A 222,376-nucleotide genomic window follows, 5' to 3' on the forward strand; every position below is an offset into this window, starting at 1 on the left:
ACGCCGAGCAGTACAATGGACGCCAGAATCATCGGCTCTACCCCCGGCAGGCCGACGCCCATCGCGCCAAGGGCACCGCCCGCCAGCATCGCGCCGACAAAGGCCAGCGGCAGCGCCAGCAGTGCGCGCCCGCCCGTTACGGCAGCCCACAACCCCACGGCCACCATCGCCAGCACATGATCGGCCCCGCCAACCGGATGCATCACCCCCGACATGAACGGGGACCCGCCATGATCACCCACATGCGCAAGGGCCACCTGCGGCAGCAAGGCGGCAGCCCCAAGGATAAACGCCAGTTTTTTCATCGGTTTGCCTTTCTCAGCGGATCGGGTGGTGAACGGTGACAAGTTTGGTGCCATCGGGAAACGTGGCTTCGACCTGCACGGAATGGATCATCTCGGGCACGCCGGGCATGCATTGATCGGCGGTGATCACGCTCGCCCCCGCCTCCATCAGATCGGCGACGCGGCGGCCGTCGCGCGCGCCCTCGACCACGTAATCGGTGATCAGGGCAATCGCCTCGGGGTGGTTCAGCTTGACGCCGCGCGCCAGCCGGCCACGGGCCACCATGGCGGCAAGGCTGACCAGCAGCTTGTCTTTTTCACGGGGGGTCAGGTTCATGGGTCCTCCTTCACATCTGCCAGACGCGCGGCAGGGCCTGACCCCGGCGCAGCACGGCAAGGCATCGGGCAATCTGGCGGCGCATCGGCCAGCCATCGGCGGCCATCACGCGCAGCATCAGGCGGCCATCCGGGGCCGAGGCGGCAGCAGTCACGCCCGGTTCGTCCAGCACCGCGCGGACCGGGCCCAGCAGATCGGCCACGCCCTGCCCCACCATGGCGAGCGAGGCAAAGGCCCGCGCGCCCGCCAGTCCGGCGGCCCCGGTCTGCAGCGCGCGGTCGGTCAGCGCCAGCGGCTCTATCATCACCGGGCGGCCCGCCTGACGGATCTCGCGCCAGTCGCGCAGTGCGACTTTGGCTACGGTCTCACCCATGGCGGCGCGGCCCAGCACCACGCTTTCCAAAAGCAGGCAACCGGCACCGGGGGCCAGATCTAGCGTGGTGCGGCGGTCAAGCTGGCTGTCGTTGAACAGAATGGTTTCCTGCGGCAGCCAGTCCAGCCAGCCATCAGCGCCCACGGTCATCGTGACCCGCACCCGCGCCGCGCCGCCCGAAGACCGATAGGCGCGCTCCGCCGTCTGGGTGGTGGCGACGGCGCGCGCCCTTGCCCCCAGCGTCACGGCATAAGACAGCGTATCCCCGCCGGTCAGGCCGCCAGAGGTGTTCAGAAACACCACCTCGGGCTGACCGCCCCGGCCCGTGGGCCCGTGGGGCAGGATGCATTTGGCCGATCCGTGCTGGCGCAACCCGGTCAGCCGCATCCCGGCACTGCCATGATCAAGCGAGACCGAGGCTTCGCCCCGGCTGCGCTGCATCGGCTGATGGATCGGTGCTGTCAGCATGGCCCCCCGCTTTGCGACAGGCTGCGGCGGCGCAACGGCAGGCTCAATGCGGGATCAGGTGGATCGGCCGGGAAGGCAGGGATCGCGGCTGAAATGGGACAAAAATTAAGCGTAAGGATTAAAATTTAGTCAGATCGGAAAGGTGCGTCTTGCAACTGCCCGATCAATACGCACCCCGCGCCAAAGCGACAGCACCAAAGGTGCGCGCAATCAGCGCCAGATCGCCGCGCAGGCTGGCGGTCTGCAAATAGGCCACATCCATCGCGACCATCTCGTCAAAGCCGATATCGGCCCGGCCCGACACCTGCCACAACCCGGTCAGCCCCGGCAGCCCCGCCAGCCGCAGCATCGCATCGGGGGTGTAAACCGCCACCTCTTCCGGCAGGGCCGGACGCGGACCAACCAGCGACATCTCGCCTTTCAGCACGTTCCACAGCTGTGGCAGTTCATCCAGCGATGACCGGCGCAGAAAGCGCCCGACCGGGGTGATGCGCGGGTCGGCCTTGTGCTTGAAACAGACGCCGCTGCGGTCAGACTGATCCAGAAGCGCCGCGCGCCGGGTCTCGGCATCCGCATACATGCTGCGGAACTTGACCAGACGAAACCGCTTCCCATCGCGCCCGACACGGGTCTGGAAAAACAGCACGGGACCGGAAGACGACAGCCGCACCGCGAGTATCAGAATGACAAGCACCGGCAACAACACCGGCAGCGCCAGAACGATCAGGCCGATGTCCAGCACGCGCTTGTGGCGGGCCGGTGCCAGCACTGGCGTGGCCTGAGACTTTGAAACCAAAAGCGACGTCATGCAGCAATCCTCCGGGAAACGGGCCGGATGGCACCGACGCCCGCTTTTACGCCGGACAAAGCTTAAATGTGAGTGAAATTTTAAGCAATCCTTACCGCTTGGGCGGAATACCGGCAAATTCACCCTCTGGGTTGTGCAAAATGTCGCTGCACCACCGCATCAGTGGCCCCGCAGAAAGGCATCCACCTCGGCGCGGGCGGGCATGGAACTGGCGGCACCGTGGCGGGTCACCGAAATGCCAGCCACCGCCACGCCAAAATTCAGCGCCTCTTGTATGCTGGCCCCTTGCGACAGCGCCACCGCGAGGCCGCCGTTGAAAGCGTCGCCCGCACCTGTGGTATCAACCACCGGCCCCGGCGCGCGGGCGGGGACATGCAGGCTTTGGCCATCCTTGCGGTACAAAACGCCCTTGGACCCCAGCGTGATGATCGCCGCCCCGACACCGCGTTCGATCAGCCGGTCAGCCGCAGCCTCGGCATCGGCGAAACTGGTAACGGTCACGCCGGTCAGCCCTTCGGCCTCAGATTCGTTGGGGGTGATCAGATCGCACAGCGAAAGCATGTCATCCGTCAGCGCCGCAGCCGGGGCCGGGTTCAGGATGGTGCGCACCCCGGCACCGCGCGCGATCTGCAGCCCGTGTTGGGCGGCGTCCAGCGGTTGTTCCAACTGCGTCATGAACAGGGCCGCACCTTCGATCAGCGGCCGCCGCGCCGCGACATCGGCCACGGAAATCCGCGCCGCAGCACCTTGGGCCACGATGATGGCATTCTGCCCGGTCGCCGCCTCCAGAAAGATGAACGCCGATCCGGTGTAGCTGTCGGGGTCTTCCGTCACCTCTGGCACAACGCCGGCATCGCGCCACAGGTCGCGCGCCATGGCGGCAAAGGCATCCTGCCCCAGCCGGGTGATGATATGCACGTCGCCCCCCGCCCGCGCGGCGGCGACGGATTGGTTTGACCCCTTGCCCCCCGGCCCCAGCATGAAATGCTGGCCCAGGATCGTCTCGCCCAACCGGGGCAGGCGTTCGGCGCGGTAGGCGGCATCCGCCACGAAAATCCCAAGAACGACAATCTTTTGCGACATCCCTATGCCTCCGGCCCGATCACGCCCTTGCGCAGCATGATACAGCCGTAAAACCGACGCTCGCCGGTCTGGATAACGGCATAGGCCCCTTTGGCCAGATCGTAGAAGGCAAACCGTTCAATCCCCGGCAACACCCGTGGCCTGCCTTCGGCGCGGTCCACCTCGGCCTGCACTTCGGCCTGCACCTCGGGCACCGTGTCCGGCTCACCCACCACCTGCATCCGTCCGGCAAAATCGGGCACGAAGGTATCGAGCGGCAGCACGGTCAGGATCGCCTGAACCGCCTGTGCCGCACTCAGGTTCTCCATCCGCAAAAGGCGGCCTGCGACTGTGCCGCGCGCAATGCTGTCTGCCGGGAAATTGGTATCAACCACAACGACATAGTCGCCATGTCCCATCGCCCGCAACGTCCCCAGAACATCGGCGTTCAGCCGGTGATCAATTCCCTTCAGCATCGTCGTCCCCTTCCGCTGCGGTGCGTTCAGTCCCCGCTTTGGCGGGCAGACTGCCCTGACAGCCGACCCGCTGCAAGGGGGCTAAAGGATCGGGGGGGCTAAAGGATCGGGCGCTTCTGGACCGGGCCATCCCCCAGATTTGCCACTTCGGCCAGCGCCTTGCGGTCGGGAATGTACAGAACGCCGCGCGACCAGTCCATCAGCCCCGCCGCGCGGAACCGCTGCAAACGCTTGTTGGTATGCACCAAAGACAGGCCAAGCGCATCGGCCATATCCTGCTGGCGATAGGGCAAAGACATTTTGCCATCGACCACCAGCCCAAGACTTTCGCCGCGCCGGAAAATCCGCAAAAACGCCCAGGCTAGCGCGGCAGAGGCATCGCGCTGACCGATGGTCGCGACGGTTTCGCCCAGAAAATGCTCTTCGATCGCGGCAATCCACGTCAGGTCATAGGCCCGCGACGGGTTGGACTGGAACAGCGACCACAGGGCGTTGCGGTCAAAGACACACAGCACCATCGGGGTTGTTGCCTCGACCGAATGGCCCATTTCGCCCATCAGACCGGCCTGAAGCCCCAGAAAATCGCCCGGAAAAATCAGGTTCAGCACCTGTCGGCGGCCATCTTCCAATGTTTTGTGACGCAGGCCAAGGCCGCTCAGCACAGTGTACAACTGCCCGCTGGACTCGCCCTCGGACAGGATGGTCGCCCCCCGTTCTACCGAAAGCTCGCCCTTCTTGAACCGTTCCATGAACCGGATTTCATCTTCGGTCATCGGCAAAAAGGCTTCGCACTGGCGCAACTGGCAAAAACGGCAAATGGTTTTCACGATTTCCTCCGCATCTATGTCGTAGTTAAGTGCGGCAGATCATTTTTAGTTCCATGACACATCCTTCTTGTTCGGGAGTGTGACATGCCAAAAACGATCCTTGTCCAGGAGCCCGACGTGCTGATCAGCCTCGATCTGGCGCAAACGGTGATGGAGACCTGGCCGGATGCCCGTGTCATTCTGTGCCGGGATGTGCCGCAGATTCTGGCGGTGCTGACCGAAGGGCAATGCCCGGATCTGCTGATTATCCGCCAGTCCTTGCGCAGTCTGCGTGGCTTTGGATTGGCCGGTCTGGTGCAGCACCCGCAGGTCAAGGTGTTGCTGACCGCCGCGGATGAAGATGACGCAGCGGAAGTGGCCGCACTTGGGTGGCAATCGCTTGACATGCCGTTTTTCGCGGCGCAAGTGCGCGACGCCCTGCATGGCGCCTGCCCGGAGCCAAGACTCCGGGTCGAAACCCATTGCAATGCGATAGGCTTGGGTTAACGTCTGCCTGTCGCCGGGGCGGAGACCGGACATAGGGTAACGGAATGGAACAATTGCGACTTTGGGCTGTTGCAGAACGCAGCCCCGCCTATCAGTTTGGCTTTGCCTGTATTGCAATTGTTGTTTCCGTTCTTTTGCGCCATTATCTGCACCCTGCCCTGCCCACCGGATTTCCCTACCTGACCTTTTTTCCGGCGGTTATTCTGACCGGGTATTTCGCGGGAACCAAAGCAGGCATTGCCGTTGCGCTCATGGGTGGGCTGGCCTCGTGGTACTGGTTTCTTGCACCCGAAAACAGTTTTGCGATGTCACCGCCAATCTTTCTGGCCCTGGCGTTTTATCTGTTCATCGTGACGACCGAATTGGTGCTGATCCATGTGATGCGCTATGCGCTCAGCAAGCTGGAGGTTGAAAAAAACCGCTCCGACACACTGGCCCATGCCAACAAGACGATGTTTCACGAATTGCAGCATCGGGTTTCCAACAATCTGCAGGTCGTGGCATCACTGCTGAAGATGCAGCGCCGCAACGTGGTGGATGAAAGCGCGCGCGCGGCGCTCGAGGCGGCCTCGGCCCGGTTGCAGGTGGTGGCCAGCATCCAGCGGCAGTTGCACAACCCCAAACGGCAGACCACCGACATGGGCCACCTGATGCGCGATGTGCTGCCCGAAGTGGTCAGCAGTTCGGCCATGTCGGACCGGATCACGCTGGATTTCGATGTCGAGCCGGTGATCGTGTCCGGCGATCAGGCCACCCCGCTGGCGCTGATCATTGTCGAGCTGGTGTCCAACGCGGTGGAACATGCCGCGCGTGAAACCGACAAAACCCATCTGTTGCTGACCATGCGCAGCCGTGGGCCCGAGGCGATTGTCATCGTACAGGATGATGGGGCCGGTCTGCCGCCAGATTTCGTGCCTGAAAAGTCGCGCAGTCTGGGGCTGCGGGTGGCCTTGCAGTTCACCGAACAGCTGGAAGGCCGGCTGAAGTTTGAAAACGTGAACGGCACCCGCGTCACGCTGACCTTTCCGCTGGAACACCCGGACAGACGATAGCAGCCCTCACAGCAGCCAGAGCACCGCCCAGATCGCACAACCGGCCAGAACGATGGCCACCAGCGCAATCCGCACCCGACCCGTCAGCATCGTCATCGCAAACGCCGCGACCAGCGTCGCCGCGATGCTCGAGGTAAAGGGGATCAGCTCCAGCATCGGCATCGCCATGCCCAGACACAGGCACAGCAGCGCCAGTGCCGGGGTCCACCAGACATGCGCACCTCCCCCCGGCCGGGCCGGGGCCAGCCGGTCAAACCTGCGGGCAGGCTTGCGCAGCCAGACCAGCGCCCGGCGCAAGGCGCGCCCGGGCAATCGGCGGTTGCGGATGAAGCCGGGCAGCCAGACTTTGGGCCTGCTCAGCAGGATCTGCGCCGAAACCAGCGCGATCACCAGACCGCCCACGATCGACGCCCCCGGCACCCCGCTCAGCGGTGACATCAACAGCAGCGCCGGCACCAGCAAAACCGCCGCCATCGACGACGGCCCCATCGCATCGACCAGATCCCCAAGGGGCACACGCGCCTCCATCCGTGCGGCCTTGTGCAGACGCGAGACAATTCCGTTGAGGTCCGAGACCGGAGGCTCTGCTGGGCCGGTGCCGTCACGCGACCTCTTGGCGTCTGGCCCGGCATTGGCCTTTGGCCATTGGTCTTTGCGCATGATCGGCATGTTCGCACTGGTTCCTTTGCGCCGCACGGGCGGCCGCTGACCCCCTTCAACGCGGTTTTGCACCGGGCGGTTCCGGTCCGCCGGACTTTGCGGTGCTCGCCGCCGATGGGCGATGTTCCGCCGATGCACCGGAGCAAGGGAACCGCACCCCGCCCCACCAACGTTAAGGCTGCGTCGCGCCCGCAGGGCGCTGTGACCCGAGGAGCGCAGCATGACCAAAAAAGACCCCGACCCCGCGAAGATGCCCCAGCCGGTGCAGCCCGCCTCTCCCCGTCTTGATCTGCCATGGATGCAGGCGCTGATCGCCGCCGGGGCCGGTCTTTCCGACACTGATGCCAGCGACCAGATCGCCGCGGGTCAGGCCAACAACGCGGTGCATTACATCCGCTGTGGCAGCGGGCCGAAAAACGCCGGGGCCGGCACCGATTTTCTGACCGCTGTTTCGCGTGCGCGGCAGCTGATCTCTACTGGAGCGCGGCGGATCGTGTTTCTGACCACCGAGGACCGGCCGGACGGCCCGCTGCGCCATTCCCTCACCAGCTTTTCCCGCCACGCAGGCCGCGCCCTGCCCGCCCGGCCAACAGAATTCGCCGTGGTTCCTGTCATTCCTGCCAATCCGACGGAACCTGCACCCTGATGCCACTGGGCATCGCTGTGGATCAGTCACGGATATAACCCCCAAAAAATCCCGCAGATTTATCTGGAGGCTTTCCTCTGCTTATAATTGCGGCAGACTGGTTTTACCGATTCCCGCGCCACAGTCAGCCTGCGCCAAAAAAAAGGCCGCCCCGAAGGACGGCCTTTCTTTCATGTGCAATGTCGGCTGCCGATACGGTCAGACTGGGGGCTTTCCGCGTACGGCGCGCGCAATCATCGCGACAACGAACAGGATTATAAAGACAAAAAACAGGATTTGAGCAATCGAGGCTGATGCGCCTGCAATTCCGCCAAAGCCCAGAGCCGCTGCAATCAATGCCACGACCAGAAACGTCAATGCCCAACCAAGCATGGTGATCTCCTTCATTCTCTGGTTCAAGTTCAGGTCTTTGCGCCGCAGCGCTCATGTCAGATCAACGTGCTGCACTGGCGCAGGTTCCCGGTGGCAATCAAAAACATCGGCACGGCAGCGGGCTTTCGCAGCCTCTGCCAGTCAAAAGCGACGGGCCGCGCTTAAATAGCCGTAAAGGGCCGCCCGATTATAGCGTGCTGCCGCCTTCTTCTTTTCAAAGCCGCAATCCCGGGCTTAAATGCCGGGCTAAACGGTCGCGCGGGCCATTTGCCGAAGGCCAAAATCTTCACCGCCGCCCAGTGATGCTGCACTGCAAAAAATTCCACAGCGGCCAGGGAACCAGACCGGGGCAGCGGCGTTGTCTGATCATACCGATGCGGCACAGCACAGTTCAGCCTGACCGCGAAAATACTTCGGACGATCCGCAAAGGATGCGCATTATGAATCAACTGAGCATGTTTGAGCTGTCAGGTTTTGGCGGACTACTGATCCTCGCCCTCGATTTGTGGGCCATTATTTCGGTCATCGGGTCAAATGCCACCACCGGCAAAAAGGTGATCTGGACCTTGCTGATCTTGTTCCTGCCGATCCTTGGGTTCATTCTGTGGTTGATCATGGGTCCGCGTTCCGCAACGCGCAGGGTCTGACCGACCGCTGACTCTGACCCAAGACTGACAGGAAAAACCATATGTCGCGTTCCGGACTTGAAGGCCTGATTGTCCCGCTGATGGATCTTCTGATGCTGGGGCGCAGGGCTGTGGCGTTGCGGGTTGCGCTGGCAAAGGTCGAACTGCGCACGCGCGCCGGATCGCTGGTCACCGCGCTGGTGCTGTTGTTTCTGGCGCTGATCCTGGGGGTCATGGTGCTGGTGCTGCTGGTCCAGGCCGGTCTGGTCGGATTGGCGATGCTTGGCCTGCCCCCGCTGCAAGCCCTGTTCACCGCGGCAATCACATGCGCCGCTCTGGCGCTGATCCTTGTTCTTGTAGCGCGCTCCTGCCTGCGCAGGGCGACGCTTCCCCTTACCTCTCTCACGGGCAGTGGCGACACTTTGCCGACCACCCGCCCCTGACATAGTCTGAATAGGAGACTGAAAATGGCACGCTCCCGTAAATCCGAGACGCTGTACAATGAAGCACGCGTCACCGAAGACGCCCTGCGCGCGGCCTTTGGCCGTATGGCGGGTCGGCTGACCGGCCGCCGCAGCAGCGACTCGTCCGCAGATGATCTGATCGGTCTGGCGACCGGGCCTTTGGGTCAGACCGTGCTGGCCACCGCGGCCGCCCGCGCCCTGCGCAGCTATCCGTTGGCGACCGTTCTGGCCGGGGCGGGGTTGGCGTGGCTTGCCTTTGGGACCCGCCATGAGGAAAGCCTGACCGACCGCGTGACCGACACGCTTGAAGACTGGCAGGCCCGCGCCGATGATGCGCGCGAAGCGGCCCGCGAACGGCTGACGGCACTGTACGAGGATATGTCTGATCGCGGATCGGATGCCGCTGCATTTGCCCGTGAAAAGGCCACTGTCACCGCTGATCTGGCCGCCGATCTGGCCTCTGCTTTCGGGCATGGTCTGTCAGATCTGGGGTCTGATGCCGCCGACCGGATCATCGCCGCGCGCGAAAAGGCTTATGCGGCTTTTGCCTCCGGGGCCGAGGCGGTTGAGGACCAGATCGACGATCTGACCGATACCGACGACGACTGCAATATCCTGCAACGCCACCCCGTGGCCTCTGCCGCTGTGGCCGTCGCCCTTGGGGCCGCGCTCGCCACCGCCCTGCAGGCCAATCGCCGCGAAGGCGAGTCGCTGGCGGACTCGGCCGAGTCGCTGTTGGCCAAGGCCCGCAAAAGCTTTGACACCGAACGCACCGCTGCCGGTCGCGCCCTTGGCGAAGCCGCAAGCGCGATGCGCGCCCGGGGGACCGAGGCAGCCCTGGCCATGGTCTCTGACCTGACAGACATTCTGGAAGGCGCACGTGACAAGGCGCGCGACACCGGACGCGACGCGGCAGATGCGCTGGAAGACGTCGCAGATGATGTGGAAGGTTCGGTCCGCAAAACCTCACGCAAGGCGGCGTCCAAGGTCAGCGGCGCGGCAAAGCGCGTCAGCGCCCAAACCCGCACCCGCCGCACCGCGACGCAAAAGCTGGCGGATAAGCTGACCAGCGGCCGCGCAAGCTAACCCGTTTCTCCCTGCCTCCTCAAGGCAACCCCGACTGACCCATGGCCCCGGCCATGGGTCTTTTTTGTCGGGGGTCAGACCAGTTCCGGCGGCAGGAACGGCACCGCGGTTCCGAACTTTTCGGCGACCCGGATGTCATAGGGCAGGACAAAGCCCTGACGGTCCTCGGGCACTCTGGCGGCATTCGACAGCGCAAGCCCGCGCCAGGCGGCAACCGCCGTCTTTGGGTCGTAAAAGCTGGCATCGGCACGGTCGGGCAGCCAGTGGGTCATGCAGCGCTGCCGGATGCCGGCCACCACCTCGGGCTGGGTAAAGGCCACCCCGGCCTCGGTATCCCAGCGCATTGACCGGCCGTTCAGATTGGCCGAGGAAATGATCGCGGCATGATCGAAGACCGAAACCTTGGCATGGATATAGATCAGCGGTGCCATCGCCAGCTGATCGCGACCGTGCTTTTGCTTTGGCTTTGCCCGCCGCTGCTGGGCCGCGCTGCCGATGAACAGGCGGGCCCCAAAGGCCCGGCGCAACCGGCGCAGGCATCTGGCCTGATGCCATTCGCCAAATTGCGAATCCAGCCCTTCACGCCCGTCAAACGCCAGCTCTTCGGGCGCGCCGGGCAGCATCAGGATCAGGCTCAGATCCGGCTGCCGCGTGGCCGCTTCACACAGCGCTTCGGTCAGGCGGCTGTCGCGGAAATATTGGCTTTCCAGATAGATCAGCCCACGCGCCCGCGAAATCGCTTCGCAATGCGCGTTGAAAATGCCCTGCACCACCGGCTTGGGGCCAAACCTGACCAGCGGCATGTGCCGTTGACGCGACAACGTGACCAGCAGCGCGCCGGTGTTGACCGGCTCGACCTGCCCCGCGGTGACGGCCTGAAACAGCTCCAGATGGCGGGCGGCATCGGCGGCCACCGGCCCCTCGACCAGCGCCTGCACATCGTGCCAGGTCTGCTCGGCCGCGCGTTCATGATCAGGGTCGTCATAGCGCCGTTCGTTCAGATCCAGCCCGCCAACATACAGCCGCTCGCGGTCAAAGACTGCGATTTTCTGGTGATGGGTGCCGGGAAACAGCAGCGGCAACGGCCAGAGCCGGGGCCGAACCGTGCCATCATCGCGCACCACCATCAACGCCCGCCCGCCCGGCATGTCGCGCAGCGCCGTCGCCCTGACCCCCGCCGATTGCCGGTTCAGCCAGCGCGTGGCCTTCCAGACCCGGGTCATGATCAGCGGCGAAAGCACGAAGCGCGGGACCGATCCGGTCTGCGCCGGATGTCGCGCTGCGGTGGCGCTCAGCTTGCCTGCCCCCGGCCCGGCCACCTCGGCTGCGGCCTGAAACAGCCGCAGGCTACGCCATGTGCCGCGATGCATCGCGGTGCGGGCGATCGGATCAAAATCCGACACGGTCAGCGTGATGTTCACCCCGCGCCGCAGGCAGTGGACGATCAGATCAAACCAGCGCGTGCCCACCGCCAGCCCTTCGGGCGACCGCAGGCGGGTTTCGGGGTCGAACACCAGAAAGCTGCCGATGATCTCGGTCTTTGCACCTAGAAAGGCGCGCTCAAGCGCCGGATAGGCCTCTGCGGCGGTGATGAAAATCTGTGGGGAGCCGACCCCGGATGAGCTGTCGTCCCGCATGATACCGCCCGTCACTCCATCCACTGAATGCCACGCCCCACATCAGGACACATCATCTTCGTCATCGGCGGCAACACTGACCGCCGGTTTCGGGGCCAGTCGTTCTTCTCCCTCGGACAGCGGGCGCAGGGGGAAATCCATGCTCAGCACATAACTGTCACCCTGCCGGCCGCGCGTGACCTTGCCGTTCAGCTGCTGCGAAAAGGCGGTCAGCAGCTGCGAGCCAAAGCCATCCTTGCCCTCGATCTGCGGGCCTTCGTCACCCTCTCCCGAGGGCCGTGTCAGGCTGTTGCACAGGGTGAAGCGTGCCATGCTGCCATCACTGCGCTGCAGTGTCAGTCCGATCCGCGCATTGCCTGCCCCGCCGGACCAGGAATGCTTGATCACATTCGCCATGCCTTCGGTCAGGAACAGCGCCAAGGGCACCGCCTGATCGGGGGTCAGGCGAATGTCGTCGACCTCTGTTTCCAGATCAAACCGCCGTCCGGGGGCCGAGCCGATGCGCAGCAGATCGGTCGCGACGCGCGGCAGCAGCTCATCGGCGCGTACATCGGTCAGCCCGCTGGTCTGGTACAGTTCCCGGTGCACGGTGGCCAGACTGATCACCCGGTCCTGAACCGTGCGCATCGCCTCTTTCGCCTCATTGGTGCGGGCACCGCGCAGCTGCATATTCAGAATGGAAGCAATCAGTTGCAGGTTGTTCTTCACCCGGTGGTGAACCTCGCGCAGCAGCACTTCCTTCTGGTGGATGGTGTTTTCCAGATCGGCCTCGTTGCGCACAACCGCTTCGGTCATCCGTTCATAGGCCAGCCCGACCGAGCGCAGTTCCAGCGCTGCCCCGTCCATGTTCAGGCCTGGCAACTGCCGCTCTCCGGCGGCAAAGGCGGTGATCCGGTCGCGCAGCAACCGCACATGCCGCAGCACCTGACTTTCCGATGCCAGCAAGGCCACCAGCAGGCTGGCGGCCCACATCATCATCGGGAACAGGAACGCCGGGAAGGCACCTTCGAAAATCGTGTTGTCCAGCCGGTTCGCGGGCCAGGACCCAAGCAGGTACAAGGTCCCCGCTTGCAACGGCACAACGGCAAAGGCGCGCCGCTCGCCTGCGGCAGTGTTGGCCAGAAAACTTCGGGCACCGCCCTGAGCATAGCTTTCAAGCGACCGGTTCACCGGCAGGCTTTGCAGCGCCGCATCCATGCCGACCGATGAGGTCAGCAATGTGCCCTGCGCATCAAAGGTCATCAGCGACAAGGGCTGCGCTTCATCCGCCGCCCGCACCTCGACGCTCCGGTCCAGCAGCGCATGCGGCAGCGACACAAAGGCAAACCCCATCAGGCTGCCCACCTGATCCCACACCGGATGCGATACGATCAACACCGACGTTTTCGACACCGGGCCGTAAGGGTTCACCGCGATTTTGGGGCCGGGGTCGGTCATCAGCAGCGTCATCGCATCGGTTCCGGCCAGATTGCGCTGCTCATTTCTGGCCCCGCACTCCATCTGCCCATCGCGGTCAACATAGCCGGCAAAGGTGATCAGACCGATATCCGCCCTGACAATGTCGTCCATCACCCGCCGACATGCCTGCAGACCGGCGACGCCACCCTCGCGCAGCACCGCAGGCAGCACGACAGACAGGGTGGCGGTTTTGGTCTGGGCCTTGACGATTTCGGCGATCAGCGGATTGGCCGCGATCAGGGTTTCGCCCCTGATCACGTTGGTCACGCGTGCCTCGGCCAGCTGAGCGGTCTTCAGGCCCTGAACATAGCTCAGGATGGCAAGGGGCAGCAGCGCCACCCCCATCACCGCCATCAGGCGGAAGCCAAGACCTGAAAACCGCCGACGCATGGCGGCACCCTTCGTTGTCATGCGGCCTGAAATCCTGACCGGCCCATCACGGCCAAGGTCGCGCCGGATTGTTCCGCCAGGATATCCTCACCTTCGGCCAGACCCAGCATGTCGCACAGCCGGGCACGCGCCCGGTTGGCGCGGCTTTTGGCCGTTCCGATCGCCACACCCATCATGTTGGCCGCTTCCTCATAGGAATAGCCATTCGCGCCGACAAGGATCAGAACCTCGCGATGCTCTGGCGACAGCTTGTCAAAGGCCCGGCTGAAATCGGTAAAGGCAAGGCGCCCGTCATGGTGCGGTTTTTCGAACATCGTGGCCGCATGAACGCCGTCAGTATCCTGCACCTCGCGCCGGGTCTTGCGCTTGGATGAAAAGAACGTGTTGCGCAAAATGGTGAACAGCCAGGCCCGCAGGTCGGTGCCGACCGTAAACTTCTCGATGTTCGACCATGCTTTCAGGATTGTTTCCTGCACAAGATCATCCGCTTCGCTGACGTTGCGGGTCAGCGAGATCGCAAAAGCGCGCAGCGAGGGTATGTGGTTCGCCATTTCGTCACGCGGATCAGCCTGAACGACGGGAACAGAAGTCATTTTTTTGACTCCTTGGCCTTCAGCTGTTCAAGCAGCAGCTTGAACCTGTCGGGCACATCCTCTTTAAGCGCATCCTCGTAGACCCGCTTCAGGTTTTCATCGATGTCCTTGCGCAAACTGGACTTCTGGTTGTCACCTGCCATATGTTCCATCATCATGCTGCTCTACTGATCCCGTACTTATTCATGGAACCGAACGCGAAGCCAGCGCGTTTAGTTCCGTAGAAAACGAAAACTGGGGAGAAAATAATGAACGCCTCTGCGACCTTCGATCTGACTTCGGCAATTGCGGCCGACCTTCCCTTTCTGCGCCGCTATGCCCGCGCCCTGACCGGCAGCCAGGAAAGCGGCGACCGCTACGCTGCTGCGACATTGGAAAGCATCCTGATCGAAGATACGCCCGTCCGTGAAGCCACCACGCCACGCATTGGCCTGTTTCACAGCTTTCACCGGGTCTGGGCCAGTGCCGGCGCACCGCTTGATATCGACGATGATATTCTGGCCAAGCGCGCACAGGTCCATATGTCGGGCCTGACGCCCAATTCGCGTGAAGCGCTTTTGCTGCATGCGATCGAAGGCTTCGACCGTCCCGCCATCGCCGAAATCATGGCGCATGACGAAAGTGAAGTGCAGGCCCTGCTCGACGCCGCCATCCGCGAGATGGAAGCATCGGTGACCGGCAAGGTCATGGTGATCGAGGATGAAGCGATCATCGCGATGGATATCGTCGATATCGTCGGCCAGATCGGCCACAAGGTGACCGGCGTCGCCCGGACCCGCCGCGAAGCGGTGGAACTGGCCGCGCGCGACCGGCCCGACCTGATCTTGTCGGATATCCAGCTGGCGGATGACTCGTCGGGCATTGATGCGGTTAACGACATTCTGGCGCAGTTCGACGATATCCCCGTCATCTTCATCACCGCCTTCCCCGAACGGCTGCTGACCGGCGACAAACCGGAGCCGGCTTTCCTGATCACCAAGCCGTTTTCCGAAGAACAGGTGCGCTCGGCTGTCAGTCAGGCGATGTTCTTCTCGTCAACCGAGTCGCTGCACGCCTGATTGGGTCTTTTGTCCCGGACAAACCAAACGCCTGCCGTTCCCGGCAGGCGTTTCTTTTTGCCGCACGCAGATGTCAGGGAACCATTTGATCAAACCTGCGTTTATACCCCGAGCGCAGGTACCGCCTGAGCGCCATTTGCACGAAAGGATCTATTCATGTTCCGCAAAATTCTGATGACCACCACCGCCCTGTTCCTTGCCAATGCTGCCTTTGCGCAGGATACCCTGATCGAGGAAGTGCGCGTTGATGCCGACATCACCGCAATTGCCAATGCCGAGGCTGCTGCCTATTGGACCAATGCCGCAACCGATCTGCAAGCTGCCATTCTGGCCCGCCTTATTGACCGGACCGGCGAAGAAGGCTCGAAAATCCTGATCGACATTGACGAGCTGTCGCTGTCCAATTCGTTCCAGAACCAGCTTGGTCTTGAAGATGCGGTCATGGTCGGCATGGTCAATGTGACCAGCGATACCGACAATTCCAAATTCGACACCTATGAGCTGACGGTTACTGCGCAAAGCGCACAAGCCTTTGCCCCCGATGGCACCGTTCTGGATGGTGCTTTCACCGATACGCCGGAATATTACGCCGCCCTGATCGCGGCCTTTGCCGATGGCGTTGTCAGCCGTATCAAGTAATTTCTGTCCCCATTGAAGAAGGGCCCCGGAGCAATCCGGGGCCTTTTTGCTGTTCAGGTTATTTGGCGGTCGCACGCAGCATCCAGGCCGCCTTTTCGTGAAAGGCGCAACGGGCGGTCAGCAGGTCGGCGGTGGCCACATCTTCGCCCTTTTCCGCCTGCCCGATCACGTCGCGCATCCGGCGCACCACAGCTTCGTGATCGCTTGCCAGATCTTCCACCATCTCCTGCGCCGGACCCAGCTTGGCCGGATCTTTCACGCAAGACATTCTGGTGATCTCGGACATCTGGAAGGGTGCTATGCGACCAAGGGCGCGGATACGCTCGGCCAGATCGTCAGCGGCCTGAAACAGATTGGTGTACTGGCTTTCGGTCAGCACGTGGATCGAATGGAACATCGGGCCTTCGACATTCCAGTGCACGGCATGGGTCTTGAACAACAGCCGATAGGTATCGGCAAGTGAATCGCTCAGCCCCTTGGCAATTGCGGTTACGCCGGTGATGCCGGTGTCAATCTTGTCAGACCCGGGCACAGCTTTCAAAGCTTCGGACATTGGGGAATCCTTTCGAACACGGGCAGCCGGAAATGGCCGCCCCCATGGCGAAAGAACGCCCCGGCTGCAGGGGCAGTTCCCTAATCCATCGCCAGACCCGGGGTGAACGCCACCACGCGCCCGCGTCCCGCCCGTTTGGCGGCGTAAAGCGCGGTATCGGCATCGTTCAGCATCACATGCGCACTGCGCTGCGTGTAAAGGGTGGACACCGTGATCCCCGCACTGGCACCGATCTGGCAGGTCTGCCGGTCAAGCACGATCGGCTGCGCAAGCCCTGCGATGATGCGTTCGGCCACCACGGTCAGGCCGGCGATATTGGTCAGCCCCGGCAGCAGGATGACAAATTCATCACCCCCCACCCGTGCCACCAGATCGCCGGAGCGGGATTCGCGTGACAGGACCTGCGCCACCACCCGCAGCACGTGATCTCCGGCCGCATGGCCCAGCGTGTCATTCACCGACTTGAAGTGATCCAGATCCAGATGGATCAGGGCAAAGGGCGTGTCTGCGGCCAAGGCCCGCGCCAGTGCCAGATCCAGCGCGCGGCGATTGCGCAGCCCGGTCAGCGTGTCGGTCATCGCCAGGTCTTCAGCCAGCGACTTGGCCCCCTGCAGACGCAGGTTCAGCCGCTGCAATTCCTCCATCACGCTGCGTTTGACCTCGACCAGATACAGCAGTTCCACCGTCAGGTCGGTCGCCGCGAAATCGGCATCGGTCAGGCTGTGGTGCCGGACCGCATCCACCACACCAATGCCAAAGGACAGGTTCAGCACGATGCCCCCCGATTCATCCGCCACTGCAAGACCCCGGAACTCTGCCCCCACGCTGCGCAGGCCCAGATGCAACCGCTGACCCTGTCGCGCCACAAGATCGGCCATACAGCGCACAGAGCCCGGGCGACGCACCTCGAACAGATCAAAGAAATCGCAGTCAATAAGGGTCAGCCCTGCGGCGATTTTGGCCAGGGTCGGGCCGTAAGCCGTGATCTTGCCAAGCGGCGAAAGCTGCAGATGCATCGGCATCAGCCGGTCCAACGCTGCCACGCCAAGGGCCACCGGGGGCACGACGGCATCTGCCACCGGCAAACCGGCGGCATCCCGCGGGACCGCGCCCGGTTTCATAGCGCAGCCGCCGCCAGGTCAAAGCGGCGTCCTTCGGCAAAGGCCTCGTCCAGCACATGGATATCGATCACATCCACCCCCGCAACCGGTGGGCCCAGATCCAGCACCACCAGCACGCCGTAATCATCGGCCATGGCCCGCAACAGGCCCATCAGGATATAGCCCGCCCCGTCAACATAGGGGGCCGCCATCAGGGTGAACCGCCCCGCCCCCTGATCGTGCAACACAAGGGCGGGCAGGTGCAGATGCGGCAGCGCCAACCGGGCCCGGTCGGGCAATTCCTCCAACGAATGCAGGAAATCACGGTAACAGACCCCGCCAAAGCGCAACAACCGCCGCAGCCCCTCACGGTCGCGATGCGACACCAGCGCGGTGCCCAGATCTTCCAGCACAGAGTCGCGGGTTCGCCCAAGTTCTGCACAGGCGGCAGAGATCAGCGCATCGGTCAGGGCCGGTTCATAGGTCAGCAACGGTTCAAACCCGTCAAACGGCGATTGCGCCCGGTTCGTCACACGGTGCCACAGCGGAACGCCATGGCGTTCCTTCAGAAAATTCTCCAGCGCGCGATTGAGCAGCCCGTACATAGATTGCCGTGCCCCTGAGCTTTGCACTGAACATTCCGGACGGTAGGACACAAACCTTAACAAACATTTGCCATCAGACACAGCCCGTCCGCCACAGCCCCCCCCCCCGAAGCCGATACGCCATCCGTCATCAATATGTTACAAAACCGATGCACGACCGTCACGCGGCTGCGGTACTGCAAGGCAACCGAGTCGCCTCACGCTTGCGTGGTGTGCAAAGACAGCAAAGGCGGGACGCCATGAAAGACATTCAGCTTGAGGAGAGGGTCGTGTCCGACCACAAGAACAAGATCACAGCGCGCGGCGTTCAGGTGCATTACGGAACCACGCATGCTTTGAAAGATGTCGATGTCGATATTCTGGATCACACCGTCACCGCCTTTATCGGCCCGTCGGGCTGCGGCAAGTCCACCTTTCTGCGCTGTCTGAACCGGATGAATGACACCGTGGCCTCGGCCCGGATCGCCGGGGAAATCCTGCTGGATGGCGCAGACATCTACGACCGCAGCGTGGACCCGGTCCAGCTGCGCGCCAAGGTCGGCATGGTGTTCCAAAAGCCGAACCCCTTCCCCAAGTCGATCTATGACAATGTGGCGTACGGCCCCAGAATCCACGGGCTCAGCACCGGCAAGGCCGATCTGGATGGCATCGTCGAATCCTGCCTGCGCAAGGCCGCCCTGTGGAACGAGGTCAAGGACCGCCTCGACTCGCCCGGCACCGGCCTGTCGGGTGGTCAGCAGCAGCGCCTGTGCATTGCGCGCGCCATCGCCACCTCGCCCGAGGTGCTGTTGATGGACGAACCCTGTTCGGCGCTGGACCCGATCGCCACGGCGCAGGTCGAAGAGCTGATTGATGAATTGCGCAGCCAGTTTTCGGTGGTGATCGTCACCCACTCGATGCAGCAGGCTGCGCGGGTCAGCCAGCGCACCGCCTTTTTCCACCTGGGCAGTCTGGTCGAATACGGGGAAACCGGGCAGATCTTCACCTCGCCCAAAGACCCCCGCACCGAAAGCTATATCAGTGGCCGGATCGGCTGAGGAATGATGATGATGGAACCGCATATCCGTTCGGCCTTTGACCGCGACCTTGAAGGCGTTCAGGCACTTGTCATGAAAATGGGGGGGCTGGTCGAACATGCCCTGCTGCAGGCCGCTCAGGCGCTGGAAACCCGCGATGAGGCGCTTGCCGCCGAAGTGCGCGCCGGCGACCGGGTGATCGACGAGCTGGAAGACCTGATCCACACCGAATGCGCCCGCATCATTGCCCTGCGCTCTCCCACTGCCACCGATCTGCGCACTGTGCTGACGGTGATGCGGATCGTGGGATCATTGGAACGCTCGGGTGATTACGCCAAGAACCTGGCCAAACGGTCGCTGGTGCTGGGCCAGATGCGCCCGGTCAACGGATCATCCGGCTCGATCTCGCGCATGGCACGCTCGGTCGTGGGCCTGCTGAAAGACGCGCTGGATGCCTATGTCACCCGTGATATCAAACTGGCCGAAGATGTGCGCCGCCGCGACGCCGAAGTGGACCAGATGTACAATTCGGTGTTCCGCGAATTCCTGACCCATATGATGGAAGATCCGCGCAATATCACGGCCTGCATGCACCTGCATTTCATCGCCAAGAACATCGAACGGGTCGGTGACCATGCCACCGGCATCGCCGAACAGGTGATCTATCTGGTCACCGGCGTCATGCCCGATGATGACAGGCCCAAAAGCGACATCACCTCGCTGGCCGATTCCGCCACAACGACGATCTGAGGCAGCGAATGGCCCATACCTCACAACCCGTCGTGCTGCTGGTCGAGGACGAGCCGGCACAGCGCGAAGTTCTGGCTTATAATCTGGAGTCGGAAGGTTTTCGGGTGGTGCAGGCCGCCAATGGCGAAGACGCGCTGATGATGGTCGATGAAGACACGCCCGATATCATCATTCTCGATTGGATGATGCCGGAACTGTCGGGGATAGAGGTGTGCCGCCGTCTGAAGATCCGGCCCGAAACCCGTGGCATCCCGATCATCATGCTCTCGGCCCGCGCTGAAGAGGTGGACCGGATCCGCGGACTTGAAACCGGGGCCGATGATTATGTGATCAAGCCCTATTCCGTGCTGGAACTGATGGCCCGCGCCCGGGTGCAGCTGCGCCGGGTCCGGCCATCGACCATCGGCGTGGTGCTGGAATGGGATGACATCCGGCTCGACCCCGAAACCCACCGGGTCTACCGGGGCAATGCGGTGCTGAAGCTGGGGCCGACGGAATTCCGCCTGCTCTCCACCTTCATGGAAAAGCCGGGCCGGGTCTGGTCGCGCGAACAGCTTTTGGACCGGGTCTGGGGCCGCGACATCTATGTCGACAGCCGTACGGTGGACGTGCACATCGGCCGGTTGCGCAAATCTCTGATGCAGAACGGCGGGGAAGACCCGCTGCGCACCGTGCGCGGCGCGGGCTACGCTCTGGGCTGACGCTGCACAGCGCGTGTGCGAAATCCTGTCTTGCCCTGTGCCGCCGAAAGCCGTAGCAATCCGGTGTTCTCAGGGCGGGGTGCAATTCCCCACCGGCGGTATAGCCCGCGAGCGCCTTGCGTTTCTTTCTGAAGCCCAAGGGTCAGCAGATCCGGTGTAACTCCGGGGCCGACGGTATAGTCCGGATGAAAGAGAATGGTCCGTGCCCGCCGATTCCCCGGCGGTTCTGGCCGTTTGATGCTCTGGGACCTGACGCAGCAACGCAAAGGTTCCAAAATGACCACCCCTTCCCCCTACACCGCCCCGGCCCGCGTGGCCGTTGTCCGTGCGCGCTGGCACGCCGATATCGTCGACCGCGCGCATGACAGCTTTGTCACCACCGCCGCCACCCTGTTGCCGCAGACCGATGTCGACACCTACGACGTGCCCGGCGCGTTCGAGATGCCGCTTCTTGCGAAAAAACTGGCCGAAACCGGGCGTTACGATGCCGTTGTGGCCATCGCCTTTGTGGTCGATGGCGGCATCTACCGGCATGATTTCGTGGCCAGTGCCGTGATCGACGGGCTGATGCAGGCGCAGATGACCACCGGCATCCCGGTGTTCTCGGTCTCGCTGACCCCGCACAACTACCAGCCGACCGAGGCGCTGACCGCGTTCTTCGCCGATCACTTCGTGAAAAAAGGGGCCGAGGCGGTTGAGGCCGTGCGGCAGGTCCTGACGCTCACCGCGCAACTGGCACCGGCGCACGCCAACCTGAAACGCGCGTGACATAAAGGCGGGCGCGGTTCCTGCCGCGCCCGTCCGCTGCGCTGTGCCGCCGCACTGGCAAAACCACCGCACGCTGCTATCTGTCGGCTATGACCAAAGACACCCGCGTGCTTTACAACCAGACCTGCCCGATCTGCCGGGCCGAGATCACGGCCTATCAGCGCCGGGCGCTGCGTGATGGCCTGCCGATCCGCTTTGACACAATGGAGCGTGCGGCAGACTGGGGCCTGACCCCGGATCAGGCGGCGCGGCGCCTGCATGTCTGGCATCAGGGGCAAGTGCTGTCCGGTCTGGCAGCGTTTCGCGCGCTGTGGCAGCAGATGCCGCATCTGCGCTGGCTGGCCCGGCTGACCGGCCTGCCCGGCGTGCACTTTCTGGCCGAGCGGACCTATGACCACATCCTCGCCCCGATCCTGTACCGCGCGCATCTGCGCAGGCAGCCCTAGCCCGCCTTCCGCCATTTCTCCAGAAACGCCCGCACACAGGTGACCACATGGGCAAAGCGGTCTCCGCCCAGATGCACGCCGCCATACCAGCGCGTGACCACCACCACGCAATCGGTCAGCCCTTCGCGTTCCAGCATTTTCACGATCACCGCCGCCGCGCCGGATTCGCCATCATCATTGCGCACCGGCCCCTCGCCGGTCAGGATCGCGGCCCAGGTGTTGTGCGTGGCCTTGGCATATTTCTTCTGGCGTTTCAGATCGCGCAGAAAGGCATCCACCCCCGCGCGCCCGTCAACCGGCCCGCCCGAGACCGCATAGCGCGAGCCCCGGTCGCTGACCACATTTTCAAGCCGGATCATCCGCCCCCCGATTTTTGGCAGAACCTGACGGGGGCGGCGTCAAAGGTCAATGGCGCAGCGACAACACCTCAAGCGCGGTCTTGTTGGGGCAGAACACCGGCGGGCATGGGCTGCCCGCAGCGGTGGCCATCCACGCGGTGCAGGCCGTCTTTTGCGAACAGGCCTCGCAGCGGTTCACCAACTGGCCCAGCTCTTTGCGGCTCAGCCAGCCCTCGACCACCGCCGAAGACAGGCTGACCCCCAAAAGCCGCGCCATGCCACGCGTCAGCCCCCAGGCCAGCGGGGTTTCCGGATATCCGATCATCGCACCACCTGTTGCAAGAAATGTCCCGCTCAGCCTGCGCCCGGCCCGGCCCTGCCGCCTTGACCCAGATCAAACCGGCCCCGGCTATTGCAGGCCCGCAACCACCTGGCGCACGATCTCTTTGCGCTGCGCATTTGGCGGGTGACTGCCCAGAAACTGGTCCCCCGGATCGGGCAGGCGGTCAAAGAACGCCGCCCCCCGCAGCGGATCGAACCCGGCGCGAAAGGCAATCTCGGCTCCCAGCGCATCAGCCTCCAGCTCGAAGTTGCGCGCATAGGTACGCGCCCCCATCGTGGCCCCCATCTGCTGCGCCGCCCGCACCGCCTCTGGCGGCGCGCCAGAGGCTTGCGCCAGCACGCCTGCAAGCACCGCCCCGGTGGTGGCCGTGCGCTGCACCTGCGGGATATGCCCGGCCACATGATGCGCCGCCTCATGCCCGACGACAAAGGCGATTTCATCGACATTGCGCGCATCGGCAATCAGCGCCAGCGTAAAGCCAATGATCGGCCGGCCTGCCCGGTCCAGCGTCTGAAACGCATTCGGCGGCTGGTCGGGACGGTCATCCACCACAATCTGAAAATCGCAGTTGCTGCGCGGGTTGCGCTCGCGGCACATCGCCTCGGCCACCGGCTCTACGCGGGCCACCACGGCCACAAAATTGCGCGCGGCCTGCTCTGCCGTCAGCTGGCCGCCCGGCATCAGGGCGGCATCGACCGGCAGGGGCTGCAGGGCCGGACTGCTGCCCGGGTAGGCCGCAGGCTGACAGGCGGCCAGCAGAACCGCCACGGCCATCATCATTGCGGATCGCTGAAAGACCATCTGCCGCCTCACGGAATTTTCCCCGATTTTTCGTGGAATTTTTTGGCACGATAGCAGGTGCCCCGGCAGACAAAAGGCCCCGCGTCACCCTTCACGCCAAGTTGCGCAACTCTTCCGGTGCCGCGCCGGGCCTGCCGCCCCATACCCCATTGCACTTGTGCCGACCGCAAGGCTAATCTGACCCCATGTTTACCATCGAACACGACTTTGACGTGACCGTGATCACCCTGATCGACGAAGGGTCGGATGCGCTGGAAGAGGATGTCACCATCCTCGCCTTTGAAGAATGCGTGGTGCTGGAACAGGAAGACCCGCTGAACGGCGATATCGTGCGCGTCACCCTGTCGATGGGGCAGCTGGCCGATCTTGCCGCAGCGCTGGACCTGCCCGAGGGCAGCTACCGGCTGGAACGGCCCGCCAGACCCGATCCGGCCAAAGCCTAAAGCCGCGACAGCACCAGACCTGCCGCGACCAGACCCACCGCCAGCACCCGCGTCAGGCTGACCGGCTGCACCGGCACCCCAAAGGCACCGATGGCATCCAGCACCAGCGCGCCCGCCATCTGGCCCAGAATAAGCGCCGCCATCGCGGTCACCACGCCCAACGTCGGCACACCCCAGACCACCGACCAGACATAATAAGCCCCCATCAGCCCACCCGCCCATTGCCACAGCGGCACCGCGCCCAACTTCGCAAAGGGATGGCTGACCGTGGCATAGCTCAGCACCAATAGCGCAACCAGCCCGACCGCAAAGGACACTGCCGCCGCCGGCAGCGCCGCGCCAAGGCTGCGGCCAAGGGCACCGTTCAGCGGGGCCTGCACCGCAATGGCGATCCCGCCCAGAAGAATGGCCAGAAGCGCGGGAAGCTGAGACATGGGGCGGGCCTTTCGGGAACGGGATCAATCAAGCCGGAATGTCTTGTCGCGCGCCGTGGCCCCGCGCACAAGGGTCAGCCGCGACTTCGCCACCCCAAGCGCATGGGCCAGCGCCTCGGCCACGGCGGCATTGGCCCGCCCCTCATCCGCCGGGGCGGTGACGCTGATGCGAAAGCCCTCCTCGGTATGGGTCACACCGGGTTGGCGGGCGCGGGGTGTCGCCCGCACCCGAATCTCGGCCCCCGGTTGTGCCAGATGGCTCCACGCGCCCTTGGTCATGCCTGCCCCCGTTTGGCGCAACCTGACCCGGCTGTGCTGCGGATGCAAGCGGCTGGCGGCACTGGAATTCCCCCGCGCCAGCGCATAGCTTGCACCCGACCAAAGACCGGAGCGTCCGATGCCAGACCCTGACCCCACCGTGCCAAACCCTGCCGTCCTCGACTATCTGGCCACCCGCCGGTCGCCCGGGGCCAAGACCTTTACCGCCCCGGTGCCCGACCGCGCGGCGGTGCTGCAGATCCTGACCCTTGCCACCCGCGTGCCCGACCATGGCAAGCTGGAACCCTGGCGGATGATCGTGCTGGACCGTGCCGCCATGGCGCGGCTGGCCAATCTGGCCGAAGCACGGGCGCTTGCACTGGATGGCGACGCACAGATGATCGAGAAAGGCCGGGGCCAGTTTGATCGCGGGCAGCTGGCGGTGGTGGTGATCTCCGCGCCCAAACTGGCCGAGAAGGTGCCGGTTGCAGAACAGCTGCTGTCGGCGGGGGCCCTGTGCATGAACATCGTCCACGCTGCCACGGCGGCGGGCTGGGGCGCGTGCTGGCTGTCGGGCTGGCCATCACATGATGCCACGTTCCGGGCGCAGGCCTTTGGCTGCACGGGGGATGAGACGGTGGCGGGCATCATCCACATCGCCACCCCCGGCCCGATGGGGCCGGACCGGCCACGGCCCGACCTGTCGCGGCTGGTCAGCTGGGGCTGATATGATCATCGGGGATTTTCTCAAGGCGCTTGCGCAGCTGGCCGACCCGCGCTTCCGGCGGGTGATGGTGCTGGGGGTGCTCTTGTCGCTGGCGCTGTTGGTGGCGGTCTATGCGGGCTTTCTGGTACTGATCCAGACGCTGGTGCCCGACAGCATCGACATCCCCTTTGTCGGCCCGGTTGAGGGGTTGGGGACCCTGCTGTCCTGGGGGTCGGGGCTGTTGATGATCGGGCTGTCGGTGTTTCTGATGATGCCGGTGGCCTCGGCCTTTACCGGGCTGTTTCTGGAAGACGTGGCGCAGGCGGTCGAGGACCGGCACTACCCCGCCCTGCCGCCCGCCCCGCGCATTCCCTTGGGCGATGCGCTGATGGATGCGGCGAACTTCATGGCCCTGCTGATCGCAGTCAATGCGCTGGCGCTGGTACTCTATGCCTTTGCCGGGCCGTTCATTCCGGTGGTGTTCTGGGCGGTCAACGGGCTGCTTCTGGGGCGCGAATATTTCACGCTGGTGGCCATGCGGCGGCTGGGGCGTGAGGGGGCAAAGGCGCTGCGCAAGCGGCACCGGGGCAAGGTCTGGCTGGCGGGCACGCTGATGGCGGCACCTTTGTCGGTGCCGCTGGTCAATCTGTTGATCCCGGTGCTGGGGGCGGCCACATTCACCCACCTGTTCCACCGGCTGAACCGGCCGGACTGAACGGGGGCGGCGTTTAAGGTTTGCGCTGCGGAAGGGACAGGACCGTGGGCCAGCCCCCCGGACCCCCCAGGATATTTAGGGACTGAAAATGGGAGTAAGAGGCTGGGGAGGAATGGCGCGAGTCACGATGGGGTGGGCTGAGGGGCGGGCTGAGGGGGCGACAGGCCCTTTGTCCGGCGCAGACCGTTTGGGCTGCGTCCATAGAGTTTGAGAAAGGCCGCATTGAAGCTTCGGATGCTGCCAAAACCGGCTTGAAACGCGATGTCGCTTAACGGCAGGCCGGTTTCATCCAGCAGACGCTTTGCCCGTGCCACGCGCAGGGTCTGGGCCATCTGCACCGGCGAGGCCCCGATGTGCTGCACGAACAGGCGTGACAGGTGGCGACTGCCGACACCCAGACCCGCCGCAAGCGCCTCGACGCTGCCCCGGTCCAGCGCGCCATCCGCGATCTTTTTCAGGGCGCGTTCGACCGTGGTTCTGGTGCCCTGCCATGCCGGGCAGAACGGCGCGGTTTCCGGACGGCAGCGCAGGCAGGGGCGATAGCCCGCACGTTCGGCGGCGGCAGCGGTCGGATAATAGCTGACATTGCGGGTCAACGGCTGTTTGACAGGGCAGACCGGGCGGCAATAGATGCCGGTGGTGCGCACAGCGGTGAAAAACACGCCGTCAAATTCCGGGTCGCGGCGCAGGCGGGCGTCATTGCAGGTGTCGAAATCCAACATGGGCCAAGGATATGCCGATCGCGCTGCCATGGCGAGACGGAACGGATGATCAGGTCTGAAACCTGCCAGACAGCGGCGGCAAGGGCGGCTAGTCCATGGGCAACAGTGCGAACCGGGGGATCTGAGGATGCGGATGGGCTATCAGGATTGGGCATTGCTTCTGATGCTGTCTTTCCTTTGGGGCGGGGCCTTCTTTTTCGCTGCCGTCGCCGTCAAGGAACTGCCCCCCCTGACGCTGGTGCTGGCGCGGACCGGCCTGGCCGCACTGGCACTGGCGGTCGTGCTGCGCCTTGGCGGCGAGGCGCGGCCGTTCCGGGCAGCGGCCATTCCCGCCTTTCTGATCATGGGCCTGCTGAACAATCTTGTCCCGTTCAGCCTGCTGTTCTGGGCACAGACGATGATTCCCAGCGGTCTGGCGTCGATACTGAACGCCACCACGCCAATCTTTGCCATTGTCGCTGCGCATTTCCTGCTGACGGATGAGCGGATGGCGCTGAACAAGGCCGTCGGCGTCGGGTGCGGGTTTGTGGGTGTTGTGGTGCTTCTGGGCGGCGGGCTGATGGATGGCAGCGGCTTTGCGGTGGTGGGCATGCTGGCCTGCCTTGGTGCTGCGCTGTCTTATGGGCTGGCCGGAACCTATGGCCGCCGGTTCCGGTCGATGCAGGTGTCGCCCGCGCAGGTCGCGCTTGGCCAGCTGACGGCCACGTCTATGATGATGGTGCCGGTGGTGTGCCTGATGGACCGGCCATGGACTTTGGCATTTCCCGGTGGGTCTGTCGTGCTGGCGGTGCTGGGGCTGGCCTTCGCCTCTACCGCGCTGGCCTATGTGATTTTCTTCCGGCTGCTGGCCTCGGCCGGGGCGGTCAATACCGCGCTTGTCACCCTGCTTATCCCGGCCAGCGCCATTCTGCTTGGCGTCCTGTTTCTGGGTGAGACGCTGGCACCACGCCACTATGCCGGGCTGGCCCTGATTTGCGCCGGGTTGCTGGCCATAGATGGCCGGGTGCTGGACCGGCTGCGGCGATAGCGGTGGAGGCTGCGGGCTGGCGCTGTCGCGCCTGCTGTCTCGGCTCACTCAGCGAGAGCCAGGATGAAAGGACAAGGCGCGCGCCGGAGTACGGCGCGCGCCTTGTCCTTTGGTGTGCTTACGCCGCCCAGTCCCACGGGCTGGTAAACCCACCCAGAGCCTCGGTCACCTTTGCGTCCTCGACCTCACCCGATTTGCTCAGCTTGGCGACCAGACCGCGTTTCTTGTCTTCAGCCACCAGCGCCACGCGGGCGGGGATGCCGGCTTTTTCCAGCGCTGCGTCGTAAACGCGGGTGATGGCCATGCGGCGCAGGTCGGGTTTGAAGACCTTGCCGACGGCGGTTTTTGGCACCTCTGGCAGGATCTCGATGTATTTCGGCAGGGCCGCGCGTTCATGGATGTGTTTGGTGGCGTAATCCATCAGGTCGGCCACGGTGGCGGTGGAGCCTTTGACCAGCTCGACGTACGCCGCGGGCAATTCGCCCGAATGCGCGTCGGGCTGGCCGATGGCACCGACGACGGCGACAGCCTCATGGCCCATCAGCGCCTCTTCGATGATGGCGGGGTCGATGTTGTGGCCGCCACGGATGATCAGATCCTTGGCGCGGCCGGTGATGAACAGATAGCCATCGGCATCGATGCGGCCCAGATCGCCGGTGCGCAGGAAGCGGCCTTCGGCGAAGAGATCCTTGTTCTTGTCGACTTCCGTGTAGGTCGAGCCTTCAAACACGCCGGGGTTGGCAACGCAGATCTCGCCCACCTCATCCACGCCGCATTCGCGGAAACCGTCGCCGTTCTTGTGCAGGATGCGGACATGGGAATAGGGAAACGGCAGGCCGACCGAGCCGATCTTTTTCACGCCATCCGGCGGGTTGATCGACACCAGACAGGTGCATTCCGTCAGCCCGTAGCCTTCGACAATCTCGACCCCGGTTTCTTTCTTGAAGCGGTTGTACAGTTCCACCGGCAGCGGGGAGGAGCCGGAGAAGGCGTTGCGCAAGGACGAGATATCGGCATCCACCGGGCGCTGCATCAGCGCCGACAGGGCGGTGGGCACCGTGATCATGTAGGTGGCCTTGTAGCGCGCGATCAGTTTCCAGAAGTTGTCGAACACGCCGTCGCCACGATAGCCCGCCGGGGTCGGGAAGACGGCATGGGCACCGGATGCGATCATGCTCATCAGGATCGGATAGGTGGCAAAGACGTGGAACAGCGGCAGCGGGCACATCACCACATCATCGGGCTTGAACAGCAGCTGATGGCCAAGCCAGCCGTTGTAGATCATGCCCGAGACCTTGTGCTGCGCCACCTTTGGCATGCCGGTGGTGCCGCCGGTGTGGAAATAGGCGGCGACGCGGTCCTGCGGCTCGTCGGCGAAGGTCAGGCGGTCGGCGGGCTGGCGGGCCAGTTCGGTAGTGAAGTTCTGCACATTGGCGGTGTGGCTGGTGGGGTTTTTCGGCCGGATCAGCGGCACGATGTATTTCTTGGCACCCGAGAGGTAGCGCACCAGATCCACCTCCAGCACGGTTTTCACCGAAGGCGCGTAGCGCACCGCCTCGGCCACCTTCTGCGCCACATCCGTCTTGGGGAACGGGCGCAGGGTGACGACCACCTTGGCCTTGGTCTCACGCAGGATGGCGCTGATCTGTTCGGGTTCCAGCAGCGGATTGATCGGGTTGACGATGCCGGCCACCGCGCCGCCGATCAGGGTGACGGCGGTTTCCAGTGCGTTGGGCAGCACGAAGGCCACCACATCGGTCGGGCCGACGCCAAGGCTGCGGAACAGGTTGGCGGCCTGGGTGACCTGCGCGTGGACCTGCGCCCAGCTGAGGGACTCGCGTTTGGTGTCGGGGCCGGACAGCAGCTGATAGCTCAGCGCGGGTCGGTGCCCGTGGCTGGCCTTTGCAGCGCTGATGGCTTCATACATGGTGCGCGCCACCGGGCGGTCTGCCCATGGCATCTCGGCCTCGGTCGCGGCGATATCCTCGCGCGTGACGAATTTTCCCATTGGTCCCTCCCTCGGTGGTCCTCTGCAGCCCCGTTGATGGGGGGCCTGTTTTCCCTGCGGTCTACAATGTGGGCAAAAGGCGGGTTTGCCAAGCGGCGGCGGCACCTGGCAACGCAACGTCAGAGCGCGCCGGGGAAAACCGCCGGGAGGGCGGGGAACCGGCCTTTGGGGTTTTTGCCGGTCAGGCCGCGCCGTCGGTGAACTGCAACCGGGCAAGGCGGGCATAAAGGCCGCCCTCGGCCACCAGATCCTCATGCTTGCCCTGCGCCACGATGCGGCCCTGATCGAAGACCACGATCCGGTCGGCGCGTTTGACGGTCGCCAGACGGTGCGCCACGACAAGGGTGGTGCGGTTCTCGGCCAGGGTTTCCACCGCCGACTGCACCAGCCGTTCGGATTCGGCGTCCAAAGCGCTGGTGGCTTCGTCCAGCAGCAGCACCGGCGCGTCACGCAGGATGGCGCGGGCGATGGCGATGCGCTGCTTCTGCCCGCCCGACAGCATGACACCGCGTTCACCAAGATAGGTGTCATACCCCTGCGGCAGCGCCGAGATAAAGTCATGCGCGGCAGCGGCGCGGGCGGCGGTTTCGACCTGCGCATCCGTGGCATCAGGGCGGCCAAAGCGGATGTTTTCGCGGGCCGAGGTGGCAAAGATCACCGGGTCCTGCGGCACCAGCGACAGCGACTGGCGGAAATCGGTGCGGTCAAGGTCGCGCAGATCGACGCCGTCGAGCAGCACCGCGCCCTGTTGCGGATCGTAGAACCGCAACAGCAGTTGCAGGATGGTGGTCTTGCCCGCGCCGGAGGGGCCGACCAGTGCCACCGTCTCGCCGGGCCGGACGTGCAGGGTGATGGCATCAAGCGCCGAGGTTTCGGGCCGGGCGGGATAGCGGAAGCTGACAGCCTCAAACCGGATGTCACCCCGCACCGGGCGCGGCAGCGCCTTGGGTTGGGCCGGGTCTTTCACCGGGTCGGTGGCGTGCAGCAGTTCCACCAGACGTTCGGTTGCCCCTGCAGCGCGTTGCAGCTCGCCCCAGATTTCCGACAGCGCCCCGACCGATCCGGCGACCATGATGGCATAGATCACGAACTGGATCAGCTCTCCGGGGGTCATCACCCCGGCGCGCACGTCGCGCGCGCCCATCCACAGCACGCCGACAATGCCGGTGAACACAAGGAATATCACGAAAATCGTCAGCACCGCGCGGGTGCCGATGCGGGTTCTGGCCGATGCGAAGCTTTTTTCCGTCACTTCCGCAAAGGCGTTGCGGGTCTGCGCCTCATGCGTGAAGGCCTGCACCGTCTGCACCGATGACAGCGCCTCGGAGGCGGAACCGGAGGACGAGGCGATCCAGTCCTGATTCTCACGCCCCAGAATGCGCAGGCGGCGGCCCAGAATGATGATCGGCACCACCACCACCGGCACGATCAGCAGAACCATCCCCGCCAGCTTGGCCGAGGTCAGCAGCATCAGCACCAGCCCGCCAAACAGGATCAGGCTGTTGCGCAGCGCGATCGAGACGGACGAGCCGATCAGCGACAGGATCAGCGTGGTGTCGGTGGTGATGCGGCTGAGCACCTCGCCGGTCATGATCCGTTCAAAGAACGCGGGCGACAGCATCAGCACCCGGTCGAACAGCGCGCGGCGGATGTCGGCCACCACCCGCTCGCCCAGTCGGGTCACCAGATAATAGCGCATGCCCGAGCCGAAGGCGAAAATCCCGGCGATGATGATGGCCGCACCGAAGTACTGGTCAAGGATCACCACATCGGCGTTGAAATTGTCCACCACCCGGCGCACCGCCAGCGGCAGCACTAGGCTGACTGCAGCGGTCAGGATCAGGGCCAGCAGCGCCAGCACCAGCAGGCGCCGGTAGGGCAGCAGAAACGGCACCAGCCCGGCAAGGGCCCCAACCTGTTTTGATGTCGCGCGGTCCTCGGTCACTGTCGGTGTGCGTGCCATATCGTCCTGCCTTGTTGTGCTGCGGGTTTAGGCAACCCGCGCCTGCGGGGCAAGCGCCCCATTTGCCGCGCCCCCGGATGGCGGGGGTGTGAGGTGGCAAAGGGCGGTGCTGGTGGCGTCTGGCGGAGCGCTCCGCGCGGGAGTATTTTTGTCAAGATGAATGCGGGGGGCGGCAGGGCTGCGCTGTGGATGGGAACTTGCGGGCGCGGGGCACTTGGGCTTTATCTGCTGCAGGGGGTTGGCCCCTTGTGACCGGGGAGGCTGACGATGACCGCGTTTTTCACCGCACCCGATGGGGCAAGGCTGGCCTACCGGGATGAGGGCGAGGGCCTGCCGGTGCTGTGCCTGTCCGGCCTGACCCGGACGATGGGCGATTTCGACTATATGCTGCCGCATCTGCCACCCTGCCGCGTGATCCGCATGGATTACCGGGGGCGCGGGCAAAGTGCCTGGACCGGGGCCGGCAGCTATACCGTGCCGGTGGAGGCGGGGGATGCGCTTGCGCTGCTGGACCATCTGGGGGTGGAGCGCGCGGCGGTCATCGGCACCTCGCGCGGCGGGTTGATCGGGATGATGCTGGCGGCGGTGGCGCGCCCGCGTCTGCTGGGGCTGCTGCTGAACGATGTGGGGCCGGAGATCCATCGCCCGGGGCTGGAGCGGATTTTCGACTATGTCGGGCGCAACCCGGCGGCCCGCACCCATGCGGCGCTGGCAGCCGCCCTGCCCGGCGTGATGCCGGGCTTTGCCGGGGTGCCCGCCAGCCGCTGGCTGGAAGAGACGCGTTTGCATTATAGTGAAACGGATCAGGGGTTGCGCATCACCTATGACCCGGCGTTGCGCGACGCGTTTCTGTCGGCGTTTGACGGCCCGCCGGTCGATCTGTGGCCGCTGTTCGATGCCTGCGCCGGTCTGCCGCTGGCGCTGGTGCGGGGGGCGAATTCCGACCTGTTGTCGCAGGCCACGGCGGATGAAATGCGCAGGCGGCGGCCCGATATGTTGTTTGCGCAAGTGCCGGACCGCGCGCATATTCCGTTTCTGGATGAACCCGGGGCGGTGGCCGTGATCCATGAATTCCTGAGGGCCTGCGCATGAATATCACGATGATCGAGGCGGCGGCGGCGCGGTTGGCGGGGCATGCGCGGGCAACCCCCCTGCTGAACGCGCCGCTGCTGGATGCGGCCTTTGGCAAGCGGGTGTTAATAAAGGCGGAATGCCTGCAGGTGACAGGATCATTCAAATTCCGTGGCGCGTGGTCGGCGGTATCGGCCCTGCCTGCGGGGACGCGTGGTGTGCTGGCCTATTCGTCGGGCAACCATGGGCAGGGCGTGGCCTTGGCTGCCGCGCGTCATGGGTTGCCTTGCGTGGTGGTGATGCCATCCGACGCGCCGCAGGTGAAGATCGCCAACACCCGCGCCTATGGTGCCGAGGTGGTGCTGTATGACCGCAGGACGGAGGACCGCGATGCCTTGGGCGCGGCCCTGTGCGCCCAGCGTGGGCTGGTGCTGATCAAGCCGTTTGACGACGCGCAGGTGATCGCGGGGCAAGGCACGGTGGGGCTGGAGATTGCGGCGCAGGCTTTGCAGGCCGGGGTGGACAGCGCCGATGTGCTGGTCTGCTGCGGCGGTGGCGGGCTGTCGGCGGGGATCGCGCTGGCGCTGGAGGCGCGGGCCCCCGGCCTGCGCCTGCGCACGGTGGAACCAGTGGGGTTTGACGACATGGCGCGGTCGCTCGCGGCGGGGGAGCGGTTGCGCAACCCGGCCACGACCGGATCGGTCTGCGACGCAATCCTGACGCCCAGCCCGGGGGAGCTGACATTCCCGGTGTTGCAGCGGCTGGCCGGGCCGGGGATGGTGGTGAGTGATGATCAGGCGCTGCAGGCGATGGCGCTCGCCTTCACCCATCTGCGCATCGTGCTGGAACCCGGCGGCGCGGTCGCGCTGGCGGCAGCACTTTTTGGCGAGACACCTGATCCGGTGATCTGCGTCGCCAGTGGCGGCAATGCCGACCCGGCGCTGTTCCGCGACGCTCTGGCGCGGTTCGGCTGACCCATGTCGCTGATGTTTTTCCCCGATCTGCGGCTGAATGTGGAACTCTCCGGCCCCGCGAACGCCCCGCCCGTCGTGCTGCTGCACGGCCTTGGCACCAGCCTGCGCCTGTGGGACGCCGTGGTGGCGCGCCTGCCCGGTCACCGCATCCTGCGCATGGATATGCGCGGCCACGGGCTGTCGGATGTACCTCAAGGCCCCTATGCCATGGGGGCGCTGATCCATGACGCCGAACGCGTGATGGCGCAGGCGGGGCTGCGCGATGCGGTGGTGGTCGGCCATTCGATCGGCGGGATGATCGCGCAGGGGCTGGCGGTCAAACGGCTCGATCTGGTGCGCGCGATGGTGCTGTCGAACAGTGCCGCGCGGATCGGGATTGCGTCGCAATGGCAGGCGCGGATCGACGCCGTGCGCGCGGGCGGGATGGAGGCGATTGCCGGTGCCACACTTGCACGCTGGCTGGGCCGCAAATGGCAGGACCACCCCGACCTGCAAGCGGTGCGCTCCATGTTGCTGGCCACCCCGCCCGAGGGCTGGATGGGGGCGGCGGCGGCGATTGCGGGCACCGATTTCTACACGCCGACCGCCGGGCTGACCCTGCCCACGCTGGCGCTTGCCGGGATCAATGATGGTGCCACCCCGCCCGATCTCGCCCGCGAAACCGCCGATCTGATCCTGGGCAGCCGGTTTCAGCTGATCCGTGGCGCGGGCCATCTGCCGATGGTGGAACAGCCCGACGCCTTCACCCGCGCTTTACGCGATTTTCTGGAAAGCATCGGCCATGTCTGAGTTCCTGCTGATCCACGGATCGTGCCACGGCGCCTGGTGCTGGCACCGGGTGATTCCGGCGCTTGCCGCCCTTGGCCACAGCGTCCGCGCCATCGACCTGCCGGGCCATGGCCGCGACCGCACCCCCGCAAGCGAGGTGACACTGGACGCCTATGCGCAGGCCATCTGCGGCGCGCTGAGCGGCCCGACGATTGTGGTCGGCCATTCCATGGCAGGCTACCCGATCACCGCCGCGGCTGAGGCTGACCCCGGCCATATCGCAGCACTGGTCTACCTGTGCGCCTACGCCCCGGTCTCGGGGATGACCCTGGGCGACATGCGCCGCGCAGGCCCGCGCCAGCCGCTGGCCCCGGCGATCAGGGTCGACAAGGCGGGTGGCACCTTCAGCTTTGACCCCGCACAGACCAACGCCCTGTTCTACCACGATTGCGACCCGCAGGCGCAAACCCTCGCCAGCCTGTGCCTGACCCCGCAACCCATTGCCCCGCAGGAAACCCCGCTGACCCTGACGCCGCGCAGCCAGTCCCTGCCCCGTCACTACATCCGCTGCACAGACGACCGCGCCATCCCGCCCGAGTATCAGCAGGCCATGGCGCAATCGGTCCCGCAGGCACATCGCAGCACCCTGCCCGCCTCACATTCCCCCTTCTTCGCCTGCCCCGACCTGCTGGCCCAGCGCCTGCACGCCATTGCCCAAGCGCCACAGGCCCCGCAGTGACCCCCACACCAAAACTCGCGCTGACCTTCATCCTCGCCACGGTAACGCTGGATGCCATCGGCATCGGGCTGATCTTTCCGGTGATGCCCGACCTGATCCGCGCCGTTACCGGGCAGGATCTGGCGCATGCAGCCCTGTGGGGCGGGGTGCTGGCGACATCTTACGCAGTGATGCAGTTCCTGTTCGGCCCGATCCTTGGGTCCTTGTCCGACCGTTTTGGCCGCCGCCCGGTGCTCTTAGTGTCTTTGCTGGTGATGGGGCTGGACTATCTGGTGATGGCGGTGGCCCCCACCATCTGGCTTCTGCTGATCGCGCGGCTGGTGGCGGGGGTCACAGCCGCCACCTATTCCACCGCCACCGCCTATATCGCCGACATCACCCCGCCCGACCAGCGCGGCGCGCGCTTTGGTCTGATCGGCGCGGGGTTTGGCGTGGGCTTTGTGCTGGGCCCGCTGATCGGCGGGCTGCTGGCGGGCATCGACACCCGCGCGCCGTTCTACGCCGCCGCCGCCCTCGCCTTTGCCAACCTGACCTTCGGCTTCCTGATCCTGCCCGAGACCGTCACCGACGCCACCCGCCGCCCCTTCAGCCTGCGCCGCGCCAACCCGCTGGGTGCCCTGCGCGCCGTCAGCCGCCTGCCCGGCCTGCGCCTCACCCTCGCCTGTTTCCTGATCCTCGGCATCGCAATGAACGTCTACCCGGCGGTCTGGGCCTATTACGGTCAGGCCCGCTTTGGCTGGAGCACGCAGATGGTCGGCGTCTCACTCGCCGTCTATGGCATCAGCTATGCCTTGGGTCAGGCGCTGCTGGTCGGCCCGATGATCCGCCGCTTTGGCGAGCACCGGGCCGCGCATTACGGCATGTGGGTCGATGTGATCACCCTCACCGGGCTTGGCCTCGTCACCTCGCCCGTTCTTGCCCTGATGCTCACCCCGGTCACCGCCCTTGGCGGGGCCGTCACCCCGGCGCTGCAAGCCATCGCCAGCCGCGCCGCCCCGGCAGATGCGCAGGGCGAGGTGCAGGGCGTGCTGGCCAGCCTGAACGCCATCGCGATGATCACCTCCCCACTGATCATGACCACCACCTTCAGCACCTTCACAGCCCCCGGTGCGCCGGTCTACGCCCCCGGCGCGCCGTTCCTGCTGGCGGCCGCGATGATGCTGGCCTGCCTGGCCCTGCACGTCCTCGGTCCCCGCATCGGCCAAAGACAGCCCGTCTGATCACCCGTTTGCGGCACAACATGTCGCAAACACCTTTGCCCGCACATCAAACTCCCCTTAGTTTCATCTTGATAAAAATACTCTGCAGGGGGTCCGGGGGACGCAAAGTCCCCCGGCGCTTGCCGCAAAAGGACCACTGGCATGAAACTCGCCGCGCTTGACATCTTCGTCGTTGCCCCGCCCTTTCCCGGCTGGGGTGGGCGCTACTGGATCTTTCCCAAGCTGACCACCGCCTGCGGGATCGTGGGTTACGGCGAATGCTACGCCTCCACCGTCGGCCCCAAGGCGATGATCGCTGTGATCGAGGATGTGTTCGCGCGCCACATGGAAGGCTCCTCGCCGGAAGACATCGAGCTGATGTACCGCCGCGCCTATTCCTCGGGCTTCACCCAACGCCCCGACCCCACGGTGATGGGCGCGTTTTCGGGGCTGGAGATTGCCTGCTGGGATATATTGGGCAAAGCGCGCAACCGGCCGGTCTGGGCGCTCTTGGGCGGCAAGATCAACCAGCGCATCCGCAGCTATACCTATCTGTACCCCGAACCCGGCAACGAAGACCCCGAGTTCTGGGTCGACCCGGACGCCGCCGCCGGGGCCGCGGTACGGTTCATGGACATGGGGTTCACAGCGGTAAAGTTCGACCCCGCCGGCCCCTACACATTGCGCGGCGGGCATCAGCCCGCGATGTCCGACATCTCACGCTCCGTCGCCTTCTGCCGCGCGATACGGGAGGCTGTGGGCGACCGCGTGGATCTGCTCTTCGGCACCCATGGCCAGTTCACCACCGCAGGTGCCATCCGGCTGGGCCGCGAGCTGGAGCCGTATAATCCGCTGTGGTACGAAGAACCGATCCCGCCGGACAATCTGCTGGAATTTGCCGAGGTGGCGCGCGCCGTGCGCATCCCGCTCGCCACCGGCGAGCGGCTGACCACCAAGGCCGAGTTTGGCGCCCTGTTGCGTCATGGCGGGGTCAAGATCCTGCAACCGGCGCTGGGGCGTGTGGGCGGCATCTGGGAGGCCAAGAAAATCTCGGCCATGGCAGAGGTGTTCAACGCCGAAATGGCCCCGCATCTGTACGCCGGTCCTGTCGAATGGGCGGCCAATGTGCATCTGGCGGCGTCGATCCCCAATCTGCTGCTGGCCGAAACCATTGAGACCGGCGGGGCCTTCCACCAAAAGCTGATCCGCAATTCGATTGCTTGGGAAAATGGCTACATCCTGCCGCCCGACGCCCCCGGTCTGGGCATCGACTTTGATGAGGACGTCGCCCGCGCCCACCCCTATACCGGCACCGGCCTGCATCTGCAGATGCAGGAGGCCCCTTGCGACTATACCAACGGCAACCGGTTCGAGGGCGGTGCGCCGTCCACTTTGCCGCACAAGACCTGAACCCTTCGGTTTGCGCTTCCCCGCCGTCCCGGCTATCCATGAACAAAGTTCACAGGAAATTCGCGAGAGGCCGATGGCGAAAGCGCCCAGCAAGACCGATCTGCGCCGCGATGATCTGCGCGCAAGGCTGACCGATCAGGCCGAGCAGGTCATCGCCACCCAAGGGCTGGCAGCCCTGAAAGCGCGCGATCTGGCGGCGCAGGCGGGGTGTTCGGTGGGGGCGATCTACAACGTCTTTGCCGATCTGAACCAGTTGGTGATGGCGGTGAACGGCCGCACCTTCCGGCGGTTGGGGGCGGCGGTGACGGACTCCATCGCCGGGCAGGACCAGCATCCGCGCGACTGCCTGATCACCATGTCGCAGGCCTATCTGCACTTTGCCGCCGCGAACACCCCGGCATGGCGGGCGCTGTTTGATCTGGAAATGTCGGTCGATGCCCCGGTGCCGGGGTGGTATCTGGCCGAACTGGCGGATGTGTTTGCGCTGATCTCTGCCCCCCTGACCCGGATCTTCCCCGACTGGCCCCCTGCGCGCATCGACCTGATGACGCGGGCGCTGTTTTCATCGGTCCACGGGATTGTGCTGCTGGGGCTGGAAAAGCGCATCTCTGCCGTGCCCCTGGACCGGCTGGAGCAGATGATCGCGGTGGTGCTGGGGCAGTTGACGGGTGATGCCGCGCCCTGAACATGAATTTCACGCATAATCTTCCTGCGGGATATGAATTTGCGTCACGCAGCACTGCGGCATAGGTTGGGAACAGGCACTCTTGAAGTGCCCTTTTCCATTTGATCGGAACCTCATGTCCTCCGCTGCCCCCGTAAGATCGCCCGTTTTTGACCAGATCGCCGCCCTGTCGCGGGAAAAGATACTGATCCTTGACGGCGCGATGGGCACGCAGATTCAGGGTCTTGGCTTTGGCGAGGCGGAATTCACCGCCCATGGCGCGGGCTGCGCCTGCCATCCGCCGATGTTCGGGGCCAAGCCGCATCCGCAACAGGGCAACAATGATCTGCTGATCCTGACGCAAGCGCAGGCGATTGAGGATATCCACTACGCCTACGCGAAGGCCGGGGCGGATATCGTTGAAACCAATACGTTTTCGTCGACCTCCATCGCGCAGGCCGATTACGGGCTGGAGCATCTGGTTTATGACCTGAACTTCCACGGCGCGCAGTTGGTGCGCCAAGCGCTGAACCGCGCCACCGCCGAAGATGGCCGCCCGCGCTTTGTCGCCGGCGCGCTTGGCCCCACCAACCGCACCGCGTCGATGAGCCCGGATGTGAACAACCCCGGCTACCGCGCTGTTACCTTTGACCAGTTGCGAATTGCTTATGCCGAACAGTTGCGCGGGCTGATCGACGGCGGTGCCGACCTGATCCTGATCGAGACGATCTTTGATACGCTGAACGCCAAGGCCGCGATCTTTGCTTGCGAAGAGGCTTTCGCGGCGCGCGGCGTCCGCCTGCCGGTGATGATCTCCGGCACCATCACCGACCGCTCGGGCCGCACACTTTCCGGCCAGACGCCAAGCGCGTTCTGGCATTCGGTGCGCCATGCGGCACCGCTGACCATCGGGCTGAACTGCGCGCTGGGGGCTGCCGAAATGCGCGCGCATCTGGCCGAGCTTTCCGCCGCCGCCGATACGCTGATCTGCGCCTATCCTAACGCCGGGCTGCCCAATGAATTCGGACAATACGACGAATCGCCCGAGTTCATGGCAGAGCAGATCGCGGATTTCGCCCGCGATGGCCTTGTGAACATCGTCGGCGGCTGCTGCGGGTCCACCCCCGCCCATATCCGCGCCATCGCGCAGGCCGTGGCGAAGTACCCGCCGCGCGCCATCCCCACCCTGCCGCCCCTGATGCGCCTGTCGGGGCTGGAGCCGTTTACGCTGACCAAGGACATCCCCTTCGTGAACGTGGGCGAGCGGACCAATGTCACGGGCAGCGCCAAATTCCGCAAGCTGATCACCAACCGCGATTACACCGCCGCGCTGGATGTGGCGCGCGATCAGGTGGAAAACGGCGCGCAAATCATCGATGTGAACATGGATGAAGGGCTGATCGACAGCAAACAGGCGATGACCGACTTTCTGAACCTGATTGCCGCCGAACCCGACATCGCCCGCGTGCCGGTGATGATCGACAGTTCCAAGTGGGAGGTGATCGAAGCCGGACTGCAATGCGTGCAGGGCAAGCCGATCGTCAATTCGATCAGCATGAAAGAGGGGGAAGACGCCTTCCTGCACCACGCCCGCCTGTGCCGGGCTTATGGCGCCGCCGTGGTGGTGATGGCCTTTGACGAACTGGGTCAGGCCGATACCGAAGACCGCAAGGTGGAAATCTGCACCCGCGCCTATGCCCTGCTGACAGGCATCGGCTTCCCGCCCGAAGACATCATCTTTGACCCCAACGTCTTTGCCGTGGCGACCGGCATTGAAGAGCACAACAACTACGGAGTCGATTTCATCAACGCCACCCGGCGCATCACGCAAACCCTGCCGCATGTGCATGTCTCGGGCGGGGTGTCGAACCTGTCCTTCAGCTTTCGCGGCAATGAACCCGTGCGCGAGGCGATGCATGCCGTGTTCCTCTACCACGCCATTCAGGCCGGGATGGATATGGGCATCGTCAACGCGGGCCAGCTTGCCGTCTATGACAGCATCGACCCCGACCTGCGCGAGGCCTGTGAGGATGTGGTGCAGAACCGCACGCCGGACGCCACCGACCGGATGCTGGAGATTGCCGAACGCTTCAAGTCCACCGGCGCGCGTGAGGCCAAGGAACGCGATCTGAAATGGCGCGATTGGCCGGTGGAAAAGCGGCTGGAACATGCGCTGGTCAACGGCATCACCGAATTCATCGATGCCGATACCGAAGAGGCGCGCCTCGCAGCCGCCCGCCCGCTGCATGTGATCGAAGGCCCGCTGATGGCGGGGATGAACGTGGTGGGCGATCTGTTCGGAGCGGGCAAGATGTTCCTGCCGCAGGTGGTGAAATCAGCCCGCGTGATGAAGCAGGCCGTCGCCGTGCTTCTGCCGTACATGGAGGAAGAAAAGCGCCTCAACGGCGGCACCGGGCGCGAATCGGCGGGCAAGGTGCTGATGGCCACGGTGAAGGGCGATGTGCATGACATCGGCAAGAACATCGTGGGCGTCGTTCTGGCCTGCAACAATTACGACATCATCGATCTTGGGGTGATGGTGCCTGCGGCGAAAATCCTGCAGGTCGCGCGCGAGGAAAAGGTCGATATCATCGGCCTGTCCGGTCTGATCACGCCGTCGCTTGATGAGATGGTGCATGTGGCGAGCGAGATGGAGCGGGAGGGATTTAACATCCCCCTGCTGATCGGCGGGGCGACCACCAGCCGCGTGCATACGGCGGTGAAAATCCACCCGAAATACGCGCGCGGCCAGACAGTTTATGTCACCGACGCCAGCCGCGCGGTGGGTGTGGTCTCGGCCCTGCTGTCGCCCGATCAGACTGTAGACTATGTGGAAACAGTGCGCGCCGAATATGAAAAGGTGGCCGAAAACCACGCCCGCGCCGAATTGGCCAAGAAGCGCCTGCCGCTGGCCGCGGCACGGGCCAATGCGTTGCGGCTGGACTGGCAGGGCTATCACGTGCCCGCGCCGTCCTTCCTTGGCACCAAGGTGTTTGACGATTGGGATCTGGCCGATCTGGCCCGCTACATCGACTGGACGCCGTTCTTTCAGACATGGGAGCTGAAGGGGGTCTACCCCAAGATTTTGCAGGATGAAAAACAGGGCGCCGCCGCCCGCGCGCTGTTTGCTGATGCGCAAGCCATGCTGGCGCAGATCATCGCCGAGAAGTGGTTCCGCCCCCGCGCCGTGGTGGGCTTCTGGCCCGCCAATGCGGTGGGCGATGATATCCGGCTGTTCACCGATGAGGGGCGCAGCACCGATCTTGCCACCTTGCACACCCTGCGCCAGCAGGTCACCAAGCGCGACGACCGCCCCAATGTGGCACTGGCCGATTTCGTGGCCCCCATCGGCACGCCCGATTATGTCGGCGGTTTTGTGGTGACGGCGGGCATCGAGGAAATTGCCATCGCCGAACGGTTTGAGCGCGCCAATGATGACTTCAACGCGATTCTGGTCAAGGCACTGGCCGACCGCTTTGCCGAGGCTTTTGCCGAGCGGATGCATGAAATGGTCCGCCGCGAGCTGTGGGGCTATGCCCCGGACGAATCCCTCGCCCCTGCCGAGCTGATCGGCGAGCCGTATCGCGGCATCCGCCCTGCCCCCGGCTATCCGGCGCAGCCTGACCACACCGAAAAAACCACCCTGTTCAACCTGCTGGATGCCGAGGCCGCCACCGGCGTGCGGCTGACCGAAAGCATGGCGATGTGGCCGGGGTCTTCCGTCTCGGGCCTTTATATCGGCCATCCGCAGGCCTATTATTTCGGCGTGGCAAAGGTGGAACAGGATCAGGTTCTGGACTATGCTGCCCGCAAGCAGATGCCGGTGCCGGATGTGGAACGCTGGCTTGGCCCCATTCTGAACTATGTGCCACAAGCCACACCTGCGATGGCGGCGGAATAGAATAGCTGTCAACCCTAAACAACATATTGACAGCATCGCCCTCCTGACCGCTATATGCAGTTGTTCAGGTGTCCCCGACTCGGGAACGGGAAAGGGATGAAAAGGGAAGCCGGTCCATGCCGGCGCTGCCCCCGCAACTGTAGGCGGCAAGCCTGCCCCAGACGTCACTGGCCATATGGTCGGGAAGGCGGGGCAAAAGGGCCAGGGCCGCAAGCCAGGAGACCTGCCTGAACAGAACAAACACGCGGGCGGTGGGCCCGGTGGCGTCCATCGCGTGCGGCCCGTCCGGGTCGCCCATCGGTATCGCCCCTGACCCTCGCCCCCAAAACAGGCAAAAGAGGACAGGGCAATGACCATCACCGTCTATTCAAAACCAGCTTGCGTGCAATGCGTGGCGACCTACCGGGCGCTGGACAATCTGGGCGTCGATTACACCGTGATCGACCTGTCGCAGGATGCCGACGCGCTGGAGCGGGTGTCGGCGCTTGGCTACCGTCAGGTGCCGGTGGTGATGGCGGGCGGCGATCATTGGGCGGGGTTCCGCCCCGACAAGATTAGCGCGCTGTGCTGACCTTTTGCTGACCCGATGCCGGAGCATTCTGCCACATTGGTCTATTACTCCTCCGGCTCGGGCAACACCGCGCGGATGGTTGCGCGGCTGGGACTGCCCGCTTCGCGTATCCCCATCAGCCCCGCCGACCCGATGCCGGTGCCTGCCGCGCCTTACGTGCTGATCTGCCCGACCTATTCGGATGGTGCAGGCCGGGGTGCTGTGCCAAAGCAGGTGATCCGCTTTCTGAACGACACATCCGCGCGCGCCCATCTGCGCGGGGTGATCGGCGCGGGCAACCGCAACTTCGGCACCTACTTCGGCCACGCCGGCCCCGTCATCGCCGCAAAATGCGGGGTGCCCTGCCTTTTCCGGTTCGAACTGGCCGGAACCGACACCGATATCGCCCGGATCAGGTCCGGGCTTGCCACTTTCTGGAGAGATCAATGCTTGACCGCGTCCTGACCGCCGCCCCATCCACGCTCGACTATCACGCGCTGAACGCGACGCTGAACCTGTATGACGCCGAGGGCCGCATCCAGTTTGATGCCGACAAGATGGCGGCGCGGCAGTATTTCCTGCAGCATGTGAACCAGAATACCGTGTTCTTTCATAGCCTTGAGGAAAAGCTGGGCTACCTTGTCACTGAGGGCTATTACGAGGCCCCGGTGCTGGACGCCTATCCGGCGGCCTTCCTGCGCCAGATTTTCGATGCCGCCTATGCCAAGAAGTTCCGCTTCCCCAGCTTTCTGGGCGCGCTGAAATATTACACATCCTACACGCTGAAAACCCGCGACGGGCAGCGCTTTCTGGAACGGTTTGAAGACCGCGTGGTCATGGTCGCCCTGACGCTGGCCAAGGGTGATCAGGCCCTTGCCATGCGCTTCATGGAGGAAATGATCGCCGGCCGGTTCCAGCCCGCCACGCCCACCTTCCTGAATGCCGGCAAGGCCCAGCGCGGCGAGCTGATTTCGTGCTTCCTGCTGCGGCTGGAAGACAACATGGAATCGATCGGGCGCAGCATCAATTCGGCGCTGCAACTGTCCAAACGCGGTGGTGGCGTCGCCCTGATGCTGACCAACCTGCGCGAGGCGGGTGCCCCGATCAAGGGCATCGAGAACCAGTCTTCGGGCGTGATTCCGGTGATGAAGCTGCTGGAAGACAGCTTTTCCTACGCCAACCAGCTTGGCGCACGCCAAGGCGCAGGCGCGGTGTATCTGAACGCCCACCACCCCGACATTCTGAAATTCCTCGACACCAAACGCGAGAATGCGGATGAGAAAATCCGCATCAAAACGCTCAGCCTTGGCGTGGTGATCCCCGACATCACCTTTGAATTGGCCAAGGCGAATGAGGATATGTATCTGTTTTCGCCGCATGACGTGGAACGCGTCTACGGCTGTGCCTTCTCGGAAATCTCGGTCACCGAGAAATACCGCGAAATGGTCGACAACCCGCGCATCAAGAAGCGCAAGATCAAGGCGCGCGATTTCTTCCAGATTCTGGCCGAAATTCAGTTCGAATCCGGCTATCCCTATATCGTCTTTGAAGACACTGTGAACCGCGCCAACCCGATTGCCGGGCGCATCAGCATGTCGAACCTGTGCTCGGAAATCCTGCAGGTGAATGAGGCCAGCACCTTCCACGAAGACCTGTCCTACGACCATCTGGGCACCGATATTTCGTGCAACCTCGGGTCACTGAACATCGCCACCACGATGGACGGCCCCGATATCGGCACCACGGTTGAGGTGGCGATCCGCGCGCTGACCGCAGTGTCCGACATGTCGGCGATTGATGCGGTGCCATCGGTGCGGCGCGGCAATGATGAAGGCCATGCCATCGGTCTGGGCCAGATGAACCTGCACGGCTATCTGGCGCGTGAGCGGATTCACTATGGTTCGGTCGAGGGCATCGACTTCACCAACATCTACTTCTGCACCGTGCTGTTCCATGCGCTGCGGGCCTCAAACCTGATCGCCCGCGAACGCGGGTCCAGCTTCAAGGGGTTCGAGAATTCGACCTATGCCTCCGGCACCTTCTTTGACAAATACACCTCTGCCGACTGGCTGCCCGCCACCGAACGCGTCCGCGCCCTGTTTGACGCGGCGGGCGTCGCCCTGCCCACCCGTGCCGACTGGGCAGCCCTTAGGTCCGATGTGATGGAACACGGGCTTTACAACCGCAACCTGCAGGCGGTGCCGCCGACCGGGTCGATCAGCTATATCAACAACTCCACCTCGTCGATCCACCCGATTGCGTCGAAGATCGAGATCCGCAAAGAGGGCAAGCTGGGCCGCGTCTATTACCCCGCGCCCTTCATGACCAACGAGAACCTCGAATTCTATCAGGACGCCTATGAAATCGGCCCCGACAAGATCATCGACACCTATGCGGCGGCGACCCAGCACGTCGACCAGGGCCTGTCGCTGACCCTGTTCTTCCGCGACACCGCCACCACACGCGATATCAACCGCGCGCAGATTGCGGCGTGGAAAAAGGGCATCAAGACCATCTATTACATCCGCCTGCGCCAGATGGCCCTTGAAGGGACCGAAGTGCAGGGCTGCGTCTCGTGCAGCTTGTGAAAGGACCGAACCGATGAACATGCAAAGCCCGTTGCGCGCCACCCCGCGTGCCGTGAACTGGAACCGCCTGCAGGACGACAAGGATCTGGAGATCTGGAACCGCCTGACCTCGAACTTCTGGCTGCCGGAAAAGGTGCCGCTGTCGAATGACATCCAAAGCTGGGCCACGCTCCGCCCGATGGAACAGCAGCTGACCATCCGGGTGTTCACCGGGCTGACACTGCTGGATACCATCCAGAACACGGTCGGGGCACCTGCCCTGATGCCCGATGCTGTCACCCCGCATGAAGAGGCGGTGCTGACCAACATCGCCTTCATGGAGGCGGTGCATGCCCGGTCCTATTCGTCGATCTTCTCGACGCTGTGTTCGACGGCGGAGGTGGATGAGGCGTTCCGCTGGTCGGAAGACAACCCGCATCTGGCGGCCAAATCGCGGCTGATCCTTGACCAATACGCCGCCGGGGCCAATCCGCTGAAGCGCAAGGTGGCGTCGGTTTTCCTTGAAAGCTTCCTGTTCTATTCCGGCTTCTACCTGCCGATGTACTGGTCCAGCCGCGCAAAATTGACCAACACCGCCGACCTGATACGCCTGATCATCCGCGATGAGGCCGTGCACGGCTATTACATCGGCTACAAATTCCAGCGCGCGCTGGAGCGGGTCAGTCAGGCCGAGCGGGATGAGGCCAAGGATTTCGCCTTCTCGCTGATGTTCGACCTCTACGCCATCGAGGAACGCTATACGGCGGAACTCTATGATGAGGTGGGCCTGACCGAAGATGTCAAAGCCTTCCTGCATTACAACGCCAACAAGGCGCTGATGAATCTGGGATTCGAGGCGCTGTTCCCCGAACAGGTGGCGCAGGTGAACCCCGCTATTCTGGCCGCCCTGTCACCCGACAGCGAGAACCATGATTTCTTCTCCGGTTCCGGCTCCAGCTATGTGATCGGCAAGGCTGTGGCCACCACCGATGAAGACTGGGATTTCTGACGCAGCCACGGCGGGGGGCAACTGCCCTCTGGAAACCGTGCTGCCTTTACGGTAACCGGGCGGCATGACACAGGATCTGACGCTGATACGCCCCGATGACTGGCACCTGCACCTGCGCGATGGCGCGATGCTGCAAGGCGTGCTGCCTGAAACTGCGCGCCACTTCGCCCGCGCCATCATCATGCCCAACCTTGTGCCCCCGGTCGTCACCGGGGCACAGGCGGCAGCCTACCGCGACCGCATCCTTGCCGCCTTGCCCGAAGGCTCTGCCTTCCAGCCGCTGATGACGCTGTACCTGACAGAGTCCACCGATCCGGAAGACGTCGCCGCCGCCCATGCTTCGGGCCTCGTCAAGGCGGTGAAGCTCTACCCCGCCGGGGCCACCACCAATTCCCACGGCGGCGTGCGTGACATGGATAAGGTCATGCCGGTGCTGGAGAAAATGGCCGAAATCGGCCTGCCGCTCTGCGTGCACGGCGAGGTGACGACGCCTGAGGTCGATATCTTCGACCGCGAAGCCGTGTTCATCGACACTGTCCTCGCCCCCCTGCGCCGCCGCCTGCCAGAGCTTCGCGTGGTGATGGAGCATATCACGACCGAAGAAGGCGTGGCCTATGCCCGCGAAGGTGGCGATACGCTGGGGGCCACCATCACCACCCATCACCTGATCCTCAACCGCAACCACCTTCTGGTCGGCGGCATCCGCCCGCATTACTACTGCCTGCCGGTCGCCAAGCGCGAGCGTCACCGCCTCGCCCTGCGCGCCGCCGCCACCTCTGGTACAGGCCGCTTCTTTCTCGGCACCGATTCCGCCCCGCATGTCGATGCGGCAAAAGAAACCGGCTGCGGCTGTGCGGGCTGCTTCACCGCCACCAACACCATGCCCCTGCTGGCGCAGGTGTTCGAGGATGACGGCAAACTGCACGCGCTGGAGGCTTTCACCAGCCTCAACGGCCCCGCCTTCTATGGCCTGCCGGTCAACGACACAAAGCTGCGCCTTGTCCGCCATGATACCCCGCAAACCTGGCCCGAGAAAATCTACACCGAGGCTGGCCCCGTCACCGTCTTCAACCCCGGCTTCCCTGTCCACTGGGCCGTGGAGGCCTGATTTCACCTTGATCCAAATACTCCCGCCGGAGGCTCCGACAGCAACGGCAGGAGCCTCCGGCGGGAGTATTTGGATCAAGATGAAATCGCATCGCGAAAAGGATGATCCCATGATCCCCGCAAGCTTCCCCCCCCGCGAAGACATCGCCCGCCTGACCGCCCGCGCCCTGCTGGAGATCAAGGCCGTGCATTTCAACGCGGAAACCCCGTTCACGCTGGCCTCCGGCCTGCCCTCGCCGACCTATATCGACTGCCGCAAGCTGATCTCTTATCCGCGCATCCGGTCCATGCTGATGGATTTCATGGCCGTCACCGTGATGCGCGACGCAGGATTTGAGGCGTTCGACAACATCGCAGGGGGCGAAACCGCCGGCATCCCCTTTGCCGCGCTGGTGGCCGAACGCCTTGCGCTGCCAATGACTTACGTGCGCAAAAAGCCCAAAGGTTACGGCCGCAACGCAAGGATTGAGGGCGTGATGCATGAGGGTCAGCGCGTGCTGCTGGTCGAGGATCTGACCACCGACGGCGGCTCCAAACTGTCGTTCGTCGATGCCATCCGGGAAACCGGCGCCACCTGCGCCCATACGGCGGTGATCTTCTCCTACGGCATCTTTGAGGGCACCACCGAACGCCTTGCCGAACACGGCGTCGCCCTGCACCACCTGTGCACCTGGTGGGACGTGCTGGCCGAGGCCCGCGATCAGGCCAGCTTCGACGCCAACACCCTGACCGAAGTAGAGGCGTTTCTCAAAGCCCCCCGCGCCTGGCAGGACGCACGCAAGGCCTGATCCCCGCCACCTCCCGCGCGCAACCCCGGTTGCGCGCGGGGCCTCGGGCGGCTTTTCGCCCAAGGCCAAACCCGCTGGGGATAACTCCGGGCACAACGCGGGGATGAAATGCGGATAACCCCGCCCCCGAATCGTGATCCCGTGACAGCCGCCCCCGATTTGTGCTACATATTGCCCAGGCCGCACCAACGCCCACAACCCGTTGCGGGCGGCACAGGCGATCCTTAACGTTTTGCACAAACCTATCCACGGCTTGCCCCCACACCACCGGGCAGGCTACACCGCAGGCTTCATCCGGGGGGCAAAGGCAGCACATGAACGAAGTCGCCAAGATCAGAACCGATCTCTCCCCCTCCGCCCCCGACATCACCAACGACACCCTGCCGCATAACATCGAGGCCGAACAGCAGCTGCTGGGCGCGATCCTGACCAACAATGATGTCTATGACCGCATCGCCAGCACGGTGAAGTCGGAACATTTCTACGATCCCGTGCACCAGCGCATCTTCGAGAAATCCGCCGCCCGCATCCAGAAAAACGCCCTCGCCAGCCCGGTCACGCTGAAGCCGTTCTTTGAAGATGACGACGGGCTGAAGGAACTCGGCGGCCCGGCCTATCTTGTGCGTCTGGCCGGGGCTGCGATTTCGGCCTATGCCGCGCGCGACTACGCGCAGATGATCTATGATCTGGCCGTGCGCCGCGAGCTGATCGCGCTTGGCAAGGATATTTCGGCCAAGGCCGCCAAGGTCGACATGGCGTCGGAACCGCGCGAACAGATCGTCGAGGCTGAACAGCGGCTCTACAAACTGGGCGAACAGGGCGTGGCCGAACGCGGCTTTCAGTCTTTCCTGAAAGCCGTCACCGATGCGGTGAATGTCGCCAACGCCGCCTATCAGCGTGGCGGCGGTCTGGCGGGCATTTCCACCGGCCTGACCGATCTGGACAAGAAACTGGGCGGCCTGCACGAATCCGACCTCCTGATCCTCGCCGGTCGTCCGTCGATGGGCAAAACCTCGCTCGCCACCAACATCGCCTTCAACATCGCCAAAGCCTACAAACGCGGCCGCAAACCCGATGGCCACGAAGGTGCGGTCGAAGGCGGCGTCGTCGGTTTCTTCAGTCTTGAGATGAGCGCCGAACAGCTCGCCGCCCGAATTCTCTCCGAAGCCTCCGAAGTCCCGTCCGAGCAGATCCGCCGCGGCGACATGCGCGAAGATGAATTCCGCCGCTTTGTCGAGGCTGCCAAACAGCTGGAATCCTGCCCGCTCTACATCGACGACACCCCCGCCCTGCCGATCAGCCAGGTCGCCGCCCGCGCCCGGCGCCTCAAGCGCACCCATGGGCTGGATGTGCTGATGATCGACTACCTGCAACTGCTGAAAGGTTCGGCCAAAAGCTCCGAAGGCAACCGGGTGCAGGAGGTCTCGGAAATCACCCAAGGGCTGAAGGCCATCGCCAAGGAACTCAACATCCCGGTGATCGCCCTGTCGCAGCTGTCACGTCAGGTCGAATCGCGCGAAGACAAACGCCCGCAACTGTCCGACCTGCGCGAATCCGGCTCGATCGAGCAGGATGCCGATGTCGTGATGTTCGTCTACCGCGATGAGTACTACAAGGAACGCGAAAAGCCCGGCGAACATGAACAAGAAAAGATGCATGCTTGGCAGGAGATGATGGCACAGGTGCATGGCAAGGCCGAGGTGATCATCGGCAAACAGCGCCACGGCCCGATCGGCTCGGTCGACCTCAGCTTTGAAGGCCGCTTCACCCGCTTCGGCAACCTCGCCAAACCCTGGCAGGGCGACGGCCCCGGCTACTGATCCCCGGCCCTTTGCACGCCCCTGCATTGCAGCTTTCCCAAATACTCCCGCCGGAGGCATTCAACCTTCCCGCCGGGCGCACCGCCGAAGACCCCTCCCGCGGCAGCAGCGGGCGCGGGGGGATCGATGCCCCCCAAGCCCGCCCCTTTCCGCCGGACCCCCGTTTTCCGCTTGACCGTAACCCCTGATCCGACAACAAACCCCCATGACAACAGCGACCCTCTCCATCGACCTTGACGCCATCGCCGCCAACTGGCGCGCGCTGGACCGTGCTTCCTCTTCCGGTGTTCAGACCGCCGCCGTGGTCAAGGCCGACGCTTATGGCCTCGGCATCACCCGCGTGGCCCGCGCTCTGGCGCAGGCCGGGGCACGGCGGTTCTTCGTTGCCGTGGCTGAGGAAGGTGCGGCCCTGCGGCAGGCGCTTGGCCCCGGACCGCAGATCTGCGTGATGGGGGGCCATATGGCAGGCGACACCGAAATGGTGCATGACCTCGACCTGTGCCCGATGCTGAACAGCATCGATCAGGTCACCCGCCATCTGGAATCGCTGCCCGGCCTGCCGTTCGGCGTGCAGCTTGACACCGGCATGAACCGCCTAGGGATGGAAGAGGCGGAGTGGGAGGCGGTGGCCCCCTTCGTGCTGGAGGCCGGGCCGGAACTGATCATGTCGCATCTGGCCTGCGCGGATGAGCCGGATCACGCGCTCAACGACCTGCAGCTCACCACCTTTCACGCCATGACCGATGGCACCGGCGTGCCGCGATCATTGGCGGCCACGGGGGGAATCCTGCTGGGGCCGAAGTATCATTTCGACCTGACCCGCCCCGGCATCGGCCTCTATGGCGGCCGCCCGTATGAGGGCGCAAGCCGCGTCGTCAGCCTGTCGCTGCCGGTGATCCAGACCCGTGTGGTGCAGGCTGGTGAATCGGTCGGCTATGGCTGCGGCTGGACCGCGGATGCGCCCAGCATGATCGCCACCGTCTCCGGCGGCTATGCCGACGGGCTGCAGCGCGCGCTGTCGAACAATGCGGTGCTGTGGGATGGCGATACCCCCTGCCCGCTGGTGGGCCGGGTGTCGATGGATCTGATCACGGTGGATATCAGCCATCTGTCCTATGTGCCGCGCGCGCTGGATATCCTTGGCCCGCATCAGACCGTGGATGATCTGGCCGATATCGCCGGCACCATCGGCTACGAGATCCTGACCGCGCTCGGCCCGCGCTACACCCGCCGCTATCAGGAGGGCGGGGCGTGAGCCCAGCCACCGGACTGCGGGGGCTGGGGCGGCCCACGCTGGCGGCCCTTGCCGCAATTGGCCGCGTGGTTCTGTTTGCGGCCAGCACCCTTGGCCACCTGCTGCGCCCGCCGTTCTACTGGCGCGAATTTGGCGCGCAGGTGCTGCAGATCGGCTGGTTCAGCCTGCCGGTCGTGGGGCTGACCGCGCTGTTCACCGGCGGCGCACTGGCCCTACAGATTTATTCCGGCGGCGCGCGTTTCAATGCCGAGGCTGTGGTGCCCAGCATCGTCGCCATCGGCATGGTGCGCGAACTTGGCCCGGTTCTGGGCGGGCTGATGGTGGCCGCCCGCGTCGCCTCGTCGATCGCGGCAGAGCTTGGCACCATGAAGGTGACCGAACAGATCGACGCGCTGACCACCCTGTCCACCAACCCGATGAAATACCTTGTGGTGCCGCGCGTGCTGGCCGCCACGCTGACCGTGCCGGTGCTGGTGGGTGTGGGCGATGCCATCGGCATCATGGGCGGCTGGCTGGTCGGCGTGACGCGGCTCGATTTCAACTCCGTCACCTACCTCAAGAACACCGTCGACTTTCTGGAGGTCTGGGATGTCGGCTCCGGCCTCGTCAAGGGCGCGGTGTTCGGCTTCATCATCGCGCTGATGGGCTGCTATCACGGCATGACCTCGGGCCGCGGCGCACAAGGCGTGGGCCGCGCCACCAAATCCGCCGTCGTCGCCGCCTCGGTGCTGATCCTCGCCGCCAACTACCTGCTGACAGAGGTGTTCTTCACCTCATGATCACTCTGTCCGGAGTCACAAAATCCTTCGGCCCCAACCCCGTGCTGCGCGGGGTTGATCTGACCCTCGCTTCGGGCAAAAGCATGGTGATCATCGGCGGATCGGGCACCGGCAAATCGGTGCTCTTGAAATGCATCCTCGGGTTGGTCACCCCCGACAGCGGCACCATCAACCTTGACGGGCAGGATGTGCAAACCGCTGAACGTGATGCCTTCCTCGCCCGCTTTGGCATGTTGTTTCAGGGCGGCGCGCTGTTCGACTCGCTCAGGGTCTGGGAAAACGTCGCCTTCCGCCTGATGCGCGGGGCCTCACGCCGCCCCAAGGAAGAGGCGCGCGCCATTGCGCTGGAAAAGCTGCGCCGCGTCGGCCTTGGTCCACAGGTCGCTGACCTGTACCCCGGCGAGCTGTCGGGCGGCATGCAAAAACGCGTGGGCCTTGCCCGCGCCATTGCGGCTGAGCCTGAAATCATCTTTTTCGACGAACCCACCACCGGGCTTGACCCGATCATGGCCGGGGTGATCAATGACCTGATCCGCGAGATTGTGGTGGAAATGGGGGCAACGGCGATGACCATCACGCATGACATGTCATCGGTCCGCGCCATCGCCGATGATGTCGCCATGCTGCATGACGGTCGCATCAAATGGACCGGCCCTGTCACGGAAATGGATGCCTGCACAGACCCTTACGTGCAACAGTTCATCCATGGCCGCGCCACCGGCCCGATCAATGCCATCCGCTAGATGGGCACCATGTTTCAGGCTGATCTGTCCTTTCTGTTTCAGCAGCCCTCGCTCTGGCGCAGCCTTGTCCAGACCCTGATCACCGCGACCCCGCTGACCATCGCCCTGTCGGCTTACGCCACCTGGCGCATCGGCGACCGCCGGGGGCTGGTGCTGATGGCGGGTGTCGCGCTCTATCTGGTCTGGATGCTCTGGCCCCTGCCGCTTGCGCCGGACCTGGTGCTGCCGGGGCGGGTGGTGTCGGTGATCGGCTGGTTCTGGCTGGTCACGTCCTGGGGGCGGCAGGCGAAATGGCACGAACCGCTGCTGCTGGTGGCCAACGGCATCGTGGTGTCAGTCCTGATCACCCTGACCCTGACCAGCGCCGTGGCGCTTGTGCGTAATCTTTTGGGCTATCACGCGCCGCTTTGACCCGCGCGCCCGGCGATGAACCGAAAGGCTTGAAGAGCGCCCCGCTTCCACGATAAGCAAAGCCATGAGCAAATCCTCCCCCAGCTTCACCTGCACTGCCTGTGGTGCTGCCCACAAGAAATGGCAGGGCCGCTGCGACGCCTGCGGCGCGTGGAACACCATTGTGGAAGAGGCCCCGCTGTCTGCCGGGCCGAAATCGCTGGGGGCCAAGGGCCGCACCATCCCGCTCACCGACCTTGCCACCGAAGAAGACCCGCCGCCCCGCGCCTCATCCGGCATTGATGAGCTGGACCGTGTGCTCGGCGGCGGGCTTGTGCCCGCCTCGGCGATTTTGGTCGGCGGCGATCCGGGCATCGGCAAATCCACCCTGCTGTTGCAAGCTGCTGCAAGTTTCGCCCGCACCGGATTGAAAATCCTGTATATTTCCGGCGAAGAGGCCGCCGCGCAAGTGCGGATGCGCGCCCAGCGTCTGGGGTTGCAGGATGCGCCCGTGGGCCTTGGGGCCGAAACCAACCTGCGCGACATCCTGACCACGCTGGACGCCGAACGCCCCGCCTTGGCAATCATCGATTCGATCCAGACGATGTGGCTCGATACGGTCGAGGCCGCCCCCGGTTCCGTCTCTCAGGTCCGCGCGGCGGCGCATGAACTGGTGACCTTTGCAAAGAAGCGTGGCGTCGCGGTGGTGCTCGTCGGCCATGTCACCAAAGAGGGCCAGATCGCCGGCCCGCGCGTGGTCGAACACATGGTCGATACCGTGCTCTATTTTGAGGGCGAGCGGGGCCATCAGTTCCGCATCCTGCGCGCGGTCAAGAACCGCTTCGGCCCGGCGGATGAGATCGGCGTGTTCGAGATGACCGGTAACGGGCTGGCACAGGTGACCAACCCCTCTGCCCTGTTCCTGTCCGACCGTGACCGCCCTGCCCCCGGATCAGCGGTGTTCGCGGGCATCGAAGGGACCCGCCCGGTACTGACCGAAATTCAGGCGCTGGTCGCCCCCTCCACCCTCGGCACGCCGCGGCGCACGGTGGTGGGCCTCGATTCGGGACGCCTGTCGACGATTCTCGCGGTGCTGGAGGCGCGCTGCGGCATCCCCTTTACCGGGCTTGATGTCTTCCTCAATGTGGCGGGTGGCTTGCGGGTCAACGAACCCGCCGCCGATCTGGCGGTGGCGGCTGCGCTGCTTTCCGCGCGTGAGGATGTGGCAATTCCGCCAGACATGGTGCTTTTCGGGGAAATCTCGCTGTCGGGCGCGCTGCGTCCAGTGGGGCAGACCGAAAACAGGTTGAAAGAAGCGTCGAAACTTGGTTTTCAGCAAGCCACCCTGCCCACGGGGTCGAAAACCGCGGGCGGAACAGATATGCGTCTGCGCGAGATGCCCGATCTGACCGCCTTTGTCGGCGAGATGTTCGGCGCAGGTTGACGCGGCACAAAGGAGCGGATGATGGAAGGCTTTACTCTGGTAGATGGCATCGTGGCGGGCGTCATCGTCCTGTCGGCGATCCTTGCCTATTCGCGCGGCCTTGTGCGTGAGGCGATGGCCATCGCAGGCTGGATCGGCGCGGCGGTGCTGGCCTTCATCTTCGCCCCCGCCGCCCAGCCGCTGATCCGCGAACTGCCGGTGGTCGGCGACTTCCTTGGCGACAGCTGCGAATTGTCGATCATCGGGGCCTTCGCCGCCGTCTTCGCCATCGGTCTTGTGATCGCCGCGCTGTTCACGCCGTTGTTTTCCAGCTTCGTCCAGCGCTCCGCCATCGGCGGCATCGATCAGGCATTGGGCTTTCTGTTCGGCGTCGCGCGTGGCGTTGTACTGGTGGCGGTGGCCTTCATCGTCTACGACCGCGCCGTTGCGGCCAACACCATTCCCATGGTCGACGCCTCGCGCTCTGCCAAGGTGTTCGCAAGCTTTCAGGCCAATATCGACAGCTCCATCCCCGCCGACGCCCCGGGCTGGATCGTGTCGCGCTACAATGACCTGACCGCCGCCTGCGCCGTGCCGGTCACCGAACCTGCCGCCGCCCCCGCCGGAAACTGACCCCGGCGGCAGCGCAGGTGCCGCATCGCAGCAAATTGACCGGCCGCATGTGCCTTTCGGCACGTGACACTGCTGTCACCATGCCGTAAAGGGTGGCCCATCACACATAGATGGAGCAGCCCACATGCGCCCCTTCCTGTCCCACCCCTTCGATGATGACAAGTTGAAGGAGGAATGCGGGATCTTCGGCGTCATCGGCGTCTCGGATGCGGCAAATTTCACGGCATTGGGCCTGCACGCCCTGCAGCACCGCGGGCAAGAGGCTGGCGGCATCGTCGCCTACCACCCCGACCACGGTTTCAACTCTGCCCGCCGCTTCGGCTATGTCCGCGACAACTTTACCAAAGCCGATGTGATGGACACCCTGCCCGGCCAGCTTGCCATCGGCCATGTCCGCTATTCCACCGCCGGGTCCAAAGGGGCCACCGCCATCCGCGACGTGCAGCCGTTCTTTGGCGAGTTTTCCATGGGCGGCTGTGCCATCGCGCATAACGGCAACCTCACCAATGCGGCTGCGCTCCGCAAGGAACTGATCGAACGCGGCTCGATCTTCCAGTCCTCCTCCGACTCTGAATGCATCATTCACCTGATGGCGCGCTCGATCCAGAAGAACCTGTCTGAACGCATCAAGGATGCGCTGCGCGCCTGCGAAGGCGCGTTCTCGGTCGTCGCGATGACCCGCACCAAACTGATCGGCGTGCGCGACAGCCTTGGCGTGCGCCCGCTGGTCCTGGGCCGCATCGGCGATTCGGGCTGGGCGCTCAGCTCGGAAACCTGCGCGCTCGACATCATCGGTGCAGACTTCGTGCGCGAGATCGACCCCGGCGAAATGGTGGTGATCGAGGGCAACAAGGTGATCTCCAGCCGCCCGTTCCACCCCGCGCAAAGCCGGTTCTGCATCTTCGAAAAGGTCTACTTCTCGCGCCCCGACAGCATCATCGGCGGCCAGTCGGTGTACGAAACCCGCCACCGCATCGGCATGGAACTGGCGATAGAGGCCCCTGTTGATGCCGATCTGGTCTGCCCGGTCCCCGATTCCGGCACCCCGGCGGCCATCGGCTACTCGCAGCAATCCGGCATCCCCTATGCCATGGGCATCATCCGCAACCAATACATGGGCCGCACCTTCATTGAACCCACGGAATCCATCCGCAACATGGGCGTGCGCCTGAAGCTCAACGTCAACCGCGCGCTGATCAAGGGCAAGCGGGTGATTCTGGTCGACGACTCGGTCGTGCGCGGCACCACCAGCCGCAAGATCAAGGACATGATCCTTGATGCCGGTGCGGCCGAGGTTCACTTCCGCATCGCCTCGCCGCCCACCGCCTGGCCGTGCTTTTACGGCGTCGACACGCCCGAACGGTCCAAACTGCTCGCCGCCACCATGACGGAAGAAGAAATGCGCGACTGGATCGGCGTCGACAGCCTGAAATTCATCTCGCTCGATGGCCTCTACCGCGCCGCAGGCGAGGCCGCAGGCCGCGACGCCCTTGCCCCCAAATTCTGCGACGCCTGCTTCTCGGGCGACTACCCCGTCACCCCGTCCGACAAAATCGCCGAAGGTTTCGAGATGAAAGAAGCGGCAGAATAACGCGCCTCTCTTCTCCCCCTCATCTGTTCCTAAATTTCCCACGGGGGGTTGCCGATTGTGCGCCATTGGTTCAAGCCCAATCGGCGACGGGGTGTGAACCCCCCGGTCCGACATCAGCCACCGGAGACGCGACATGACCCAGAAACTCGCCCTCATCACCGGCGCCTCTCGCGGCCTTGGTGCTGCCCTCGCCGAACAGCTGGCCCTGCGCGGCTGGCATGTCGTCGCCGTCGCCCGCACCGTGGGCGGGCTCGAAGACCTTGATGACCGGGTCAAAGCCGCAGGCCTGCCCGGCGCGGGGGGCCTGACGCTCGCCCCGATGGATGTGACCAATGAAGACGCGATGCGCCAGCTCTGCCGCTCCATCCATGACCGCTGGGGCGGGTTGCAGCTCTGGGCGCATACGGCGGTACATGCCACAGCCCTTGCCCCGGCACCTTCGCTCGACATGAAGGATCTCGACAAATCGCTGGCCACCAACCTGCGCGCGACGGCTTTCCTGATCACCATGCTGGACCCGCTGTTGCGCGCAAAAACCGGCACCGCGATGTTTTTCGATGATCCGGTGGCGGGGCAGAAATTCGGCGCGGCTTACGGGGCCAGCAAGGCCGGGCAGATCGCGCTGGCCCGCAACTGGCAGGCCGAATCAGCGCGCATCGGCCCGCGGGTGCTGGTGGAAACCCCGCGCCCGATGCCCACAGCCGTGCGCGCCCGCTTCTACCCCGGCGAAGACCGCGCACCCTTGATCGCGCCACGGGATGAAGCGGCACGCCTGATCGCCCTGATCTGACGCCCCCCCACCGGCAAAAGGCGCGGCTGACACTCTTGGGTAGGGCGGGGGTCTCCCCGCCGCCACCGTCAAGCCTGCGTCATTCCAATGCCGCCGCCATCGCGCCCCACAATGCCTCCACCGGCTCCACCCCGATGGACAGGCGCAAAAACCCCTCGGGCACCGCGTCGCCCCAGCGCGCCCGGCGCTCGCCCGCCGAATGGGTGCCGCCAAAGCTGGTCGACCGCACCATATAGGGGCAGCGCTCCAGAAACCGCTCGGCCACGGTGGCGTTTTCCAGCGTCATGCCGATCAGAAAGCCGAACCCCTGCATCTGCTGGCGTGACAGCGCATAAGACGGGTCATCCGCCAGCCCCGGATAGCGCAGGCTGCGCACCGCGCCATGCTCTGCCAGCCGCGCGGCGATGACGGCAGCCGAAGAACACATCCGCTCCAGCCGCACCTCCAGCGTCTCCAGCCCGCGGTGCACCAGCCAGGCCTCCATGCTGCCCGGAACCGACCCCGACAGCCGACGCCAGTCGCGCACCCGCGCCATGCGGGTGGCATCGCGCCCTGCGACATGGCCGAACAGCGCATCGGAATGACCAGCGGGTGCCTTGGTATCGGCGGCCACCACCAGATCGGCCCCCAGATCCAGCGGGCGCTGCAGCAGCGGCGTCATCGTGGTGTTGTCCACAATCACGATGGCCCCCGCCGCATGGGCGCGGGCGCAGACACCCTCTATATCCACCACATCCAGTCCGGGGTTAGACGGGGTTTCCAGATAGACCACCGCCGCCCCGGAGAAATCTGCGTCCGCATAGTCCAGCGTCTTGATCTGCACCACATCGACGCCCAGCGGGGCCAGAAACCCCTCTGACAGCACCCGCGTCACGTAATAGCCGTCGGATGGCAGGATCACCCGGTCGCCCGCGCGCAGGCTGGCAAACAGCGCCGCCGATATCGCGCCCATGCCGCTTGGAAAGGTCACAGTTTCCGCGTCTTCCAGCAGCGACAGCTGCGCCTCCACCGCCTCCCATGTGGGCGTGCCGTTGCGGGCATAGATATAGGGCGCGCCCTGCACTTCGGGCAGATGATAGCTGGTCGATGTGGTCAGCGGCAGCGACACCGGATCGCCCTTGGCCAAGCTGTCGCTGCGGTGGTGCAGCATCTGCGCCAACCGGCGCTGCATGTCGGTATCCATCTGGACAAGCCCCTTTGGTTTCGGGGGCATCATCGGTCGGCCCCTGCGCAAAGGCAAGGGCAGCCAGACCAGCGGCAAGTGTTAAAAATCCGTTAAACCAAAACGGCCAAGCCCTTGATATATAGGGGCCTGACCGCGTGTAGCACAGGGGGGAAATCCCCGGCCAAGGTCAGCCTTTCCGGCGGGAAACCCCCGCCGGAAAGGCCGGATATGGGGCCTTACTCGGCCACAGTCACCCGCTCCATCCGGTCGGGATCGCTGACCTCACCATTGCCGCCGTCGCCCTTCTTGATGGCATCGACGACCTCCATCCCCGAGATCACCCGGCCCACAACCGTATACTGGCCGTTCAGGAACTCACCGGGGGCGAACATGATGAAGAACTGGCTGTTGGCGCTGTCAGGGCTCTGGCTTCGGGCCATGCCGACGACGCCCCGCTCAAAGCTCAGCCCGGAAAACTCCGCCGGCAGATCGGGGCGCGAAGACCCGCCCATCCCCGCCATCGTGGTATCCCCGTCCGCCTTGCCGTAAGCCACGTCGCCGGTCTGGGCCATGAAGCCATCGATGACGCGGTGGAACACCACACCATCATAGGCGCCTTCAGCCGCCAGTGCCGTGATCTGCTCCACATGTTTGGGGGCCACATCCGGCAGCATATCGATCACGATCTGCCCGGACGTGCTGCCCGCAACCTCGATCACCAGATTTGGCCCCGGCCCGTCTTCGGCCTGCGCCATCACCGGGGTGGCGAACTGGCTGATGCCATAGCCACCCACAACCGCCAGACCAAGGGCGAAAATCCCGCCCGCTATGAAACGATCACGCGACATCGGCGGCCACCCGTACTGTGATCATCCGGTCCGGCGCTGCTGGTGGTTCACCCTTGGCGATCTTGTCCACATGTTCCATCCCCGAGATCACCCGGCCATAGACGGTGTACTGGTTGTTCAGAAAATGGTTGTCGGCAAAGTTGATGAAAAACTGGCTGTTGGCCGAATTCGGGTTCTGGCTGCGCGCCGCGCCCAAGGTGCCCCGGTCATGCGGCAGTTTGGAGAATTCCGCCGGCAGATCCGGCAGATCGGACCCACCCGTGCCTGCCCGGCGCAGGTTGAAGTTGTTTTCCATATTGCCGTTTTCCACGTCGCCGGTCTGCGCCATGAAACCGTTGATCACGCGGTGAAAGCACACATTGTCATAGGCCTTGGCGCGGGCGAGTTCCTTCATCCGCGCGGTATGCTTGGGGGCCACATCGGCCAGCAGTTCGATCACCACTTCGCCGTCTTTCAGCGTCAGGATGATGGTGTTTTCTGGGTCTTTGATCTCGGCCATCGGTGTTGGCTCCTTACTGTTGTCTGGCCCGGAACCTAATGTCCGGGGCCGGATATGGAAAGGGGGCCTTGTGCAGATCGGTTGACCTGCGCGGCATTCCGGCGGAAACAGGGGGCGGTATTTCGACAGGGGAGTCCGAAATGGGCTGGAAAACACTCGACGACATCGGTCTGGCTGGCAAAACCGTGCTGGTCCGCGTTGACATCAACGTGCCGATGGAGGCCGGTCGCGTGACCGACACCACCCGGATCGACAAGATCCGGCCCACGGTCGAGGACATCATCGCGCGCGGCGGGCGGGTGGTTCTGCTGGCACATTTCGACCGGCCCAAGGGCAAGGTGGTGCCGGACATGAGCCTTGGCCACATCGCGGGCGCGCTGGAGCAAAGCCTTGGCCGCAAGGTGGTGTTCAGTGCGCAGAGCACAGGTGCTGTGGCGGCAGAGGCGATTGCCGGGGCCGAACCCGGGGATGTGGTGCTGCTGGAAAACACCCGCTTTCACCCCGGCGAGGAAAAGAACGATCCGGCCTTTGCCGCCGAACTGGCGGCGTTGGGCGATGTCTTTGTGAATGATGCGTTTTCCGCTGCGCATCGCGCCCATGCTTCGACCGAAGCACTTGCCCGGCGGCTGCCAGCCGCCGCGGGCCGGTTGATGGAGGCGGAGCTGAAGGCGCTGGAAGCCGCCCTTGGCACGCCCAAACGCCCGGTGGTGGCGGTTGTGGGCGGGGCCAAGGTGTCCACCAAGCTGGACCTGTTGGGCAATCTGGTGACCAAGGTCGATCATCTGGTGATCGGCGGCGGCATGGCGAATACGTTTCTGGTGGCGCAGGGGATCGAGGTTGGCAAATCGCTGGCAGAACGCGACATGGCCGACACCGCGCGCGAGATTCTGGGCAAGGCCAAGGCTGCGGGCTGCACCATTCACCTGCCGGTCGATGTGGTGGTGGCGCGGGAGTTCAAGGCCAATGCCGCGCATGATGTGGTGGCGGCAGATGCCTGCCCCGCCGATGCGATGATTCTGGATGCCGGGCCGATGAGCGTGGCCACCATCGTCAAGGTGTTTGAGGCATCTGAAACCCTGATCTGGAACGGCCCGCTTGGCGCGTTCGAGCTGACGCCGTTTGACGCAGCCACCAATGCGGCAGCAAAATCGGCGGCGGCGCTGACGCGCGAGGGCAAGCTGATTTCGGTCGCCGGGGGCGGCGATACGGTCTCCGCGCTCAATCAGGCGGGGGCGGCGGCGGATTTCACCTTTATCTCCACCGCTGGCGGGGCGTTCCTTGAGTGGATGGAGGGCAAAGACCTGCCCGGCGTGGCGGCGCTGACCGCATAGACAACGCGCGACGGACGAAGGCCCGCATTTCAATGTGTTAGCGCCACCACGATTGCGGGACCGCCTGCATCGGGGTATCCAAAGCCAAATCGACAGTGTTTTTACAAGGATCACCGACATGACTTTCGCGCAGGCTGCTGACCAGATCGGCAAGGGGAACGGGTTTATCGCCGCACTGGACCAGTCCGGCGGATCAACGCCAAAGGCGCTTAAGCTGTATGGCATGGCGGAGGATGCCTATTCGGGCGAGGCGGCGATGTATGACATGATCCACGCCATGCGCTCGCGCATCATCAAATCACCCGCCTTCACCGGCGACAAGGTGGTGGGTGCGATCCTGTTTGAGCAGACCATGGACCGCGACATCGACGGCATTCCGACCGCGCAGTTCCTGTGGGACCAGCGCGGCGTGGTGCCGTTCCTGAAGATCGACAAAGGGCTGGAGGCAGAGGCCGACGGCGTGCAGCTGATGAAGCCGATGCCGGATCTGGAGACGCTTCTGGCGCGGGCCAAGGGGCTGGGGGTGTTCGGCACCAAGGAACGCTCGGTCGTGAATGCGGCCAATGCCAAGGGCATCGCCGCGATTGTGGCCCAGCAGTTTGCGGTTGGGGAACAAGTGGCCGCCGCCGGTCTGATGCCGATACTGGAGCCGGAGGTCACGATTTCCATCGCCGACAAGCCAGAGGCCGAGGCGCTGTTGCAAGAGGAAATCCTCAAGCACCTCAACGCCCTGCCCGCCGACCGCAAGGTGATGCTGAAACTGTCGCTGCCCTCGGTCGACGGGTTCTATGCGCCGCTGGTCGATCATCCGCGGGTGCTGAAAGTGGTGGCGCTGTCGGGCGGGCACAGCCGCGAGGCTGCCAACGCCATTCTGTCACGCAACCGGGGCATCATCGCCAGCTTCAGCCGCGCACTGACCGAAGGCCTGTCGGCACAGCAATCTGATGCTGAATTTGATGCGGTGCTTGGCCGCGCCATCGACAGCATTCACGCGGCCTCTGTCGCGGGCTGACCGCGCCCCCGGGGCATTAAGAAATGTGATCGGAATTCCCCGCGCGGGGGATTCCCTTTGCGAATCAGATGTGTCATCACTTGTGAAAGGCCGGAAGACACGGCCTGAAGGGGCAGACAGATGACGGCACAGGGCAAACGCCTGCCGATCGGCGGCATTCTCTATCTGATGATGGCCTTCATGCTGGGGGCCTATTTCACCTTTGCCGCCGTGCAAGGCGATTACGGCGTGTTCCGCCAGGTCCAGATCCGGGCCGAGGCCGAGGCGCTGCGGGTCGAACGCGACCGGCTGTATCAGGATCTGGCCAAAATCAGCAACCTGACCGCGCGTCTGTCGGACCGCTTTCTGGATGTTGATCTGCTGGATGAACAGGTGCGCGATGTGCTGGGCTATGTGCGTGCCGATGAAATCGTGATCCGCTAAACCCTTTTCCCTGCCCCACAGGCCCGCCCTTCCGGCGGGCTTTTTCATGCGCCTTCCGGGGCGCATTTTTTGTTTTGCCCAATAAAACCCGATAGGCTATGAATGGTTTAACACTAAACTATCCTAGCCACTGACGGGAGGGTGCCGCATATGGCCGCCAAGAAACCAGCCGAGAGGCCGAACGCCTCGAAGGAAGAGTTGCTGAAATACTACCGCGAGATGCTGCTGATCCGCAGGTTCGAGGAAAAGGCCGGGCAGCTGTACGGCATGGGCCTGATCGGCGGCTTCTGCCACCTGTATATCGGGCAGGAAGCGGTGGTCGTGGGCCTTGAGGCTGCGGCCAAAGAGGGTGACAAGCGCGTCACCAGCTACCGCGACCACGGCCATATGCTGGCCTGCGGCATGGACCCAAAGGGCGTCATGGCGGAACTGACCGGGCGCATCGGCGGCTATTCCAAGGGCAAGGGCGGCTCGATGCACATGTTCTCGAAAGAGAAGCATTTCTACGGCGGCCACGGCATCGTCGGCGCGCAGGTGCCGCTGGGGGCCGGTCTGGCCTTCGCCGACAAGTATCTGGGCAATGACAACGTGACCTTCACCTATTTCGGCGACGGCGCTGCCAATCAGGGCCAGGTCTACGAGGCCTATAACATGGCCGAACTATGGAACCTGCCAGTGATTTTCGTGATCGAAAACAACGGCTACGCCATGGGCACCTCTGTCAAACGGTCGACCAAATCGCCGTCCCTGTGGGAACGCGGTGCCGCTTATGGCATCAAGGGCGAAGCGGTGGATGGCATGGATGTGCTGGCCGTGAAGGCCGCCGGAGAAAAGGCGGTTGCCGCCTGCCGCGCGGGTCAGGGGCCCTATATCTTAGAGATGATGACCTATCGCTATCGCGGCCATTCGATGTCGGACCCGGCAAAGTACCGGACCCGCGAAGAAGTGGAGAAAATGCGCTCTGAGAAGGACGCCATCGAACATGTGCGCGACCTGCTGCTGCAAGGCGGCCTTGCCAGCGACGAAGACCTGAAAGCCATCGACAAAGAGATCAAGGCGCAGGTCAACGAATCCGCCGAATTCGCCAAAGACAGCCCAGAGCCTCCGGTTGAGGAACTCTGGACCGACATCTACGCCTGAGGGGGAACACGACATGGCAACCGAAGTATTGATGCCCGCGCTTTCCCCGACGATGGAAGAAGGCACACTGGCCAAATGGCTGGTAAAAGAAGGCGATGCGGTGAAATCCGGCCAGATTCTGGCCGAGATCGAAACCGACAAGGCCACGATGGAGTTTGAGGCCACCGATGAGGGGATCATCGGCAAGCTGCTGATCACCGAGGGCACCGCCGGGGTGAAAGTGAACACCCCGATTGCGGTGATCGTCGAAGAAGGCGAAACCGTCAGCGACACCCCCGCGCCGAAGGTGGCCGAAGCGGTTGCCCCGGCAGCAGAGGCCCCGCCTTCGGTGCCCGCACAAGCCGCCGCTCCTGCGCCCGCGCCCGTCGTGGCCGCCAAAGGCTGGCCGCACACCGACCTGCCAGAAGGGCCGACGAAGACGATGACCGTCCGCGAAGCCCTGCGCGAGGCGATGGCGGAAGAAATGCGCCGCGATCCCAATGTCTTCCTGATGGGGGAAGAGGTTGGCGAATACCAAGGTGCCTACAAGATCAGCCAAGGGTTGCTCGATGAATTCGGGGCCAAGCGCGTGGTCGATACCCCGATCACCGAGCACGGCTTTGCCGGCATCGCGGTCGGGGCCAGCTGGGGTGGCCTGCGCCCCATTGTCGAGTTCATGACCTTCAACTTCGCCATGCAGGCGATTGACCATATCATCAACTCGGCGGCCAAGACGCTGTACATGTCGGGCGGCCAGATGGGCAGCCCGATGGTGTTCCGTGGCCCGAACGGCGCCGCCGCCCGCGTGGGCGCGCAGCATTCCCAGGATTATTCGGCATGGTACGCGGCCATTCCGGGCCTGCGCGTCTGCATCCCCTATTCTGCGGCTGATGCCAAAGGCCTGCTGAAATCGGCGATCCGCGACCCGAACCCGGTGATCTTCCTTGAGAATGAAATCCTGTACGGCCGCAGCTTTGACGTGCCAACCGATCCGGATTTCACCATTCCCTTCGGTAAGGCGTCGATCATCCGCGAAGGTAGCGATGTAACCATCGTCAGCTTTGGGATCGGTGTGGCACATTCCTTGCTGGCAGCGGATGAACTGGCGAAAGACGGCATCAACGCCGAAGTAATCAACCTGCGCACCCTGCGCCCGATTGATTACGATACGGTGCTGGCATCGGTGCAAAAGACCAACCGCTGCATCACGGTGGAAGAAGGTTTCCCCGTGGGGTCGATCGGCGACCATATGGCCAGCACGATCATGCAGCGTGCGTTCGACTATCTGGACGCGCCCGTCATCACCTGCACCGGCAAGGATGTGCCGATGCCCTATGCGGCGAACCTTGAAAAATTCGCGTTGATCACCCCGGCGGAAATCGCTGCCGCGGTGAAATCTGTCTGCTACCGCTAAGGAGAGCGCATCATGGCAACCGAAATCCTGATGCCCGCGCTGTCTCCCACGATGGAAGAGGGCACGCTGGCCAAATGGCTGGTCAAAGAGGGCGATGTGGTGAAATCCGGCCAGATTCTGGCCGAGATCGAAACCGACAAGGCGACGATGGAGTTTGAAGCGACCGATGAAGGCACCATCGGCAAGCTGCTGGTGGCCGAAGGCACATCGGGGGTGAAGGTGAACGCCGCCATCGCCGTGCTGCTGGAAGAGGGGGAGGATGCCTCTACCACTGTAGCTGCACCCGCAGCCGCGAAACCGGCGGAAGCTGCCCCGGCAGCGGCTCCCGCCGCTGCGGCACCCGCTGCCCCTGCCGCCGCTCCGGCGGCGTCGGGCGCGCGGGTCTTCGCTTCACCGCTCGCGCGGCGGATCGCCAGGGAAAAAGGTCTGGACCTGACCGCGGTTCAGGGCTCCGGCCCGCATGGCCGCATCGTGCGCGCCGATGTCGAAGGCGCGCAAGCGGCACCGAAGGCCACCGCTGCGGCCCCTGCCCCGGCAGCAGCTGCAGCCCCTGCGGCGGCGGCCCCAGCCAAGGGCGCAATGCCCACCGGCCCGTCCACGGAAACCGTGCTGAAAATGTACGCCGACCGTGACTTCACCGAGGTGGCACTGGACGGCATGCGCCGCACCATCGCCGCCCGGCTGACCGAGGCCAAGCAGACCATCCCGCATTTCTACCTGCGCCGCGACGTGCAGCTGGATGCGCTGATGGAGTTCCGGGGCAACCTGAACAAATCGCTCGAATCGCGTGGCGTGAAACTGTCGGTCAATGACTTCATCATCAAGGCCTGTGCCCAGGCGCTGCAAGCCGTGCCGGATTGCAACGCGGTCTGGGCTGGCGACCGGATCCTGAAGCTGAAGCCATCGGATGTGGCGGTTGCTGTCGCGATTGAAGGCGGCTTGTTCACCCCCGTTCTGCGCGATGCCGACAAGAAGTCGCTTTCGGCACTGTCGGCCGAGATGAAGGATCTGGCTGGACGGGCGAAAACCAAAAAGCTGGCCCCGCACGAATATCAGGGCGGCAGCTTTGCGATCTCGAACCTCGGGATGATGGGGATCGACAATTTCGACGCCGTCATCAACCCGCCGCATGGCTCGATCCTTGCGGTAGGCGCAGGCGTGAAAAAGCCGGTGGTCAAGGCGGATGGCACGATTGGTGTGGCCACCGTGATGTCGATGACCCTGTCGGTTGATCACCGGGTGATCGACGGTGCCCTTGGGGCCGCGTTCCTGAAAGCGGTGATCGAGGCGCTGGAAAACCCGATGACGATGCTGGCCTGATCCATGTCCCCCGCCCGGCGCTACGCCGGGTTGGGGAGGTCGGGACATTGAGTATTTAGATCAAGATGAAGCCCGGAGTGCGCGCGCGCCCCGGGCTTCATCTTGATCTAAATACTCAATAGCAACAGCGTCATCCGCGCACGGGCGGCAGAGCATAGGCAGGTCCGGCTTTAGCCGCTGATCACTTGATCCATGGTGATCGACGGGTTCGAGCACCCCGCCTCGCCCACCACACGCGCGGGTACACCGGCCACAGTTTTGCACGGCGGCACATCCTGCAACACCACCGACCCGGCGGCGATGCGCGAGCAATGGCCGATGCTGATATTGCCCAGCACCTTGGCCCCGGCCCCGATCAGCACTCCATCGCCGATCTTGGGGTGACGGTCGCCGTCTTCCTTGCCCGTGCCGCCCAGGGTGACCGAATGCAGCATCGAGACATTGTCGCCCACCACAGCCGTTTCACCGATCACGATGGAATGGGCATGGTCGATCATGATGCCACGCCCGACCTTGGCCGCCGGGTGGATATCGACGCCAAACACCTCGCTCACCCGCATCTGCACAAAATAGGCCAGATCGCGCCGCCCATGGGTCCAGAGCCAGTGGCCGACCCGGTAGGCCTGCACCGCCTGATAGCCCTTGAAGAACAGGATCGGCTGCAGATAGCGGTGGCAGGCCGGGTCGCGGTCGAACACCGCCATCAGGTCGGCACGCGCCGCCGCCCCCAGATCGGGGTCTTCGCGGTAGGCCTGATCGGCGATTTCGCGCAAGATCTGCTCGCCCATTTCCGGCGAGGCCAGCTTGAACGAAAAGCGGTAGGCGAGCGCCTGTTCCATTGTCGGATGATGCAAAAGCGACGAATGGATCAGCCCGCCAAGCAGCGGATCATCCTTGATCGCCGTCTCTGCCTCGTCACAGACCCGGTTCCAGACCGGATCGAGGGGCGACAGTTTCAGTTTGCGCTCGGCCATGGCACGATCCTTTCGCAGTGTCGGTCTGAAATGTAGCAGGTTGCGCGCCGGTTCAACAGCCCGTCTGTAAAAACCTGAGGATGAGGCTTTACATTCCAAAGTATTTTTGTAAGGTATTCCTACAGCCAGTCCGGACGGGCCAGCCAAGACCATGATCGCAAAGATTGATCCCTGTCCGAAGGAACCCACATCATGACAGCTCACCCCGCCCGTACCGTGCCGGTTGTGCCGGATTTCTCTGAACTTCTGCGCCAGTCGCTGGCCGGTTTTGCGCCCAATGATCTGCTGGGTGCGATGCTTGATCGTCTGGAGGGCCGCGCATGAACGCCCTGACCGATATGAGCCAGCTTGCCGCCGCGATTCCGCTGCACGACGCCACCGCGCTGACCGAAGGCGGGCGCGAGGCGCGCATCCTGCTGAATGGCATGGTCTATTCGCTGCGCATCACCCGGCAGGGCAAACTGATCCTGACAAAATGAAGGGGGCCGTCTGGCCCCCCTATCCGTTCAGATAGCGGCGCAGGGCTGCAATGTCATCGCGCATCACGCCGTGCCCTGCCCCCGGATAGACCCGCATGTCCACCGCTGCCCCCATGCCGCGCAGGGCAGCGGCGCTGTCCTCAACCCGCGTCAATGGGATATGCGGATCGCGCTGATGGACAGACATCCAGACCCGCCCGCCGCGTTGCCCGCGATAGTCCAGCCGTTTTCCCGCATGGCCATACAGCGCCGGATCAGGCGCGCCCTGATCCGCCAGCCCGACCAGCCCGCCGGAAAACGCGAACACGCCTGCCAGCCCCTGCCCTTCGCGGGCAAAGGCCTCCAGCGCCAGACAGGCCCCCTGGCTGAAGCCACAAAGCCAGATCGACCCGCGCGCAAGGCCCGCCTGTTCCAGCCGGGCCACAGCTGCCGCCACCTCGGCCAGTCCGCGCTGCACAAAGGGCTCCATCTGTGCGGCGGGGGCCAGAAAACTGCTGGGCCACCAACTGTTTCCCGGCGCTTGCGGTGCGACTGCTGCCACATCGGGCAAAGCCGCGTGGTCCAGCAGCGACAGGATGTCACCCGCCGACCCGCCGCGCCCGTGCAGCATCACCAGCCCCTGCGCAGCACCTGTGGGCAGATGCGCGATCACGACCGCACCCGCAGCGGCGGCAGCACCCGCTCGATCCGCGCGCGCATCGGTTCATATTGCGGCGGCAGCTTCAGCGCCTGACCCAGACGGTCGGCGGCTTCATCAATCGCAAAGCCCGGCGGGTCAGTGGCAATCTCGAACAGCACCCCGCCCGGTTCGCGGAAATAGATCGCGTTGAAATACTGCCGGTCGGTCACAGGGGTCGTCCGGTGGCCGGCACTTGCCAGCCGCTCCATCCACTCCAGTTGATCCGCATCATCGCGGGCGCGAAAAGCCACGTGATGGATGGTGCCCGCCCCCTGCCTGCCGGCCTGCGCGCCCTCGACCCGGATCACATCCACGATCCGCCCGCGCCCGGCCCCCGGCACGACCAGCCGGTGGCGCTCGGTGGCGCCGTCCTGCTCGCTGCCCGTGAGCTGGTAGCCGAACACATCGCTCAGCAGACGCAGCGTGCGCTCCGGATCACGTACCCACAGGGTGACGGAATGAAAGCCATGCGTATCGGTGGCCTCGGTGCTTTCGATCAGCTCCACCGGCGCGCCGTCTGGGTCGCGCAGCGTGACGACCCGCTCGCCAAAGCGCAGGCCCGCACCTGCGGTGGTATGGCCTGCCACCGCAAGATCGTCGGTGATCCGGTCGAAGTCTGCCGTCGGAATGGCATAGGCATAGGCCGAAGCCATGCCCGGCCCCGCCCGCCCCGGACCGGAATCGGCAAAGGGAAAGAAGGTCAGGATCGTGCCGGGGCTGCCAGCCGCATCGCCGTAATACAGATGGTAGGTGCCGGGATCATCGAAGTTCACGGTTTTCTTGACCAGCCTCTGGCCCAGCGTTTCGGTGAAGAAATCGACATTGGGTTGCGGTGCGCCAGAAATGGCGGTGACATGGTGAAGTCCTGGAATGGTGGTCATTTTGCCCTCCTGTCGCCCCGGAGCGGGGCTTTGGAGCTAAGTTAGCTGCAAACCACCCGCAGATAAGGCCGATTTCAACACGGATTCTGTGCGCTGTCGCACAAAAAAGGGAGGTCAGGCGACCTGACCCGCAATCCACTCGCGAAAGGCAATCAGCGGCGGGCGCTGTGGCACATCGCGCGGCCAGACCAGATAATAGCTGCCCAGACCGTGCCCCTGCGCGGGCCATGCCGGCACCAGTCTGCCATCGTGCAACGCGTCCCCGATCAGGAACAGCGGCAACAGCGCAACCCCCATGCCATGGATTGCCGCCTGCGTCATGGTGGCGAACTGGTCAAACACCATCCCCACCGGGCGCTGCCCCGGCACGCCTTGCTGCGCCAGATAGCGGCCCCAGGCCCCGGGACGGCTTTCCAGTTGCAGCAGCGGCAGGGCCAGCAACGCCTCAACCTCCGCGACAGGTTCCGCCAAGACCCCGGGCGCGCAGACCGGCAGCACGACCTCTTCCAGCAGCAGCAGATGCTCGGCCCCCGGCCAGTCGGCCCGCCCGAAGTGGATGGCGGCGTCAAAGCCTTCCGTCGCAAAATCAAAGGTCCGCAACCGGGTCGACAGGTTGACCGTCACCCCGGGATGCCGCCGCGCAAAATCCGGCAGGCGCGGGGCCAGCCATTGCACCCCGAATGCGGGCAGGATCGCCAGCGACAACCCGCCGCCGCCCGGATTGGCGCGCAGCCGCAACGATGCCTGTGACAGCGCCGTCAGATGCACCCGCACATGGCGCACGTAGTCCTGCGCCGCCGGTGTTAGCCGCAGCCGCTGCCGTTCGCGGATGAACAGTGCTACGCCCAACTGCCCCTCCAGCCCCTGCAACGCCCGGCTGACCGCGCCTTGGGTCAGCGACAGCTCTGCCGCCGCCGCGGATGCGGTGCCAAGCCGGTCCACCGCCTCCAGCGCCATCAGGGCAGGCATCGATGGCAACAAGCGGCGCGGGCCAATCATGCATTTTCCTCATGAACCAGTGACTTGGTTTCGATAGCATCCCCCGGCCTTCCGGGCAATAACCGGCAGGCCGCGCGGTCACTGCAGGCCACTACAGGGTCCGCGTGTCCAGCGACCTTGTCATGCGCCAAAGCGATACCTTTCGTCCCGCCGCAACCCATGCCACACTGATCCGAACCGGAGGATGCCATGAGCCTTGATACCCCGAAGCTGAAAGCCAAAGATGCCCCCGATCTGGGCCGTTTCGATTGGGAAGATCCTTTCCGCCTCAACGACCAGCTGACCGAGGAAGAGCGCATGTTGCGCGATGCCGCCCGGGCTTACGCACAGGAAAAGCTGCAGCCACGCGTCATCCAAGCCTACCGCGAGGAATCGACCGACCCTGAGATCTTCCGCGAGATGGGCGAAATGGGCCTGCTGGGCGTGACCGTGCCGGAAGAATACGGCGGGCTGGGCGCGTCTTACGTCGCCTATGGTCTGGTCGCGCGCGAGGTGGAGCGGGTGGATTCCGGCTATCGCAGCATGATGAGCGTGCAATCGTCGCTGGTGATGTATCCGATCTACGCCTATGGCACCGAAGCCCAGCGGCAGAAATACCTGCCAAAACTGGCTTCCGGCGCATGGATCGGCTGCTTTGGCCTGACCGAACCCGATGCCGGGTCTGACCCTGCGGGCATGAAGACCGTGGCGAAGAAAACCGCCAATGGCTACGTGCTCAACGGGGCCAAGATGTGGATCTCGAACGCGCCGATCGCCGATGTGTTTGTGGTCTGGGCCAAGTCTGAGGCGCATGGCGGCAAGATCAAGGGCTTTGTGCTGGACAAGGGCACGAAGGGGCTGTCGGCGCCGAAGATCGGCGGCAAGCTGTCCCTGCGGGCCAGCATCACCGGTGAGATCGTGTTGAAGGATGTTGAGGTCGGCGAAGACGCCCTGCTGCCGCATGTCGAAGGGCTGAAAGGCCCGTTCGGCTGTCTCAACCGGGCGCGCTATGGCATTGCCTGGGGGGTGATGGGGTCGGCCGAGTTCTGTATGCACGCCGCCCGTAACTATGGGCTGGACCGCAAGCAGTTCGGCAAGCCGCTGGCGCAGACCCAGCTGTTCCAGCTGAAGCTGGCCAATATGATGACCGAGATCAGCCTTGGCCTGCAGGGCTGTCTGCAGGTGGGTCGGCTGATGGATCAGGCCAACGCCGCGCCCGAGATGATTTCGATCATCAAGCGCAACAATTGCGGCAAGGCGCTCGATGCCGCCCGCTGGGCACGTGACATGCATGGCGGCAATGGCATTCAGGAAGATTATCAGATCATGCGCCATATGGTGAACCTAGAAACGGTAAACACCTATGAAGGCACCCATGACGTGCATGCCCTGATCCTGGGCCGCGCCATCACCGGATTGCAGGCGTTTTTCTGACCCCGGCCACACAGATCGCGGCCGCCGTTCTTCGGCGTCTGCGACCGCAAAATCAATAGAAGTTTCGACGTTAGCCGAAGCTTAAGAGACCCCGGCGCATCCTGTACCGACAAAAGATGTGCACGCCCGGCCATGCAGGGTGGCTCGGTGCGGAGGGGACGGATGACGCGGACAAACCTGTCAGGCTGGCTTGCGCAGAACCGCAAACGGGGTGTTGGACGGCCTGATGTGACCGTTGGCCTGCGCTCTGCGCCCCGCCCCCGCGTCGGGTCTGGCAAGGCCGGGAATATGAGTATTTTTGTCAAGATGAAGGCAAAGGGCTTTCGCCGCTGTCCGGGTTTTCTTTGCGCAACAGGCAACCGTTCCCGAAGCGCCATCCATGCCACCTGACCGGCTGAAAACCGCAGAGGCCGCGGCCCTCGACGGCCCGGGCCGCATCATTGTCATCGGCGCATCCACCGGCGGCGTCGAAGCGCTGTATACCTTGCTTGCAAGTTTCCCCGCGGATTGCCCCCCCACGCTTGTGGTGCAGCATATGCGCCCCGGCTATGTCGAAGGATTTGTCGCCGGGCTGAACCGGGTCTGCGCTGCCGAGGTGGTTCAGGCGCAGGACCGGCAGCTGCTGCGTCCGGGGCAGGTTCACGTCGCGCCGGCGGGCAGCCTGCATCTGTGTCTTGTCGCCAACCCTGTCCTGTCGATCCGGCTGACAGAGGCCCCGCCGGTACATGGCCACCGCCCGGCGGTCGACCCGCTGTTTTTGTCCGCCGCCCGGCTGCGCCCCGCCCCGGTCGCCGCCTTGCTGACCGGAATGGGACGCGACGGCGCAGAAGGTCTGCTGCAGATCCGTCTGGCCGGGGGGCATACCATTGCGCAGGATCAGGCAAGCTCTGTCGTTTACGGAATGCCGGGTGCCGCGCGCGACCTTGGGGCGGCCGATCAGATTCTGCCGCTTTCGTCCATCGCCGCCGCCTTGCTGCGGCTGGCCGGCCCACAGATTTCAGACAGGCGGATCAGCTGATGCAAAGCGGCGAACGGCTTCGAATTGTGATTCAGGGCGAGTATATCATCTCGTCCGATCCGCAGGATGTACTGTCCACCATTCTGGGGTCCTGTGTCGCCGCGTTTCTGCGCGATCCGGTGGCGGGTGTGGGCGGGTTGAACCATTTTCTATTGCCCGGAAATGACCCGAATGACCGCAATGCGATGAAATACGGGCTGAATGCCATGGAATTGCTGATCAACAGCCTGATCAGCAGCGGCGCACGGCGGGACCGGCTTGAAGGCAAGCTGTTCGGCGGCGGGCGTATGGTCCCCGGCCTGACCGATATCGGCGCTGCCAACGGGCGCTTTGCCGAAGAATTCCTGCGGCGTGAAGGCATCCGCTACCTCGGCGGCAGTCTGGGTGGCGATCACGGGCGCAAGATCCGGGTCTGGCCGGTTTCGGGTCAGGTTCAGCAGATGAAGATGCCGACCACTGCGGTGAAGGAAGTGGTGGTCGCACCGCCGCCACGCACCGAAATCGTGCTGTTCTGAAAACCGGCATCCATAGGTGGATGCCGGCTGTCAGACGGTCAGAACAGGACAATCTGGGGCTGGACCGCCGGCTGCTGCTTGTCGCGCAAGGCCTGAGTCAGGCTTTGCAGGCGCGGAAGCTCCACCAGCACATCGATATGGGGATCAGGGTCGTCCGGCAGGCGTGACGCCAGCCCGATCAGGATATCGGACAAACCTGTCAGCTCCTGGATCATCAGATCCAGAGACTGCAGGCGCGACCTGCTCAAACTGTTCAGATCGGCCAGAGCAGCGCCATCCTGCCGGTCAATCCCCAGCATGACAGCTTCGACCTCCCGCAGATTTTGCGTGATGCGCAGCAGATGCTTTCCACTGCGCAGCACCGCGAGCCGACCGCTCAACGCAGGGCTCTCACCGACAAAGACCGGATTGATCTCTGGCGCAATGCCAGTACGGTCAGACATCAAAGCGGGCCCACAACCTTTTCGATGCAATCCCGCATCCCCTCACGGGTGAAGGGTTTTGTGATCATATTGTTCATCCCAAGCGCACGGCCCTTGGCCACGACCGTGGCATCGGCCCGGCCGGTCACCAGAATAAAGCCAAGCCGCTCTAGCCCCCGGGTGCGCCGGATGCCCTCCAGCAAGCCCAAGCCGTCCAGCCCCGGCATGTGATAATCGGAAATGACCAGATGAACCGGCTTTTGCACCAAAGAGCGCAACGCTTCATCCCCGTCAGCGCAGGTGCGATACCCCTCCAGCTGCATCCAGTCCAGCGCTTGCGTAATCAGACCGCGGCTGACTGCCGTGTCATCAACCACCATCACTTTCAGATCTTCCCGCTTCATTTCAGCCCCCTTGTCAGGTCAATTCAGTGCCGCTGTTCAGCGGCGGCGATACGTTGTCATGCCATCGGTCGTGAACTCCGACAGGGCGGGACCGGTGATGCGTTCGGAATGCCCGATCATCAGGTACCCCCCGGGCGCCAGCAGATCAGCAAAGCGCTGCCACAGCCGTTCCTGTGTTGCCTTGTTGAAGTAGATCACAACATTGCGGCAAAAGATGACCTGAAACGGCCCCTTTATTGGCCATTTATCTTGTAAATTCAATGAATTACAGTAGACAAGCCGGCGCACCCGTTCACTGACGCGCACCTCGTCCCCGGTGATGGGATGGTCAAACAGGCGACGCGACTGATCTGCTGACAGACCCTGTGCAGACTCGCTGCCATACACCGCGCGCCGGGTTTTCTCGATCATCGCCTGGTCAATATCTGTGGCCAGAATGCGCACATCATAGTTTTGCACCTCCGGACAGGCCGCAAGGACCGTTGCCGCGATGCTGTAAGGCTCTTCACCGCTGGAACAGCCAGCGGACCAGATCCGCACCCGCGCGCCAGACTTTGCCTTGGCAATCAGCGGCGGCAGAATGGTGGAGCTCAGCGACTCAAAATGATGATGCTCGCGGAAGAACGAGGTGACATTGGTGGTCACAGCCGAAATCAGCGCCTGACGTTCCGCCTCATTGCCATCGGCAGAGATAAAATCGGCATAGGTGGCGAAATCCGGCAGGTTCAGGGCACGCAAGCGCTTTATCAGACGCGAATGGACCAAAGGGCGCTTTGCATCGGCCAGAACAATGCCGGCAAGCCCATGCACAATCTGGGCAATGCGGGAAAAATCCTGATCCCCCAGTTGAATATCTGCGTCAGAATGCAACGCGGTGCCCATCCCCTCAGGCCGCCGCGTCATCGCTCGGGGGCAGCAGCTGCGCGACATCCAGCAGCCGGATCAACCGGCTGTCCTGCACCACCACGCCGCGCAGCATGCTGCGTGTCGCTTCCGACGCCAGATCGGGCGTTGGCTGAATGCCGGAGGCGGGGACACCCAGAATATCCGTCACCGCCTCGACCAGCAGACCGACGATCCTGTTCTGAATCGCGGCGACGATGATGACATTGCGGTCCTTGTCCTCAATCGGCTCCAGTCCAAGCCGGCGCGCCAGATCAAGGATCGGCACCACCGCCCCGCGCAGGTTGATCACGCCCTGCACATAGCTTGGCGCGTGTGGCAGCAAGGCCGGGCGGCTCCACCCGCGGATCTCACGGACGGACAGGATGTCGATACAGAAATCCTGCCCGGCGGTCCGAAAGGCAACCAGTTCTCTGATATCGGGATCGGTGGCGAAACCGGATGAGCGCATGATCTTATTCCGCTGCTAGGAAAACGTTGGGACGCGACGCATTCGGGCCGATGGCCGCAAGATCGGCCGGGTCAAGGATCAGGGCGACAGACCCGTCGCCAAGAACAGTGGCCGCCGCGATGCCGGGGATCTGGCCATAATTGGCCTCCAGTCCTTTGATCACCACCTGCCGTTGATCGCGGATGCCATCGACCATCAAGGCAATCGCCCCGTCGTCCCCGCGTTCAACCACAACGACAATCTCCCCTTCGCCCGGTTTGAGCATGCTGCGAAAGCCAAGGGCGGCACCGACATCGATCAGCGGCAGGCAGCGGCCGCGCACGTCAAGGACAGAGTCGGATTTGCCCAGATTGTGGCGCATCGACAGGTCGGGGCGCAGGGTTTCGATGATGGTCGAGACCGGCAACACCAATGTTTGCCCGGCGGCTTCGAACACCATGCCATCCAGCACGGCAAGCGTCAGCGGCAGGCTGATGGTCAATGTGGTGCCCTGGCCGCGGACCGATGCAATTGCCACCCGCCCGCCAAGACCGGCAATCTCGGACCGGACCACATCCATGCCGACCCCGCGCCCGGACAGGGCAGACACTTCGGTCGCGGTCGAAAAACCGGGAAGGAACAGCAGGGCATCAATCTCTTGCGGCGAGAGTTCGGCATTGGGCGGGACCAGCCCCTTATCTATGGCGATCTGGCGCACCTTGTCGCGGTCAATGCCCGCGCCATCATCCTGCACCGTAATGACAATCCGCCCGGACCTGTGCGCGGCAGACAGTTTGACCACGCCTTCGGTCGGCTTGCCGATTTCATCCCGGCGGCTGGGCTTTTCCAGACCGTGATCGACAGAATTGCGGATCATATGGGTCAGTGGATCGGCCAGCCGTTCGATGATCGTCTTGTCAACTTCGGTGTTTTCGCCTTCGGTCACCAGGCGCGCGGATTTTCCGGCTGCCATCGATGCTTCGCGCACGATCCGGTGCATCCGGTCAAACAGTGGCTTTACCGGCTGGGCGCGGATCGCCATGACCGATTCCTGAATCTGGCGCGACAGTTGGCGCAGCTGATCCAGGCTGCGGTCCACTTCGACAGAGCCGAAGCCGGGGGATTGTTCGATGGCTTCCGTCAGCATGGCCTGATGGATCACCAGCTCGCCCAGAATATCGACCAGCCGGTCGACGCGGTCAATGTCGACGCGGATGGTCGGCCGTGGCCCGGTTGAGGGGCTTTGTGCGGCAGATCCGGTCTGCACGGCGACCGCCGGCGGCGGGTCCGGCGGCTTTGCTGCGGCAACCGGCGTTGGCGGCGCTTTCGCCGGTTCGGCCACCGCCGCAACGGGGGCGGGGGCCGGTGCAGGCTCTGGCGCGGCGGCGTCCGGCAGCGCGTCCGCCTCTGCTTCAAGGCTCAGATCACAATTGCCTTCGATAAAATCGAAGACTGACAGGATCTGTCTGTCGGACCGTTCGGTGTGCAAGGTCACCGTCCAGCCCAGATAGGATTGGCCGGGGTCAAAGCCGCCCGGCGCGGGCAAGGCGGTTTCATCCAGATCGACCTCAACCTCATCGGTGCTGCACAGATCGCGCAGCAAAAGGGCCGGATCATGGCCCGAGGCAAAGGCCCCGGAATGCGGGCGGAACCGCACTGTGACCTTGCGCAGCAGGCTGGTCAGCGGCAGGGCCGACAGATCCATCGCAAACGGACCATCCAGCGCAAGGGGCTCAAAAACAAAGGCCTCTTCCTCTTTGTGGCCGCCCATGCCCGCCTGCGCTTCCAGCGCCAGAATAATGCGCTGATCCTGCTCGGGATCGGTTTCTGTTCCCTTGCGGGACGCCCCGATCATATCGGCCAGATGGTCGCTGGCATGCAGCAAGGCCCCCAGCAGGGCAGGTTCCGGCTGCAACTGACCGCCACGCAGGGCATCGAGCACGGTTTCGAACCGATGCGCAAAATTCACCAGCGGCTTGAGGTCAAAGGCCCCGGCCCCGCCCTTGATCGAATGCACCGCCCGGAACACCGCGTTGACGGTGTCCGCCTCCTGGGCGCCGGTCTGAATGGCGCGCAACCCCTCTTCAAGGGCGGAAAGCAATTCTTCCGCCTCGACAAAGAAGATATCCTTCAGATCAATTGCACCCGCCATTTTACCCTCACACAGCCGCGACGCGGCGGATCGTTGATACCAGCGACTGCTCGTCAAATGGCTTGGTGATCCAGCCGGTTGCACCGGCCTGACGGGCGCGCTCTTTCAGCGTTGTCGCGCTTTCCGTGGTCAGCACCAGGATCGGCACGCGTGGGGCGATATCGCCCTTGCGCACCGCCTCGATCAGACCGAACCCGTCCATATTGGGCATGTTCAGATCTGTCAGGATCAGATCGGGCGCGACATCCGGCAACTGGTTCAGCCCATCAATGCCGTCTTCCGCCAGCACCACGTCAAAACCGGCCTCCGTCAGGGTTTGCCGCAGCATCTCGCGCATGGTGAGAGAGTCATCAATCGCAAGAATGCGCAGGCTCATGCCATATCCTCCGTGATCAGGGAAAGCGCGCCCATGACACGCAAAGAGTCGCGGCATTCGGGTGAAGCCGCTGTTAGGGTAAGAACACCGCCATCCCGCGCGGCGCGCTGTCGGGCGACAAGCAGCACCTGCACGGCGGCCGCACTCAGATGCCGGACGGCCGAGGCATCAATGGTGATATCGGGTTTGGCCCCCACCGCTTCGGACCTGCTTTCGAGGTCGTACCACAGCGCCTGTGCCGAATCCGGCGTAACCCTTGCGACAAGTTCGATCGTGCGCATCTTTCCCTGACCCTCTGCCCCGCGAAAGAGGGGCGGCTGCATCCCTCTGCAAACCCAGAGGTAGCGCCCAAAGACTAAAGGATCGGTTTACCTGCGCCGCAATTCGCACGGCATTTTAGTCGCTTCCGACCTAACCGGCGGTGCCGGTCAGGCTGCCCCGCCATGGCGTCGCCGCACCTGTTCCGGCCGCTCGGGCAGTGCCAACCGCGTGTCGTTGCGCTGTTTTTGCGCCACGATCCGGCCTTTGGACACCACGGCCAGACGGTCAGGCCGCAAGCGCAGCGCCTCGACCGGGGACCCGGCGTCCAGCACCACCAGCGAGGCCAGACCGCCCGGCACCAGCCCGTAATCGTGCAGCCCCATGATGCTGGCATTGTCCTGCGTCACCATGCGGAAACAGCGCGCCATCTCTTCCGGGTGGGTCATCTGCGCCACGTGCAGGCCCATGAAGGCCACATCCAGCATGTCTGCCGTGCCCAGACTGTACCACGGGTCCAGCACACAATCCTGCCCCCAGCCCACCGTGACGCCCGCCGCCTGCAATTCGCGCACCCGGGTCAGGCCGCGCCGCTTGGGATAGCTGTCGTGCCGGCCCTGCAGGGTGATGTTGATCAGCGGATTGGGAATCGCCGTCATGCCGCTTTCGGCAATCAGCGGAATCAGCTTGGACACGTAGTAGTTGTCCATCGAATGCATGGATGTCAAATGCGACCCCGCCGCCCGCGCGCCCAACCCGTGCCGCACCACCTCACGCGCCATGGTCTCGACATGGCGGCTTTGCGGATCATCGGTCTCATCGCAATGGACATCCCACATCAGCCCGCGCTCGGCCGCGATACGGGCCAGATCGCACAAGGACTCGGCCCCCTCCTCCATCGTGCGCTCAAAGTGCGGGATGCCGCCCACCACGCCAACCCCCATATCCAGCGCGCGCAGGACGTTCTGCCGCCCCGTAGGGCTGCGATAAAGGCCGTCCTGCGGGAAGGCCACCAGTTGCAGGTCCAGATAGGGGGCAACCGTTCGCTGCACCTCCAGCATCGCCGTGACCCCGCGCAGATGGTCGGGCGTGGTGTCCACATGTGTGCGGATCGCCAGCAAACCCATGCTGACCGCCCAGTCACAATAGCGCAGGGCGCGCGCCACCATGTCGTCCACCGATGCCTGCTCGCGCAACTCGCCCCAAAGGCTAATGCCTTCCAGCAGCGTGCCCGAGGCATTCACCCGTGGCAGGCCATAGGACAACACCGCATCCATATGGAAATGCGGATCGACAAAGGGCGGGCTGACCAGATCGCCGGTGGCATCAATGACCGCCCCCGCCTCGGCCTCGATCCGCCCCACCTCGATGATGCGGTCGCCCCGGATGCCGATATCGGCCACCCTTCCATCGGGCAGAGTGCCGCCCTTGACGATCAGATCAAACATCACCGCTCCCCCTTGGTATAAGGCACCATCAGCGCCGCTGGCACCTGCGCGCGGCGCGACATTGCCACCAGCGCCAGAATGGAAAACACATATGGCAGCATCAGGAACAGCTGATACGGCACCACCGCGCCGATTGGCGTCTGCTGCAACCGGATCTGCAGAGCATCAAACCCGGCAAACAGCAATGCCCCCAGCACCGCCTTGCCCGGCCGCCACGCCCCAAATACCACCAACGCAATGCAGATCCAGCCGCGTCCGTTGACCATCTCAAAGAAAAACGATGAAAACGCCGACAGGGTCAGAAAACTTCCCCCCACCGCCATCAGCCCCGATCCCACCATCACCGCGCCGATCCGCACGCCCGTCACCGACACGCCCTGCGCCTCCAGCGCCGCCGGGTTCTCGCCCGCCGCCCGCAGCGCCAGCCCCAAAGGTGTCCGGTACAGCACAAAGGCCACCAGCCCGGCACAGGCAAAGGCTGCGTAGGTCAGCGGCGTCTGCGCAAACAGCGCCGGACCCAGCAGTGGAATGTCCGACAACACCGGCACCTCCCACGCCTGAAACGGCGTGATCTTCGGCGGGCTTGTCACCTGCGGCAAAGCCAGCCGATAGGCGAAATAGGCGGTTGCCGTCGCCAGCATCGTCACCCCCAGCCCCACTACATGCTGGCTCAGGCCAAACGGCACCACCAGCACCCCGTGCAACAGCCCGAACAACGCCCCTGCCCCGAAAGCCACCGCCACCCCGCCCCACAGCGGCAGGCCCAGATAGACCGCCATCCACCCGGCAAAGGCCCCGATCACCATGATCCCCTCGATCCCAAGGTTCAACACCCCGGCCCGCTCACAGATCAGCTCGCCCATGGTGGCGAAAATCAGCGGTGACGCGATGCGCAACACTGCCGCCCAGAAACTGGCCGAGATCAGGATTTCAATCACCTGTTGCCCCGTTCATCTTGGCAAAAATACTCCGCGGGGGTCCGGGGGCGCGAAGCCCCCGGCGGTCGGCCCAAAGCACACCATCCGTCATCCACGCACGACCCTCACCTTGGTCAAGGCAATCGCCAACACCATGAACAACAGCGCCACCGCCAGCAGCATATCGGCGATATAGGTCGGCACCCCGGCGCTCCGGCTCATGGCATCGGCCCCGACAAACACCCCGGCCACGAACAACGCGGTCACCACCACGCCCAGCGGGTGCAGCAGCGCCAGCATGGCGACGATAATCCCGGTGTAGCCAAACCCCGGCGACAGGTCCAAAGACAGGTGCCCCTTGGCCCCCGCCACCTCGGACCAGCCCGCCAATGCCGCCAGCCCGCCCGACAGCAGCGCGGTTTTCACCAGCACCGCATTCACCGGCATGCCCGCAAAACGCGCGGCGCGGATATTGGCCCCCACCGCCCGCATCTCGAACCCCAGCGTGGTGCGGGTCTGGATCACCCAGACGATCCCCGCCGCAATCAGCGCCAGTCCAAAGCCCCAGTGCAGGCGCAAGCCATCAACAATGCGCGGCAGGCGGGCCTCAGCGATCAGCGCCGAAGATTTTGGCCAGCCCATGCCCATCGGGTCTTTCATCGGGCCTTCCAGCAGATAGCTGACAAACAGCGCCATGATGAAATTGAGCAGGAGGGTGGTCACCACCTCATCCACCCCTAACCGGACCTTCAAAAGCACCGGCACCAGCAGCAGCATCGCCCCCGCCAGCAGCGCCACCACGGCACTGACCGGCAGCACAAAGGGCGCGCCCAAGGCACCCGTCCCCAGCAGCACCGCGATGATGGCGCCCGCATACAGCTGCGCCTCGGCCCCGATGTTCCACAGCCTTGCCCGGAACGCCACCGCGACCGCCAGCCCGGTAAAGATCAGCGGTGTGGCGCGGTTCAGCGTCTCCAGCACCGCCAGCCGCGACCCCAGCGCCCCCGTCAGGATCTGGCCCAGAACCGCAAAGGGATCGGCCCCGGCCAACAGCGCCAGAGCCATGGCGACCAGCACCGTGGCCCCAAGGGCCAGTGCGGGCAGCCCCAGCTGGCGCAGCAGGGTCGGGTTGGCAACAGGTTCAAGCCGCATCGCCAAGCCCCTGCCCGAAGCCATGCCCCGCCATCCACAACCCAAGCTCGCCCTGCGTCAGCGCGCCGCGCGGGAAAGCAGGCGACAGCCGCCCCTCGCTGATCACATGAATCACGTCTGACAGACCCATCACCTCATCCAGATCTTCGGAGATCAGCAGCACCGCCGCCCCCGCATCGCGCGCCGCGACCAGCCGCCCGTGCACATAGGCAATCGCCCCCACATCCAACCCCCGCACCGGCTGATTGGCGATCAATATACCGGGGTGTTCTTCCATCACCCGGCCAAGGATCAGCTTTTGCATGTTCCCGCCCGACAGCAGCCTGATCCGCGCCTCCGGCCCCGGGCAACGCACATCGTAGCCTGCGATCAGGCTCTCGGTGTGCCGCCGCACGGCGGCCCAGTCGACAAATCCGGCGCGGGAAAACCGGGTGGCATAGGTTTCCAGCACCGCGTTCTCTGCCAGCGTGAAATCGGCCACCGTTCCGGTCTTGTGACGGTCTTCGGGAATGCGGCCCACCCCGGCCCCGATAGCCGCGCGCGGCGACCAGTGCGGCACGGCTGCGCCATCCACCAGCATCTCCCCCGCCTCTGGCCCCAGCGCGCCGCCGATCAGATCGGCCAGTGCCGCCTGCCCGTTGCCCGACACGCCCGCCAGCCCGGTGATCGTGCCCGCGCGCAACGCCAGCGTGACCTCGCGCAGCGCCCCCGCCCGCACATTGCGCAGCGACAGCCGCACCGGGCCGGGCACGCCCGGGGCGACCGTGGCCTCGGCCATCTCGGCCCCCACCATCATCGCGGCAAGCGCGCGCCGGTCAGTGTCCCGTGTCGCCACCTGCCCCACCACGCGGCCATGGCGCAGCACGACGCAGGTGTCGGAATGGCCCATCACCTCATGCAGCTTGTGGCTGATGAAAATCACCGACAGCCCGCGCGCAGTAGCCAGCCGCAGGGTCTGGAACAGGGCCTCGGCTTCTTGCGGGGTCAGGACCGCTGTCGGCTCGTCGAGGATCAGAATACGCGCGTCACGGTACAGCGCCTTGAGGATTTCCACCCGCTGCCGCTCGCCCACCGACAGGTCGGCCACGCGGGCGTGCGGGTCCACCGCCAACCCGAAATCAAGGCTCAGCGCCTGCACCTTTGCAAGTGCCGCCGCCCGCCCCCGGCCCAGTGACCAAACGCTTTCCGTCCCCAGAGTGATGTTTTCCAGCACCGTCAGCTGATCGGCCAGCGTGAAATGCTGATGCACCATGCCGATGCCCGCCGCCAAGGCGGCCTTCGGCTGCCCGGCGGGCAAGGGCTGGCCAAAGGCGGTCACCGTGCCTTCATCCGCCAGATAATGCCCGAACAGAATGTTCATCAGCGTGGTCTTGCCCGCGCCGTTTTCGCCCAACAGCGCCAGCACCTCACCCCTGTGCAGGGTCAGGCTGATGGCGTCATTCGCCACCAGCCTGCCAAACCGTTTGGTAATCCGGTCGAGGCGGAGGACACCCTCCGCCTCAGCGCTGTCAAAGCTCACGATGATTTCGGCTCACTGTCGTCAATTTCGACGCTAAAGCTGCCATCCATGATCGCCGCCTGCCGGGCCGCGACCAGTTCCATCGCCGCCGCAGGCACCTTGCCCTCGAACGTGCCAAGCGGTGCCAGCGAACAGCCCCCCGCCTGCATATAGCTGTAAACGCCGTAATTCTCGGCGGCAAAATTGCCAGCCGTCACCGCAGCCACCGCCGCCTCAAACGTCGGCTCAAAGTGCCACAGCGCAGAGGCGACCACCGTTTCAGGATAATCGGCCTGGGTGTCGATCACGTTGCCAATCGCCAGCACGCCGCGTTCCATCGCCGCATCGGCCACGCCAAAGCGTTCTGCGTACAGCAGATCCGCCCCGGCCTCGATCATCGCAAAGGCCGTTTCCTTGGCTTTCGGCGGGTCGAACCATGACCCGATGAACGTCACCTGAAACGACGCATCGGGGCGGGTTTCGCGCACACCGGCCATGAAGGCGTGCATCAGCCGGTTGACCTCGGGGATCGGAAAGCCGCCGACCAGACCGATATTGCCCGATGTGGTCATTGCCCCCGCGATGATGCCCGACAGATAGCTTGCATCCTGAATATAGTTGTCAAACACCGCCAGATTGGGGTTCGCCGCCGCATCCGGCATAAAGGACGATCCCATCAGGAACGCCACCTCGGGATATTCCGCCGCCACTTCGCGCGCTTCGGCCTCGACCCCGAAAATCTCGCCCACGATCAGCTGAACACCGCTCTCGGCATATTCGCGCATGACGCGCGGGTAATCGGTGTTGGCCACATTTTCGGTGTAGGTATACTCAACCACGCCCGCCGCTTTTGCGGCCTCGGCGGCCTGATGGATGCGCCCGGCCCATTGCTGTTCGACCGGCACCGTGTAGATGCCTGCCACCTTCAGCGGCCCCTCGGCCAGAACCGCGCGCGGCAGGAACGCCGCGCCAAGGCCAAGCACGCCGCCGCCAAGGATCATTCCGCGCCGTGAGACGCCCCGTTTCATCCCGATCATTCTTATCACCCCCTGTTTTCGTTGTTGTTTGACCATACGGTAAAACCCAACGCCGATTCGCCACAAGCAATCGTTCGCGCCCCCGTCAGCGCCGAAGAAACGGGCAAAGCGGCCCATGTCAGCGCAAAGATGCCGAATTTCCGGGCGGGTTTGCAACAGGCTTTCGCGTCAGGTCAATCGCGCGCGCCAACGCGTGAAGCGAGATCGGCTTGGTCACCACATCGGCAAAACCGGCGGCGCGGTAATCAGCCACGTTCTGCGCCATCGCATGGGCGGTGACCGCCAGCACTGGCGGCAGGCCCGCCGCGCCGGCCTTGTCGCGCAGCTCGGTCAGCGCGGTCAGCCCGTCCTTGCGCGGCATCGAAATGTCCAGCAGCACCACATCGAACTGGCCGGGGGCCCAGGCCTCTACCGCCTCGTCCCCGTCGCACACCAGCGTCACCGTGATGCCCAGCCGGTTCAGCATGGCGCGCATGATCAGCCGGTTGGTGGAATTGTCTTCGGCCAGCAGAACGCGCAGGCCGGCCACATCCGGCAGATCCGGCAAGTCAGGCGATTGCGGCGCGTTGTCGATCTGCGGCATCGGCACGGTCAGCGTCACCGTTGTGCCCCTGCCAGAGGCGCTGACCAACGCAACCTCGCCCTTCATCAGGCTCATCAGCCGCCGCACGATGGGCAGGCCCAGCCCGGTGCCCCCAAAGCGCCGGGTGATCGATTCATCGCCTTGGGTAAACTCATCAAAGACAATCGCCGTCTGATCATCGCTCATCCCGATGCCGGTGTCTGACACGACGATGCGCAGCTTGTCATCATCCCCGGTCACTTCTTCAATCATGACCGTGACTGAACCGGATTCCGTAAACTTGATCGCGTTGCCTACAAGATTGTGCAGAACCTGCAACAGCCGCGTTGCATCGCCCATCCGCATCTTGCCGGTGCCCGACCCCAGGCTGACCTTCAGATCAATCCCTTTGCCACGCGCCGACATCCCATGCATCAGCTCGATCCGTTTTGCCAGATCGCGCAGCGACAGCGGGGCCAGATCAAGCATCAGCTTGCCGCTTTCGATCTTTGCCAGATCCAGAATGTCATTCACCACCGACAGCAGGTGAACCCCGGATTCGCGGATCGCATCCAGCATCGCCCCTTGCTTGGGGTCGCTCACCCCTTCGGCCAGCAGCTCTGCCATGCCCAGAACGCCGTTCAGTGGCGTGCGCAACTCATGGCTCATATTGGCCAGAAACTGCGATTTGGCGCGGCTGGCCTCTTCCGCCCGGTGGATTGCCGCGCGCAGATTGTCCTCGGCCTGCGCGGCGGCGGTCACATCGGTGATGGTGCACACCACCCGTGCCGCGATTCCGGCCTCAGGCAGGACAGCCGCGTTCATCGACAGCACCTTGATCCGCCCGTCCGCCATGTGCACGCGCAGCCGCAGATCGCGGATCACCTCACCCGTTTTCAGCGCAAGCTGGCAGGCCATGCGCGAAAACGGCAACGCCTCGCCAGCGGCATCATGCAGATGCAACCGAACCGGGTCACAGATCTGATTCAGCAGCGCCTCATCGGGCTGTTCCAGAATGCGCTGCACTTCGCGGTTGAAAAACACGATCCGCGATGTTTCATCCACCGCCAGAATACCGAACCCCGAGGTTTCCATCAGCGTCGACAGAAAGTCGCGCTCGGCCTCCAGATCGACCTCCAGCCGCTTGCGCTCGCTGATATCCAGATGCACGCCGGAGGTGGCGGTTGGCTTTCCATCGGCACCCCATGCGGTGATCTGCCCGCGAGAGGCGACCCAGACCCAGTGGCCATCTTTGTGGCGCAGCCGAAACGCGTCGTCGAACCGGATCGTGCCTTTTGCAAACCGTGAATCCTGGGTGCCGTTCAGATTGGCCCAGTCGTCCGGATGCAACAGGCTTTGCCAGACCGCATCGGTCACCGGGCCAAGCTCTTCCAGCGTGTAGCCCAGCATCGCGGCCCAAAGTTCGTTTACATGGCACAGACCTGCCGTCATGTCATGGTGCCAGGTGCCGACCTCCGCCCCTTCGATGATCTGCTCCATCCGCTGCTCAGCGGCCTTGAGCGCCGAGACATCGACATGCACCCCGGACATGCATACCGGAATGCCATTCTGATCACGCTTCGAGACATGACCGCGCGACTGCACCCAGACCCAATGCCCCGCCCGGTGCCGCAGCCGGAACGCCAGATCAAAGCGGTCGGTCTCTCCCTGTCGCACGCGGCAAACCATCGACAGGGTCGGCCCTGCATCATCGGGGTGCAGCAGGCTTTGCCACGTCGTCATGGTGATCGGTGCCATCTCGGCGCAGGTCCAGCCCAGCATTTCCGCCCAGCGTTCGTTGACCCGGTTTTCGCCGGTCACAAAGTCAGATTCCCAGGTCCCGGCCTGCGAGCCCTCAATCACCTGTGACAGACGCCGCTGATTTTCGCGCTCGGCCGTGATGTCGATCCGCAGACCGACCCGCCCGCCCGAGGGCGTTCTGCGGTCGACGACGCGTATCGATTTACCGTTCAGCAGATCGACCGTGGCATCATAGACCGCATCGTGACGGACAGCCAGAACCTCGCCGATGAACGCTTCCTCGCGCCCCTTTGCCTCGGGCCACCAGCCGATGTCCACGCCAGCCCGCAGAATGTCCTCATAGCGGACACCAGGGGCCATCAATCCGGCCATTTCGAGATAAAGCGCTGACATCTGCGAATTGACCATGACAACACGGTCTTCGGCATCCAGCAGCATGAACCCGTGCGGAAGCGCCTGCACGGCGGTGTGCAGCTCTTCGCGCGCGCGCACCGCCTCATCGCGTACGGCCTGCACCTCTGCCAGATGCGCCTGCAACTCGCTGACATCCTCAATTAACAGCCAGACGACCTTCTTGTGGCAGCCCGTACCCAGCATCAGGCCGCGCAGAACCGCCGGGAAGTCTGAACCGTCTGGGCGCATGAACTGCTGGTCAATCGGGCCGAACTGCCCGCCCTCTTCCAGTTGTGCGACGGCGGCGGTGATGATGGACTCGTGATCTTGATGCACCAGCGAGCGGATCGTGGCGCCGATCAGATCGCCACGGGTCCAGTTGCCAAAGCCGGCAAAGGCGGCGTTGACCTCCATGATCCTGCCGGTGGGATAGTCGATCAGCACAACGCCGACCGGCGACAGATCAAACATGCTGCGCAGCAGCCGGTCCCGCCGGGCAAGCTTGTTCGCGGCGCGCTGTTCCGCCATCTGCCGTTCGGCCCCGGCCTTGCCCGCCCGGTGCAGGGCCGACAGCGCGCGCAGAACTGCGCCAAGCCCTTGGCGCAAGGCCGCAGGCAGCGCATCGGACACCCCGTCCAGCGCTGCGCCGCCGTGCACAATCCGGCCCGGCGCAAGATCGGTGCCCTGACCGGATATCCAGACCTTGTTCACAATCGTCAGCCGCAGCGGGCAGCGCAAGGCCCCCGAAAGCCGGACCATGGCATGCTGGATCGCTGCTTCGGCGGGGTCCATCCCAAGGCCCAGAACGCTGGCTTCGGCCAGATCGGCCACAACGTCAGACACCACCAGAAGCACTGCTTCGGTGGTGTTTCCGGCCAGACCCGTTCCATCCATAGCGTTCAGAGTGCGTCCTCCATCAGAACTCACCGACGGCGGCAGCATGATCCAGCAGCCGCGACCGTGCAAGGGGCTTAGCGTTTGCCGTAATACAGGCCAACAACATGTTCGGCCTCGGCGAAAAACAGCCAGCGTTGGGCAAAGGCCCCCAGCAGATGCAGCGGCACCGCCACATAGGGGCCAAAGCGCCCCGGCAGCAGCAGCATCGCGAGGAACGGCAGAGCCACAGCCAGTATCAGCGCCAGCGCGCGCAGCTTGGGCACATGGCGGCGGCCCACCACATAGATCATCTCATGCAGCAGGTAGTTGCCTGCGGTATGCGCGGGTTCAAACACGCTCAGCCGGCCACGCCCGCCCAAGCCCGTTGCAGTGCCCAGCGTGCTGCCGGCACGTGAAAATGCGCCATCCCCCACCCGCCAGTGCAGCACCATCAGGACACCCAGCACCGGCAAGGCGACCAGCGAAGCACCCTTCAACCCCGCCAGCAGGCAGCCTCCGGCAGCGGCAAAGGCCAGATACAGCGCCGGAACCCCCCAATGATGCCAGCGCGGCACCGCGCGGATCTGGGCATAGATCATGCCGGTGGCCACGACACTTGCCACCGCAAGCGCCGCCCCCAGCCAGCCCACGCCGCGCGGCAGACCAAGGCCCAGCCAGTCCGACAGCGCCACCGGCGCAAGCACCAGCAGCGCCAGCACCGCCCCCCACGCCTCACGGCTCAGCCAGCTGGACCGCCACTGGGTAAAGGCCAGCAAGCCACGTTTCGGGTTGCCAAGGTGAAAGGCCGATGCCGCAAGCCCCACCGTGGCCAGCAGATAGCCGATAAACCAATGCCAGAACGCGGCAACGCCGCTGTAATCATGAACAGTGGCCAGAACCGCAAGATAGCCAAAACCCATGCCCGACAGCACTGTGAAGATGATAACCGAAGATGCGGGATTCATTCAGATTTTCCCCAAAACCCGGTCCAGCCACCCGGCAAAGCCGGTGGCCTGGATGTCCAGCAGCGGGGCCAGCAGGCTGGCCTGATCGGGCCGGTCCCTCTTGCGCGGTGGCAGATATTTGTTGACAGGCCGGGTGCCCTGTTCCGGCATCAGATCATAGCCGCCGCGCGCCGCCACCAACTGGCTGACCTTGCTGTCAGGGTCTGCCAGATCGCCGAAATGCCGCGCCCCGGTCGGGCAGGTGCGCACACAGGCGGGTTCGCGGTCCTCTTCGGGCAGGTTCTCGTTGTAGATACGGTCGACACACAGGGTGCATTTCTTCATCACCCCGGCATCGGCATCCATTTCCCGCGCGCCATAAGGGCAGGCCCATGCACACAGCCCGCAGCCGATGCAGGCGTCTTCATTCACCAGCACGATCCCGTCTTCCACCCGCTTGTAGCTGGCACCCGTCGGGCAGACGGTAACACATGGCGCATCGGTGCAATGCAGGCAGGATCGCGGGAAGTTCACGATCATCGGGGCGGCGTCGGCTGGCTGCACCTGATAGCTGTGCACCCGGTTGAGGAACGTTCCGGAAGGGTCTGATCCATAAGGGTTTTGATCGGAAAGCGGCTCACCGTAGCCCTGATCGTTCCACCCTTTGCAGGCGGTCACACAGGCCTGACAGCCGACGCAGGTGTCAAGGTCGATCACCAGCCCCAGCGCTTTGTCGGTTTTTCCCGGCAGACAGGTCATCGCTTGCCCCCTTCCGGCACCACGGGCGTCAGCGCAGCGAAAGCGGGCAGGCTTGCGCCATCCGGCGGGGCCTCGGCCCGTTCAATCCGCACCCGCAGATCGAACCATGCCGCCTGCCCCGTCACCGGGTCGGAATTGGAATAGCGCATGCCATCGCCTTTGGTGGGCAACAGCTCGGATATCAGATGGTTCAGCAGAAAACCCTCCTTCGCCTCTGGCGCATCCTTGCTGAGCGCCCAGGCCCCTTTGCGCTTGCCGATCGCATTCCACGTCCAGACCGTGTTTTCGTTCAGTGCTGCCATATGCACCACCGGCACCGTGATCTGCCCGGTGGGAGAGGTGACGCGTGCCCAGTCACCTTCGGCAAACCCGTGCTTCAGCCAGAGTTTTGTCGGCACAAACAACGGGCTATGCCCCCTGATCTGCCGCAGCCAGGCGTTCTGGCTGCCCCAGGAATGATACATATCCATCGGGCGCTGCGTCAGGGCGTGCACGTCAAACCCGAACGGCCCGGCCGCATCACCAAAGGGCTCATACCAGACCGGCAGCGGGTCCATCGCCAGCTTGAGACGGTCGCGCAGATGGTCAGGCGGCTGCACCGGGCCGTGGCCTTCGGCCGCCAGCTGAAAGCGGCGCATCGGTTCGGACCAGATGTTGAACAGGTAGGGCTGCGGCGTGTCAAACAGCCCGACCTGCACCGCCCAGTCCTGATAGGCCATGTTCCACGGCTTGAAGAAACTGGCCTCTGCCGGCACATGGGCCTGATAAAACCCGCCGTTTTCGATGTAGCGCGCCATCTGGTCGGGGTTGGGCGCGCCGCGCCCCTCCCCATCGCCATTGCCGCGAAAGCCCATCAGCGGCCCCACACCGGGGCGGCGCTGGTGGGTGACGATGTAATCGGCGTAATCCCTGAACTTCGGCGTGCCATCCTCGGCGACCATCCCCGGCAGGCCCAGCCGTGCCCCCAGATCCAGCAGCACCGACTGAAAACCGCGCACATCGCGGTCCGGTTCCACCACCGGCCAGCGGATCGCATCGCCCGCCGCATCCGGCTCGCTCACCGGACGGTCGAGCATCGAGATGCAGTCGTGCCGTTCCAGATAGGTGGTGTCGGGCAGGATCAGGTCGGCATAGGCCACCATTTCCGACGCATAGGCATCGGAATAGATGATGCGCGGAATGGTATAGCTGCCATCCGCCTCTTGCGCGGTCAGCATCTCCATCACCTGCGCGGTGTTCATGGAAGAATTCCACGCCATATTCGCCATATACAAAAACAGCGTATCAATGCGGTACGGGTCGCCCGCATGGGCATTGGGGATGACCATATGCATCAGCCCATGCGCGGAAAACGGATTTTCCCATGAAAACGCCTTGTCGATCCGCGCCGGGCTGCCATCGGGCAGCAGCGCCAGTTGCTCCGGCCCGCGCACATAACCCAGATGCGGGCCAGACAGCGGTTTACCGGGTACAGTCATGAAATGCGGGGTCGGATGCGCCTCCATCGGTTTGGGATAAGGCGGCTTCATCCGCCAGCTGCCCGGGGTTTCCACCGCGCCCAGCACGATTTGCAGCAGATGCAGCGCGCGCCCGGTCTGAAAGCCGTTGGAATGGGCCGAGATGCCGCGCATCGCGTGAAAGCTGACCGGGCGGCCAATCATCGTGTCATGTGCGTCGCCACGGAAATCGACCCAAGGCTGCGCGATTTCAATGGCCTGATTGAAGGCCACATCGGCCAGTTCCGCCGCCAGTTGCCGGATGCGCAAAGCGCTTACCCCGCAGCGCGCCTCGACCGCTTCGGGCGCATAGGCGGGCGACAGGTAGCGTTCCGCCATATGCTGGAACACCGTGCGATGCCCCTGCCAGACCGCGCCCAGATCGGGCTGCACGCCCTTGGCCTCCCACGGGGCGGGCATGCCGGTGCGGCGGTCGATCACAAAGGGCTGCGCTTCGGCATTGCGCACGAACAGCCCCTTTTCCGGGCCATCCGTTTCGTTGATCAGGTAGGCCGCGTTGGTAAACCGCGCCAGATAGTCCAGATCGACCTTGCCCGCCTGCAGCAGGCAATGGATCAGCGACAGGATCAGCAACCCGTCGGTGCCCGGCGTGATCCCGATCCAGTCATCGGCCACCGCATTATAGCCGGTGCGGATCGGGTTGACCCCGATCACCCGCGCGCCGCGATCCTTCATCTTGCCGATGCCGATCTTGATCGGGTTGCTGTCATGGTCTTCCGCCACGCCGAACAGCACGAACAGCTTGCTCCGCTCCCAATCGGGTGCGCCGAATTCCCAGAACGCGCCGCCAAGGGTGTAAATCCCCGCTGCCGCCATATTGACCGAACAGAACCCGCCATGCGCCGCGTAGTTCGGCGTGCCAAAAGCCTGCGCCCACCAGCCGGTGAAAGACTGCGACTGATCGCGCCCGGTGAAGAACGCAAGCTTTTCCGGCGCGGTTTCCCGCAAGGGGCGCATCCAGTCCACCGCGGTTTGCAACGCCTCGTCCCAGCTGATCGGCTCAAACGCGCCCGACCCACGCGGCCCGACCCGGCGCAAAGGGGTGCGCAGCCTGCTGGGCGCTGTCACCTGCATGATGCCGGACGCCCCCTTGGCACACAGAACGCCCTTGTTGATCGGATGGTCGCGGTTGCCTTCGATATAGCTGACCTTACCGCTGGTCAGATGCACGTTGATGCCGCAGCGGCAGGCGCACATGTAGCAGGTGGTTTTGCGAACCTCGTCAGAGACATGCGGCGATGTGTTCAAACGCGGTTGGTTCATCGCAGCCCCTCTTCATGGTCGATCACGGCGCGCGCCTCGATGGCAATCTGGCGTTCTTCATCGGCAGGAACGGTCCAGATCGCGACGGAAGATGTCGCCGCATGCAGGGCGCGGTCGCCGCGCGCATTGGCATCACCGTCAAGGACCGGCCCCAGAAACGCAAGCCGGTTCACAATTTTGGAACGGATGATACCGTCATTCTCACCAATCCCCCCGGTAAAGGTGATGGCATCCAGGCCCCCCAGAGCGGCGCACAGCGAGGCCCCATGCCGCGCGGCCCAGTAGCAGAAATGATCGATGGCAAAAGCCGCCTCCGGCGTGCCCGCGCCATGCAGCGCGCGCATGTCATTGCTGCCGCCGAGCGCCTTCAGACCTGACGCACGATTCAGCATCTGCTCCGTCGCATCGGCCCCGTGCCGCGCCACCAGATCCATCACCACCGCCGGATCAAGCCCCCCGGGCCGTGTGCCCATCGTCAGCCCGTCCAGCGGCGAAAACCCCATGCTCGACGCGACCGACCGCCCGTCAAGGATGGCGCAGGCAGAGGCACCATTGCCCAAATGGAACGAAAGCATCCGCTTTGGCAGGCCAGAACCCGGCATTTCTTGCACTTTTCGAACAATTGCGGCGTAGGACAGGCCATGGAAGCCATAGCGCCGCAACCCCCGCGCCCGCTCGGCCAATGGCAGGGCATATGCCGTCGCCACCTCCGGGTTCGTCGCGTGAAACGCGGTGTCAAAGGCCGCATATTGCGGCATCGCCGGCCAGAGCCGCGCCACTGCGCGGATGCCCGCCAGGGCGGGCGGGTTGTGCAGCGGGGCCAGCCCGGCGCAAGCCTCAATCTCCGCCTCAACCCCGCGCGTGATCCGGCAGGTCTGCGTCAGCCCTGCCCCGCCATGCACCACCCGGTGCGCCGCCGCCCGCACCTGCGCCACTGGCAGCGCCAGCCGCAGCAGCCCCAGATCAAGCGCCGCCGCATGATCCACCGGCCCGCCACTGCCGATGTTTTCCACCTGCGCCTGCGCGCACAGCTCTGCCCCGTCAAACACCGCCAGTTTGACCGAGGACGAGCCTGAATTGACCACCAGAAGCATCACATCACCGATTTCAAAAGCCCGGCCAGCGAAAGCCCCGCCAGCAGCAGGATGGCAAAGCGCCGGAAATCCTGCGGGCTGGTGCTGGCAAACCGCCGCCCGCCAAGCCATAACCCGATCAGCATAAAGGGCAATCCGAAAGCGGTCGCGATGAAACTGTCACGGGTGATCTGCCCGGCCTGCCACAGCACCGGCAGCGACCACAGATCCAGCGCGGTGAAATAGGCAATCACGGTGGCGCGGAACACCACCGGGGCCAGTCCTTCGGCCGTAAAGAACACCGCCACCGGCAGCCCGCCCACGGCCATGCCATTGGCAAGGCCCGACACCGCCCCCACACCCACATGCGCAGCGTGCCCCTGCCGCCCGATCCGCCAGCCCGCCAGCATCACCCCGCACATAATCAGCACAAACACCGACAGCACCGCCCGGCCCAGATCGGCCCCGGCCCATTGCACTGCCGCCACGCCCACAGGCACGCCGACCAGACAGCCCGCAAACAGTCCGCCGACCCGACGCCAGTCGATATGCGCCCAGATCCCGCGCGCCTGCCCGGCGGTCATGAAGATATCGGCCAGAATGACCACTGGCACAAACGGCAACGGGTCGGTCACCAGTGCGGCAAACAGCATCACCAGAGCCGCGAAGCCAAAGCCGGAATAGCCGCGCACATAGCCCGCCACCACCATGCCAGCGGCGACCAGCGCCGCCTCGGCCCCGGTCAGGCCAAAGGGGATCATACCGCCTGCGGCCGCATGTCAGCCTTGGAAATCCCCGCCACCTCGACCGGCTTTTTCATCGCGTCGCGGCGGAACGGCTCGCCCAGTTCCTGATTGATCATTGCTTCGATCAGCGTTGTCTTGCCCGCCTTCTGATCCGCCAAAGCCTGCGTCAGCGCGTCACGCAATTCTTCCATCGTGCGCGCCTGCACCCCCTGCAAACCGCAAGCCCGCGCGATTCCAGCGTAGGACACGCCTTCATCCAGCTCGGTCCCCACGAAGTTATCGTCATACCACAGGGTAGAGTTGCGCTTTTCCGCGCCCCATTGGTAGTTTCGGAACACCACCATCGTCACCGCGGGCCATTCGGGGCGCCCGATGGCGGTCAGTTCCGTCACCGCAATGCCAAACGCCCCATCACCGGAAAAGCCGACCACCGGCACATCGGGGCAGGCAATCTTGGCCCCGACGATTGCAGGCAGGCCGTAGCCGCAGGGGCCGAACAGCCCCGGTGCCAGATACTTCCGCCCCTGCTCAAAGGTTGGATAGGCATTGCCGATCGCGCAATTGTTACCGATGTCGGAAGAGATGATCGCCTCACGCGGCAGCGCCGACTGAATCGCGCGCCACGCCATGCGCGGGCTCATCCAGTCTGGCTTGGCCGCGCGCGCGCGCTGATTCCATGAGGTGCCCGGATCATCTTCTTCATGATCCATCGATGATAGAGCCTGCGCCCAAGCCGATTTCACCTGTGCGATTTTGGATTTGCGTTCGTTACGCGCATGGTCACCTGCGGTGATGGCCAATTGCGCCAAAACCGCTTCGGCGACCTTTTTCGAGTCGCCGACAATGCCCACCGTTACCTGTTTCGTCAGCCCGATCCGATCCGGGTTGATGTCGACTTGGATGATTTTGGCCGCACGGGGCCAATAGTCCAGCGCGTAGCCCGGAAGCGTTGAAAACGGGTTCAGCCGGGTACCCAAACACAATACCACATCTGCCTCAGAAATCAACTCCATTGCCGCTTTTGATCCATTATAGCCCAAAGGCCCGGCAAACAGCGGATGCGAGCCGGGAAAGGCATCATTGTGCTGATAGCCGACGCAAACCGGCGCATCCAGCCGTTCGGCCAGCGCCATGCTGGCGGCAATGGCCCCGCCCAGTACCACACCGGCCCCGTTCAGGATCACCGGGAACTTCGCCTCGGACAGCAGCGCCGCCGCCTGCGCTATCGCCGTCTCTCCTCCCGATGGCCGCTCGAATTCCACCACGGCAGGCAACTCGATATCAATCACCTGAGTCCAGAAATCGCGTGGCATATTGATCTGCGCCGGGGCCGATTGCCGCTTGGCCTGCAGGATGCAGCGGTTCAGCACCTCGGCCACGCGGGAGGGATCGCGCACCTCTTCCTGATAGCAGACCATATCCTTGAAAAGCGCCATCTGCTCGACTTCCTGAAACCCGCCCATGCCGATGGTCTTGTTCGCGGCCTGTGGCGTCACCAGCAGCAAGGGCGTGTGGTTCCAGTAAGCAGTTTTCACGGCGGTGACAAAATTGGTGATCCCCGGCCCGTTCTGGGCGATCATCATGCTCATCTTGCCGCAGGCCCGGGTATAACCATCGGCCATCATCCCGCCGCTGCCCTCATGCGCGCAATCCCAGAACGTGATGCCCGCGCGCGGGAACAGGTCGGAAATCGGCATGAAGGCCGAACCGATGATGCCAAAGGCATGTTCGATGCCATGCCGCTGCAGGGTTTTCACAAAGGCTTCTTCGGTGGTCATGCGCATCGGTCAGGCTCCTGCAAGGGGATCTTTGCCCCACTCTAGCGGCGGCACCAGACCGGGCTTAGGGCCAGAGCCTTCGCGCGGTTAAGTCCAGACCGCAGGCCTACCGCATCCGGGCCAAGGCCTGCGCAATCCGGCCAATGCCTTCGGGAATGCGCGACGGCGCAATGGACGAATAGGCCAGCCGGTAATGCTGGCGACTGGTGCGGTCCGGGTGAAAAAACGCCCGCCCCGGCTCGATCAGCACGCCCTCGCTGCGCAGCGCTGCTGCCAGCACTTCGGTATCCACCCCGTCCGCCGCCCGCATCCAGATGCTGGACCCGCCAAAGCCGCCCTGCCCGGCCACGCTCAGCCCCTGCTCGGCCAACGCCTCCTCCATCACCTGCCGCCTGCGCCGGAACGCCACCCGCATCCGGTTGATCAGCGCTTCATAGTGCCCGTCGGCCAGGAAATAGGCCACCGTGCGCTGGATATGCCCCGGCGGATGGCGCAGCACCATGGCCCGCAACGCCCGCGCCTCGGCAATGAACGAAGGTGAGGCCACCAGATAGCCCAACCGCAGCCCCGGAAAAATCGACTTGGAAAACGAGCCAGCATAGATCACCCGCCCCTCGCGGTCCAAAGACTTCAGCGCCGGAGCCACGGGTTTGAGGTAGGACATCTCAAATTCATAATCATCCTCGACAATCACGAACCCCTGCCGTGACGCCGCCTCCAGCAAAGCCACCCGCCGTGCCACCGGCATGGTCGCATTGGTCGGGCATTGATGCGAGGCGGTGGTGAACACCACATCCACGCCGCCGGGCACCCGTTCGGGCGGCAAGCCGCCCTCATCCACATCCACCGCCAGAACGTCCGTCCCCGAAGGCTCCAGAATGGCACGCAGGCCCGGATAGCCCGGGTTCTCCATCACCGCCCGCTTGCCCGGCCCCAGCAGCACCTGCGCCGCGATCCACAGCGCGTTCTGCGCGCCCATGGTCAGCAAAACCTCATCGGCCCGCGCCGCGATGCCCCGGCGCGGCAGAATGCTGCGCAACACATGCTCGATCAGCATCGGATCATCGCGTTCATAGTAGTCCGAGGTCAGCGCCGCAAAATCGCGCCGCCCCAAGGCCCGCAACGCACAGGCGCGCCAGTTCTGATGGTCAAACAGCGCAGGGTCGGCCTGACCGTAAATGAAGGGAAACGGATATCGCTCCCAATCCTCGGGCTTGGCCAGCCGCACCAGCTTCGAATAGCGCGCCCCGGTCAGGGCGGCAAAATCCACGCCCTCATCCCGCGCAGGGGCCGATGGGAACTCCGGCGCGCGCGGGGCGGTGTCCGATACGAAATACCCCGACCTCCCGCGCGCCGACAGATAGTCCGACGACACCAGATCGGCATAGGCAAGCGTCACCGTAATCCGGCTGACCCCCAGATGCTGCGCCAACCCGCGTGACGATGGCATCTTGTCGCCGGGCCGCAACCGCCCCGCCAGCACTCCCTGCACCACCATCGATCGGATGCGGCTTTGCAGGGTGCCAGCCGTGCCCGGCGGCAAAAAGAACGCTTCGGCGGGAATGGGCATGATCTGGCCTTATCAACGATAAGACCAGAAACCGCGCCCCCGCCCAAAGGTCAAGCCCGCCACCGCATTTGCAGCTTTCACAAATACTCCCGCGCGGAGCGCAGACCGGAGGAGGAGCGGCACGCGACGACGACACAAAAACAATATCCTCTGCCCCTCTTCGGGGCAGAGGATTCAATTTCTTTACAACGCCTCAGCCGCACACCCGCGTCAGGGCCTGATCAATCGCATCGGTGATCTGGTCGATATCATCCGGCGTGGCGATCAGCGCGGGCGACAGGCACAGCGTGTTGTTCAGCCCCGGAACCGAGCGGTTTGTGGCCCCGATGATCACCCCTTGCGCCATGCAATCGGCCACGATCCCCTGCACGCGTTTTTCATCCAGCGGCTCTTTGCTGCCCCGGTCCGCCACCAGTTCCGCGCCGCAGAACAGCCCCTTGCCGCGCACGTCGCCGATCACCGCATGCATGTCCATCAGCGCGTGCAGATTGCCCATCAACCGCGCGCCCATCGCGGTGGTGTTGTCCAGCAAACCCTCATCCTCGATGATCCGCATGTTTTCCAGCGCCGCTGCGGGCCCGGCGGTGCAGCCGCCAAAGGTGCTGATATCACGGAAATAGCTCATCGTGTCGGTGGGGTCGTCCTTGAACATCTCGAACACCGCCTCCGTCGTCACCGTGCAGGAAATCGCGGCGTAGCCCGAGGCGACGCCTTTGGCCATCGTCACGAAATCCGGGCGGATGCCGTAGTGCTGATAGCCGAACCACGTCCCGGTGCGGCCCACACCACAGACCACCTCGTCTATATGAAGCAAGATATCATACTTTGCGCAAATGGCCTGCACCTTCTCCCAATAGCCCGCCGGGGGCACAATCACGCCGCCCCCCGCTGTCACAGGTTCCAGCACCAGACAACCCACGGTGTCGGGGCCTTCGCGCAGGATCACCTCTTCAATGGCCTGCGCCGCCCGCTCACCGTAGTTCGCAACATCCCACTGCGCCCGGTATTCCAGACAATGCGGCACCATCACAAACCCGTCCGGATACGGCCCGTATTGCGCCGCCCGCTGCGCCTGGCCCGATGTGGCCAGCGTGCCGATGGTGGTGCCGTGGTAATCGCGCTCGCGGTACAGGATCTTCCACTTCTTCCCGCCATGATGCTTGTGCGCGATCTGGCGCACCATCTTGTAGACCTTCTCATTCGCCTCGGACCCCGAGTTCGAATAATAGACGCGGGCGAGCCCCGGCATCTTTTCGATCAATCTTTGGGCAAAGCGCGCGCCGGGCACTGACCCTGCCGCCCCGGCGAAGTAGTTCATCTTGATCAGCTGATCACGCACCGCATTGGCGATGCTCTCGCGGCCGTAGCCTACGTTCACGGTCCAGACCCCGCCCGACACCGCATCCAGATGCTCTTTGCCCCGCGCATCCCAGACCCGCATCCCCTTGCCTTCGATGATCACGCGCGGATCAACCGTCTCATAGGCTTTGTGCTGGCTCAGATGGTGCCAGACATGGGCGCGGTCAGCCTCGACCACCGCGGAGATATCGTTGCTGCTGTAGCCGTCCATGGGCTGAACCTTTCTGTGATCATTGCCGGGCCGTGTCAGAGTCTGAGCGGCCTTTGCGCCAGCATCCGCCTTTGCAGCAGGCAATCGTAGGGCCAGACCACCTGCCCCGATAGGGCCAGTTACAAAATCATTTTGCGCCAAGCCAAAGCAGGGCAAAGATCAGGCAGGCGATGACTTGGGTTGCGTGGAAGCGCCGCTTCCGATTTCCTGAAACCGGGTCAAGCCGCTGGACAGATACAAACCCGCCCCGACCAATGAGGGCAAGACAAACAAGAGCAATAACCCCAACATGGAGAAACCAAGAATGACATTCCGCAAGACATTCAAAAGCGCTGCGACAAGCGCTGCCGCGACTTTGGCCCTGTTGGCAGGCACCACCAGCGCCATGGCGCTGGACGAGGTGACGGTGGCCTATTTCATGGAATGGCCGATGCCGTTCCAATACGCCAAGGTGCAAGGCACCTACGATGCCGAAATGGGCGTCAAGGTGAACTGGGTTGCGTTCGACACCGGCACCGCCATGTCGGCGGCAATGGCGGCAGGCGATGTGCATTTCTCGGTAAGCCAGGGCGTGCCGCCCTTCGTGGTCGCCTCCAGCGCCGGGCAGGATCTGCAGATCCTCGATGTGGCGGTGTCCTATGCCGACAATGACAACTGCGTCGTCCAGAACGCGCTGGAAATCGACAAGGACAACGCCGGTGATCTGGCGGGCAAAAAGGTGGCCGTGCCACTGGGCACCGCTGCGCATTACGGGTTCCTGAAACAGATGGACCATTTCGGTGTCGATCTGGCCAGCCTTGAGATCATCGACATGGCCCCGCCGGATGGGGCTGCCGCCTTTACCCAAGGCTCGGTCGACATGTTCTGCGGTTGGGGCGGCAGCCTGCGCCGCGCGAAAGAGGCAGGCAATGTCCTGCTGACCGGGGCGGAAAAAGAGGCACTTGGCATTCTGGTCTTTGACGTGACCTCGGCCCCCGCCGGATTTGTCGCGGAAAACCCTGATCTGGTGGCGAAGTTCCTGAAAGTCACGGCTGATGCCAACGCCATGTGGGCCGACCCTGCCAATCAGGCCACCATGCTGCCGGTGATCGCGGGCGATTCCGGCATGGACGAACAGGCCACGGCGGAAACCATCGCCACCTTTGTGTTCCCCAGTGTCGAAGACCAGCTGTCGGCCAAATGGCTGGGCGGCGGCGCGCAGGAATTCATGCAAGGGGTGGCCGAGGTGTTTGTCGGCGCAGGCTCGATCCCGGCGGCGCTGCCAAGCTATGATACCACCGTCAACATCGCGCCACTGACCGCCGCAAACGGCATGTAAGACCATCGGGCGGCCCGCAACGGGCCGCCCATCATTCCCCCGGAGGGCCTATGTCCGGACTGATCATCGACAATATCTCGATGCGCTTTGACCTGCCCAATGGCGCGGCAGTGCAGGCCTTGCAGAACGTCTCGCTGGAGCTGAAACAGGGCGAGCTTCTCTCGGTGCTCGGCCCGTCGGGCTGCGGCAAGACCACGCTTTTGAACATCCTTGCAGGCTTTCTGGCCCCGACCGAAGGCCAGATCGTGCTGGGCGGCAAACGGGTGACCGGCCCCGGCCCCGAACGCGGCATGGTGTTTCAGCAAGGTGCCTTGTTCGAATGGATGAACGTGCGCCAGAACATCGACTTTGGCCCGCGCATGAAGGGCATGCCAAAGGCGGAACGTGACCAGATCACCGATCATCTGCTGGACACCGTGGGCCTGCATGATTTCGGCGAAAAGGCGGTGTATGAATTGTCGGGCGGGATGCAGCAGCGCGTGGCGCTGGCCCGCTGCCTGGCCAATGACCCCGATGTGATTCTGATGGATGAACCCTTGGGCGCGCTGGACGCGCTGACGCGGGAAAAGATGCAGGGGCTGGTGCTGAAGCTGTGGAAGGAAACCGGCAAGACCGTGGTCCTGATCACCCATTCGGTGGAAGAGGCGCTGCTGCTGGGCGAACGCCTGCTGGTGATGGCCCCGCGCCCGGGCCGGATCTTTCGCGAATACAACCTGCCCTTTGCCGAACGTGGCGTGAACATGGACCTGCGCGAGGTCAAGAAATCGAGCGGCTTTGCGGAAACGCGAGAGGAAATCCTGTCGATGATCTGGGGCATGGAAGAGGAAATCATGGGCAAGAAAGACGGTGCCGCATGATGGTTCTGGTGTTTTATGTCACGATCTTCGTGGTCTCGATGCTGGTCTGGGGCCGGATCAAGGCGCATCGCGGACGGCATGACTTTACCTCGCTCAAAACCGTGACCTTCGGCGATGAATCCGCCATCCAGCCTGACCGGGTGGCCAGCGTGATTTCGGTGCTGTCGGTGTTTCTGATCTGGGGGGCGTTTACCGGATCGAGCATCGTGCCGCTGCATGTGCCGGGGCCGTTTGTGGGTGAGGCCGGGTTCACCTACACCGCCCGCGCCCCGGATGGGGCCGAGGCGCAGGCCGAGGTGCGGATCACGGTGCATGAGGCGGGGGTGACCCCGGTGGCGCCGTCGGTGCCGCAGGCCAGCGGCTTTGCCCAAGGCGATGTGGCGGTGGTGCAGGCCTGGCGGTCGGTGCTGCTGCGCCCGGTGGAAAATGACGGTGAGGGGGCCGTGGTGGTGGCGATCAACGGCCAGCCCATTGCGGTTGATGACCGTGTGAACGTGACCGGCGGCACGGTCACGCTGACCCCGCGCGGGTCGCTCAACTTTCAGGCCGCGAAGGGCATGCAGATGGAGCCGATCTGGCTGCCCTCGCCCGAGGCGGTGGTGGCGCGCTTTGTGGAGATCTCGACCAACGGCTATCAGAACACTTCGCTCTGGGGGCATCTGGGGGCGTCGCTGGCGCGGGTGATGGCGGGGTTTGTGCTGGGGTCGCTCATTGGCATTCCGTTGGGCTATGCAATGGGGTTGTCGGGCTGGTTCCGCGGCTGGTTCGACCCGATTGTCGAATTCATGCGCCCCGTGCCGCCGCTGGCACTGATCCCGCTTGTGATCATCTGGTTCGGGATATGGGAGACCGGCAAGGTGGTGCTGCTGTTCCTCGCTGCCCTCTGGATCATGACCATCGCCGCGCGGTCCGGCGTGTCGGGGGTGAAGCTGTCAAAGATCCACGCGGCCTATTCGCTGGGGGCCAGCAAGCCGCAGATCCTGCGCCATGTGATCATCCCCAACTCGCTGCCAGACATTTTCACCGGCGCGCGGGTGGCGATGGGGGTGTGCTGGGGCACCGTGGTCGCGGCGGAACTGGTGGCGGCGCAGAAAGGGGCCGGGATGATGATCATCGCGGCGTCAAAATTCCAGCTGACCGATATTGTGGTGATGGGCATCATCCTGATCGGGATCATCGGCTATGGCATCGACATTCTGATGCGGATGGCTGAGAAAAAGCTGGTGCCTTGGAAGGGGCGCGGGTGAATCTTCGCCCTTTGGAACAGGGGTGTGGGTTGTTTGGTTTCAACGGGTTGGGTTTTTGAAGTGAATTGGTTGTTAAGAAAGTGAGGGGCTCCGCAGCTTGTTCAAAGCAGCGGATTGAGGCGGATTTTCTGAAGGTGAAACGACATGGCAAGGATAGGATTGGTCGCGTTGCGAGACGGACCCCTCAAGGCAGAATATTGCTGGGAACCACCTCGCCCATATCAGGACGCGTCATTACGGTGGATCGGCGAGTCTCCATTTTTTCCCACCACCGCATCAGCGCAAAGTGACCGTCCATGAGCTGCGCCCCCGCCTGAACCATCCGGAAGTACGCAATCATCGGAACAAGATAGAAATCCGCCAGACTGCAAGAGAGGCCGTTGAGAATTGTGCCCTCATCCGCAATCTCGTCAAGCGCATGCAGAACTGGAATGCTCTCTCTTAGCCCGGTTTGCACTGCATCTGTGTCACCTCGCTCACCCTCAAGAGGGAGAAACACTGCATTAGAAAACACATTCCTGATCAGTGCATTATACCCATAGGAATCTATGATGCCTATCACCTGCTGCATTCTGCCAACTGCAACATGCGCCGCAGGGGTCAGGGGCAGGTCTGGAAATTCCAGATCCAGATAACGCAGGATCGCAGCCGTCTCATAAAATTTGCAGCCATCATGAATGAGGATCGGGACGCGCCGAAACGGATGCAGTGTCAGCAGACTTTCCGAAGCGGAGTGATCGAAGGGATCCGCCTCAGAGTAAGTGAAATCCAGACCCTTTTCGATAAGCACGAGCTTTACAATCCGTGTGTAGACACTGAATCTGTAGCCAATGAGCGTGATCTTGCGAGACTCCATTATGCAAGAAGGCCATAACAGTGAACACCTTTCAAGGTCCGCAACAGACTCACCCCCTCACCGCCCCACCATCCAGTTCACCCACTCCGCCAGCCGTGAGGGCGGCCCTCCCCGGGCCTCGGCGCGGTCGGCCAGTGCATAGGCCGCATATGTGCCGTGCAGGCCAAGCCAACGGAGGGGTTCGGGTTCCCATCTGCGAGGGGTCCGGTTGACCCATGGCAAGCGGGTGAGCGGATCGTCGGTGCCGAGGGTGAGGGCGGCGTGGGTGCGGCCCGCGAGGTTGGCGGTGGCGGTGCCGACCGATATAAACGTCGGTAGCAACGGCCACCCCAGCGCGGTGCTGCGAAGCCGGTCAGGGCAATCCGGTGCCCGCCCCACTAAGGACGTTTCCGGCAAAACACCGTTGCCAAATCGGGGACTTGCCCCCGCTGGCTGCTTTGGGGCAAGTTAACGAAGTTGAACGTGGTTGCCGGGGGGCAGGCCGCTGCAAGACAATTGTTCAAGGTTTGCAGGTTGATGATCCCGGTAATGACACGTTTGCGTGGCGACGCGCTTTTGGCGCGGGTGATGCGCAGTTCTGCGTGGACCGCACTGGGCTACGGAGCCAGTCAGGTGTTGCGGCTGGCGTCGAACCTGATTCTGACCAAGCTGTTGTTTCCCGAAGCCTTTGGCCTGATGGCGCTGGTGTCGGTGTTCATCGTCGGGCTGACGATGTTTTCCGATATGGGGACCGAGCCTGCGATCCTGCAACACCGGCGCGGTGATGAGGCGGCGTTTCTGAACACGGCCTTTACCATTCAGGTCACGCGCGGCGCGGTGCTGTGGCTGGCCTCGGCGGCGATTGCCTGGCCTGCGGCGCTGTTCTACGGCCAGCCGCTGCTGGCGATGATCCTGCCGGTGGCGGGGTTTTCGCTGTTTCTGCACGGGCTGGAACCTGCGCGGGTGCATACCGCCGGGCGGCATCTGCGGCTGGGGCGGCTGACGGCGCTGGATCTGATCTCGCAGGCGGTGGGGATTGCCAGCATGGTGCTGCTGGCCTGGGCCACGCAATCGGTCTGGGCGCTGGTGGCGGGGTGGATCGTGTCGTCTGGCACCCGGCTGGCGCTGGTCAGTTTTGCGCAGCCCGGGCCGCGCAGCCGGCTGGGCTGGGAGCCTGCGGCGGCCCGCGATCTGCTGCATTTCGGGGCCTGGCTGTTTTTGTCCACCGCCTGTGGCTTTCTGGTGGCGCAGGGCGACAAGGCTATTCTGGGCAAATACCTGACGCTGGAGCAGCTGGGGCTGTATAACATCGGGTTTTTTCTGGCCTCGTTTCCGATGCTGCTGGGTCAGGCGATTGTGGGCCGCATCCTGATTCCGCTGTACCGCGAACGGCCGCCGGGGGCGTCGGCCTCAAATTTCGGGCGGTTGCGGCAGATGCGCTTTGCGCTGACCGGGGTGATCTTTGCGCTGCTGACGGTGATGGCCTTTGCGGGCGAGGGCATTGTCGATCTGATGTATGACCCGCGCTATTCCCCGGCGGGGGCCATTCTGGTGCTGATCGCGGTGGTGCAGATCCCGTCGGTGATCGGGATGACCTATGATCAGGCGGCGTTGGCGGCGGGGGACAGCCGGAGCTTTTTCCTGCTGACCGCGGCGCGGGCGCTGGGGCTGGTGTGCGGGCTGATCATCGGGGCGGAATATCTGGGGTTGGTGGGCGCGCTGGTCGGGCAGGCCATGGCGGCGATTGCGGTCTATCCGCTGCTGATCTGGCTGGCGCGGCGGCACGGGGCCTGGGACCCGCTGCATGACCTGAGCTTTGCCGCTCTGGGCGTGCTGATCGCGATGGGGGCGCTGTATGTGGACAGCGGTGCGATCACCGAGCTGTCGACCCTGTTTGCACGGAGCGCGCCATGACCCTGCACAGCCAGCGCAAACCCGAACAGGATGCGGCTTTGGTCGAACATGCGCTGACCCCGCTGCAGCTGGGGATGGTGTACGAAAGCGTGCTGGCCGGGCGGCCTTGGGTCAATCTGGAGCAGATCGTCGTGCATCTGGACGACGAGCTGGTCACGGAAGACGCCCTGCGTCTGGCCTGGGCGCAGGTGGCCGCGCGGCATGAGGCGTTGCGGCTGTCTGTGCTGTGGCGCAAGCGGGTGGCCCCGGTGCAGGTGCTGCGCGACCGGGTTGAGGTGGCGCTGACGGTCGAGGACTGGTCCGCCCTGCCGCCCCGGCGTCTGGCGGGGATGCTCGACCAGTTTCTGGAGGCCGACCGCGAACAGGGCGTCGATCTGGAGGCGGCCCCGGCCTGGCGGGTGCTGCTGGCGCATCTGGGCCCGCGCCGGTCGGTGATGGTCTGGACCGTGCATCACGCGATGATCGACGGGCGCAGCATGGCCATCGTGCTGGACGAGGTGTTTGCCGCGCTGAGGGGCCGCGCCCTGCCCCCGGCCCCGGACGCCGGGTTTCTGGCCTATGCGACGGGCCTTGCCGCACAGGATACCGCCGCGTCAGAGGCATTCTTTGGCGGCTATCTGGCTGATTTTGATCAGCCCAACCCGCTGACCGATGTGTCGGACGACAGCGGCATGACGCGCAAGCGCGTGCTGGAGCGGCGGCTGGACACCGCTCTGACACAAGCGCTAAGCGCGCGGGCCGGGGCGGCGGGGGCGACGCTGGCCACGATGGTGCAGGGGGCATGGGGCATGGTGGTGGCGCGCTGGACCGGGCGCAGCACGGCGGTATTCGGGGCCACCCGGTCGGGCCGCCAGATCGTGCCCGGCACCACGCGCACGGTTGGCTGCCTGATCAACACCCTGCCGGTGAAGGTGCAGATCAGCCCGCCGCGCCCGACCGACGCGTTTCTGGCAGAGCTGCGCCGCGACGCGCTGGTGCTGCGCGACCACGAACACGCGGCGCTGACCGACATCCGCCGCTGGTGCGGCCTACCCGGCACCGAAGCGCTGTTCGATTCCATGGTGATGTTCGAGCGCGCCTCGCTGAATGAAACCATGCGAGGTCTGGGGCCGGACTGGGCAAGCCGCCGGGTAGAGCTGCGCGAGGAAGGGGCCATGCCGCTGACGCTGGCGGCTTACGGCGATGCCGGGCTGCTGCTGATGCTGGAACATGACCCGGTGGCGGTGCCCGCGCCCAAGGCGCAGGCCATGCTGGACCATATGGCCGACCTGCTGGCCGCGCTGGCCGCAGCCGGGGCTGCAACCCCGCTGACCGATCTGAACATGCTGTCGCCTCCGGAACAGGCGGCGCTGATCGCGCTGGCGCAACCTGACCGGATGCTGACCCCCGCCGACCCCTGCGTGGCGCTGCGCTTTTCCGAAATGGCACGGCAGCGCGGCAATGCGCTGGCGCTGCGCATGGTTGGCCGACACAATATTCTGGATTATCTGGCGCTGGACGCGCGGGCCGAAGAACTGGCCGGGCGGCTGGTGCAGGCCGGGGCCGGGCCGGGGCAGATCGTGGCGATCTGTCTGCCGCGCGGACCAGAATTCATCGTTGCCATGCTGGGCATCCTGCGGGCGGGCGCAGCCTTTTTGCCGCTGGACCCGACCTATCCCGAAGCGTTGCGCGCCCATATGCTGACAGACAGCGGCACAACGCTGATGATCGCGCCCACCGACGGGGATGCGGCGGCGTTCCCCGCTGTGCGGGTCCTGTCGCCCGGTGCAGGTGCCGTGCGGGTGCCGGTGCCTGATTTCCGGCCGCCCGACCCGGACCGGCTGGCCTATGTGATCTATACTTCCGGCTCGACCGGGGTGCCCAAGGGGGTCAAGGTGCCGATGCGGGCGCTGTCGGCCCATGCCAGTGCCATGATCGCCGCCTTCGGGCTGACCCAATCGGACCGGGTGCTGCAATTTGCCAGCCTGTCGTTTGACGTGTCGATTGAAGAGATCATTCCCACCCTGCTGGCCGGGGCCAAGCTGGTCTTGCGCTCTGAGGCCATGGCGGGGTCGGTGGGGCTGTTTCTGGACGAGGTGCAACGCAGCGACATCACCGTGCTGAACCTGCCCACCGCCTTTTGGCATGTGCTGGTGGACGAGATGGCACGCGATGGCTTGCGGCTGCCGCCGACGGTGCGGCTGGTGATCGTGGGCGGCGAACAGATCAGCCCGCGCGCGCTGGCGACCTGGCAGCGGATCGCACCCGGTGTGCGCTGGATGAACGGCTACGGGCCGACCGAGACAACCATCACCTGCACGCTGTTTGAACCAAAGCCGCTGCCGAAAACCGGTGCAAAGCTGGTGCCGCCGTCGGCAACGGCACACGAGGATATTCCCATTGGCCGCCCGACCGCACATGCGCGGGCCTATGTGCTGGCCCCCGACGGCTCTTTCGCGCCGCCCGGCGCGCCGGGCGCGCTGTGGATCGGCGGGCCAGCGGTCAGCGATGGCTATATCGGGCACGCGGCGCAGACGGCCGAGGCGTTTGGCCCCGACCGCTTTGTGGGCACCGGGCGGATTTACCGCACCGGCGATATGGCGCGCTGGCGGCCTGACGGCGGGCTGGCGTTTCTGGGACGGCGTGACCGGCAGGTCAAGCTGCGCGGTTTCCGCATCGACCTGCGCCACGTCGAACGCGCGCTGGAGCGTGAGACCGGGGTGGGCCGGGCGCTGGCGCATGTGCTGAACGCAGGCACCCCGGCGGCGCGGCTGGTGGTCTGGGTGGCGGGTGCCGACGGGCAGCCCCTGCCCGATGCCGTGGCGCTGCGGGCTGCGGTGGCCGAACAGCTGCCGCCGCATATGGTGCCCGCGATTGTGCCGGTGTCGCACTTTCCGCGCACGCCCGGCGGCAAGGTCGACATCAGCGCCCTGCCGGTGCCGGACGTGGCGGTGAGCGCCGGTGTGGCGGCAAGCGACGATCCGGTGGTGCAACAGATCGCCGGTCTGATGGCGCAGACGCTGGGGCTGGCGGCAGTGGGGCCGGACGATGATTTTCACGATCTGGGCGGGCATTCGCTGCTGGCGGTACAGCTGATCGGGCGGATCGAGGCGGCACTGGGCCACCGGCTGGGCGTGGCCGATCTGCACCGCCGCCCGACGCCGCGCGCGCTGGCCCGCGCGCTGGCGGCGGCGCAATCGGGGCCGCGCTATCTGATCCCGATCCAGCCACGCGGCAGCCAGCCGCCGCTGTTCGGCGTGCATGTGCTGGGCCGCAATGAGGAACATTTCCGCCCGCTGGCCGAGGCGCTGGGGCCGGATCAGCCGGTGTTCGGTCTGACGGTGGGCCTGCTGGCGCAAGATACACCGATTGGCGTGCAGGACACTGCCCGCGCCTATGCCGATGAAATCATGCAGAACTTCCCGCATGGGCCGATCAGTCTGGCAGCGGTGTCGCTGGCCAGCTATGTCGCCTTTGATCTGGCGCAGCAGCTGATCCGCGCCGGGCGCGAGGTGCGGGTGATCGCCATGTTCGACAGCGCCGGTCCCGGCGGGCGGACGCGGCTTTCGGGCCGGGCCCGGGTGGGTGTGCATCTGCGCCAGCTGGTGCGGCGCGGGCCGTCGCATCTGGCGGGCATTGTCACCAACCGCTGGGCGGATGTGGTCTACCGCGCCAAGAAGCTGCGGATGCGGCTGCAGGCCGGGGGCGCGCCGATGACGGTGGACAGGTTCATGGTGGCGGCGGAACAGGCGGTGCAGGAGTATGAGGTCAAGCCGATCTATCGCCCGCTGACGATCTTCCGCGCCGAGGCGAATATCTTCGACAGCCCCGAAAGCACGCAGGACGGGCTGGGCTGGGCCCCGGTTGCTGCGTCGGGGTTCGAGGTGATCGACGTGCCGGGCGATCACCTGTCGATCCTGCAACCGCCGAATGTGGCGGTGCTGGCGCATCACCTGTCACGGCTGATGGCGGATCTGCCCGAAGCGTGACACTCTGCACAGGCAATGTTGGGGGATGCGATGACGGTGGAACCATTCGGGCAGGTTGACGGGGTTGAGGTCGGGTCGGTGATGCTGGGCCGCGCGGGCGGCGTGCAGGCGCGGGTCTGCGCTTACGGCGCGCGGCTGACAGAGCTGTGGGTGCCGGACCGGGCCGGGGTCTGCGCCGACATTGTGCTGGGGCACGGCGATGTGGCGGGCTACGCGGCGACCAAGGCGTTTCTGGGCGCGACCTGTGGGCGGTATGCCAACCGCATCGCGGACGGGCGCTTTGTGCTGGACGGGCGGGTGGTGGATCTGGACCAGAATGAGGGGGTCAAGCATCTGCATGGCGGGCGGGCCGGGTTTGACCGCAAGACGTGGGACTTTGCTGACTTATCAGAGCGGTCGGTGACACTGACGGCGGTGTCGGCGGATGGCGAGATGGGCTATCCGGGGCGGCTGTCGATGCAGGTGCGCTACTGGCTGGATGAGGCCGACCGGCTGTGGATCGCGATGGAGGCGCAGACTGATGCAGCCACCGTGGTGAACATGGTGAACCACAGTTATTTCAACATGGTGGGGTCGGGGTCGGTGATGGGGCAAGATCTGCGATTGGGGGCCACGCATTTCACCCCGGTTGATGCCGATCTGATTCCCACGGGCGAGGTGCTGGCGGTGGCGGGCACCGCGTTTGATTTCACCGCGCGGCGCGAGATCGGGGCGGCTTTGCCATCAGATACGGGGTTTGACCACAACTGGTGCCTGACCGGGCCGCTGGAGCCGAAATGGGGCGAGGCGCTGCGGTTTTGTGCCGAGGCGGTGGATGCAGGCTCGGGGCGGCGGATGGAGGTCTGGACCAATGAGCCGGGGGTGCAGTTCTATACCGGGGCCTTTCTGGCGGGTGGGCTGCCGGGCAAGGATGGTGCCCCGATTGCGCCGTTCAGCGGCTTTACGCTGGAAACCCAGCGCTTTCCCGACAGCCCGAACCGGCCGCAGTTTCCCTCGGCCCGGCTGGAGCCGGGGCAAACGTACCGGCACCTGATGGCGTTTGAGTTTACGCCGCAGCCGGGCTGAGCGGGGGCAATGGCGGGGTGAACCCCGCCCTACCCCGGAGTGGCCGCACCCGGGTGCAGCGGCGTATGTTTCGCGTCTGGCGCGGGTATGGTTTGCGTATGGCTAACGTCATGACGTTGGTGCGCAGGTCACAAGGCGATCGCGCCGCACCACGCGCCGGGCAAGGCGGGGTGAACCCCGCCCTACGCCTTGCCCGCAAAATGGTGCAGGGCGGCCACGGCGCAGGAGGCCAGCCGCGCCACCGGGCTGTCGGAGCGCGAATTCAGGATGACCGGCACTTTTGCCCCAAGCACCAGCCCGGCCCCTTCGGCATGGCTGATATAGGCCAGCTGTTTGGCCAGCATATTGCCCGAGTCGATGCCCGGCACCACCAATATATTGGCGCGGCCCGCCACACCGCCGGTCAGCCCTTTGGTGCGGGCGGCGGCCATGTCGACGGCGTTGTCCATCGCCAGCGGGCCTTCGACCTGACCGCCCTTGATCTGGCCACGCTCGGCCATTTTGGACAGCAGGGCCGCGTCGATGGACGACTGGATCGCCGGGTTGACGGTTTCCACCGCTGACAGAACGCCGACACGCGGGTCCATGCCCAAAGACAGGGCGAGGTTGATGGCGTTCTGGATGATATCAACCTTGGTCATCAGGTCGGGGGCGATGTTGATGGCGGCGTCGGTAACCATGACGGGTTCGGGCAGGCCGGGCACGTCCATCAGGAACACATGGGTGAACTTGCGCCCGACCCGCAGGCCCCGGTCACGGTCCACCATCGGGCGCAGCAGGTCATCGGTGTGCAGATGCCCCTTCATCACCGCCAGCGCGCGGCCTTCGTGCACCAGCTGGCAGGCCATGGCGGCGGCGGCGACATCGTCGCCGGGCACGTCGATGATTTCCATGCCGCTCAGGTCGGCACGAAGCGCGCGTGCGGCGGCGTGGATGGCGTCGGCATGGCCGATCAGGATCGGGGTGATGATGCTTTGCGTGGCGGCCAGCAACGCACCGCCCAGCGAATTGGCATCATCGGGGCAGACCACGGCGGTGGGCAGCGCGGGCAAGGGCCTTGCCCGGTCGATCAGCGCGTCGAAATGGCGGTGGCGCTGCACGATCAGGCCGGGGATGTGCAGATCGTCACGGTCAAACCGGATCTGCGGGGCCAGCACAGTTGCCTCGCCGGTCAGGATCAGCGCGGCATCGGCGGGGCGGGTGACTTCGGTTTTCAGCCGCACGGTGCCATCCGGATGCTTGTCCAGCACGGTGACCTGACACAGCAGATCATCGCCCGCATGGGCCACGGCGTGGAAGGTCAGGGTCTGGTGCTGCAACCGTGTGCCCGGGCCCGGCAGATGGGTGCCAAGGACGGCAGAAACAAGTGAGGCAATGAACATGCCCGCCGCCATCTGTTCCGGCTTGCCATCGCCATCCAGATCGCCGTTTGGCAGGTTCATCGGGTTGTAATTGCCCGAAGAGGCCGCAAAGACATACAGATCATCGGGCGTGATCAGGCGGCGCAGCTGCGCGCATTCGCCGGGGCGCAGTTCGTCAAAGGTACGGTTGACCAGACGCATCGGGGGCTCCTTACCGGGGTGACTGGCGCATGCCTGACACCGCTTGCGCCCGTCGGCAAGTGAAATGCCCCCCGCAGGCGGATGCCTGCGGGGGGCCAGTGATAAGCTGCCTGTTTTCAGATCAGGCCAGATCGAAGCGGTCGGCGTCCATCACCTTGACCCATGCGGCGACGAAGTCGTGCACGAATTTTCCGGCATTGTCGTCCTGCGCATAAACCTCGGCATAGGCGCGCAGCATCGAGTTCGAGCCGAACACGAGGTCAGCACGGGTGGCGGTGAACTTCACCGCGCCGGTCTTGCGGTCGGTGATGTGATAGAGGTTGTTGCCCGCCGGTTTCCACTTCCACGCCATATCGGTCAGGTGGACGAAGAAATCGGTGGTCAGTGCCCCTACCCGGTCGGTGAACACGCCATGCGCGGTGCCGCCGTGGTTGGTGCCGATCACCCGCATCCCGCCCAGAAGGCAGGTCATTTCCGCGGCGGTCAGGCCCATCAGCTGGGCACGGTCCAAGAGCAGCTCTTCGGGGCTGACGACATAGTCTTTCTTCTGCCAGTTGCGGAAGCCATCGGCCACAGGTTCCAGAACGTCGAAGGCGGCGGCATCGGTCTGGTCGGCCGTTGCATCGCCACGGCCCGGGGTGAAGGGCACGGTGACATCAAAGCCAGCGGCTTTCGCCGCCTGTTCCACGCCGTAAGAACCGGCCAGCACGATCACGTCCGCCACGCTTGCGCCGGTGCGGGCGGCGATGGGTTCCAGCACCGACAGAACTTGCGCCAGACGGGCGGGTTCGTTGCCTTCCCAATCCTTTTGCGGGGCAAGGCGGATGCGGGCCCCATTGGCCCCGCCGCGCATGTCCGACCCACGATAGGTGCGGGCGGCATCCCATGCGGTTGTCACCATGTCAGACACCGACAGGCCGGAGGCTGCGATGGCAGCCTTTACCGCCGCCACGTCATAGGTGGTGTTGCCTGCGGGGACCGGATCTTGCCAGATCAGGTCTTCTTGCGGCGCGTCCGGCCCGATGTAGCGGGTGCGCGGGCCCAGATCGCGGTGGGTCAGCTTGAACCATGCGCGGGCGAACACATCAGAGAAATAGGCGTGGTCGCCGGCAAAGCGTTCGCAGATGGCGCGGTAGATCGGGTCGACCTTCATCGCCATATCGGCATCGGTCATGATCGGCATCACGCGGATGGTTGGGTCTTCGACATCGACCGGCATGTCTTCTTCGCGGATGTTGATGGGCATCCACTGGTTGGCACCGGCGGGAGATTTGCGCAGCTCCCACTCATAGCCGAACAGCAGGTCGAAATAGCCGTTGTCCCATTTGGTGGGGTGCGTGGTCCATGCGCCCTCAATCCCGCTGGTGACGGTGTTGCGACCCACGCCACGGCTGGTGTTGTTCATCCAGCCAAGGCCGCCTTCGACAATATCCGCGCCTTCGGGGGCGGCTTGCAGGGCACCGGCATCGCCGTTGCCATGGGTCTTGCCGACGGTGTGGCCGCCTGCGGTCAGGGCTGCGGTTTCCTCATCATCCATTGCCATGCGGGCAAAGGTTTCGCGCACATGCAGGGCGGTCAGCGCCGGGTCGGGCACGCCGTTGACGCCTTCGGGGTTCACATAGATCAGCCCCATCTGCACGGCGGCGAGCGGGTTTTCCATGGTGGCGGGGTTTTTCACATCGTCATAACGGTTGTCAGACGGCGCCAGCCATTCCTTTTCCGCGCCCCAGTAGATGTCTTTTTCAGGGTGCCACACGTCTTCGCGGCCAAAGCTGAAGCCATAGGTTTTCAGCCCCATCGATTCATAGGCAATGGTGCCGGACAGGATGATCAGATCGGCCCAGCTGATCTGGTTGCCGTATTTCTTCTTGATCGGCCACAGCAGGCGGCGGGCCTTGTCGAGGTTGGCGTTGTCGGGCCACGAATTGAGCGGCGCGAAACGGATGGTGCCGGTGCCGCCACCGCCCCGGCCATCGGCCAGACGGTAGGTGCCCGCCGAATGCCATGCCAGACGGATCATCAAGCCGCCGTAATGGCCCCAGTCTGCCGGCCACCAGTCCTGCGAATCGGTCATCAGCGCGTGGACATCGGCCTTGAGTGCGGCGACGTCAAGGGACTTCACCGCTTCGCGGTAGTCGAACCCCTTGAACGGATTATACTTGGTGTCATGCTGGTGCAGGATGTCGAGGTTAAGCGCCTTTGGCCACCAATCGGTGGCCGTGGCCGCCGTGGTTGTCAAAGATCCGTGCATCACCGGGCATTTGCCGCCGGACTTGATATCGTTTCCATCCATGTCGCTTCTCCGCTTTTTGTTTCTGGCGCAGCCGGTCCACGGATCGGGCGGACGAATCGTCGGCCCGCAGAACCGGGGCTGCTTGGAATGGTTCTAACATAACGGTTCCATAATAAGAATTTGCATTTTCTAATCATGCCTATATGTTTTTCTTATGAAAGCCCTGTCGATGAAACATCTGCGTTATTTCGAGGCCCTGTCGCAGCACGGCCATTTCGGACGCGCGGCCGAGGCCTGCGCCATCTCGCAGCCCGCCCTGTCGATCCAGATGAAAGAGCTGGAGGATATACTGGGCGCGCCGCTGATCGAACGTGGCGCGCGCCAGATCAGCCTGACGCCGTTGGGCGCTGAATTTGCGCTGCGGGTGCGCGCGATCTTGCAGGCGGTGGAGGAACTGGGCGATCTGGCGCGCGCGTCCTTTGGCCCGCTGACCGGGCGGCTGCGGATCGGGGTCATCCCGACGGTGGCCCCTTATCTTTTGCCCCGCATCATGAAGGACCTGACCGCGCGCTACCCCCAGCTTGACCTGCGCCCGCGTGAGGCGATCACCCAGCGGCTGGTCGAAGACCTGACCGAGGGGCGGCTGGATGCGGCGCTGGTGGCGCTGCCGGTGTCGGAACCGGGGCTGACGGAATACCCGCTGTTTGAAGAAGAGTTCATTCTGGTCCGCCCGCGAAGTGATGCCGATAAACCCGTGCCCAACCCGGAAACCCTGCGCGAGATGCGGTTGTTGCTGCTGGAGGAAGGGCATTGCTTTCGCGAACAGGCAATTTCGTTCTGCAAGCTGGGGTCGGCGCTGCCGCGTGATCTGATGGAGGGCAGTTCGCTGACCACATTGGTGCAGATGGTGGGCGCGGGCATTGGCGTCACGCTGATCCCGCAGATGGCGGTGGGGATTGAAACCCGGTCGGCGGCGGTATCAGTCGCGCGTCTGCCCGCGCCGCGCCCGTCGCGCATGATTGGTCTGGTCTGGCGCAAGACCAACCCGCTGGGCAGCCAGTTGGCGCAGATTGCCGAGCTGATCCGCACCAGCGGCACCACGGTTGGGGCGGAATGACGGCGCACCCGACGCGCAGGCTTTGCGTCAGGCCATGGCGTGATGCTGCTGCGCAGGGTTACGGCCCGTGCCACCAGCCCTGATGCGCTATGCCGTGGGGGTCAGCGCTGGAAGGTCATCGGCAGGGTAAAGGAATAGCTGGCATCGGTCAGCCCTGCCGGGGCGGCGGGGTAGCGGGCTGACTGCACCGCCCGCACCGCCGCCTGATCAAGGGCGGCATTGCCAGACGATTTCGCGATGGCCACCCCGGCCAGCTGGCCGGACCGGCTGACGGTCAGCCGCACGGTGACGGTGCCAGCGGCCCCACGGGCGGCGGCGGGATAGGCTTTGCGCCGTTCGATCCGGCTGCGGATCGAGGCCCCCCAACCGGCCTTGAGGTCGTTTTGCTGCGCGGCAGAGCGGGTGGCGGCCTGTGCGCTGCCGCTGTCACCGGCCTGCGCCCCGCCGCCGCTGCCTGCGGCGCGTTGCGCGGCCTGACCGGCAGAGGGGGTCTGCGGGGCAGGCTTTGCCGCTGCTTTCGGGGCCTCGGGGGGGTTGGGCCTGGCCAGATCGGCCGGGCGGGGTTTGGGCCGCTGTTCGGGTTCCGGTTCGGGTTCCGGCACCGGGTCTGGCTCTGGCTCTGGCAGGGGCTCCGGTTCGGGCGGTGGGGGGGGCGGCAGGCTGATATCAGCGTTCAGCGGGACCTCGGCCATGGGCGGCAGGGCCATGGCATCAGGGGCGGGCATCAGGGGCGGCGGCGGTTCGGTCACCGGGGTCAGCGGCGGCGGCGTCTCGGGCTGTACGGGCGGGGTCAACTCGGCCACGGGTTCCGCCTCCGGCGTGGGCGGGCGGTCCCATTCGGTGATCAGCTCGGCCAGCACCGCATCGGCGGCCTGCAGCGACACCAGATCGGTGCCCCCTGCCCCGGCAGACATCGCCCCTGCCTGCGGCGTGCGGATGGCAAAGACCGCGACATGCAGGCCAAGCGCGATGGCGATGGCCAGACCGGCGTGCAGACGCGCGCTCATGGGGTGGCCCCCGGCTGGGCCACCAGCTCGATCTGCGCAAAGCCAAGCGGCGACAGACGCGGCAAGATCTGCGCCAGACGCGCGGCTGGCAGGGCGGTATCGGCGCGTAAGGTCAGGCGGGGCGGTTCCGCATCGCAATCGGTGGCGGTGCAATGGTCGGTGCGGGCGGCCTCAATCGCGGCAAGCGCCGGGTCGTCCAGCAGGTCGCGGTAGCCAAGCTGGCCGTCGGCGCTGATGAACAGGGTGAAATCGCCCTGTGCCTCGGCCTCGGCCAAGGCTTCGGGCGGGGTGACGGTGAAGGGTTCAGGCGGGGTCAGCCGCGCGGAGATCAGGAAAAAGATCAGCAGCAGGAAGACCACATTGATCATCGGCAGCAGGTTTTCCTGCGCGGGGCGGCGGGGGGGTGGCGAGAAATCCATGGCGCTATTCCACCAGAACCAGCCGGGTAAAGCCCGCGCCGGTCAGCCGGTCCATCACCGCGACCAGCGCCTGCAGATCGGCCCCGTCGCCCGCGCGCAGGATGATGGCATCGCCGGGGGTTTCGGTCAGCACGCGCAGCGCTTCGGCCAGCGCATCGGGCGCGATGTCGATGCCGTTGAGCCGCAGGCTGTCGCCTGACAGGTCGACCAGCCGCGGCGGGCCGGAATAGGCGGTGCCGCCGCCTGCGACCGACAAAGGCAGTGCCCGGTCAGACCCGAAGCGCGAGGCGAGCATGAAGAACACCAGCAGCAGAAAGACCACGTCGATCATCGGCGTCAGGTTGGGCCGCCTGCGCGGACGGTCTGTCGCAAACGAGATCATTCGGCGGCGCGGGTGACAGAAATCGGGCTGGCAGCATTGGGGGCGGCATTACCCGGCGCCACGCGCGCGCCATGCAGGATGCGGGTCGCCGAATCCTCCATATCATGGCGCAAGCCGTCGACCACGCTTTCAAACCATGTCAGCGCGACCGAGGCCGGGATCGCCACGGCCATGCCTGCGGCTGTGGTCAGAAGCGCCTCCCATATCCCACCGGCAAGGGCGGCGGGGTCGGCGCGCGACCCGGCCTCTTGCAATGCCTGAAAGGCGGCGATCATGCCGGTGACGGTGCCCAGAAGGCCCAGCAGCGGGCCGATGGTCGCGGCCAGTTCCAGCCCGCGCAGGCCGGTGCGGGCGCGTGACAACAGGCCACGGGCGACGCGGGCGGTCTCCGCCTCGGCCCCGGTCTGGTCCAGCCCGGGGTTCATCGCGGCCTGCATCGCGGCCAGCGCCAGACGGGCGCGCAACGACCCGCGCTTGTGCAGGGCCGCCATCGCGGCATCGGTCTGGCCCGCCGCCCAAAGGTCCAGCGCGCGGGCGGTGTGGCGGCCACCCGACCATGCGCCGAACGTAAGCAGGCGCATCACCTTCCACAGGATCAGCGCAATGGTCAGCACGGACAGCACCGCAATGGCCCACATCGCCGGGCCGCCCATGGCGACAAACCCGAGCATCTCGGCGAAGCTGTCAGAAAAGGATGCGGCAAGGGTGGCGGTCTGGTTTTCCATGGCGTCTCACTTGGTCTGGTTAAGACGGATCTGGGTGTGAGGTATGCCTGCCCGGTCTGCGCCCTGTCATCGGTCATTCCGTCGGCGGATTCAACCGGGTTTTTGCCTTGCGCCGCTGCCCGCCCCATCCGGGGCAGGCAGACGCTGGCATCAGAAGTCGGTCGGCGCGCCGCCCTCTTGCTTGCGGCGGGCGACGAAACGGGTCAGTTCTTCGCGGGCGGTGTCATCCATTTCCGGCGGCTCGAATTCGGCCAGGATCTGTTTGTAGATCCGGTGGGCACGTTCCGGGGTCCAGTGGGCGCCATCGGCCTGCCACGCCTCATAATTGCGCCAGTCGCTGGCGAAGGGGGCGTAGAACGCGGTCTGATAGCGGTCTTGCGTGTGCTGGCAGCCGAAGTAATGGCCGCCTGCCCCGACCTCGCGGATGGCATCTAGGGCGATATCGGCGTCGGTGGTGGCGAAGGTGGCTTCCTCGAAATAGCGCTGGATCATCTGCAGCACTTCGCAATCCATCACGAATTTCTCGGGCGATGCGATCAGCCCGCCCTCCAGCCAGCCTGCCGCGTGATAGACAAGGTTGGTGCGCGACTGCACCGCGGCCCAGAGGCTGTTCGAGGTTTCCCACATCGACTGGCCATCGGGCACATTGGCCGCACAGACGCCGGATGAGCGCAGCGGCAAGCCGTAGAACCGTACCAGCTGGCCGGTCATCTGCGTTGCGCGCATGTATTCGGGCGTACCAAAGGCGGGGGCGCCCGATTTCATGTCGACGTTGCTGGTGAAGGTGCCGATGGCGACCGGGCAGCCGGGGTTGATGTATTGCAGTAGGGCAATGGCGGCGAGCGCCTCGGCAAGGCTCAGCGCCACCGCGCCCGCCATGGTGACCGGGGCCATCGCCCCCGCCAGCGTGAACGGTGTCACGATCACCGGCTGGCCACGCCGTGCCATGCGCATGGCACCGTCGAGCATGGGGTAGTCATGCTTCAGCGGGCTGACCGAGTTGATATTGGTGAACATGCGCGGGCTGGCGTCAAACTCTGCCTGCGTGAGACCGCCAGCGATGCGCACCATTTCCATCACATCCTCGACCCGTTCCGCCCCCAGCGAATAGGCGTGGACCACCTTGTCGGTCAGGGTCAGCTGGTCGTAGAGACAATCGAGATGGCGCACGCCTGCGTGCACATCGACCGGCTCCACCGGATAGCCGCCGTTCAGGTGGATGCAGTTGAAATACTGGGTCAGTTTGGTGAATTCCCGGAAGGTCGCCATATCGCCCGAGCGTTTGCCACGTTCCAGATCCCAGGCGTTGGGCGGTGAGGAAACGTTGCCGAACAGCATATGCTTGCCGCCCATGATCACCCGGCGGCCCGGATTGCGCGGGGTGATGGTGAAGCTGTCCGGTGCATGGGCCAGCATTTCCATCACGAACGACTCATCCATGCGGACATTGGTGCCGGTGACGATGCAACCTGCGCTGCGCAAAATCTCTGCCGCTTCGGGGTTCAGAAATTCGATGCCGATGTCGGACAGGATGGTCATGGCCCCCCGATGCACGCGCTGGACACCATCTGCATCCAGCGGTTCGGTCGGGCGGTCGGGGTTGACCGGGATGCGCCATGGCATCTGGTCGATCACGGCTGACCCTGCGCGGGCCTTGTTGCCCGCCCGGCCCCCGGCCCGGCGTTTGCGATCCTGAACGTCAATCATCCCGCCTCCTTTGGCCCCGACGGGCCGCGTGAGGGCAGGATGAACGAAAGCGCGACCGGGCGCGCCATACAGCGGCGACGCAAAAGCGTCGTTTTCAGGCGGCGTGCCGGGCAAGCCAGCCGGTGAGCGCGCCGATGTCGGGCAAAACCACATCGGCATGCGGGGCAAGATCGCCTTCGGTGGCAATGCCGGTCAGCACCGCGATGCAGACCATGCCCGCCGCGCGCCCGGCATGCAGGTCGTGCAGGCTGTCGCCGACCATGGCGATGCGGGCCGGGTTCAGCCCGGTGGCCCGCGCAAAGGCAAGGCACATGCCGGGGCCGGGCTTGGCCCCGTGGCCGGAGTCGTAGCCGGAGATGAAATCGAACAGATCGGTCAGGTCATGCGCCGCCAGATGGGCCCGGGCGGGGGCCTCGGTATCATTGGTGGCAAGGCCGATGCGCAGGCCACTGGCGCGCAATGCCTCCAGCAAGGGGCGCAGGGGAACGGCAGGCACCATGACTGTGTGGGCGGCGGCGGCGTTGATCTGCGATTCGATTCCGGCAGGGCTTTGTCCGGGCATGTGCGGAGCGAGGGCTGCGGCAATTTCGTGCGCCGTGCCCGCAATCACCGGGCTGTCGGGCGCAAAGGTCTGTGCCGCCAGGTCATAGCCGATGGCCCCCCCCATCGCCGCCGCATGGTCCGCATCGCGGGCCAGTGTGTGCAGCAAGGTTTCGGCCCAGCTGCCCCAGCTGCGGCGGAAATCGAACAATGTGCCGTCCTTGTCGAAGATCACGCCGTCAATCATGCTGCCCGCCCGTCTGTCATGTCAGTCTGCCCTTGTGCGCCCGCTGTCAGGTCCAATGCAACGCCTCTCCGCCCGGCAGGGCGGCGCGGGCCAGCATCGGCGCGTCATAGCGCAGGCCGGTCGCATCGCAAAACGCCACGATCCACGCGTCATCCATCAACAGAAAGTCGAGGACAGAACCCAGAAACTCCGGTTCTGTCGCGCGGCTGCGCAGGTCATCGGCGGAAAGCCCGGTCGAGCCCATGAACACCGGCAGCAGGTCTTCGTTGGCAACCAGCCAGGCAAGCGCCTGAATGGCCAGTGTTTCGGCGGATTCTCGCTTGGTCAACCTGATATTCCTGCTGTCATCCGCTAAAGTACCGAGTATTATAGGCAAAGTGAACGAAAACCTTTATTCTTTTTTCAAGGAATTCTTAACCAACTGGTAGGATAGATTGACGTCATAACCCATTAGGCGAGCGACATGGACGGCAGAATCCTCATCATTGATGACGTCGCGACAAACAGGATTGTCCTGAAGGTCAAACTTGGCGCGGCGTCCTATCATCCGATCATCGCCTCTGGCGGTGTGGAGGGCCTGGCGCTGGCGCGCAGATGCCTGCCGGACCTGATTCTGCTGGACCTGATGCTGCCCGATCTGCCGGGCATCGATGTGCTGCGGCAGTTGCGCAACGATCCGGCCACGCGCGATGTTCCGGTGATTGTGGTGTCTTCCATGACCACGCTGCAGGACCGGCTGGCCGCGCTGGAAGCCGGGGCCGATGATGTTTTCGTAAAGCCCTATGATGACGATCTGATGATGGCTCGCCTGCGCAATCTGCTGCGCAGCCGTCAGGATCTGGCCGATCTGACAGATGGCCGCGACAGTGGCCTGTTCGGGATGGCCGAGCCGGAGCCGGAGTTCCGGCATCCCGGTCACGTTGCGCTGGTGACCGAGCGGCCGGAAATGGCCATGAAGCTGCGCCACGATCTGTCGCCGCTGCTGCGCGACAGAATCTCGGTGCTGACGCATGACACCGTGCTGTCAGACGCCGGTCCGCTGACGCGCGCCCCCGATATCTATGTCATCGACACCGATGGCCTGCAGTCCGAGCGTGGGCTGCGCCTGCTGTCTGACCTGCGCAGCCGGGCGGCGACCCGGCATGCCGGGATCTGTCTGATGACCGGATCGGCGGTGCCGGGCCATACGATCATGGCCTTTGATCTGGGGGCGAACGGCATTCTGACCGCCGGGATGGCGCTGCCGGAAATGGCTTTGCGGCTGCGGGCGGTGCTGCGCAGCAAGCGCCGGGCCGATCTGCGGCGCGAACAGGTGCAGGACGGGCTGCGCATGGCAATGCTCGATCCGCTGACCGGGTTGTTCAACCGCCGCTATGCCGCCGCGCGGATGCTGGCGATGGCTGGCCGCAGCCTGTTGGAGGGGCGGCCGCTGGCGGTGATGGTGGTGGATATCGACCGGTTCAAATCGGTGAATGACCGTTACGGCCATTCCGTCGGCGATGATGTGCTGATCGAGGTCGCGCACCGGCTGGGCAGCAACCTGCGCGAAGATGATCTGCTGGCGCGGATCGGCGGCGAGGAATTTCTGATCGCCCTGCCGGTCACAACGATCGATGAGGCGCAGACCGTTGCCCGCCGCCTGTGCCACGAGGTAGAGCGGCGGCCGATTCTGGTGGCTGGCGGCGCGCTGACAATCACGGTGTCGATCGGGCTTGCGCTGTCGCAGGGTGACCCGGGCGGCAGCCGCAGCGCCGAGGCGGATATGGTTGACGGCCTGATCGGTCAGGCGGATCAGGCGCTGCTGGCGTCAAAACGGGCCGGGCGCAATCAGGTGACGCTGGCGCGCAGCGCCGCATAAGGCGGGCGCGCGCAGCGCCGCATAAGGCGGGGGCGGGCCGCGACCGGGCGGTCAGTTCTTGCGCGGTGTCTCTGGCCGGCCTTTTTTGCCCCCCCGCTCCAGCGCCTGTTCCAGCCGGTCCAGAAACGCCGCCCGTTCCGGGTCTGACATCTGCAGCACCAGCCCGACGAGCGCGTCACGCCCGGCCTCGGCCCGGGCGGTGACGCGGCTGTTTTGCGATTCGACCGCCGCCCGGAAGGCTGCGGCGTCAAACGGCGTGGCGCGCAGCGCGGTCAGCACCGCGTCGAAATCGGCGCGCATCTGGGTCCGCATTTCACGCAGGCCCGGCCCCTGTTCAGCAAAGCCGCGCAGCATGGCGCGGCGCTGGTCGCGGGTCAGCGCCTCGGTGAACGGGCCGAAGTTCAGGTCGCGCACCGCCGCCGGGGGCGGGCGGTCGGGATCATGCACGCGCAGGGCCATGCCCGCGACGGTGCCCGCCACCGCAAGGTTCAGCGCCAGCGACACAGCCAGCAGCAGCTTGAGCCCGCGGCCCGCAGATTTAGGGGGAACGGGGGGCGGCAGGTCGGTCATTGTGACACATCCTCGGTCAATAGCGCGTCAAATCCGGGCAGCAGGTCAAGGCTTTCGCTGACCCCAAAGCCGATGCTTCCGGCCAGGGTCACCATCGGTTCGGGCTGGACATAGCCGATGACCAGCCCGGCCATGGCGGCAGTGCCGACCCCCGCCACCGCCAGTGCGCCGCCAAGGGCGGCGGCCAGCCGGGTCCACAGGCTGGTGCGGGGCGCAATGCGTTGCACGCGGCGGGGTTGCAGCGCAGTTGCATCGGCCAGCACCCGCGCCATGAAGCCATCGTCCACCGCCAGCGGCTGTGCCCGCGCCTGCGCAAACAGGGCGTCCAGATCGGCTTCGGGTGTCATGTCAGTCTGCGTCTTCATATCCCAGATCCTCTCGCCGCCCCGCCAACAGGGCGGCCAATGCGCGTTTGCCCCGCGCGGTCAGGCTTTCCACCGCCTCGACCCCGATCTCCATGATCGTGGCGATCTGCGGATTGGCAAGTCCTTCGATGTGGCGCAGCACCACCGCCTGCCGCTGCCGGTCCGGCAATTGCCCCAGTGCCGCCTGCAGGGCGGCCATGCGGTCGGCCTCTATCATGCTTTGCACCACCGCAGGCTGATCGCTGGCCGGTTCGGGGGCATCGTCCAGCGGATCGGCCCTGCGGCGCTTGCGGGCGCGCAGCCGGTCGGTCGCCAGATTGGCCACCACACGGAACATCCAGGTGGTGACCTGCGCCTCGCCCTGCCGCCAGTCGGGGGCGATGCGCCACAGGCGCAACAGCGCCTCTTGCGCCACATCCTCGGCCTCGGCCCGGTCGGCCAGCATCCGCAGGGCGTGGCCAAAGGCGCGCGGGGCCAGACGCTGTGTCAGCAGACGTGCGGCACCCGGATCTCCATTCGCATAGAGAACCAGAAGCGCCTCGTCCGAGAGCGGGGCTGCGGTGTCGTCGCGTGGCATGTCCATCCTGTCGCAGGCTTATCGACTTTTGCCCCCCGCCGGAAGGGCCACGCGCAGGCGCGACCCCCCAAGGCAAGGCAGGATCAGTTGTTGCCGCGCGGGCCATGGTGACCACCCTGCGGACCACGGTGCTTTTTGCCGCCCGGGCCACCGCGCCGTTCGGACATCCGCTCTTTGGCGGCAGCGATTTCGGCTTCGGTGATGGCACCGTCACCATCGGCGTCCAGCATCTCGAACATCCGGGCGGGCATCGGGCGCACCGACATTTCGGCGGCGGACAGCTTGCCGTCGCCATCGGTGTCCTGACGTTCGATCATCCGGGCGGCGTGTTCGTTGGCGCGGATCGTGGCAGCACGGATGTGCATGGCCGCGATTTCTTCGGCGCTGAGCAGGCCATCGCCATCGGTGTCGATGGCGGCGACTTGTGCCGCGCGGAAGGCGTTGATTTCCTCTTGCGTCACCTTGCCATCGCCATCGGCATCCATCGCGGCAAAATCCATCTGACCCATGCCGCCCATCGGGCCGCCCATCGGGCCCATCGGGCCGCCCATGCGCTCGCTGCGGTCGGCCATCGCGGCTCCGGCGGTCAGGGCAACGGCCAGCACCACCAGCGAGGCACCCACGAATTTGTTTTTGTCGATCATTGGTCACATCCTTTTTTCAGACCGGCCCGCTGTTCTGCCCGGGGCCTTGTGACTGTGAAACGCCGGGGCTTGCCGCTTCCGTCGCAGAATGTTGCAGGCTTGCGACAAAGCCGCACAACCGGGCGACGGGGCTTTGAGCTGCGGGCGGGGTTGGAGTATCCATCAGTGAAAGGGCCTCCACCGCGCGGCCCTGATCCCCATATAAAAAGTCAGACAGCCATGCCGGAGATGACAGCTTGCGCCCCGCCCGACGCCGGAGTGGTGCCGCACGAAGAACGGGCGCTGCGCCCGGCACTGCTGCGCGGCTGGCGCAGGCGTTGCCCGAACTGCGGCGCGGGCCAGATGCTGCGCGGTTACCTGAAGGTGCGCGACACCTGCCCGGTTTGCGCTGAGGCGTTTCACCATCACCGCGCTGATGATGGCCCGGCCTATCTGACGATTCTGATCGTGGGGCATCTGATGGCCCCGCTGATCCTGTATGTGTTCACCGCCTTTCGCCCCGATCCGCTGGTGCTGGCATCGGTGTTTTCGGTCGGCACGGTGGCGCTGTCTTTGTATCTGCTGCCCCGGCTGAAAGGGGTGATGGTGGCGCTGCAATGGTCACGGCGGATGCATGGCTTTGGGGACGGGCATGATGAGTGACGCGGCCCCCCTGCCCGCGATCCGCGCGGCGGCCACGGTGATCTTGTGGCGCGAAGCCCCATCGGGCACGCAGGTGCTGATGGGGATGCGCGGGGCGGCGGCGGTGTTCATGCCGTCGAAATACGTGTTTCCGGGCGGTGCGGTCGATCCGGGCGATGTGGCGGACCCGTTGCCGATGACAAACCAATGCGCTGAACGCTTGCGGGCCATGTGCGGGCCGGATGCGCCCTGCCCTTCGGCCCTTGCCGGGGCGGCGGTGCGCGAATTGCGCGAGGAAACCGGGCTGGTGCTGCCGCCTACGGACGCGCCCGCCCTGCGCTTTGTGTTCCGCGCCATCACCCCGCCGGGGCGGCCCCGCCGGTTTGACGCGCGGTTCTTTCTGGCCGACGCGGCGCATCTGGCCGGATCAGCGGAAGATTTCAGCGCGGCAGAGGATGAGCTTTCCCACCTGCACTGGATCGGGCTGGCGCAGGCGCGGGCGCTGGACCTGCCCTTCATCACCGAGGTGGTGCTGGCCGAGGTGACGGCCGCCTTGCGCGGCGCGCCCGATCAGGGCGTGCCTTTCTTTGACAACTCGGGCACCGCACCGGCATTCCGCCGCATCGTATAGGCCGGATCTTCGGGCATCAGCGGATGCGGCACCGGATCTTTGGCGCGCAGGAAATGGCGGGCAAAGATCTGCGCGTAGGACCGATAGGCATAGCCGTCATTGCGGCGCAGGTAATGGTCGCGGTTGGCGGCATAGAGCTCAGGCAGCCGGTACCATGGCACCTGCGGGTGCATATGGTGCACGACGTGCAGGTTGTTGTTCAGAAACAGCAGCGCCAGCGGGCCGCGATCCTCGACAATCACCGTGCGGGCGCGGTGGGCTTCATGCGCGCGGTGTTCCAGAAAGGTGCGGATTTTCAGCAGCGCCGTCGCGAGGTAGAAGGCGATCAGATAGCCCGCCCAGCCCATCGGAGCCACACTCAGCCACAGCACCAGCAGCGCAAGCCCGCCCAGATGCAGCAGCCAGTCACGCTGCACCGCGCGGTCACGGCGCAAGAGCCGCGCCTCGGACCGCAGCCACAGCAGGTTGCCCAGCACCGGGCCGATGGTCATCCGCCCCAGCAGCGTGTTGTTGACCCGCAGCACAGCCTGCAACCAATGCGGCTGCCGGGCCCAGACCGCAGGGTCAAGATAGTTCGATTCCGGGTCATCATAGGGGTCGGTCAGCACCGGATCATGATGATGTGCCAGATGCGTGCTGCGAAACCGGCCATAGGGCACCGTGGGGTAAAGGGCGGGAAACACCAGCGCCTCGTTCAGCCAGGCGGTGTGGAACGGGTGGCCATGCAGCGCCTCATGCTGAAGCGAGCAGTATTGCGCGATGGCCACGGCGGTCACAATCACCCCCAGCACCGGCGACAGCGTGTACAGCAGGGTGGTGCCACAGGCCCAGAGCGCATAGGTCGCCGCCAGCAGGGCAAGCGTGGGCCATTCGATGGCGGTGCGGGTGCGGTGAGTCGGAACAGGATCGGCAAGCGCCAAGGGTTTGGTCCATCCATGATAACTCATTTGTGAGTATCACTTGCCAAAGGGGGCGAAAATGCCAAGGATGCGCAACAAAATATCACCTTCGTTGTGTTTAATCACCAAGGGTTGGAAATGATCGACAAACGCATTCGTGCCGCCCTGTTCCGCACCCGGCTGGCCGAGGCGATGGCCGAACGGGGCATCACGCAGGCGGCACTGGCGCGGGCCTGCGGCGTGGACAGGTCCACCATCAGCCAGCTGCTGGTGTCAGACAAGCGGATGCCGAATGCCCAACTGGCCGCCGATTGCGCGATGGCGTTGGGCGTGTCTGCCGACTGGCTGCTGGGTCTGTCCGGGCGGCCCGAGCCGATGGCCGACCTGCTGGCCATGCAGCTGACCGAGACGCAGGCCCCGCGCGCGCTGATCGATGAGGCGATCTTTGGCTGGCATCAGGAGGCGGCGGGCTACAAAATCCGCCATGTGCCCGCGACGCTGCCCGATATGCTGAAAACGCGCAGCATGGTCGACTGGGAATATGCGCCGCAGCTGGGCCGGTCTGCGGCGCAGGCCATCGGCGCGTTTGAAGACCGGCTCACGTGGATGCGCGGCGCGCGGTCGGATTATGAAATAGCATTGCCGCAGCACGTGCTTTTGGCGTTTTCCACCGGCACCGGCTATTATTCCGGCCTGCCCGCCGCCCTGCGGCTGGAGCAGATCGACCGGATGATCGAGCTGACCGAGGCGCTGTATCCGGCGCTGCGGGTCACGCTGTTTGATGCGCGCCGGGTGTTTTCGGCACCGATCACCGTGTTCGGGCCGCTGCTGGCGGTGCTGTATCTGGGGCGGCACTATCTGGCCTTCCGAGATTCCGCGCGGGTCGACAGCTTTACCCGGCATTTTGACTGGCTGGTGCGCGAAGCATCCGTCAGCGCCCGCAACCTGCCCGCACATCTGCGTGAGCTGCGGTCGCGGGTGGCCTAGAAGGCCTGCAAAAACCGCGTGTCATAGCCGTTGAAATCAAAGATCTCGCGCGCGGCGCGCAGCCGGTCGGGCGGCAAGGCCCCGCCCCGGTTCAGGATGAACCCGAATGCGCCCGAAGGCGTGCCGATGGCCAGCGTGCGGTAATCGGTATCGACCCAGATCACCCACCACTCCTGCCCTTCCACCCGGAACCGCCCCGGCCCGGTGCCCGGCATCGGCCCCGACAGCCGCACATCCTGCCCCGACAGGCACAGCCGGGCATTGATGGTCAGCGCCCCCGCCCGCCCGCCAATGTCGGCCCCACCGGCAGAGCACCCAACCGTGGCGGCAAACGCCGCCGATTGCCGCCACTGGCCGACCATCCGGCCCGGGTCGAACTGCGCATTCGACCAGATCGGCGCGCTTGCCGCGCGAAAGGGTGCGGTCTGTGGCGCGGGTTTGGGGGCACAGGCCACCAGTGCCAGACACAGCAGGCCAGTCGCCAGACGCGGGTTGATCCGGGACAGGCGGCGCGTCAGTTGATGCATTGTGTCAGCATCCTTCCCTGTTCATCCAGAATGGCGTGGCACCCCAGCATCGGCGTGACCGGGGCGCAGGTCCCCGATTGTGACAGGCAATAGCCGGTGCAATCGGTCGCGGCCTTGCAGGATTTACCGGCATCGCGGGTGGGAGTCTGGCAGAAAGCCGCCGTGCCGCCGCCTGCCGCGCTCCATATCCCGCCGCGCTTTTCGCAGGCCAGATGGGCTGCGGATTTGACGGCGACCGGGCCAACGGGTTCGGCAATCGGCGCGTTGGCCGCATCAGCAGTGGCGACAGGTGCGTCCGGCATGGAGTCGGGTACCGGCGACAACGGCACGGCCTCCGCCTCTGCGGCCGCTGGCAGCGGGGCACTGTCCAGCGAGGTCACCACAATCTCGCCCCCGGTGACCGGGCTTTGCGCCACCGCTGCGTCGCCGCCGCGCTTCACCCCCGGCAGGGCCTGACAGCCCGCCAGCGCCAGCAACACCAGAAGGATAAGAGCGCGCGGGATCAGGTGCAGACGCATGTGGCCCCCGGGGTGGCAAAGCAGCCCACAGATGGCGCTGATGGCTTGTCCGGCATAAGCCCCCCGCCCGGCCCCCCGCTCAATACGGCATCGGGTGCAGGCGGTGGGCGATGGCGATATCCTCCATCACCGCACCAGACAGCGTGATACCGGCCGCACCGATATTGATGGCCAACTGATCGACCGAGGTGGCCCCGATGATCGGAATGCAAGGGAAAGGCCGCGACAGGCAAAAGGCGATGGCCATCTGGCAGGGGTCCAGTCCATGGGTGGCGGCAATCCCCAGATAGGCGGCCACGGCGGGGAACACCTGCGGCGTGATCCGCCCGCCAAGGTCGCGGGTAAAGCTGCGCCTTGTGCCCACCGGCACCACATCACCAGCATATTTGCCACTGAGCAACCCCGCCGCCAGCGGCGAAAACGCCAGCAGCGGCATGTTCTCAACCATGCTCAGCTCGCACCAGTCGGTGTCGAACTGGCGGCACAGCAGCGAGTATTCGTTCTGCACCGAGACCATGCGCGGCAGGTCATGCACCTGCGCCAGATGCAGCCACAGCGCCGCCCCCCAAGTGCTTTCATTCGACAGCCCGATGGCGCGGATCTTGCCTTGGGCAATCAGATCGGCGGCGGCGCGCAGCACATCGAGCATATCGGCCTCGACCGCCGCGCGGTCGGTCGCGCGCGGGGCAAAGCGCCAAGACTGGCGAAAATGATAGCTGCCCCGGTTCGGCCAGTGCAGCTGATACAGATCGATGTAATCGGTCTGCAACCGGCGCAAGCTGTCTTCGACCGCCGCGCGCAAGGACGCCCCGGTGATTGGCGCGCCGTCCCGCACGGCCGCCTGCCCTGCGCCGGTGATCTTGGTCGCGATCTGCACGCCCGACCGCCCGCCGCGCTGCGCCAGCCAGGTGCCGATGATGGTTTCGGTATCTCCGATGGTTTCCGCCCGCACCGGATTGGTCGGGTACATTTCCGCCGTGTCCCAGAAGGTCACGCCATGGTCGATCGCCAGATCGGCCTGCATATGGCCTTCGGCCTCAGTGTTCTGGCTGCCCCATGTCATGGTGCCAAGGCACAGCTTTGACACTTCGATCCCGCTCTGCCCCAGTTGAACCCGTTCCATTGCCTGCCCTTTTCGCTCTTTCGTCACTTGGCAGGCAACCTAACCGCCCTGCCCGCCGTGGCAAGGCCAAGCGTCATCGCCCCCGCGCTTTGCGCGGGTTCCGGGGATGGCACCCCTTTACTCTGCCCGGCAAAGCGTCTTTGCTGCGGCGATGCGCCTGCTGATCTCCTTTGCCGCCCTGTTCCTGTCGGTCGTGCTGTTGCAGCTGGGCCTTGGCGGGGTCGCCCCTTTGGATGCGATATCGGGCGTGCAGCTGGGGTTCAGCACGTCGCAGATCGGGCTGTTGGGCTCGGCGCATTTCTTCGGCTTTTTCATCGGCTGCTGGTGGGCCCCGCGCCTGATGGGCAGTGTCGGCCATTCGCGCGCATTCGCCGCCTTTACCGCCGCCGGCACGCTGGGGATTCTGGCGCATATGATGCTGGTCGATCCCTATGCCTGGGCCTTGATGCGGCTGACATCGGGGCTGGCGGTGGCGGGGTGCTACACGATCATCGAGGCGTGGTTGCAGGCCAAGGTCACCAATGAAACCCGTGGCCGCGCCATGGGCGTTTACCGCGTGGTCGATATCGTGGGGTCCTTGGGCGCGCAGCTGATGATAGGGGTGCTGGAGCCTGCAAGCTATCTGTCCTACAACATTCTGGCGCTGCTGTGCTGTCTGGCAATCTTTCCGCTGACGCTCAGCAAGGCCGAAGCACCCGAGATGCCCGACGCCCCCCGCCTGCGCCCGGGGCTGGCGTGGCGGTTGTCACCCTTGGCCTCGGCGGGCGTGGTGGTGTCGGGGGTGACGGGCGCCGCGTTCCGCATGGTCGGCCCGCTTTATGGCACCGAAGTGGGCTTGCGCGCCGATCAGATCGCGCTGTTTCTGGCGGCATACGTCTTGGGCGGGGCCTTTGCGCAATACCCCATCGGCTGGCTGGCAGACCGCTATGACCGCCGCTGGGTGCTGATCGGCCTGTCGGTCGCCGCCGCCGCTGCCTGCGCGGCGACCGTTCTGGCGGCGGGCAATGGCATCGTGGCGATTTTTCTTGCCGTAGGCGCTTTCGGGTTCGTCACCATGCCGGTCTATTCCGTTTCGACCGCGCACGCCCATGACCACGCCACCCAGATGGAGCGGGTGGAGCTGTCTGCCGCGCTGATGTTTCTCTATGCCGTCGGGGCCATTGCCAGCCCGCTGATCGCGGCCCTGCTGATCGACCGCTTCGGGCCTCCGGCGATGTTCGCCATGATTGCCGTCGCCAATATCGCCCTGATCCTGTTCGGTCTGGCGCGGATGCGCGCCCGCCCCGCGCCGGGGGCCCGCACCCCCTATACCTACGAGCCGCGCACCTCTTTCCTGATCGGCAAGCTGCTGCGGGGCCGCCGCGACCGCTGACACGGGCGCAGGCCGCCCATGGCTTGCACCTTTTCCAAATACTCAAAATGCTGCCCTCAGCCCCCCGCGCATCCTCTGGCAAGGCGCTGCTGCTTGCGTTAAACGGGCCGCACCATCAGACAAAGGCGCATCATGGCACGGATTCTCATCACCTCGGCCATTCCCTATATCAACGGGATCAAGCATCTGGGCAATCTGGTCGGCAGCCAGCTGCCCGCCGATCTGTTCGCGCGCTACAATCGCGCGCGCGGGCATGAGGTGATGTTCATCTGCGCCACGGATGAGCACGGCACCCCGGCAGAACTGGCGGCGGCCAAGGCAGGCCAGCCGGTGGCGGAATATTGCGCCGAAATGCACGCGGTGCAGGCGGACATCGCGCGCGGGTTCCGGCTGTCGTTTGACCATTTCGGCCGCTCGTCCAGCCCGCGCAACCATGTGCTGACCCAGCATTTCGCCGGCAAGCTGGCCGACAGTGGGTTGATCCGCGAAGTGACGCAGCAGATGATCTATTCGGTCGATGACGGCCGCTTTCTGCCCGACCGCTATGTTGAGGGCACCTGCCCCAACTGCAGCTACGAGTCGGCGCGCGGCGATCAGTGCGACAACTGCACCAAACAGCTGGACCCGACCGATCTGATCAACCCCCGCTCGACCATTTCCGGCAGCACCAAGCTGGAGCTGCGCGAAACCAAGCACCTCTACCTCATGCAGCGCAATCTGCGCGGCAAGCTGGAGGCGTGGATCGACTCCAAACAGGACTGGCCACTGCTGACCACATCGATCGCCAAGAAATGGCTCAACGATGGCGATGGCTTGCAGGACCGGGGCATCACCCGCGATCTGCACTGGGGCATCCCGGTGCGGCGCGGCGATCAGCCCTGGCCGGGGATGGAGGGCAAGGTGTTCTACGTCTGGTTCGACGCGCCCATCGAATACATCGCCGCCACCGCCGAATGGGCCGATGCCAATGGTCTGGATGATGCCGCATGGCAGCGCTGGTGGCGCACCGATATGGGCGCAGAGGACGTGACCTATTACCAGTTCATGGGCAAGGACAACGTGCCCTTCCACACCCTGTCTTTCCCCGCCACGATCCTTGGGTCGGGAGAGCCGTGGAAGCTGGTGGATTACCTGAAATCCTTCAACTACCTCAACTATGATGGCGGCCAGTTCAGCACCTCGCGCGGGCGCGGGGTGTTCATGGATCAGGCGCTGTCGATCCTGCCCAGCGACTACTGGCGCTGGTGGCTGCTGTCCCATGCGCCGGAATCGTCGGATGCGGAGTTTACGTGGGAGAATTTCCAAAGTTCGGTGAACAAGGATCTGGCCGATGTGCTGGGCAACCTCGTCAGCCGGGTCACCAAATTCGCCACCGCGAAATTCGGGGCGCAGGTGCCTGCTGGCGGCCAGTTCGGCCCGATGGAAACCGCACTGATTGCGGACCTTGGCGCGCGCATCCGTGAGTACGAGTCGCTGATGCAGGCGATGGAGGTGCGCAAGGCCGCCGCCGAGCTGCGCGCGATCTGGGTGATCGGCAACGAATACCTGCAGGCCGCAGCGCCGTGGACGGTTGTGAAGACCGACCCGGAACAGGCACAGGCGATGATCCGGCTGGCGCTGAACCTGATCCGCGTCTACGCCATCCTGTCGCAGCCCTTCATCCCCGATGCGTCAGCCAGCATGATGGCGGCGATGGGGTCGGATGACTGGACATGGCCCGATGATCTGCCCGCCGCGATGCGCGCACTGGAACCGGGGCAGCCCTTTGCCGTGCCGGAAAACCTGTTCCGCAAGATCACCGACGAAGAACGCGCCGACTGGCAGGTGCGCTTTGCCGGTGTGCGGACATGACAGCCGCCCCGCCCCCGGTCTGGCAGCTTGTGCTGGTCCTGTGGGGCACCAAATACCCGGTGGCCGAGGTCAATCACCTGATTGACACCGTCTGCCGGCTGGCCAGTCACGCCCCGCGCGTGGTGCTGATCACCGACCGGCTGCGCGACGGGTTGCGCGCAGGTGTGGTGCAGCGGCTGATCCCCGACGTCTTCATGGACCCGCGGATGCGCGGCGCGGGCTGCCAGACCAAGTTGTGCATGTTCGAGGCGGGCGTGGTGCCCGATGATCTGCCAGCGGTGTTCATCGACATCGACACGGTTGTGTTCGGCGATATGACCCGGTTTCTGGCCCTGCAGACCAATCCCAAGACCGTGGCAATCTTCCAAAGCGCCATTCTGCCCTTTGGTGCCTTGGCCCGCGCGATTTACCGCCTGACCAAAGGCCGCAAATATGCGCGCGGCAATTCTTCCATCGTGGTCTATCATCCCGCAGAAACCGCCCATATCGCGGCGCGGTACCGCGATTTGGTGGCAGAGTTGGGATATAACGGCCTCCGCCCGATGATTGCCGATGAACGCTTCATCAGCTGGTCGCACCAGCCGCATATGCGGGCAATTCCGCGCGATATGGCGGTGAAGCTGCCCACCGAATTCATGCTGCCATGGCCCTGGCTGATCCACCTGCGGGCGTCTCTGCCATGGGTGCGCCGCCGCTGGGCCGGGCTGATCGCGCTGACCCTTCCGGGCGTGGAGGTCAAGGGTGAGGCCCTGCTGACCCTGCCCGACGGGGCAGAGGTGGTGGACCGCAAGGGCCGCCGCCTGATCTGGTCCGAAGCCGCCCTCGGGCCGGTCAAGGCGCGGCTGACCGCCTATTACACGGCACTTCAACACAGCGGGGAAACGCGATGATCCTGGGTCATATCGGTGCGCGCAAAGGCTCCAAGGGTGTGCCGGGCAAGAACTTCCGCACCCTGTGCGGCAAGCCGCTGATCGACTGGTCGCTGGACCAGCTGTTCGCCAACCCGCGCGTCGGCGCAGTGGTGGTCTCGACCGACGATCCGGCGATCTATGAACACGCCCGGGCGCGCGGGGCGCTGGACATCGGCTTGCGGCCCGCAGAGCTTGCCACCGACAGCGCGCCGAAATGGGGGGTCTGGCAACATGCGCTGACGGCGTCAGAGCCGATCTGCGGGCCGGTGTCTGCCTTTCTCGATCTGGACTGCACCTCGCCGCTGCGCATCCCCGAAGACATCGACGGCGCATTGGACACGTTTGAAGCCGACACCCCGGACATGGTGATGAGCGTGTGCGAGGCGCGCAAGAACCCCTATTTCAATCTGGTCGAACCCGATGCCACGGGGGCGCTGCAGGTGTCCAAACCCCTGCCCGGCGGGGTCTGGGCGCGGCAGGATGCGCCGGTGGTGTATGAGCATGTCGGCGTGGTCTATGTGGTGGCCCCCGACTATCTGCGCCGGGCAAAGACCATTTACGAAGGCCGCGTCGTGCCGTTTGTGCTGCCGTCTGAACGCTGCCATGACATTGATACGCCCTATGATTTCCGGCTGGTCGAGTTTCTGCTGACCGAACAGCTGAACGCGGGCGTCAGGAAGGTCTGACCTGCGCCAGCAGGCACGGGATGGCGTCCAGCGTCTTGCGGGTCGCATCGGAATGTGCGGCGGTGAAGGCGGCGATCTTGCCTGCGTCGGTCTGCGGGTTGGCCAGCAGACGGGCGGCCAGTGCAGGTGCATCCGGCACAGACACGGCCACGCCTGCGGCCTGCGCCTCGGCAAAAGGGTATTCGATGGTATGGGTATGCGGGCCGGTGATCACCGGCTTGCCCAGCACCAGCGCCTCGGAAATGTTGTGCGCGCCCTTGGGGTTGAAGCCGCCGCCGACAATCACCTGATCGGCCATGGCCAGATAGGCGTACATTTCCCCCAGCGAGTCGCCGAAAAGGATGTCGGGGCATTGCGGCGGAACCGGCCACAGCGCCGGATCGAACGGCCCCGGCAGGTCTGACCTGCGGATCAGCGAAAACCCTTCGTTCACAAGGGCTTCGGCCACGCCCTTAAAGCGCTCTGGCCTGCGTGGGACGTAGACGAACACCGGCATCGGCAACGCCTTTGCGGTATGGTCATCGCGCAGCGCGCGCATGGCGTGGATATAGGTTGCATCCTCGCCCTCTATCGCGCTTGCAATCGCGATCACGCGGCGCGCGCCCGCGCCGATCCAGTCCCGCGCCGCCTGCCCTGCGGCCACCAGTTCGGGCGGCACCGGCTGGTCAAAGCGCAGCTCGCCGGTGACGGCAATGTTGCGCACACCGACAGTGGCAAAGCGCTGCGCCTGAAGGTCGGATTTGACCAAGGCCCCGGCAAAGCCGCGCATCACCGCTTGCCGGATGCGCAGCCCCTTGCTGTCGCGCGAGAGCGCACGGCTGGGGTATTGCGCGTTGCACATGAACAGCGGCACCCCGGCCCTGGCGGAGGCGAAAACCATGCGCGGCCAGATCTCGATCTCCATCACCAGCCCGTAGGCGGGACGGAAGGCGCGGAAAAACCCGGCGTAGGCCCAGCCGGTTTCCAGCGGCACCCAGACCGCCTGCATCCGGCCTGCGGCGATATCGGCAGCAAACACCCGCTCCGCCTCTGCCCGCCCGGCGGGGGTGAAATGGGTGGTGACAACCCGATCCCCCCGGTCGAGCAGCGCGCGGATCAACGGCACGGCCGATCGCAGTTCCCCAAGCGACACCGCATGGACCCAGACCGCCCCCGGCAAGGGTGCCGGGTAGCGGCCAAAGCGTTCGGCCAGATCGGCGGTATAGGCCGGGTCTTTGCGCCCGCGCCGCCACAGATACAGCAGGATCAACGGCAGGCCAAAACTCCACACCGCCGACCACAGCAGCAGAAAGCCGCGCATCATGGGCGCACCAGTGCCAGCAGATCGGTCGCCAGCGGGGTCAGCGCGCCCCCGGCCCTGTGCACGATCTGCGCCGCCCGCCCCGCCATTGCGGGCAGGTCGGGGTTTTGCAAAGCCGCCGCAAGCCCGCCGGGGGCCAGTGACAGCGCCGCAGCTTTGGCCTGCAACTGGCTGTAATCGCCTTCAAAATTGGAAATGTCCGGCCCATGCAGGATGGCGGTGCCAAAATGCGCCGCCTCCCACGGGTTGTGGCCGCCGATGGCGTCGAACCCGCCGCCGATCAGCGCCGACTCTGCCACGCGGTACCACAGGCCCATTTCACCATAGGTGTCGGCCAGCCAGACCGCATCGCTGGCCGAGGGCACCCGGCCAAGGCTGCGCCGGGCAAAGGGCAGCCGCGCCTCGGTCAGCGTTGACGCCACCGCCCCGGCCCGGCCCGCATCGCGCGGGGCCAGCACCAGCAGCCAGCGCGGATCATCCCGCCACAGGCTGGCCTGCGCCGCCATCGCCTGCGCCTCATCCCCCGGATGGGTCGATGCAGCAACCCAGACCCGGCGGCCCTGCACCGCGGCCTGCGCCTGCGCCAGTGCCACAGGGTCGGCGGCCAGCGGCGGGGCGGCCGATTTCAGCGATCCGGTGACCTGCACCTGCGCCGCCCCCAGCGCCCGCAGATGACCGGCGCTGCGAGTGTCCTGCGCGGTGATCAGCCTGAACCGGGCCAGCAGATCCCCATAAAGCCCGCGCGCACGCGCCCGGCGGGCAAAACCCGCATCAGTCATCCGCGCATTGACCAGCGCCAGCGGGACGCCGCGCGCATGGGCGGCGACCACGGCCCCCGGCCACAGCTCTTGCTCGGCCCAGACCGACAGGTCGGGCTGCCAGTGGTCGAGGAACCGGCGCAGATAGCGCGGCGCATCCAGCGGCAGATACTGGTGCCGGGTTCCGGGGGGCAGGTTGGCCCCGATCACCTGCGCCGAAGACCGGGCCGAGGAGGTAATGAGGAACTGCAGCGCCGGGTCAAGCCGGGCCATCGCCGCGATCAAACCGCGCAGCGCCAGCACCTCACCCAGCCCCACCGCATGCAGCCAGATCAGCCGCCCCGCTGGCCGGGGGGCCGAAGGCTGGCCGCGCTTTTCCGTCACCCGTGCGGGGTCTTCCTTGCCGCGCGCCAGACGGCGGCGCAGCACCAGCGGGCCTGCCAGGGCGATCAGCGGGCTGGCCGCCAGATAGGCCCGCAGGACCGGGCCGGTGGGCGCAGGCTCAGCCACCGTCTTTTTCAACCGTGTCTTGGTCGCGGAAGGCCTTTTGCAAGCCCTGCGCCCAGAATTCCGGGCGGCTGAGGGTTTGCGCAAACCGCTCTGCCGCATGGCCTGCGCCAAAGCCCGTGTCGGGCGCATGGCGTTGGCCCCAGCGGGCGGCCAGAAACTGCGCCACCCCCGCCGCGTCACCCGCCGCCGCAAATTCGACCGACGCCGCCATGGCCCGGTTGGTCTGCCGCGTGCCGACATCCAGCGAGGGCAGGCCCAGAAACGGGGCCTCACGCACCCCGGCGCTGGAATTGCCGACCATGCAGGCGGCATGTTTCATCAGTTCCGAAAAATGCGCAAAGCGCATTGAGGGGATCAGGCGGAACCGCTCCTTGGGCAGCGCATCCAGCACCGCGAAAATCGCCTCTGACCCCGGATCATTGTTCGGCGCAATCACCACGAAATTCCGCCCCGAAGCGCTGAGCGCGCCAAACAGCGCCTGCGCCTGCGCGCCCATGCTGGCCTGTTCCGACGTGACCGGGTGGAACACCGCGATGCCATACTCGGCAAAGGGAATGTCATAGCGCGCCGTCACTTCGGCCAGCGTCACGCCCGATGGCCCGGCGTGGAAGTCAAGTTCCGGCGAGCCGATCACATGGATCGCCGCCTCGGGTTCGCCTAACGCCATCACCCGGCGCTTTGCGCTGTCGGAGGACACGAAATGATGCGTCGCAAGCTTGGTGTTGCAATGGCGGAACACCTCGTCAATCGTGCCCGACACCTCGCCGCCCTCGATATGGGCCGAGGCGATGTAATTGGTGGCGGCCACCAGCGCCCCCGCCAGCGCCTCGATCCGGTCACCGTGGATGACGATCAGGTCGGGTGAATGTTCGGTGATATAGTCGGAAAAGCCCACCACGGTCTTCGCCAGCACAATATCCTGCCCGTCGCCGGGGCGCTGGTTCAGAAATTCATGCACCCGCACCCCGGCCATGCGCTGCACCTCAAGCTTGGTGAGGCCGTAACGGTCCATCATATGCATGCCGGTGACAAAAAACGTCACCCGATGCCCGGCATCCCGCGCGGCGGCAGCAAGCGGTTCCAGCTTGCCGAAATCGGCACGGGTGCCGGTGAGGAAGAGGAGAGATTTCATTCCCTAATCGTCTCAGAATAAACCTGTTTTAGTAATGTCTTTGTCTCTGAATCCTCAACCATGGCCCCATAGTCACACTTCGAGCGATCATACTTCCAAGAGGTCGAGATGTTGCGGCAATGCAGGAAAGTGAAGTGTTCGCGATTCACAAATGGCACTCGCTTAAAATTCTTAACACCATGTACCTTGAGCGTCTGCCGCGCCGCCAAACCGTCCGGGCGCAAACAATACTTCGGTGGACAAGCTGTGTCACCCGGCAGCATCAAAGTATGATCGCGGTGGCGAACAACAGGACTCCCCGGCGCAGCATACCGCCAATGGCCGGTGGCCATGACAAGCCCGAACGTGGCAGATTCGACTGCATCAAATATCGCCTCGCCACTGGCAGAAACTATCAGCTCGTCTACATCTACATTCAGCACGGCCCTCGCATAACGCAGCCATAGCATCCAAAAGGCATTCATGAGGGCCGTCTGCAAGAACGCGCCATCCTGAGCGCGGTGAGCTGTAGTAATGTCAGGACCATAGCGGGAAGGCACCTGCATCACCTCGGCTCTATTATAGCCTGCAACCGAGCGAAGTGTCGCGGCTAGCTCATCTGCTTCATACGCGGTCGTACCATTGTCAACAATCAACACCGCATCCGCTTTGTGCATCTGCTGATTCCAGATCATCCAATCCTTAATCCATGCTAAATCGTTATTCCGTGACATGGTGTATACAACACGACGCCCGGCGAAACGCGCGCTGTCACAGGATAAGACGGGCATCGCACTCTCAGTACCATCTACAGCCATGGTCAGGATCGACCCTGATGGGATATTAACGAAGATGAGCTGATCGAATTTCTCTGCATGAATAACATGTGGAGCGTCAAGCTTCTGGCCATTTAAATAAAACTGGGCCCGCTTTACCACCAACGAAAAGTTCAGCATCGGCGGGGCGAAAACATGGAGTTGGCGCACCACTGCGTCATAAATCGCAGTGTAGAATAGAGTAGTGGAGTCGTAGAGGTCCCAGAATGCTTCGGATGTAACTTTCGCACGCGGGGGCGGATCGCGTCTGAGCCCCAGCTCCGGGGGAATAGTCAAACTAGTCAGCCGGGTAATTGTTTGCGTCACAACCAATTCCTTTTCCAAGCGGCGAGCATTCCCCGCCGGGACAGCCAATACGCACGCCGCAGGTAGTTGCCTGCGCGCATGGCATAATTGCCAAGGCGTTTGTGGCGGCGTGGTTTGACCACCTCGGCAAAGTTCTGTCCGGTGATCGTGCTGTTGCCCCCGTCATCGACATGGCTGGGAAATGGTTCCAGCCCAATCAAACGGAAATCATGTTCAAAAAACCGCGTCGCCTCATAATCTATTGGCAGGCGGATCGGCAGCAGCCTTGGCAACAAGCGCGCCGCCAGTTCGGCTGTGATCAGATAGGCGCCAAAGCCGGTAGCGGGGCCAAGATAGGCGTTCAGCTGCCAGTCCTGCACCCTGCCCTGCCGCAGTGGCAGCTTGGCGCGTATCCTGTTCAGCTTCAGCATGTCCCACTGATCCCTGACCGTCAGCGCGGCCGCGACTGCGGGCAGGAAGTTATCATGAAACACCACGTCATCTTCCAGCACCAGCCCCACTTCAGCGCCCGAGTCGATCAGCTGCCGCCATGCTTCCAGATGCGACAGATAGCAGCCCAGTTCAGCGGCCAGCGGAGGACGACCCATCAGCGCGGTAAAGCGGGCGGTGTCGGCCATGGGCGCGATGCGCGCGGCCTCGGCCTTGCCGTCAATGGCCGCGATGCGGGTGACCGTCAGCCCCATCGTTTCAAACTGCGCCTCCATCCTGGCACGCCGTTCGGTGGCCCGGTCAAGGTTGATCATCCAGATCGGCAGCGAAAGTGCTGCGGTCACCCCAGATCCCCCCACTTCAGCTGTGTATTGCGCGTCACCGCGCGGGTCAGGCGTTTGCCCAGCACCTTGTCGAACTCATAGCCCGCAATCTCTCCGCTGCCGGGGCGGCGGGCCCAGATGTCGGATTCGGTGATCACATGGCCTGCGGGCAGGTCGCGGTCGGCGACCACAGAGGCGCGGGCGAAGCGGTAGACATCTTCTTCCGGGCCGGTGCGCTGTTTGGGGTTGTTGGCGGCGATCCAGATCTCACGCGAGCGGTCGATCAGGTGGCGCAGTTCGGACGGGTCCATCGAATTGATGATGTCGGGGCCCTTGCGGTAGCGGCTGTCGGTGTAGTGCCGCTCCAGTATGCAGGCGCCAAGCGCCACAGAGGCAAGGGCCATCTCCGGCCCGATGGAATGGTCGGAGAAGCCGACAACCGCGTTCGGAAAGGCGTTTTTCAGGTCAGTCACGCCGCGCAGCGACACGATTTCCGGCGGGCTGGGGTACAGGTTGGTGCATTCCAGCAGCGCATACTCCACCCCCGCCGCATCCAGAATCGCCACCGATGCGCGGATCGTCTCGATCGTCTGCATGCCGGTCGACAGAATCACCGGCTTGCCCTTGCGGGCGATGTGGCGGATCAGCGGCAGGTTGTCAGCCTCTCCCGACCCGATCTTGTAGGCGGGCACATCGAGGGTTTCCAGAAAATCGGCCGCCGCGCGCGAAAACGGCGTCGATATCCAGATCATCCCCAGACTTTCGGTATAGCGCTTCAGCTCTGCCTCATCGGGCAGCGACAGGGCGCAGCGCTCCATCACATGCCAGATCGAGACATCGGCATTGGGCGGAAAGATCGACTTTGCCTCATCGGTCATTTCATCTTCGATAATATGGGTCTGATGCTTGATCATCTCGCAGCCGGCACCCGCCGCCAGACGGACCATTTCCTTGGCGACATCCAGGCTGCCGCCATGGTTGATGCCGATTTCGGCGATGACCAGAGGCGGGTGATCCGGGCCGATCTGACGGGAGCCGATGCGCATGGGCTGTTCCTCAAGCTGTTTGTCCTGATCTACCGCCCGCGCCCGCGCAAGGGAAGCCCTATGCCCGCAGGCGCTGTGCCAGATGGCCGATCCTTGCCCGCAAATCGGGGTTGACCGTCCCCTCACGCGGGGGGTCGAGCAGTGTGGTCAGCAGATGCGGCGCGGGCGGCGGCCGCCCGCCCCATGACAGGGCCTGCAGGATGCTTTGCGCTGTGTCTGGCAGGTGGTCAGGAATATCGAGCCCCGCCAGCGTGGCCCAAAGCGCCGACCAGCAGCGCCCAACACTCCACGGATTATAGCCACCACCACCCAGCAGCAACAACCGTGGGGCCAAGGGGCGCAGCGCGCACAACACCCCGACATAGGCACGGTTCGACAGCGACAACCGTGACAGCGGGTCTTCGTCCAGCGAATCCGCCCCGGCCTGCAGCACGATCACATCAGGCCGGAACGCCTGCACCTGCGGCAGGATCACCGCATCAAGCACCGCGCGCATTTCTGTATCGTTGAAGCCACGCGGCAGCGGCAGGTTGATGCAATTGCCGCCGCCATCATCGTCCAGCGCGCCGGTAAAGGGCCAGCGGCCCTGTTCATGGGTGGAAATCAGCAGGGTTTCGGGATCACCGGCAAAGCCATGCTGCACCCCGTCACAATGATGCGCGTCAATGTCGATATAGGCCACGCGCGCCATCCCCGCGCGGCGCAGGGCAAGTATCGCCAGCACCGGATCGTTCAGATAGCAAAAGCCGTTGGCGCGGTCGGGCAGGCCATGATGGGTGCCGCCGCCCGGCACATGCACCGCTGCCGTGCCGCTGGCCAGCAGTTCTGCCGCCAGCATCACGCCGCCCGCCCCCGTGGCGGGGCGGGAAAACATCTGGCCGAACACCGGATTCGACAGGGTGCCAAGATGGTAGCGCGCCTGCGCCCCGGCCGTTACGGTGCCATCTGCCTCGGCCCGTTGCAGCGCCGCGACATATTCGGGGGTGTGCCAGTGGGTCAGCGCCGCCGCCCTGGCGCGCGGGCTGGTGCGGTATTGCGCGGCGGGAAGCCAGCCAAGCGCGCGGCACAGATCCATCACCGTAGACACACGCGGCACGCGCAGCGGATGCGCCGGACCGTAGGACGATCCGCGATACACCTCTGACCCGATGAACAGCGCCATGCTCAGCGCAGCAACGGCTCGATCCGGCCGGTGATGGCAGCCGATGTCGGCTTGACTGCGGCCCCCCAGGTGCCCAGCACCTCTCCGGCCGGGCCGATCAGCACCTTGTTGAAGTTCCAGCCGGGGGTAAAGCCATGTTCGGCCGCCAGCCATTGGTAGAACGCATGGGCCTTTGGCCCGCGCACATGGGTGATATCGGTCATCGGCAGGGTCAGATCAAAGCGCAGCGCGCAGTATTCCTTGACCGCCTGCGCATCGGCAAGTTCCTGATTAAAGTCATCCGACGGCACCGCCAGCACCAGCAGGCCGCGCCCGCTGTAGCGGTCATGCAGCGCCTGCAGATCGTCAAACTGCCCGGCAAAGCCGCAGAGCGAGGCGGTATTGACCACAAGCACCGGCCCGCCCGCCCAGTCATCCAGCGCGATCCGGCCACCGTCAATCGAAACGAACGAAAACCCGCTGGCGGCAGGCGGCGTCGCCGCCCCCGCGCCGGTGGCCAATACACCAAACCCGGCCAGACATCCCCGCAAAACCGCCCGACGATGCATGCCATGCCCCTTGTTCACGCCACCCTGCAACCGCTGCGGCCCCGGTGTCCGGATCAGTATGCTATTTAGCGGTGCCCCGGCAAAGGTCAAAGCCCGGGTGCGGCCTTTTTCGTCGGGCAAAGCGCCAGTTTGGTCGCTCATGGGGTTTAATATGCGGCTGAATGTCGCCATATAGATGTCTCGTTTTCACACCACTCTCCAATTGCAACCTACCAATGAGGGTCCGGCGGACAAATCGCATCAGACGGGCAGAACAAGAAGAAACGGCATGAAGCAGGCAGCTCCCGATCAGTTTGACCCAATCAGGACCAAAGGGGCGGCACTGCAGAATGCCGCTTTGTGCTGGCGGATGCATCGCGGCCGGGTGCAGGTTTTGCTGATCACCAGCCGCGATACCGGGCGCTGGATCGTGCCGAAAGGCTGGCCGATGCCGGGCAAGACTGCGGCCGAAACGGCGGGGATCGAGGCCTGGGAAGAGGCCGGCGTGCACGGCACGCTGGAGGCGGGCGACCCGATCGGGGTCTATCACTATGACAAGCAGCGCCCGCCGAAAGACCCTGTGCCCTGCGTGGTCAGCGTCTTTGCCCTGCGCGTGAAAGAGCTGGCCGACAAATTCCCCGAACGCAAGCAGCGGCGGCGCAAGTGGTTCGATGCCCGCAAAGCCGCCCGCAAGGTGGCAGAACCCGACCTGCGCAAGCTGCTGTCGCAGCTTGCCTGCACCGGGCAAAGCCTGACCCGCCGGACCGGCGGCAAAAACCCCGCTTGAATTCGCCCGCCGGATGGTTAGCTGTGGTCTGACAGACCCTTTCTCCGCATTGGTCGAGACATGATCCGCTACAGCCTGAAATGCGCGCAAGCCCATGAATTTGACAGCTGGTTTCAATCCGCCGGAGCGTATGCATCGCTGCGCGCGGCGGGCCATGTCACCTGTGCGGTCTGCGGCACGACGGATGTGGAAAAGCTGCTGATGGCCCCCGCCGTCCGCCCGGCGCGCAGTGCTGCAACTGTCCCTGACACTGCGCCACCCGCCAAACCCCTGTCCCAGCCGAACACCGAGGTGGAACACGCCCTTGCCGCCCTGCGCGCGCAGGTCGAGGCCAATTCCGAATATGTCGGACTGAATTTCGCGGCCGAGGCGCGCAAGATGCACGACGGCACCACGCCCGAACGCGCCATCTATGGCGAGGCAAAGCCCGAAGAGGCAAAAAAGCTGATCGAAGACGGCGTGCCGGTGGCCCCCTTGCCGTTCCTGCCCCGGCGCAAGGCGAACTGACGGGCGCGTGCGCGCTGCGTCCCGGTCGGATGCGCGCCGCGCGGGAGTATTTCAGCAAAGGTGCAATCAAAGGCCGCGCTTTTCTGGATTGCACCTTTTCTAAATACTCATCTTATTTTCCGAACTTGCCCCGCAGCGCATCGGCAAACGGATTGGCGCTGTTGCCAGAAGCGGCCCCTTGCGGTGCAGCCTGCATTGGCAAGGGCTTGCCGCGCGGGGCGGGTTTGTCGGCCCGGTCGGCGGCGCGCTCGCGGGCGGTTTCACGGGCATCGCTGCTGTCCTTGCGCATGGTCAGGGCGATGCGTTTGCGGGCCGCATCCACCTCGACCACGCGGACCTGCACCACATCGCCGGCTTTCACCACCTCATGCGGGTCTTTGACGAAACGGTCGGCAAGCTGGCTGACGTGAACCAGCCCGTCCTGATGCACACCGACATCGACGAAGGCACCGAAGGCGGCGACGTTGGTCACGGTGCCTTCCAGCATCATGCCGGGTTTCAGATCGCGGATCTCATTGACGCCTTCGGTAAAGGTCGCGGTGCGGAAGCTGGGGCGCGGGTCGCGGCCGGGTTTTTCCAGTTCCGACAGGATGTCTTTCACCGTGGGCAGGCCGAAACGGTCGTCGATAAAGGCGCGCGGGTCCAGCTTTTGCAGGGCCGCCGCGTCGCCCATCAGGCTGCGGATATCGCGCCCGCAAGCGGCGGTGATGCGGCGGGCGACCTCATAGGCCTCAGGATGGACCGACGACGCATCGAGCGGCTCCTTGCCACCCGCGATGCGCAGGAACCCTGCAGCCTGCTCAAAGGCCTTTGGCCCAAGGCGCGCGACCTTCAGAAGCTCGCGCCGGGTGCTGAAGGGGCCGTTGGCATCGCGGTGGGCCACAATCGCCTCGGCCAGCCCCGCCCCCACGCCCGACACCCGGGCCAGCAGCGGCGCAGAGGCGGTGTTGAGGTCGACACCGACCGCGTTCACCGCATCTTCGACCACCGCCTCAAGGCTGCGGCCAAGGCGGTGCTGGTCGACATCGTGCTGGTATTGGCCGACGCCGATGCTCTTGGGCTCGATCTTGACCAGTTCCGCGAGGGGGTCCTGCAACCGCCGCGCGATGCTGACGGCACCGCGCAGGGACACGTCCAGATCGGGAAACTCTTTCGACGCCAGTTCTGACGCGGAATAGACCGAGGCCCCGGCCTCGGACACGATGACCTTGACCGGCTTTTCCGTGCCGGGCAGCACGGCCAGCAGGTCGGCGACCATCTTTTCCGTCTCGCGGCTGGCGGTGCCGTTGCCGATGGCGATCAGCTGCACCTTGTGCTTGCCGATCAGCTGCGCAATCGCCACCTGTGCGCCGCGCAGGTCGTTCTTGGGCTGGAATGGATAGACCGTATCGGTGGCCAGCACCTTGCCGGTGCCATCGACCACCGCGACCTTGACCCCGGTGCGGATGCCCGGGTCCAGCCCGATGGTGGCCTTGCCGCCCGCCGGGGCCGCCAGCAGCAGGTCTTTAAGGTTGCGGGCAAAGACGTTGATCGCCTCGGCCTCGGCCCGGTCGCGCAATTCGCCCATCAGGTCGAGGGTGAGCGAGGTTTTCAGCTTGATGCGCCAGGCCCAGCTTGCCGCCTCGCGCAGCCAGGTATCGCCCGGCCCTTTGGAGCCCGCCGAAAGGGCAGCACCGCAGGCCTGTTCGGCCGGGCTTTGCCCGCGTGGGGCGTCGGGGTCGATCTCCAGATCTATGGTCAGAAAGCCTTCGTTCCGGCCGCGCAGCATGGCCAGCGCCCGGTGACTGGGGGCGGTGGCCCAGGGTTCATCATGCGCGAAGTAGTCCGAGAATTTTGCGCCTTCGGTTTCCTTGCCGGCGATGCCTTTGGCAGACAGGCGGGCGACTTTCTTCATATGCTCGCGCAGCCGGCCCAGCAGGGTGGCGTTTTCGGACAGGCCTTCGGCGATGATGTCGCGCGCGCCTTCCAGCGCCGCTTTGGTGTCGGGCACAGCTTCGCTGACAAAGCCCGCCGCAAGGGATGCCGGATCGGCAGCGCGGTCGGCCAGAATGGCATCGACCAGCGGTTGCAGCCCGTTTTCGCGGGCAATCATTGCCTTGGTGCGGCGTTTGGGCTTGAAGGGCAGATAGATGTCTTCCAGTTCCGCCTTGGTCGTGGCCTTGCCAATCGACAGCGCCAGCGGATCGGTCATCTTGCCCTGTTCGGTGATCGAGCTGAAGATCGCCGCCCGCCGCCCCTCCATCTCGCGCAGGTAGACCAGCCGTTCCGCCAGCAGACGCAACTGCGAATCGTCCAGGCCCCCCGTCACCTCTTTGCGGTAGCGCGCGATGAAGGGCACAGTGGCCCCTTCATCCAGCAGGGCCACGGCGGCGGTGACCTGCGGGGTCTGCGCCTTAATCTCGGTGGCGATGGTCTGTGCGATGCGGCGGGTGGTGTCTGGCGTCATGGTGGCATTCCCCTCTGGTCGGAGGGTGACCATAGCCAAGGCCCGCGGTGAGGGGAAGGGCCGGGGCAAAGCCACGGTGCCAACGCCAAAAGCCCCCGCGAGGGGGCTTCGGGCGGTCAGGAATGGAAGGATGGTACCAGCTCCCCGGCTCGAACGGGGGACCCCTAGATCCACAATCTAGTGCTCTAACCAACTGAGCTAAGCCGGCACGTGGGAGCGATTTAACCTCCCTTCCCCGGGATTGCAAGCAGGGTTTGGCGCAAAAACCGCGGGCCTGCCCCCCGGAGGCGCCACACCGGGCCGGTGTCCCGGGCGCTGCGGCTTGCGAAAGCCGGCAAAGGGCGCTAGGCCAAGGCCTGCATCAGCAAGGGGGCCGCAATGGGCATCGACAAGGAAAGCGAAATCGCCGCAAACTTTCAGATCGGGCCGACCTCGGCCGGGATGGTTCGCATCTATATCGAAGCCGATGGCGGCGTCGAACTGCCGCTGGACTTTGAGCCGGAAGAGGCGGAAGAAATCGCCGAAGAGCTGCGTGCCGCCGCCGAAGCGGTGCGCGCCATGGGCAGCACCAAAGGCGCGGCGGGCGGCAAACCTAAGCCCAGGCGGAAATAACCCCCGCCGGGTCACGCAGGGCCTGCAGGCGCAGCGCGGCGTGGCGGGCAAAGCCCTGCATCACGGCCTTGCGCCGTGCCGGGGCAAGCGGCGTATCGGGGCCCATCCGCATGATCTCGGCCCCGTAAGCATCGGCCAGAATCAGGCCGGTGTCGTCCGGCAGCAGGCTGGCCGGGAAATCGGCATCCACCGCCCAGAAAAACCTGTCACACCACGGCAGGTAGCCCTGCCATTTGCGGTCGGCCTGATAATCGGCGCGGCAGGATTTGCATTCGACGATCCAGATCTGCCCCTTTGGCCCCATCGCCATCAGGTCGACCCGCAGACCGGGGGTTGGCACCAGCTCTTCCACCGTGACAAATCCCATGTCGCGCAATGCACGCGCAACCCCGCGCGCAAGGCGCTGACCGGGCATCGGGGGCAGTGGATCGAGGGCAATATTCATCCCCTAAGTATGAATAAAACGTGAACATCTGGCAAGAGGGGTTTGACTTTTTACCCGATTCTGGCTATGCCGCGCCTACCAAGAAAGTGTCTGGCCGGTTGGTTATTCCGGCACCGCGCCCGCGCGGGACTGTCACCGGAAGCCCCGGCGAACCCATGGGGAAACAGTCACCACAGGATATCTTCTCATGACACATTCAACCCGCACCGTGATTCTGGCGCAGCTTTTCATTTCCGGCATGATGGCCGGTCTGATGACCGGAATTTTCGGTGCCCTTGCCCTTGGACTGACCCCGGAATTTCTGACGCAATGGGGCCGCAGCTTCCTGATGGCCTGGCCGGTGGCCTTTGTGCTGTCGCTGGTGGTGGGGCCTTTGGCGTTCCGGGCGGCCAATCGCGTGAACCGCCTCTTGCCCTGACCGCATCGCGCGCCTATCTGTAGTGGTGGCGGGTGCTGCTCTTCGCGTGCTGGGGCTTTTTTCCAGTGGCCGATAAGCAAACGAATGGATGCTGGCTCTGGCAAGATCCTGGTCTTGCTACCTGGTGCCCACCTGAGACCTCTGGCTCTCGGGAAACCATGCCACCCACGGCTGCTGCGGGCCCGCCACCCAATTTCTTTGACGGCAGACAAGAAAAAGGGGCGGATTTCTCCGCCCCTTTCCTGCTGTGTGGGGTTTTCCGGCTCAGAAGCCGAACACCAGCGAGACGCCCAGTTTGTTGTCCGTGCGGATGGCACGGCTTTCGTCATACTCGGTCAGATAGCTGACGCGGGTCGAGAATGCGTCGGTCATCTTCACGTTCAGGCCAAGGTCGTTGTTGGCCCGCAGAGCGGTATCGGACTTCAGAACATCGGTGTCATTCGTCACGAAGAAGTTGTCGTTGATTCTGTAGAAGAACCGCGACGCGGCCAGATAGCCGACTTCGGTTTCGGACTCTTTCAGACCGTTCTGGAGATAGCTGACACCAACACCGGCCTGCACACGCCAGGTCATGTCCGGCGTGTTGACGATGCGGTACCCCGGACCAAAGCCGAGGAAAGCATCACGACGGGTGTTGCCGGCGCGCGGGTCGTCTACGGGATCAACGCTGTCCCACTCGGTCGCCAGACCGTCGGTCTTCAGACGGCCAAGGATGAAGCCGTAGAAGTTGTCGTCGAAGTAGTAATTGGCGTCATAGACGACAAATACATCTTCTTTGGTCGACGTGTTACCCGACTCGGAAAAGTCGAGTGCCGCGCCCAGAGTCTGGACGAACTGACCTTGGGCAAAGCGCAGACGCACACCGGCGGTAAGATCCTGCGATTCGTTGTTGCCGGTCTTGCCGGAATAGCCCAGCGATGCGCTGCCGCTCAGACCCGGACGAAATTCCGGGTTGCCAAAACGCGCTGCGTCTTCAGCGCGCTGCATATCGTCCCGGACATCATCTTCGATATCGTCAATCCGGTCATCAAGCGCCTCGATGCCAACGATGGCGACCTGAGCCATGGCCGCAGGTGCAAAAGCAACTTGGGCGGCCGCAATAGCCAGTACGCCTGCACCGAGGGTGCGGAGTTTGACTGTCATATACTATCCTTTCACACTTACCGGCCTCTCTCGTGCCGGTCGCGTATGTAACGTGTGAAAGACGCGATTGTTCCCCCTGATCACCATCCTGTGACAAGGCGTGAACTGACCTAGTGGAAGCTAAAGCGCTGATAGCGCTGGTGAATATGTCCTATGACACATTCGTGCCGCCCAATCGCTGCACCTGCAGCCGTTTAGCGCCGGTGAAACGGGGCACGGCGCAATTGCGCCGCAGCGCGGACCGGAACCGGGATCAGCCAGACACGGGTTCCACCCGGCGGGGTGTCTGATGTCTCGGCCATCCGCATCACGGCGATGGCGAATTGCACGCCGCCGAACACCACGCCATTCATCATCACCATCATCAGCGCCGCCACCCAGCCCATCGGGGTGTGCAGGATAAGATGCTGCAACCCGGCGACATCAAGCCAGACCAGCCCGGCGACAAAGGCCACCGAGATGCCGAACCCGATGGCGACATTCACGATGTAAAGGCGGATGAGTTTGGGCATGTCTGCGCTCCTGACCACACCACAAGAGTAGCGCGGCAATCGGAAAGCGAAAGGACCATTTCGCCGCAGGCCGCGTTATTTATGCGGCATTCGAGGCGATCGCCGGCCTGCGGTCAGGGCTGCGCGCGCTGAAACTCCATGCTGCCGCCCTTTGCCCCGGTCAGCAGCAACGTGTCCGGCCCCGTCACCTCGGCGCGGACCATCTGGGACAGGGCACCGAACATCGTCGATTCTGCGGCCAGATCGGCGCAGGCCATTCTGGTCGCCACAACCGGGCCGGGACGCATATCGGGCAAGGCACCGTCATAGCTGGCAGAAAACCTGTTGCACGGCCCCTGCCCCGTGATCCGCCCCGGCGTGGCAAGGTCGATGGTGGCGGTCGCATCAAACGGCGCACCGTCAATTGCCACGAGGTTCCACTGGATTGCATTGTCGCCTGCGGGCACGCTTTGCGCCCCGGCAAAATGGCCGCCAAGCCCTGCGGCAAGGGCAAGGGTCGCGGCGCAGGCAAAGGTCAGGCGGGTCATGGTCAGGCTCCTGTCAGATACGGTCTGGCTTGTGACGCATCAGAAGCCTTCAGGCTTGGCCTCATGCGCCATGTGATCCAGTACAGCGTTGACAAATCTGGATTCTTTTCCGTCGGGAAAGAAGGCTTTGGCCACGTCGACAAATTCGGTGATCGCCACCCGTGGCGGCGTCGGCATCTGCGTCAATTCGGCCCCGGCAGCGCGGAACAGCGCGCGCAGCACCGGATCGATCCGGTCAATCGGCCATTTCGCCACCAGCGCGCGGTCGGTCATCTGGTCGATCAGCGCCTGAAAGTTCACCGCATGATCCACCAGATTGCGGAAATGCGTCACATCACCTTCGGCAAATTCGCCCTCTTCGTAAGTTGCCCCAAAGCGGTGCACCTCGAATTCGCGGCAGATCGCCTTGATGGTCTGGCCCGACACTTCCATCTGGAACAGCGCCTGCACCGCATACAACCGCGCGGCAGAGCGCATCTGCTTTTTCTCGGCACTGCTTGGTTTGGCGCCTGACTTGGCGGCCGGAGTATCTTCAGTCATGCGCGGAACCCGATCCCTTTGGTCTGGCCCGCCCATTTGCGCGAAAGCGCGATCAGGTGCAAGGCCGCCGCCGCCGCGCCGCCGCCTTTATTCTGCCCGGCCGGATCGGCCCGCACCTCGGCCTGCGGACGGTTTTCGACCGTGAGGATGCCATTGCCGATGCAGGCCCCTTGCAGACCCAGCAGGCTGATGGCGCGGCTGCTGTCGTTGCACACGGTATCGTAATGCGTGGTCTCGCCGCGCATCACACAGCCAAGTGCTACATAGCCGTCATATTTCGCCTGCCGATCGGCGATGGCGATGGCGGTCGGCACCTCCAGCGCGCCGGGCACCTCGATCAGATCGACCTCGGCCCCGCAGCTGGCGGCAATGGCGCGGGCGCCTGCGATCATGTTGTCGGTTATATCCTTGTAATAGGGCGCGACCACGATCAGCAGTTTCACTGGCTGGTCAAAGCTTGGCAGGGGCAGGGTGTAATGAATTTCAGCGCTGGCCATGGCTTACTCCGAAATCTTGCGGGTGCCGGTGATCGACAGCCCGTAGGCGTCAAGCCCGACAACCTTTGGCTGCGGCGAATTGGTCAGCAGGGTCAGCTCGTTGACCCCCAGAGAGACAAGGATCTGCGCGCCGATGCCGTATTGTTTCAGCGTCTGTGGCGAGGCTTCGGTGTCCGAGATCAGCCGCCGGTCCAGCTCGCGCAACAGCACCAGCACGCCGCGCCCCTCGTGCGCGATCAGCTTCATCGCCTCGGCAAATTCCGCCGTGCGCCCTGCCCCGCCAAGGCCCACCACGTCGAGCAGCGGGTCGAGCGTGTGCATCCGGGTCAACACCGGGCCGGGGGTGGTGATGTCACCCTTGATCAGCACCACATGTTCCGCGCCTTCGGTCACATCGGTGTAGATCCGCATCGTCCAGTCGCCGCCGAACTCGGCGGTGACGGCGCGCTCTTCGGTCAGCTTCACCAGATTGTCGTTGCGGCGACGATAGGCGATCAGGTCGGAAATCGTGCCGATCTTCAGCCCGTGCTTTTGCGCGAACACGATCAGATCGGGCAGACGCGCCATTGAGCCGTCGTCATTCATCACCTCGCAGATCACGCCAGACGGGTTCAGCCCCGCCAGACGCGACACATCGACCGCCGCTTCGGTATGGCCCGCACGCACCAGCACACCGCCATCACGCGCGCGCAGCGGAAAGACGTGGCCCGGTGTCGCAATGTCCTGCGGGCCCTTGGTCTGGTCAATCGCCACCGAAACGGTACGCGCCCGGTCAGCGGCGGAGATGCCGGTCGAAATGCCCTCGCGCGCCTCGATCGACAGGGTAAAGGCAGAAGCCAGCCGCGACGAATTCTTAGGGCTCATCGGTTGCAGGCCCAGCTGGTCGACCCGGTCTGCGGTCAGCGCCAGACAGATCAGGCCCCGGCCATAGGTCGCCATGAAGTTCACCGCCTGCGGGGTGCACATCTGCGCCGGGATCACCAGATCACCCTCATTCTCGCGGTCTTCATGATCGACCAGAATGAACATGCGCCCGTTGCGCGCGTCGTCGATGATGTCTTCGACAGAAGAGATGGCGTCGGAATATTCGGTCATGGCTCGGGTTCCTGATCGGGTTCGTCCGGCTTTACCGCGACAGCCACCCAAAAGCCAGAGGCGGGCAGTGCAGAGATCCTGTGCGTGACATCACGTCCCTTGCACGGGTCAGGCGGTGAAATACCGCTCTGCCGGCAAATATCCCGCCAGACGGCCCGCCGCACACCACTCCGCCTCCAGCCCGTGATCGCCGATCAGAAGCACGGTGTCAGACGGGGTTTTGCCCAGAACCTCACGCAGACGCAGGCGCGCATCGGCAAAGCTGGCCAGATGGTGTGGCGCTGCGTGGCTTCGGGTCAGCATCGGAACCGCCTGCGCCAGTGCTGTCGCCTGCAAGGGCGGGATGGCAAGGCCGATCAGGCCGGTGTTGGCGATGCCCGCCAGCTTCTCCGCGCGGTCCAGCGGCACCACCTGCCCCGCGCGCAGCACCCGCAGCGCGTTGGACGAAAACAGGAATGCCACCAGATCATGCCCGGTGCTGGCACGGATGCCGGCATAGGTCTTGTACTCCAGCCCCAGTTCCGCCGCGCGGCGCACGCGCAAGCGCACTACCTCCAGCGGCAGGACCGGCACCAGCCGGGTGCGCGCGGCGCGCCAGCAATGGGTGCGCCATGACAGGCCGGTCATTTCCGGCCCGTGATTGTGGCCGATCCCTGCGGTCATTCCCATTCGCGCAACCGGGCGACATAGCGGGCCATGGTATCCACCTCCAGATTGACAAGATCGCCCACCGCGACATCGCCCCATGTCGTGGCCTTCTGGGTGTGCGGAATGAAATTGATGCCGAAATCGGTGCCATCCACCTCATTCACCGTCAGCGATGTGCCATTCAGCGCCACCGACCCTTTGGGCGCGATGAACCGGGCCAGATCGCGCGGCGCGCGGAAGGTCACGCGCAGGCTGTCGCCTTCGGGCACCACCGCCACCACTTCGGCCACACCATCGACATGGCCCGATACGATATGCCCGCCCAGCTCATCGCCGACCTTCAGCGCGCGTTCCAGATTGACCCGGGCACCGGGCACCCAGCGCGCCAGATTGGTCTTGCTGACGGTTTCCGCCGAGATCTGCACATCATACCAGTTGCGCGGACCCGATCGCGTTTGTGTGCCGGTGGCAATCACCGTCAGGCACACCCCGTCTGACGCGATGGATGCCCCGATCTCAATCCCGCTGACATCATAGCGCGTGCCGATACGGGCGCGCAGATCGCCCTGCTGTTCAGTCTCCAGCACTTCACCAATATCGCTGACGATCCCTGTGAACATGGTCGCTCTCCTTTGCTGCAATGCGTAACCTGCGGCTGATGACGACGCAAGGTTGTGAAAGGTGCCTGAATTTTGCCGTGCTTTGACCATGGCGGATGAGTAAAGGGTAAGTGTTGCGCCGGTATCCTGCCGCCAACGCGCTTTGACGGGAACCATGCGAACCACGGGTGACACACGCCGCTTTTTGTTTCTGCAAGGGCCACACGGGCCCTTTTTCAGCCGTCTGGGCAAGATGTTGCAGGCGGCGGGGGCACAGGTCTGGCGTGTGGGCTTTAACCGGGGCGACCGGGCGTTCTGGCCCGCCGACAGTTTCATCGCGTTCCGCGACCCGCTGGACCTTTGGCCCGACCGGATTGCCGCCCTGCTGCGCGACCATGCCATCACCGATCTGGTGCTGTACGGCGATACCCGCCCGGTCCATGCGCAGGCCATCAGCGCCGCCCATGCCGCCGGGGTGACGGTGCATGTGTTTGAAGAAGGCTATCTGCGCCCGCATTGGGTAACCTATGAACGCGGCGGCGCGAACGGGCATTCCAGACTGATGCAGATGTCGGTCTCCGACATGCAGAACGCCCTGGCGCAGGCCGAGATTGACCAGATCGAAGCCCCGGCAAGCTGGGGCGACATGCGCCAGCATATCTTCTGGGGCGCGCTGTATCATTGGTTCGTGCTGACCGGATTCTGGGATTTCCGCCACTTCCGCCCCCATCGCAAACACACCGTGCGCCAGGAATTTCTGCTGTATTGCCGGCGGCTTGTGCTGTTGCCGTTTCACCGCTGGGAACGGATGATCGCGCAATACCGCATCCGGCACGGCGGTTTTCCCTATCATCTGGTGCTGTTGCAGCTGGAACACGATTCCAGCTTTCAGATGCATTCGCCGTTCCGCACGATGGCCGAGTTTCTGGCCGTGGTGGTTGAGGGCTTTGCCCAAGGGGCCGCCCCGCACCACCACTTGGTGTTCAAGGCCCACCCGCTGGAAGACGGGCGCGCGCCGTTGAAGGCCGAAATCCGCCGCCTGTCGCACCTGCATGGCGTGCTGGGCCGGGTGCATTTCGTGCGCGGCGGCAAGCTGGCGCAGTTGCTGAACCACGCCCGGTCTGCAGTGACGGTCAATTCCACCGCCGGGCAACAGGTGCTGTGGCGCGGGATGCCGCTCAAAACCTTTGGCGCGGCGGTCTATGCCAAGCCCGAATTCGTGTCCGATCAGCCGCTGGCCACGTTCTTTGCGAAGCCTACCCGCCCCGATGGCCGCGCCTATCGCAACTTCCGCCATTATCTGCTGGAAACCAGCCAGATCACCGGCGGGTTTTACAGCACCCGCGGCCGGCAAGAGGTGCTGCGGCAGGTGGTCGACATGATGCTGTCAACCGAAGACCCCTATGACGCGCTGATTTCAGGAAGCGCGGCACCACGGCAACAGTTGCGGCTGGTGAACTGAACGCAAAACCCGGCGCTGGCATTTTCTCAAATCGTTCTGTAGCCTTGCAGGCAAAACTTGAGGCAAATCCAGTTAAAGGAGCCCGAGCAGTGAACGTGCTTACATCCAAGGGGGCGAAAGCCCTTTGTCTTGTTGCGCTGGTCGCAACCACGGCGGCCTGCGGCTTGCCGCGATCCGGCCCCAGCAAATCCGAGATTTTCAAAGGGTCGGTGCTTAAGGACGGCGATGCCTTCATCGTCTCGGTCAACCCGCGCGTGACCCGGGCCACCGCCGTCATCCCTGCCTTCGGATTTTCCTCCGGGTTCCTGAATGCGGGCGTAGTGGGGTCAGACACCATCAACCCCGGCGACACGCTGGGGCTGACCATATTTGAAAACGTCCGTGACGACCCGCTGCTGGGCAACACCGGCCAGCGGGTTTCTGCGCTGGAAGAGGTGCAGGTTGACGGTCAGGGCTATATCTTCGTGCCCTATGCCGGGCGGATCAAGGCCGGGGGCCAAACCCCCGAAGGCCTGCGTCAGGCCATCACCCGCAAGCTCGACACCCAGACCCCCGACCCGCAGGTCACCGTGACCCGGCTGGCGGGCGACGGGTCGACCGTTTCGGTGCAGGGCGCTGTCGGTACCACCGGGGTGTTCCCCATCGAACGCCCGACCCGCAAACTGTCGGCGATGATCGCCCGCGCCGGTGGCGTGGCGATTGAACCCGCTGTCGCGGTGATCCGCGTCACGCGCGGCGCCCATTCCGGACGGGTCTGGCTGCAGGATCTGTATGCCAACCCGGCGCTGGATATCGCGCTGCGCCCCGGCGACAAGATCGTGGTGGAACGTGACACGCGGGCCTTTGTCGCGCTTGGTGCCACCGGCGCGCAGAACCGCGTGCCGTTTGAAACCCAGACCCTTTCGGCGATAGAGGCGATTGCCATTGTCGGCGGGTTGAACACCAACCTTGCCGATCCGACCGGCGTCTTCGTCTTCCGCAATGAACCGGAAGAAATTGCCAATGCCGTGATGGGCCGCAAGGATCTGCGCGGCGCGCAGCGCATGGTCTATGTGCTGGATCTGACGCAACCCACCGGCATGTTCGAGGCGCGCGATTTCGTGGTGCGCGACGGCGACACGGTTTACGTCACCGAAGCGCCTTTCGTGCAATGGCAAAAAACCCTTGGCGCCATTACCGGCACCGCCGGGGCAGCCAGCTCCCTGTCCGACGTGGGCTCGGGCGGCTGAGGCAGGGCTTGGCACCGCGCCCGGATGACAGACCAGACGCCGCCGGGGACAGTCCCCGGCGGCTTTATCATTACAACGCGGGCTTTCTGCGCGACCGGCATCTGCGCCGCATCCTGCAGCTGTGCGGCCATCAGCTGAAGCTGGGCCTGCCGGGGCCGGGTGATGGCGTGGTGGTCTGGGGCCGCAGCCCCTATGCCCACCGGGGGGAGGCTGTGGCGGCAAAGCGGGGCGTGCCGTTGATCCGGGTCGAGGATGCGTTCCTGCGCAGCGTGCGTCCGGGGCGGCTGGGGGGCGGGCCATTGGGGGTGCTGATCGACCCGCTGGGGGTGCATTTCGACAGCGCAGGCCCGTCGCGGCTGGAGCGGATTCTGGCGACCGACCCGCTTGACAATGCGCATGTTCTGGCGCGGGCGCGCGATGGGATGGCACGGTTGCGGGCATCCGATCTGTCAAAGTACAACATGCACGATCCTGCGCTGCCCGCCCCCGCGCCGGGCTATGTGCTGGTGGTCGATCAGACGCGCGGCGATGCCTCGATCCGGCACGGGGGGGCCACGGCGCAAAGCTTTGCGCAGATGCTGGGCGATGCGATGGACGCCCATCCGCAGGCCCGCATCGTGATCAAGCAGCATCCCGAAACCGCGCTTGGCTTGCGGGCGGGGCATTACTCGGCGGCGGATCTGTCTGACCGGGTGACGCTGCTGTCTTCGCCGGTTTCACCTTATGCGCTGCTTGACGGGGCGATTGCGGTTTACACCGTCTCGTCGCAACTGGGGTTTGAGGCTGTTCTGGCCGGGCACCGACCGCATGTCTATGGCCAGCCCTTTTATGCCGGATGGGGCCTGACCCATGACGCCCACCCCCTGCCCCGGCGCGGGCGCAGCCTGACGCGCGTGCAGCTGTTCGCCGCCGCGATGATTCTGGCCCCGCACTGGTACGACCCGTGCCGCGACCGGCTGTGCAGCTTTGAAGAAGCGGTCGATCAGCTGGAAGCCGAGGTGCGCGCCTACCGTGAAGACCGCGCGGGCCATGTGGCCGTGGGGATGCGGCTGTGGAAGCGCGCGCGGTTGCAGGCGGTGTTCGGGCAGGAAAAACCCGTGGTGTTCCGCGATGTGCCGGGCGACATCAAGGGGCGCGGCATTCTGGTCTGGGCGGGGAAAGAGGTGGATGGGCTGGCACCGCCCGGCGTGCCGCTGCGCCGGGTAGAGGATGGTTTCCTGCGCTCACGCGGGTTGGGGGCCGATCTGGTGCCGCCGCTGTCTTTGGTGACCGACGATCTGGGCATCTACTATGACCCCCAGCGCGAAAGCCGGTTGGAGCGGTTGTTGCTGACCCCACCCCCGCCCGGTGGCCTTGCCCGCGCGGCGCGGCTGCGCGAACGGCTGGTGGGGCTGGCCTTGAGCAAATACAATCTGCAAGGCACGCAACCCGACCTGCCGCCCGGTCACCGCATTCTGGTGCCGGGGCAGGTCGAGGATGACGCGTCGGTCCTGACAGGCGGCGGCGCGGTGCGGACCAACCTTGCCCTGTTGCAGGCCGTCCGGGCGGCGCATCCGGGTGCGGTTCTGGTCTACAAACCCCACCCGGATGTCGAGGCCGGGTTGCGGCCCGGGGCGGTTTCCGCCAGCGAACTCGACGGTTTGGCCGATGTTGTTGCCACCCATGCCGACCCGGTGGCCCTGATCGCCGCCTGTGATGAGGTCTGGACGATGACCAGCCTGCTGGGGTTCGAGGCGCTGTTGCGCGGCAAGCCCGTCACCTGTCTGGGCGCACCGTTTTATGCCGGATGGGGGCTGACGCGCGACCTTGGCCCAGTGCCGCGGCGCCGGGTTCGGGGCCTTGATGGCGGGCTGTTGCCGCGCCCCGGCCTCGACCATCTGGTGCATGCCGCGCTGATCGCCTATCCGCGCTATTATGATCCTGTCAGCCGCCGCCCCTGTCCGGCAGAGGTGGCGGTGGACCGGCTGGCAAGCGGTGATGTGCCGCATCCGGGCTTGGGCAACCGGCTGCTGGCCAAGCTGCAGGGGCGCTTTGCCACCCATGCGCGGCTGTGGCGGCGCTAGTAGATATAGCGGATCTGATCGGTCCAGAACCGTTCCAGCCGTTTCAACGAATGGTTCACCTCTTCCATTCCGGCCGCGTCGATCACCGCTTTTTTCAGCAACACCTCGGCATGGCGCGAAAACAGCTCGTTCAGCACAGTCCGCACCCGCCGCCCCTTTTCCGTCAGCCGCACGCGGACCGACCGGCGGTCAAGTTCTGACCGCTGATGGTGCATATAGCCCAGATCGACCAGCTTTTTCAGGTTATAGCTGACATTGCTGCCCTGATAATAGCCGCGGCTTTTCAGCTCGCCCGCCGTCACCTCATTGTCGCCGATGTTGAACAAGAGCAGCGCCTGAACCGAATTGATTTCCAGAATCGCAAGGCGTTCAAACTCATCCTTGATGACATCAAGAAGCAGGCGGTGCAGCCGTTCGACCAAAGCAAGACTATCCAGATAGCCAACCGTCAGAACCTTGTGCGAGCCGTCCAGAACGGGGGCCTGATGCGTCATGCTTGTCTCCGCCTTCTACCAATCAGACTGCAGAATCGGCACAAACAGACAACATTCGGTAAACCCGAGTCAGGTTTCGCTCAAACCTTACGCAATCTGTCGCGGGCATAGGCTGTGATCTGGTCCAGCAAGGGCGCGATTGCGGGCGCGGGACGGGCCTGTCCGAAGATAAACGCCATCAGATCCTGATCGTTTTCTTCCAGCAGCACCTCGTACACCTCCAGCTGTTCGGGCGACAGATTCGCCAGATGCGCGTCGGCCCAGGGGCCGAGCACCAGATCCATTTCCTTGGTGCCGCGCCGCCAGGACCGCATTTTCATGCGCTTCAGCCGTGCATCCGGGGTCTCTGTCGGGCTCATTCTGCATCCACCTCTTCGCGGCGCAACAGATGATGCAGCCGGGTTTCCATCTGCCCCATATCCTGCGCCAGCGCCAGCATCTGCGCGCGCATCCGCGACAGATCGGCCAACGCCTCAAGCGTTGCAGCATCATGGGTGCCGGGGGCGGATGGGGCATCCAGACCATCGCCTTCGCCGGTCAGCAGCCAGCGGATCGACACGTTCAGCATGCCCGCCAGCATCTGCAGCCGGTTTGACCGCGGCTCTGACGCGTCATCCTCCCAGCCCTGCACCGTGGTCAGGCGCACGCCAAGGCGCTTGGCCAGATCGGGCTGCGACAGGCCCGCCGCCTCGCGTGCGCCTGCCAGCCGGTCGCCGAATGTGGCGACCTCTGCCGAAAACCATGCCGCTGCTGTGTCACTTTCCGCCATCTTGCCTCTCCTTTACGTCGATATCGCTTGATCGGGTCAGGGGGCACCCATAAGACCAAAAGCCGGAAATGACAAATCAGGAGCCGGAAATGCCGTTCTTGTCCGACACGCTGGCGCGCGTGAAACCTTCGCCGACCATCGCTGTGACGACCAAGGCGCAAGCGCTGAAAGCGGCGGGCAAGGATGTGATCGGCCTTGGTGCCGGCGAGCCGGATTTCGACACGCCGCAGAACATCAAGGACGCGGCCAAACGGGCGATTGATGCCGGGCGCACCAAATACACCGCCGTCGATGGCATCCCGGAGTTGAAGGCCGCGATCTGTGCCAAATTCCTGCGCGAAAACGGGCTGACCTACAGCCCGTCGCAGATCACCGTGGGCACCGGCGGCAAGCAGACGCTGTACAACGCGCTGATGGCGACCTGCAATCCGGGTGATGAGGTGATCATCCCGGCCCCCTATTGGGTCAGCTACCCCGATATGGTGCTGCTGGCAGGCGGCACCCCGGTTGCGGTGGTGGCGGGAATCGACACCGCGTTCAAGATCACGCCTGATCAGCTTGAGGCGGCGATCACGCCGAAAACCAAGTGGTTCATCTTCAACAGCCCGTCGAACCCCACCGGCGCGGGCTATACCCGCGACGAATTGCGGGGCTTGTGCGATGTGCTGCTGCGCCATCCGCATGTCTGGATCATGTCGGATGACATGTATGAACATCTGGTGTTCGGCGATTTCGAATTCTGCACACCGGCGGAAATTGAACCCGCGCTCTATGACCGCACGCTGACCTGCAACGGGGTGTCGAAATCCTACGCCATGACCGGCTGGCGGATCGGCTATGCCGCGGGGCCGGTGGCACTGATCCGGGCGATGGGGACGATACAGTCGCAATCCACCTCGAACCCCTGCTCGGTGTCGCAATACGCGGCGCTGGAGGCGCTGACCGGGCCGCAGGAGTTTCTGGCCGAAAACCGCAAGGTGTTTGAGCGCCGTCGCGATCTGGTGGTGTCGATGCTGAATGCGGCCAAGGGCGTGACCTGCCCGAACCCCGAAGGCGCGTTCTATGTCTATCCCGACATCTCGGCCTGCATCGGCAAGGTGACGGCAGGCGGCACGCTGATCACCGATGACGAAGTGTTCGCCACTGCCCTGCTGGAGGAAACCGGCGTGGCGGTGGTGTTCGGCGCGGCCTTTGGCCTGTCGCCCAACTTCCGCGTCAGCTACGCTACCGCAGACGAGGTGTTGCGTGAGGCGTGCAGCCGCATTCAGGCGTTCTGCGCCGCGCTGACCTGAGGGGGTTTCATGGCCGACCGGATCACTGCAAATCTGCCCAGCCGGGATTTTGATGCGACGGCCGCGTTCTATGCTCAGCTTGGCTTTGCAGTCGACTTCCGCAACGACGGCTGGATGATCCTGTCGCGCGGTGATCTGGAGGTGGAGTTCTTCCCACACCCGGATATGGATCCGGGGTCAAGCTGCTTTTCAGCCTGTGTCCGGGTGGATGACCCGGATCAATTGCATAATGACTGGTCAAAGCTGGGGCTGCCGTCCGACCGTACTGCCATACCCCGGATGACCGGCCTGTGCAAATTGCCCGACGCGCCGCGCATGTTCGCTCTGATCGATCCGGACGGGTCGTTGCTGCGGGTTCTCGACAATAGGGACGCATGATGTCAGGTGATCTGCCGGAGTATTACTTCCGCATCCGGGAAAACGGTGCTGCGGTGTTCAGGGTGGATACCGAAAACCGCCAGCGCCGGATCGAGATGGAAGAGATTGCCATCGCCAATGTGCGCAATGGCAATATCAAGCCGCATGGCGACCGCAAGCTGACGCCTGAGGAAACCGCCGTGATCACCAATTGGATTGCGCAGCGCAGCGCGGTTCTGGCAGCGCGCGATGTCGATGACATTCACCGCGCGGTCGATCACCTCAATCTGGTGACGCAATGGGCACAGTCAAAGGCCGATGATGCGCAACTGGACGCGGTGACCGACACGCTGCTGCTGGCGATGCACGATCTGCGCACGGTTCTGGTGCGCAAGAAGGCCGAGCGGCTGATGAACTCGGACCCCGCGCCGGACTAGCGCTCAGGTGCCGCAGAAGGTGACGTAGTCGCCAAAGCCGCTGGGGGCTGGCAGGGCGTAGGCCTCGCGTCCCGGGCGGTCGGCGTAGGGGTCTGTCACTTGCGCCAGAAGCGCGGTGAAGGGGGCCAGGTCGCCTGCTTCGGCGGCCTGCAACGCCGCTTCCACCAGATGGTTGCGCGGGATCACCAGCGGGTTGGTGGCGCGCAGGTGGTCAGCGGCCCCGGCACGCAGCCGGGCGCGCCACAGCGGCAACCACAGATCCAGCTTTGCCGGATCAGTGAACAGCGCGCGCAGCGGGGTGATGTCGTCTGCCGCGGCATCGGCCAGACGGCGGAAGGCAAGCGTCCAGTCCACCCCCTGCCCCTCTATCGCCGCCAGAAACCCGGTGGCCAGATCGGCGTCGCCATCCTGTGCGCCGTCCAGCGCCAGTTTGTCGCGCATCACCGCCAGCCATTCGGCCTGATAAAATGCAGCGATGCCCGACAGCCGGTCATTGAGCACCTGAACCGCCGCATCGGCGTCACCCATCAGCGGCAACAGGCTTTCGGCCAGCTTGGCCATGTTCCAGGCCAGAATATGCGGCTGGTTGGCATAGGCATAGCGCCCCTGATGATCGATGGACGAAAACACCGTGCCCGGAGCATAGTCTTCCATGAAGGCGCAGGGGCCGTAGTCGATGGTCTCGCCCGACAGCGCCACGTTGTCGGTGTTCAGCACCCCATGCACAAAGCCAAGCCCCATCCACGCCGCCACCAGCCGGGCCTGCCGCGCGATCACCCGGTCAAAGAACGCGAGCACCCTGCCCTCCTGCCCCACAAGGTCAGGATCATGCCGCGCGATGGCATAATCGACCACCCGCGCCAGCGTGTCATGATCGCCCCGTGCCGCCCAGAACTGCAGCGTGCCGACGCGCAGGTGGCTGGCGGCCACACGGGCCACCACGGCCCCCGGCAGACGCCCCGCCTCGCGCCGGACATCTTCGCCGGTCAGTGCCACGGCAAGACTGCGGGTGGTGGGCACGCCCAGCGCCGCCATCGCCTCGGATATCACATATTCGCGCAGCATCGGGCCAAGTGCTGCCTTGCCATCGCCGCCGCGCGAAAACGGGGTGCGGCCAGAGCCTTTGAGCTGGATATCCCAGCGCTGCCCGTCGGGCGCGATGTGTTCGCCCAACAGATGCGCCCGGCCGTCGCCAAGCTGCGGCGAGAACCCGCCGAACTGGTGCCCGGCATAGGCCAGCGCCACCGGGGCGGCCCCATCCGGCAGGCTGCCCCCGGCAAACCAGCCGGGGTTTTGCGCCAGCACATCCGCTGCCAGCCCCAGATCTGCCGCAAGCGCCCGGTTCAGGACAAGGATCTGCGGCGCAGGCGCGGCATCGGGGTCTTGCGCGACACAGGTGCCGGGCAGATCTCGCGCCCAGGAATTGTCAAAGCGGAACCCGCTGTGGCGCAGGGCAGAATGCGGTGTCTGGTCGGTCATCGGTGCTGATATCCTTATCGCAGGCAGCGCAGCTGCGTTCCTGCCGATATGGGGTATGGGCGGGCAAACGCAACCCGTCAGTCCAGAACCTCGATCCGGGTCAGTTGCCAGATCGACCGGGAATAGCTGACCTCATTCTTGTAGGCGCTATTCACATCATAGGGGTAGATCATCCACAACGGCCCCTTGTCGCGCGGCGACAGGTCTTTTCCATCCATGCGGAACGCCAGCATCGGACCGCCATCCACCGCCTCGGATACGGGGATTTCGACGGCATAATCGTTCAGCGCCGTCAACCGCAGGGTACGTCCATCGGCACCAAGATGCGCCAGCAGGCGCGCCAGTTCCACGCCCTGAAACTCGCTGGTGCCATCGGTCCAGATCGTGCCGGTGTGCATCGTCACCACGCCGATTGCTTCGATCATGGCCTTGTCCAGCGCGGCTTCGGCATTGCCATTGGTCCGCGCAATATCGCCATGCACAGTCAGGATAACCGCACCGCTGGGCGCGGGCAGCGATCCCGGCGCAGACTCGGCCATGGCCGTTCCGGCAAACACCCCGGTGACACAGCCTGCCAGAACAGTTGCCCGTCCCCATCCCGTCCAGCGACCCCGAGTCATCATTGCGCTTCTCCCCTTGCACAGATCTTGGGATAGCGGATCAGTTCCGGCTGATCTCCTATCCAAACGCATAGGAAAACGCCGGATCTGTGGGAAAACACGCATAATTGCACTGCCAAGTCAACGCAAGTGCCACCGCGCCGTGCCGGGCAAGGCCCGCCGAGGCAAACCGGGACAGCCGGGACTAACCGGCAATGCCGGTCGGGGTGGTCACATCCTCGGGCGCGGGGGCGACGGATTTGATGACGGCATGGGCGCGCATCCCGGGCGCAAGCCCCATCATATCCGCCGAGCGGCGGGTGATCCGGGCCAGCACGGCACCGGCGGGCGTGATCAGGCGCACCATGACACCGGGGCCGTCGCCCTGATGCAACGACTCGATGGAGCCGGGCAGGATGTTCAGCGCCGACAGGCCGACAGGGGCCGCGCGCGACAGGATCACATCATGCGCCGCAATGCGCAGCCGCACCGGGCTGCCGGGCGCGGCACTGATATGCGGCAGGAACAACGGGATGCCGCCCGCGTCCAGCTCGCTCAACCCGTCCGGGTGGTGGCGTACCAGCCTTGCGCCGATCACCGCACCGGCCCCGCGCACGCCAATGGGCATCAGCGCCGGATCGCCCAGCACATCAGACGCAGGGCCAATGCCGGTCACCCGTCCCGCATCAAGGGCCACCACCGTCGTTGCCACCCGTGCCACTTCGGCGGGGGAATGGCTGACGTAGAGGATCGGCACCTTAACCTCATCGCGCAACCGCTCGAAATACGGCAGGATTTCCGCCTTGCGCGCTTCATCCAGCGCCGACAGCGGCTCATCCGCCAGGATCAGCCGTGGTGCGGCCAGCAGCGCGCGGCCAATCGCCACCCGCTGCCGCTCGCCCCCCGACAAGCCAGCGGGGCGGCGGTGCAGCAAGCGGCCGATGCCCAGCATGTCGACCACGCGGCCCATATCTTCGCGGTGGGCAGATTTGGGCGCGAACCATGCCCCATAGGACAGGTTCTGCCGCACGGTCAGATGCGGGAACAAGCGCCCTTCCTGAAAGATATAGCCCAGACGGCGGCGGTGCGGCGGCAGGTTCACGCCCTTGCCCGTATCCAACAGGTGCCAGCCGTCCACCGACACAAGGCCCGATCCGGGCCGCAGCAGCCCGGCCACTGCGTTGACAATCGTGGTCTTTCCCGACCCCGACCGGCCAAACAGCACCGTCACACCGGGGGGCGCGTCAAAGGCCACGTCCAGGCTGAAATCCCCGATCCGATGCGTCAGCGCCACCCGCAGCATCACGCCCCCGCAATCTTGCGGGCCACCGCGCGGCTGACCCATTCCGACAGGAGCAGCGCCGCCATGGCGATGGCAATCGCCACCCAGACCAGCCGCGCCGCCTGTGCATCGCCGCCGGGCACCTGCAGCAGGCTGTAGATCGCGGTGGGCAGGGTCTGGGTCTGGCCGGGGATGTTGGACACGAATGTAATCGTCGCCCCGAACTCCCCCATCGCCTTGGCAAAGGCCAGAATGACCCCGGCGATGATGCCGGGCAGGATCAGCGGCAGCGTAACGGTCAGGAACACCCAAGGGCGCGAGGCCCCCAGCGTGCCCGCCGCCTGTTCCAGCTTTGGGTCCACCGCCTCAATGGCCAGCCTGATGGCGCGCACCATCAGCGGAAAGGCCATCACCGCCGCCGCCAGCGCCGCCCCGGTCCAGCGGAAGGCAAAGACAATGCCGAACCATTCCTCCAGAAATTGCCCCACCGGCCCGCGCCGCCCGAAGGTGATCAGCAACAGATACCCCGTCACCACCGGCGGCAGGATCAGCGGCAGATGCACCAGCCCGTTCAGCACCTGCTTGCCCGGAAACTCCCACCTTGCAAGCGCATGCGCGGTCAGGATGCCCAGCGGCAGGCTGAGCAGCACCGCCCAGAACGACACTTTCAACGACAGCGCAACTGCGCGCCATTCGTCGGGGGAAAGCCAGTCAGCCATGCGCGCGCCTTCAGTTCAGGATCTTGAAGCCTTGGTCGGCAAATCTGCTTTTGCCCGCGTCCGTGCTGAGCGCATCGAAAAACGCCCGGTCCGCCGCGTCTGCAGCCGTGGTCAGCAGGGCACCGGGGAACACAATGGGCGGATGGCTGTCCGCGGGAAAGATGCCGACGATCCTGACACGCGGGTCCGCCCCCGCATCGGTGGCGTAGACGATGCCATAAGGGGCCTCGCCCGCCGCCACAAAGGCAAGGGCCGCGCGCACATTGTCGGCTTGCGCCACCGATGGGGCTATCGCGTCCCAGACGCCAAGGCTTTGCAGCGCCGCCTTGCCATATTGCCCGGCAGGCACCGCATCGACCATTCCCATCGCCAGTTTGTCATCGCCCAGCAGTCCGGCCAGATCAAAGCCGGGCATGATCTCAACCGGGGCGGCATCGGGCCCGCCAATCAGCACCATTTCAGTGCCGAACAGGTCGCGCCGCGACTGTGGCACCAGCAGCCCGGCCTGTTCCACCGCGTCCATCCAGTTTTCGGCGGAGGACAGGAAGATATCGGCAGGCGCACCGGCAATGATCTGGCGGGCCAGCGCATTTGATCCGGCGTAGCTGATGGTCACCCTATGGCCGGTTGCGGCCTCAAAATCCGCCGCCACCGCATCCAGCGCGGTCTTCAGCGCGGCGGCGGCGAAGACCACCACCTCCTCCGCCTTCACCGGGGCGGCAAGGGACAGGCTGACCGCACAGGCAAGCAGCGATGTCCGGGCGCGGGTCATGGGGCCATCCTGCTTTGGGTTTCTGATATGGTCTGGAAAACATATCGCAGGAAGCAGCGCTGTGACACAAGCGTTATTTTCCGTCGGGAATATCGCGCAGCAGCGCCGTGAACGCCGCCAGCTGCGCGGCCCCCGCCTTGGCCGAGTCTGCCTCGAACCCGCGATAGAGCTGCAGGACCTGCCGCCCGGTATTGGTCAGCACCGCGCCGCCACCGCCCGGCCCGCCGCGTGTGCTGCTGACGACAGGCGTGTGAAACATGGCGTTCAGCGTGCCGATCAGCTCCCACGCGCGTTTGTAACTCATCCCCATCTCGCGCCCCGCCGCCGCGATGGACCCGGTCCGGTCAATCCCCTCCAGCAGGTCAGCCTTGCCCGGCCCCATCATCTCGGCCTCGCCAAAGACGATACGGATGCGCAGGCGGGGGCTTTGGGGGTCTTGGTCCATCGGGCGAGAGTCCTGCAAATTATGGCGCGTGGCAAGGGGCCGGACCACTGGCACCACCTAGCAAAGCTCCTCCCCCAGCCGCTGCAGCATCTGGCAGCAGGCCGCCAGTTCCGCGCGGGTGATGAATTCGTCGGGCCGGTGGGCGCGCAGGATCGACCCCGGACCGCAGATGATCGACGGCACACCTGCGGCATGGAACAACCCGGCCTCGGTGCCATAGCTGACCGATGGCAGCACCGGCTGACCGCTCAGGTGTTGCAGCAGGTCCGCCAGCGCCGGGTCTTCCGGTGGTGGCAGGGCGGGGTAGCTGCTCAGCTCGCTATGCGTCCCCCGCAGCGCCTTGCCCTCTGCCACCAGGTCTGCCAGTCGCTCCAGCACCTGGGCCGTGATCGCCTGCGGCGAGGTGCCGGGGACCGAACGCACCTCCATCTGCACCCGGCAGCGGTCGGGGATGATGTTGACCGCCGACCCGCCCTGCACCACCCCGGCGACAAGCGTGGAACCGGGCGGCGAAAAGCGCGCATCAAACGGGCCGTCCTCGGCCAGCCGCGCCGCCAGATCGCGGATGAACAGCATCAGCTCCGCCGCCGGATAAAGCGCGTTCAGCCCCAGATCGGGCTGCGCCGAATGCGCGGCGCGGCCCTCTATCACCAGCTCCACCGCCTGTTTGCCCTTGTGCGACAGCACCGGGCGCATATCGGTCGGCTCACCCACGATGCAGCCCAGCGGCGGCGCGCACAGGTCCGGCAGCCTAGCGATCAGGTGACCCACGCCCCGGCAGCCGATTTCCTCGTCATAGGAAAACGCCAGATGGACCGGGCGCTGCAAGGGCATCGCCTGAAAGGCGGGCACCATGGCGATCATGCAGGCGAGAAACCCCTTCATGTCGCTGGTCCCCCGGCCAAACAGCCGGTCCCCCTCGGCCCGCAGCCGGAACGGATCGGAGGTCCAGACCTGCCCCTCCACCGGCACCACATCCATATGGCCTGACAGGATATAGCCCGGCACATCGCGCGGGCCGATGGTGGCGAACAGGTTCACCCGGTCGCCCTCTGGCCCCGCAATCACCGTGCACTCCACCCCGTGCCGCGCCAGATGGCCCTGCACACAAGCGGCCATCCGGGCATTGGACTGGCCGGGCAGGTCTGGGATCGCCACCAGATCGGCCAGAATCTGTTCAGCTGTCATCGGGTCTTCCTTTGCGTCCGCAGTGCCGCATCATCGCGGCCCCGGCGCGCTTGGCAAGGCCCCGGGCACCCGGTGCTGCGTTTCGCGCGCGAAACAGAAGCCACCGACTCGCCTGCGCGGTAAAACCAAGGCCCCGCGCGGCAGCTTTTCTCACACCCGCCAGAGGTCTGCCCACGCCTTTGGCGTCAGGGCATGGCAGTGCGCAGCGAAAAGACCAGCGACCAGCCTGACGCTTTGCCCATGCCCATCGGGCCGGGGTTAAGACAATTCTGACAAGATGGAAAATGGTCGGGGCGGAGGGATTCGAACTCTCGACCTACGGTACCCAAAACCGTCGCGCTACCAGGCTGCGCTACGCCCCGACTGAGAGGGGTCTTAGCGAATGCCGCCGGGGATGAAAAGGGCTATTGTGCACAAGACCATGCCGGATCGACAATTGCCGGGTGCCGCAGTTCCGCGCCGGGAGAAATTCCCAGCCGCGCGGCCAGCCCCCCGTTGATTTCCAGCACCAGTTTGACCCCGTCGCCGCCGTCGATCGTGGTCAGATCCTGCGGCTGGGCATTGGCATGCACCTTTGTCACCCGGCCCGAGGCATCGGCAAAGATCATGTCCAGCGGGATCAGCGTGTTCTTCATCCAGAACGTGGCGCGGCGGGGGCTTTCATAAACGAACAGCATCCCCGCCGACCGTGCCATGGACTCGCGGAACATCAGCCCGCGGCTGCGTTCGGCATCGGTATCGGCAACCTCGACAGCAAACCGCGCCTGACCGCCCGGCCAGCGCAGTTCCACCTGATCGTCGCGACACCCGGCCGAGACGGTTCCCACCGTCAGGGCAAGGGCCGCAACGGCCCCGAGGAGCCGGTACCCGGTCAGCGCTCTGTGCGCGATGCTGCTTCCCATGATGCCACCTGTACCGCCATGCGTCCGCGCTTGCCGTCGATGATCCGCAGGCAAACCGCTTCGCCTGCTTGTAGATCGGCAAAGCCCGACATGCGCAACACTTCGACGTGAATGAACACATCATCCTGGCGGCCAAACACATTGGCAAAGCCGAATCCCTTGGCCTTGTCGAACCATTTCACACGGGCGGGTTCAAGCGTCAGCACGGCAATCTCTTCGGCTGTCATCAGATTGCCTTCATCGGCAAGGGGCAGAACAGCCCCCGCCGGTGCCTGCACCGACACAACCTCAACCGCCTGCGCGCCGCGCGCACTTTGCTGCACGCGCACCGTAATCATCGCCCCGTCGGACACCGAATTCTGGCCATAGTTCCGCAACACATTGGCATGCAGCAGAATATCGCTTTCCGTCTCGTTCGAGACGATGAACCCGAACCCTTTTGCAGGGTCAAACCATTTCACGTGGCCATGCACAATATGCGTGACCGTATCTTCCTCAGTCATAACAGAGCCGTTCCCCAGATTGACCCCCAGCGCCGTCTTGACGCTATTCCAGAGCAAGTTTCAAGCATATTTCCGGAAGATTTGGCTATATCCTCGTGCCGAAAAATACGGCGGTCAAGGATTTAAACGCACAATCCCCCACGGATCCTGCGCCGTCTGGCGACTCCAACGAAAACGATCATGAAGCCTGAAAGCCCCATCCGCCCAGAACTCTATCTCAACCGGGTGCAGACGGAAACCTCCCCAAAAGGATGGTCGGGGCGGATGTGTGCCTTTGGTCACCGTCAGCTTAGCCACCTCGGCCATCAGGTGTTCGCGGCTGGACAGGGGTTGCGACTGCTGGCTCGCCCAGGCTCCCAGCCGCGATTTCAGGCTGCGGCTGGCGTAGTATTCGTCGGCCTTCGGCCCCTCTTCGCGCTCGGTCACACCGCGCACCCGGATCTGCCGACGCAGTGATTTCCAGTGCATCACAAAGGCCGCCTTGCCCGAGGCCTCTATCTCAACCGCCTTTTTCGACTGGTAATTGGTGTAGAACACAAAGGCGTCGTCCTCGATCTCTTTCAGCAAGACCATGCGCACATTGGGCATCCCGTCCGGGTCCACCGTGGCCAGGGCAATGGCGTTCGGGTCGTTCGGCTCGCGCGCTTCGGCCTCGGCCATCCAGGCCCTTGCAATGGCAAACGGGTCATCGCCCGCAAAAATTCCGCCCCGGTCCATGATATCTGTCCTTCCCTTGCGCGAAAGCCGCCCGCAGCCTCTGGCTTGAACGCGCTTTGCCTTTCGCCTACACGTCTATCTCAAAGCGAGAAATGTGCGAGGGGCAACAGATGTCAACAGGACTTATGGCGGGCAAGCGCGGGCTGATCATGGGGCTTGCCAATGACAAGTCCATTGCATGGGGCATCGCCAAGACCCTCGCCGAGCATGGGGCCGAACTAGCGTTCTCCTATCAGGGTGAGGCGCTGAAAAAACGCGTGGGCCCGCTGGCGGCATCCTTGGGTGAGCCGCGGCTGTATGAATGCGATGTCGCCAGCGAGGACAGCATGGACGCGCTGTTTGCCTGGCTGGAAGAGCAATGGGGCACGATCGACTTTGTGGTCCATGCCATCGGGTTTTCCGACAAGAACGAATTGCGCGGCCGCTATGTTGAAACCAGCCGCGCCAACTTCCTGATGTCTATGGATATTTCGGTATATTCGTTCACCGCCGTCTGTCAGCGCGCCTCAAAAATCATGACAAAAGGCGGCAGCCTGCTGACCCTGACCTATTACGGCGCAGAAAAGGTCATGCCGCATTACAACGTGATGGGCCTGTGCAAAGCAGCCCTTGAGGCATCGGTGAAATACATCGCCGAAGACCTTGGCAAGGATGGCATCCGCGTCAATGCCATAAGCGCCGGACCGATCAAGACACTGGCCGCCAGCGGCATCGGCGATTTCCGCTACATCATGAAATGGAACGAGCTGAACAGCCCGCTGCGCCGCAATGTCACGCAGGAAGAGGTGGGCAAGGCCGCGCTCTATCTGATCTCCGACCTCGGCTCAGGCACCACGGGCGAGAACCTGCATGTCGATGCGGGCTATCATGTGGTGGGCATGAAGGCGGTGGATGCGCCCGATATCGACGTGGTGACGGGGCGTGGCGACTAAGGCCGGGCGGTAGGAAAAGGCGGGCGCGATGACACTGGCGGCGTTTCTTGCGGTGGCGGCTTTGCTGACCATGGGCGCGGTCAGCCCCGGCCCGGCTGTGCTGATGTCGGCGCGCACCGGCGTGACCGAAGGGCTGCGCACCGGGTTTTTCCTTGCCCTTGGCATCGGCCTTGGCGCGGTGATCTGGGCGGCACTCGCGCTGTCGGGTCTGGCGGCGCTGTTCAAGATCGCCCCGGCGCTGCTCTGGGCCTTCAAGATCGCGGGCGGGCTTTATCTGATCTGGATGGCGGTGCAGATGTGGCGCCACGCCGCTGACCCGCTGCCCGACACCACCGGCCTGCCGCCGCGCTCTGCCCTGTCGGCCTTTCGTCTGGGGCTGGTCACGCAGCTGTCAAACCCCAAACCCGCCATCGTGCTGTCGGCCATCTTCATCGGCACCGTGCCACCCGGCACGCCGTTCTGGGTGCTGGTCTGCCTGCTGAGCTTTCTGTTCACGGTGGAAACGCTGTGGAACACAATCGTCGCCCGCGTCTTTTCCCTGCCCGCCACCCGCCGCGCCTATGTCGGCGCGAAATCCGCCATGGACCGCAGCTTTGGCGGTCTTCTCGCCCTGCTCGGTGCCAAAATCGCCGCCACCTGAAGGAGCCTGCCATGAATGACCGCCTGCCGCATGAAAAGGGCTTCCACGTCAGCTGGGACCAGATCCACCGCGATGCCCGCGCATTGGCATGGCGGCTGGATGGCAAGGGCCCGGACAATGGCGGCTGGCGCGCCGTGGTCGGCATCACGCGCGGTGGCCTCGTGCCCGCGATGATCGTCAGCCGCGAACTCGATATCCGCGTGGTCGACACGATCAGCGTGAAATCCTACAGCCATCAGAACCAGACCGAGGCGCGGGTCATCAAATCGCCGCAACCCGAGTTGATGGGCGATGGCACCGGCATCCTGATCGTCGATGATCTGGTCGACAGCGGCAAGACGCTGGAACTGGTGCGCAACCTGTACCCAAAGGCGCATTTCGCGACCGTCTACGCCAAACCCTCGGGCCGCCCGCAGGTCGACACCTATATCACCGAGGTCAGCCAGGACACCTGGATCTTCTTCCCCTGGGACATGGCCCTGCAATACGTGCAGCCCTACCGCGGGACGGACTGAACTTGCACCTGACCCCTCCTATCATCTGTTTCTAAATATCCCACGGGGGTCCGGGGGTGTGATACCCCGGTTCCGCCACAAGCCAAAAGGCGCCGCCGATGACCCACCCGCTCAACCCCGCCATGGCTGCCACCGAAGCCCCCCCGGTGATGGAGGCGCGGCGTTGGTTGCAGGGTGTCACCCATCCCGCCGACCGCCCGCTGATCAATGTCAGCCAAGCCGCCCCGGTCGAGCCGCCGCCCCTTGCCCTGCGCCAAGCGATTGCGGATGCGGCGCTGACCAATGATGCAGCACATCTTTACGGTCCGGTGCTGGGCCTGCCGGAACTGCGCGCCGAAATTGCCGGGCAATGGTCCGCGCTCTATGGCGGCAGCATTGATGCCGCCGAGGTGGCGATCACGCAAGGCTGCAATCAGGCGTTTACCGCCGTCATGTCCACCCTCGCCGGTGCGGGGGATGAAGTTATCCTGCCAACCCCTTGGTATTTCAACCATAAAATGTGGTTCGACATGCAGGGCGTACACACCGTGCCGCTGGACACCGGGCCGACGCTGATCCCCGATGCTGATCTTGCGCGCCAGCTGATCACCCCGAAAACCCGCGCCATCGTGCTGGTCTCGCCCAATAACCCGGGAGGGGTGGAATACCCGGCGCAGACACTGACAGATTTCCGCGATCTGTGCCGCACCCATGGAATTGCGCTGATCGTCGATGAAACCTACCGCGATTTTGACAGCCGCCATTCGGTGGAACTGGGCGGCCGGCCGCATGATCTGTTCGCCGATCCCGACTGGTCTGACACGCTGATCCACCTTTACAGCTTTTCCAAAGCCTACCGGCTGACCGGCCACCGCGTCGGCGCAGTTGTGGCCAGCACATCCCGGCTGGCCGAGGTGGAAAAATTCCTCGACACCGTCGCGATCTGCCCCGGCCAGCTGGGCCAGATTGCAGCGCTGTGGGGCATGCGCAACCTTGGCCAATGGGTCGCGGGCGAACGGGATGAGATCCTGAGCCGCCGCCGCGCGATGATCGACGGCTTTGCACAGCTGGACGGCTGGCAGCTTCTGGGCTGCGGCGCCTATTTCGCCTATGTCGCGCATCCGTTCGATCTGCCGTCGGATCAGCTGTGCAAACGGCTGGTGTCAGAGGCGTCCATCCTGATGCTGCCCGGCACCATGTTCCAGCCTGCAGGCTCTGCGGCGGGCAGGCAGCAGATCCGCATCGCCTTTGCCAATGTCGATGCTGCGGGCATCACGCAGCTGTTTGCCCGGCTGAAAGCCTTTCGCGCCTGACATGCTCTTGTTTCGCCCCCCTCTTGTTCCCTTATGCCTTAACGCATAGACAGTCGCAAAGCAGGTTCCAAAGGGGCGGATGATGGCCAAAGACAGCGAAGATACCCCGCGCAAAAAAGGCAAGGGCAGCCAGATTGTGGTCTGGGCGCTGATGGCCATGCTGGTCGTCGGCCTTGGCGGCTTTGGCGTCACCAATTTTGGCGGTGGTCTGACCAGCATCGGCCGGGTGGGTGATCGCGAGATCGACACCAACACCTATGCCCGCGCCCTGCAACAGGAACTGGCGGCGCTGACCGCCCAGTTCGGCCAGAATGTCAGCTTTGCGCAGGCGCAAAGCCTTGGGGTGGACCGGCAGGTGCTGCAATCCATCGTCGCGCAGACCGCGCTGGACAACGAGGCGGACCGGGTCCGCCTGTCGGTGGGCGACGCGGTGATCGCGCAGCGCATCACCGAGACCCCGGCGTTTCAGGGCACCTCCGGCCAGTTCGACCGCGAAAGCTATCGCTTTGTGCTGGGCCGCAACAACCTGACGGAAAACGCCTTTGAGGCCGGGCTGCGCGCCGATGTCGCGCGCCAGCTGCTGACCGGCGCGGTTGCGGGCGGCTTTGTCGCCCCTGCGCCCCTGACCGATACGCTGTACAACTGGGTCAGCGAACGGCGCGGCTTTTCACTGCTGCAACTGACCGGCGATGATCTGACAGCCCCGCTTGCCACACCCGATGATGCGGCGCTGCAGGCGTTTTACGACGCCAATATCGCCGCCTTCACCGCGCCAGAGGCCAAGCGCATCCGCTATGCCGCCCTGCTGCCGGATGAAATCGCCGCCGATGAGCCGGTCGATGAAGACACCCTGCGCCGGATGTATGACACACGCATCGCCGAATTCGTGCAGCCCGAACGGCGTCTGGTCGAACGGCTGATCTACCCGTCGGCTGAGGCCGCGACCGACGCCAAGGCCCGGCTGGATGCGGGCGAAGCGTTTGAGACGCTGGTGGCAGAGCGCGGGCTTGATCTGGAGGACATCGATCTTGGCGATGTCTCGCGGGCCGAGCTGGGGGATGCCGGTGACGGTGTGTTCGCGCTGGACGCCCCCGGCGTGGTGGGTCCGTTTGACAGCGATCTTGGCCCGGCGCTGTTTCGGATGAATGCCATCCTGTCGGCGCAGGAAATCAGCTTTGAAGATGCGCGCAGCGATCTTGCCATCGAAATGCAGACCGACGCCGCCCGCCGCAATATTGCCGACCGGGTCGAGACGATTGATGACATGCTGGCCGGTGGATCATCGCTGGAAGAAGTGGCGCAGGAACAGGGCATGACCATCGATACGGTCGATTATGTCGCCGCTGAAACCGCACCCGAAGGCATTGCCGCCTATCCCAACTTCCGCACCGCGGCGAATGCCTTGGCCGCGGGTGACTTCCCCGAAGCGGTCCTGCTGGCCGATGGTGGTGTCGTGGCGATGGAATTTGTCGAACTGGTGCCAGCGGCCCCGATCCCGTTTGACGCCGCCCGCGACGATGTGCTGGCAGCCTATACCGCCGATGCCACCGCGAAGGCTCTGGCCGACCGCGCCATCGCGGTGAAGGCCGAGGTTGAGGGCGGCGCGTCGCTGGGGGCCTTCGGCATTGTGCAGCGCACCGCCAACATCTCACGCGAGGGTTTTGTCGAAGGCGCACCGCCGGAACTGCTGGCAGCGGTTTTTGCGATGGCACCGGGCGACGTGCGGGTGATCGAAGGCCCGGGGTTCACCGGCGTCGTGCGGCTGGACGAGGTGATGCCCGCCCCGCAGGACAGCGAAGATGCAACCGCGCTGAAGGCCGCAATTGCGGCACAGGTCGAACAGGCCCTGTCGCAGGATGCGCTGCAACTGTTTTCCAACGCGCTGACCGATGAGGCCGGGATCTTCCTTGACCAGAACGCCATCAACGCCGTCAACGCCCAGTTCAATTGACCGCCCATACCTTTGGCCGAAAGCCCTGACCGATGATCCTTTCCCCCAGTTTTGAAGAGTTTGAACGCAACTGGAGCCGGGGAAAGAACCAGCTGGTCTGGGCCCGGCTGGCCGCCGATCTGGATACGCCGGTCAGCCTGATGCTGAAACTGGGCGAGGCGCGGCCCGATACCTTCATGCTGGAATCGGTGACCGGGGGCGAGGTGCGGGGCCGCTATTCCATCGTGGGGATGAAGCCCGATCTGATCTGGCGCTGCAACGGCGAGCTCTCTGAAATCAACCGCGAAGCGCGGTTTGATGCAGCCGCGTTCCGCCCGCTGGATGGCCACCCGCTGAAAACCCTGCGCGACCTGATCGCCGAATGTGCGATCGAGATGCCCGACGGCCTGCCCGCCGTGTCGGCCGGGCTGTTCGGCTATCTGGGCTATGACATGATCCGGCTGGTGGAAAACCTGCCGGATGTGAACCCCGATCCCATCGGCCTGCCCGATGCGGTGCTGATGCGCCCCACGGTGATTGCCGTGCTCGACGGCGTGAAGGGCGAGGTGACGCTGGTCTCGCCCGCCTGGGTGGCAGGTGGCTTGTCGGCGCGTGCGGCTTACGCGCAGGCGGCTGAACGGGTGATGGACGCCCTGCGCGATCTGGACCGCGCCCCCCCTGCGCAGCGCGATCTGGGACAAGCCGCGCCGGTGGGTGAGCCGGTGTCGAACTTCACGCATGACGGCTACAAACAGGCGGTCGAAAAGGCAAAGGATTACATCCGCGCCGGGGATATCTTTCAGGTGGTGCCAAGCCAACGCTGGGCGCAGCGGTTTGAATTGCCGCCCTTTGCGCTCTACCGCAGCTTGCGCCGCACCAACCCGTCGCCGTTTCTGTTCTTTTTCAACTTCGGCGGCTTTCAGGTCATCGGGGCCAGCCCCGAAATCCTTGTCCGCCTGCGCGATGGCGAGGTGACGATCCGCCCCATCGCCGGCACCCGCAAACGCGGCGAGACGCTGGAAGAGGACAAGGCGCTGGAACTGGACCTGCTGGCCGACCAGAAAGAGCTGGCCGAACACCTGATGCTGCTGGACCTTGGCCGCAATGATGTGGGCCGGGTCAGCCGCGTCGGCACCGTGCATCCGACCGAAAAGTTCACCATCGAACGCTATAGCCATGTCATGCACATCGTCAGCAATGTGGTGGGCCAGATCAAGGACGGCGAAGACGCGCTGTCGGCGCTGCTGGCCGGTCTGCCTGCGGGCACCGTCTCGGGCGCGCCCAAGGTCCGCGCGATGGAAATCATTGACGAGCTGGAGCCGGAAAAGCGCGGCGTTTACGGCGGCGGCGTCGGATATTTCGCCGCAAATGGCGAAATGGATTTCTGCATCGCCCTGCGCACCGCGGTCCTGAAAGACGAGACGCTGTATGTGCAGGCCGGGGGCGGCGTGGTCTATGACAGCGACCCGGAAGCCGAGTTTCAGGAAACCGTCAACAAATCCCGCGCCTTGCGCCGCGCGGCCGAAGATGCGGGCCTGTTTGCACAAAGCGGCAATCGCTGACACGCCCGCACACAGGGCTATCACAAGGCTTTGACAGATCGTAACAGGGTTTGCATTGCGTTTCAGCGTGCTTACTTGATGATAGCTACAGCCTGCTGGCGACCCGGCGCGTATCACCGCGCCTTGGGCCTGCCGTCCAAACAATGAGGAGTTCGGGAGTGCAGTCCAAAGCCATATTCTATTCCAGTCACCCGGCCATTGCCGCCCGGGGCCGGGCCACGCTCATGGCCATCGGCCTTGGTCTGGCGCTTGCCTTGGGTCAGGCGCAGGGGGCCTTTGCCCGCGCGCCCGACAGCTTTGCCGATCTGGCGCAGCAGATCAGCCCGTCGGTGGTGAACATCACCACCTCGGCCGTGGTGTCAGCCCCGGCTTCGGGCGCGCCCATGGTGCCTGAGGGCAGCCCGTTTGAAGATTTCTTCCGCGATTTCATGGACCGCAACGGCCGGGGCGGCGAAAACACCCCCCGCCGGTCAGAGGCGCTGGGGTCAGGCTTCGTGATTTCCGAAGACGGCTATATCGTCACCAACAACCACGTGATCGAAAACGCCGATGAGATCGAGATCGAGTTTTTCTCGGGCACACGGCTCAAGGCCAAACTGGTCGGCACCGACCCCAAAACCGATATCGCGCTGCTCAAGGTGGAAAGCGCGACGCCCCTGCCCTTCGTGGCCTTCGGCAATTCGGACCTGAGCCGGGTGGGCGATTGGGTCGTGGCCATGGGCAACCCGCTGGGTCAGGGCTTTTCGGTCAGCGCCGGCATCGTTTCGGCCCGCAACCGGGCGCTGTCGGGCACCTATGACGATTACATCCAGACCGACGCCGCCATCAACCGCGGCAACTCGGGCGGGCCGTTGTTCAACATGGATGGTCAGGTCATCGGCGTGAACACCGCAATCCTGTCGCCAAATGGCGGGTCGATCGGCATCGGCTTTTCGATGGCGTCGAATGTGGTCACCAAGGTTGTCGATCAGCTGAAGGAATTCGGCGAAACCCGTCGCGGCTGGCTGGGCGTACGCATTCAGGATGTGACCCCCGATGTCGCCGAAGCGATGGGTCTGGCAGAGGCGTCGGGCGCACTGGTCACCGATGTGCCGGATGGTCCGGCCAAGGCCTCCGGCATCATCGCCGGGGATGTCATCACCCTGTTCGATGGCCAGCCGGTCCGTGACACCCGCGACCTGACCCGCCGCGTGGCCGACAGCCCGGTCGGCGAAGCGGTGCCGGTGATCGTGCAGCGCGATGGCAAGACCGAAACCCTGCAGGTCACCCTTGGCCGCCGGGAAGAGGCCGAAGCCGCCGAAGTCCGCCCCGCCGCCGCCCAGGCACCCGCAGATCCGGTCGAAGCCGAAATCCTTGGCATGACACTGGCCCCGCTGACGGATGAAATGAAACAGTCCCTCAACCTGCCCGCTGACGCCGAAGGGCTGGTCGTGGGCGCGGTCGACCAGACCTCCGAGGCCTATGCCAAGGGCCTGCGCGACGGCGACATCATCACCGAAGCGGGTCAGCGACAAGTGGTGCGCCTGAAAGATCTTGAGGACCGCATCTCGGAAGCCCGCGACGCCGGACGCAAATCCATCCTGCTGCTGGTCCGCCGCGCCGGCGATCCGCGCTTTGTGGCGCTTGCCATCGAGTAACGACAGGACCTGAAAAGGCAAACGCGCGGCAGGCCATCTGCCGCGCGTTTTGCATTCAGGGCAGTGACATATGGCACTGGCTGCGCCAGATGATCCAGCGTCAACCCTCCCCCTTCATCTTGACCCAAATACTCGCAGGGGGTTCAAGGGGGCGGCACGCCCCCTTGTCCACAGAACACACCCGCGCCTGCCGGTCAGAAAAAGCGCCTCCATCCGCCTCGGGGGGAGGGTCGGCGTGGGGGGCCGCCTGGCATCCGGAAAGTTCAGAAGAACGACGCAGCCCCGCCGATTTCGCGCAGCAGGCGGGCGCGGAAGCTGAACATCCATTCGGTGCGTTCCTCGGCCATGGCGCGGCCTGTGGCGGTATGCATGGTCTGTGCCAGCCCGAACAGCTTGACCTCCAGATGATCCAGCGCATAGGCCCGGTCATCCAGCGGGCGGTGCTGCGCCATCGGGTCTCCCGCATGGAACAAAGCCCCGCCCATCGCCCCGGTCACCGCGAACATCCGGGCCAGACCGATGGCTCCCAATGCCTCCAGCCGGTCGGCGTCCTGCAGCACCCGCGCCTCGGGGCTGCGGGGCGGGATGGCGGCGGAAAAGCTGTGCGCCTCAACGGCGTGAACCACCAGCGCAATCCGCTCTGCCCCCCAGCCCTGCCCCGCCAGCCAGTCAGCCGCCGCGCGGGCCGACAGGGTCGAGGCCATCGCCCGGTCAGGCGCATCCTTGGGCAGGTTGACCGCATCGTGAAAGATCACCGCCATCTGCAGCGCCTGCGCATCCAGCCCCGGCTCGTCGCCCATGATCGCTTTCGCATTCGCCCAGACCCGGTCGATATGGCCAAGGTCATGCGCCGCATCCTGCGCGCCATGCCACAGCCGGATCAGCTCTGCCCGGGCCGCAATTGCCAGCGCCGTCATCGGCCCAGATCCGTGGTGACCAGCCCCAGCTCACGCGCGGCCCCCAGCGACAGGCGGTCACTTTCCAGCCCGCGTTCAGCCTGAAACCGGCGCAGGGCGGCGCGGGTCGGCGCATCCATTTCGCCTGTCAGCGGCAGCACATAAAGCCCCCGCGCCTTCAGCGCCCGTTGCAGGCTGGCGATGAACTCGACCGTCATCTCCTGTGGGCAAGGGCTGCGGAACCAGACCTGTTCACGGTCCTGCAAGATCTTCTGCCGGGTTTCCGAATGAAACACGGCGGGTGCCACCACGCGCCCGTCCTTGTCGCGCCGGGCATCAGACACCATCACCTGTTCGGTCACCGTCTCGATCACCATCGGGGTGACGTCAGAGGCCCAGCACACGCCTTCGGGCCCTTTCGGCGGGCCAGCGACCGTCAGCCGCACCAGATCCGCGGACAGATCGGCGCGGCCGGGGGCCTGCGGGGTGCCGGCCTGCTGGCAGGCCGCAAGAAACAGGGCAGCCCCCAACAGGGCCAGGGGCGCGCAGCGCATCATCGGGGTATCATATCCTGCCTGCGCCGGTTGATCCGGCTTTCGCCGCATGGCTTAGCACATCTGATCGCCCGGGCCTAGCAATGGCAGGACAATGGCCGGACGGGCGTTGCAGCCCGGCAACCCCGGCCCGCAACCCGCCGTCACGCGGATTTCCACCGCCGCCGCCTCTGGCAAAGAGCCTGATTGTGGCCTATGTCCAAGCAAAGGCACCAGCTTGCGAAAAGGGACCGGGACAGACGATGGCCAAGATCAAATATGTGGAATACGGCGGCAAGGAACATATTGTGGATGTGGCCAATGGCCTGACCGTGATGGAAGGCGCGCGTGACAACGGCATCCCGGGAATCGAGGCCGATTGCGGCGGGGCCTGCGCCTGTTCGACCTGCCACGTCTATGTCTCGCCAGACTGGGTGGACCGGCTGCCGAAAAAGGACAGCATGGAAGAAGACATGCTCGATTTCGCCTATCAGCCCGACCCGGCCCGGTCGCGCCTGACCTGCCAGATCAAGGTGTCTGACGCGCTGGACGGTCTGGTTGTCCACATGCCGGAAAAACAGATCTGATGCGTCTGGCCCTTGCGCTGCTGGTGGGGCTGACCGGCCCGGCCATGGCGCAAGAGATTGTTGCCGCCCGGCTGATCGCCCCGACCGACCGCTATGCCCATGCGGTGCTGGGCGATGCGCTGGAATGGGGCGGGCTGGAGCTGACCCTGTCAGATGCCCGGCGGTTGCGCTTCACCCTTCCGGACAGCCACGTGTTCGAGGACATCACCGCCCGGGTCGGTGATTTTGATGGCGATGGCCGGGCAGAGGTCTTGGTGGTCGAAACCTCGCTGACCCATGGGGCCGCCCTTGCGATCTATGACACCGATGGCAGACGTGCCGCCACACCCTATATCGGCCAGCCGAACCGCTGGCTGGCCCCGGCAGGATGGGGCGATTTTGACGGCGATGGCCGGATCGAGATTGCCTATGTCGACCGCCCGCATCTGGCCCGCGAGTTGGTGTTCGTGCGGCTGACGGGTGACCGGCTGACTGAACTCGCCCGCGCGCCCGGCTTCACCAATCACCGCATTGGCGACAGCGCGATTGCGGGCGGCACCCGCCGCTGCAACGCGCGCGACACTGTGGTGGTCGCCTCGGCAGACTGGTCACGGATGATGGAGGTGCGGCTTGGGTCAGACGCCGTAATCGCGACTGATATCGGGCCATGGCCCGCGCAAGGGCCGGATCTGACGGTCTGCCCATGACGCCTGTCGCGGTCCGTTGAATGCACCCCCGAAACAAGCCGCTTTAAAACCCGATCCAGCGCGCCAGCGCGATCAGCGTGGCCCCTGACGCCACCGACACCAGCCCTACCAGACGCCGGTTTTCCATTGACAGGCTGGCCAGCATTGCCAGCACCTGTTCCAGACGCGAAGGGGCCAGTGCAAGCACCAGCCCCTCGGCAACGGCCACCAGCCCGATGGCCAGCAGAACCCATATCATGGCCTGCGTCCCATCGGCCGGACCTTATGGCTGCGTCGCAGCCGGTGGCGCAGCAGCAGGCGTTGTAGCCTCTGGCGTCGCAGCTTCGGGCGCAGCAGCCGCGGGCGTCGCAGCCGTTGGTCCGCCAGCAGGGGCCGCAGGTGCCCCTGCCCGATCAGCCGGGGCCAGATCGCTGCGCAGATAGGTGAAGAACTCGCTGTCCGGCTGCATCACGATCGACGAATTGCCTGACTGCAACGACCGCTCGTATGACGTGAGCGAGCGTGTGAAGGCAAAGAACTCGGGATCGCGGCCAAAGGCTTCGGCATAGATCGCGTTGCGTTCGGCATCAGCCTCACCGCGGGCCACTTCGGCCATACGGCTGGCGTCCGAGGTCAGTTCGACCACGGTCCGGTCTGCGGTTGCCCGCACCCGCTGCGCGGCCTCGCCACCACGGGCGATTTCATCTGCCGCCTCGCGTTCACGTTCGGCCCGCATCCGGGCGAAAGTGGCGGCAAGGTTCTGTTCGGGCAGGTCGGTGCGGGTCAGCCGCACGTCGATCACCTCGATGCCCAAAGCCCCCGATTCCGCACGGGCGCGGTCACGGATCTGGTTCATCAGCGCGGTCCGGTCCTCGGACAGCACCCGGTTTGACGGCACCGAACCCAGCACCTCACGGATGGCCGCGTTCAGGATCCGGTCCAGCCGGGTCTGTGCGGCATCGACGCCGCCCACACCAACCGCTTCGCGGAACTCGACCAGATTGGTGATCCGCCAGCGGGCGAAGGCATCGACCACAAGACGGCGGTCATCCAGCGGAGTAACCTCCATCGGCTGGGTCGGCAGGCCCAGAATACGGCCGTCATATTTCACGACCTCCTGGATCAGCGGGATCTTGAAGCCCAGACCGGGGGTTTCCTTGACCTGCTTGACCTGACCGAACTGCAGCACCAGCGCCTTTTCACGCTCGTCCACGATAAAGATCGACGACAGCGCAACCGCGCCAAGAACCGCCACGATGGGCAGAATGATTTGCGCTTTCATCAGTTGTTACCTCCGGTCGTTGCCGCAGCGGCAGGGGCCGCAACCGGCGTCTGACGACCCAGTTCATTCAGCGGCAGGAACGGCACAACGCCCTGACCACCTTCGCCACCCTGAACACCATCCAGAATAACCTTGTTCATGCTGCCCAGCACGCGTTCCATGGTTTCAAGATACATCCGTTTGCGGGTGACTTCCGGCGCTTTGACATATTCCTCATAGACCGACAGGAAGCGGCTCGCCTCACCCGAGGCGTCGTTGACGACCTGCGCCCGGTAGGCTTCGGCGGCTTCGACGATACGGGCGGCTTCACCACGCGCACCAGCCGTCACACGGTTGGCATAGGCGTCGGCTTCTTTTTCCAGCCGGTCACGTTCCTGCTGTGCGGCCTGCACGGCGCGGAAGGCGTCGATGACTTCACGCGGCGGGTCGGCTTTTTCGAAGTTGACCCGGATGACGTTCAGACCGGCGTTATAGGTATCCAGCGTGCCCTGAACCGCGGCCCGCAGATCGGCAGCAATCGCGCCCCGGTCCCGGTTGAGGATGGGCGACAGTTCCGACCGCGCGATGATATCGCGCATCGCCGATTCCGACACCGCCCGCATCGTGTCTGCCGGATCGGCAAGGTTGAACAGATAAGCTGCCGGATCATTGATGTTCCAGACGACCTGAAACCCGATGTCGACGATGTTCTGGTCGCGGGTCAGCATCAGGCTGGCATCTTCGCCGGTGCGACCGACACCGATATCGGTGGTGCGTTCGTTGGTCACCTGAATGATTTCCGCCGTGACCAGTGGCCAGGGCGCGAAGTTCAGACCGGGGCTGCCGATGGTGGAAAACTCACCCAGGAACAGTTCGACCGACCGTTCTTCCGGGCGCACTGTGTAGAACGACATGAACGACCACACCGCCACCAGCGCCAAAGCCCCCAGCACGACGCCCTGTTTGGTCACCCGTGGCGTGTTCGGGCCACGCCCGCCGCCACCGCCGCCATTCGCGCCGTTCTTGCCACGCCCGCCCATCAGGACCCGCAGCTGTTCCTGACCCTTTTTGACGATCTGATCGATTTCGGGAATTTGCGGTCCCGCATTTTCCGGCCTGCGGCCAGGCGTCTTGCGTTCATCATCACGTCCATTGTTGCCACGATCATCGCCGCCCGAGCCGCCACCGCCCCCCCAGGGACCTCCACTTGCCATTCGCTGAAACCCTTCTTCTTCGTTTATGTCTTTTAACTGGTCATTCCGGCGCGAAAATCAAGCGAATCCGGTCATGCCCTGCGAGTCGCTGTCCGCATCGTGACCAGTTCTTCGGCCATTGTCGGGTGAACGGCCACTGTACGGTCAAAATCCTCTTTGGTGGCCCCCATTTTGACGGCAATCGCCGCCAGCTGGATCATTTCCCCGGCATCAGGTGCGACGATGTGACATCCCAGCACCTTGCGGGTCGCCTGACTGACGATCAGTTTCATCAGCACCCGCGCCTCACTGCCGGCAAAGGCAGAGCGCATCGGGCGGAAACTGGTGCAATAGACCTCAATCGGCTCCTGCTCACGCGCGGCCTCTTCGGTCAGGCCCACGGTGCCCAGCTCCGGCTGGGTGAACACGGCGCTGGGGATCAGGTCGTGATCCACCGCCGTCGGCTCGCCCTCGAACACGGTGCGGACAAAGGCCATGCCTTCGCGGATCGCCACCGGGGTCAGGTTGACCCGGTTGGTCACATCGCCGATGGCATAGATCGATGGCACAGCAGTCTGGCTGTATTCGTCCACGACAATTTCACCGCGCCGCCCGAGGCTTACGCCAAGATCTTCAAGTCCCATGTCAGCCGTGGTCGGTCGGCGCCCGGTGGCAAACAGCACAGACTCAAACGTCTGCTCCAGCCCGTTGGTGGCCTTGACCCAGACCGGGCAACCGCGCTTGCCCGATTGCGGCAGCAGATCCACCGCCGACTCCACGCCCGCACCCATATTGCTGTCGTCATCGGGCATGGCCGAGGCTTCGGCCATTTCCACCACATTGGTGCCCAGATGCAGCTCGATCCCCTGCGCCTTCATCGACTCGGCAATCAAGCCGCGTGCTTCATCATCAAAGCCGCGCAGGATCTGCGCCCCACGGTAGAATTGCGTGACCTTCACGCCCAGACCCGCCAGAATGCAGGCCATCTCGCAGGCGATGAAGCCACCGCCGACGATCAGCATGGATTTCGGCAATTTCTCCAGCAAAAACACATCATCCGACACCAGCCCAAGGTGGGCATTGGGCAGATCGGGCCGCTCGGGCCAACCGCCGGTGGCGACCAGAATATGCTTGGCAGTCACCGTCTCGCCGCTGGACAGCACCACGGTATGAGCGTCGCTCAACCGCGCCCGCGCGTCATAGACCCGCACGCCCGACCCGTCCAGCAAGCGGCGATACACGCCTTCCAGCCGGTCAAGTTCCGCATGCAGCTTGCCGCGGAACATGGTCCAGTCGAACGGACCATCGGCAATATCCCAGCCATAGGCCCGCGCCTCTGCCGGCATGTCGCGGAAGGACGACGCGAAAACCATCAGCTTTTTCGGCACGCAGCCCCGGATAACGCAGGTGCCGCCCAGGCGACTGTCTTCGGCCAATGCCACCGAAGCCCCGGTGGCCGCCGCCATCCGCGCGGCGCGTACCCCACCCGAGCCGCCGCCGATGACAAACAGGTCTACGTCAAACGCCATCAGTCCATATCCGCAAAGATGTTGGAGGTGGGCACGAATTCCACCCGTTCATCCTCGGTCTCGCCCGAGTTGATGTCGCGCACCGTCACCCGGCCATCGGCATGGCCGATCACCACAATGTCGCAGATGTCGATGAACAGCCCGTTTTCCACCACACCGGGAATCTGGTTCAGCACCAGCGCCAGCTGGCGCGGATTGCCGATCCGCTTGAGATGCAGATCAAGGATATAATTCGACTCGTCGGTCACCAGCGGGGACGCCCCGTTCATCCGCAGCGTCACATCACGGTTCAGCACGTCGAGCGAAACCAGCGTCTCCTCGACCAGCGCCTTGGTGGTCTGCCAGCCGAACGGGATCACCTCTATCGGCAGGGGGAACGCGCCCAGCTGGGTCACGTCCTTGGCGGCATCGGCGATGACGATCATCTGATCCGACGCGGTGGCCACGATCTTTTCCTGCAACAGCGCGGCCCCGCCACCCTTGATCAGATTCAGATTGCCGTCAAACTCATCCGCGCCGTCGATGGTCACGTCCAGCCATTTCGCTTCATCCAGCGTGGTGATCGGCACGCCCAGCTGGGTGGCCAGCTGCGCCGTCCGGCTGGATGTCGGCACCCCGGTCACCCGCAGCCCCTCTTCGCGGATGCGTTCGGCCAGACAGCGCACCATCCACGCAGCGGTGGACCCGGTGCCAAGGCCCAGCTTCATCCCGTCTTCGACAAAGTCGATGGCGCGCTTGGCGGCCAGAAACTTGGCCTTGTCGATGGGCGAGAGTTCGGCAGCCATGGGCGATTCCCTGTGAATGATGCGATGCAACTGCCCGCGTTATAGGCAATGCTGCCCGCACGTGCGAGCGTGAAGTGACCGCCACACCGCCGCACACCCCGCGCAAGCCGCGCAAAACCCTACCCAAGGGCGATGCCGCTGGTGCCCGCGCAATGTCGCTTTCGTCTGGTGAAGGGCGGGCAATCTGGCGCACACTGCGGCATCAGTGCAAAGGGATGCCGCATGTTCTTGTCGGTCTTTGATATGTTCAAGGTGGGGATCGGCCCGTCCTCCAGCCACACCATGGGGCCGATGGTGGCGTCGGCGCGGTTTCTGGACAGCTTGCGCGCCTCGCCGTTTCAGGCGCACGGGCTGCGCGCCTCGCTGCACGGCAGTCTGGCCTTTACCGGCGTCGGCCATGCGACCGACCGCGCCACCATCCTCGGCCTCGCCGGGTTTGTGCCGGAAACCTATGATGCAGAGCGCGCCGATGCAGCGTTGGAAGAGATCAGGCAGACGCGGCAGATCACGCCCCCCGGCCTCAAGGCGCTGCAATTCGACCCCGGCAAGGATCTGGCTTTCGACTACGGCCCCGCCCTGCCCGGCCATGCCAATGGCATGGTCCTGCGCGCCACCGATGCGCAGGGCGATGTGATATTGGAGGAAACCTATTACTCCATCGGCGGCGGCTTTGTCCTGACAGCGGCAGAACTTGCGGTTTCCTCCGGTGCCAAGGGAAGAACGCGCGCCGACGTGCCCTTTCCCTTTGAGTCCGCCGCCGAAATGCTGGCCATGGCGAAGGAAAGCGGCCTGTCCATCGCCGCAATGAAACGCGCCAATGAGCTGCGTTTCCGCACCGCCGCCGAACTGGATCGCGGCATCGCAAGACTGTGGGAGGTGATGAGCGCCTGCATCGACCGGGGCATGGAAGGCACCGGCATCCTGCCGGGCGGGCTGAAGGTGCGCCGCCGCGCCAAGGGCATCCACGATCAGCTGATGGCCGAACGCGGGCTGAATATGCAGGCCCCGCACACCATCAACGACTGGATGAGCCTGTATGCCATGGCCGTGAATGAGGAAAACGCCGCCGGGGGCCAGGTGGTCACCGCCCCCACCAATGGGGCTGCGGGCGTGGTGCCTGCGGTCATCCGCTACTGGCTGGACCATGTGCCCGGCGCTGCCCCCTCGCGCATTGCCGATTTCCTGCTGACCGCCGCCGCCATCGGCGGCTTGTGCAAGCACAATGCCAGCATCTCGGGCGCCGAATGCGGTTGTCAGGCCGAGGTGGGCTCTGCCGCCGCAATGGGGGCTGCGGGCCTGTGCGCGGTGCTGGGCGGCACGCCGGAACAGGTGGAAAACGCGGCTGAAATCGCACTGGAACATCACCTTGGCATGACCTGCGATCCGGTCAAAGGGCTGGTGCAGGTGCCCTGCATCGAACGCAACGGCCTTGGGGCGATCAAGGCAGTCTCTGCTGCGTCGCTCTCGATGCGCGGCGACGGCCAGCATCTGGTCAGTCTGGACGCATGCATCGAGACGATGCGCCAGACCGGCCGTGACATGCACGAGAAGTACAAGGAAACCTCGCTCGGCGGGCTGGCGGTGAATGTGCCCAACTGCTGACCGTTGCGCTTTGGGCTGACGGAAGATGCCTCCGGCGGGAGTATTTGGGTCAAGATGAACCCAGACGCCTGTCTGCCGTTTCATCTTGATGCAAATACTCCGGGGGGGCCGAAGGCGGGGGGCTGGCCCCCCTCTGCCCTCAGCCGCGCAGAACCGCGCCGGGGTTCATGATGCCCGCAGGGTCCAGCGCCGATTTGATCGCCCGCATCGCCGCCAGCTTGGCCGGATCGCCATAGCGTTCCAGATCGCCGACCTTCAGCCGCCCGATGCCATGCTCGGCGCTGACCGACCCGCCCAGATCATGCACGATGTCATGCACGCAGGCCTTCACCGCGTCGCGCTGGTGGTCGTGGTCGTGGCGGCTGCGGCCCGGAACCGGGAAGACATTATAGTGCAGGTTGCCGTCCCCCAAATGGCCGAAGCAATTGATCCGCCAGTCGCCAAACGCCGCAAGTGCTGCCCCCGCACGCGGGATAAAGCCGGGGATTTCCGACAAAGGCAGGCTGATGTCATGGCTCGACACCGCCCCGATGCGGCGGTTGCCTTCGGGGATGCTCTCGCGGATGCGCCACAACCCTGCCGCCTGTGCGTCTGACGTGGCAATCACCCCGTCCAGCACCAGATTCGCCTCTGCTGCCTGCGCGTACAGGCCAGCCATCGCCTCTTCCGGGGCCACGCCCTGCGGCAGACCCAGCTCGACAAGCACCGACCACTCCGGCAAGGGCTGCAGGGGCACCGTCACCTCCGGCATGGTTTCGGCCAGAAAGTCATAGCCCATCCGGTGGATCAGCTCGAAGGCCGAGATCAGACCCGCCAGCTCGCCTTCGGCCAGTGCCAGCAGGTCGAGCGCCGCGCGTGGGCTGGGCACCGCCAGCAGCGCCACAACGGTGGCTGCGGGCTTGGGGAACAGTCGCAGGCTGGCGGCGGTGATCACGCCCAGCGTGCCTTCGGACCCGATCAGCAGGTGGCGCAGGTCATAGCCGGTGTTGTCCTTGCGCAGCCGCCTCAGCCCGTTGAAGATGCTGCCATCGGGCAGCACCGCCTCCAGCCCCAGACACAGATCGCGCGTGTTGCCATAGCGCAGCACATTCACGCCCCCCGCATTCGCCGCCAGATTGCCACCGATCCGGGCCGACCCCTCAGACGCCAGCGAGAGCGGGAACAGCCGGTCGATCCGCCCGGCTTCGGCCTGCACATCGGCCAGGATCATCCCTGCCTCGACCACCAGCACATTTTCGTCCGGCCATGCCCCGCGCAGCCGCGTCATCCGCTCCAGCGACAGGATCAGCGGTGCTGGGCCCTGCGGCATCACCTGACCGCCCACCAGCCCGGTGCCGCCGCCCATCGGGATGATGCCGGTGCGGGCCTGCCCGCAGGCGCGGACCACAGCCGCCACCTCGGCGGTTGAACGGGGACAAGCCACCGCCCCCGCCTGCCCGCGCCACCGCCCGCGCGGTTCTTCCACATCATGCGGAGCCACAGCGCGCAGCAGGCCCGGATGGGCGCCGTCCAAGGCAGAGAGCAGGTCGGGGGTGCAGGCGTTCAGCATGGGCGGCTCCTTTTTCCCCCGCTTTACGCCAGCAAAGGCACCAAGAAAACCCACGCTTGCCGCCCGCCTGCCGTCATCACGGCAGCGAGCCGCGAAGAGGCCCGTCAGTTGATGCCTTCCGGCAGCAGCACCATGATTGTCGGCCGCCCCGGCAGGTTGCGCAGCGAGACATCCAGCGACGGCATGCCCGTCTCCACCACGTCAAATTCCGTCTGCATATTGTCGAGGAACACCCGCAAGGACGCGCCCGAAAACCAGTGCATCGGAATCACGATCGAAGACCGCAGGCGCTTCACCACCTCGGCCATTTCCGACACCGCCATGGTCAACCCGCCATCGACCGGCACCATCACCACATCCAGCCGCCCGATGCTGGCATATTGCGCCTCATCCGGCGCGTGGTGCAGGTGACCCAGATGGCCGATGCACAGGCCCCCGGCCTCGAACACGAAAATTGAATTGCCATCCTTGCGCGCCCCGTCGCCCCAACGCGAGCGCACATCGGTGGGCACATTGCGCACCAGCATCGCCCCCAGATCCAGCTCGTGCTGCGCTGGTCCTGCCTCATCCGCCCAGCCCTGCAGCACATGCGGGATGCGCGGGTCGGGGTTGGCGGTCCAATGGGTGGAATGGGCGTTGTTCATCGTCACCACATCGGGCACCCAGTCGCGCATGCCGGTGTAGCCGGTAAAATCAGTCACCGCCGTTGTGCCGCCCGAGGCGATGGCAAAACTGGCATGATCGATGAAATGGATGCGGACCTGATCCTGCGCCAGATCGCTGGCAAAACTGGCGGGCATCACACGGGCAATGCCCTGCGCGACGGCAAAGCAGTGCGAAGGGATGCGTTCTTGCGCAGCCGGGATGCGCTCTTGTGCGGGCGCGGGCGTGCCGCAGACAGCAAGCAACAGGGCGGGCAGGATCGACAGACGCATCAGGCACCTCCGGGTTGAACCTGAAAGGTAGCACGGCTTTCCTATGGGTCAGCCATGAAGGCCGATCACGCTTGCGTCAGCGGTCAGCCCACATCGGTACGGCCGCGCCGGTCAGCGCGCAGTGCCGAATACAGCACATGATTGCGCCAGCGCCCGTTGATCTGAAGATAGCTTTGCGCCACACCTTCATATTTGAAGCCGGTCTTTTCCAGCACCCCGCGGCTGGCGGCGTTTTCCGGCAGGCAGGCGGCCTCTACCCGGCTCAGGTCCAGCGTTGCAAAGGCGTGGTGCACCACCGACAGGATGGCTTCGCGCATATAGCCCCGGCGGCTGAACGGCTCGCCCACCCAATAGCCGATGGTACCGCATTGCGCCGGGCCGCGCCTTATGTTGTCCAGCGTGATCGCGCCCAGCAGTTGCTGATCCTGCCGCCGGATCAGCAGGAACGGCACCGCCGTGCCCTGCGCCTCGGCCCGCTGCGCCCAGTAGACCCGGTTGGTAAACGACCGCCGCGACAGATGGTCGGCAGACCAGACCGGCTCCCATGGGGTGAGAAACCCCGCACTGCTTTCGCGCAGTTCCGCCCAGGCCCGCCAGTCACCATGCACGGGCAGGCGCAGGGTCATGCGCTCTGTCTCCAGCTTGGGGCGACGGCGGAAGGGCAGCATCAGGCGGCAAGCCGGTCGCGGATGCTGGCCAGTCCGGGGGCCTTGGCCACCGGGCCATACATCGCCAGCGCGGTTTTGGCACCCGCAAGTTCACCGGCAAAGCGGCGCACATCGGCCATGTTCACGGCATCGATCCGCGCCACCGCCTCTTCCGGTGTCGGCACCCGGCCCCAGACTGCCAGCAACCGCGCATTGCGCTCGGCCCGGTTCGACGGGCTTTCCAGCCCCATCAGCAGCCCGGCCTTCAACTGCGCACGGGCGCGGGCGACCTCGGCCTCGGTCATGTCATCTGCGGCGCGTTTCATTTCGTCCACCGTCAACTGGGTCAGCGCCGCGATTTCTTCCTTCGACGTACCGGCATAGATCGTGATCGACCCCGTATCCTCATAGGCCCCGGATTGCGCGAAGATCGAATAGCACAGGCCGCGCTCCTCACGGATCTTCTGGAACAGGCGAGAGGACATGCCGCCGCCCATCGTCATCGCGTACACCTGCGCAGTGTAGACATCAGGGTGGCGATAGCCCGGCGCTTCCAGCGACAGGGCGAAGTGTACCTGTTCGAGCTTTTTCACCTCGCGCCTCTCGCCGCCAATGAATGCGGCGGGTTCCACCACGCTCAAACCACGCGCGGACAGATGGCCGAAAATCTCCCGCGCCTGATGCACAATCGCTTCGTGGTCCACCCCGCCCGAGGCCGACAGGATCATCTGATCGGGCGCATAATGCTGGCCGACAAAGCCGCGCAGATCGTCGGCGGTAAAGCTGCTGACCCGCTCGGTCGGGCCAAGAATGGTGCGGCCAAACGGCTGGTCGGGATAGCTTACTTCCTGCAACCAGTCGAAGATGATGTCATCGGGCGTGTCCAGCGACTGCCCGATTTCCTGCAGGATCACATGACGTTCGGTTTCAATCTCTTTCGGATCGAACACCGGATTCAGCACGATGTCGGAAATCACATCCAGCGCCAGCGGCACATCGGCGACCAGACAGCGGGCGTAATAGGCGGTCATTTCCTTGGAGGTATAGGCGTTGATATAGCCGCCCACATCCTCGATCTCTTCGGCAATCTGCAGGGATGTGCGCTTTGCCGTGCCCTTGAACGCCATATGTTCCAGAAAATGTGCAATGCCGTTCTGGGCGGCGGCCTCGTGCCGCCCGCCTGCCATCACCCAGACGCCCACAGAGGCCGATTGCAGCCCCGGCATATGTTCGGTGACGATCTTCAGGCCATTGGGCAGGGTCGAGATTTGCAGGCTCAAGATGCGATCCTTTCGCGGATCAAAGATTGAAGACGTGCCAGATCATTGGGCACTCGGGTCAGCCGTTCGCGCCGGTCGAACAGATCGGCCATGCGGGCGGGCAAAGCGGGGCGTTCGCCAATGGCATCGAGCACCGCATCAGGGAACTTTGCCGGATGCGCGGTGGCCAGGGTGATCATCGGCGTGCTGCCCAGATAGTCATTCGCAACCTTCACGCCAACGGCGGAATGCGGGCAAAGCACTTCGCCGGTGCGCACATATTCGCGGGTGATGGTGGCTGTGGTCTCATCTTCGGAACAGCGGCCCGAGGCGAAGGTGTCGCGCAGGGATTGCAGCGCGCCCTGCGAAATGTGGAAACCGCCGGATTTCAACTCTTCCATCAGCTGGGCCACGGCCTTCCCGTCGCGGCCATACGCATCGAACAACGCGCGTTCAAAGTTGGAGCTGACCTGAATATCCATCGACGGGCTGAGCGAGGGTTTCACGCCGTCTTTGGTGTAATCGCCCGAGGTCAGCGCGCGGTGCAGGATGTCGTTGTGGTTGGTGGCGATCACCAGACGCTCAATCGGCAGCCCCATCTTGCGGGCGATATAGCCCGCAAAGATATCGCCAAAATTCCCGGTGGGCACGGTAAAGCTGACCGCGCGATGCGGTGCACCAAGCGATACGGCAGAGAAGAAGTAATACACCACCTGTGCCAGAACCCGCGCCCAGTTGATGCTGTTCACCCCGGCCAGCCGCACGCCATCGCGGAAGGCGAAATCGTTGAACATATCCTTCACGCGGGCCTGACAATCATCAAAATCGCCATCCATGGCGAGGGCATGCACGTTCAGCTCCGACGCCGTGGTCATCTGGCGGCGCTGTACCTCTGACACCCGGCCATGCGGGTACAGGATGAACAGATCCACATTCGCCAGCCCCCGGAACGCCTCCATCGCCGCCGAGCCGGTATCGCCGCTGGTGGCCCCCACGATGGTGATCCGCTCGCCGGTTTTTGCCAAGGCGGCCTGCATCATCTGGCCGATCAGCTGCATGGCGAAATCCTTGAACGCCAGCGTCGGGCCGTGAAACAGCTCCAGCAGGAAATGGTTCGGTCCCAGCTGCACCAAGGGCGCGCGGGCCAGATGGCCAAAGGGTTTGTAGGCCGCCGTCAGCAACCCACGAAATTCGTCAGCCGTGAAAGTGTCGCCCAGAAACGGGTGCATGACCCGGAACGCGATTTCTTCATAGCTGAGACCCGCCAGCGCCGCGATCTCATCCTGCGTCATCACCGGAATGGTTTCGGGCACATACAGCCCGCCATCGCGGGCAAGGCCGGTCATCATCGCCTCGCCAAAGCCAAGAACCGGGGCGGTGCCGCGCGTAGAGATGTATTTCATCACAAAGCCTGTCTTCAAACTGTCCTGCGCCTGATACGCCACAGAAGATACGCTGTCATCCCCAACCACACCACCGCCAGCCCGAACCATTGCACGGCATAGCCCAGATGGTTGTTCGGAATGCCCGAAATATCGACCGGCATCGGCTCGATCCCCGGCGCGGTGGGGGCGCGGGCGACGATCAGCAGCCGTTCGGTCTTCAGGGCTGCCGCCATAGCGGGCACGTCGCGGGCGAACCACAACCCGGTGGTGGCATCTGGCGGCGGGGTAAAGCTGTCCACCTCATCGGGCCAGTGCAGATTGCCGGTGACTGTCGTCGCATCCGCGCCGCGCGCGGCGGCGCGGTCACCCTCGCGCACAAAGCCCCGGTCCACCAGCACGCGGCGGTCCCCGGACTCGAACACCCCGATCACCCGCACGCCCGCCCCGATCTCGCGGCGGCTGACCAGCACATCGAGCGATTCCCCGGTAAAGCTGCCGCTGGCGGTGACCGGCAGATAGCGGTCACCCTCCAGGTCGGGTGCGGCGGGCAGGGCCACCGGATCAGCCACGATCCGCGCCGCGATATCGGCCAGAACAGCCTCTTTCCACGCCAGCCGGTCCAGCTGCCACAGGCCCAGCCCGATCAGAACCGCCGCCCCGATCAGGCCGAACAACAACGGGATTATCATACGGCGCGGCGCTTGGGTGGTCATCGGCGGGCGGTCTCCAAACGAAAGGCGCGGACCTATGGTCCGCGCCCGGTGATGCTGTCAGGGGGCCGCAAGGCCCCCCCGGGGGTTACTGGCCCCAGACGTAGATCGACGCGAACAGGAACAGCCAGACCACATCGACAAAGTGCCAGTACCAGGCCGCCGCCTCGAACCCGACATGGCGTTCCGGGGTGAAATGCCCCTTCAGCGCGCGGATCAGGCAGACACCCAGAAAGATTGTGCCGACCACAACGTGAAAGCCGTGGAACCCGGTCGCCATGAAGAAGTTCGCGCCATAGATGTTGCCGGCAAAACCAAAGGCAGCGTGGCTGTATTCGTAGATTTGCAGGATGGTGAAGAACGCGCCCAGCACAATCGCCAGAATCAGCCCGTTCACCAGATCCTTGCGGTTGTTTTCATGCGCCAGCGCATGGTGCGCCCAGGTGGCGGCCGCGCCGGAGCACAGCAGAATCAGCGTGTTGATCAGCGGCAGGTGCCAGGGGTCAAAGGTTTCAATCCCCGCAGGCGGCCAGACGCCATCCTGAATCGGCGACAGCGGCCCCATCGGGTACATCGCGTGTTTGAAGAACGACCAGAACCATGCCGCAAAGAACATGACTTCCGACATGATAAACATGATGAAGCCATAGCGCAGGCCGATCACCACAACCGGGGTGTGATCGCCGTCCTGGCTTTCCTTCACCACATCCGCCCACCAGGCGAACATCACATAGAGCACACCGACAAAGCCGATCAGGCCCAGCCATGGCCCCGATCCGTGCATCCACAGCACAGAGCCGAACAGCATGACAAAGGCCGCGACTGCGGCCAGAAACGGCCAGATCGACGGCGGCAGAATGTGGTAATCGTGGTTCTTGGCGTGGGCCATGGTCGCATCCCTCGGTTCTTTTTGTCAGTTTACAGCGTCGGCAGGCGGAACGGCAAGGGCTGCCTGCTCTTCCGACAAGGGTGTTTCGTAAAAGGTGTAGGACAGCGTGATCTCTTTGACGAACTTGCCTTCGCGGTCGGTCACGATGGCCGGGTCGACGAAAAAGCTGACCGGCATCTGCACGGTTTCTCCCGGTTGCAGAACCTGTTCGGTAAAGCAGAAACAGGCGATCTTGGCGAAATAGCCGCCGGCCGCATCCGGTGTCACGTTATAGCTCGCGGTGCCGGCAATCACCCGGTCGGTGGGGTTGTGCGCCTCATAAAACGCCAGCGCGTTTTCACCGATCCGCACCGTCATGGTGCGTTGCATCGGCTTGAAGTTCCACGCCATCCCGCCCGAGGTGGACCCGTCAAACCGGATCTGAATGGTCTGGTCCAGAATCGTGTCGGGTGCGGCCGAGGCCACGGCGGTGGTGCCGCCAAATCCGGTCACCCGGCAGAACCAGTCGTAGAATGGCACGGCGGCAAAGGACAGCGACGCCATCGTCACCGCCACGGCCACCAGCTTGGCTGCGGTTTTCAGCGTGTTGTTCATGGCTGCGTCCCCCCGGTTTGTGCAGGTACAAGTTCCGGCCGCACGGTATGGTCAAACGCCTGCATCGGATCGCCGCGCGTGACCTTCACCACGGTCAGCGCAAACACCAGCACGACAAAGGCCACCAGCGTGACCCCAAGGCCCACATTGCGCGAGAACCGGCGGCGGTGCAGGTCGTGGTCGGGGCGAAAGCTCATGCCCAGCCCCCCAGACCGTAGACCTTCAGCAACGCCTCAACCAGAAAGGCGGCAAAATGCAGGAACAGATAGGCGAGCGAGAATTTGAACACCCGCTTTTCGACCGCATATTTGTCACCTTCGGCCTGCGCCTCGGGGCGCTTCCAGATGTCATAGGCCCCTTTCAGGAAAATCGCATTCAGCACCAAAGCCGTGGCCAGCGTGAACGGCCCGCCGATGCTGGTCAGCGCCGACCAGACAGACACCGGGGCCAGCAGCACCGTGTAAATCAGGATCTGGCGGCGGGTTTCGCGGCGGCCATGCGTCACCGTCAGCATCGGCACGCCGGCCTTGTGGTAATCTTCCTTCATGAACAGCGCGAGGGCCCAGAAATGCGGCGGGGTCCACATGAAGATCAGCCCGAACATCAGCGCCGATTCGAGCGACACGCCGCCTGTGGCGACCGCCCAGCCGATCATCGGAGGAAACGCTCCGGCCGCGCCACCGATCACGATGTTCTGCGGGGTCAGGCGTTTGAGCCACATCGAATAGACCACGGCATAAAAGAAAATGGTAAAGGCCAGCAGCCCCGCCGCCACAAGGTTTGACGTCAGCGCCAGCATCACCACCGCGATGCCCGACAGCGCCATACCCAGACCCAGCGCCTCACCCGCCTGCACTTTGCCGGCAGGCACCGGGCGGCTTTGGGTGCGCTTCATGATCGCGTCAATATCGGCGTCCCACCACATGTTCAGCGCGCCAGAGGCCCCTGCCCCCAAAGCGATGAACAGAATCGCGGCAAAACCCACCACAGGATGCACGCCGACCGGGGCCACCAGCAGGCCCACCAATGCGGTGAACACAACCAGCGACATCACACGCGGTTTCAGAAGCGCGACATAGTCGCCAAACTGCGCCTCTGCGCTGTCGGGGTAGGCCTGAACATCGCTCATTGCATTTCCTTGGCTTAGGGAAATGGCCCCGGGTCACGGGGCCATCCACATCGCTTGCCCGCTGCTACGGGCTCAGTTGGTCGCGGCCAGACGGGTCGCGGAATAGGCTTCGACGTCAGCCGCCGACAGCACCACATCACCGGCCTGCGCGGCGGCCAGCCATTGGGCGTAAACCTCTTCCGACACGACCTTGACCGTGATCGGCATATAAGCATGCGCGATGCCGCAAAGTTCCGAGCACTGGCCGAAATAAATGCCCTCACGCTCGGCATTGAACCACAGCTGCGCCAGACGGCCCGGCACCGCATCCTGCTTCACACCAAAGGCCGGGATGGTCCAGGAATGGATCACATCGGCCCCGGTGACCTGCATGACGATGGTTCTGCCGACCGGCACAACCACGGCAGTATCGGTGGCGAGCAGGAAGTCACGGTCGGTATAGCCAGCGGCGGTCAGTTGCGCCGAGACTTCCGGCGTCAGCCGGTTGTCGCCGCCGGTCGCTGGCGCGCCGATCATGAAGCTGTCAAACGCCACCGGGGTCGTGCCTTCGGCATTGGGGTCGTTGATGCCATCGTCGACATATTCATAATTCCAGTACCACTGGAGCCCGGTCACCTTGATGGTGATGTCCCCGACCGGAATTTCCTGCTGTTTGAACAGCACCGGCAGCGAAAACGCCCCGATGAACACCAGGATCAGGATTGGCACCACGGTCCACGCCACTTCCAGCGGGGAATTGTGGGTGAAGGTTGCCGGATCGGGATTGCGCTTTTTGTTATAGCGGATGATCACCCAGATCAGCAGGCCGGTGACAAAGACAGTGATCACGGCGATGATCACCAGAAGCATCGTGTCCAACCCGTGCAGATCGCGGGCAAGTTCGGTGGCGGCGGGCTGAAACCCGGTGCCACGGTCAACAGGACGTCCCACGATTTCAAGACCTTGGGCAAGCGCAGCTGTGCCCGCCATCAATCCTGCGACACTGGCGGCCACCCCGCCGATTTGGTTCCAAAGACGCATGTTCTGTTCCCGCTATCCTTACGGCTTGGGTGCCGCTTGTCAGAATTCCGCCAATGTCGCATCGTGCGACGCACAGAAGAATCCCGTTGTTTCCGGCTGTCTTGAAACCATATTAGGGCCTCTGCCACAAGAGAAACCGTTGCGACAAAGCAGCGCCATTTGACTCAGATCAAGGACATGCCAATGACCGATCAGCCCTTCCGCCCGTTCGACACCCATCTGGATGAGGCAGCGGCCCTGGCAATCCTGCGCGCGGCCACACTGGGGGCCGATGATGGCGAGCTGTATCTGGAACGCCGCCGGTCAGAGGCGATTGTGCTGGATGACGGGCGGATCAAGACCGCCTCCTACGACGCGTCCGAAGGCTTCGGTCTGCGCGCCGTACGGGGCGAAGTGGCGGGCTATGCCCATGCGACCGAGATCAGCGAAAAGGCCCTGATCCGCGCGTCGGAAACCGCCCGGCTGGCGGTGGGTGACGGCGGCGGCGTGATGGCCGCTCCGCCGCAGGGCACCAATGTGAAGCTCTATGGCGATACCGACCCGATGGCCGATGCGACTTTCGCCATAAAGATCGACATGCTGCGCGAGATTGATGCCTTTGCCCGCGACCTTGACCCGCGCGTCATTCAGGTCTCGGCCACGGTGTCGGCCTCGTACCAGGAGGTTGAAATCCTGCGCCCTGAAGGCTTGCGCCTGCGCGACATCCGCCCGATGGCGCGGCTGAATGTCTCGGTGATCGTCGAACACAACGGGCGGCGCGAACAGGGCGGCATGGGCGGCGGCGGGCGGTATGGTCTGGCGGGTCTGATGGAACCCGGCCGCTGGCAGCCGATGGTGCGCGAGGCGCTGCGGATTGCTTTGGTGAACCTTGACGCGGTGGCGGCCCCTGCGGGCGTGATGGATGTGGTGCTTGGCCCCGGCTGGCCCGGCATCCTGCTGCACGAGGCGATTGGCCACGGGCTAGAGGGCGATTTCAACCGCAAGAAAACCAGCGCCTTCGCCGGGTTGATGGGCCAGCAGATCGCGGCACGCGGGGTCACGGTGCTGGATGATGGCACGATTCCAGACCGGCGCGGCAGCATTTCCATCGATGACGAAGGCACAGCATCGCGCCGCAACGTGCTGATCGAGGACGGGATTCTGACCGGCTACATGCAGGACCGGCAGAATGCCCGGCTGATGGGCGTCGCGCCCACCGGCAACGGGCGGCGCGAAAGCCATGCCCATATCCCGATGCCGCGTATGACCAACACCTATATGCTGGCAGGGCCGGATGACCCCAAGGACATTCTGGCAGGGCTGAAAGACGGCATCTACGCCGTGGGTTTCGGTGGCGGGCAGGTCGACATCACCAACGGCAAGTTCGTGTTTTCCTGCACCGAAGCCTACCGGGTGCTCAACGGCGTCGTCGGTGCGCCGGTCAAAGGGGCCACGCTGATCGGTGACGGGGCGACCGCGCTGAAACAGATCCGCGCCATCGGCAATGATCTGGCGCTTGACCCCGGCATCGGCAATTGCGGCAAGGCCGGGCAATGGGTGCCGGTCGGCGTCGGCCAGCCCACACTGATGATCGGCGGGCTGACCGTGGGTGGCTCTGCGGCATGAGCCTGATCCGCTCGCCCGAGCACATGCAGACGCCCTGGCGCGACCTGCTGACGGCGGCGGTTGTGGCGGTGGTATTGCCATCGGCCCTTGGCCTGCTGTGTCTGGGGTTGGTCAGCCTTGTCCAGCCGGTGCTGCCCGCCAGCGCCGGGGTGACCCTCTGGGCTGTCGGCACCGCGCTGATGCTGTCGCCGCTGCTGAGCCTCGCGGGGATGATCCTGACGCTGCCGGTGGCCTCTTTGCTGATCCGGCTGGGCTGGTTCGGCTGGCTGCCCGCCGCCGCCACCGGCGCGGTCCTTGGCGGGGTGATCGGCGCGATGATGGATTTTGTGCCCGGCGCCTTGGCCGGGGCCGCCATCGTGCTGATCCTGCGCGCCACCCTTGGCCTGCTGCGCCCGATGCAGGCACCGCAGCCAGAGGCGTAAGCCTCAGTCCCGCAGCATCGCCGACACCGGGGCCAGCGCCACGGTCGACGCCCGCCCTTCCACCGCCCATTCCAACAGGCCCGCCACGGTTTCGGGCCGCAGCGTGCCGATCACGATCACCCGGCCTTCCTGCGCTGCCTTGAACGCGGCGCGGTCAAGGTAGCGGCGGATCACCGGGCTGTCCTCTCCGTCCCCGTCGATGCGGCGAAAGATCGTCGCGGCAGGCAGTCCTTCGCGCCGCGCGACCTGATCGGCGGCGTTCAGCCCCTGATCAAAGGTCACCAGCCCCCGGCCCTGTTCGGCCAGTATCGGCACCACCTGCGTGGCCAGCGGGCGGTCGTTCTGGAACGCGGTGCCATCGGCATCAATCACCGCCACCGCTTCGGGCAGACGGCTGGACAGCACCTGAAAGCTCTGCTCCAGATCGCCGGGGCCAGCCCCTTGCGGAATGCCAGAGCCCGCCATCACCACCTCTTGCCCGCCCGCACGCCAGATCGCGGCGCGCGCGGCTGCGCCTTCGGAAAGCGGATCGATCACGATCGACAGCGGCATATCGAGGCTTGCCAGGTCGGCGCGGTTCACGCCTTCACCTCCGTCATCCACCAACAGAATCGCGAACAGCGGCTTTTGCGCGGCGTTGTCAAAGGGCCGGGCATAGCGCTGCAACGGCGGCAGGTCTTCTTCGGCCACCGCTTCCGGCGCGGCAGGGTCCGCCCCGGCTGACGCCCTGGGGTCGGCGCCGATACGCGGCAACCGCCCGGTAACCACGCCTGCGGCGGGGTCGTCCAACCCCGGGGCCGGGGTCAGGCTGCCCTGCCCTGCGGGCGGCAGCTCTGCAGGCTCTGGCTCCGGTTCTGGCAGCGGCATCGGTTCCGGGGTCGGGTCCACAAGGGCTGTCTCTGGCGCGGCCTCGGGCTCAGGCGCGGCCTCTGGCACCGCATCGGGCAATGGCAGCAGCAGCGCTTCTTCCTCGGGCGTCAGCGGCGGTGGGGGTGGCAGGTCGGCAGGCGCAGGCGCGCCTTCGGCCTGCGGCAGACCGGGCGCACCGGGCGGAGCCGTCGGCATAGGCGCATCGCCGGGGGCCGGAGCATCGGGCAGCGGGCTGACCTGCCCGGCAGACGCCATCCGTTCCGACGGGGCCTCACTCGGCGGGGCCAGCGGCGGCTCTGCCGAAGGCGGCGCGGCGGTGGCGGCTCTGTCCGCCTGTGGCGCGACAGGAGTCCCGGTCAGGGATGTGACCGGGGGGCCATCTGCCGGGGCAGGCACCACCGGCAGGTCAGCCGAAGGCGTGGTGCTGTCGGCCGCAGTGGGGGATTCCGACACGGCGACGGGTGTAGCGGGCACATCAGCCTCGGGCGCAGCGGGCTCGGGCTCGGGGTCAGGCGCAGAGTCTGCCACGATGTCCGGCGCAGCAGGCTCGGCCACCACACTCTCGACCGGGGCAGCAACTTCCGGCACAACGCCCCCCGGCACCGCCAAAGGCACCACATCCTGCCCCAAGCCGGCGCGCTGCACCGGCCCTGCAACCTGCGACACCACGACCAGCCCCCCTGCGGCGGCCAGACTTCCCCACAACACTCCCCGAACAAACCCGCGCACTGCCTTGCCCCTTTTTTCGTTGCCGGACATTGTGCCGATCCGTCACTGCTGATCAAGTGCCCATTCAGGCTGGGTGATCAAGCGGTCTTGACGCCCCTGCCCCGGTCTGACCATCTATAGCCCGACCCGCCCCGCGCTTCATCCCCTATCCGACAGGCCCAAGCAAGATGCTGCTTCTGATCGACAACTACGACAGCTTTACCTACAACCTCGTGCATTATTTTGGCGAGCTGGGGGCGGATGTCGTTGTAAAACGCAATGATGCGCTGAATGTGCAGGACGTTTTGGCCATGGCCCCGCAGGCGATCATCCTGTCGCCCGGCCCCTGCGATCCGGCGCAGGCGGGCATCTGCCTGCCGCTGACCACAGCGGCCTATGAGGCGAAGATCCCCCTGCTGGGCGTCTGCCTTGGCCATCAGACGATTGGCGAAGCGTTCGGCGGCCGCGTCATCCGCTGCCATGAAATCGTGCATGGCAAGATGGGGGCGATGCACCACGCAGGGCGCGGCGTGTTCGCGGGCCTGCCCTCGCCCTTCCTCGCCACCCGTTACCATTCCCTGATCGTCGAACGGGAGAGCCTGCCCGATTGTCTGGAAGTCACGGCATGGCTGGACGATGGCACCATCATGGGCCTGCGCCACAAGACCCACCTGATTGAGGGCGTGCAGTTCCACCCCGAATCCATCGCCTCGGAACACGGCCACCAGCTGTTGCGCAATTTTCTGGATGAGGCCGGCGTCAGGGTGCCTGCATGAGCGATATCCTGCGCCCGCTGATCGGCCTTGCCGCCGAACGCCCGCTGACCCGGGGCGAAGCCGAAGCCGCCTTTGGCGCGCTGTTCGACGGGCAAGGCACCCCGGCGCAGATGGGCGGTTTCCTGATGGCCCTGCGCACGCGCGGCGAGACGGTGGATGAATACGCCGCCGCCGCAAGCGTGATGCGCGCCAAATGCAACAAAGTGCGCGCGCCCGAAGGTGCGATGGACATCGTCGGCACCGGCGGCGATGGCAAGGGCACGCTGAACATCTCGACCGCCACCGCCTTTGTGGTGGCGGGCGCGGGCGTTGTGGTGGCCAAGCATGGCAACCGCAACCTGTCATCGAAATCGGGCGCAGCCGATGCGCTGACCGAAATGGGCCTGAACGTCATGGTCGGCCCGGCGCTGGTCGAAAAATGCCTGCACGAGGCGGGTATCGGCTTCATGATGGCCCCGATGCACCATCCCGCCATCCGCCATGTGATGCCGGTCCGGCAGGAACTGGGCACCCGCACCATCTTCAACATCCTTGGCCCGCTGACCAACCCCGCTGGCGTAAAGCGCCAGCTGACGGGCGCGTTTTCAGCAAGCCTGATCCGCCCGATGGCCGAAACCCTGCTGGCGCTTGGCACGATCAAGGCGTGGCTGGTGCATGGCGGCGACGGCACGGATGAGATTTCCATCGCAGCCCCCACGCAGGTGGCGGCGGTCGAGCATGGCCATATCCGCGAATTCACCCTGCACCCCGAAGATGCGGGCCTGCGCTATCACCCGTTTGAAAAAATCATGGGCGGCACGCCGGCGGAAAACGCCGTCGCCCTGCGCGCCCTGCTGGATGGCGCTGCGGGGGCCTACCGCGATGCGGTTCTGTTCAACGCCGCCGCCGCTCTGGTCGTGGCCGACAAGGCCAAGACCCTGACCGAAGGGGTCGAGATGGCCCGCCAATCCATTGATTCCGGTGCCGCCAAGGGCAAGATCACTGCGCTGGCCCGCCTGACCAACGCCTGACCGCCCAACAGGGCAAGGAAGACTGTCATGACCACGATCCTCGACCGCATCAAAACCTACAAGCTGGAAGAGATCGCCGCGCGCAAAGCCGCCCGCCCGCTGGCCGAGGTAGAGACCGCCGCGCGCAGCGCCCCGGCCCCGCGTGGCTTTGGCAAGGCGCTGTCGCTGGCGGCAGGCTCCGGCTATGGCCTGATTGCCGAGATCAAGAAGGCCAGCCCCTCCAAGGGCCTGATCCGCGCTGATTTCGACCCTCCGGCACTGGCGCGCGCCTATGAAGAAGGCGGCGCGACCTGCCTGTCGGTGCTGACCGATACGCCCTCGTTTCAGGGTGCGGACGAATTTCTGACGCAGGCCGCGCAGGCCACCGCCCTGCCCTGCCTGCGCAAGGATTTCATGTATGACCCGTATCAGGTGGCCGAAGCCCGCGCCCTGCAGGCCGATTGTATCCTGCTGATCATGGCCACCCTGTCGGATGAACAGGCGGCAGAGCTGGAGGCGGCGGCGACAGACTGGGGCATGGATGTGCTGATCGAGGTGCATGACCGGGCGGAACTGGAGCGGGCGACCTTGCTGAAATCGCCCCTGCTGGGCATAAACAACCGCAGTCTGCACAGCTTTGAGGTCTCGCTCGACACCACCCGCGATCTGGCCCGCCGTGTGCCCGAAGACCGGCTGATCGTGTCGGAATCTGGCCTCTATACGCCCGCCGATCTGGCCGATCTGGCGCAATACGGCGCGCGCTGCTTCCTGATCGGCGAGGCGCTGATGCGGCAGGAGGATGTGGCCGCCGCCACCCGCGCCATCCTGTCCCGCCCGCTGACCGCGCAAGGTGGCGTATGACCGACCCCACCGGCCTGACCCATTTTGACGCCACGGGTGCTGCACATATGGTTGACGTCTCGGACAAGCCGGTGACGCACCGTGTGGCCGTCGCGCGCGGATCTGTGGTGATGACGGCGGCCACTCTGGCGCTGATCACCAGCGGTCAGGCGACCAAGGGTGATGTGCTGGGCGTGGCCCGTCTGGCCGGGATCATGGCCGCCAAGAAAACCGCCGACCTGATCCCGCTGTGCCACCCTTTGCCGATCACCAAGGTCGCGCTGACCCTGACGCCAGACACCGCCCTGCCCGGCGTGGTGGTCGAGGCGACGGTAAAAACCGGCGGCCAGACCGGGGTAGAGATGGAGGCGCTGACCGCCGTGTCGGTGGCCTGCCTGACGATCTATGACATGGTGAAAGCGGTCGAAAAATCCATGCGCATCGAGGGGATACGGCTGGTTCTTAAAGATGGCGGCAAATCGGGCCGCTATGTCGCCGGGGATCAGCCATGATTCCGGTCGAACAGGCGCTTGCGCACTGTCTGGCGCTTGTGGCCCCGCTGGCAGCCGAACCCGTGCCGCTGGCGCAGGCTTGCGGCCGCTATATGCCACAGCCCGCCACCGCCACCCGTGACCAGCCGCCCTTTGCGGCCTCTGCCATGGATGGCTACGCCGTGCAGGGCGACCCCGCCGCCGGCGACCGTTTTACCGTGGTGGGTGAGGCGGGGGCAGGCCATGCTTGGCAAGGCACCCTTGGCCCGCTACAGGCCGCGCGCATCTTTACCGGCGCACCCCTGCCTGCAGGGGCCACCCGTGTGATCATTCAGGAAGACGTGACCCGCGACGGCGACATCATCACCGTGCAACAGGGTGCCGATTCCGGCCCCCATATCCGCCCCGCGAGCCAGGATTTCCGGGCGGGCGATACGCTGTCGCCGCGCCTGCTGCGCCCCAATGATCTGGCCCTGCTGGCGTCGATGAACATACCGCTGGTGCCCGTCACCCGCCGCCCTGTCGTCGCGATCATCGCGACGGGGGATGAGCTGGTGATGCCGGGCGACAGCCCCGGCCCCGACCAGATCATCGCGTCAAATTCCTTCACGCTCAAAGCTTTGGCCGAAGAGGCCGGGGCCGAGGTGCGGTTGCTGCCCATCGCTCGCGATACCATCGAATCGCTGACCTATGTTCTGGGGCTGGCGGCGGATGCCGATATCATCGTCACCACCGGCGGCGCCTCGGTGGGCGATCATGATCTGGTGGCACAGGTCGCAGAAAGCCTTGGCATGCAGCGCGCGTTCTGGAAAATTGCGATGCGCCCCGGCAAGCCGCTGATGGCCGGGCGTCTTGGCGGGGCGGCCATGCTGGGCCTGCCCGGCAACCCGGTTTCCTCGGTGGTCTGCGCGCATCTGTTCCTGCTGCCAATGATCCGCGCGGCACTGGGTCTGCCCGCCGATGCAATTGCCCCCCGGCCCCGCCCTGCCATTCTGATGCAGGATACCGGCCCGACCGGCCCGCGCACGCATTACATGCGCGCCACGCTGACACAGACCGATGGCCTGCCCCAGATCACCCCGTTCGACCGGCAGGACAGTTCGCTGCTGTCGATCCTGTCCTCGGCCGATGCGTTGCTGATCCGCCCCGCAGGCGACGGCCCGCGCACGGCAGGCGAAACGGTCAGCTACCTGCCGATCTGACGGCACCGGCTGTGGCTTCGCGCCCACAACCATCAGTTGCACTGCGCCTAGCCCCTTGACACAAACCGGGAACACGGGCAGAACATTGCGTTAACGAATGCAGATCAGGGTGGGATATGCTTACGCGCAAACAGCTGGAACTTCTGAATTTCATCAAGGCCCGCATGGACGTGGACGGCGTGCCACCGTCCTTTGACGAAATGAAGGATGCGCTGGACCTGCGGTCGAAATCCGGCATCCACCGGCTGATCACCGCGCTGGAAGAACGCGGCTTTATCCGCCGTCTGGCCCACCGCGCCCGCGCTCTGGAAATCATCAAACTGCCCGATGCGATGGAAAAACCCGCCTTCATTCCCCGCGTGATCGAAGGCGACAAACCTGCCGCACCCCCACGTGGTGCCATGGTGGTTGAAGCGGTGCATGCGATGGAACTGCCCGTGATGGGCCGCATCGCCGCCGGTGTCCCGATCGAGGCGATTTCCGAAATCTCGCATCACATCGCCGTGCCGGGATCGATGCTGTCAGGCCAGGGCAGCCACTACGCGCTTGAGGTCAAGGGCGACTCGATGATCGAAGCCGGGATCAACGATGGCGATATCGTGGTGATCCGCGAACAGACCACCGCCGAAAATGGCGATATCGTAGTGGCGCTGGTCGACGACACCGAGGCGACGCTGAAACGCTTCCGCCGTAAGGGCAACATGATCGCGCTGGAGGCGGCAAACCCCGCCTATGAAACCCGCATGCTGCCCGACCATCAGGTCAAGGTGCAGGGCCGTCTGGTCGGATTGATCCGCAGCTACTGATATTGGCTTCCCCCTTGTGCAGGGGCGCATCTGCGCCCCTGCACAAACCTTTTACGTCAGCGGCACGCCACTGCCCCCGCATGGGTTTGCAACGCAAACGGCAGACGCGGGGCGCGATAACAATCCGCACCCCCGCCTTCAATCCCCCAACGCCATCCGCATCGCTTTCGGGCGGATCACCTCTGCCAGCCCCTCGGGCCGGCGCGGCGAAGACCAGACCCGCTCCGCACCAAAGGTCGGCTCCACCCGCAACCCGCCTTCCACCGCATAGAGCGCCAGCGTGCCAGACCCGCGCAGCCGCTGCGGGTCCAGCAGCAGGCAGCCTTCGGGCACCTGCGCCACCGGCAGCGAGATCACCACCAGATCCGCCATCGCACAAGCCTCTGCCACCCGGTCCGCCGACCCCTTGCCCTTGAGTGCAACGCCCGTCACCCCCCCCGCCACAAACCGGCGCAGACCCATATCCCCTGCCATGCCACTGCGCGCCGCCGCGATGTCCTGTGTGGCAAGGTCGCCGTCATTTTCCAGCCAGTTCTGCGCCGCAAAGCCTGCGCCGCGCGGGGCCGACAGCGCCCGCCCGTCTGCCCCCAGCACCCCGACCAGCCCCGCATCGGCCGAGATCAGCACCAGGGGCCGCTCTGTCCCCCACCAAAGCAGCACCGCCAGCAGGCCCGGCACCACACTGACCGCCCGCGCCCGCCCCTGCAGCAGGATGAGCAACGCCCCGGCCACCGTCACCAGCGGCAGAACCCAAGGGCCCGGGGCCACAACAGCGGTGACCGACCCATTCCACCCCGCCACCCAATGCGCGACCCACAAGATCCAGGCACTGCCGCGTTCCATCACCCACAGCGGCAGACCGGCCAGCCCGAAGGGGGCCAGCAGCCCCGCCACCGCCCCCGCCGGCATCACCACAGACCCCATCACCGGCACCGCCAGCAGATTGGCGATCAGCCCGTAATCGGCATAGCGGTTAAAATGCGCGGCGGCATAGGGTGCGGTGGCAAATCCGCCAATGGCGCTCGACAGCACCAACGTGAACACCGGCATTGCCCATTTCGGCAGATGCCCCGCCACCACCCGGCGATTGACCGCACGGAAACCGGCGATCAGCGCCACCGTGGCGGCAAAAGACATCTGAAACCCCGGTTCCAGCAGCGTTTCCGGCTGCCACAGCAGCAGGATCACCCCGGCCAACGCCACCGATCGCAGGGTCAGCGCCTTGCGGTCCAGCAGCACCGCCCCCAGCATCACCGATACCATGATAAAGGCGCGCTCGGTCGCCACATTGGCCCCGGACAGCGCCAGATAGAACGCCGCCACCGCCAATGCGACCACCGCCGCCAGCTTCTTGCCATTCACCCGCAACGCAAGCGGCGGCACGGCGGCAATGCCCATCCGCAGCCCGGCAAAGACAAACCCGGTCAGGAACGCCATATGCATCCCCGAAATTGCCAGCAGATGCGCCATATTGGTGTCGCGCAGCGCCTGCACCGCCTCGCGGCTCAGGCCTGATCGGTCGCCGGTCATGATCCCGGCAATGAACCCGCCGGCATCACCGGGGGCCGCGCGCATCAGCGCCATCGCCAGATCGCGGCGCACGCTGGCCACCGACCACCCGTCCGGGGCCGCCTGCCACAACACCACCGGCGCATTGGTATAGCCCACCGCGCCCAGCCGGTCAAAAAACGCCATGCGGCGAAAGTCAAAGCTGCCCGGCTCGACCGGGCCATCGGGGGCCTGCAGGGTGGCTGTCACCATCACCACCTCGCCCGGAAACGGCGCATGGCCCGGCACCTTGCCGCGCAACGATATCCGCACCCGCTCTGGCAGGCGGCTGGCGCGCACCCGGTCCAGCTGCACCCGGTCCAGCGTGATGCGCATGGCGTCGGTCTGGCTGCGGTCGATGTTTATCACCCGGCCTGTGACCGGGCCGTAATAGCGGAAATCCAGCATCGGGGCCTGCACCACGTGCAGGCGCAGCCCGCAGGCCAGCACCCCTATGGCCACGCACCCCAAAGCCGCCGCAAACGGATGCCCCGCCTCAGGCCCCCACAGCCGCAGGATCAGGCACAGCAGCAGCACCCCCACCGCCCCGGCATAAACCTCCGCCCCCGGCTCCCACGACAGGGAAAACCAGCCGCCGATGCCCGCGCCGATAAAGATCGGCACCCAGGGGAACAAGGTACCCCGCGCCATCGCCAACGCTGCAAAGGGCCGGGCCAGCCAGCCAGTCAGGACCGCCACCTTGTTTCCCGCCCTTTCACCGCCTAGAACCGGGCCAAGCCTACCGCCCAGATGGTTTCCGAAAGGTTAAGTCCAATGTCCTCCCCCGTCGTCACCCGCTTTGCGCCCTCGCCCACCGGATACCTGCACATCGGCGGCGCGCGCACCGCGCTGTTCAACTGGCTCTACGCACGCGGGCGGGGCGGCAAGTTCCTGCTGCGGATCGAAGACACCGACCGCGAACGCTCCACGCCCGAGGCGACGGCGGCCATCCTGCAAGGCCTGACGTGGCTGGGGCTGGACTGGGACGGCGACGCGGTCAGCCAGTTCGACCAGCGCGACCGCCACGCGCAGGTGGCGCATCAGATGCTGGACCGCGGCACCGCCTACAAGTGCTTTTCCACGCAAGAGGAAATCGCCGCCTTCCGCTCCGCCCGCGAGGCCGAGGGTGCCAGCTATGCCGTGTTCCAAAGCCCGTGGCGCGACGCCGATCCGGCGACCCATCCCGACGCGCCCTACGCCATCCGCATGAAGGCCCCGCGCGTGGGCGAGACAAAAATAACTGACTCCGTTCAGGGAATCGTTACAGTTCGCAACGATCAACTGGACGACATGATAGTCCTGCGATCCGACGGTAACCCCACCTATATGCTGGCTGTCGTGGTCGATGATCACGACATGGGGGTCACGCATGTGATCAGGGGCGATGACCACCTGAACAACGCTGCCCGCCAGCAGATGGTGTATGACGCGATGGACTGGCAGGTGCCGGTTTGGGCGCATATTCCGCTGATCCACGGGCCGGATGGCAAGAAGCTGTCCAAGCGCCACGGTGCCACCGCCGTGGGCGACTATCAGGCGCAGGGCTATCCGGCGGCGGGCATGCGCAATTACCTTACCCGTCTGGGCTGGGCGCATGGCGACGCCGAGCTGTTTACCACCGATCAGGCCAGGGACATGTTCGGGCTGGACGGAATCGGCCGCAGCCCGGCGCGGCTCGATTTCAAGAAGCTGGAATCAACCTGCGGCTGGCATATGGCGCGCACGGATGATGCTGCGCTGCTGCATGAGGTTGAGGGTTATCTGGCAGCTGCGGGCCGCCCCGCGCTGACGCAGGGGCAGCGCGATCTGCTGTCATCAGCGCTGTATTGCGTGAAAGACCGCGCGAAGACCTTCCCCGAACTGCTTGATAAGGCTCACTTTGCGCTGACCTCCCGGCCGGTAGATGTGGATGAGGCGGCAGCCAAGGCTCTGGACCCAGTATCCCGTGGTATACTGAAAGAATTGACGCTGCGGCTGCAAAATGCTAGCTGGACGAAAGACGGGCTTGAGTCCATTCTGACTGAGGTTGCCACGGCCCATGGCATCGGTTTCGGAAAACTGGCCGCACCCTTGCGGGCCGCCCTTGCCGGGCGCAGTGCCACCCCAAGTGTTTACGACATGATGCTGGTCATCGGTCAGACGGAAACGATTGCGCGGTTGCAGGACGCCGCGGCCTGATCGGGCTGCACCCTGCCACCGCAAACGGAATGCGCCACCAGCCGGGACGGTCCGGCGGGGCGAAAATGAGGGATGTGAACAATGGCCGAGACGAAAAAGAACGCGACCCTGACCCTTGACGGCAAGTCCTTTGACCTGCCGGTGCTTTCGCCCACCCTTGGCCCCGATGTCCTTGACATCCGGAAACTTTATGCCGAGGCGGATGTCTTCACCTTCGATCCCGGCTTCACCTCCACCGCCGCCTGCGAAAGCGCGATCACCTATATCGACGGCGACAAGGGCGAGTTGCTGCATCGGGGCTATTCTATCGAAGAACTGGCCGAGCAGTCGCATTACCTCGAAGTCTGCTATCTGCTGCTTTATGGTGAACTGCCGACCGCCGCCCAGCTGGAAGATTTCGAACAGCGCGTGACCCGGCACACCATGGTGCATGAACAGATGCACTATTTCTTCCGGGGCTTCCGCCGCGACGCGCACCCGATGGCCACCATGGTCGGCGTGGTCGGTGCCATGGCCGCATTTTACCACGATTCAACTGATATCAACGATCCCTGGCAGCGCGAAGTGGCCGCGATCCGCATGATCGCCAAGCTGCCGACGATTGCGGCGATGGCCTATAAATACTCGGTCGGCCAGCCCTTTGTGTATCCGAAAAACACCCTCGATTACGCTGGCAACTTCCTGCACATGTGCTTTGCCATCCCGGCAGAGGATTACGTGGTCAACCCGGTCCTCGCCAAGGCGATGGACCGGATCATGATGCTGCACGCCGATCATGAACAGAACGCGTCGACCAGCACGGTGCGTCTGGCCGGATCTTCGGGCGCCAACCCGTTCGCCTGTATCGCCGCCGGCATCGCCTGCCTTTGGGGGCCCGCGCATGGCGGGGCCAATCAGGCCTGCCTTGAAATGCTGAAAGAAATCGGCACCGTTGACCGCATCCCCGAATTCGTGGCCAAGGCCAAGGACAAGGATTCCGGCTTCCGCCTGATGGGCTTTGGCCACCGGGTCTATAAAAACTTCGACCCGCGCGCGACGGTGATGAAGGAATCCGCCGATGAGGTGCTGGCGCTGCTGGGGGTGGAAAACAACCCGCTGCTGCAAGTCGCCAAGGAGCTGGAGCGGATTGCGCTGTCGGATGAATACTTCATCTCGAAAAAGCTGTATCCCAACGTCGATTTCTACTCCGGCATCATTCTTGAGGCGATGGGCTTCCCCACCTCGATGTTTACCCCGATCTTCGCCATCTCGCGCACCGTCGGCTGGATTTCGCAGTGGAAAGAGATGATCGGCGACAAGGGCCAGAAAATCGGCCGCCCGCGCCAGCTGTATATCGGCGAAGCGCACCGCGCCTATGTCGACGTGGGCCAGCGCTAAGCCCCGGCCTGAACCGGAAAATCCCCTCCCCCTTGTGGGGGAGGGCTGAATTGGGGGAACCGCTGCGCACAGGCTGCAAAGCCGCCGCCAGCCCTCCATGCAAACCAAATTGCCCGCAAGCCGCCCAAAAGCCGCGAAAGCGCCCACCCCTCGTGGGGGAGGGTGCCGCGCCGCGGTCCCTAGCGCCAGACCCGCGCGCGCTGCATGACCGTCATCATCAGCGACCCGCCGGGCTCCCGCTCGGCCACGCTGGGGTGCAGCTTTTCGCTGCGGTCATCACCCACCACCCGGCGGGCGCGCAGCATGAACAGCTTGCCCCATGACCGCCAGGTGCCCACCATCGGCGCTTGCGGATCGCAGGGGAACCGCGCGCGCCAGCCATCGGGCAGCACCAGCCCGCACGCCTCGGCCCGCCCCAGCATCCAGACCAGCGGAATATTAGCCAGGGGTCGCGCTGGTGCAAACCCGCCGACCTGCCCGCCGACATCGGCATGGGCCCCGGCAAACCAGACCTGTTCGACATTGCCCTGCCAGTCTTCGGGACAGTCCCACAACACCGGCGCGAACACCGCCCGGGTTTCGTGCAACGCCAGAGCGTGGAACCCGTGGCGGATCGACCCACCCAGCTGATGGTTGTGAAACGCGTGCCGCCCGTCAGTCAGCATCCACAACAGCGGCAGGCGCAGTCCCAGCGCCTTGACCGTATCCCAGACCCCCACCATTTCGATCGGGGCGGCGGGGTGGCAGGAATCGCGTGCAAAAATCCGCGCCGCCTGGCTTTGCGGGCCGCTCATGTAATGGCGGTAGGCCAGCGTCACATTGCGTTCGGTGGCCTCATCCTGCCGCAGCAGCCCGATCTGGTCGATCACCCCCGCCAAAGACCGCACGGCAAAGGCCCCGCGCGAATAGCCCAGCAGGAAAATCCGGTCCCCGGGGCGGTATTGCGTGGCCAGCCAGCCATAGGCCCGGCGGATCTGACGGTTGATGCCCCGGCCCTGCGCCACCGCGCCGACATTGGCCCAGCCTTCCCATTGCAGCCCCGGCTCATAATACAGCCGCCGCCGCTGGCCGTTTGTCTGCTCGCTCAGCAGGTGAAAGGCCAGCCCGGCATTCGTCTCATATCCCGGCAGCAGCGATGACATCGTGCCATCCAGCACGATGATATGATCCATCTGGCCGCGCCCCGGCCCTGCGGGGGGCGCGCTGCTTTCGGTTTCCACCACCGGATAGGCGCGAAACCAATGTATGATCCGGTCAAGAAGCGACGTTTTCAGCCTCCTTCAGCCAGTGCCAGATCCGCTGCGGCGTGAACGGCATATCGACCCGTGTCACCCCGCGCGGGGCCAGCGCATCGCGCACCGCGTTGGAAATCGCGCCCAGCGCGCCCACCGTTCCCGCCTCACCACAGCCTTTCATGCCGAGGGGGTTCATGATCGATGGCACGGGTTCACTGGCAAAGCCGAACATCGGCAGGTCGGATGCGCGCGGCATCGCGTAATCCATGAAACTGGCGGCCAGCAGCTGGCCCTGATCATCATAGATCCCGGCCTCACACACCGCCTGACCATAGCCTTGCGCCACCCCGCCATGCACCTGCCCGATCGCCAGATCCGGCGCGATCAGGGTGCCGAAATCATCAACAACGGTGTAGCGGTCCATCACCAGCGCGCCGGTGTCGGGGTCCACCTCTACCTCGGCGATATGCGCGCCGTTGGGGTAGCTGCGCCCGTCCAGCGTGGTGGTCTGGCTGACATCGAGCAAATCGGTGCGCCCACGCAGACGCGCCAGATCGGCCGCCTCGGCCAGCGTCAGCCGGGTGTTGCTGTCGGGCGCGCCAAAGGTGGTGCCGTCAAAGCCCACCGCGTCCACCGCCCATTCCTCGGCCAGAAAGGCGGTAAAGCCCGCCACCATCACCTTGACCGTCGCCCGCATTGCCGTGCCCTGGACGGTGACAGAGCGTGACCCGCCGGTGCCGCCGCCCTTGGCAATCGCATCGGAATCGCCTTGCACGATCCGCACGACATGTTCCGGCAGCCCGGTCCATTCCGCCACCATGCGGGCGTATACGGTTTCATGCCCCTGCCCGTTCGACTGGGTGCCGACGTACAGCGTCGCCCCGCCCCCCGCATCCAGCACCAGCCGCGCGGTTTCGTCCGGGTCGCCCAGAATGCTTTCGATATAGGTGGCAAGCCCGATACCCCGCAGCATCCCGCGCGCGGCGCTGTCGGCGCGGCGGGCCGCAAAGCCCGCCACATCTGCCATTTCGCGCGCACGGGTCAGCACGCGGGGGAAGTCGCCCACGTCGATCAGCTCGCCCGTGGCGCTGCGATAGGGAAAATCACGGATGAAATTCCGCATCCGCAGATCGAACGGGTCCACCCCCAGCTGCCGCGCCGCTTCATCCATCGCCCGCTCAATCGTCAGAATCGCCTCTGGCCGCCCGGCACCGCGGTAGGCATCAACCGGCGTGGTGTTGGTATAGACCCCCACCGCCCGCAGATGCGCGGCTGATATGTCGTAAACGCCGGTCAGCACCTTGGAAAACAGCTCCGACTGAATGGGTTGCCCGAACTGTGAGTTATAGGCCCCAAGATTGGACACCAGGTTAACGCGGTACCCGGTGATCTTCAGATCGGCATCAAAGGCCAGCTCGGCCAGTGCCACCAGATCGCGCCCGGCATTGTCGGTCAGCATCGATTCGCCACGCGTCGCCGTCCAGCGCACCGGATTGCCAAGCGTGCGCGCTGCTGCCGCCACGCAGACATATTCCGGATAGGTCATCGCCTTCATGCCAAAGCCACCGCCCACATCGGGATTGGTGACCCGCACCGCCTCACGCCCCAAGCCCAGCATCCGCGCCAGTTCGTTGCGCTGATTCCACACCCCCTGCCCGTTGACGCACAGATGCAGCCGACCCTTGTCCCATTCGGCAAAGCAGCCGCGCGGCTCCATCGCGTTGACGATGATGCGGTTGTGAATCACCTCCAGCGACACCCGGTGCGTGGCGGCTTCAAACGCCGCATCCGCCGCCGCCCGGTCGCCGATCTGCCAGTCATAGGCCCGGTTTTCCGGGGCCTCCGGATGCACTGTCGGCCCTCCGGGGGCCAGCGCCAGCGCCACTGGCAGCCCGTCGATCTCCAGCGCCACCAGTTCCGCCGCGTCCTGCGCTGCGGCAATCGTCTCGGCGACGATCATCACCACCGCTTCGCCGACGAACCGCACCCGGCCCCGCGCCAGCACCGGCCGTTCCGGCCCCGCGCCCATGCTGCCACCTGCGTTGCGCAGCTGCGCGCCCTTCATCCCCAGCGTCACACCCAGAGCTTCGAGCCTATCCGCATCCAGCACCAGATGCACCCCCGGCACATCCCGCGCTGCGTCCAGATCCAGCCCGGTGATCTGCCCATGCGCATGATCGGACCGCAGGAACAGCGCGTGTAGCGCCCCCGCAGGTGCTATGTCATCGACATAGCGGCCCTGCCCGGTCAGAAACCGCAGATCCTCATGCCGCCCCACGCCCTGCGCCTTGCCAAACTTGCTCATACCCGCCCCCATGCCTTGCGGTACAAAGAGTTACGCCCCCGGCCGGGTTTGTCCAGCCGAAGGCGCAAGGGGAGCAAGCGAATGGTGCCGCAGTGTCAGACCCCGGATGTCAGACCTTGAGCGACAGCACGGTGGCCACGGCCAGATCGCCAAAACCGTTGAAGCGCGAATTGGTCACGGTGGAATAGGCCCCCATGCCATGCACGATCACGAAATCACCCTCGGCAATATCCGATGGCAGCGGGATATCGCCCGGCAGACGGTCCACCGAATCGCAGGTCGGGCCAAAGATGATGCGCGGCACCTCTTCGCCCACCCGCTTTTCGCCGGTGCCCGACAGCACTTCCATGCGGTCGATCACCCCGATCAGCGGCAGTTCGGTCAGCGTGCCATAGACGCCATCGTTCAGGAACACATGGCTGTCGTCGCGCACCGCCTTGACCCGTGCCGCCAGCGTGAACGCATCGCCGCACAGGGCGCGCCCCGGTTCGCACACCAGCAGCGGGCGGTCATCCCCAAAGGCCTCCGTCGCCACGCGGTCGATCAGCGCAAAGGTTTCTTCCAGCTGCGGCATCACGCCGTGCAGACGGTGGTTCGGGAAACCGCCACCGACGTTCAGCCGGGCAATGGTCACGCCAGCCTTGCGGGCAATCTCTGCCGCCTCAAGGATATAGGACTCCCACGCCTTGGGGTCGGTGCATTGTGTGCCGGGGTGAAAGGTGATCGACGGGATGAACCCGGCCTCGGCCACCAGTTTCAGCAGGTCCACCGCCACCTCTGCCGTGGCACCGAACTTGGCCCCGAAGTTGTACGCAGCCCCTGCCACCGGCAGTTTGAAGCGCACCGAAATCTCGGTGCCCTCGGCTGGCACCATCTCGATCAGCTTGTCCAGTTCCGACCGCGAATCAACGCTGTAGGATTTCACACCACGCGTCACCGCATAGGCAATCTCGTGCCGCGCGCGCACCGGGTTGTTGTAATGGATAGCCGCATCGGGGGCCAGACGGCGGATCAGGTCAATCTCGAACCCGCTCGCGCAGTCGTAGCCGCGCACACCGGCTGCGGACAGGTTTTCCACCATCTCATCGTTCGGGTTCGACTTCACGGCATAGGTGACCATGCCGGGAAAGCCGTCAATGAACCGACGGGCTGCTGCCTGCACCACGGTGGGCGCAAAAAACAGCACCGGGTTCACCGGCTGTTCAACGCGCAGAAATTCGGTCGGGTTCGTCCAGATCGTTTTCGAGAGTCCCATTGCAGTTTCCTTTCCTGCCAACAAGACGCAGAGCCCTTGACCGTTGGCGTAAACGGGGCCGGGCACCAGCGTGGTTATTTAAAACCAGGCCAGGTGCGTATGAACCGCCCTTTTCCTGCAACGTAGGATGGGGCATATGGGGCACAATCGCACCGAACAAAACTACATAATCGGAGTCTGGTCCTGTCAGAATGACGAAATCATCGGTCAAATCGTATGGATGATCTGGATCGCAACATCATCGCCCTGCTGCGGGCTGATGCGCGGTTGTCACTGGCCATGCTGGCGCGTCGGCTCAAGGTGGCGCGCTCTACGATTCAGGCCCGGCTGGAGCGGTTGGAAGACAATGGCACCATCGCCGGCTACACCCTGAAACTGGGCGAAGGGGCCGACCCGAACCGCCTGCGCGCCACAGTGCTGCTGACGATAGAGCCGCGCACGCAGGCCGCCCTGCTGACCCGGCTGAAGTCGATATCAGAGGTGGAGCGGGTCTTTACCACCTCTGGCCGGGTCGACCTGTTATTGCAGATCGCCTGCCCCAATACCCAAGTGCTCGATCAGGTGCTGGACCAGATCGGCGCGATGACAGGCGTGCATTCGTCGGAAAGCCTGATCCACCTGAGCACGAAAATTGACCGCGCGGTCTGAGCCTCAGGGCTCCGCCCGCAGGGCAAACAGATCCACAAACGCCTGCCCCGCCCCCAGATCGCCATCAAAGCCGATCAGCCCCTGCGCCGTCTGCGCCAGCGGTATTGGGCCATAGATCGCCGCCGCCATCGCATTGGTGCCGCCCTCAAACCGCAGCGCCGCTTCTGCCGTGCTCCGCTCTACCCGGAAGTCCCCCGGCGCGGTGCGGATCACAAACCGCTCTGGCCCCAGCACCATGGCCACCTGATGCACGCCTGCCCGGCTGCGGGCGCACAACGCCCGCATCGACAGCATCAGCGCGGTCGGGCTGATGAACAGGCGCGGGTCATGCCCCGGCATCCCCACCCCCCAACGGCACAGCGCCCGGATGACCGGCCACAGGCCCAGCCCTGCGTCGGTCAGACGGTACAGCTGCACCCGCACCGGATCGGGCAGTTGCTCACGGACCACGATGCCACCCGCCTCCAGATCCTCCAGCCGCCGCGTCAGGACATTGGCGCTGATCCCCGGCAAGCCTTCGCGGATCGCGCCAAACCGGCGCGGCCCCAGCATCAGTTCGCGCACCACCAGCAGCGCCCAGCGGTCGCCGATCAGGTCCAGCGCATGGGCCGCGATGCAGCCTTCGTCATAGCTTCGGCGGGATTCAGTCACTCTTATTAACTTTCAGTTGCTTTTTATAACTAACCTTGTCAGCCTGACCCTGCAAGCGTGAAAGGATTCTGACATGAATTATCTCGATATCTTTGTGATTCCCGTCCCCGACGCCCGCCGCGACGACTACATCGCGCATGAGGAAAAGTGGTGGCCCCCGTTTCGGAAGCTGGGGGCGTTGTCTTGTGTGGTCGGCTGGGGCGAGGATGTGCCCGCCGGAAAACACACCGATTTCCAGCGCGCCGTTGATCTGGCCGGGGGCGAAACCGTGGTGGTCTGCTGGATGACATGGCCTGACAAGGCCACCCGCGACGCCGCCCATGCAGCCATGAAAGATGCTATGTCAGCCGAAGACATGGCCGATATGCCGTTTGACGGCAAACGCATGATTTTTGGCGGTTTTGTCCCGGTTTTGGTCAAGGGGGCCACGGAATGACCGTGCAGGGCCTGCCGTTCTGGTACGAACTCACCGCCGCCGATATCCCCACCTCCGGCGCGTTTTACGGCCCGGTGATGGGCTGGGCGTTCAAGGATTCGGGCATGCCCGGTTTCGACTACACCATCGCCAGCCATGGCACAGATATGGTCGCGGGCCTGATGGGGCCGGATGCCCCGATGCCGGATGTCTGGATGCTCTACTTCGCCGTCGATGACTGCGACGCCACCGCCGGGCGCGTCACCACCCTAGGCGGCACCCTCCACCGCGCGCCCGAAGACATTCCCGGCACCGGCCGTTTCGCCATCGCCGCCGACCCGCAAGGCGCGGTCTTCGGCCTGATGCAGCCACAGGATGGCCAGCCCGGCGCGGCCTTTGACCAGCAAAAACCCGGCCATGTCAACTGGCACGAGCTGCAAACCTCCGACCCCGCCGCAGCCCTCAAATTCTACACCACCTTGCTGGACTGGACCGCCGGGCAGGCAATGGACATGGGGCCGATCGGCACCTACCAGCTGGTCTCTCTCCCTCAGGGCGACATCGGCGGCCTCATGGCGCTGTCGCAACCGGGCATCCCGCCACACTGGCTGCCCATCTTCGGCACCGACAGCATCGCGGGTGCCATGACCCGCATCGGCGCGCAAGGCGGCACGGTCCTGCACGGCCCGATGGAGGTGCCCGGCGGCGCCTTCGTCTGCTACGCCGCCGACCCGCAGGGCGCGGCTTTCGGCCTTGTCGGCCCGCCCTGAGCACGGCACAAACGCCTCCCCCCTTGGCCTTTGCGCCCTTATTCGCTAAGTCCCCTGCAACCGCAGAGGAACACACCCATGCCGATGGAAAAGACCTTCAACGCCGCCGAGGCCGAGGCCCGGATCTCCGCCCTCTGGCTTTCGGAAAAAGCGTTCCGCGCCGGGGCCAATGCCAAACCCGGCCACCCCGCCTTTTCCGTCATGATCCCGCCGCCCAACGTCACCGGCAGCCTGCACATGGGCCATGCCTTCAACAACACGCTGCAGGATATCCTGACCCGCTGGCACCGGATGAAGGGCGACGACACGCTGTGGCAACCCGGCACCGACCACGCCGGCATCGCGACGCAAATGGTGACCGAACGCGAGATGGCCAAGAACGGCGAGCCCTCGCGCCGCGACATGGGGCGTGAGCAATTCATCGAACGTGTCTGGCAGCAAAAGCAATCCTCACGCGGCACGATCATTGGTCAGCTTCAACGCCTTGGCGCAAGCTGCGACTGGGACCGCGAAGCCTTCACCATGGGCGGTGCAATGGGCGATCCCGACCTCGGCAAAGGCCCCAACTTCCACGACGCCGTGATCAAGGTCTTTGTGGATATGTACCACAAGGGCCTGATCTATCGCGGCAAACGGCTGGTAAACTGGGACCCGCATTTTGAAACTGCCATCTCGGACCTCGAAGTCGAAAACATCGAAGTCGCGGGCCATATGTGGCACTTCAAATACCGCCTCGCCGGGGGCGAAACCTACGAGTATGTCGAGAAAGACGAAAGCGGCGCGGTGACCCTGCGCGAGACGCGCGACTATATCTCCATCGCCACCACCCGGCCCGAAACCATGCTTGGCGATGGCGCGGTGGCGGTGCACCCATCGGACGAACGCTATGCGCCCATCGTCGGCAAGATGGTCCACCTGCCGCTCTGCGACCGCCTGATCCCGATCATCACCGACGAATACCCCGATCCGACCTTTGGCTCGGGCGCGGTGAAAATCACCGGCGCGCATGACTTCAACGATTATGCGGTGGCCAAACGCGCAAACCTGCCCTGCTACCGCCTGATGGACACCCGTGGCGCGATGCGCGCCGATGGCGCGCCCTATACGGAAGCCGTCGCCCGCGCCCGCGAGATCGCGGCGGGCTCGCAGACGACGGAAGCGGAGGTCGACAGCCTCAACCTCGTCCCCGAAAAGTACCGCGGGATGGATCGGTTTGACGCCCGCAAAGCCGTGGTCGCCGATATCAATGCCATCGGCCTGTCGGTGACCACGCTGATCAAGGAAACCGACCCCGAAACCGGCAGCGAGCACCTGCGCCGCGAGCCGGTGGTCGAGGCAAAAAAGATCATGCAACCCTTCGGCGACCGCTCGAAAGTGGTGATCGAGCCGATGCTGACCGACCAATGGTTCGTCGATACCGCCAAGATTGTCGAACCCGCGCTGGAGGCGGTGCGTTCAGGCGCGACCCGCATCATCCCGGAATCGGGCGAGAAAACCTATTACCACTGGCTGGAAAACATCGAGCCATGGTGCATCAGCCGCCAGCTCTGGTGGGGGCACCAGATTCCGGTGTGGTATGGCCTGTCCATCGAGGCCGCCGATTTTGTCGATGACGAAGGGGACAACGCATTGGATCAGGTTGAACTCCTGACCATCCTAGGCGATGGCGGCTACATTGACCGTGAGTCGCGCTTCCACTGCGCAGCGGCGCTGGAACTGGCCGCAGAACGCTTCCGCGACGATCTGGCCGCCTTGCCGCACCCGCTCAACACCGCCCGCGTAGTCGAGGTTTCCGACCGTCAGGCGGCGGTGGATATCTTTGCCGCCGCGCTTGCTGACTACACCGTAAATCAGGACCCTACCCATCTGGTCTATCCGGTCTGGCGAGACCCAGACGTGCTCGACACATGGTTCTCCTCCGGCCTCTGGCCCATCGGCACCCTTGGCTGGCCGGAGCAAACCCCGGAACTGCAACGGTATTTCCCCACCTCCACCCTGATCACCGGGCAGGATATCATCTTCTTCTGGGTCGCCCGGATGATGATGATGCAGCTTGCCGTGGTGGATCAGGTGCCGTTCAAAACCGTCTACCTGCACGGCCTCGTCCGCGACGCCAAGGGCAAGAAGATGTCGAAATCGCTCGGCAATGTCATCGACCCGCTGGAGATCATCGACGAATACGGCGCCGACGCGCTGCGCTTTGCCAATGCCGCCATGGCGAGCCTTGGCGGGGTGCTGAAACTGGACACAGCGCGCATCGCGGGCTACCGCAACTTCGGCACTAAGCTGTGGAACGCCTGCCGCTTTGCCGAAATGAACGGCGTGTGGGAGGGGCATGCCACGCAGGCCCAGCCCCCGCAGGCCAGCGCCACCGTGAACAAATGGATCATCGGCGAGACCGCCAAGGCCGCCGCCGAAGTCAGCGAAGCCTTGGAAAACTACCGTTTCGATCAGGCCGCTGATACGCTGTATAAATTCGTCTGGGGCAAGGTCTGCGACTGGTACGTGGAATTCGCCAAACCGCTGTTTGATGGCGAACAGGCGGATGAAACGCGGCAAACCATGGCTTGGGTGCTGGATCACTGCATGATCCTGCTGCACCCGATGATGCCCTTCATCACCGAAGAGCTGTGGTCCACCACCGGCACGCGGGCAAAACTGCTGGTCCACACCGACTGGCCCGAATTGCCCAGCAATCTGATCGACGCGCCGTCGATGGCGGAAATGACATGGGTGACGACGCTGATCGACGACATCCGCTCGGCCCGGACGCAGGTGCATGTGCCCGCAGGCCTGAAACTCGATCTGGTCGCCACCGCGATGACCGATGCGGCACAAACCGCATGGGCCAATAACGAACCGCTGATCCGCCGCCTCGCCCGGATCGAGACCCTGACCCGCACCGGCACCGCCCCCAAAGGCGCGATCACCGTGGCGGCCGAAGGCGCCACCTTCGCCATCCCGC

Annotated in this window: 226 protein-coding genes, 2 tRNA genes and 2 riboswitches (2 of these 230 running past the window's edge); of the genes, 100 read left to right on the forward strand and 128 right to left on the reverse strand. The window is 64.6% G+C overall.

What is annotated here, in order from left to right:
- The 7 genes from Q7J44_RS04205 to Q7J44_RS04235 all read right to left on the reverse strand — a co-directional run.
- Positions 1 to 305, reverse strand: partial view of a HupE/UreJ family protein gene (locus Q7J44_RS04205; RefSeq protein ID WP_304877293.1) — the 5' portion only. Its footprint begins 268 nt before the window's first position; the window shows 305 of its 573 coding nt (coding positions 1–305); it begins with the start codon at positions 303 to 305; its stop codon lies off the left edge, out of view.
- Between the two features lie 13 nt (positions 306 to 318).
- Positions 319 to 621 carry an urease subunit gamma gene (locus Q7J44_RS04210; RefSeq protein WP_304877294.1) on the reverse strand — a complete coding sequence of 101 codons (303 nt, stop codon included), beginning with the start codon at positions 619 to 621 and terminating at the stop codon, positions 319 to 321.
- A 10-nt stretch (positions 622 to 631) separates the two neighbouring features.
- The gene (locus Q7J44_RS04215) at positions 632 to 1,462 is read right to left on the reverse strand and encodes an urease accessory protein UreD (RefSeq protein ID WP_370692948.1); all 831 of its coding nucleotides are present in this window, start codon (positions 1,460 to 1,462) and stop codon (positions 632 to 634) included.
- A 163-nt stretch (positions 1,463 to 1,625) separates the two neighbouring features.
- Positions 1,626 to 2,270: a sugar transferase gene (locus Q7J44_RS04220; RefSeq protein ID WP_304877297.1), complete on the reverse strand. Its 645-nt coding sequence runs from the start codon at positions 2,268 to 2,270 to the stop codon at positions 1,626 to 1,628.
- 159 nt (positions 2,271 to 2,429) lie between these two features.
- The gene (rbsK, locus tag Q7J44_RS04225; protein ID WP_304877299.1) at positions 2,430 to 3,353 is read right to left on the reverse strand and encodes a ribokinase; all 924 of its coding nucleotides are present in this window, start codon (positions 3,351 to 3,353) and stop codon (positions 2,430 to 2,432) included.
- A 2-nt stretch (positions 3,354 to 3,355) separates the two neighbouring features.
- Positions 3,356 to 3,808 carry an RbsD/FucU family protein gene (locus Q7J44_RS04230; protein ID WP_304877301.1) on the reverse strand — a complete coding sequence of 151 codons (453 nt, stop codon included), beginning with the start codon at positions 3,806 to 3,808 and terminating at the stop codon, positions 3,356 to 3,358.
- 98 nt (positions 3,809 to 3,906) lie between these two features.
- Entirely contained in the window at positions 3,907 to 4,638 is a 732-nt protein-coding gene (locus Q7J44_RS04235; RefSeq protein ID WP_370692962.1) for a Crp/Fnr family transcriptional regulator, read from the reverse strand.
- Between the two features lie 81 nt (positions 4,639 to 4,719).
- On the opposite strand from Q7J44_RS04235, the gene Q7J44_RS04240 reads away from it, so the two are divergent.
- The gene (locus Q7J44_RS04240) at positions 4,720 to 5,121 is read left to right on the forward strand and encodes a hypothetical protein (RefSeq protein WP_304877305.1); all 402 of its coding nucleotides are present in this window, start codon (positions 4,720 to 4,722) and stop codon (positions 5,119 to 5,121) included.
- Positions 5,122 to 5,165: 44 nt separating this feature from the next.
- The gene (locus Q7J44_RS04245; protein ID WP_304877307.1) at positions 5,166 to 6,173 is read left to right on the forward strand and encodes a sensor histidine kinase; all 1,008 of its coding nucleotides are present in this window, start codon (positions 5,166 to 5,168) and stop codon (positions 6,171 to 6,173) included.
- A gap of 6 nt (positions 6,174 to 6,179) precedes the next feature.
- Here Q7J44_RS04245 and Q7J44_RS04250 read toward each other — a convergent pair whose 3' ends face one another.
- Positions 6,180 to 6,842 (reverse strand): exopolysaccharide biosynthesis protein, encoded by a 663-nt coding sequence (locus tag Q7J44_RS04250; protein ID WP_304877310.1) that lies wholly within the window; start codon positions 6,840 to 6,842, stop codon positions 6,180 to 6,182.
- Between the two features lie 211 nt (positions 6,843 to 7,053).
- Here Q7J44_RS04250 and Q7J44_RS04255 point away from each other — a divergent pair, with 211 nt between their 5' ends.
- A complete protein-coding gene (locus Q7J44_RS04255; RefSeq protein ID WP_304877312.1) occupies positions 7,054 to 7,479 on the forward strand; it encodes a hypothetical protein in 426 nt (141 codons plus the stop codon).
- 198 nt (positions 7,480 to 7,677) lie between these two features.
- Here Q7J44_RS04255 and Q7J44_RS04260 read toward each other — a convergent pair whose 3' ends face one another.
- Entirely contained in the window at positions 7,678 to 7,851 is a 174-nt protein-coding gene (locus Q7J44_RS04260) for a DUF1328 domain-containing protein (RefSeq protein ID WP_304878017.1), read from the reverse strand.
- Positions 7,852 to 8,306: 455 nt separating this feature from the next.
- Here Q7J44_RS04260 and Q7J44_RS04265 point away from each other — a divergent pair, with 455 nt between their 5' ends.
- Genes Q7J44_RS04265 through Q7J44_RS04275 form a run of 3 tightly spaced genes read left to right on the forward strand, consistent with a single transcriptional unit; the run spans position 8,307 to position 10,027 of the window.
- Positions 8,307 to 8,498, forward strand: coding sequence for a PLD nuclease N-terminal domain-containing protein (locus Q7J44_RS04265; RefSeq protein WP_304878019.1), 192 nt, complete (start codon positions 8,307 to 8,309; stop codon positions 8,496 to 8,498).
- A 41-nt stretch (positions 8,499 to 8,539) separates the two neighbouring features.
- Positions 8,540 to 8,920, forward strand: a complete 381-nt coding sequence (locus tag Q7J44_RS04270; RefSeq protein WP_304877314.1) for a phage holin family protein — start codon at positions 8,540 to 8,542, stop codon at positions 8,918 to 8,920.
- Positions 8,921 to 8,944: 24 nt separating this feature from the next.
- Positions 8,945 to 10,027, forward strand: coding sequence for a hypothetical protein (locus Q7J44_RS04275; protein WP_304877316.1), 1,083 nt, complete (start codon positions 8,945 to 8,947; stop codon positions 10,025 to 10,027).
- A 74-nt stretch (positions 10,028 to 10,101) separates the two neighbouring features.
- Here the strand turns inward: Q7J44_RS04275 and Q7J44_RS04280 are convergent, their stop codons facing one another.
- From Q7J44_RS04280 to Q7J44_RS04295, 4 genes are read right to left on the reverse strand one after another with little or no spacing between them, the layout of a single operon-like run.
- Positions 10,102 to 11,664, reverse strand: a complete 1,563-nt coding sequence (locus Q7J44_RS04280) for a phospholipase D-like domain-containing protein (RefSeq protein WP_304877318.1) — start codon at positions 11,662 to 11,664, stop codon at positions 10,102 to 10,104.
- A 42-nt stretch (positions 11,665 to 11,706) separates the two neighbouring features.
- Positions 11,707 to 13,533, reverse strand: a complete 1,827-nt coding sequence (locus Q7J44_RS04285) for a sensor histidine kinase (protein WP_304877320.1) — start codon at positions 13,531 to 13,533, stop codon at positions 11,707 to 11,709.
- Positions 13,530 to 14,105, reverse strand: a complete 576-nt coding sequence (locus tag Q7J44_RS04290; RefSeq protein ID WP_304877322.1) for an RNA polymerase sigma factor — start codon at positions 14,103 to 14,105, stop codon at positions 13,530 to 13,532. The genes Q7J44_RS04285 and Q7J44_RS04290 overlap by 4 nt, the downstream gene beginning before the upstream one ends.
- Positions 14,102 to 14,263, reverse strand: a complete 162-nt coding sequence (locus Q7J44_RS04295; protein WP_245298883.1) for a NepR family anti-sigma factor — start codon at positions 14,261 to 14,263, stop codon at positions 14,102 to 14,104. The genes Q7J44_RS04290 and Q7J44_RS04295 overlap by 4 nt, the downstream gene beginning before the upstream one ends.
- A 90-nt stretch (positions 14,264 to 14,353) precedes the next feature.
- On the opposite strand from Q7J44_RS04295, the gene Q7J44_RS04300 reads away from it, so the two are divergent.
- Both Q7J44_RS04300 and Q7J44_RS04305 read left to right on the forward strand, forming a co-directional pair.
- Positions 14,354 to 15,163: a response regulator gene (locus Q7J44_RS04300; protein ID WP_304877326.1), complete on the forward strand. Its 810-nt coding sequence runs from the start codon at positions 14,354 to 14,356 to the stop codon at positions 15,161 to 15,163.
- A 156-nt stretch (positions 15,164 to 15,319) separates the two neighbouring features.
- Complete coding sequence (locus Q7J44_RS04305) at positions 15,320 to 15,802, forward strand: hypothetical protein (protein ID WP_304877328.1); 483 nt, start codon at positions 15,320 to 15,322, stop codon at positions 15,800 to 15,802.
- Between the two features lie 58 nt (positions 15,803 to 15,860).
- Here the strand turns inward: Q7J44_RS04305 and Q7J44_RS04310 are convergent, their stop codons facing one another.
- The 3 genes from Q7J44_RS04310 to Q7J44_RS04320 all read right to left on the reverse strand — a co-directional run bounded on the left by Q7J44_RS04310 (position 15,861) and on the right by Q7J44_RS04320 (position 18,060).
- Positions 15,861 to 16,355, reverse strand: a complete 495-nt coding sequence (locus Q7J44_RS04310; protein WP_304877330.1) for a Dps family protein — start codon at positions 16,353 to 16,355, stop codon at positions 15,861 to 15,863.
- 80 nt (positions 16,356 to 16,435) lie between these two features.
- Positions 16,436 to 17,476: a GGDEF domain-containing protein gene (locus Q7J44_RS04315; protein WP_304877332.1), complete on the reverse strand. Its 1,041-nt coding sequence runs from the start codon at positions 17,474 to 17,476 to the stop codon at positions 16,436 to 16,438.
- Positions 17,473 to 18,060 (reverse strand): heme NO-binding domain-containing protein, encoded by a 588-nt coding sequence (locus Q7J44_RS04320; protein WP_304877335.1) that lies wholly within the window; start codon positions 18,058 to 18,060, stop codon positions 17,473 to 17,475. The genes Q7J44_RS04315 and Q7J44_RS04320 overlap by 4 nt, the downstream gene beginning before the upstream one ends.
- 239 nt (positions 18,061 to 18,299) lie before the next feature.
- Here Q7J44_RS04320 and pstB point away from each other — a divergent pair, with 239 nt between their 5' ends.
- The 5 genes from pstB (at position 18,300) to Q7J44_RS04345 (ending at position 21,741) form a co-directional block, all read left to right on the forward strand.
- Complete coding sequence (pstB, locus tag Q7J44_RS04325; protein WP_304877337.1) at positions 18,300 to 19,097, forward strand: phosphate ABC transporter ATP-binding protein PstB; 798 nt, start codon at positions 18,300 to 18,302, stop codon at positions 19,095 to 19,097.
- A gap of 6 nt (positions 19,098 to 19,103) precedes the next feature.
- Positions 19,104 to 19,826 carry a phosphate signaling complex protein PhoU gene (gene phoU / locus Q7J44_RS04330; protein ID WP_304878021.1) on the forward strand — a complete coding sequence of 241 codons (723 nt, stop codon included), beginning with the start codon at positions 19,104 to 19,106 and terminating at the stop codon, positions 19,824 to 19,826.
- An 8-nt stretch (positions 19,827 to 19,834) separates the two neighbouring features.
- Positions 19,835 to 20,527 (forward strand): phosphate regulon transcriptional regulator PhoB, encoded by a 693-nt coding sequence (phoB, locus tag Q7J44_RS04335; protein ID WP_304877339.1) that lies wholly within the window; start codon positions 19,835 to 19,837, stop codon positions 20,525 to 20,527.
- A gap of 61 nt (positions 20,528 to 20,588) precedes the next feature.
- Positions 20,589 to 20,728: riboswitch (FMN riboswitch) on the forward strand.
- A 75-nt stretch (positions 20,729 to 20,803) separates the two neighbouring features.
- Entirely contained in the window at positions 20,804 to 21,295 is a 492-nt protein-coding gene (locus tag Q7J44_RS04340) for a 6,7-dimethyl-8-ribityllumazine synthase (RefSeq protein WP_304877341.1), read from the forward strand.
- 89 nt (positions 21,296 to 21,384) lie between these two features.
- A complete protein-coding gene (locus Q7J44_RS04345) occupies positions 21,385 to 21,741 on the forward strand; it encodes a thiol-disulfide oxidoreductase DCC family protein (RefSeq protein ID WP_304877343.1) in 357 nt (118 codons plus the stop codon).
- Here Q7J44_RS04345 and Q7J44_RS04350 read toward each other — a convergent pair.
- From Q7J44_RS04350 to Q7J44_RS04360, 3 genes are all read right to left on the reverse strand, one after another.
- Positions 21,738 to 22,100 (reverse strand): YigZ family protein, encoded by a 363-nt coding sequence (locus Q7J44_RS04350; RefSeq protein WP_304877346.1) that lies wholly within the window; start codon positions 22,098 to 22,100, stop codon positions 21,738 to 21,740. The genes Q7J44_RS04345 and Q7J44_RS04350 overlap by 4 nt on opposite strands.
- A gap of 46 nt (positions 22,101 to 22,146) precedes the next feature.
- A complete protein-coding gene (locus Q7J44_RS04355) occupies positions 22,147 to 22,404 on the reverse strand; it encodes a DUF6455 family protein (RefSeq protein WP_304877348.1) in 258 nt (85 codons plus the stop codon).
- 84 nt (positions 22,405 to 22,488) lie between these two features.
- A complete protein-coding gene (locus tag Q7J44_RS04360) occupies positions 22,489 to 23,223 on the reverse strand; it encodes a M48 family metallopeptidase (protein ID WP_370692949.1) in 735 nt (244 codons plus the stop codon).
- A 185-nt stretch (positions 23,224 to 23,408) separates the two neighbouring features.
- Between Q7J44_RS04360 and Q7J44_RS04365 the strand changes: the two genes are divergently transcribed.
- Entirely contained in the window at positions 23,409 to 23,666 is a 258-nt protein-coding gene (locus Q7J44_RS04365; protein WP_304877350.1) for a hypothetical protein, read from the forward strand.
- Here the strand turns inward: Q7J44_RS04365 and Q7J44_RS04370 are convergent.
- On the reverse strand, positions 23,663 to 24,100 hold the full coding sequence (locus Q7J44_RS04370) for a DMT family transporter (protein ID WP_304877352.1): 438 nt from the start codon (positions 24,098 to 24,100) through the stop codon (positions 23,663 to 23,665). The two genes, Q7J44_RS04365 and Q7J44_RS04370, sit on opposite strands and share 4 nt — an antisense overlap.
- 24 nt (positions 24,101 to 24,124) lie before the next feature.
- Entirely contained in the window at positions 24,125 to 24,379 is a 255-nt protein-coding gene (locus Q7J44_RS04375) for a DUF167 domain-containing protein (RefSeq protein ID WP_304877353.1), read from the reverse strand.
- A gap of 118 nt (positions 24,380 to 24,497) precedes the next feature.
- Here Q7J44_RS04375 and Q7J44_RS04380 point away from each other — a divergent pair, with 118 nt between their 5' ends.
- Both Q7J44_RS04380 and Q7J44_RS04385 read left to right on the forward strand, forming a co-directional pair.
- Positions 24,498 to 25,085: a nitroreductase gene (locus Q7J44_RS04380; protein WP_304877355.1), complete on the forward strand. Its 588-nt coding sequence runs from the start codon at positions 24,498 to 24,500 to the stop codon at positions 25,083 to 25,085.
- A 4-nt stretch (positions 25,086 to 25,089) separates the two neighbouring features.
- On the forward strand, positions 25,090 to 25,779 hold the full coding sequence (locus Q7J44_RS04385) for an EI24 domain-containing protein (protein ID WP_304878024.1): 690 nt from the start codon (positions 25,090 to 25,092) through the stop codon (positions 25,777 to 25,779).
- A 122-nt stretch (positions 25,780 to 25,901) separates the two neighbouring features.
- On the opposite strand, the gene Q7J44_RS04390 is transcribed toward Q7J44_RS04385, so the two are convergent.
- Positions 25,902 to 26,501 (reverse strand): bifunctional transcriptional activator/DNA repair enzyme AdaA, encoded by a 600-nt coding sequence (locus Q7J44_RS04390; RefSeq protein ID WP_304877356.1) that lies wholly within the window; start codon positions 26,499 to 26,501, stop codon positions 25,902 to 25,904.
- 127 nt (positions 26,502 to 26,628) lie between these two features.
- On the opposite strand from Q7J44_RS04390, the gene Q7J44_RS04395 reads away from it, so the two are divergent.
- On the forward strand, positions 26,629 to 27,528 hold the full coding sequence (locus Q7J44_RS04395) for a DMT family transporter (protein ID WP_304877358.1): 900 nt from the start codon (positions 26,629 to 26,631) through the stop codon (positions 27,526 to 27,528).
- A gap of 118 nt (positions 27,529 to 27,646) precedes the next feature.
- Here Q7J44_RS04395 and Q7J44_RS04400 read toward each other — a convergent pair whose 3' ends face one another.
- Both Q7J44_RS04400 and Q7J44_RS04405 read right to left on the reverse strand, forming a co-directional pair.
- Positions 27,647 to 29,536, reverse strand: coding sequence for an acyl-CoA synthetase (locus tag Q7J44_RS04400; protein WP_304877360.1), 1,890 nt, complete (start codon positions 29,534 to 29,536; stop codon positions 27,647 to 27,649).
- Between the two features lie 181 nt (positions 29,537 to 29,717).
- On the reverse strand, positions 29,718 to 31,499 hold the full coding sequence (locus Q7J44_RS04405) for an ABC transporter transmembrane domain-containing protein (RefSeq protein ID WP_304877362.1): 1,782 nt from the start codon (positions 31,497 to 31,499) through the stop codon (positions 29,718 to 29,720).
- A 267-nt stretch (positions 31,500 to 31,766) separates the two neighbouring features.
- Here Q7J44_RS04405 and Q7J44_RS04410 point away from each other — a divergent pair, with 267 nt between their 5' ends.
- The 23 genes from Q7J44_RS04410 to Q7J44_RS04520 all read left to right on the forward strand — a co-directional run bounded on the left by Q7J44_RS04410 (position 31,767) and on the right by Q7J44_RS04520 (position 57,670).
- Positions 31,767 to 32,591: an alpha/beta fold hydrolase gene (locus Q7J44_RS04410; protein ID WP_304877365.1), complete on the forward strand. Its 825-nt coding sequence runs from the start codon at positions 31,767 to 31,769 to the stop codon at positions 32,589 to 32,591.
- Positions 32,588 to 33,544, forward strand: coding sequence for a threonine/serine dehydratase (locus Q7J44_RS04415; protein ID WP_304877366.1), 957 nt, complete (start codon positions 32,588 to 32,590; stop codon positions 33,542 to 33,544). Before Q7J44_RS04410 ends, Q7J44_RS04415 begins: the two co-directional genes overlap by 4 nt.
- A gap of 3 nt (positions 33,545 to 33,547) precedes the next feature.
- Positions 33,548 to 34,333: a 3-oxoadipate enol-lactonase gene (gene pcaD, locus Q7J44_RS04420; protein ID WP_370692950.1), complete on the forward strand. Its 786-nt coding sequence runs from the start codon at positions 33,548 to 33,550 to the stop codon at positions 34,331 to 34,333.
- Positions 34,326 to 35,051: an alpha/beta fold hydrolase gene (locus Q7J44_RS04425; RefSeq protein WP_304877368.1), complete on the forward strand. Its 726-nt coding sequence runs from the start codon at positions 34,326 to 34,328 to the stop codon at positions 35,049 to 35,051. Before pcaD ends, Q7J44_RS04425 begins: the two co-directional genes overlap by 8 nt.
- Positions 35,048 to 36,271: a TCR/Tet family MFS transporter gene (locus Q7J44_RS04430; RefSeq protein WP_304877371.1), complete on the forward strand. Its 1,224-nt coding sequence runs from the start codon at positions 35,048 to 35,050 to the stop codon at positions 36,269 to 36,271. Before Q7J44_RS04425 ends, Q7J44_RS04430 begins: the two co-directional genes overlap by 4 nt.
- Positions 36,272 to 36,412: 141 nt before the next feature.
- Entirely contained in the window at positions 36,413 to 37,660 is a 1,248-nt protein-coding gene (locus tag Q7J44_RS04435) for a mandelate racemase/muconate lactonizing enzyme family protein (RefSeq protein WP_304877373.1), read from the forward strand.
- Between the two features lie 73 nt (positions 37,661 to 37,733).
- On the forward strand, positions 37,734 to 38,345 hold the full coding sequence (locus tag Q7J44_RS04440; RefSeq protein WP_304877376.1) for a TetR/AcrR family transcriptional regulator: 612 nt from the start codon (positions 37,734 to 37,736) through the stop codon (positions 38,343 to 38,345).
- Positions 38,346 to 38,460: 115 nt separating this feature from the next.
- A complete protein-coding gene (gene metH / locus Q7J44_RS04445; RefSeq protein ID WP_304877378.1) occupies positions 38,461 to 42,225 on the forward strand; it encodes a methionine synthase in 3,765 nt (1,254 codons plus the stop codon).
- Between the two features lie 49 nt (positions 42,226 to 42,274).
- Positions 42,275 to 42,471: riboswitch (cobalamin riboswitch) on the forward strand.
- A 103-nt stretch (positions 42,472 to 42,574) separates the two neighbouring features.
- On the forward strand, positions 42,575 to 42,796 hold the full coding sequence (gene nrdH / locus Q7J44_RS04450; protein WP_304877380.1) for a glutaredoxin-like protein NrdH: 222 nt from the start codon (positions 42,575 to 42,577) through the stop codon (positions 42,794 to 42,796).
- 15 nt (positions 42,797 to 42,811) lie between these two features.
- Positions 42,812 to 43,240, forward strand: coding sequence for a class Ib ribonucleoside-diphosphate reductase assembly flavoprotein NrdI (gene nrdI / locus Q7J44_RS04455; protein ID WP_304877382.1), 429 nt, complete (start codon positions 42,812 to 42,814; stop codon positions 43,238 to 43,240).
- Positions 43,222 to 45,363, forward strand: a complete 2,142-nt coding sequence (nrdE, locus tag Q7J44_RS04460; RefSeq protein WP_304877385.1) for a class 1b ribonucleoside-diphosphate reductase subunit alpha — start codon at positions 43,222 to 43,224, stop codon at positions 45,361 to 45,363. The genes nrdI and nrdE overlap by 19 nt, the downstream gene beginning before the upstream one ends.
- Positions 45,364 to 45,376: 13 nt before the next feature.
- Positions 45,377 to 46,351 carry a class 1b ribonucleoside-diphosphate reductase subunit beta gene (gene nrdF / locus Q7J44_RS04465; RefSeq protein ID WP_304877387.1) on the forward strand — a complete coding sequence of 325 codons (975 nt, stop codon included), beginning with the start codon at positions 45,377 to 45,379 and terminating at the stop codon, positions 46,349 to 46,351.
- A gap of 64 nt (positions 46,352 to 46,415) precedes the next feature.
- Positions 46,416 to 47,459: a dihydroorotase gene (pyrC, locus tag Q7J44_RS04470; RefSeq protein WP_304877389.1), complete on the forward strand. Its 1,044-nt coding sequence runs from the start codon at positions 46,416 to 46,418 to the stop codon at positions 47,457 to 47,459.
- A 109-nt stretch (positions 47,460 to 47,568) separates the two neighbouring features.
- Positions 47,569 to 48,246, forward strand: coding sequence for an orotate phosphoribosyltransferase (locus tag Q7J44_RS04475; protein WP_304877391.1), 678 nt, complete (start codon positions 47,569 to 47,571; stop codon positions 48,244 to 48,246).
- A gap of 314 nt (positions 48,247 to 48,560) precedes the next feature.
- On the forward strand, positions 48,561 to 50,066 hold the full coding sequence (locus Q7J44_RS04480; RefSeq protein ID WP_304877393.1) for a replicative DNA helicase: 1,506 nt from the start codon (positions 48,561 to 48,563) through the stop codon (positions 50,064 to 50,066).
- 205 nt (positions 50,067 to 50,271) lie between these two features.
- Positions 50,272 to 51,321, forward strand: coding sequence for an alanine racemase (alr, locus tag Q7J44_RS04485; protein WP_304877395.1), 1,050 nt, complete (start codon positions 50,272 to 50,274; stop codon positions 51,319 to 51,321).
- Positions 51,318 to 52,100, forward strand: coding sequence for an ABC transporter permease (locus tag Q7J44_RS04490; RefSeq protein WP_304877398.1), 783 nt, complete (start codon positions 51,318 to 51,320; stop codon positions 52,098 to 52,100). The genes alr and Q7J44_RS04490 overlap by 4 nt, the downstream gene beginning before the upstream one ends.
- Positions 52,097 to 52,843: an ABC transporter ATP-binding protein gene (locus Q7J44_RS04495; protein WP_304877399.1), complete on the forward strand. Its 747-nt coding sequence runs from the start codon at positions 52,097 to 52,099 to the stop codon at positions 52,841 to 52,843. Before Q7J44_RS04490 ends, Q7J44_RS04495 begins: the two co-directional genes overlap by 4 nt.
- A gap of 9 nt (positions 52,844 to 52,852) precedes the next feature.
- On the forward strand, positions 52,853 to 53,254 hold the full coding sequence (locus tag Q7J44_RS04500) for a hypothetical protein (protein ID WP_304877401.1): 402 nt from the start codon (positions 52,853 to 52,855) through the stop codon (positions 53,252 to 53,254).
- Positions 53,255 to 53,318: 64 nt separating this feature from the next.
- Positions 53,319 to 54,677, forward strand: coding sequence for a DNA repair protein RadA (radA, locus tag Q7J44_RS04505; protein ID WP_304877404.1), 1,359 nt, complete (start codon positions 53,319 to 53,321; stop codon positions 54,675 to 54,677).
- A 21-nt stretch (positions 54,678 to 54,698) separates the two neighbouring features.
- Positions 54,699 to 55,289 (forward strand): CvpA family protein, encoded by a 591-nt coding sequence (locus Q7J44_RS04510; protein ID WP_304877406.1) that lies wholly within the window; start codon positions 54,699 to 54,701, stop codon positions 55,287 to 55,289.
- Positions 55,290 to 55,413: 124 nt separating this feature from the next.
- Positions 55,414 to 56,880, forward strand: a complete 1,467-nt coding sequence (purF, locus tag Q7J44_RS04515) for an amidophosphoribosyltransferase (RefSeq protein ID WP_304877408.1) — start codon at positions 55,414 to 55,416, stop codon at positions 56,878 to 56,880.
- A 133-nt stretch (positions 56,881 to 57,013) separates the two neighbouring features.
- Positions 57,014 to 57,670: an SDR family oxidoreductase gene (locus Q7J44_RS04520; RefSeq protein WP_304877410.1), complete on the forward strand. Its 657-nt coding sequence runs from the start codon at positions 57,014 to 57,016 to the stop codon at positions 57,668 to 57,670.
- Positions 57,671 to 57,749: 79 nt separating this feature from the next.
- Here the strand turns inward: Q7J44_RS04520 and Q7J44_RS04525 are convergent, their stop codons facing one another.
- From Q7J44_RS04525 to Q7J44_RS04535, 3 genes are all read right to left on the reverse strand, one after another.
- A complete protein-coding gene (locus Q7J44_RS04525) occupies positions 57,750 to 58,886 on the reverse strand; it encodes a cystathionine gamma-lyase (protein ID WP_370692951.1) in 1,137 nt (378 codons plus the stop codon).
- A gap of 185 nt (positions 58,887 to 59,071) precedes the next feature.
- Complete coding sequence (locus tag Q7J44_RS04530) at positions 59,072 to 59,683, reverse strand: peptidylprolyl isomerase (protein ID WP_304877412.1); 612 nt, start codon at positions 59,681 to 59,683, stop codon at positions 59,072 to 59,074.
- A complete protein-coding gene (locus Q7J44_RS04535) occupies positions 59,673 to 60,182 on the reverse strand; it encodes a peptidylprolyl isomerase (protein WP_304877415.1) in 510 nt (169 codons plus the stop codon). The genes Q7J44_RS04530 and Q7J44_RS04535 overlap by 11 nt, the downstream gene beginning before the upstream one ends.
- 140 nt (positions 60,183 to 60,322) lie before the next feature.
- Between Q7J44_RS04535 and pgk the strand changes: the two genes are divergently transcribed.
- The 6 genes from pgk (at position 60,323) to Q7J44_RS04565 (ending at position 66,801) form a co-directional block, all read left to right on the forward strand.
- Positions 60,323 to 61,513, forward strand: a complete 1,191-nt coding sequence (gene pgk / locus Q7J44_RS04540) for a phosphoglycerate kinase (RefSeq protein WP_304877417.1) — start codon at positions 60,323 to 60,325, stop codon at positions 61,511 to 61,513.
- Between the two features lie 118 nt (positions 61,514 to 61,631).
- The gene (locus Q7J44_RS04545; protein WP_304877419.1) at positions 61,632 to 62,525 is read left to right on the forward strand and encodes a fructose bisphosphate aldolase; all 894 of its coding nucleotides are present in this window, start codon (positions 61,632 to 61,634) and stop codon (positions 62,523 to 62,525) included.
- Between the two features lie 120 nt (positions 62,526 to 62,645).
- Positions 62,646 to 62,948, forward strand: coding sequence for a septum formation initiator family protein (locus Q7J44_RS04550; protein ID WP_304877422.1), 303 nt, complete (start codon positions 62,646 to 62,648; stop codon positions 62,946 to 62,948).
- 150 nt (positions 62,949 to 63,098) lie between these two features.
- On the forward strand, positions 63,099 to 64,088 hold the full coding sequence (gene pdhA / locus Q7J44_RS04555; protein ID WP_304877425.1) for a pyruvate dehydrogenase (acetyl-transferring) E1 component subunit alpha: 990 nt from the start codon (positions 63,099 to 63,101) through the stop codon (positions 64,086 to 64,088).
- A gap of 13 nt (positions 64,089 to 64,101) precedes the next feature.
- Entirely contained in the window at positions 64,102 to 65,481 is a 1,380-nt protein-coding gene (locus Q7J44_RS04560) for a pyruvate dehydrogenase complex E1 component subunit beta (RefSeq protein WP_304877428.1), read from the forward strand.
- A gap of 12 nt (positions 65,482 to 65,493) precedes the next feature.
- Positions 65,494 to 66,801, forward strand: a complete 1,308-nt coding sequence (locus Q7J44_RS04565; RefSeq protein ID WP_304877430.1) for a pyruvate dehydrogenase complex dihydrolipoamide acetyltransferase — start codon at positions 65,494 to 65,496, stop codon at positions 66,799 to 66,801.
- Between the two features lie 170 nt (positions 66,802 to 66,971).
- Here Q7J44_RS04565 and cysE read toward each other — a convergent pair whose 3' ends face one another.
- A complete protein-coding gene (cysE, locus tag Q7J44_RS04570; RefSeq protein WP_304877433.1) occupies positions 66,972 to 67,775 on the reverse strand; it encodes a serine O-acetyltransferase in 804 nt (267 codons plus the stop codon).
- Between the two features lie 192 nt (positions 67,776 to 67,967).
- Here cysE and Q7J44_RS04575 point away from each other — a divergent pair, with 192 nt between their 5' ends.
- A complete protein-coding gene (locus tag Q7J44_RS04575) occupies positions 67,968 to 68,099 on the forward strand; it encodes a hypothetical protein (protein ID WP_304877436.1) in 132 nt (43 codons plus the stop codon).
- A gap of 14 nt (positions 68,100 to 68,113) precedes the next feature.
- Positions 68,114 to 68,254, forward strand: coding sequence for a hemin uptake protein HemP (gene hemP, locus Q7J44_RS04580; protein ID WP_370692963.1), 141 nt, complete (start codon positions 68,114 to 68,116; stop codon positions 68,252 to 68,254).
- Between the two features lie 19 nt (positions 68,255 to 68,273).
- On the opposite strand, the gene Q7J44_RS04585 is transcribed toward hemP, so the two are convergent.
- From Q7J44_RS04585 to Q7J44_RS04595, 3 genes are all read right to left on the reverse strand, one after another.
- Positions 68,274 to 68,906, reverse strand: a complete 633-nt coding sequence (locus tag Q7J44_RS04585; protein WP_304877440.1) for an alpha/beta hydrolase — start codon at positions 68,904 to 68,906, stop codon at positions 68,274 to 68,276.
- A complete protein-coding gene (locus Q7J44_RS04590) occupies positions 68,903 to 69,814 on the reverse strand; it encodes a ring-cleaving dioxygenase (protein ID WP_304877443.1) in 912 nt (303 codons plus the stop codon). The genes Q7J44_RS04585 and Q7J44_RS04590 overlap by 4 nt, the downstream gene beginning before the upstream one ends.
- A 114-nt stretch (positions 69,815 to 69,928) precedes the next feature.
- A complete protein-coding gene (locus tag Q7J44_RS04595) occupies positions 69,929 to 70,813 on the reverse strand; it encodes a LysR family transcriptional regulator (RefSeq protein ID WP_304877445.1) in 885 nt (294 codons plus the stop codon).
- Between the two features lie 189 nt (positions 70,814 to 71,002).
- Between Q7J44_RS04595 and Q7J44_RS04600 the strand changes: the two genes are divergently transcribed.
- The 3 genes from Q7J44_RS04600 to Q7J44_RS04610 all read left to right on the forward strand — a co-directional run bounded on the left by Q7J44_RS04600 (position 71,003) and on the right by Q7J44_RS04610 (position 73,759).
- Positions 71,003 to 72,226: an acyl-CoA dehydrogenase gene (locus Q7J44_RS04600; RefSeq protein WP_304877448.1), complete on the forward strand. Its 1,224-nt coding sequence runs from the start codon at positions 71,003 to 71,005 to the stop codon at positions 72,224 to 72,226.
- A 379-nt stretch (positions 72,227 to 72,605) separates the two neighbouring features.
- Positions 72,606 to 73,244 (forward strand): CheB methylesterase domain-containing protein, encoded by a 639-nt coding sequence (locus Q7J44_RS04605; RefSeq protein WP_304877451.1) that lies wholly within the window; start codon positions 72,606 to 72,608, stop codon positions 73,242 to 73,244.
- Entirely contained in the window at positions 73,244 to 73,759 is a 516-nt protein-coding gene (locus Q7J44_RS04610; RefSeq protein ID WP_304877454.1) for a chemotaxis protein CheD, read from the forward strand. Before Q7J44_RS04605 ends, Q7J44_RS04610 begins: the two co-directional genes overlap by 1 nt.
- 38 nt (positions 73,760 to 73,797) lie before the next feature.
- On the opposite strand, the gene Q7J44_RS04615 is transcribed toward Q7J44_RS04610, so the two are convergent.
- The 21 genes from Q7J44_RS04615 to tpa form a co-directional block, all read right to left on the reverse strand.
- Positions 73,798 to 74,202 (reverse strand): hypothetical protein, encoded by a 405-nt coding sequence (locus tag Q7J44_RS04615; RefSeq protein ID WP_304877457.1) that lies wholly within the window; start codon positions 74,200 to 74,202, stop codon positions 73,798 to 73,800.
- Entirely contained in the window at positions 74,202 to 74,585 is a 384-nt protein-coding gene (locus Q7J44_RS04620; RefSeq protein WP_304877459.1) for a response regulator, read from the reverse strand. The genes Q7J44_RS04615 and Q7J44_RS04620 overlap by 1 nt, the downstream gene beginning before the upstream one ends.
- Positions 74,586 to 74,621: 36 nt before the next feature.
- The gene (locus Q7J44_RS04625) at positions 74,622 to 75,455 is read right to left on the reverse strand and encodes a protein-glutamate O-methyltransferase CheR (protein ID WP_304877461.1); all 834 of its coding nucleotides are present in this window, start codon (positions 75,453 to 75,455) and stop codon (positions 74,622 to 74,624) included.
- Between the two features lie 16 nt (positions 75,456 to 75,471).
- The gene (locus Q7J44_RS04630; protein ID WP_304877462.1) at positions 75,472 to 75,939 is read right to left on the reverse strand and encodes a chemotaxis protein CheW; all 468 of its coding nucleotides are present in this window, start codon (positions 75,937 to 75,939) and stop codon (positions 75,472 to 75,474) included.
- A gap of 4 nt (positions 75,940 to 75,943) precedes the next feature.
- Positions 75,944 to 78,070 carry a chemotaxis protein CheA gene (locus tag Q7J44_RS04635; protein WP_304877465.1) on the reverse strand — a complete coding sequence of 709 codons (2,127 nt, stop codon included), beginning with the start codon at positions 78,068 to 78,070 and terminating at the stop codon, positions 75,944 to 75,946.
- Positions 78,071 to 78,077: 7 nt separating this feature from the next.
- Entirely contained in the window at positions 78,078 to 78,446 is a 369-nt protein-coding gene (locus Q7J44_RS04640) for a response regulator (protein ID WP_304877467.1), read from the reverse strand.
- Entirely contained in the window at positions 78,443 to 78,727 is a 285-nt protein-coding gene (locus tag Q7J44_RS04645) for an STAS domain-containing protein (protein ID WP_304877470.1), read from the reverse strand. Before Q7J44_RS04645 ends, Q7J44_RS04640 begins: the two co-directional genes overlap by 4 nt.
- A gap of 147 nt (positions 78,728 to 78,874) precedes the next feature.
- Positions 78,875 to 80,152, reverse strand: a complete 1,278-nt coding sequence (locus Q7J44_RS04650; RefSeq protein ID WP_304877473.1) for a cytosine deaminase — start codon at positions 80,150 to 80,152, stop codon at positions 78,875 to 78,877.
- On the reverse strand, positions 80,152 to 81,090 hold the full coding sequence (locus tag Q7J44_RS04655) for an ABC transporter permease (protein WP_304877476.1): 939 nt from the start codon (positions 81,088 to 81,090) through the stop codon (positions 80,152 to 80,154). Before Q7J44_RS04655 ends, Q7J44_RS04650 begins: the two co-directional genes overlap by 1 nt.
- Positions 81,091 to 81,177: 87 nt before the next feature.
- The gene (locus Q7J44_RS04660; protein ID WP_304877479.1) at positions 81,178 to 82,221 is read right to left on the reverse strand and encodes an ABC transporter permease; all 1,044 of its coding nucleotides are present in this window, start codon (positions 82,219 to 82,221) and stop codon (positions 81,178 to 81,180) included.
- The gene (locus Q7J44_RS04665) at positions 82,211 to 83,740 is read right to left on the reverse strand and encodes an ABC transporter ATP-binding protein (protein WP_370692952.1); all 1,530 of its coding nucleotides are present in this window, start codon (positions 83,738 to 83,740) and stop codon (positions 82,211 to 82,213) included. Before Q7J44_RS04665 ends, Q7J44_RS04660 begins: the two co-directional genes overlap by 11 nt.
- Positions 83,737 to 84,747, reverse strand: coding sequence for a BMP family protein (locus Q7J44_RS04670; protein ID WP_370692964.1), 1,011 nt, complete (start codon positions 84,745 to 84,747; stop codon positions 83,737 to 83,739). Before Q7J44_RS04670 ends, Q7J44_RS04665 begins: the two co-directional genes overlap by 4 nt.
- A gap of 127 nt (positions 84,748 to 84,874) precedes the next feature.
- Positions 84,875 to 88,366: a PAS domain S-box protein gene (locus tag Q7J44_RS04675; RefSeq protein WP_304877481.1), complete on the reverse strand. Its 3,492-nt coding sequence runs from the start codon at positions 88,364 to 88,366 to the stop codon at positions 84,875 to 84,877.
- A gap of 77 nt (positions 88,367 to 88,443) precedes the next feature.
- Positions 88,444 to 89,313, reverse strand: coding sequence for a DmsC/YnfH family molybdoenzyme membrane anchor subunit (locus Q7J44_RS04680; RefSeq protein WP_304877484.1), 870 nt, complete (start codon positions 89,311 to 89,313; stop codon positions 88,444 to 88,446).
- A complete protein-coding gene (locus Q7J44_RS04685; protein ID WP_304877486.1) occupies positions 89,314 to 90,051 on the reverse strand; it encodes a 4Fe-4S dicluster domain-containing protein in 738 nt (245 codons plus the stop codon).
- Positions 90,048 to 92,831, reverse strand: coding sequence for a molybdopterin oxidoreductase family protein (locus Q7J44_RS04690; protein ID WP_304877488.1), 2,784 nt, complete (start codon positions 92,829 to 92,831; stop codon positions 90,048 to 90,050). Before Q7J44_RS04690 ends, Q7J44_RS04685 begins: the two co-directional genes overlap by 4 nt.
- Positions 92,828 to 93,925 carry an acetate/propionate family kinase gene (locus tag Q7J44_RS04695; protein WP_304877490.1) on the reverse strand — a complete coding sequence of 366 codons (1,098 nt, stop codon included), beginning with the start codon at positions 93,923 to 93,925 and terminating at the stop codon, positions 92,828 to 92,830. Before Q7J44_RS04695 ends, Q7J44_RS04690 begins: the two co-directional genes overlap by 4 nt.
- The gene (locus tag Q7J44_RS04700; protein WP_304877492.1) at positions 93,925 to 94,665 is read right to left on the reverse strand and encodes a sulfite exporter TauE/SafE family protein; all 741 of its coding nucleotides are present in this window, start codon (positions 94,663 to 94,665) and stop codon (positions 93,925 to 93,927) included. The genes Q7J44_RS04695 and Q7J44_RS04700 overlap by 1 nt, the downstream gene beginning before the upstream one ends.
- Complete coding sequence (gene xsc / locus Q7J44_RS04705) at positions 94,662 to 96,434, reverse strand: sulfoacetaldehyde acetyltransferase (RefSeq protein WP_304877494.1); 1,773 nt, start codon at positions 96,432 to 96,434, stop codon at positions 94,662 to 94,664. The genes Q7J44_RS04700 and xsc overlap by 4 nt, the downstream gene beginning before the upstream one ends.
- A gap of 100 nt (positions 96,435 to 96,534) precedes the next feature.
- Complete coding sequence (locus Q7J44_RS04710) at positions 96,535 to 97,998, reverse strand: PLP-dependent aminotransferase family protein (protein WP_304877495.1); 1,464 nt, start codon at positions 97,996 to 97,998, stop codon at positions 96,535 to 96,537.
- Positions 97,999 to 98,191: 193 nt separating this feature from the next.
- On the reverse strand, positions 98,192 to 99,568 hold the full coding sequence (gene tpa / locus Q7J44_RS04715) for a hypotaurine--pyruvate aminotransferase Tpa (RefSeq protein WP_304877497.1): 1,377 nt from the start codon (positions 99,566 to 99,568) through the stop codon (positions 98,192 to 98,194).
- Between the two features lie 304 nt (positions 99,569 to 99,872).
- Between tpa and Q7J44_RS04720 the strand changes: the two genes are divergently transcribed.
- Genes Q7J44_RS04720 through Q7J44_RS04730 form a run of 3 tightly spaced genes read left to right on the forward strand, consistent with a single transcriptional unit; the run spans position 99,873 to position 102,990 of the window.
- Positions 99,873 to 100,886 (forward strand): ABC transporter substrate-binding protein, encoded by a 1,014-nt coding sequence (locus tag Q7J44_RS04720; protein WP_304877499.1) that lies wholly within the window; start codon positions 99,873 to 99,875, stop codon positions 100,884 to 100,886.
- A 50-nt stretch (positions 100,887 to 100,936) separates the two neighbouring features.
- Positions 100,937 to 101,743: a taurine ABC transporter ATP-binding protein gene (locus Q7J44_RS04725; protein WP_304877501.1), complete on the forward strand. Its 807-nt coding sequence runs from the start codon at positions 100,937 to 100,939 to the stop codon at positions 101,741 to 101,743.
- Positions 101,740 to 102,990, forward strand: a complete 1,251-nt coding sequence (locus Q7J44_RS04730) for an ABC transporter permease (protein ID WP_304877504.1) — start codon at positions 101,740 to 101,742, stop codon at positions 102,988 to 102,990. Before Q7J44_RS04725 ends, Q7J44_RS04730 begins: the two co-directional genes overlap by 4 nt.
- A 184-nt stretch (positions 102,991 to 103,174) precedes the next feature.
- On the opposite strand, the gene Q7J44_RS04735 is transcribed toward Q7J44_RS04730, so the two are convergent.
- Both Q7J44_RS04735 and Q7J44_RS04740 read right to left on the reverse strand, forming a co-directional pair.
- Positions 103,175 to 103,846: a glutathione S-transferase family protein gene (locus tag Q7J44_RS04735; RefSeq protein WP_304877506.1), complete on the reverse strand. Its 672-nt coding sequence runs from the start codon at positions 103,844 to 103,846 to the stop codon at positions 103,175 to 103,177.
- A gap of 57 nt (positions 103,847 to 103,903) precedes the next feature.
- Positions 103,904 to 104,167 (reverse strand): hypothetical protein, encoded by a 264-nt coding sequence (locus Q7J44_RS04740; RefSeq protein WP_304877508.1) that lies wholly within the window; start codon positions 104,165 to 104,167, stop codon positions 103,904 to 103,906.
- Between the two features lie 207 nt (positions 104,168 to 104,374).
- On the opposite strand from Q7J44_RS04740, the gene Q7J44_RS04745 reads away from it, so the two are divergent.
- Genes Q7J44_RS04745 through Q7J44_RS04755 form a run of 3 tightly spaced genes read left to right on the forward strand, consistent with a single transcriptional unit; the run spans position 104,375 to position 110,772 of the window.
- Positions 104,375 to 105,739 carry an oligosaccharide flippase family protein gene (locus Q7J44_RS04745; protein ID WP_304877510.1) on the forward strand — a complete coding sequence of 455 codons (1,365 nt, stop codon included), beginning with the start codon at positions 104,375 to 104,377 and terminating at the stop codon, positions 105,737 to 105,739.
- On the forward strand, positions 105,736 to 109,707 hold the full coding sequence (locus tag Q7J44_RS04750) for an amino acid adenylation domain-containing protein (RefSeq protein ID WP_304877512.1): 3,972 nt from the start codon (positions 105,736 to 105,738) through the stop codon (positions 109,705 to 109,707). Before Q7J44_RS04745 ends, Q7J44_RS04750 begins: the two co-directional genes overlap by 4 nt.
- 30 nt (positions 109,708 to 109,737) lie before the next feature.
- Entirely contained in the window at positions 109,738 to 110,772 is a 1,035-nt protein-coding gene (locus Q7J44_RS04755; RefSeq protein ID WP_304877514.1) for an aldose epimerase family protein, read from the forward strand.
- A 182-nt stretch (positions 110,773 to 110,954) separates the two neighbouring features.
- On the opposite strand, the gene Q7J44_RS04760 is transcribed toward Q7J44_RS04755, so the two are convergent.
- Both Q7J44_RS04760 and katG read right to left on the reverse strand, forming a co-directional pair.
- Positions 110,955 to 112,334 (reverse strand): bifunctional enoyl-CoA hydratase/phosphate acetyltransferase, encoded by a 1,380-nt coding sequence (locus tag Q7J44_RS04760; RefSeq protein ID WP_304877516.1) that lies wholly within the window; start codon positions 112,332 to 112,334, stop codon positions 110,955 to 110,957.
- Between the two features lie 121 nt (positions 112,335 to 112,455).
- Positions 112,456 to 114,627, reverse strand: a complete 2,172-nt coding sequence (gene katG / locus Q7J44_RS04765; RefSeq protein WP_304877518.1) for a catalase/peroxidase HPI — start codon at positions 114,625 to 114,627, stop codon at positions 112,456 to 112,458.
- A 154-nt stretch (positions 114,628 to 114,781) separates the two neighbouring features.
- Between katG and Q7J44_RS04770 the strand changes: the two genes are divergently transcribed.
- Positions 114,782 to 115,684: a hydrogen peroxide-inducible genes activator gene (locus tag Q7J44_RS04770; protein WP_304877520.1), complete on the forward strand. Its 903-nt coding sequence runs from the start codon at positions 114,782 to 114,784 to the stop codon at positions 115,682 to 115,684.
- A 101-nt stretch (positions 115,685 to 115,785) separates the two neighbouring features.
- On the opposite strand, the gene Q7J44_RS04775 is transcribed toward Q7J44_RS04770, so the two are convergent.
- From Q7J44_RS04775 to Q7J44_RS04805, 7 genes are all read right to left on the reverse strand, one after another.
- Entirely contained in the window at positions 115,786 to 116,691 is a 906-nt protein-coding gene (locus tag Q7J44_RS04775) for an energy transducer TonB (RefSeq protein WP_304877522.1), read from the reverse strand.
- A complete protein-coding gene (locus Q7J44_RS04780; protein WP_304877524.1) occupies positions 116,688 to 117,110 on the reverse strand; it encodes a biopolymer transporter ExbD in 423 nt (140 codons plus the stop codon). The genes Q7J44_RS04775 and Q7J44_RS04780 overlap by 4 nt, the downstream gene beginning before the upstream one ends.
- Before the next feature lie 4 nt (positions 117,111 to 117,114).
- A complete protein-coding gene (locus Q7J44_RS04785; RefSeq protein ID WP_304877526.1) occupies positions 117,115 to 117,492 on the reverse strand; it encodes a biopolymer transporter ExbD in 378 nt (125 codons plus the stop codon).
- The gene (locus Q7J44_RS04790) at positions 117,489 to 118,217 is read right to left on the reverse strand and encodes a MotA/TolQ/ExbB proton channel family protein (protein ID WP_304877527.1); all 729 of its coding nucleotides are present in this window, start codon (positions 118,215 to 118,217) and stop codon (positions 117,489 to 117,491) included. The genes Q7J44_RS04785 and Q7J44_RS04790 overlap by 4 nt, the downstream gene beginning before the upstream one ends.
- A gap of 150 nt (positions 118,218 to 118,367) precedes the next feature.
- Positions 118,368 to 119,924: a trimethylamine methyltransferase family protein gene (locus tag Q7J44_RS04795; protein WP_304877528.1), complete on the reverse strand. Its 1,557-nt coding sequence runs from the start codon at positions 119,922 to 119,924 to the stop codon at positions 118,368 to 118,370.
- 94 nt (positions 119,925 to 120,018) lie between these two features.
- Entirely contained in the window at positions 120,019 to 120,711 is a 693-nt protein-coding gene (locus tag Q7J44_RS04800) for an HAD family hydrolase (RefSeq protein ID WP_304877530.1), read from the reverse strand.
- Positions 120,712 to 120,757: 46 nt separating this feature from the next.
- Complete coding sequence (locus Q7J44_RS04805) at positions 120,758 to 121,039, reverse strand: DUF3572 domain-containing protein (protein ID WP_304877533.1); 282 nt, start codon at positions 121,037 to 121,039, stop codon at positions 120,758 to 120,760.
- 135 nt (positions 121,040 to 121,174) lie between these two features.
- Here Q7J44_RS04805 and Q7J44_RS04810 point away from each other — a divergent pair, with 135 nt between their 5' ends.
- The gene (locus Q7J44_RS04810; protein WP_304877535.1) at positions 121,175 to 122,569 is read left to right on the forward strand and encodes a diguanylate cyclase; all 1,395 of its coding nucleotides are present in this window, start codon (positions 121,175 to 121,177) and stop codon (positions 122,567 to 122,569) included.
- A 51-nt stretch (positions 122,570 to 122,620) separates the two neighbouring features.
- Here the strand turns inward: Q7J44_RS04810 and Q7J44_RS04815 are convergent, their stop codons facing one another.
- The 4 genes from Q7J44_RS04815 to Q7J44_RS04830 form a co-directional block, all read right to left on the reverse strand.
- The gene (locus Q7J44_RS04815; protein ID WP_304877537.1) at positions 122,621 to 123,139 is read right to left on the reverse strand and encodes a periplasmic heavy metal sensor; all 519 of its coding nucleotides are present in this window, start codon (positions 123,137 to 123,139) and stop codon (positions 122,621 to 122,623) included.
- On the reverse strand, positions 123,136 to 123,504 hold the full coding sequence (locus Q7J44_RS04820) for a dihydroorotate dehydrogenase (RefSeq protein ID WP_304877540.1): 369 nt from the start codon (positions 123,502 to 123,504) through the stop codon (positions 123,136 to 123,138). The genes Q7J44_RS04815 and Q7J44_RS04820 overlap by 4 nt, the downstream gene beginning before the upstream one ends.
- Positions 123,488 to 124,087 (reverse strand): RNA polymerase sigma factor, encoded by a 600-nt coding sequence (locus Q7J44_RS04825; RefSeq protein ID WP_304877543.1) that lies wholly within the window; start codon positions 124,085 to 124,087, stop codon positions 123,488 to 123,490. Before Q7J44_RS04825 ends, Q7J44_RS04820 begins: the two co-directional genes overlap by 17 nt.
- A 77-nt stretch (positions 124,088 to 124,164) precedes the next feature.
- A complete protein-coding gene (locus tag Q7J44_RS04830) occupies positions 124,165 to 124,725 on the reverse strand; it encodes an EF-hand domain-containing protein (RefSeq protein ID WP_304877546.1) in 561 nt (186 codons plus the stop codon).
- Positions 124,726 to 124,944: 219 nt separating this feature from the next.
- On the opposite strand from Q7J44_RS04830, the gene Q7J44_RS04835 reads away from it, so the two are divergent.
- The gene (locus tag Q7J44_RS04835; RefSeq protein ID WP_304877548.1) at positions 124,945 to 125,367 is read left to right on the forward strand and encodes a DUF983 domain-containing protein; all 423 of its coding nucleotides are present in this window, start codon (positions 124,945 to 124,947) and stop codon (positions 125,365 to 125,367) included.
- Positions 125,360 to 125,977, forward strand: coding sequence for an NUDIX hydrolase (locus Q7J44_RS04840; protein WP_304878034.1), 618 nt, complete (start codon positions 125,360 to 125,362; stop codon positions 125,975 to 125,977). Before Q7J44_RS04835 ends, Q7J44_RS04840 begins: the two co-directional genes overlap by 8 nt.
- Here the strand turns inward: Q7J44_RS04840 and Q7J44_RS04845 are convergent.
- Positions 125,917 to 126,924 (reverse strand): fatty acid desaturase, encoded by a 1,008-nt coding sequence (locus Q7J44_RS04845; protein WP_304877550.1) that lies wholly within the window; start codon positions 126,922 to 126,924, stop codon positions 125,917 to 125,919. The genes Q7J44_RS04840 and Q7J44_RS04845 overlap by 61 nt on opposite strands.
- A 90-nt stretch (positions 126,925 to 127,014) precedes the next feature.
- Here Q7J44_RS04845 and Q7J44_RS04850 point away from each other — a divergent pair, with 90 nt between their 5' ends.
- On the forward strand, positions 127,015 to 127,863 hold the full coding sequence (locus tag Q7J44_RS04850; RefSeq protein ID WP_304877552.1) for a helix-turn-helix transcriptional regulator: 849 nt from the start codon (positions 127,015 to 127,017) through the stop codon (positions 127,861 to 127,863).
- On the opposite strand, the gene Q7J44_RS04855 is transcribed toward Q7J44_RS04850, so the two are convergent.
- The 3 genes from Q7J44_RS04855 to Q7J44_RS04865 all read right to left on the reverse strand — a co-directional run bounded on the left by Q7J44_RS04855 (position 127,860) and on the right by Q7J44_RS04865 (position 130,031).
- A complete protein-coding gene (locus Q7J44_RS04855) occupies positions 127,860 to 128,390 on the reverse strand; it encodes a lipocalin family protein (RefSeq protein ID WP_304877554.1) in 531 nt (176 codons plus the stop codon). The two genes, Q7J44_RS04850 and Q7J44_RS04855, sit on opposite strands and share 4 nt — an antisense overlap.
- Entirely contained in the window at positions 128,378 to 128,908 is a 531-nt protein-coding gene (locus Q7J44_RS04860; protein WP_304877556.1) for a hypothetical protein, read from the reverse strand. Before Q7J44_RS04860 ends, Q7J44_RS04855 begins: the two co-directional genes overlap by 13 nt.
- A gap of 79 nt (positions 128,909 to 128,987) precedes the next feature.
- A complete protein-coding gene (locus Q7J44_RS04865) occupies positions 128,988 to 130,031 on the reverse strand; it encodes an aldo/keto reductase (protein ID WP_304877558.1) in 1,044 nt (347 codons plus the stop codon).
- Between the two features lie 151 nt (positions 130,032 to 130,182).
- Here Q7J44_RS04865 and Q7J44_RS04870 point away from each other — a divergent pair, with 151 nt between their 5' ends.
- From Q7J44_RS04870 to Q7J44_RS04885, 4 genes are all read left to right on the forward strand, one after another.
- A complete protein-coding gene (locus Q7J44_RS04870; RefSeq protein ID WP_304878036.1) occupies positions 130,183 to 131,403 on the forward strand; it encodes an MFS transporter in 1,221 nt (406 codons plus the stop codon).
- Between the two features lie 132 nt (positions 131,404 to 131,535).
- On the forward strand, positions 131,536 to 133,254 hold the full coding sequence (gene metG / locus Q7J44_RS04875) for a methionine--tRNA ligase (protein ID WP_304877561.1): 1,719 nt from the start codon (positions 131,536 to 131,538) through the stop codon (positions 133,252 to 133,254).
- The gene (locus tag Q7J44_RS04880; protein ID WP_304877564.1) at positions 133,251 to 134,144 is read left to right on the forward strand and encodes a hypothetical protein; all 894 of its coding nucleotides are present in this window, start codon (positions 133,251 to 133,253) and stop codon (positions 134,142 to 134,144) included. Before metG ends, Q7J44_RS04880 begins: the two co-directional genes overlap by 4 nt.
- Positions 134,141 to 134,851: a cytidylyltransferase domain-containing protein gene (locus Q7J44_RS04885; RefSeq protein ID WP_304877566.1), complete on the forward strand. Its 711-nt coding sequence runs from the start codon at positions 134,141 to 134,143 to the stop codon at positions 134,849 to 134,851. Before Q7J44_RS04880 ends, Q7J44_RS04885 begins: the two co-directional genes overlap by 4 nt.
- Here Q7J44_RS04885 and Q7J44_RS04890 read toward each other — a convergent pair.
- The 8 genes from Q7J44_RS04890 to Q7J44_RS04925 are packed head-to-tail and all read right to left on the reverse strand — an operon-like array spanning position 134,838 to position 143,180.
- Positions 134,838 to 136,154, reverse strand: coding sequence for a 3-deoxy-D-manno-octulosonic acid transferase (locus tag Q7J44_RS04890; RefSeq protein ID WP_304877569.1), 1,317 nt, complete (start codon positions 136,152 to 136,154; stop codon positions 134,838 to 134,840). The two genes, Q7J44_RS04885 and Q7J44_RS04890, sit on opposite strands and share 14 nt — an antisense overlap.
- Positions 136,151 to 137,419 (reverse strand): 3-deoxy-D-manno-octulosonic acid transferase, encoded by a 1,269-nt coding sequence (locus Q7J44_RS04895; RefSeq protein WP_304877571.1) that lies wholly within the window; start codon positions 137,417 to 137,419, stop codon positions 136,151 to 136,153. Before Q7J44_RS04895 ends, Q7J44_RS04890 begins: the two co-directional genes overlap by 4 nt.
- Positions 137,412 to 138,551: a UDP-N-acetylglucosamine 2-epimerase gene (gene neuC / locus Q7J44_RS04900; RefSeq protein WP_304877573.1), complete on the reverse strand. Its 1,140-nt coding sequence runs from the start codon at positions 138,549 to 138,551 to the stop codon at positions 137,412 to 137,414. Before neuC ends, Q7J44_RS04895 begins: the two co-directional genes overlap by 8 nt.
- Positions 138,548 to 139,690 carry a hypothetical protein gene (locus Q7J44_RS04905; protein ID WP_304877576.1) on the reverse strand — a complete coding sequence of 381 codons (1,143 nt, stop codon included), beginning with the start codon at positions 139,688 to 139,690 and terminating at the stop codon, positions 138,548 to 138,550. Before Q7J44_RS04905 ends, neuC begins: the two co-directional genes overlap by 4 nt.
- Positions 139,669 to 140,445, reverse strand: a complete 777-nt coding sequence (locus Q7J44_RS04910) for a glycosyltransferase family 25 protein (RefSeq protein WP_304877579.1) — start codon at positions 140,443 to 140,445, stop codon at positions 139,669 to 139,671. Before Q7J44_RS04910 ends, Q7J44_RS04905 begins: the two co-directional genes overlap by 22 nt.
- Positions 140,442 to 141,470, reverse strand: a complete 1,029-nt coding sequence (locus tag Q7J44_RS04915; protein WP_304877582.1) for an N-acetylneuraminate synthase family protein — start codon at positions 141,468 to 141,470, stop codon at positions 140,442 to 140,444. The genes Q7J44_RS04910 and Q7J44_RS04915 overlap by 4 nt, the downstream gene beginning before the upstream one ends.
- 58 nt (positions 141,471 to 141,528) lie before the next feature.
- Complete coding sequence (locus tag Q7J44_RS04920; RefSeq protein WP_304877585.1) at positions 141,529 to 142,632, reverse strand: acetoin utilization protein AcuC; 1,104 nt, start codon at positions 142,630 to 142,632, stop codon at positions 141,529 to 141,531.
- 2 nt (positions 142,633 to 142,634) lie between these two features.
- Positions 142,635 to 143,180: a glutathione peroxidase gene (locus tag Q7J44_RS04925; protein WP_304878038.1), complete on the reverse strand. Its 546-nt coding sequence runs from the start codon at positions 143,178 to 143,180 to the stop codon at positions 142,635 to 142,637.
- A gap of 268 nt (positions 143,181 to 143,448) precedes the next feature.
- On the opposite strand from Q7J44_RS04925, the gene Q7J44_RS04930 reads away from it, so the two are divergent.
- Both Q7J44_RS04930 and Q7J44_RS04935 read left to right on the forward strand, forming a co-directional pair.
- The gene (locus Q7J44_RS04930; protein WP_304877587.1) at positions 143,449 to 143,946 is read left to right on the forward strand and encodes an NUDIX hydrolase; all 498 of its coding nucleotides are present in this window, start codon (positions 143,449 to 143,451) and stop codon (positions 143,944 to 143,946) included.
- A gap of 60 nt (positions 143,947 to 144,006) precedes the next feature.
- Positions 144,007 to 144,453, forward strand: coding sequence for a DUF1178 family protein (locus Q7J44_RS04935; RefSeq protein WP_304877590.1), 447 nt, complete (start codon positions 144,007 to 144,009; stop codon positions 144,451 to 144,453).
- Between the two features lie 112 nt (positions 144,454 to 144,565).
- On the opposite strand, the gene Q7J44_RS04940 is transcribed toward Q7J44_RS04935, so the two are convergent.
- The gene (locus tag Q7J44_RS04940; protein WP_304877592.1) at positions 144,566 to 146,899 is read right to left on the reverse strand and encodes a Tex family protein; all 2,334 of its coding nucleotides are present in this window, start codon (positions 146,897 to 146,899) and stop codon (positions 144,566 to 144,568) included.
- A gap of 131 nt (positions 146,900 to 147,030) precedes the next feature.
- Positions 147,031 to 147,107, reverse strand: a tRNA-His gene (locus Q7J44_RS04945).
- Between the two features lie 170 nt (positions 147,108 to 147,277).
- Here Q7J44_RS04945 and Q7J44_RS04950 point away from each other — a divergent pair.
- Positions 147,278 to 147,511: a DUF6324 family protein gene (locus Q7J44_RS04950; protein ID WP_304877595.1), complete on the forward strand. Its 234-nt coding sequence runs from the start codon at positions 147,278 to 147,280 to the stop codon at positions 147,509 to 147,511.
- Here Q7J44_RS04950 and Q7J44_RS04955 read toward each other — a convergent pair.
- The gene (locus Q7J44_RS04955; protein WP_304877598.1) at positions 147,492 to 147,956 is read right to left on the reverse strand and encodes an MmcB family DNA repair protein; all 465 of its coding nucleotides are present in this window, start codon (positions 147,954 to 147,956) and stop codon (positions 147,492 to 147,494) included. The two genes, Q7J44_RS04950 and Q7J44_RS04955, sit on opposite strands and share 20 nt — an antisense overlap.
- A 187-nt stretch (positions 147,957 to 148,143) precedes the next feature.
- On the opposite strand from Q7J44_RS04955, the gene Q7J44_RS04960 reads away from it, so the two are divergent.
- Positions 148,144 to 148,374 (forward strand): DUF2798 domain-containing protein, encoded by a 231-nt coding sequence (locus Q7J44_RS04960; RefSeq protein ID WP_304877600.1) that lies wholly within the window; start codon positions 148,144 to 148,146, stop codon positions 148,372 to 148,374.
- Between the two features lie 264 nt (positions 148,375 to 148,638).
- Here Q7J44_RS04960 and Q7J44_RS04965 read toward each other — a convergent pair whose 3' ends face one another.
- From Q7J44_RS04965 to Q7J44_RS05000, 8 genes are all read right to left on the reverse strand, one after another.
- A complete protein-coding gene (locus Q7J44_RS04965; RefSeq protein WP_304877602.1) occupies positions 148,639 to 149,517 on the reverse strand; it encodes a YdiY family protein in 879 nt (292 codons plus the stop codon).
- Positions 149,518 to 149,711: 194 nt separating this feature from the next.
- Entirely contained in the window at positions 149,712 to 150,029 is a 318-nt protein-coding gene (locus Q7J44_RS04970) for a hypothetical protein (protein ID WP_304877604.1), read from the reverse strand.
- A 113-nt stretch (positions 150,030 to 150,142) separates the two neighbouring features.
- Positions 150,143 to 150,556, reverse strand: coding sequence for an META domain-containing protein (locus tag Q7J44_RS04975; RefSeq protein ID WP_304877606.1), 414 nt, complete (start codon positions 150,554 to 150,556; stop codon positions 150,143 to 150,145).
- Positions 150,557 to 150,595: 39 nt separating this feature from the next.
- Positions 150,596 to 151,096 (reverse strand): transcription antitermination factor NusB, encoded by a 501-nt coding sequence (gene nusB / locus Q7J44_RS04980; protein ID WP_304877607.1) that lies wholly within the window; start codon positions 151,094 to 151,096, stop codon positions 150,596 to 150,598.
- Positions 151,093 to 151,593, reverse strand: coding sequence for a 6,7-dimethyl-8-ribityllumazine synthase (locus Q7J44_RS04985; RefSeq protein ID WP_304877610.1), 501 nt, complete (start codon positions 151,591 to 151,593; stop codon positions 151,093 to 151,095). Before Q7J44_RS04985 ends, nusB begins: the two co-directional genes overlap by 4 nt.
- A gap of 3 nt (positions 151,594 to 151,596) precedes the next feature.
- A complete protein-coding gene (gene ribB, locus Q7J44_RS04990; protein WP_304877613.1) occupies positions 151,597 to 152,688 on the reverse strand; it encodes a 3,4-dihydroxy-2-butanone-4-phosphate synthase in 1,092 nt (363 codons plus the stop codon).
- A 108-nt stretch (positions 152,689 to 152,796) separates the two neighbouring features.
- Positions 152,797 to 153,357 carry a hypothetical protein gene (locus Q7J44_RS04995; RefSeq protein ID WP_370692953.1) on the reverse strand — a complete coding sequence of 187 codons (561 nt, stop codon included), beginning with the start codon at positions 153,355 to 153,357 and terminating at the stop codon, positions 152,797 to 152,799.
- Positions 153,348 to 153,956, reverse strand: coding sequence for a riboflavin synthase (locus Q7J44_RS05000; RefSeq protein ID WP_304877615.1), 609 nt, complete (start codon positions 153,954 to 153,956; stop codon positions 153,348 to 153,350). Before Q7J44_RS05000 ends, Q7J44_RS04995 begins: the two co-directional genes overlap by 10 nt.
- 154 nt (positions 153,957 to 154,110) lie before the next feature.
- Between Q7J44_RS05000 and Q7J44_RS05005 the strand changes: the two genes are divergently transcribed.
- The 3 genes from Q7J44_RS05005 to Q7J44_RS05015 all read left to right on the forward strand — a co-directional run bounded on the left by Q7J44_RS05005 (position 154,111) and on the right by Q7J44_RS05015 (position 158,689).
- A complete protein-coding gene (locus Q7J44_RS05005) occupies positions 154,111 to 155,397 on the forward strand; it encodes a capsule biosynthesis protein (protein ID WP_304877618.1) in 1,287 nt (428 codons plus the stop codon).
- 89 nt (positions 155,398 to 155,486) lie between these two features.
- Positions 155,487 to 156,626, forward strand: coding sequence for a polysaccharide biosynthesis/export family protein (locus Q7J44_RS05010; RefSeq protein ID WP_304877621.1), 1,140 nt, complete (start codon positions 155,487 to 155,489; stop codon positions 156,624 to 156,626).
- Positions 156,627 to 156,634: 8 nt separating this feature from the next.
- Entirely contained in the window at positions 156,635 to 158,689 is a 2,055-nt protein-coding gene (locus Q7J44_RS05015; protein WP_304877623.1) for a capsular polysaccharide biosynthesis protein, read from the forward strand.
- On the opposite strand, the gene Q7J44_RS05020 is transcribed toward Q7J44_RS05015, so the two are convergent.
- From Q7J44_RS05020 to Q7J44_RS05030, 3 genes are all read right to left on the reverse strand, one after another.
- Complete coding sequence (locus tag Q7J44_RS05020) at positions 158,686 to 159,183, reverse strand: MarR family winged helix-turn-helix transcriptional regulator (protein WP_304877626.1); 498 nt, start codon at positions 159,181 to 159,183, stop codon at positions 158,686 to 158,688. The genes Q7J44_RS05015 and Q7J44_RS05020 overlap by 4 nt on opposite strands.
- Before the next feature lie 80 nt (positions 159,184 to 159,263).
- The gene (locus Q7J44_RS05025) at positions 159,264 to 159,542 is read right to left on the reverse strand and encodes a succinate dehydrogenase assembly factor 2 (RefSeq protein WP_304877629.1); all 279 of its coding nucleotides are present in this window, start codon (positions 159,540 to 159,542) and stop codon (positions 159,264 to 159,266) included.
- Positions 159,539 to 159,952: a helix-turn-helix domain-containing protein gene (locus tag Q7J44_RS05030; protein WP_304877632.1), complete on the reverse strand. Its 414-nt coding sequence runs from the start codon at positions 159,950 to 159,952 to the stop codon at positions 159,539 to 159,541. Before Q7J44_RS05030 ends, Q7J44_RS05025 begins: the two co-directional genes overlap by 4 nt.
- 89 nt (positions 159,953 to 160,041) lie before the next feature.
- Between Q7J44_RS05030 and Q7J44_RS05035 the strand changes: the two genes are divergently transcribed.
- Genes Q7J44_RS05035 through Q7J44_RS05045 form a run of 3 tightly spaced genes read left to right on the forward strand, consistent with a single transcriptional unit; the run spans position 160,042 to position 162,038 of the window.
- Positions 160,042 to 161,244 (forward strand): pyridoxal phosphate-dependent aminotransferase, encoded by a 1,203-nt coding sequence (locus Q7J44_RS05035; protein ID WP_304877634.1) that lies wholly within the window; start codon positions 160,042 to 160,044, stop codon positions 161,242 to 161,244.
- Positions 161,245 to 161,253: 9 nt separating this feature from the next.
- Positions 161,254 to 161,622, forward strand: a complete 369-nt coding sequence (locus Q7J44_RS05040) for a bleomycin resistance protein (RefSeq protein WP_304877637.1) — start codon at positions 161,254 to 161,256, stop codon at positions 161,620 to 161,622.
- Positions 161,622 to 162,038 carry a hypothetical protein gene (locus tag Q7J44_RS05045; RefSeq protein WP_304877640.1) on the forward strand — a complete coding sequence of 139 codons (417 nt, stop codon included), beginning with the start codon at positions 161,622 to 161,624 and terminating at the stop codon, positions 162,036 to 162,038. The genes Q7J44_RS05040 and Q7J44_RS05045 overlap by 1 nt, the downstream gene beginning before the upstream one ends.
- A 3-nt stretch (positions 162,039 to 162,041) precedes the next feature.
- Here the strand turns inward: Q7J44_RS05045 and Q7J44_RS05050 are convergent, their stop codons facing one another.
- From Q7J44_RS05050 to pdxH, 11 genes are all read right to left on the reverse strand, one after another.
- On the reverse strand, positions 162,042 to 163,517 hold the full coding sequence (locus Q7J44_RS05050; protein WP_304877642.1) for a YdiU family protein: 1,476 nt from the start codon (positions 163,515 to 163,517) through the stop codon (positions 162,042 to 162,044).
- A gap of 77 nt (positions 163,518 to 163,594) precedes the next feature.
- The gene (locus tag Q7J44_RS05055) at positions 163,595 to 164,140 is read right to left on the reverse strand and encodes a molybdopterin-dependent oxidoreductase (protein WP_304877644.1); all 546 of its coding nucleotides are present in this window, start codon (positions 164,138 to 164,140) and stop codon (positions 163,595 to 163,597) included.
- A gap of 181 nt (positions 164,141 to 164,321) precedes the next feature.
- Positions 164,322 to 165,419, reverse strand: coding sequence for a molybdenum ABC transporter ATP-binding protein (gene modC, locus Q7J44_RS05060; protein ID WP_304877646.1), 1,098 nt, complete (start codon positions 165,417 to 165,419; stop codon positions 164,322 to 164,324).
- The gene (gene modB / locus Q7J44_RS05065; protein WP_304877648.1) at positions 165,419 to 166,117 is read right to left on the reverse strand and encodes a molybdate ABC transporter permease subunit; all 699 of its coding nucleotides are present in this window, start codon (positions 166,115 to 166,117) and stop codon (positions 165,419 to 165,421) included. Before modB ends, modC begins: the two co-directional genes overlap by 1 nt.
- Positions 166,118 to 166,127: 10 nt before the next feature.
- The gene (gene modA, locus Q7J44_RS05070) at positions 166,128 to 166,889 is read right to left on the reverse strand and encodes a molybdate ABC transporter substrate-binding protein (RefSeq protein WP_304877650.1); all 762 of its coding nucleotides are present in this window, start codon (positions 166,887 to 166,889) and stop codon (positions 166,128 to 166,130) included.
- A gap of 73 nt (positions 166,890 to 166,962) precedes the next feature.
- Positions 166,963 to 167,334 carry a winged helix-turn-helix domain-containing protein gene (locus Q7J44_RS05075; protein WP_304877653.1) on the reverse strand — a complete coding sequence of 124 codons (372 nt, stop codon included), beginning with the start codon at positions 167,332 to 167,334 and terminating at the stop codon, positions 166,963 to 166,965.
- Between the two features lie 57 nt (positions 167,335 to 167,391).
- Positions 167,392 to 168,522 carry an acetylornithine deacetylase gene (argE, locus tag Q7J44_RS05080; RefSeq protein ID WP_304877655.1) on the reverse strand — a complete coding sequence of 377 codons (1,131 nt, stop codon included), beginning with the start codon at positions 168,520 to 168,522 and terminating at the stop codon, positions 167,392 to 167,394.
- Positions 168,523 to 168,807: 285 nt separating this feature from the next.
- Positions 168,808 to 168,884 (reverse strand) — tRNA-Pro (locus tag Q7J44_RS05085).
- Positions 168,885 to 168,926: 42 nt separating this feature from the next.
- Positions 168,927 to 169,424 carry a DUF192 domain-containing protein gene (locus tag Q7J44_RS05090; RefSeq protein ID WP_304877657.1) on the reverse strand — a complete coding sequence of 166 codons (498 nt, stop codon included), beginning with the start codon at positions 169,422 to 169,424 and terminating at the stop codon, positions 168,927 to 168,929.
- Positions 169,394 to 169,927: a cold-shock protein gene (locus Q7J44_RS05095; RefSeq protein WP_304877659.1), complete on the reverse strand. Its 534-nt coding sequence runs from the start codon at positions 169,925 to 169,927 to the stop codon at positions 169,394 to 169,396. The genes Q7J44_RS05090 and Q7J44_RS05095 overlap by 31 nt, the downstream gene beginning before the upstream one ends.
- 114 nt (positions 169,928 to 170,041) lie before the next feature.
- Positions 170,042 to 170,644: a pyridoxamine 5'-phosphate oxidase gene (gene pdxH / locus Q7J44_RS05100; protein WP_304877661.1), complete on the reverse strand. Its 603-nt coding sequence runs from the start codon at positions 170,642 to 170,644 to the stop codon at positions 170,042 to 170,044.
- 110 nt (positions 170,645 to 170,754) lie between these two features.
- Between pdxH and fabI the strand changes: the two genes are divergently transcribed.
- The 7 genes from fabI (at position 170,755) to Q7J44_RS05135 (ending at position 179,152) form a co-directional block, all read left to right on the forward strand.
- Positions 170,755 to 171,576, forward strand: coding sequence for an enoyl-ACP reductase FabI (gene fabI / locus Q7J44_RS05105; protein ID WP_304877663.1), 822 nt, complete (start codon positions 170,755 to 170,757; stop codon positions 171,574 to 171,576).
- 28 nt (positions 171,577 to 171,604) lie between these two features.
- Entirely contained in the window at positions 171,605 to 172,216 is a 612-nt protein-coding gene (locus Q7J44_RS05110; protein WP_304877665.1) for a LysE family translocator, read from the forward strand.
- 11 nt (positions 172,217 to 172,227) lie between these two features.
- On the forward strand, positions 172,228 to 172,731 hold the full coding sequence (gpt, locus tag Q7J44_RS05115; RefSeq protein WP_304877667.1) for a xanthine phosphoribosyltransferase: 504 nt from the start codon (positions 172,228 to 172,230) through the stop codon (positions 172,729 to 172,731).
- Between the two features lie 98 nt (positions 172,732 to 172,829).
- Complete coding sequence (locus tag Q7J44_RS05120) at positions 172,830 to 174,023, forward strand: aminotransferase (RefSeq protein WP_304877669.1); 1,194 nt, start codon at positions 172,830 to 172,832, stop codon at positions 174,021 to 174,023.
- An 82-nt stretch (positions 174,024 to 174,105) separates the two neighbouring features.
- Positions 174,106 to 175,974 carry a peptidylprolyl isomerase gene (locus tag Q7J44_RS05125; protein ID WP_304877671.1) on the forward strand — a complete coding sequence of 623 codons (1,869 nt, stop codon included), beginning with the start codon at positions 174,106 to 174,108 and terminating at the stop codon, positions 175,972 to 175,974.
- Positions 175,975 to 176,006: 32 nt separating this feature from the next.
- The gene (trpE, locus tag Q7J44_RS05130) at positions 176,007 to 177,515 is read left to right on the forward strand and encodes an anthranilate synthase component I (RefSeq protein WP_304877673.1); all 1,509 of its coding nucleotides are present in this window, start codon (positions 176,007 to 176,009) and stop codon (positions 177,513 to 177,515) included.
- Between the two features lie 158 nt (positions 177,516 to 177,673).
- The gene (locus tag Q7J44_RS05135; protein ID WP_370692954.1) at positions 177,674 to 179,152 is read left to right on the forward strand and encodes a DegQ family serine endoprotease; all 1,479 of its coding nucleotides are present in this window, start codon (positions 177,674 to 177,676) and stop codon (positions 179,150 to 179,152) included.
- A 263-nt stretch (positions 179,153 to 179,415) separates the two neighbouring features.
- Here Q7J44_RS05135 and Q7J44_RS05140 read toward each other — a convergent pair whose 3' ends face one another.
- Positions 179,416 to 180,069, reverse strand: coding sequence for an HD domain-containing protein (locus Q7J44_RS05140; RefSeq protein ID WP_304877674.1), 654 nt, complete (start codon positions 180,067 to 180,069; stop codon positions 179,416 to 179,418).
- Positions 180,066 to 180,602 (reverse strand): peptidoglycan-binding protein, encoded by a 537-nt coding sequence (locus Q7J44_RS05145; protein ID WP_304877676.1) that lies wholly within the window; start codon positions 180,600 to 180,602, stop codon positions 180,066 to 180,068. Before Q7J44_RS05145 ends, Q7J44_RS05140 begins: the two co-directional genes overlap by 4 nt.
- Before the next feature lie 242 nt (positions 180,603 to 180,844).
- Here Q7J44_RS05145 and Q7J44_RS05150 point away from each other — a divergent pair, with 242 nt between their 5' ends.
- Both Q7J44_RS05150 and Q7J44_RS05155 read left to right on the forward strand, forming a co-directional pair.
- Positions 180,845 to 181,168, forward strand: a complete 324-nt coding sequence (locus Q7J44_RS05150) for a 2Fe-2S iron-sulfur cluster-binding protein (protein WP_304877678.1) — start codon at positions 180,845 to 180,847, stop codon at positions 181,166 to 181,168.
- Positions 181,168 to 181,854 (forward strand): VCBS repeat-containing protein, encoded by a 687-nt coding sequence (locus Q7J44_RS05155; protein WP_304877680.1) that lies wholly within the window; start codon positions 181,168 to 181,170, stop codon positions 181,852 to 181,854. The genes Q7J44_RS05150 and Q7J44_RS05155 overlap by 1 nt, the downstream gene beginning before the upstream one ends.
- A gap of 43 nt (positions 181,855 to 181,897) precedes the next feature.
- Here Q7J44_RS05155 and Q7J44_RS05160 read toward each other — a convergent pair whose 3' ends face one another.
- The 5 genes from Q7J44_RS05160 to rpiA form a co-directional block, all read right to left on the reverse strand.
- Entirely contained in the window at positions 181,898 to 182,092 is a 195-nt protein-coding gene (locus Q7J44_RS05160; RefSeq protein ID WP_304877682.1) for a DUF2065 domain-containing protein, read from the reverse strand.
- Positions 182,093 to 182,116: 24 nt separating this feature from the next.
- Complete coding sequence (hflC, locus tag Q7J44_RS05165; protein ID WP_370692955.1) at positions 182,117 to 183,115, reverse strand: protease modulator HflC; 999 nt, start codon at positions 183,113 to 183,115, stop codon at positions 182,117 to 182,119.
- Entirely contained in the window at positions 183,115 to 184,308 is a 1,194-nt protein-coding gene (gene hflK / locus Q7J44_RS05170; RefSeq protein ID WP_304877684.1) for an FtsH protease activity modulator HflK, read from the reverse strand. The genes hflC and hflK overlap by 1 nt, the downstream gene beginning before the upstream one ends.
- A gap of 71 nt (positions 184,309 to 184,379) precedes the next feature.
- On the reverse strand, positions 184,380 to 185,816 hold the full coding sequence (locus Q7J44_RS05175) for an FAD-dependent oxidoreductase (protein ID WP_304877686.1): 1,437 nt from the start codon (positions 185,814 to 185,816) through the stop codon (positions 184,380 to 184,382).
- Positions 185,816 to 186,601: a ribose-5-phosphate isomerase RpiA gene (rpiA, locus tag Q7J44_RS05180; protein ID WP_304877688.1), complete on the reverse strand. Its 786-nt coding sequence runs from the start codon at positions 186,599 to 186,601 to the stop codon at positions 185,816 to 185,818. Before rpiA ends, Q7J44_RS05175 begins: the two co-directional genes overlap by 1 nt.
- A gap of 222 nt (positions 186,602 to 186,823) precedes the next feature.
- Between rpiA and Q7J44_RS05185 the strand changes: the two genes are divergently transcribed.
- The gene (locus Q7J44_RS05185) at positions 186,824 to 188,203 is read left to right on the forward strand and encodes an L-serine ammonia-lyase (RefSeq protein WP_304877690.1); all 1,380 of its coding nucleotides are present in this window, start codon (positions 186,824 to 186,826) and stop codon (positions 188,201 to 188,203) included.
- A 139-nt stretch (positions 188,204 to 188,342) separates the two neighbouring features.
- On the opposite strand, the gene Q7J44_RS05190 is transcribed toward Q7J44_RS05185, so the two are convergent.
- The 11 genes from Q7J44_RS05190 to coxB all read right to left on the reverse strand — a co-directional run bounded on the left by Q7J44_RS05190 (position 188,343) and on the right by coxB (position 198,320).
- A complete protein-coding gene (locus Q7J44_RS05190; RefSeq protein WP_304877692.1) occupies positions 188,343 to 189,752 on the reverse strand; it encodes an FAD-binding oxidoreductase in 1,410 nt (469 codons plus the stop codon).
- A gap of 104 nt (positions 189,753 to 189,856) precedes the next feature.
- On the reverse strand, positions 189,857 to 190,687 hold the full coding sequence (locus Q7J44_RS05195) for an MBL fold metallo-hydrolase (RefSeq protein WP_304877693.1): 831 nt from the start codon (positions 190,685 to 190,687) through the stop codon (positions 189,857 to 189,859).
- Between the two features lie 83 nt (positions 190,688 to 190,770).
- Entirely contained in the window at positions 190,771 to 191,355 is a 585-nt protein-coding gene (locus Q7J44_RS05200) for a GNAT family N-acetyltransferase (protein WP_304877695.1), read from the reverse strand.
- A complete protein-coding gene (locus tag Q7J44_RS05205; protein ID WP_304877697.1) occupies positions 191,355 to 192,614 on the reverse strand; it encodes a pitrilysin family protein in 1,260 nt (419 codons plus the stop codon). The genes Q7J44_RS05200 and Q7J44_RS05205 overlap by 1 nt, the downstream gene beginning before the upstream one ends.
- On the reverse strand, positions 192,611 to 193,996 hold the full coding sequence (gene thrC / locus Q7J44_RS05210; RefSeq protein ID WP_304877699.1) for a threonine synthase: 1,386 nt from the start codon (positions 193,994 to 193,996) through the stop codon (positions 192,611 to 192,613). Before thrC ends, Q7J44_RS05205 begins: the two co-directional genes overlap by 4 nt.
- A 14-nt stretch (positions 193,997 to 194,010) precedes the next feature.
- Positions 194,011 to 194,691, reverse strand: a complete 681-nt coding sequence (locus tag Q7J44_RS05215) for an SURF1 family protein (protein ID WP_304877701.1) — start codon at positions 194,689 to 194,691, stop codon at positions 194,011 to 194,013.
- Between the two features lie 85 nt (positions 194,692 to 194,776).
- Positions 194,777 to 195,577: a cytochrome c oxidase subunit 3 gene (locus Q7J44_RS05220; RefSeq protein WP_304877703.1), complete on the reverse strand. Its 801-nt coding sequence runs from the start codon at positions 195,575 to 195,577 to the stop codon at positions 194,777 to 194,779.
- Positions 195,578 to 195,601: 24 nt separating this feature from the next.
- Positions 195,602 to 196,171 (reverse strand): cytochrome c oxidase assembly protein, encoded by a 570-nt coding sequence (locus Q7J44_RS05225; protein ID WP_304877705.1) that lies wholly within the window; start codon positions 196,169 to 196,171, stop codon positions 195,602 to 195,604.
- Positions 196,168 to 196,368: a hypothetical protein gene (locus Q7J44_RS05230; protein ID WP_304877707.1), complete on the reverse strand. Its 201-nt coding sequence runs from the start codon at positions 196,366 to 196,368 to the stop codon at positions 196,168 to 196,170. The genes Q7J44_RS05225 and Q7J44_RS05230 overlap by 4 nt, the downstream gene beginning before the upstream one ends.
- Complete coding sequence (cyoE, locus tag Q7J44_RS05235) at positions 196,365 to 197,300, reverse strand: heme o synthase (RefSeq protein WP_304877709.1); 936 nt, start codon at positions 197,298 to 197,300, stop codon at positions 196,365 to 196,367. The genes Q7J44_RS05230 and cyoE overlap by 4 nt, the downstream gene beginning before the upstream one ends.
- A gap of 72 nt (positions 197,301 to 197,372) precedes the next feature.
- Positions 197,373 to 198,320, reverse strand: coding sequence for a cytochrome c oxidase subunit II (gene coxB / locus Q7J44_RS05240; protein WP_304877711.1), 948 nt, complete (start codon positions 198,318 to 198,320; stop codon positions 197,373 to 197,375).
- A gap of 183 nt (positions 198,321 to 198,503) precedes the next feature.
- Between coxB and tldD the strand changes: the two genes are divergently transcribed.
- Positions 198,504 to 199,925, forward strand: coding sequence for a metalloprotease TldD (gene tldD / locus Q7J44_RS05245; protein ID WP_304877713.1), 1,422 nt, complete (start codon positions 198,504 to 198,506; stop codon positions 199,923 to 199,925).
- Positions 199,922 to 200,347, forward strand: a complete 426-nt coding sequence (locus Q7J44_RS05250; RefSeq protein WP_304877715.1) for a hypothetical protein — start codon at positions 199,922 to 199,924, stop codon at positions 200,345 to 200,347. The genes tldD and Q7J44_RS05250 overlap by 4 nt, the downstream gene beginning before the upstream one ends.
- Positions 200,348 to 200,350: 3 nt before the next feature.
- Here Q7J44_RS05250 and Q7J44_RS05255 read toward each other — a convergent pair whose 3' ends face one another.
- Positions 200,351 to 201,946 carry a divergent polysaccharide deacetylase family protein gene (locus Q7J44_RS05255; RefSeq protein ID WP_304877717.1) on the reverse strand — a complete coding sequence of 532 codons (1,596 nt, stop codon included), beginning with the start codon at positions 201,944 to 201,946 and terminating at the stop codon, positions 200,351 to 200,353.
- Between the two features lie 167 nt (positions 201,947 to 202,113).
- On the opposite strand from Q7J44_RS05255, the gene Q7J44_RS05260 reads away from it, so the two are divergent.
- The 6 genes from Q7J44_RS05260 to lexA all read left to right on the forward strand — a co-directional run bounded on the left by Q7J44_RS05260 (position 202,114) and on the right by lexA (position 207,029).
- Positions 202,114 to 202,701, forward strand: a complete 588-nt coding sequence (locus Q7J44_RS05260; protein ID WP_304877718.1) for an aminodeoxychorismate/anthranilate synthase component II — start codon at positions 202,114 to 202,116, stop codon at positions 202,699 to 202,701.
- Entirely contained in the window at positions 202,698 to 203,711 is a 1,014-nt protein-coding gene (gene trpD, locus Q7J44_RS05265) for an anthranilate phosphoribosyltransferase (RefSeq protein ID WP_304877720.1), read from the forward strand. Before Q7J44_RS05260 ends, trpD begins: the two co-directional genes overlap by 4 nt.
- Before the next feature lie 27 nt (positions 203,712 to 203,738).
- The gene (trpC, locus tag Q7J44_RS05270; protein WP_304877721.1) at positions 203,739 to 204,551 is read left to right on the forward strand and encodes an indole-3-glycerol phosphate synthase TrpC; all 813 of its coding nucleotides are present in this window, start codon (positions 203,739 to 203,741) and stop codon (positions 204,549 to 204,551) included.
- A complete protein-coding gene (gene moaC / locus Q7J44_RS05275) occupies positions 204,548 to 205,042 on the forward strand; it encodes a cyclic pyranopterin monophosphate synthase MoaC (protein WP_304877723.1) in 495 nt (164 codons plus the stop codon). The genes trpC and moaC overlap by 4 nt, the downstream gene beginning before the upstream one ends.
- A complete protein-coding gene (glp, locus tag Q7J44_RS05280; protein WP_304877724.1) occupies positions 205,039 to 206,223 on the forward strand; it encodes a gephyrin-like molybdotransferase Glp in 1,185 nt (394 codons plus the stop codon). Before moaC ends, glp begins: the two co-directional genes overlap by 4 nt.
- A gap of 116 nt (positions 206,224 to 206,339) precedes the next feature.
- Positions 206,340 to 207,029: a transcriptional repressor LexA gene (gene lexA / locus Q7J44_RS05285; RefSeq protein ID WP_304877726.1), complete on the forward strand. Its 690-nt coding sequence runs from the start codon at positions 206,340 to 206,342 to the stop codon at positions 207,027 to 207,029.
- 138 nt (positions 207,030 to 207,167) lie between these two features.
- On the opposite strand, the gene Q7J44_RS05290 is transcribed toward lexA, so the two are convergent.
- Positions 207,168 to 209,276 carry a ComEC/Rec2 family competence protein gene (locus Q7J44_RS05290; RefSeq protein ID WP_370692956.1) on the reverse strand — a complete coding sequence of 703 codons (2,109 nt, stop codon included), beginning with the start codon at positions 209,274 to 209,276 and terminating at the stop codon, positions 207,168 to 207,170.
- A 75-nt stretch (positions 209,277 to 209,351) separates the two neighbouring features.
- On the opposite strand from Q7J44_RS05290, the gene gltX reads away from it, so the two are divergent.
- Both gltX and Q7J44_RS05300 read left to right on the forward strand, forming a co-directional pair.
- Positions 209,352 to 210,755: a glutamate--tRNA ligase gene (gltX, locus tag Q7J44_RS05295; protein ID WP_304877728.1), complete on the forward strand. Its 1,404-nt coding sequence runs from the start codon at positions 209,352 to 209,354 to the stop codon at positions 210,753 to 210,755.
- Positions 210,756 to 210,836: 81 nt separating this feature from the next.
- Complete coding sequence (locus Q7J44_RS05300) at positions 210,837 to 212,132, forward strand: citrate synthase (RefSeq protein ID WP_304877729.1); 1,296 nt, start codon at positions 210,837 to 210,839, stop codon at positions 212,130 to 212,132.
- A 179-nt stretch (positions 212,133 to 212,311) separates the two neighbouring features.
- Here Q7J44_RS05300 and Q7J44_RS05305 read toward each other — a convergent pair whose 3' ends face one another.
- The 3 genes from Q7J44_RS05305 to Q7J44_RS05315 form a co-directional block, all read right to left on the reverse strand.
- Positions 212,312 to 213,304 carry a DUF2235 domain-containing protein gene (locus Q7J44_RS05305; RefSeq protein ID WP_304877731.1) on the reverse strand — a complete coding sequence of 331 codons (993 nt, stop codon included), beginning with the start codon at positions 213,302 to 213,304 and terminating at the stop codon, positions 212,312 to 212,314.
- Positions 213,305 to 213,386: 82 nt separating this feature from the next.
- Positions 213,387 to 215,672, reverse strand: a complete 2,286-nt coding sequence (locus Q7J44_RS05310) for a xanthine dehydrogenase family protein molybdopterin-binding subunit (protein WP_304877733.1) — start codon at positions 215,670 to 215,672, stop codon at positions 213,387 to 213,389.
- 109 nt (positions 215,673 to 215,781) lie between these two features.
- Complete coding sequence (locus tag Q7J44_RS05315; protein WP_304877735.1) at positions 215,782 to 216,927, reverse strand: type III PLP-dependent enzyme; 1,146 nt, start codon at positions 216,925 to 216,927, stop codon at positions 215,782 to 215,784.
- Between the two features lie 216 nt (positions 216,928 to 217,143).
- Between Q7J44_RS05315 and Q7J44_RS05320 the strand changes: the two genes are divergently transcribed.
- Positions 217,144 to 217,575, forward strand: a complete 432-nt coding sequence (locus Q7J44_RS05320) for an Lrp/AsnC family transcriptional regulator (protein ID WP_304877737.1) — start codon at positions 217,144 to 217,146, stop codon at positions 217,573 to 217,575.
- 3 nt (positions 217,576 to 217,578) lie between these two features.
- On the opposite strand, the gene Q7J44_RS05325 is transcribed toward Q7J44_RS05320, so the two are convergent.
- Positions 217,579 to 218,226, reverse strand: coding sequence for a helix-turn-helix domain-containing protein (locus Q7J44_RS05325; protein ID WP_304877739.1), 648 nt, complete (start codon positions 218,224 to 218,226; stop codon positions 217,579 to 217,581).
- Between the two features lie 73 nt (positions 218,227 to 218,299).
- Here Q7J44_RS05325 and Q7J44_RS05330 point away from each other — a divergent pair, with 73 nt between their 5' ends.
- The 3 genes from Q7J44_RS05330 to Q7J44_RS05340 all read left to right on the forward strand — a co-directional run.
- On the forward strand, positions 218,300 to 218,662 hold the full coding sequence (locus Q7J44_RS05330; protein ID WP_304877741.1) for a DUF1428 domain-containing protein: 363 nt from the start codon (positions 218,300 to 218,302) through the stop codon (positions 218,660 to 218,662).
- The gene (locus Q7J44_RS05335) at positions 218,659 to 219,411 is read left to right on the forward strand and encodes a VOC family protein (protein ID WP_304877742.1); all 753 of its coding nucleotides are present in this window, start codon (positions 218,659 to 218,661) and stop codon (positions 219,409 to 219,411) included. Before Q7J44_RS05330 ends, Q7J44_RS05335 begins: the two co-directional genes overlap by 4 nt.
- A 78-nt stretch (positions 219,412 to 219,489) precedes the next feature.
- Positions 219,490 to 222,376, forward strand: the 5' portion of a protein-coding gene (locus Q7J44_RS05340) for a valine--tRNA ligase (RefSeq protein WP_304877743.1). Its footprint extends 224 nt past the window's final position; only the first 2,887 of its 3,111 coding nucleotides appear in the window; it begins with the start codon at positions 219,490 to 219,492; its stop codon lies off the right edge, out of view.

Source organism: Pseudotabrizicola sp. (genome assembly GCF_030656345.1).
In the GTDB taxonomy this organism is placed as follows: Bacteria; Pseudomonadota; Alphaproteobacteria; order Rhodobacterales; family Rhodobacteraceae; genus Pseudotabrizicola.

Coding starts and splice junctions, on each gene's coding strand:
- Q7J44_RS04210 (WP_304877294.1), bottom strand. CDS start 621: ATGAACCTGACCCCCCGTGAAAAAGACAAGCTGCTGGTCAGCCTTGCC.
- Q7J44_RS04215 (WP_370692948.1), bottom strand. CDS start 1,462: ATGCTGACAGCACCGATCCATCAGCCGATGCAGCGCAGCCGGGGCGAA.
- Q7J44_RS04220 (WP_304877297.1), bottom strand. CDS start 2,270: ATGACGTCGCTTTTGGTTTCAAAGTCTCAGGCCACGCCAGTGCTGGCA.
- rbsK (WP_304877299.1), bottom strand. CDS start 3,353: ATGTCGCAAAAGATTGTCGTTCTTGGGATTTTCGTGGCGGATGCCGCC.
- Q7J44_RS04230 (WP_304877301.1), bottom strand. CDS start 3,808: ATGCTGAAGGGAATTGATCACCGGCTGAACGCCGATGTTCTGGGGACG.
- Q7J44_RS04240 (WP_304877305.1), top strand. CDS start 4,720: ATGCCAAAAACGATCCTTGTCCAGGAGCCCGACGTGCTGATCAGCCTC.
- Q7J44_RS04245 (WP_304877307.1), top strand. CDS start 5,166: ATGGAACAATTGCGACTTTGGGCTGTTGCAGAACGCAGCCCCGCCTAT.
- Q7J44_RS04250 (WP_304877310.1), bottom strand. CDS start 6,842: ATGCCGATCATGCGCAAAGACCAATGGCCAAAGGCCAATGCCGGGCCA.
- Q7J44_RS04255 (WP_304877312.1), top strand. CDS start 7,054: ATGACCAAAAAAGACCCCGACCCCGCGAAGATGCCCCAGCCGGTGCAG.
- Q7J44_RS04260 (WP_304878017.1), bottom strand. CDS start 7,851: ATGCTTGGTTGGGCATTGACGTTTCTGGTCGTGGCATTGATTGCAGCG.
- Q7J44_RS04265 (WP_304878019.1), top strand. CDS start 8,307: ATGTTTGAGCTGTCAGGTTTTGGCGGACTACTGATCCTCGCCCTCGAT.
- Q7J44_RS04270 (WP_304877314.1), top strand. CDS start 8,540: ATGTCGCGTTCCGGACTTGAAGGCCTGATTGTCCCGCTGATGGATCTT.
- Q7J44_RS04275 (WP_304877316.1), top strand. CDS start 8,945: ATGGCACGCTCCCGTAAATCCGAGACGCTGTACAATGAAGCACGCGTC.
- Q7J44_RS04280 (WP_304877318.1), bottom strand. CDS start 11,664: ATGCGGGACGACAGCTCATCCGGGGTCGGCTCCCCACAGATTTTCATC.
- Q7J44_RS04285 (WP_304877320.1), bottom strand. CDS start 13,533: ATGACAACGAAGGGTGCCGCCATGCGTCGGCGGTTTTCAGGTCTTGGC.
- Q7J44_RS04290 (WP_304877322.1), bottom strand. CDS start 14,105: ATGACTTCTGTTCCCGTCGTTCAGGCTGATCCGCGTGACGAAATGGCG.
- Q7J44_RS04295 (WP_245298883.1), bottom strand. CDS start 14,263: ATGATGATGGAACATATGGCAGGTGACAACCAGAAGTCCAGTTTGCGC.
- Q7J44_RS04300 (WP_304877326.1), top strand. CDS start 14,354: ATGAACGCCTCTGCGACCTTCGATCTGACTTCGGCAATTGCGGCCGAC.
- Q7J44_RS04305 (WP_304877328.1), top strand. CDS start 15,320: ATGTTCCGCAAAATTCTGATGACCACCACCGCCCTGTTCCTTGCCAAT.
- Q7J44_RS04310 (WP_304877330.1), bottom strand. CDS start 16,355: ATGTCCGAAGCTTTGAAAGCTGTGCCCGGGTCTGACAAGATTGACACC.
- Q7J44_RS04315 (WP_304877332.1), bottom strand. CDS start 17,476: ATGAAACCGGGCGCGGTCCCGCGGGATGCCGCCGGTTTGCCGGTGGCA.
- Q7J44_RS04320 (WP_304877335.1), bottom strand. CDS start 18,060: ATGTACGGGCTGCTCAATCGCGCGCTGGAGAATTTTCTGAAGGAACGC.
- pstB (WP_304877337.1), top strand. CDS start 18,300: ATGAAAGACATTCAGCTTGAGGAGAGGGTCGTGTCCGACCACAAGAAC.
- phoU (WP_304878021.1), top strand. CDS start 19,104: ATGATGATGGAACCGCATATCCGTTCGGCCTTTGACCGCGACCTTGAA.
- phoB (WP_304877339.1), top strand. CDS start 19,835: ATGGCCCATACCTCACAACCCGTCGTGCTGCTGGTCGAGGACGAGCCG.
- Q7J44_RS04340 (WP_304877341.1), top strand. CDS start 20,804: ATGACCACCCCTTCCCCCTACACCGCCCCGGCCCGCGTGGCCGTTGTC.
- Q7J44_RS04345 (WP_304877343.1), top strand. CDS start 21,385: ATGACCAAAGACACCCGCGTGCTTTACAACCAGACCTGCCCGATCTGC.
- Q7J44_RS04350 (WP_304877346.1), bottom strand. CDS start 22,100: ATGATCCGGCTTGAAAATGTGGTCAGCGACCGGGGCTCGCGCTATGCG.
- Q7J44_RS04355 (WP_304877348.1), bottom strand. CDS start 22,404: ATGATCGGATATCCGGAAACCCCGCTGGCCTGGGGGCTGACGCGTGGC.
- Q7J44_RS04360 (WP_370692949.1), bottom strand. CDS start 23,223: ATGGTCTTTCAGCGATCCGCAATGATGATGGCCGTGGCGGTTCTGCTG.
- Q7J44_RS04365 (WP_304877350.1), top strand. CDS start 23,409: ATGTTTACCATCGAACACGACTTTGACGTGACCGTGATCACCCTGATC.
- Q7J44_RS04370 (WP_304877352.1), bottom strand. CDS start 24,100: ATGTCTCAGCTTCCCGCGCTTCTGGCCATTCTTCTGGGCGGGATCGCC.
- Q7J44_RS04375 (WP_304877353.1), bottom strand. CDS start 24,379: ATGACCAAGGGCGCGTGGAGCCATCTGGCACAACCGGGGGCCGAGATT.
- Q7J44_RS04380 (WP_304877355.1), top strand. CDS start 24,498: ATGCCAGACCCTGACCCCACCGTGCCAAACCCTGCCGTCCTCGACTAT.
- Q7J44_RS04390 (WP_304877356.1), bottom strand. CDS start 26,501: ATGTTGGATTTCGACACCTGCAATGACGCCCGCCTGCGCCGCGACCCG.
- Q7J44_RS04395 (WP_304877358.1), top strand. CDS start 26,629: ATGCGGATGGGCTATCAGGATTGGGCATTGCTTCTGATGCTGTCTTTC.
- Q7J44_RS04400 (WP_304877360.1), bottom strand. CDS start 29,536: ATGGGAAAATTCGTCACGCGCGAGGATATCGCCGCGACCGAGGCCGAG.
- Q7J44_RS04405 (WP_304877362.1), bottom strand. CDS start 31,499: ATGGCACGCACACCGACAGTGACCGAGGACCGCGCGACATCAAAACAG.
- Q7J44_RS04410 (WP_304877365.1), top strand. CDS start 31,767: ATGACCGCGTTTTTCACCGCACCCGATGGGGCAAGGCTGGCCTACCGG.
- Q7J44_RS04415 (WP_304877366.1), top strand. CDS start 32,588: ATGAATATCACGATGATCGAGGCGGCGGCGGCGCGGTTGGCGGGGCAT.
- pcaD (WP_370692950.1), top strand. CDS start 33,548: ATGTCGCTGATGTTTTTCCCCGATCTGCGGCTGAATGTGGAACTCTCC.
- Q7J44_RS04425 (WP_304877368.1), top strand. CDS start 34,326: ATGTCTGAGTTCCTGCTGATCCACGGATCGTGCCACGGCGCCTGGTGC.
- Q7J44_RS04435 (WP_304877373.1), top strand. CDS start 36,413: ATGAAACTCGCCGCGCTTGACATCTTCGTCGTTGCCCCGCCCTTTCCC.
- Q7J44_RS04440 (WP_304877376.1), top strand. CDS start 37,734: ATGGCGAAAGCGCCCAGCAAGACCGATCTGCGCCGCGATGATCTGCGC.
- metH (WP_304877378.1), top strand. CDS start 38,461: ATGTCCTCCGCTGCCCCCGTAAGATCGCCCGTTTTTGACCAGATCGCC.
- nrdH (WP_304877380.1), top strand. CDS start 42,575: ATGACCATCACCGTCTATTCAAAACCAGCTTGCGTGCAATGCGTGGCG.
- nrdI (WP_304877382.1), top strand. CDS start 42,812: ATGCCGGAGCATTCTGCCACATTGGTCTATTACTCCTCCGGCTCGGGC.
- nrdE (WP_304877385.1), top strand. CDS start 43,222: ATGCTTGACCGCGTCCTGACCGCCGCCCCATCCACGCTCGACTATCAC.
- nrdF (WP_304877387.1), top strand. CDS start 45,377: ATGAACATGCAAAGCCCGTTGCGCGCCACCCCGCGTGCCGTGAACTGG.
- pyrC (WP_304877389.1), top strand. CDS start 46,416: ATGACACAGGATCTGACGCTGATACGCCCCGATGACTGGCACCTGCAC.
- Q7J44_RS04475 (WP_304877391.1), top strand. CDS start 47,569: ATGATCCCCGCAAGCTTCCCCCCCCGCGAAGACATCGCCCGCCTGACC.
- Q7J44_RS04480 (WP_304877393.1), top strand. CDS start 48,561: ATGAACGAAGTCGCCAAGATCAGAACCGATCTCTCCCCCTCCGCCCCC.
- alr (WP_304877395.1), top strand. CDS start 50,272: ATGACAACAGCGACCCTCTCCATCGACCTTGACGCCATCGCCGCCAAC.
- Q7J44_RS04495 (WP_304877399.1), top strand. CDS start 52,097: ATGATCACTCTGTCCGGAGTCACAAAATCCTTCGGCCCCAACCCCGTG.
- Q7J44_RS04500 (WP_304877401.1), top strand. CDS start 52,853: ATGTTTCAGGCTGATCTGTCCTTTCTGTTTCAGCAGCCCTCGCTCTGG.
- radA (WP_304877404.1), top strand. CDS start 53,319: ATGAGCAAATCCTCCCCCAGCTTCACCTGCACTGCCTGTGGTGCTGCC.
- Q7J44_RS04510 (WP_304877406.1), top strand. CDS start 54,699: ATGGAAGGCTTTACTCTGGTAGATGGCATCGTGGCGGGCGTCATCGTC.
- purF (WP_304877408.1), top strand. CDS start 55,414: ATGCGCCCCTTCCTGTCCCACCCCTTCGATGATGACAAGTTGAAGGAG.
- Q7J44_RS04520 (WP_304877410.1), top strand. CDS start 57,014: ATGACCCAGAAACTCGCCCTCATCACCGGCGCCTCTCGCGGCCTTGGT.
- Q7J44_RS04525 (WP_370692951.1), bottom strand. CDS start 58,886: ATGATGCCCCCGAAACCAAAGGGGCTTGTCCAGATGGATACCGACATG.
- Q7J44_RS04530 (WP_304877412.1), bottom strand. CDS start 59,683: ATGTCGCGTGATCGTTTCATAGCGGGCGGGATTTTCGCCCTTGGTCTG.
- Q7J44_RS04535 (WP_304877415.1), bottom strand. CDS start 60,182: ATGGCCGAGATCAAAGACCCAGAAAACACCATCATCCTGACGCTGAAA.
- pgk (WP_304877417.1), top strand. CDS start 60,323: ATGGGCTGGAAAACACTCGACGACATCGGTCTGGCTGGCAAAACCGTG.
- Q7J44_RS04545 (WP_304877419.1), top strand. CDS start 61,632: ATGACTTTCGCGCAGGCTGCTGACCAGATCGGCAAGGGGAACGGGTTT.
- Q7J44_RS04550 (WP_304877422.1), top strand. CDS start 62,646: ATGACGGCACAGGGCAAACGCCTGCCGATCGGCGGCATTCTCTATCTG.
- pdhA (WP_304877425.1), top strand. CDS start 63,099: ATGGCCGCCAAGAAACCAGCCGAGAGGCCGAACGCCTCGAAGGAAGAG.
- Q7J44_RS04560 (WP_304877428.1), top strand. CDS start 64,102: ATGGCAACCGAAGTATTGATGCCCGCGCTTTCCCCGACGATGGAAGAA.
- Q7J44_RS04565 (WP_304877430.1), top strand. CDS start 65,494: ATGGCAACCGAAATCCTGATGCCCGCGCTGTCTCCCACGATGGAAGAG.
- cysE (WP_304877433.1), bottom strand. CDS start 67,775: ATGGCCGAGCGCAAACTGAAACTGTCGCCCCTCGATCCGGTCTGGAAC.
- Q7J44_RS04575 (WP_304877436.1), top strand. CDS start 67,968: ATGACAGCTCACCCCGCCCGTACCGTGCCGGTTGTGCCGGATTTCTCT.
- hemP (WP_370692963.1), top strand. CDS start 68,114: ATGAGCCAGCTTGCCGCCGCGATTCCGCTGCACGACGCCACCGCGCTG.
- Q7J44_RS04590 (WP_304877443.1), bottom strand. CDS start 69,814: ATGACCACCATTCCAGGACTTCACCATGTCACCGCCATTTCTGGCGCA.
- Q7J44_RS04595 (WP_304877445.1), bottom strand. CDS start 70,813: ATGATTGGCCCGCGCCGCTTGTTGCCATCGATGCCTGCCCTGATGGCG.
- Q7J44_RS04600 (WP_304877448.1), top strand. CDS start 71,003: ATGAGCCTTGATACCCCGAAGCTGAAAGCCAAAGATGCCCCCGATCTG.
- Q7J44_RS04605 (WP_304877451.1), top strand. CDS start 72,606: ATGCCACCTGACCGGCTGAAAACCGCAGAGGCCGCGGCCCTCGACGGC.
- Q7J44_RS04610 (WP_304877454.1), top strand. CDS start 73,244: ATGCAAAGCGGCGAACGGCTTCGAATTGTGATTCAGGGCGAGTATATC.
- Q7J44_RS04615 (WP_304877457.1), bottom strand. CDS start 74,202: ATGTCTGACCGTACTGGCATTGCGCCAGAGATCAATCCGGTCTTTGTC.
- Q7J44_RS04620 (WP_304877459.1), bottom strand. CDS start 74,585: ATGAAGCGGGAAGATCTGAAAGTGATGGTGGTTGATGACACGGCAGTC.
- Q7J44_RS04630 (WP_304877462.1), bottom strand. CDS start 75,939: ATGCGCTCATCCGGTTTCGCCACCGATCCCGATATCAGAGAACTGGTT.
- Q7J44_RS04635 (WP_304877465.1), bottom strand. CDS start 78,070: ATGGCGGGTGCAATTGATCTGAAGGATATCTTCTTTGTCGAGGCGGAA.
- Q7J44_RS04640 (WP_304877467.1), bottom strand. CDS start 78,446: ATGAGCCTGCGCATTCTTGCGATTGATGACTCTCTCACCATGCGCGAG.
- Q7J44_RS04645 (WP_304877470.1), bottom strand. CDS start 78,727: ATGCGCACGATCGAACTTGTCGCAAGGGTTACGCCGGATTCGGCACAG.
- Q7J44_RS04650 (WP_304877473.1), bottom strand. CDS start 80,152: ATGTTTGATCTGATCGTCAAGGGCGGCACTCTGCCCGATGGAAGGGTG.
- Q7J44_RS04660 (WP_304877479.1), bottom strand. CDS start 82,221: ATGCGGCTTGAACCTGTTGCCAACCCGACCCTGCTGCGCCAGCTGGGG.
- Q7J44_RS04670 (WP_370692964.1), bottom strand. CDS start 84,747: ATGAAACGGGGCGTCTCACGGCGCGGAATGATCCTTGGCGGCGGCGTG.
- Q7J44_RS04675 (WP_304877481.1), bottom strand. CDS start 88,366: ATGGATGGAACGGGTCTGGCCGGAAACACCACCGAAGCAGTGCTTCTG.
- Q7J44_RS04680 (WP_304877484.1), bottom strand. CDS start 89,313: ATGAATCCCGCATCTTCGGTTATCATCTTCACAGTGCTGTCGGGCATG.
- Q7J44_RS04685 (WP_304877486.1), bottom strand. CDS start 90,051: ATGACCTGTCTGCCGGGAAAAACCGACAAAGCGCTGGGGCTGGTGATC.
- Q7J44_RS04690 (WP_304877488.1), bottom strand. CDS start 92,831: ATGAACCAACCGCGTTTGAACACATCGCCGCATGTCTCTGACGAGGTT.
- Q7J44_RS04695 (WP_304877490.1), bottom strand. CDS start 93,925: ATGCTTCTGGTGGTCAATTCAGGCTCGTCCTCGGTCAAACTGGCGGTG.
- Q7J44_RS04700 (WP_304877492.1), bottom strand. CDS start 94,665: ATGATCCCCTTTGGCCTGACCGGGGCCGAGGCGGCGCTGGTCGCCGCT.
- xsc (WP_304877494.1), bottom strand. CDS start 96,434: ATGCGCATGACCACCGAAGAAGCCTTTGTGAAAACCCTGCAGCGGCAT.
- Q7J44_RS04710 (WP_304877495.1), bottom strand. CDS start 97,998: ATGCCCATTCCCGCCGAAGCGTTCTTTTTGCCGCCGGGCACGGCTGGC.
- tpa (WP_304877497.1), bottom strand. CDS start 99,568: ATGGACGGCTACAGCAGCAACGATATCTCCGCGGTGGTCGAGGCTGAC.
- Q7J44_RS04720 (WP_304877499.1), top strand. CDS start 99,873: ATGACATTCCGCAAGACATTCAAAAGCGCTGCGACAAGCGCTGCCGCG.
- Q7J44_RS04725 (WP_304877501.1), top strand. CDS start 100,937: ATGTCCGGACTGATCATCGACAATATCTCGATGCGCTTTGACCTGCCC.
- Q7J44_RS04730 (WP_304877504.1), top strand. CDS start 101,740: ATGATGGTTCTGGTGTTTTATGTCACGATCTTCGTGGTCTCGATGCTG.
- Q7J44_RS04735 (WP_304877506.1), bottom strand. CDS start 103,846: ATGGAGTCTCGCAAGATCACGCTCATTGGCTACAGATTCAGTGTCTAC.
- Q7J44_RS04745 (WP_304877510.1), top strand. CDS start 104,375: ATGACACGTTTGCGTGGCGACGCGCTTTTGGCGCGGGTGATGCGCAGT.
- Q7J44_RS04750 (WP_304877512.1), top strand. CDS start 105,736: ATGACCCTGCACAGCCAGCGCAAACCCGAACAGGATGCGGCTTTGGTC.
- Q7J44_RS04755 (WP_304877514.1), top strand. CDS start 109,738: ATGACGGTGGAACCATTCGGGCAGGTTGACGGGGTTGAGGTCGGGTCG.
- Q7J44_RS04760 (WP_304877516.1), bottom strand. CDS start 112,334: ATGCGTCTGGTCAACCGTACCTTTGACGAACTGCGCCCCGGCGAATGC.
- katG (WP_304877518.1), bottom strand. CDS start 114,627: ATGGATGGAAACGATATCAAGTCCGGCGGCAAATGCCCGGTGATGCAC.
- Q7J44_RS04770 (WP_304877520.1), top strand. CDS start 114,782: ATGAAAGCCCTGTCGATGAAACATCTGCGTTATTTCGAGGCCCTGTCG.
- Q7J44_RS04775 (WP_304877522.1), bottom strand. CDS start 116,691: ATGAGCGCGCGTCTGCACGCCGGTCTGGCCATCGCCATCGCGCTTGGC.
- Q7J44_RS04780 (WP_304877524.1), bottom strand. CDS start 117,110: ATGGATTTCTCGCCACCCCCCCGCCGCCCCGCGCAGGAAAACCTGCTG.
- Q7J44_RS04785 (WP_304877526.1), bottom strand. CDS start 117,492: ATGATCTCGTTTGCGACAGACCGTCCGCGCAGGCGGCCCAACCTGACG.
- Q7J44_RS04790 (WP_304877527.1), bottom strand. CDS start 118,217: ATGGAAAACCAGACCGCCACCCTTGCCGCATCCTTTTCTGACAGCTTC.
- Q7J44_RS04795 (WP_304877528.1), bottom strand. CDS start 119,924: ATGATTGACGTTCAGGATCGCAAACGCCGGGCCGGGGGCCGGGCGGGC.
- Q7J44_RS04800 (WP_304877530.1), bottom strand. CDS start 120,711: ATGATTGACGGCGTGATCTTCGACAAGGACGGCACATTGTTCGATTTC.
- Q7J44_RS04810 (WP_304877535.1), top strand. CDS start 121,175: ATGGACGGCAGAATCCTCATCATTGATGACGTCGCGACAAACAGGATT.
- Q7J44_RS04815 (WP_304877537.1), bottom strand. CDS start 123,139: ATGACCGACCTGCCGCCCCCCGTTCCCCCTAAATCTGCGGGCCGCGGG.
- Q7J44_RS04820 (WP_304877540.1), bottom strand. CDS start 123,504: ATGAAGACGCAGACTGACATGACACCCGAAGCCGATCTGGACGCCCTG.
- Q7J44_RS04825 (WP_304877543.1), bottom strand. CDS start 124,087: ATGGACATGCCACGCGACGACACCGCAGCCCCGCTCTCGGACGAGGCG.
- Q7J44_RS04830 (WP_304877546.1), bottom strand. CDS start 124,725: ATGATCGACAAAAACAAATTCGTGGGTGCCTCGCTGGTGGTGCTGGCC.
- Q7J44_RS04835 (WP_304877548.1), top strand. CDS start 124,945: ATGCCGGAGATGACAGCTTGCGCCCCGCCCGACGCCGGAGTGGTGCCG.
- Q7J44_RS04840 (WP_304878034.1), top strand. CDS start 125,360: ATGAGTGACGCGGCCCCCCTGCCCGCGATCCGCGCGGCGGCCACGGTG.
- Q7J44_RS04845 (WP_304877550.1), bottom strand. CDS start 126,924: ATGAGTTATCATGGATGGACCAAACCCTTGGCGCTTGCCGATCCTGTT.
- Q7J44_RS04850 (WP_304877552.1), top strand. CDS start 127,015: ATGATCGACAAACGCATTCGTGCCGCCCTGTTCCGCACCCGGCTGGCC.
- Q7J44_RS04855 (WP_304877554.1), bottom strand. CDS start 128,390: ATGCATCAACTGACGCGCCGCCTGTCCCGGATCAACCCGCGTCTGGCG.
- Q7J44_RS04860 (WP_304877556.1), bottom strand. CDS start 128,908: ATGCGTCTGCACCTGATCCCGCGCGCTCTTATCCTTCTGGTGTTGCTG.
- Q7J44_RS04865 (WP_304877558.1), bottom strand. CDS start 130,031: ATGGAACGGGTTCAACTGGGGCAGAGCGGGATCGAAGTGTCAAAGCTG.
- Q7J44_RS04870 (WP_304878036.1), top strand. CDS start 130,183: ATGCGCCTGCTGATCTCCTTTGCCGCCCTGTTCCTGTCGGTCGTGCTG.
- metG (WP_304877561.1), top strand. CDS start 131,536: ATGGCACGGATTCTCATCACCTCGGCCATTCCCTATATCAACGGGATC.
- Q7J44_RS04880 (WP_304877564.1), top strand. CDS start 133,251: ATGACAGCCGCCCCGCCCCCGGTCTGGCAGCTTGTGCTGGTCCTGTGG.
- Q7J44_RS04885 (WP_304877566.1), top strand. CDS start 134,141: ATGATCCTGGGTCATATCGGTGCGCGCAAAGGCTCCAAGGGTGTGCCG.
- Q7J44_RS04890 (WP_304877569.1), bottom strand. CDS start 136,154: ATGATGCGCGGCTTTCTGCTGCTGTGGTCGGCGGTGTGGAGTTTTGGC.
- neuC (WP_304877573.1), bottom strand. CDS start 138,551: ATGAAATCTCTCCTCTTCCTCACCGGCACCCGTGCCGATTTCGGCAAG.
- Q7J44_RS04915 (WP_304877582.1), bottom strand. CDS start 141,470: ATGCGCATCGGCTCCCGTCAGATCGGCCCGGATCACCCGCCTCTGGTC.
- Q7J44_RS04920 (WP_304877585.1), bottom strand. CDS start 142,632: ATGGCGCTGTTCATCGGGTCAGAGGTGTATCGCGGATCGTCCTACGGT.
- Q7J44_RS04925 (WP_304878038.1), bottom strand. CDS start 143,180: ATGCATCGTCGGGCGGTTTTGCGGGGATGTCTGGCCGGGTTTGGTGTA.
- Q7J44_RS04930 (WP_304877587.1), top strand. CDS start 143,449: ATGAAGCAGGCAGCTCCCGATCAGTTTGACCCAATCAGGACCAAAGGG.
- Q7J44_RS04935 (WP_304877590.1), top strand. CDS start 144,007: ATGATCCGCTACAGCCTGAAATGCGCGCAAGCCCATGAATTTGACAGC.
- Q7J44_RS04940 (WP_304877592.1), bottom strand. CDS start 146,899: ATGACGCCAGACACCACCCGCCGCATCGCACAGACCATCGCCACCGAG.
- Q7J44_RS04950 (WP_304877595.1), top strand. CDS start 147,278: ATGGGCATCGACAAGGAAAGCGAAATCGCCGCAAACTTTCAGATCGGG.
- Q7J44_RS04955 (WP_304877598.1), bottom strand. CDS start 147,956: ATGAATATTGCCCTCGATCCACTGCCCCCGATGCCCGGTCAGCGCCTT.
- Q7J44_RS04960 (WP_304877600.1), top strand. CDS start 148,144: ATGACACATTCAACCCGCACCGTGATTCTGGCGCAGCTTTTCATTTCC.
- Q7J44_RS04965 (WP_304877602.1), bottom strand. CDS start 149,517: ATGACAGTCAAACTCCGCACCCTCGGTGCAGGCGTACTGGCTATTGCG.
- Q7J44_RS04970 (WP_304877604.1), bottom strand. CDS start 150,029: ATGCCCAAACTCATCCGCCTTTACATCGTGAATGTCGCCATCGGGTTC.
- Q7J44_RS04975 (WP_304877606.1), bottom strand. CDS start 150,556: ATGACCCGCCTGACCTTTGCCTGCGCCGCGACCCTTGCCCTTGCCGCA.
- nusB (WP_304877607.1), bottom strand. CDS start 151,096: ATGACTGAAGATACTCCGGCCGCCAAGTCAGGCGCCAAACCAAGCAGT.
- Q7J44_RS04985 (WP_304877610.1), bottom strand. CDS start 151,593: ATGGCCAGCGCTGAAATTCATTACACCCTGCCCCTGCCAAGCTTTGAC.
- ribB (WP_304877613.1), bottom strand. CDS start 152,688: ATGACCGAATATTCCGACGCCATCTCTTCTGTCGAAGACATCATCGAC.
- Q7J44_RS04995 (WP_370692953.1), bottom strand. CDS start 153,357: ATGGGAATGACCGCAGGGATCGGCCACAATCACGGGCCGGAAATGACC.
- Q7J44_RS05000 (WP_304877615.1), bottom strand. CDS start 153,956: ATGTTCACAGGGATCGTCAGCGATATTGGTGAAGTGCTGGAGACTGAA.
- Q7J44_RS05005 (WP_304877618.1), top strand. CDS start 154,111: ATGCGAACCACGGGTGACACACGCCGCTTTTTGTTTCTGCAAGGGCCA.
- Q7J44_RS05020 (WP_304877626.1), bottom strand. CDS start 159,183: ATGACGCATCAGGCCCCCGTTCTGGACGGCTCGCACAAGGTTCTGACG.
- Q7J44_RS05025 (WP_304877629.1), bottom strand. CDS start 159,542: ATGAGCCCGACAGAGACCCCGGATGCACGGCTGAAGCGCATGAAAATG.
- Q7J44_RS05030 (WP_304877632.1), bottom strand. CDS start 159,952: ATGGCGGAAAGTGACACAGCAGCGGCATGGTTTTCGGCAGAGGTCGCC.
- Q7J44_RS05035 (WP_304877634.1), top strand. CDS start 160,042: ATGCCGTTCTTGTCCGACACGCTGGCGCGCGTGAAACCTTCGCCGACC.
- Q7J44_RS05040 (WP_304877637.1), top strand. CDS start 161,254: ATGGCCGACCGGATCACTGCAAATCTGCCCAGCCGGGATTTTGATGCG.
- Q7J44_RS05045 (WP_304877640.1), top strand. CDS start 161,622: ATGTCAGGTGATCTGCCGGAGTATTACTTCCGCATCCGGGAAAACGGT.
- Q7J44_RS05050 (WP_304877642.1), bottom strand. CDS start 163,517: ATGACCGACCAGACACCGCATTCTGCCCTGCGCCACAGCGGGTTCCGC.
- Q7J44_RS05055 (WP_304877644.1), bottom strand. CDS start 164,140: ATGATGACTCGGGGTCGCTGGACGGGATGGGGACGGGCAACTGTTCTG.
- modC (WP_304877646.1), bottom strand. CDS start 165,419: ATGCTGCGGGTGGCGCTGACGCATCGGATCGGGGATTTCAGCCTGGAC.
- modB (WP_304877648.1), bottom strand. CDS start 166,117: ATGGCTGACTGGCTTTCCCCCGACGAATGGCGCGCAGTTGCGCTGTCG.
- modA (WP_304877650.1), bottom strand. CDS start 166,889: ATGACCCGCGCCCGGACATCGCTGCTTGCCTGTGCGGTCAGCCTGTCC.
- Q7J44_RS05075 (WP_304877653.1), bottom strand. CDS start 167,334: ATGGACCAAGACCCCCAAAGCCCCCGCCTGCGCATCCGTATCGTCTTT.
- argE (WP_304877655.1), bottom strand. CDS start 168,522: ATGACAGCTGAACAGATTCTGGCCGATCTGGTGGCGATCCCAGACCTG.
- Q7J44_RS05090 (WP_304877657.1), bottom strand. CDS start 169,424: ATGGGAAGCAGCATCGCGCACAGAGCGCTGACCGGGTACCGGCTCCTC.
- Q7J44_RS05095 (WP_304877659.1), bottom strand. CDS start 169,927: ATGACTGAGGAAGATACGGTCACGCATATTGTGCATGGCCACGTGAAA.
- pdxH (WP_304877661.1), bottom strand. CDS start 170,644: ATGGACCGGGGCGGAATTTTTGCGGGCGATGACCCGTTTGCCATTGCA.
- fabI (WP_304877663.1), top strand. CDS start 170,755: ATGTCAACAGGACTTATGGCGGGCAAGCGCGGGCTGATCATGGGGCTT.
- Q7J44_RS05110 (WP_304877665.1), top strand. CDS start 171,605: ATGACACTGGCGGCGTTTCTTGCGGTGGCGGCTTTGCTGACCATGGGC.
- gpt (WP_304877667.1), top strand. CDS start 172,228: ATGAATGACCGCCTGCCGCATGAAAAGGGCTTCCACGTCAGCTGGGAC.
- Q7J44_RS05120 (WP_304877669.1), top strand. CDS start 172,830: ATGACCCACCCGCTCAACCCCGCCATGGCTGCCACCGAAGCCCCCCCG.
- Q7J44_RS05125 (WP_304877671.1), top strand. CDS start 174,106: ATGGCCAAAGACAGCGAAGATACCCCGCGCAAAAAAGGCAAGGGCAGC.
- trpE (WP_304877673.1), top strand. CDS start 176,007: ATGATCCTTTCCCCCAGTTTTGAAGAGTTTGAACGCAACTGGAGCCGG.
- Q7J44_RS05140 (WP_304877674.1), bottom strand. CDS start 180,069: ATGACGGCGCTGGCAATTGCGGCCCGGGCAGAGCTGATCCGGCTGTGG.
- Q7J44_RS05145 (WP_304877676.1), bottom strand. CDS start 180,602: ATGCGCTGCGCGCCCCTGGCCCTGTTGGGGGCTGCCCTGTTTCTTGCG.
- Q7J44_RS05150 (WP_304877678.1), top strand. CDS start 180,845: ATGGCCAAGATCAAATATGTGGAATACGGCGGCAAGGAACATATTGTG.
- Q7J44_RS05155 (WP_304877680.1), top strand. CDS start 181,168: ATGCGTCTGGCCCTTGCGCTGCTGGTGGGGCTGACCGGCCCGGCCATG.
- Q7J44_RS05160 (WP_304877682.1), bottom strand. CDS start 182,092: ATGATATGGGTTCTGCTGGCCATCGGGCTGGTGGCCGTTGCCGAGGGG.
- hflC (WP_370692955.1), bottom strand. CDS start 183,115: ATGAAAGCGCAAATCATTCTGCCCATCGTGGCGGTTCTTGGCGCGGTT.
- hflK (WP_304877684.1), bottom strand. CDS start 184,308: ATGGCAAGTGGAGGTCCCTGGGGGGGCGGTGGCGGCTCGGGCGGCGAT.
- Q7J44_RS05175 (WP_304877686.1), bottom strand. CDS start 185,816: ATGGCGTTTGACGTAGACCTGTTTGTCATCGGCGGCGGCTCGGGTGGG.
- rpiA (WP_304877688.1), bottom strand. CDS start 186,601: ATGGCTGCCGAACTCTCGCCCATCGACAAGGCCAAGTTTCTGGCCGCC.
- Q7J44_RS05185 (WP_304877690.1), top strand. CDS start 186,824: ATGTTCTTGTCGGTCTTTGATATGTTCAAGGTGGGGATCGGCCCGTCC.
- Q7J44_RS05190 (WP_304877692.1), bottom strand. CDS start 189,752: ATGCTGAACGCCTGCACCCCCGACCTGCTCTCTGCCTTGGACGGCGCC.
- Q7J44_RS05195 (WP_304877693.1), bottom strand. CDS start 190,687: ATGCGTCTGTCGATCCTGCCCGCCCTGTTGCTTGCTGTCTGCGGCACG.
- Q7J44_RS05200 (WP_304877695.1), bottom strand. CDS start 191,355: ATGCTGCCCTTCCGCCGTCGCCCCAAGCTGGAGACAGAGCGCATGACC.
- thrC (WP_304877699.1), bottom strand. CDS start 193,996: ATGAAATACATCTCTACGCGCGGCACCGCCCCGGTTCTTGGCTTTGGC.
- Q7J44_RS05215 (WP_304877701.1), bottom strand. CDS start 194,691: ATGACCACCCAAGCGCCGCGCCGTATGATAATCCCGTTGTTGTTCGGC.
- Q7J44_RS05220 (WP_304877703.1), bottom strand. CDS start 195,577: ATGGCCCACGCCAAGAACCACGATTACCACATTCTGCCGCCGTCGATC.
- Q7J44_RS05225 (WP_304877705.1), bottom strand. CDS start 196,171: ATGAACAACACGCTGAAAACCGCAGCCAAGCTGGTGGCCGTGGCGGTG.
- Q7J44_RS05230 (WP_304877707.1), bottom strand. CDS start 196,368: ATGAGCTTTCGCCCCGACCACGACCTGCACCGCCGCCGGTTCTCGCGC.
- cyoE (WP_304877709.1), bottom strand. CDS start 197,300: ATGAGCGATGTTCAGGCCTACCCCGACAGCGCAGAGGCGCAGTTTGGC.
- coxB (WP_304877711.1), bottom strand. CDS start 198,320: ATGCGTCTTTGGAACCAAATCGGCGGGGTGGCCGCCAGTGTCGCAGGA.
- tldD (WP_304877713.1), top strand. CDS start 198,504: ATGACCGATCAGCCCTTCCGCCCGTTCGACACCCATCTGGATGAGGCA.
- Q7J44_RS05250 (WP_304877715.1), top strand. CDS start 199,922: ATGAGCCTGATCCGCTCGCCCGAGCACATGCAGACGCCCTGGCGCGAC.
- Q7J44_RS05260 (WP_304877718.1), top strand. CDS start 202,114: ATGCTGCTTCTGATCGACAACTACGACAGCTTTACCTACAACCTCGTG.
- trpD (WP_304877720.1), top strand. CDS start 202,698: ATGAGCGATATCCTGCGCCCGCTGATCGGCCTTGCCGCCGAACGCCCG.
- trpC (WP_304877721.1), top strand. CDS start 203,739: ATGACCACGATCCTCGACCGCATCAAAACCTACAAGCTGGAAGAGATC.
- moaC (WP_304877723.1), top strand. CDS start 204,548: ATGACCGACCCCACCGGCCTGACCCATTTTGACGCCACGGGTGCTGCA.
- glp (WP_304877724.1), top strand. CDS start 205,039: ATGATTCCGGTCGAACAGGCGCTTGCGCACTGTCTGGCGCTTGTGGCC.
- lexA (WP_304877726.1), top strand. CDS start 206,340: ATGCTTACGCGCAAACAGCTGGAACTTCTGAATTTCATCAAGGCCCGC.
- gltX (WP_304877728.1), top strand. CDS start 209,352: ATGTCCTCCCCCGTCGTCACCCGCTTTGCGCCCTCGCCCACCGGATAC.
- Q7J44_RS05300 (WP_304877729.1), top strand. CDS start 210,837: ATGGCCGAGACGAAAAAGAACGCGACCCTGACCCTTGACGGCAAGTCC.
- Q7J44_RS05305 (WP_304877731.1), bottom strand. CDS start 213,304: ATGGATCATATCATCGTGCTGGATGGCACGATGTCATCGCTGCTGCCG.
- Q7J44_RS05310 (WP_304877733.1), bottom strand. CDS start 215,672: ATGAGCAAGTTTGGCAAGGCGCAGGGCGTGGGGCGGCATGAGGATCTG.
- Q7J44_RS05315 (WP_304877735.1), bottom strand. CDS start 216,927: ATGGGACTCTCGAAAACGATCTGGACGAACCCGACCGAATTTCTGCGC.
- Q7J44_RS05320 (WP_304877737.1), top strand. CDS start 217,144: ATGGATGATCTGGATCGCAACATCATCGCCCTGCTGCGGGCTGATGCG.
- Q7J44_RS05330 (WP_304877741.1), top strand. CDS start 218,300: ATGAATTATCTCGATATCTTTGTGATTCCCGTCCCCGACGCCCGCCGC.
- Q7J44_RS05335 (WP_304877742.1), top strand. CDS start 218,659: ATGACCGTGCAGGGCCTGCCGTTCTGGTACGAACTCACCGCCGCCGAT.